This window comes from Leptospira mtsangambouensis (genome assembly GCF_004770475.1).
Lineage (GTDB): Bacteria > Spirochaetota > Leptospiria > Leptospirales > Leptospiraceae > Leptospira_A > Leptospira_A mtsangambouensis.
Genome location: NZ_RQHK01000017.1, coordinates 865073 through 1095758, shown reverse-complemented (window position 1 = coordinate 1095758; position 230686 = coordinate 865073). Strand labels below are relative to the sequence as shown.

General features: G+C 38.0%; 215 protein-coding genes, 4 tRNA genes and 4 pseudogenes (2 of these 223 cut by a window edge). 116 read left to right on the top strand and 107 right to left on the bottom strand.

What is annotated here, in order from left to right; all coding sequences use genetic code 11:
• The 3 genes in view from EHR01_RS17685 to EHR01_RS17675 are tightly spaced (at most 18 nt apart) and all read left to right on the top strand, a layout consistent with a single transcriptional unit that may run on beyond the window.
• Nucleotides 1-1417, top strand: the 3' portion of a protein-coding gene (locus tag EHR01_RS17685) for an FAD-binding dehydrogenase (protein WP_135696814.1). It extends 233 nt beyond the left edge of the window; the window shows 1417 of its 1650 coding nt (coding positions 234-1650); the start codon falls outside the window, past its left edge; its stop codon occupies nt 1415-1417.
• On the top strand, nt 1414-3177 hold the full coding sequence (locus EHR01_RS17680; protein WP_135696812.1) for a thiamine pyrophosphate-binding protein: 1764 nt from the start codon (nt 1414-1416) through the stop codon (nt 3175-3177). The genes EHR01_RS17685 and EHR01_RS17680 overlap by 4 nt, the downstream gene beginning before the upstream one ends.
• A gap of 18 nt (nt 3178-3195) precedes the next feature.
• A complete protein-coding gene (locus tag EHR01_RS17675) occupies nt 3196-4140 on the top strand; it encodes a tRNA dihydrouridine synthase (protein ID WP_135696810.1) in 945 nt (314 codons plus the stop codon).
• A 626-nt stretch (nt 4141-4766) separates the two neighbouring features.
• Here the strand turns inward: EHR01_RS17675 and EHR01_RS17665 are convergent.
• The 3 genes from EHR01_RS17665 to EHR01_RS17645 all read right to left on the bottom strand — a co-directional run bounded on the left by EHR01_RS17665 (nt 4767) and on the right by EHR01_RS17645 (nt 7788).
• Nucleotides 4767-5276, bottom strand: coding sequence for a hypothetical protein (locus EHR01_RS17665; protein ID WP_135696805.1), 510 nt, complete (start codon nt 5274-5276; stop codon nt 4767-4769).
• Between the two features lie 653 nt (nt 5277-5929).
• Nucleotides 5930-7276, bottom strand: coding sequence for an LIC10707 family hydrolase (locus EHR01_RS19270; protein ID WP_208721805.1), 1347 nt, complete (start codon nt 7274-7276; stop codon nt 5930-5932).
• On the bottom strand, nt 7273-7788 hold the full coding sequence (locus EHR01_RS17645; protein ID WP_135696801.1) for a hypothetical protein: 516 nt from the start codon (nt 7786-7788) through the stop codon (nt 7273-7275). Before EHR01_RS17645 ends, EHR01_RS19270 begins: the two co-directional genes overlap by 4 nt.
• A gap of 417 nt (nt 7789-8205) precedes the next feature.
• Here EHR01_RS17645 and EHR01_RS17640 point away from each other — a divergent pair, with 417 nt between their 5' ends.
• The 4 genes from EHR01_RS17640 to EHR01_RS17625 all read left to right on the top strand — a co-directional run bounded on the left by EHR01_RS17640 (nt 8206) and on the right by EHR01_RS17625 (nt 12318).
• On the top strand, nt 8206-8694 hold the full coding sequence (locus EHR01_RS17640) for a DUF2721 domain-containing protein (RefSeq protein ID WP_135697441.1): 489 nt from the start codon (nt 8206-8208) through the stop codon (nt 8692-8694).
• A gap of 593 nt (nt 8695-9287) precedes the next feature.
• Nucleotides 9288-10598 (top strand): 3-hydroxyacyl-CoA dehydrogenase family protein, encoded by a 1311-nt coding sequence (locus tag EHR01_RS17635; RefSeq protein ID WP_135696799.1) that lies wholly within the window; start codon nt 9288-9290, stop codon nt 10596-10598.
• Nucleotides 10599-10611: 13 nt separating this feature from the next.
• A complete protein-coding gene (locus EHR01_RS17630; protein WP_135696797.1) occupies nt 10612-11877 on the top strand; it encodes an acetyl-CoA acetyltransferase in 1266 nt (421 codons plus the stop codon).
• A gap of 3 nt (nt 11878-11880) precedes the next feature.
• On the top strand, nt 11881-12318 hold the full coding sequence (locus tag EHR01_RS17625) for a hypothetical protein (RefSeq protein WP_135696795.1): 438 nt from the start codon (nt 11881-11883) through the stop codon (nt 12316-12318).
• A 101-nt stretch (nt 12319-12419) separates the two neighbouring features.
• Here EHR01_RS17625 and EHR01_RS17620 read toward each other — a convergent pair.
• Both EHR01_RS17620 and EHR01_RS17615 read right to left on the bottom strand, forming a co-directional pair.
• Nucleotides 12420-12852, bottom strand: a pseudogene (locus EHR01_RS17620) (OsmC family protein).
• A 10-nt stretch (nt 12853-12862) separates the two neighbouring features.
• A complete protein-coding gene (locus EHR01_RS17615) occupies nt 12863-14554 on the bottom strand; it encodes a methyl-accepting chemotaxis protein (protein WP_135696793.1) in 1692 nt (563 codons plus the stop codon).
• Between the two features lie 294 nt (nt 14555-14848).
• Here EHR01_RS17615 and EHR01_RS17610 point away from each other — a divergent pair, with 294 nt between their 5' ends.
• The 4 genes from EHR01_RS17610 (at nt 14849) to EHR01_RS17595 (ending at nt 20019) form a co-directional block, all read left to right on the top strand.
• Nucleotides 14849-16651, top strand: a complete 1803-nt coding sequence (locus tag EHR01_RS17610) for a SpoIIE family protein phosphatase (RefSeq protein WP_135696791.1) — start codon at nt 14849-14851, stop codon at nt 16649-16651.
• A gap of 80 nt (nt 16652-16731) precedes the next feature.
• Entirely contained in the window at nt 16732-18132 is a 1401-nt protein-coding gene (locus EHR01_RS17605) for an MFS transporter (RefSeq protein WP_135696789.1), read from the top strand.
• Nucleotides 18132-19700: an adenylate/guanylate cyclase domain-containing protein gene (locus tag EHR01_RS17600; RefSeq protein WP_208721819.1), complete on the top strand. Its 1569-nt coding sequence runs from the start codon at nt 18132-18134 to the stop codon at nt 19698-19700. The genes EHR01_RS17605 and EHR01_RS17600 overlap by 1 nt, the downstream gene beginning before the upstream one ends.
• A 43-nt stretch (nt 19701-19743) precedes the next feature.
• Entirely contained in the window at nt 19744-20019 is a 276-nt protein-coding gene (locus EHR01_RS17595; protein ID WP_244310176.1) for a hypothetical protein, read from the top strand.
• Nucleotides 20020-20028: 9 nt separating this feature from the next.
• On the opposite strand, the gene EHR01_RS17590 is transcribed toward EHR01_RS17595, so the two are convergent.
• A complete protein-coding gene (locus EHR01_RS17590) occupies nt 20029-20514 on the bottom strand; it encodes a DUF4468 domain-containing protein (protein WP_135696783.1) in 486 nt (161 codons plus the stop codon).
• A gap of 261 nt (nt 20515-20775) precedes the next feature.
• On the opposite strand from EHR01_RS17590, the gene EHR01_RS17585 reads away from it, so the two are divergent.
• The 4 genes and pseudogenes from EHR01_RS17585 to EHR01_RS19465 form a co-directional block, all read left to right on the top strand.
• Nucleotides 20776-21066 (top strand): hypothetical protein, encoded by a 291-nt coding sequence (locus EHR01_RS17585; protein ID WP_135697439.1) that lies wholly within the window; start codon nt 20776-20778, stop codon nt 21064-21066.
• A gap of 1 nt (nt 21067) precedes the next feature.
• Nucleotides 21068-21790 carry a lysophospholipid acyltransferase family protein gene (locus tag EHR01_RS17580; RefSeq protein ID WP_135696781.1) on the top strand — a complete coding sequence of 241 codons (723 nt, stop codon included), beginning with the start codon at nt 21068-21070 and terminating at the stop codon, nt 21788-21790.
• 177 nt (nt 21791-21967) lie between these two features.
• The gene (locus tag EHR01_RS17575; RefSeq protein ID WP_135696779.1) at nt 21968-22282 is read left to right on the top strand and encodes a nucleotidyltransferase family protein; all 315 of its coding nucleotides are present in this window, start codon (nt 21968-21970) and stop codon (nt 22280-22282) included.
• A gap of 33 nt (nt 22283-22315) precedes the next feature.
• A pseudogene (locus EHR01_RS19465) lies at nt 22316-22423 on the top strand (DUF86 domain-containing protein); the annotation flags it as partial.
• Between the two features lie 58 nt (nt 22424-22481).
• Here EHR01_RS19465 and dapF read toward each other — a convergent pair.
• Nucleotides 22482-23324, bottom strand: coding sequence for a diaminopimelate epimerase (gene dapF, locus EHR01_RS17570; RefSeq protein ID WP_135696777.1), 843 nt, complete (start codon nt 23322-23324; stop codon nt 22482-22484).
• A 111-nt stretch (nt 23325-23435) separates the two neighbouring features.
• On the opposite strand from dapF, the gene EHR01_RS17565 reads away from it, so the two are divergent.
• The gene (locus tag EHR01_RS17565) at nt 23436-24287 is read left to right on the top strand and encodes a methyltransferase domain-containing protein (protein WP_135696775.1); all 852 of its coding nucleotides are present in this window, start codon (nt 23436-23438) and stop codon (nt 24285-24287) included.
• On the opposite strand, the gene EHR01_RS17560 is transcribed toward EHR01_RS17565, so the two are convergent.
• Nucleotides 24261-25061, bottom strand: coding sequence for an HAD family hydrolase (locus tag EHR01_RS17560; RefSeq protein ID WP_135697437.1), 801 nt, complete (start codon nt 25059-25061; stop codon nt 24261-24263). The two genes, EHR01_RS17565 and EHR01_RS17560, sit on opposite strands and share 27 nt — an antisense overlap.
• Nucleotides 25062-25154: 93 nt before the next feature.
• Between EHR01_RS17560 and EHR01_RS17555 the strand changes: the two genes are divergently transcribed.
• On the top strand, nt 25155-25370 hold the full coding sequence (locus EHR01_RS17555) for a hypothetical protein (protein ID WP_135696773.1): 216 nt from the start codon (nt 25155-25157) through the stop codon (nt 25368-25370).
• Here EHR01_RS17555 and EHR01_RS17550 read toward each other — a convergent pair.
• On the bottom strand, nt 25367-26329 hold the full coding sequence (locus tag EHR01_RS17550; RefSeq protein ID WP_135696771.1) for a hypothetical protein: 963 nt from the start codon (nt 26327-26329) through the stop codon (nt 25367-25369). The two genes, EHR01_RS17555 and EHR01_RS17550, sit on opposite strands and share 4 nt — an antisense overlap.
• Nucleotides 26326-28248, bottom strand: coding sequence for a flagellar filament capping protein FliD (gene fliD / locus EHR01_RS17545; RefSeq protein ID WP_135696769.1), 1923 nt, complete (start codon nt 28246-28248; stop codon nt 26326-26328). The genes EHR01_RS17550 and fliD overlap by 4 nt, the downstream gene beginning before the upstream one ends.
• Before the next feature lie 25 nt (nt 28249-28273).
• On the opposite strand from fliD, the gene ppk1 reads away from it, so the two are divergent.
• The 8 genes from ppk1 to EHR01_RS17505 all read left to right on the top strand — a co-directional run bounded on the left by ppk1 (nt 28274) and on the right by EHR01_RS17505 (nt 39514).
• Nucleotides 28274-30418, top strand: a complete 2145-nt coding sequence (gene ppk1 / locus EHR01_RS17540) for a polyphosphate kinase 1 (RefSeq protein WP_135696767.1) — start codon at nt 28274-28276, stop codon at nt 30416-30418.
• Nucleotides 30419-30428: 10 nt separating this feature from the next.
• Nucleotides 30429-31841: an FAD-binding oxidoreductase gene (locus tag EHR01_RS17535; RefSeq protein WP_135696765.1), complete on the top strand. Its 1413-nt coding sequence runs from the start codon at nt 30429-30431 to the stop codon at nt 31839-31841.
• A 120-nt stretch (nt 31842-31961) separates the two neighbouring features.
• Nucleotides 31962-32291, top strand: coding sequence for a hypothetical protein (locus tag EHR01_RS17530; protein WP_135696763.1), 330 nt, complete (start codon nt 31962-31964; stop codon nt 32289-32291).
• Between the two features lie 264 nt (nt 32292-32555).
• A complete protein-coding gene (locus tag EHR01_RS17525; RefSeq protein WP_135696761.1) occupies nt 32556-32927 on the top strand; it encodes a hypothetical protein in 372 nt (123 codons plus the stop codon).
• 104 nt (nt 32928-33031) lie between these two features.
• Nucleotides 33032-34450 carry a TolC family protein gene (locus EHR01_RS17520; protein ID WP_004785778.1) on the top strand — a complete coding sequence of 473 codons (1419 nt, stop codon included), beginning with the start codon at nt 33032-33034 and terminating at the stop codon, nt 34448-34450.
• 1 nt (nt 34451) lies between these two features.
• The gene (locus EHR01_RS17515; RefSeq protein WP_135696759.1) at nt 34452-35459 is read left to right on the top strand and encodes an efflux RND transporter periplasmic adaptor subunit; all 1008 of its coding nucleotides are present in this window, start codon (nt 34452-34454) and stop codon (nt 35457-35459) included.
• A gap of 1 nt (nt 35460) precedes the next feature.
• Nucleotides 35461-36213, top strand: coding sequence for a hypothetical protein (locus EHR01_RS17510; protein WP_135696757.1), 753 nt, complete (start codon nt 35461-35463; stop codon nt 36211-36213).
• Nucleotides 36206-39514: an efflux RND transporter permease subunit gene (locus EHR01_RS17505; protein ID WP_135696755.1), complete on the top strand. Its 3309-nt coding sequence runs from the start codon at nt 36206-36208 to the stop codon at nt 39512-39514. Before EHR01_RS17510 ends, EHR01_RS17505 begins: the two co-directional genes overlap by 8 nt.
• A gap of 87 nt (nt 39515-39601) precedes the next feature.
• Here EHR01_RS17505 and EHR01_RS17500 read toward each other — a convergent pair whose 3' ends face one another.
• The 3 genes from EHR01_RS17500 to EHR01_RS17490 are packed head-to-tail and all read right to left on the bottom strand — an operon-like array spanning nt 39602 to nt 42150.
• Nucleotides 39602-40813 carry a porin gene (locus tag EHR01_RS17500; protein ID WP_135696753.1) on the bottom strand — a complete coding sequence of 404 codons (1212 nt, stop codon included), beginning with the start codon at nt 40811-40813 and terminating at the stop codon, nt 39602-39604.
• Nucleotides 40814-40848: 35 nt separating this feature from the next.
• On the bottom strand, nt 40849-41250 hold the full coding sequence (locus tag EHR01_RS17495; RefSeq protein ID WP_135696751.1) for a hypothetical protein: 402 nt from the start codon (nt 41248-41250) through the stop codon (nt 40849-40851).
• Between the two features lie 21 nt (nt 41251-41271).
• Entirely contained in the window at nt 41272-42150 is an 879-nt protein-coding gene (locus EHR01_RS17490; protein ID WP_135696749.1) for a DUF455 family protein, read from the bottom strand.
• Between the two features lie 76 nt (nt 42151-42226).
• On the opposite strand from EHR01_RS17490, the gene EHR01_RS17485 reads away from it, so the two are divergent.
• Nucleotides 42227-42565: an MGMT family protein gene (locus tag EHR01_RS17485; protein ID WP_135696747.1), complete on the top strand. Its 339-nt coding sequence runs from the start codon at nt 42227-42229 to the stop codon at nt 42563-42565.
• A 1-nt stretch (nt 42566) separates the two neighbouring features.
• Complete coding sequence (thiD, locus tag EHR01_RS17480; protein ID WP_135696745.1) at nt 42567-43367, top strand: bifunctional hydroxymethylpyrimidine kinase/phosphomethylpyrimidine kinase; 801 nt, start codon at nt 42567-42569, stop codon at nt 43365-43367.
• 6 nt (nt 43368-43373) lie between these two features.
• On the opposite strand, the gene EHR01_RS17475 is transcribed toward thiD, so the two are convergent.
• Nucleotides 43374-45491, bottom strand: a complete 2118-nt coding sequence (locus EHR01_RS17475) for a sigma-54-dependent Fis family transcriptional regulator (protein ID WP_425269994.1) — start codon at nt 45489-45491, stop codon at nt 43374-43376.
• Between the two features lie 247 nt (nt 45492-45738).
• Here EHR01_RS17475 and EHR01_RS17470 point away from each other — a divergent pair, with 247 nt between their 5' ends.
• The 4 genes from EHR01_RS17470 to yihA are packed head-to-tail and all read left to right on the top strand — an operon-like array spanning nt 45739 to nt 49602.
• Nucleotides 45739-47667 (top strand): GAF domain-containing SpoIIE family protein phosphatase, encoded by a 1929-nt coding sequence (locus EHR01_RS17470; RefSeq protein ID WP_135696743.1) that lies wholly within the window; start codon nt 45739-45741, stop codon nt 47665-47667.
• The gene (locus EHR01_RS19405) at nt 47664-47987 is read left to right on the top strand and encodes a tRNA lysidine(34) synthetase (RefSeq protein WP_135696741.1); all 324 of its coding nucleotides are present in this window, start codon (nt 47664-47666) and stop codon (nt 47985-47987) included. The genes EHR01_RS17470 and EHR01_RS19405 overlap by 4 nt, the downstream gene beginning before the upstream one ends.
• 26 nt (nt 47988-48013) lie before the next feature.
• Complete coding sequence (locus EHR01_RS17460) at nt 48014-48964, top strand: tRNA lysidine(34) synthetase (RefSeq protein ID WP_279638595.1); 951 nt, start codon at nt 48014-48016, stop codon at nt 48962-48964.
• 5 nt (nt 48965-48969) lie between these two features.
• On the top strand, nt 48970-49602 hold the full coding sequence (yihA, locus tag EHR01_RS17455) for a ribosome biogenesis GTP-binding protein YihA/YsxC (RefSeq protein WP_135696737.1): 633 nt from the start codon (nt 48970-48972) through the stop codon (nt 49600-49602).
• Here yihA and EHR01_RS17450 read toward each other — a convergent pair.
• From EHR01_RS17450 to EHR01_RS17430, 5 genes are all read right to left on the bottom strand, one after another.
• Nucleotides 49581-50291, bottom strand: a complete 711-nt coding sequence (locus tag EHR01_RS17450; RefSeq protein ID WP_135696735.1) for a hypothetical protein — start codon at nt 50289-50291, stop codon at nt 49581-49583. The two genes, yihA and EHR01_RS17450, sit on opposite strands and share 22 nt — an antisense overlap.
• 135 nt (nt 50292-50426) lie before the next feature.
• Nucleotides 50427-51110 (bottom strand): surface adhesin Lsa25, encoded by a 684-nt coding sequence (gene lsa25 / locus EHR01_RS17445; RefSeq protein WP_135696734.1) that lies wholly within the window; start codon nt 51108-51110, stop codon nt 50427-50429.
• 13 nt (nt 51111-51123) lie between these two features.
• Nucleotides 51124-52611, bottom strand: coding sequence for an Omp85 family outer membrane protein (gene omp85 / locus EHR01_RS17440; protein WP_135696732.1), 1488 nt, complete (start codon nt 52609-52611; stop codon nt 51124-51126).
• Nucleotides 52612-52683: 72 nt separating this feature from the next.
• Entirely contained in the window at nt 52684-53199 is a 516-nt protein-coding gene (locus tag EHR01_RS17435) for an acyl-CoA carboxylase biotin carboxyl carrier protein subunit (protein ID WP_135696730.1), read from the bottom strand.
• Nucleotide 53200: 1 nt separating this feature from the next.
• Complete coding sequence (locus EHR01_RS17430) at nt 53201-54646, bottom strand: acetyl-CoA carboxylase biotin carboxylase subunit (RefSeq protein WP_135696728.1); 1446 nt, start codon at nt 54644-54646, stop codon at nt 53201-53203.
• A 94-nt stretch (nt 54647-54740) separates the two neighbouring features.
• Between EHR01_RS17430 and EHR01_RS17425 the strand changes: the two genes are divergently transcribed.
• Entirely contained in the window at nt 54741-56741 is a 2001-nt protein-coding gene (locus tag EHR01_RS17425) for an LTA synthase family protein (protein WP_135697433.1), read from the top strand.
• Here EHR01_RS17425 and EHR01_RS17420 read toward each other — a convergent pair.
• The 3 genes from EHR01_RS17420 to EHR01_RS17410 form a co-directional block, all read right to left on the bottom strand.
• Nucleotides 56721-57035, bottom strand: a complete 315-nt coding sequence (locus tag EHR01_RS17420) for a 7(1) septoil knot domain-containing protein (protein ID WP_135696726.1) — start codon at nt 57033-57035, stop codon at nt 56721-56723. The genes EHR01_RS17425 and EHR01_RS17420 overlap by 21 nt on opposite strands.
• Before the next feature lie 114 nt (nt 57036-57149).
• Complete coding sequence (locus EHR01_RS17415; protein WP_244310203.1) at nt 57150-57869, bottom strand: lysophospholipid acyltransferase family protein; 720 nt, start codon at nt 57867-57869, stop codon at nt 57150-57152.
• A gap of 175 nt (nt 57870-58044) precedes the next feature.
• Nucleotides 58045-59163, bottom strand: coding sequence for an LIC11274 family protein (locus EHR01_RS17410; RefSeq protein WP_135696722.1), 1119 nt, complete (start codon nt 59161-59163; stop codon nt 58045-58047).
• Nucleotides 59164-59299: 136 nt separating this feature from the next.
• Here EHR01_RS17410 and EHR01_RS17405 point away from each other — a divergent pair, with 136 nt between their 5' ends.
• From EHR01_RS17405 to EHR01_RS17370, 8 genes are all read left to right on the top strand, one after another.
• A complete protein-coding gene (locus tag EHR01_RS17405) occupies nt 59300-60178 on the top strand; it encodes a DUF2225 domain-containing protein (RefSeq protein ID WP_135629609.1) in 879 nt (292 codons plus the stop codon).
• A gap of 4 nt (nt 60179-60182) precedes the next feature.
• Entirely contained in the window at nt 60183-60977 is a 795-nt protein-coding gene (gene truA / locus EHR01_RS17400; protein WP_135696720.1) for a tRNA pseudouridine(38-40) synthase TruA, read from the top strand.
• Nucleotides 60949-61587, top strand: a complete 639-nt coding sequence (locus EHR01_RS17395; protein WP_135696718.1) for a hypothetical protein — start codon at nt 60949-60951, stop codon at nt 61585-61587. The genes truA and EHR01_RS17395 overlap by 29 nt, the downstream gene beginning before the upstream one ends.
• The gene (locus EHR01_RS17390; RefSeq protein WP_135696716.1) at nt 61587-62885 is read left to right on the top strand and encodes an LIC11270 family surface protein; all 1299 of its coding nucleotides are present in this window, start codon (nt 61587-61589) and stop codon (nt 62883-62885) included. The genes EHR01_RS17395 and EHR01_RS17390 overlap by 1 nt, the downstream gene beginning before the upstream one ends.
• Before the next feature lie 78 nt (nt 62886-62963).
• Nucleotides 62964-64814, top strand: coding sequence for an adenylate/guanylate cyclase domain-containing protein (locus EHR01_RS17385; protein ID WP_135696715.1), 1851 nt, complete (start codon nt 62964-62966; stop codon nt 64812-64814).
• Nucleotides 64811-66715, top strand: a complete 1905-nt coding sequence (locus tag EHR01_RS17380) for a FecR domain-containing protein (RefSeq protein ID WP_135696713.1) — start codon at nt 64811-64813, stop codon at nt 66713-66715. Before EHR01_RS17385 ends, EHR01_RS17380 begins: the two co-directional genes overlap by 4 nt.
• A complete protein-coding gene (locus tag EHR01_RS17375; RefSeq protein ID WP_135696710.1) occupies nt 66712-67776 on the top strand; it encodes a hypothetical protein in 1065 nt (354 codons plus the stop codon). Before EHR01_RS17380 ends, EHR01_RS17375 begins: the two co-directional genes overlap by 4 nt.
• Nucleotides 67777-67828: 52 nt before the next feature.
• The gene (locus EHR01_RS17370; RefSeq protein ID WP_244310173.1) at nt 67829-68425 is read left to right on the top strand and encodes a hypothetical protein; all 597 of its coding nucleotides are present in this window, start codon (nt 67829-67831) and stop codon (nt 68423-68425) included.
• Here the strand turns inward: EHR01_RS17370 and EHR01_RS17365 are convergent.
• The 3 genes from EHR01_RS17365 to EHR01_RS17355 are packed head-to-tail and all read right to left on the bottom strand — an operon-like array spanning nt 68398 to nt 71484.
• A complete protein-coding gene (locus tag EHR01_RS17365) occupies nt 68398-69495 on the bottom strand; it encodes a DUF1574 domain-containing protein (protein WP_135696708.1) in 1098 nt (365 codons plus the stop codon). The two genes, EHR01_RS17370 and EHR01_RS17365, sit on opposite strands and share 28 nt — an antisense overlap.
• 8 nt (nt 69496-69503) lie before the next feature.
• Nucleotides 69504-70982 (bottom strand): MBOAT family O-acyltransferase, encoded by a 1479-nt coding sequence (locus tag EHR01_RS17360; protein WP_135696705.1) that lies wholly within the window; start codon nt 70980-70982, stop codon nt 69504-69506.
• 1 nt (nt 70983) lies between these two features.
• Nucleotides 70984-71484: an NYN domain-containing protein gene (locus EHR01_RS17355; RefSeq protein ID WP_277355107.1), complete on the bottom strand. Its 501-nt coding sequence runs from the start codon at nt 71482-71484 to the stop codon at nt 70984-70986.
• Nucleotides 71485-71535: 51 nt separating this feature from the next.
• On the opposite strand from EHR01_RS17355, the gene EHR01_RS17350 reads away from it, so the two are divergent.
• Together EHR01_RS17350 and EHR01_RS17345 are read left to right on the top strand one after the other, a co-directional pair.
• Nucleotides 71536-72288 (top strand): SDR family NAD(P)-dependent oxidoreductase, encoded by a 753-nt coding sequence (locus EHR01_RS17350; protein WP_135696703.1) that lies wholly within the window; start codon nt 71536-71538, stop codon nt 72286-72288.
• A gap of 1 nt (nt 72289) precedes the next feature.
• Nucleotides 72290-73735: an FAD-binding oxidoreductase gene (locus tag EHR01_RS17345; protein WP_135629620.1), complete on the top strand. Its 1446-nt coding sequence runs from the start codon at nt 72290-72292 to the stop codon at nt 73733-73735.
• Nucleotides 73736-73851: 116 nt separating this feature from the next.
• Here EHR01_RS17345 and EHR01_RS17340 read toward each other — a convergent pair whose 3' ends face one another.
• Genes EHR01_RS17340 through EHR01_RS17310 form a run of 7 tightly spaced genes read right to left on the bottom strand, consistent with a single transcriptional unit; the run spans nt 73852 to nt 80139 of the window.
• Nucleotides 73852-74988: an LptF/LptG family permease gene (locus EHR01_RS17340; protein WP_135629621.1), complete on the bottom strand. Its 1137-nt coding sequence runs from the start codon at nt 74986-74988 to the stop codon at nt 73852-73854.
• A complete protein-coding gene (locus tag EHR01_RS17335; protein WP_135696700.1) occupies nt 74985-76268 on the bottom strand; it encodes a PP2C family protein-serine/threonine phosphatase in 1284 nt (427 codons plus the stop codon). The genes EHR01_RS17340 and EHR01_RS17335 overlap by 4 nt, the downstream gene beginning before the upstream one ends.
• Nucleotides 76265-76690: an acyl-CoA thioesterase gene (locus EHR01_RS17330; protein WP_004787258.1), complete on the bottom strand. Its 426-nt coding sequence runs from the start codon at nt 76688-76690 to the stop codon at nt 76265-76267. Before EHR01_RS17330 ends, EHR01_RS17335 begins: the two co-directional genes overlap by 4 nt.
• Before the next feature lie 6 nt (nt 76691-76696).
• The gene (gene pbpC / locus EHR01_RS17325) at nt 76697-78838 is read right to left on the bottom strand and encodes a penicillin-binding protein 1C (RefSeq protein WP_135697431.1); all 2142 of its coding nucleotides are present in this window, start codon (nt 78836-78838) and stop codon (nt 76697-76699) included.
• Complete coding sequence (locus tag EHR01_RS17320; RefSeq protein ID WP_135696698.1) at nt 78816-79430, bottom strand: RsmD family RNA methyltransferase; 615 nt, start codon at nt 79428-79430, stop codon at nt 78816-78818. The genes pbpC and EHR01_RS17320 overlap by 23 nt, the downstream gene beginning before the upstream one ends.
• The gene (locus tag EHR01_RS17315; RefSeq protein WP_135696696.1) at nt 79431-79958 is read right to left on the bottom strand and encodes a hypothetical protein; all 528 of its coding nucleotides are present in this window, start codon (nt 79956-79958) and stop codon (nt 79431-79433) included.
• 1 nt (nt 79959) lies between these two features.
• A complete protein-coding gene (locus tag EHR01_RS17310; RefSeq protein ID WP_004787310.1) occupies nt 79960-80139 on the bottom strand; it encodes a hypothetical protein in 180 nt (59 codons plus the stop codon).
• Nucleotides 80140-80296: 157 nt separating this feature from the next.
• Here EHR01_RS17310 and EHR01_RS17305 point away from each other — a divergent pair, with 157 nt between their 5' ends.
• The 5 genes from EHR01_RS17305 (at nt 80297) to EHR01_RS17285 (ending at nt 83617) form a co-directional block, all read left to right on the top strand.
• On the top strand, nt 80297-81226 hold the full coding sequence (locus EHR01_RS17305) for a hypothetical protein (protein WP_135696694.1): 930 nt from the start codon (nt 80297-80299) through the stop codon (nt 81224-81226).
• Nucleotides 81223-81639: a hypothetical protein gene (locus tag EHR01_RS17300; RefSeq protein WP_135696692.1), complete on the top strand. Its 417-nt coding sequence runs from the start codon at nt 81223-81225 to the stop codon at nt 81637-81639. Before EHR01_RS17305 ends, EHR01_RS17300 begins: the two co-directional genes overlap by 4 nt.
• Nucleotides 81632-82045: a SufE family protein gene (locus tag EHR01_RS17295; RefSeq protein WP_100741872.1), complete on the top strand. Its 414-nt coding sequence runs from the start codon at nt 81632-81634 to the stop codon at nt 82043-82045. The genes EHR01_RS17300 and EHR01_RS17295 overlap by 8 nt, the downstream gene beginning before the upstream one ends.
• A gap of 74 nt (nt 82046-82119) precedes the next feature.
• Nucleotides 82120-83301, top strand: coding sequence for a serine hydrolase domain-containing protein (locus tag EHR01_RS17290; protein ID WP_135696690.1), 1182 nt, complete (start codon nt 82120-82122; stop codon nt 83299-83301).
• 4 nt (nt 83302-83305) lie between these two features.
• On the top strand, nt 83306-83617 hold the full coding sequence (locus tag EHR01_RS17285) for a hypothetical protein (protein WP_135696688.1): 312 nt from the start codon (nt 83306-83308) through the stop codon (nt 83615-83617).
• An 8-nt stretch (nt 83618-83625) separates the two neighbouring features.
• On the opposite strand, the gene EHR01_RS17280 is transcribed toward EHR01_RS17285, so the two are convergent.
• From EHR01_RS17280 to EHR01_RS17270, 3 genes are read right to left on the bottom strand one after another with little or no spacing between them, the layout of a single operon-like run.
• Nucleotides 83626-84543 carry an energy transducer TonB gene (locus EHR01_RS17280; protein ID WP_135696686.1) on the bottom strand — a complete coding sequence of 306 codons (918 nt, stop codon included), beginning with the start codon at nt 84541-84543 and terminating at the stop codon, nt 83626-83628.
• A complete protein-coding gene (gene ruvB / locus EHR01_RS17275; protein ID WP_135696684.1) occupies nt 84524-85549 on the bottom strand; it encodes a Holliday junction branch migration DNA helicase RuvB in 1026 nt (341 codons plus the stop codon). The genes EHR01_RS17280 and ruvB overlap by 20 nt, the downstream gene beginning before the upstream one ends.
• 1 nt (nt 85550) lies before the next feature.
• A complete protein-coding gene (locus EHR01_RS17270; protein WP_135696682.1) occupies nt 85551-86714 on the bottom strand; it encodes a trypsin-like peptidase domain-containing protein in 1164 nt (387 codons plus the stop codon).
• 123 nt (nt 86715-86837) lie between these two features.
• Between EHR01_RS17270 and EHR01_RS17265 the strand changes: the two genes are divergently transcribed.
• Nucleotides 86838-87407, top strand: coding sequence for a DJ-1 family glyoxalase III (locus EHR01_RS17265; protein WP_135696680.1), 570 nt, complete (start codon nt 86838-86840; stop codon nt 87405-87407).
• A 34-nt stretch (nt 87408-87441) separates the two neighbouring features.
• Here the strand turns inward: EHR01_RS17265 and EHR01_RS17260 are convergent, their stop codons facing one another.
• From EHR01_RS17260 to rpsT, 8 genes are all read right to left on the bottom strand, one after another.
• On the bottom strand, nt 87442-87798 hold the full coding sequence (locus EHR01_RS17260; protein WP_135696678.1) for an STAS domain-containing protein: 357 nt from the start codon (nt 87796-87798) through the stop codon (nt 87442-87444).
• Nucleotides 87799-87841: 43 nt separating this feature from the next.
• Nucleotides 87842-89443: a carboxyl transferase domain-containing protein gene (locus EHR01_RS17255; protein WP_135696676.1), complete on the bottom strand. Its 1602-nt coding sequence runs from the start codon at nt 89441-89443 to the stop codon at nt 87842-87844.
• Nucleotide 89444: 1 nt separating this feature from the next.
• Nucleotides 89445-90350: an alpha/beta fold hydrolase gene (locus EHR01_RS17250; protein WP_135696674.1), complete on the bottom strand. Its 906-nt coding sequence runs from the start codon at nt 90348-90350 to the stop codon at nt 89445-89447.
• 2 nt (nt 90351-90352) lie between these two features.
• A complete protein-coding gene (locus EHR01_RS17245) occupies nt 90353-91384 on the bottom strand; it encodes a GlmU family protein (RefSeq protein WP_135696672.1) in 1032 nt (343 codons plus the stop codon).
• A 3-nt stretch (nt 91385-91387) separates the two neighbouring features.
• Entirely contained in the window at nt 91388-93223 is a 1836-nt protein-coding gene (gene glmS / locus EHR01_RS17240; RefSeq protein WP_135696670.1) for a glutamine--fructose-6-phosphate transaminase (isomerizing), read from the bottom strand.
• Nucleotides 93208-94584 carry a phosphoglucosamine mutase gene (gene glmM, locus EHR01_RS17235; RefSeq protein ID WP_167482958.1) on the bottom strand — a complete coding sequence of 459 codons (1377 nt, stop codon included), beginning with the start codon at nt 94582-94584 and terminating at the stop codon, nt 93208-93210. The genes glmS and glmM overlap by 16 nt, the downstream gene beginning before the upstream one ends.
• Nucleotides 94585-94689: 105 nt before the next feature.
• Nucleotides 94690-94762 (bottom strand) — tRNA-Val (locus tag EHR01_RS17230).
• Between the two features lie 103 nt (nt 94763-94865).
• Nucleotides 94866-95141, bottom strand: a complete 276-nt coding sequence (gene rpsT, locus EHR01_RS17225; RefSeq protein ID WP_100741859.1) for a 30S ribosomal protein S20 — start codon at nt 95139-95141, stop codon at nt 94866-94868.
• Nucleotides 95142-95261: 120 nt separating this feature from the next.
• Between rpsT and EHR01_RS17220 the strand changes: the two genes are divergently transcribed.
• From EHR01_RS17220 to EHR01_RS17205, 4 genes are read left to right on the top strand one after another with little or no spacing between them, the layout of a single operon-like run.
• Nucleotides 95262-95546 carry a hypothetical protein gene (locus EHR01_RS17220; protein ID WP_004787190.1) on the top strand — a complete coding sequence of 95 codons (285 nt, stop codon included), beginning with the start codon at nt 95262-95264 and terminating at the stop codon, nt 95544-95546.
• Nucleotides 95543-96670 (top strand): LIC_10450 family protein, encoded by a 1128-nt coding sequence (locus EHR01_RS17215; protein WP_135696668.1) that lies wholly within the window; start codon nt 95543-95545, stop codon nt 96668-96670. Before EHR01_RS17220 ends, EHR01_RS17215 begins: the two co-directional genes overlap by 4 nt.
• Nucleotides 96667-97461, top strand: a complete 795-nt coding sequence (locus tag EHR01_RS17210) for a hypothetical protein (RefSeq protein WP_135696666.1) — start codon at nt 96667-96669, stop codon at nt 97459-97461. Before EHR01_RS17215 ends, EHR01_RS17210 begins: the two co-directional genes overlap by 4 nt.
• Before the next feature lie 15 nt (nt 97462-97476).
• Nucleotides 97477-99003, top strand: a complete 1527-nt coding sequence (locus EHR01_RS17205) for a thiolase C-terminal domain-containing protein (protein ID WP_135696664.1) — start codon at nt 97477-97479, stop codon at nt 99001-99003.
• Between the two features lie 60 nt (nt 99004-99063).
• On the opposite strand, the gene pheS is transcribed toward EHR01_RS17205, so the two are convergent.
• The 7 genes from pheS to EHR01_RS17170 are packed head-to-tail and all read right to left on the bottom strand — an operon-like array spanning nt 99064 to nt 106695.
• Nucleotides 99064-100089, bottom strand: coding sequence for a phenylalanine--tRNA ligase subunit alpha (gene pheS / locus EHR01_RS17200; protein ID WP_135696662.1), 1026 nt, complete (start codon nt 100087-100089; stop codon nt 99064-99066).
• Entirely contained in the window at nt 100086-101480 is a 1395-nt protein-coding gene (locus EHR01_RS17195; protein WP_135696660.1) for a UDP-N-acetylmuramate--L-alanine ligase, read from the bottom strand. Before EHR01_RS17195 ends, pheS begins: the two co-directional genes overlap by 4 nt.
• A complete protein-coding gene (locus tag EHR01_RS17190; RefSeq protein WP_135696659.1) occupies nt 101477-102091 on the bottom strand; it encodes a hypothetical protein in 615 nt (204 codons plus the stop codon). Before EHR01_RS17190 ends, EHR01_RS17195 begins: the two co-directional genes overlap by 4 nt.
• Nucleotide 102092: 1 nt before the next feature.
• Complete coding sequence (locus EHR01_RS17185) at nt 102093-103166, bottom strand: hypothetical protein (RefSeq protein ID WP_135696657.1); 1074 nt, start codon at nt 103164-103166, stop codon at nt 102093-102095.
• The gene (locus EHR01_RS17180; RefSeq protein ID WP_135696655.1) at nt 103163-105034 is read right to left on the bottom strand and encodes a motility-associated ABC transporter substrate-binding family protein; all 1872 of its coding nucleotides are present in this window, start codon (nt 105032-105034) and stop codon (nt 103163-103165) included. The genes EHR01_RS17185 and EHR01_RS17180 overlap by 4 nt, the downstream gene beginning before the upstream one ends.
• A gap of 3 nt (nt 105035-105037) precedes the next feature.
• Nucleotides 105038-105769: an ABC transporter permease gene (locus EHR01_RS17175; protein ID WP_004786382.1), complete on the bottom strand. Its 732-nt coding sequence runs from the start codon at nt 105767-105769 to the stop codon at nt 105038-105040.
• Nucleotides 105766-106695, bottom strand: a complete 930-nt coding sequence (locus tag EHR01_RS17170; RefSeq protein WP_135696653.1) for an ABC transporter ATP-binding protein — start codon at nt 106693-106695, stop codon at nt 105766-105768. The genes EHR01_RS17175 and EHR01_RS17170 overlap by 4 nt, the downstream gene beginning before the upstream one ends.
• A gap of 32 nt (nt 106696-106727) precedes the next feature.
• Between EHR01_RS17170 and EHR01_RS17165 the strand changes: the two genes are divergently transcribed.
• Nucleotides 106728-108239, top strand: coding sequence for a sensor histidine kinase (locus tag EHR01_RS17165; protein ID WP_135696651.1), 1512 nt, complete (start codon nt 106728-106730; stop codon nt 108237-108239).
• Complete coding sequence (locus EHR01_RS17160; protein ID WP_135696649.1) at nt 108236-108634, top strand: response regulator; 399 nt, start codon at nt 108236-108238, stop codon at nt 108632-108634. Before EHR01_RS17165 ends, EHR01_RS17160 begins: the two co-directional genes overlap by 4 nt.
• 2 nt (nt 108635-108636) lie before the next feature.
• Here the strand turns inward: EHR01_RS17160 and EHR01_RS17155 are convergent, their stop codons facing one another.
• Complete coding sequence (locus tag EHR01_RS17155) at nt 108637-109638, bottom strand: adenosine kinase (protein ID WP_167482957.1); 1002 nt, start codon at nt 109636-109638, stop codon at nt 108637-108639.
• 82 nt (nt 109639-109720) lie between these two features.
• Here EHR01_RS17155 and EHR01_RS17150 point away from each other — a divergent pair, with 82 nt between their 5' ends.
• From EHR01_RS17150 to EHR01_RS17130, 5 genes are all read left to right on the top strand, one after another.
• A complete protein-coding gene (locus EHR01_RS17150) occupies nt 109721-111790 on the top strand; it encodes a TonB-dependent receptor (protein ID WP_135696646.1) in 2070 nt (689 codons plus the stop codon).
• Between the two features lie 173 nt (nt 111791-111963).
• On the top strand, nt 111964-113079 hold the full coding sequence (locus EHR01_RS17145) for a hypothetical protein (protein ID WP_244310169.1): 1116 nt from the start codon (nt 111964-111966) through the stop codon (nt 113077-113079).
• A 35-nt stretch (nt 113080-113114) separates the two neighbouring features.
• A complete protein-coding gene (gene gpmI, locus EHR01_RS17140; protein WP_135696642.1) occupies nt 113115-114767 on the top strand; it encodes a 2,3-bisphosphoglycerate-independent phosphoglycerate mutase in 1653 nt (550 codons plus the stop codon).
• A gap of 15 nt (nt 114768-114782) precedes the next feature.
• Entirely contained in the window at nt 114783-116831 is a 2049-nt protein-coding gene (locus tag EHR01_RS17135; protein ID WP_135696639.1) for a serine hydrolase domain-containing protein, read from the top strand.
• Between the two features lie 44 nt (nt 116832-116875).
• Nucleotides 116876-117211, top strand: a complete 336-nt coding sequence (locus tag EHR01_RS17130) for an STAS domain-containing protein (protein WP_135696637.1) — start codon at nt 116876-116878, stop codon at nt 117209-117211.
• A 1-nt stretch (nt 117212) separates the two neighbouring features.
• Here the strand turns inward: EHR01_RS17130 and EHR01_RS17125 are convergent, their stop codons facing one another.
• On the bottom strand, nt 117213-119609 hold the full coding sequence (locus EHR01_RS17125; protein ID WP_135696634.1) for a SpoIIE family protein phosphatase: 2397 nt from the start codon (nt 119607-119609) through the stop codon (nt 117213-117215).
• A gap of 84 nt (nt 119610-119693) precedes the next feature.
• Here EHR01_RS17125 and pgsB point away from each other — a divergent pair, with 84 nt between their 5' ends.
• From pgsB to EHR01_RS17100, 5 genes are read left to right on the top strand one after another with little or no spacing between them, the layout of a single operon-like run.
• Entirely contained in the window at nt 119694-120890 is a 1197-nt protein-coding gene (gene pgsB / locus EHR01_RS17120; RefSeq protein ID WP_135696632.1) for a poly-gamma-glutamate synthase PgsB, read from the top strand.
• The gene (gene pgsC, locus EHR01_RS17115) at nt 120883-121347 is read left to right on the top strand and encodes a poly-gamma-glutamate biosynthesis protein PgsC (protein WP_135696626.1); all 465 of its coding nucleotides are present in this window, start codon (nt 120883-120885) and stop codon (nt 121345-121347) included. The genes pgsB and pgsC overlap by 8 nt, the downstream gene beginning before the upstream one ends.
• Nucleotides 121347-122477: a poly-gamma-glutamate system protein gene (pgsW, locus tag EHR01_RS17110; protein WP_135697423.1), complete on the top strand. Its 1131-nt coding sequence runs from the start codon at nt 121347-121349 to the stop codon at nt 122475-122477. The genes pgsC and pgsW overlap by 1 nt, the downstream gene beginning before the upstream one ends.
• A 7-nt stretch (nt 122478-122484) precedes the next feature.
• Entirely contained in the window at nt 122485-122682 is a 198-nt protein-coding gene (locus EHR01_RS17105) for a hypothetical protein (protein ID WP_135696623.1), read from the top strand.
• A gap of 52 nt (nt 122683-122734) precedes the next feature.
• Nucleotides 122735-123277: an LIC_12238 family plasminogen-binding lipoprotein gene (locus EHR01_RS17100; protein WP_135696620.1), complete on the top strand. Its 543-nt coding sequence runs from the start codon at nt 122735-122737 to the stop codon at nt 123275-123277.
• On the opposite strand, the gene EHR01_RS17095 is transcribed toward EHR01_RS17100, so the two are convergent.
• Nucleotides 123261-125411, bottom strand: coding sequence for a tetratricopeptide repeat protein (locus tag EHR01_RS17095; RefSeq protein ID WP_135696617.1), 2151 nt, complete (start codon nt 125409-125411; stop codon nt 123261-123263). The genes EHR01_RS17100 and EHR01_RS17095 overlap by 17 nt on opposite strands.
• A gap of 125 nt (nt 125412-125536) precedes the next feature.
• Between EHR01_RS17095 and EHR01_RS17090 the strand changes: the two genes are divergently transcribed.
• Both EHR01_RS17090 and EHR01_RS17085 read left to right on the top strand, forming a co-directional pair.
• Nucleotides 125537-126205 (top strand): hypothetical protein, encoded by a 669-nt coding sequence (locus EHR01_RS17090; RefSeq protein ID WP_004785030.1) that lies wholly within the window; start codon nt 125537-125539, stop codon nt 126203-126205.
• Nucleotides 126206-126285: 80 nt separating this feature from the next.
• Nucleotides 126286-128751 carry a hybrid sensor histidine kinase/response regulator gene (locus tag EHR01_RS17085; protein ID WP_135696614.1) on the top strand — a complete coding sequence of 822 codons (2466 nt, stop codon included), beginning with the start codon at nt 126286-126288 and terminating at the stop codon, nt 128749-128751.
• A gap of 27 nt (nt 128752-128778) precedes the next feature.
• Here EHR01_RS17085 and EHR01_RS17080 read toward each other — a convergent pair whose 3' ends face one another.
• The 9 genes from EHR01_RS17080 to EHR01_RS17040 all read right to left on the bottom strand — a co-directional run bounded on the left by EHR01_RS17080 (nt 128779) and on the right by EHR01_RS17040 (nt 134354).
• On the bottom strand, nt 128779-129099 hold the full coding sequence (locus tag EHR01_RS17080) for a hypothetical protein (protein WP_135696611.1): 321 nt from the start codon (nt 129097-129099) through the stop codon (nt 128779-128781).
• The gene (locus tag EHR01_RS17075; protein ID WP_135696608.1) at nt 129092-129337 is read right to left on the bottom strand and encodes a hypothetical protein; all 246 of its coding nucleotides are present in this window, start codon (nt 129335-129337) and stop codon (nt 129092-129094) included. Before EHR01_RS17075 ends, EHR01_RS17080 begins: the two co-directional genes overlap by 8 nt.
• 44 nt (nt 129338-129381) lie before the next feature.
• On the bottom strand, nt 129382-130098 hold the full coding sequence (locus tag EHR01_RS17070) for a phosphate signaling complex PhoU family protein (protein ID WP_208721804.1): 717 nt from the start codon (nt 130096-130098) through the stop codon (nt 129382-129384).
• Nucleotides 130099-130149: 51 nt separating this feature from the next.
• Complete coding sequence (locus EHR01_RS17065) at nt 130150-130629, bottom strand: chemotaxis protein CheW (RefSeq protein WP_135696602.1); 480 nt, start codon at nt 130627-130629, stop codon at nt 130150-130152.
• A 29-nt stretch (nt 130630-130658) separates the two neighbouring features.
• Nucleotides 130659-131336, bottom strand: coding sequence for a hypothetical protein (locus EHR01_RS17060; protein WP_244310166.1), 678 nt, complete (start codon nt 131334-131336; stop codon nt 130659-130661).
• Nucleotides 131337-131567: 231 nt separating this feature from the next.
• Nucleotides 131568-132638: a mannose-1-phosphate guanylyltransferase gene (locus tag EHR01_RS17055; RefSeq protein WP_135696596.1), complete on the bottom strand. Its 1071-nt coding sequence runs from the start codon at nt 132636-132638 to the stop codon at nt 131568-131570.
• Between the two features lie 52 nt (nt 132639-132690).
• Nucleotides 132691-132942 (bottom strand): RNA chaperone Hfq, encoded by a 252-nt coding sequence (hfq, locus tag EHR01_RS17050; RefSeq protein WP_004784721.1) that lies wholly within the window; start codon nt 132940-132942, stop codon nt 132691-132693.
• 21 nt (nt 132943-132963) lie between these two features.
• On the bottom strand, nt 132964-133854 hold the full coding sequence (gene miaA, locus EHR01_RS17045) for a tRNA (adenosine(37)-N6)-dimethylallyltransferase MiaA (RefSeq protein WP_135696593.1): 891 nt from the start codon (nt 133852-133854) through the stop codon (nt 132964-132966).
• Entirely contained in the window at nt 133851-134354 is a 504-nt protein-coding gene (locus tag EHR01_RS17040; protein ID WP_135696590.1) for an FYDLN acid domain-containing protein, read from the bottom strand. Before EHR01_RS17040 ends, miaA begins: the two co-directional genes overlap by 4 nt.
• A 104-nt stretch (nt 134355-134458) precedes the next feature.
• Here EHR01_RS17040 and EHR01_RS17035 point away from each other — a divergent pair, with 104 nt between their 5' ends.
• Entirely contained in the window at nt 134459-135238 is a 780-nt protein-coding gene (locus EHR01_RS17035) for a pyridoxine 5'-phosphate synthase (RefSeq protein WP_208721803.1), read from the top strand.
• On the opposite strand, the gene EHR01_RS17030 is transcribed toward EHR01_RS17035, so the two are convergent.
• Nucleotides 135207-136214, bottom strand: coding sequence for a tetratricopeptide repeat protein (locus tag EHR01_RS17030; protein WP_135696584.1), 1008 nt, complete (start codon nt 136212-136214; stop codon nt 135207-135209). The genes EHR01_RS17035 and EHR01_RS17030 overlap by 32 nt on opposite strands.
• A gap of 112 nt (nt 136215-136326) precedes the next feature.
• On the opposite strand from EHR01_RS17030, the gene EHR01_RS17025 reads away from it, so the two are divergent.
• Together EHR01_RS17025 and nadB are read left to right on the top strand one after the other, a co-directional pair.
• A complete protein-coding gene (locus tag EHR01_RS17025) occupies nt 136327-138168 on the top strand; it encodes a S41 family peptidase (RefSeq protein WP_135696582.1) in 1842 nt (613 codons plus the stop codon).
• A gap of 51 nt (nt 138169-138219) precedes the next feature.
• Nucleotides 138220-139821: an L-aspartate oxidase gene (nadB, locus tag EHR01_RS17020; RefSeq protein WP_135696579.1), complete on the top strand. Its 1602-nt coding sequence runs from the start codon at nt 138220-138222 to the stop codon at nt 139819-139821.
• Between the two features lie 189 nt (nt 139822-140010).
• On the opposite strand, the gene EHR01_RS17015 is transcribed toward nadB, so the two are convergent.
• Nucleotides 140011-140226, bottom strand: coding sequence for a hypothetical protein (locus tag EHR01_RS17015; RefSeq protein WP_135696576.1), 216 nt, complete (start codon nt 140224-140226; stop codon nt 140011-140013).
• Between the two features lie 288 nt (nt 140227-140514).
• Between EHR01_RS17015 and EHR01_RS17010 the strand changes: the two genes are divergently transcribed.
• Both EHR01_RS17010 and EHR01_RS17005 read left to right on the top strand, forming a co-directional pair.
• On the top strand, nt 140515-141645 hold the full coding sequence (locus EHR01_RS17010) for a tyrosine-type recombinase/integrase (RefSeq protein ID WP_135696574.1): 1131 nt from the start codon (nt 140515-140517) through the stop codon (nt 141643-141645).
• A 135-nt stretch (nt 141646-141780) separates the two neighbouring features.
• Nucleotides 141781-142674 carry a hypothetical protein gene (locus EHR01_RS17005; RefSeq protein WP_135696571.1) on the top strand — a complete coding sequence of 298 codons (894 nt, stop codon included), beginning with the start codon at nt 141781-141783 and terminating at the stop codon, nt 142672-142674.
• 162 nt (nt 142675-142836) lie between these two features.
• Here the strand turns inward: EHR01_RS17005 and EHR01_RS17000 are convergent, their stop codons facing one another.
• Complete coding sequence (locus EHR01_RS17000; RefSeq protein WP_004785899.1) at nt 142837-143136, bottom strand: DUF805 domain-containing protein; 300 nt, start codon at nt 143134-143136, stop codon at nt 142837-142839.
• 242 nt (nt 143137-143378) lie between these two features.
• On the opposite strand from EHR01_RS17000, the gene EHR01_RS16995 reads away from it, so the two are divergent.
• The gene (locus EHR01_RS16995) at nt 143379-144563 is read left to right on the top strand and encodes an acyltransferase family protein (RefSeq protein WP_135696568.1); all 1185 of its coding nucleotides are present in this window, start codon (nt 143379-143381) and stop codon (nt 144561-144563) included.
• A gap of 117 nt (nt 144564-144680) precedes the next feature.
• On the opposite strand, the gene EHR01_RS16990 is transcribed toward EHR01_RS16995, so the two are convergent.
• The 9 genes and pseudogenes from EHR01_RS16990 to sppA form a co-directional block, all read right to left on the bottom strand.
• Nucleotides 144681-145259: a hypothetical protein gene (locus EHR01_RS16990; RefSeq protein ID WP_135696564.1), complete on the bottom strand. Its 579-nt coding sequence runs from the start codon at nt 145257-145259 to the stop codon at nt 144681-144683.
• Nucleotides 145259-145870, bottom strand: coding sequence for a transposase (locus EHR01_RS16985; RefSeq protein ID WP_135696561.1), 612 nt, complete (start codon nt 145868-145870; stop codon nt 145259-145261). Before EHR01_RS16985 ends, EHR01_RS16990 begins: the two co-directional genes overlap by 1 nt.
• Before the next feature lie 385 nt (nt 145871-146255).
• Nucleotides 146256-146327 (bottom strand) — tRNA-His (locus EHR01_RS16980).
• Nucleotides 146328-146345: 18 nt separating this feature from the next.
• A tRNA-Arg gene (locus tag EHR01_RS16975) sits at nt 146346-146419 on the bottom strand.
• Nucleotides 146420-146436: 17 nt separating this feature from the next.
• Nucleotides 146437-146508, bottom strand: a tRNA-Pro gene (locus tag EHR01_RS16970).
• 59 nt (nt 146509-146567) lie between these two features.
• A complete protein-coding gene (locus EHR01_RS16965; protein ID WP_135696558.1) occupies nt 146568-147239 on the bottom strand; it encodes a tetratricopeptide repeat protein in 672 nt (223 codons plus the stop codon).
• A 4-nt stretch (nt 147240-147243) separates the two neighbouring features.
• The gene (gene surE, locus EHR01_RS16960) at nt 147244-147984 is read right to left on the bottom strand and encodes a 5'/3'-nucleotidase SurE (protein ID WP_135696555.1); all 741 of its coding nucleotides are present in this window, start codon (nt 147982-147984) and stop codon (nt 147244-147246) included.
• A 1-nt stretch (nt 147985) separates the two neighbouring features.
• Entirely contained in the window at nt 147986-148594 is a 609-nt protein-coding gene (locus EHR01_RS16955; RefSeq protein ID WP_135696552.1) for a hypothetical protein, read from the bottom strand.
• Nucleotides 148595-148709: 115 nt separating this feature from the next.
• Nucleotides 148710-149508 (bottom strand): annotated as a pseudogene (gene sppA, locus EHR01_RS16950) (signal peptide peptidase SppA); the annotation flags it as partial.
• Between the two features lie 222 nt (nt 149509-149730).
• Between sppA and EHR01_RS16945 the strand changes: the two are divergent.
• Both EHR01_RS16945 and EHR01_RS16940 read left to right on the top strand, forming a co-directional pair.
• Complete coding sequence (locus tag EHR01_RS16945) at nt 149731-150246, top strand: LIC10415 family protein (protein ID WP_135635419.1); 516 nt, start codon at nt 149731-149733, stop codon at nt 150244-150246.
• Nucleotides 150247-151629 carry an APC family permease gene (locus tag EHR01_RS16940; protein WP_135696547.1) on the top strand — a complete coding sequence of 461 codons (1383 nt, stop codon included), beginning with the start codon at nt 150247-150249 and terminating at the stop codon, nt 151627-151629. It begins immediately after the preceding gene.
• A gap of 12 nt (nt 151630-151641) precedes the next feature.
• Here the strand turns inward: EHR01_RS16940 and EHR01_RS16935 are convergent, their stop codons facing one another.
• Complete coding sequence (locus EHR01_RS16935) at nt 151642-153114, bottom strand: potassium/proton antiporter (RefSeq protein ID WP_135696544.1); 1473 nt, start codon at nt 153112-153114, stop codon at nt 151642-151644.
• A gap of 27 nt (nt 153115-153141) precedes the next feature.
• Complete coding sequence (locus EHR01_RS16930; RefSeq protein ID WP_135696541.1) at nt 153142-153537, bottom strand: hypothetical protein; 396 nt, start codon at nt 153535-153537, stop codon at nt 153142-153144.
• Between the two features lie 78 nt (nt 153538-153615).
• On the opposite strand from EHR01_RS16930, the gene bcp reads away from it, so the two are divergent.
• Together bcp and EHR01_RS16920 are read left to right on the top strand one after the other, a co-directional pair.
• Nucleotides 153616-154089: a thioredoxin-dependent thiol peroxidase gene (gene bcp / locus EHR01_RS16925; protein WP_020776520.1), complete on the top strand. Its 474-nt coding sequence runs from the start codon at nt 153616-153618 to the stop codon at nt 154087-154089.
• Complete coding sequence (locus tag EHR01_RS16920; protein WP_135696538.1) at nt 154086-155564, top strand: leucyl aminopeptidase; 1479 nt, start codon at nt 154086-154088, stop codon at nt 155562-155564. The genes bcp and EHR01_RS16920 overlap by 4 nt, the downstream gene beginning before the upstream one ends.
• A 97-nt stretch (nt 155565-155661) precedes the next feature.
• Here the strand turns inward: EHR01_RS16920 and EHR01_RS16915 are convergent, their stop codons facing one another.
• The 3 genes from EHR01_RS16915 to EHR01_RS16905 form a co-directional block, all read right to left on the bottom strand.
• Complete coding sequence (locus tag EHR01_RS16915; protein ID WP_135696535.1) at nt 155662-156879, bottom strand: MFS transporter; 1218 nt, start codon at nt 156877-156879, stop codon at nt 155662-155664.
• A 130-nt stretch (nt 156880-157009) separates the two neighbouring features.
• Nucleotides 157010-159571: a SpoIIE family protein phosphatase gene (locus EHR01_RS16910; protein WP_135696532.1), complete on the bottom strand. Its 2562-nt coding sequence runs from the start codon at nt 159569-159571 to the stop codon at nt 157010-157012.
• Complete coding sequence (locus EHR01_RS16905; RefSeq protein WP_135696530.1) at nt 159568-161169, bottom strand: Ppx/GppA phosphatase family protein; 1602 nt, start codon at nt 161167-161169, stop codon at nt 159568-159570. Before EHR01_RS16905 ends, EHR01_RS16910 begins: the two co-directional genes overlap by 4 nt.
• A gap of 144 nt (nt 161170-161313) precedes the next feature.
• Here EHR01_RS16905 and EHR01_RS16900 point away from each other — a divergent pair, with 144 nt between their 5' ends.
• Nucleotides 161314-162336, top strand: a complete 1023-nt coding sequence (locus EHR01_RS16900; RefSeq protein ID WP_002972591.1) for a rod shape-determining protein — start codon at nt 161314-161316, stop codon at nt 162334-162336.
• Nucleotides 162337-162448: 112 nt separating this feature from the next.
• On the opposite strand, the gene EHR01_RS16895 is transcribed toward EHR01_RS16900, so the two are convergent.
• The 4 genes from EHR01_RS16895 to EHR01_RS16880 form a co-directional block, all read right to left on the bottom strand.
• Nucleotides 162449-163027 (bottom strand): SCO family protein, encoded by a 579-nt coding sequence (locus tag EHR01_RS16895; protein WP_135696527.1) that lies wholly within the window; start codon nt 163025-163027, stop codon nt 162449-162451.
• Nucleotides 163028-163109: 82 nt separating this feature from the next.
• Nucleotides 163110-164456 carry a c-type cytochrome gene (locus tag EHR01_RS16890; protein ID WP_135696524.1) on the bottom strand — a complete coding sequence of 449 codons (1347 nt, stop codon included), beginning with the start codon at nt 164454-164456 and terminating at the stop codon, nt 163110-163112.
• Nucleotides 164453-165850: a c-type cytochrome gene (locus tag EHR01_RS16885; protein ID WP_135696521.1), complete on the bottom strand. Its 1398-nt coding sequence runs from the start codon at nt 165848-165850 to the stop codon at nt 164453-164455. Before EHR01_RS16885 ends, EHR01_RS16890 begins: the two co-directional genes overlap by 4 nt.
• A 77-nt stretch (nt 165851-165927) precedes the next feature.
• Nucleotides 165928-166308 carry a hypothetical protein gene (locus EHR01_RS16880; RefSeq protein ID WP_135696518.1) on the bottom strand — a complete coding sequence of 127 codons (381 nt, stop codon included), beginning with the start codon at nt 166306-166308 and terminating at the stop codon, nt 165928-165930.
• 537 nt (nt 166309-166845) lie between these two features.
• On the opposite strand from EHR01_RS16880, the pseudogene EHR01_RS16875 reads away from it, so the two are divergent.
• From EHR01_RS16875 to EHR01_RS16865, 3 genes and pseudogenes are all read left to right on the top strand, one after another.
• Nucleotides 166846-167220 (top strand): annotated as a pseudogene (locus EHR01_RS16875) (rod shape-determining protein); the annotation flags it as partial.
• 388 nt (nt 167221-167608) lie between these two features.
• Nucleotides 167609-168262, top strand: a complete 654-nt coding sequence (locus tag EHR01_RS16870; RefSeq protein WP_135696515.1) for a lysoplasmalogenase — start codon at nt 167609-167611, stop codon at nt 168260-168262.
• Between the two features lie 386 nt (nt 168263-168648).
• Complete coding sequence (locus EHR01_RS16865; protein WP_244310164.1) at nt 168649-169149, top strand: group II truncated hemoglobin; 501 nt, start codon at nt 168649-168651, stop codon at nt 169147-169149.
• A gap of 76 nt (nt 169150-169225) precedes the next feature.
• Here EHR01_RS16865 and EHR01_RS16860 read toward each other — a convergent pair whose 3' ends face one another.
• From EHR01_RS16860 to EHR01_RS16840, 5 genes are all read right to left on the bottom strand, one after another.
• On the bottom strand, nt 169226-170257 hold the full coding sequence (locus EHR01_RS16860) for a hypothetical protein (RefSeq protein WP_135696510.1): 1032 nt from the start codon (nt 170255-170257) through the stop codon (nt 169226-169228).
• 30 nt (nt 170258-170287) lie between these two features.
• The gene (locus tag EHR01_RS16855; protein ID WP_135696506.1) at nt 170288-170539 is read right to left on the bottom strand and encodes a hypothetical protein; all 252 of its coding nucleotides are present in this window, start codon (nt 170537-170539) and stop codon (nt 170288-170290) included.
• Nucleotides 170540-170702: 163 nt separating this feature from the next.
• The gene (locus tag EHR01_RS16850) at nt 170703-171404 is read right to left on the bottom strand and encodes a hypothetical protein (RefSeq protein ID WP_135696503.1); all 702 of its coding nucleotides are present in this window, start codon (nt 171402-171404) and stop codon (nt 170703-170705) included.
• 214 nt (nt 171405-171618) lie between these two features.
• Nucleotides 171619-173184: a methyl-accepting chemotaxis protein gene (locus EHR01_RS16845; RefSeq protein ID WP_135696500.1), complete on the bottom strand. Its 1566-nt coding sequence runs from the start codon at nt 173182-173184 to the stop codon at nt 171619-171621.
• A gap of 163 nt (nt 173185-173347) precedes the next feature.
• On the bottom strand, nt 173348-174028 hold the full coding sequence (locus EHR01_RS16840) for a DUF1554 domain-containing protein (RefSeq protein ID WP_135696498.1): 681 nt from the start codon (nt 174026-174028) through the stop codon (nt 173348-173350).
• Between the two features lie 261 nt (nt 174029-174289).
• On the opposite strand from EHR01_RS16840, the gene EHR01_RS16835 reads away from it, so the two are divergent.
• The 6 genes from EHR01_RS16835 (at nt 174290) to EHR01_RS16810 (ending at nt 178743) form a co-directional block, all read left to right on the top strand.
• Nucleotides 174290-174760, top strand: a complete 471-nt coding sequence (locus EHR01_RS16835; RefSeq protein WP_135696495.1) for a PaaI family thioesterase — start codon at nt 174290-174292, stop codon at nt 174758-174760.
• 73 nt (nt 174761-174833) lie between these two features.
• Complete coding sequence (locus EHR01_RS16830) at nt 174834-175625, top strand: helix-turn-helix domain-containing protein (RefSeq protein WP_244310163.1); 792 nt, start codon at nt 174834-174836, stop codon at nt 175623-175625.
• Between the two features lie 472 nt (nt 175626-176097).
• On the top strand, nt 176098-176523 hold the full coding sequence (locus tag EHR01_RS16825) for a DUF3995 domain-containing protein (protein ID WP_135696492.1): 426 nt from the start codon (nt 176098-176100) through the stop codon (nt 176521-176523).
• Nucleotides 176524-176686: 163 nt separating this feature from the next.
• Nucleotides 176687-177244 (top strand): dihydrofolate reductase family protein, encoded by a 558-nt coding sequence (locus tag EHR01_RS16820; protein ID WP_135696490.1) that lies wholly within the window; start codon nt 176687-176689, stop codon nt 177242-177244.
• A 5-nt stretch (nt 177245-177249) separates the two neighbouring features.
• Nucleotides 177250-177615, top strand: a complete 366-nt coding sequence (locus EHR01_RS16815; protein ID WP_135696488.1) for a DUF2200 domain-containing protein — start codon at nt 177250-177252, stop codon at nt 177613-177615.
• A gap of 153 nt (nt 177616-177768) precedes the next feature.
• A complete protein-coding gene (locus EHR01_RS16810) occupies nt 177769-178743 on the top strand; it encodes a hypothetical protein (RefSeq protein WP_135696485.1) in 975 nt (324 codons plus the stop codon).
• Nucleotides 178744-178792: 49 nt separating this feature from the next.
• Here EHR01_RS16810 and EHR01_RS16805 read toward each other — a convergent pair whose 3' ends face one another.
• Nucleotides 178793-180355, bottom strand: coding sequence for an aldehyde dehydrogenase family protein (locus EHR01_RS16805; RefSeq protein ID WP_135696482.1), 1563 nt, complete (start codon nt 180353-180355; stop codon nt 178793-178795).
• Nucleotides 180345-181664: a proline dehydrogenase family protein gene (locus EHR01_RS16800; protein WP_135696479.1), complete on the bottom strand. Its 1320-nt coding sequence runs from the start codon at nt 181662-181664 to the stop codon at nt 180345-180347. The genes EHR01_RS16805 and EHR01_RS16800 overlap by 11 nt, the downstream gene beginning before the upstream one ends.
• A 106-nt stretch (nt 181665-181770) precedes the next feature.
• Between EHR01_RS16800 and rocD the strand changes: the two genes are divergently transcribed.
• The gene (gene rocD / locus EHR01_RS16795) at nt 181771-182985 is read left to right on the top strand and encodes an ornithine--oxo-acid transaminase (RefSeq protein ID WP_135696477.1); all 1215 of its coding nucleotides are present in this window, start codon (nt 181771-181773) and stop codon (nt 182983-182985) included.
• Nucleotides 182986-183023: 38 nt separating this feature from the next.
• Here rocD and EHR01_RS16790 read toward each other — a convergent pair whose 3' ends face one another.
• Nucleotides 183024-184070, bottom strand: a complete 1047-nt coding sequence (locus EHR01_RS16790; protein WP_135696474.1) for an alpha/beta hydrolase family protein — start codon at nt 184068-184070, stop codon at nt 183024-183026.
• A 362-nt stretch (nt 184071-184432) separates the two neighbouring features.
• Between EHR01_RS16790 and EHR01_RS16785 the strand changes: the two genes are divergently transcribed.
• From EHR01_RS16785 to EHR01_RS16775, 3 genes are all read left to right on the top strand, one after another.
• Nucleotides 184433-185038: a hypothetical protein gene (locus tag EHR01_RS16785; RefSeq protein WP_135696471.1), complete on the top strand. Its 606-nt coding sequence runs from the start codon at nt 184433-184435 to the stop codon at nt 185036-185038.
• A 3-nt stretch (nt 185039-185041) separates the two neighbouring features.
• Nucleotides 185042-185797: an oxygen-binding di-iron domain-containing protein gene (locus EHR01_RS16780; RefSeq protein WP_135696468.1), complete on the top strand. Its 756-nt coding sequence runs from the start codon at nt 185042-185044 to the stop codon at nt 185795-185797.
• Between the two features lie 186 nt (nt 185798-185983).
• Nucleotides 185984-186724: a type 1 glutamine amidotransferase domain-containing protein gene (locus tag EHR01_RS16775; RefSeq protein WP_135696466.1), complete on the top strand. Its 741-nt coding sequence runs from the start codon at nt 185984-185986 to the stop codon at nt 186722-186724.
• A 46-nt stretch (nt 186725-186770) separates the two neighbouring features.
• Here the strand turns inward: EHR01_RS16775 and EHR01_RS16770 are convergent, their stop codons facing one another.
• Nucleotides 186771-188105 carry a beta-propeller fold lactonase family protein gene (locus tag EHR01_RS16770; RefSeq protein ID WP_244310162.1) on the bottom strand — a complete coding sequence of 445 codons (1335 nt, stop codon included), beginning with the start codon at nt 188103-188105 and terminating at the stop codon, nt 186771-186773.
• A 367-nt stretch (nt 188106-188472) separates the two neighbouring features.
• On the opposite strand from EHR01_RS16770, the gene EHR01_RS16765 reads away from it, so the two are divergent.
• Nucleotides 188473-189561 (top strand): calcium:cation antiporter, encoded by a 1089-nt coding sequence (locus EHR01_RS16765; protein ID WP_135696460.1) that lies wholly within the window; start codon nt 188473-188475, stop codon nt 189559-189561.
• A 71-nt stretch (nt 189562-189632) separates the two neighbouring features.
• Here EHR01_RS16765 and EHR01_RS16760 read toward each other — a convergent pair whose 3' ends face one another.
• From EHR01_RS16760 to EHR01_RS16740, 5 genes are all read right to left on the bottom strand, one after another.
• A complete protein-coding gene (locus EHR01_RS16760) occupies nt 189633-192014 on the bottom strand; it encodes a ribonucleoside-diphosphate reductase subunit alpha (RefSeq protein ID WP_135696456.1) in 2382 nt (793 codons plus the stop codon).
• A gap of 20 nt (nt 192015-192034) precedes the next feature.
• Entirely contained in the window at nt 192035-193006 is a 972-nt protein-coding gene (locus EHR01_RS16755) for a ribonucleotide-diphosphate reductase subunit beta (protein ID WP_135696453.1), read from the bottom strand.
• 437 nt (nt 193007-193443) lie between these two features.
• Nucleotides 193444-196182 carry an ATP-binding protein gene (locus EHR01_RS16750; RefSeq protein ID WP_135696450.1) on the bottom strand — a complete coding sequence of 913 codons (2739 nt, stop codon included), beginning with the start codon at nt 196180-196182 and terminating at the stop codon, nt 193444-193446.
• 48 nt (nt 196183-196230) lie between these two features.
• Nucleotides 196231-196647, bottom strand: a complete 417-nt coding sequence (locus tag EHR01_RS16745) for an SRPBCC family protein (RefSeq protein ID WP_135696447.1) — start codon at nt 196645-196647, stop codon at nt 196231-196233.
• A gap of 45 nt (nt 196648-196692) precedes the next feature.
• Entirely contained in the window at nt 196693-197142 is a 450-nt protein-coding gene (locus tag EHR01_RS16740) for an SRPBCC family protein (protein ID WP_135696445.1), read from the bottom strand.
• Between the two features lie 78 nt (nt 197143-197220).
• Here EHR01_RS16740 and EHR01_RS16735 point away from each other — a divergent pair, with 78 nt between their 5' ends.
• Nucleotides 197221-198024 (top strand): helix-turn-helix domain-containing protein, encoded by an 804-nt coding sequence (locus tag EHR01_RS16735; protein ID WP_135696442.1) that lies wholly within the window; start codon nt 197221-197223, stop codon nt 198022-198024.
• 79 nt (nt 198025-198103) lie between these two features.
• Entirely contained in the window at nt 198104-198940 is an 837-nt protein-coding gene (locus EHR01_RS16730) for a HEAT repeat domain-containing protein (protein WP_135696439.1), read from the top strand.
• Between the two features lie 150 nt (nt 198941-199090).
• On the opposite strand, the gene omp85 (EHR01_RS16725) is transcribed toward EHR01_RS16730, so the two are convergent.
• Both omp85 (EHR01_RS16725) and EHR01_RS16720 read right to left on the bottom strand, forming a co-directional pair.
• Nucleotides 199091-200614 (bottom strand): Omp85 family outer membrane protein, encoded by a 1524-nt coding sequence (gene omp85 / locus EHR01_RS16725; protein WP_135696436.1) that lies wholly within the window; start codon nt 200612-200614, stop codon nt 199091-199093.
• A gap of 143 nt (nt 200615-200757) precedes the next feature.
• Nucleotides 200758-202311 (bottom strand): methyl-accepting chemotaxis protein, encoded by a 1554-nt coding sequence (locus tag EHR01_RS16720; RefSeq protein WP_135696433.1) that lies wholly within the window; start codon nt 202309-202311, stop codon nt 200758-200760.
• Between the two features lie 636 nt (nt 202312-202947).
• Here EHR01_RS16720 and lsa14 point away from each other — a divergent pair.
• Genes lsa14 through EHR01_RS16700 form a run of 4 tightly spaced genes read left to right on the top strand, consistent with a single transcriptional unit; the run spans nt 202948 to nt 205005 of the window.
• Complete coding sequence (lsa14, locus tag EHR01_RS16715; RefSeq protein ID WP_135696430.1) at nt 202948-203334, top strand: adhesin Lsa14; 387 nt, start codon at nt 202948-202950, stop codon at nt 203332-203334.
• 13 nt (nt 203335-203347) lie between these two features.
• Nucleotides 203348-203665 (top strand): TRL-like family protein, encoded by a 318-nt coding sequence (locus tag EHR01_RS16710; protein WP_135696428.1) that lies wholly within the window; start codon nt 203348-203350, stop codon nt 203663-203665.
• A gap of 2 nt (nt 203666-203667) precedes the next feature.
• A complete protein-coding gene (locus tag EHR01_RS16705; protein WP_135696425.1) occupies nt 203668-204003 on the top strand; it encodes a TRL domain-containing protein in 336 nt (111 codons plus the stop codon).
• Between the two features lie 3 nt (nt 204004-204006).
• On the top strand, nt 204007-205005 hold the full coding sequence (locus EHR01_RS16700; RefSeq protein ID WP_135696421.1) for a hypothetical protein: 999 nt from the start codon (nt 204007-204009) through the stop codon (nt 205003-205005).
• 109 nt (nt 205006-205114) lie between these two features.
• On the opposite strand, the gene creD is transcribed toward EHR01_RS16700, so the two are convergent.
• The 5 genes from creD to EHR01_RS16675 form a co-directional block, all read right to left on the bottom strand.
• Nucleotides 205115-206443 (bottom strand): cell envelope integrity protein CreD, encoded by a 1329-nt coding sequence (creD, locus tag EHR01_RS16695; RefSeq protein ID WP_135696417.1) that lies wholly within the window; start codon nt 206441-206443, stop codon nt 205115-205117.
• A gap of 73 nt (nt 206444-206516) precedes the next feature.
• Nucleotides 206517-207926 (bottom strand): two-component system sensor histidine kinase CreC, encoded by a 1410-nt coding sequence (creC, locus tag EHR01_RS16690; RefSeq protein WP_279638604.1) that lies wholly within the window; start codon nt 207924-207926, stop codon nt 206517-206519.
• Nucleotides 207927-207960: 34 nt separating this feature from the next.
• The gene (locus EHR01_RS16685) at nt 207961-208629 is read right to left on the bottom strand and encodes a response regulator (RefSeq protein WP_135696411.1); all 669 of its coding nucleotides are present in this window, start codon (nt 208627-208629) and stop codon (nt 207961-207963) included.
• 10 nt (nt 208630-208639) lie between these two features.
• On the bottom strand, nt 208640-210502 hold the full coding sequence (locus tag EHR01_RS16680) for a gamma-glutamyltransferase family protein (protein ID WP_135696408.1): 1863 nt from the start codon (nt 210500-210502) through the stop codon (nt 208640-208642).
• A gap of 66 nt (nt 210503-210568) precedes the next feature.
• Nucleotides 210569-212563 carry a methyl-accepting chemotaxis protein gene (locus EHR01_RS16675; RefSeq protein WP_135696404.1) on the bottom strand — a complete coding sequence of 665 codons (1995 nt, stop codon included), beginning with the start codon at nt 212561-212563 and terminating at the stop codon, nt 210569-210571.
• A gap of 180 nt (nt 212564-212743) precedes the next feature.
• Between EHR01_RS16675 and EHR01_RS16670 the strand changes: the two genes are divergently transcribed.
• A complete protein-coding gene (locus EHR01_RS16670; protein WP_135696402.1) occupies nt 212744-213202 on the top strand; it encodes a hypothetical protein in 459 nt (152 codons plus the stop codon).
• 122 nt (nt 213203-213324) lie between these two features.
• Here the strand turns inward: EHR01_RS16670 and EHR01_RS16665 are convergent, their stop codons facing one another.
• Both EHR01_RS16665 and EHR01_RS16660 read right to left on the bottom strand, forming a co-directional pair.
• Nucleotides 213325-214176 carry a DUF4349 domain-containing protein gene (locus tag EHR01_RS16665; RefSeq protein WP_135697419.1) on the bottom strand — a complete coding sequence of 284 codons (852 nt, stop codon included), beginning with the start codon at nt 214174-214176 and terminating at the stop codon, nt 213325-213327.
• 132 nt (nt 214177-214308) lie between these two features.
• The gene (locus EHR01_RS16660; protein WP_208721802.1) at nt 214309-215553 is read right to left on the bottom strand and encodes a U32 family peptidase C-terminal domain-containing protein; all 1245 of its coding nucleotides are present in this window, start codon (nt 215551-215553) and stop codon (nt 214309-214311) included.
• Between the two features lie 135 nt (nt 215554-215688).
• On the opposite strand from EHR01_RS16660, the gene EHR01_RS16655 reads away from it, so the two are divergent.
• The 6 genes from EHR01_RS16655 to EHR01_RS16630 all read left to right on the top strand — a co-directional run bounded on the left by EHR01_RS16655 (nt 215689) and on the right by EHR01_RS16630 (nt 219479).
• Nucleotides 215689-216189: a hypothetical protein gene (locus EHR01_RS16655; protein ID WP_135696398.1), complete on the top strand. Its 501-nt coding sequence runs from the start codon at nt 215689-215691 to the stop codon at nt 216187-216189.
• A gap of 48 nt (nt 216190-216237) precedes the next feature.
• A complete protein-coding gene (locus tag EHR01_RS16650) occupies nt 216238-217635 on the top strand; it encodes an OmpP1/FadL family transporter (RefSeq protein ID WP_135696394.1) in 1398 nt (465 codons plus the stop codon).
• An 11-nt stretch (nt 217636-217646) separates the two neighbouring features.
• Nucleotides 217647-218129: a hypothetical protein gene (locus EHR01_RS16645; RefSeq protein WP_135696391.1), complete on the top strand. Its 483-nt coding sequence runs from the start codon at nt 217647-217649 to the stop codon at nt 218127-218129.
• 21 nt (nt 218130-218150) lie between these two features.
• Entirely contained in the window at nt 218151-218564 is a 414-nt protein-coding gene (locus EHR01_RS16640) for a hypothetical protein (RefSeq protein WP_135696388.1), read from the top strand.
• A gap of 3 nt (nt 218565-218567) precedes the next feature.
• Nucleotides 218568-218978, top strand: coding sequence for a hypothetical protein (locus EHR01_RS16635; RefSeq protein WP_135696386.1), 411 nt, complete (start codon nt 218568-218570; stop codon nt 218976-218978).
• An 87-nt stretch (nt 218979-219065) separates the two neighbouring features.
• Nucleotides 219066-219479: a hypothetical protein gene (locus EHR01_RS16630; protein WP_135696383.1), complete on the top strand. Its 414-nt coding sequence runs from the start codon at nt 219066-219068 to the stop codon at nt 219477-219479.
• 20 nt (nt 219480-219499) lie between these two features.
• Here EHR01_RS16630 and EHR01_RS16625 read toward each other — a convergent pair whose 3' ends face one another.
• Nucleotides 219500-219937, bottom strand: coding sequence for a bacteriohemerythrin (locus EHR01_RS16625; protein ID WP_135696381.1), 438 nt, complete (start codon nt 219935-219937; stop codon nt 219500-219502).
• A 289-nt stretch (nt 219938-220226) separates the two neighbouring features.
• On the opposite strand from EHR01_RS16625, the gene EHR01_RS16620 reads away from it, so the two are divergent.
• The 12 genes from EHR01_RS16620 to EHR01_RS16565 form a co-directional block, all read left to right on the top strand.
• Nucleotides 220227-220823 (top strand): fasciclin domain-containing protein, encoded by a 597-nt coding sequence (locus EHR01_RS16620; RefSeq protein WP_135696378.1) that lies wholly within the window; start codon nt 220227-220229, stop codon nt 220821-220823.
• 29 nt (nt 220824-220852) lie between these two features.
• Nucleotides 220853-221314: a c-type cytochrome gene (locus EHR01_RS16615; RefSeq protein WP_135696375.1), complete on the top strand. Its 462-nt coding sequence runs from the start codon at nt 220853-220855 to the stop codon at nt 221312-221314.
• An 8-nt stretch (nt 221315-221322) separates the two neighbouring features.
• Nucleotides 221323-223242: a Sec-dependent nitrous-oxide reductase gene (gene nosZ / locus EHR01_RS16610; RefSeq protein ID WP_135696372.1), complete on the top strand. Its 1920-nt coding sequence runs from the start codon at nt 221323-221325 to the stop codon at nt 223240-223242.
• A 5-nt stretch (nt 223243-223247) separates the two neighbouring features.
• Entirely contained in the window at nt 223248-223859 is a 612-nt protein-coding gene (locus tag EHR01_RS16605) for a hypothetical protein (protein ID WP_135696369.1), read from the top strand.
• Nucleotides 223849-224235 (top strand): nitrous oxide reductase accessory protein NosL, encoded by a 387-nt coding sequence (locus EHR01_RS16600; protein WP_135696366.1) that lies wholly within the window; start codon nt 223849-223851, stop codon nt 224233-224235. The genes EHR01_RS16605 and EHR01_RS16600 overlap by 11 nt, the downstream gene beginning before the upstream one ends.
• Nucleotides 224189-225547, top strand: coding sequence for a nitrous oxide reductase family maturation protein NosD (locus EHR01_RS16595; RefSeq protein WP_135696363.1), 1359 nt, complete (start codon nt 224189-224191; stop codon nt 225545-225547). Before EHR01_RS16600 ends, EHR01_RS16595 begins: the two co-directional genes overlap by 47 nt.
• The gene (locus tag EHR01_RS16590) at nt 225544-226251 is read left to right on the top strand and encodes an ABC transporter ATP-binding protein (protein WP_135696360.1); all 708 of its coding nucleotides are present in this window, start codon (nt 225544-225546) and stop codon (nt 226249-226251) included. The genes EHR01_RS16595 and EHR01_RS16590 overlap by 4 nt, the downstream gene beginning before the upstream one ends.
• Nucleotides 226248-227033 (top strand): ABC transporter permease, encoded by a 786-nt coding sequence (locus tag EHR01_RS16585; RefSeq protein WP_135696358.1) that lies wholly within the window; start codon nt 226248-226250, stop codon nt 227031-227033. Before EHR01_RS16590 ends, EHR01_RS16585 begins: the two co-directional genes overlap by 4 nt.
• Nucleotides 227034-227124: 91 nt before the next feature.
• Nucleotides 227125-227538 carry an LIC_11090 family protein gene (locus tag EHR01_RS16580; RefSeq protein ID WP_135696355.1) on the top strand — a complete coding sequence of 138 codons (414 nt, stop codon included), beginning with the start codon at nt 227125-227127 and terminating at the stop codon, nt 227536-227538.
• A gap of 103 nt (nt 227539-227641) precedes the next feature.
• Nucleotides 227642-228427 carry a hypothetical protein gene (locus EHR01_RS16575; RefSeq protein ID WP_135696352.1) on the top strand — a complete coding sequence of 262 codons (786 nt, stop codon included), beginning with the start codon at nt 227642-227644 and terminating at the stop codon, nt 228425-228427.
• Nucleotides 228428-228504: 77 nt separating this feature from the next.
• Complete coding sequence (locus tag EHR01_RS16570; RefSeq protein WP_135696349.1) at nt 228505-230115, top strand: copper chaperone PCu(A)C domain-containing protein; 1611 nt, start codon at nt 228505-228507, stop codon at nt 230113-230115.
• Nucleotides 230116-230301: 186 nt separating this feature from the next.
• Nucleotides 230302-230686, top strand: partial view of a GNAT family N-acetyltransferase gene (locus EHR01_RS16565; RefSeq protein WP_135696346.1) — the 5' portion only. Its footprint extends 227 nt past the window's final position; only the first 385 of its 612 coding nucleotides appear in the window; it begins with the start codon at nt 230302-230304; its stop codon lies beyond the right edge, outside the window.

The window sequence follows — 230686 nt, the reverse complement described above, 5'->3', positions numbered from 1 at the left end:
TTTTGCTAATTTTGGCCCAAATGATATTTTTCCTAAACAATGGGCTGAACAATATGTGAACGAAAGTCTTGGGCAGGTCTATCATTGGCTTGGAAGTCTTGGTTTACATTTTTTTCCTGTGGTCAATTGGGTAGAAAGAGGATTATACAAAAGAGGGAATTCTGTTCCACGTTATCATGTTCTTTGGGGAACCGGTTACCGTTTGGTGGAACGTTTCGTAGAACTATTAAAAAAACATAAAAACAATAGAAAATTAAATTATCTATTTGAACACAAGGTTACTGATTTAATCAAAGAAAACGGTAGAATTGTAGGTTGTGTCGCAGAACAAGAAAAAACGGGAAAGAAGGATTTAAGATTTTATGCAGACCACGTGATGGTAGCAACAGGTGGCATCACCGGATGTTTAGATAAGGTTCGTGAACATTGGTACAAACCTTGGGGAGAGGCACCAAAGGAAATGTTGAATGGTTCCCATCCTTTTGCTGATGGATTGGTTCATGATGCCGTGAAGAATCATGGCGGAAACCTCACTCATTTGGATAAAATGTGGAATTATGCTGCAGGGATTCCCAATCCAAAACCAGAATTTGAGGGTCATGGACTGAGCCTCATCCCTTGTAAGTCAGCCTTGTGGCTCGACCATTCGGGGCGTCGGATTGGGCCAGAACCGATGATGACTGGATTTGATACCAACGAACTTTGTCGTAGGATCTCTGGGTTAGAAAAACCATATACTTGGCAACTCTTAAATTGGCGGATTGCCGCCAAAGAACTTGCCGTTTCAGGATCAGAACACAATCCCATGATCCGAGATCGAAAATTAGTTTCTTTCTTAAGAGAAGTGTTACTGGGAAACCACCGTCTCGTGAAGCAGTTACAAAAAGAAAGTGATCATTTCATTGTTGCAGACAACTTACGAGAATTAGTTGATCAAATGAATCGTTTAAATGGTGATCAAACAATTGAATACGAAGTATTAAAAAAAGAAATCACACAGTATGATGATGTGATTCGGAGAGGGAAAGGTCTTTGGAACGATGACCAATTGAGACGGATCCAACATGCCAGGTCATGGCGTTCTGACCGAGTGAGAACTTGTGCGCCCAAACCCATTCTTCATCCAAGTTCCGGACCCCTCATCGCCATCAAACTTAGACTGATCACAAGAAAAAGTCTAGGAGGGATTCAAACTGATTTGGAAAGTCGCGTATTAGATCCGTTAGGTTCTCCTATCCCGGGTTTGTATGCCATCGGTGAAGCGGCAGGATTTGGTGGTGGTGGTGCCAGCGGATTTAAATCTTTAGAAGGAACTTTTTTATCTGGCTGTATTTTGACCGCAAGAGCAGCTGCAAAGTCAGTTAACAACGGTGTTTCAGTTAGTGAGCATGGAAAACAAAGGAGTTTAGTCACATGAAAAAAACAGGTGCTTGGTTAGTCAGATATGCATTAGAACAAATTGGAGTTCGTTATACCTTTGGAATTCCTGGAGTCCATAATACAGAAATTTATGATGAATTAAATAACTCTGATTTGATCCATCCGATGCTCGTAACTCATGAAGGTTGTGGTGCGTTTATGGCCGATGCCATCAGTCGGACCAGTGATTCAATTGGAACCGTTGTCATTGTACCGGCGGCCGGTGTGACTCATGCTGCTAGTGGGATTGGAGAAGCATTTTTGGATGGGATTCCTATGTTGGTGATTGCAGGTGGAGTGCGTAGCGATTCCAAATTCAAATACCAATTACACGATATGGACCAACATACATTAGTGAAACCGATCACTAAAAAAACTTTTAAAGTAAATTCTCAAGAGGAAGTGGTAGAAACGATTTACGAAGCATACCAAATTGCTGTGAGTGGAGAACCCGGGCCCGTGTTTATCGAAATTCCTGTGAACATCCAACTTTATACTGGTCCCGTAGAAAATCTTCCCAGTTACCAAGAATACTGCCAAACGAAAACAACTACTAGTTTGGCATTTTCAGATTCCAAACTTGAAGAAGCGGTTGAATTACTTCTTCAGGCAAAGTCACCAGGTTTATTTTTAGGATGGGGAGCAGTCGATGCAGCGGAGTCGAGTGTTGCCATTGCAGAACTACTCGGAGCTCCCGTATCTACAACCTTACAAGGTTTAAGTGCATTTCCTGGAAATCATCCCTTACATTGTGGAATGAGTTTTGGTCCAGCAGCGGTTCCTGCAGCCACCCAGGCTTTTTCTGATTGTGATTGTTTATTGGCAGTTGGGACTCGTTTTGCCGAAATTGCCACTGGTAGTTTTGGAGTGACCGTTCCCAAAAATCTGATTCATATCGATATCAATCCCGATGTCTTTCACGCAAATTACCCAGCCAAAGTCAACATTCAAGGCGACGCAAAAATCGTTTTGCCTGAACTGGTAAAAAGACTGCAGAACAAACTACAACTAACAAAAGAGAGTCGGGAAAATCGAACCAAAGTGCTCACGGCAGAGATAAAGAAAAATAAACAAAACTATTTGGAAGAATGGTTCCAACATGATAGTAAGGATAGGGTGAACCCTGCTCGATTCTTTAACGCCTTACGTACATCTCTTCCTGATGATGGTTATGTGGTGGTGGATGACGGAAACCATACATTTCTCACTGCAGAACTAATGCCAATCCACAAACCAAGGCATATGATTTCTCCCACAGATTTTAATTGTATGGGTTATGCAGTGCCTGCAACCATTGCAACCAAACTTGCAAATCCTGAGAAAGCAGTTGTTGGGATCATTGGTGATGGAGCTTTTTTAATGACTTGTATGGAATTAATCACTGCGAGTCGTAACAAAATTGGAGCTGTGTTTGCCGTTTTTAACGATGGAGAACTTTCCCAAATTTCACAAGCCCAACAGGTTCCTTACAATCGGAAAACCTGCACTGTTCTTGGAACCACAAGGTTTGAAGGCATCGCTTTGGCCACGGGTGCCGAATATCTTTCCATCCAAACCAATGATGAAATCAAACAAAAGTTAGATGAAGCATGGATTCTTGCAAATGAAGGGCGTCCTGTCATTTTGGATGTCCATATTGATTACAGTAAAAAAACTCGTTTTACCCAAGGGATTGTTGGTACCAATTTGAAACGTTTGCCATTTGCTGCCAAAGTCAGAATGATTGGTCGGGCCTTATTACGAAGGGTCACTGGATAGGATTGGTCTAAGTTTCTTTTGCGTATCTTACTTGCACCTATGGAAGGACTTCTTGACTACCGACTTCGTGACACTCTCACGCAAGTGGGTGGTTTTGATGAATGTGTTAGTGAATTCATTCGAGTGAACGATACACTCCTCCCATCACATAGGTTTTATAGATATGTTCCCGAATTGTATGAAGGTTGTCGCACAAAAGCTGGAGTTCCTGTCAAAGTACAATTATTAGGTTCTGATATCAACTGCATGGCGGAGAACGCAAGTAAGGTGGCATCTCTTGGTGCTTACGGGATCGATATTAATTTTGGATGTCCAGCTCCCACAGTCAACCGAAACCGGGGAGGAGCAGCTCTTCTCAAAGAACCAGACCAGATGTTTGCCATTGTAAAGGCCATTAGAAAAGCGGTTCCTTCGGTCATTCCAGTCACTGCAAAAATGAGGTTAGGTTACGATTCCACTGAACAGGCGCTTGTTTGTGCAAAAGCCTTGGAAGAAGGAGGAGCCGAAGAAATCGTAGTCCATGCAAGAACCAAAACAGACGGTTACAAACCTCCTGCGTATTGGGATTGGATTTATAAAATTGGAGCAACTGTCAAAATTCCAGTCGTTGCCAATGGCGAAATTTGGACTGAAGAAGATGCAGTCCGGTGTAAAGAAATCTCTGGTTGCCAAGACATTATGATTGGTCGCGGTGCTGTTGCTAACCCAGCTCTTGCTTTGATGATTCGAGGAGAAAGAAAAGAAAATCTTTCTTGGGATGAGGTCAAAAAAATTTTATTTCGATATTGGCAAAGTTTAGAAGCAGATATGGAAGTTAAAAGCCGGGCAGGAAGAATCAAACAATGGTTACACTATTTATCCCGCCAGTATCCAGAAGCGGAAAAAGACTTTGAAATTGTAAAACGACTGACAAAGATAGAAGATTTTACAAAGTATTTGGAATCGCCAGTGACTGCTGAATAGAACGATCTAATCATTTTTTCTCACAATATCTAACGTTTTGACTTGGAAGCCAGAACTCCTCCATTAAACTTTTTCAAGGAATCACCTCAAATTGTACCGTTGTACAAGGCGTAGTTGGATAAGATGAAGTGGCAGATCTCAAATACACTAAAATAACTTGGTTCGAAAAATTAGGAATTTGACATGTCTGTGTTCCGCCAGATAGGTAATTTCGATAGCTTCCTGAATTACAAGATATTACGTCGCCAGCAAAAGTGTAAGGAGTGCGACAACTTCTGATATCTACGATTGCACCGCAGGCCGGATAATCGGAAGATACATAAAAATTGTATTTCAATCCTGACGGCCTAGTCGTAAATCGATACGTTTTTCGAACGGAAGTGGAAAGCACTGGAGAACTTAGAGTCAAGGGAGTTGAAAGACTTTCGTTATCACAAGCAGGATCATAGTCCGAACTTCTAAACAATGTCTCAAACCAAATGACAAAAAAACCTTCGGCAATGCTCCGGCTTTCTTTCTCTAGGTCTTCACACGATACAAAACTTAAAACAATTAGACATAAAAGTATAAATCGTTTCATACAATTTCAGATGGAACATTCAATAATTTGCTCAAAGTAGACATTTTCACGGTAATGCCTCAAAGGTGATCGTGGAACATTTAGTAGTTGGGTATGATGTTGAATTCGGCTGAATCAAAATCATAACCTTCTGGTTTGCAAAAGAGGGAATGACACATGTTTGAGTAGCGCCAGAAACATGGTTTGAAAATGTCCCCGAATCACAATTTACTTCAGAGATTGTGGCGTAAAAATTCGGTTTTGCGCAGTTATAAACCAAAAGAGTCACTCCACAATTCGGATAGTCTCCTGAAAGTGAAAACGCATATTTTAAGCCGCTGGCACCTGTTATGATGCGATACCTCTGACTGAAGGAGCCTAGAGTCACAAGGCTGTTCAAAGAAAGAGGAATCGATTGATTAGGATTATCACAAGCGGAATCATAACCTGAACTTCTAAACAATGTCTCAAACCAAATCACAAAAAACCCTTCGGCATTGCTCCTGCTTTCTTTCTTTGAATCTTCGCAGGAGAGAATAGTAAATACAAATAGGAATAATATGACAACTAGTTTCATATAATTACTACCACAGCATTCAATGAGATTGTATAACGTATCAGAACTAGATGTTGTTTCAAGGAATCACCTCAAATTGTACCGTAGTACAAGGCGTAGTTGGATAAGATGAAGTGGCAGAAACCAAATACACCAAAATAACCTGGTTTGAAAAATTAGGGATTTGACATGTTTGTGTTCCTCCAGATAGGTAATTTCTATAATTACCAGAATTACACGATACGACCACACCGCTGTCGCTAGCAAAAGAGTAAGGGGGTCGGCAACTTCTGATATCTACGATTACTCCGCAGGCCGGATAATCGGAAGATACAGAAAAATTGTATTTCAATCCTGACGGCCCAGTCGTAAATCGATACGTTTTCTCAACGGAAGTGGAAAGCACTGGAGAACTTAGAGTCAAGGGAGTTGAAAGACTTTCGTTATCACAAGCAGGATCATAGTCCGAACTTCTAAACAATGTCTCAAACCAAATGACAAAAAGCCCTTCGGCATCGCTCCGACTTTCTTTCTTTAGGTCTTCACACGATACAAAACTTAAAACAAGCAGCAGTAAAATAATAACTCTTATCATATCGAATGTTTTTTCTACAAAGTTATCTCAAAAATTATTAGGACTCATTTAACAAGGAGTAACTTCCCTAATCGAAATTCTATAAATGACAAAATCCAAACCAAAAACATAAAATCAGTAACTCTAAATCGGAAATTGGATTTGGTTCTGGTCTATTTATGATTTCGCCACCTGGGTCTGTTGGCGGAGGTGGTGGTGGCGTTGCGGGAGCAATGCCAGGAAGATGCCAACCCATACTTTTGATTTTTGTTGCAACCTGTTTACCCCAAACAGAAAGCCCAATGGCATTTGGGTGTACGATATCTCCCATCAACACATCATTCACAACCCAAGGTTCTTTTGTGAGTGGATTGATAAATGCCTCCCAGATTTGCAGGTATTCGAGAGTTAATCCTTGCGCTTGAAAGTATGGTTGTCTCCTAGATTGTATTTCAGGATACTTCAACTCTTGGCGAAGCATCAGATGGGAGGGTATTGTACCGAACGCATGAAGGTTGGCAGCTAACCAACAAAAGTAAGGAGCAAATACATTTTGTGGTATTTGTGTGCCAAAACAACTTCTATCTTCACTCGATAAGTTAACAGGGATTCCAGTCACCGCATCACTTAATAACTCTATCATCGATAAACCATTATATTCGATTAAAACTTCGTTTAAAATTTCCTGAATGGAAGCTTGCGCATTTGCAAAAGTAATTTGATCCGAAATGGAACGCATTTGAAGACTATTCTGGTATTTGAAATTAAAAGTCCGAAAGGCAAATCCCTTTCGTTCATCAGGTAACCCCAATAAAGCGGACCATCCCACTGCGGGATAATTCCCGACGATTAAAACATTTTTTCTTTTTTGGTATAAGAGAGTAATGGATCTTTCAATATTATTTAAAGCACGATTGATATACGCCTCTCCATTCCAAGGCATAAGCATGATCATTAACATATTCTGCAAATAATCATTTCCTCCAATTTCAAAAGCTACGTTAGGTGCGATTAAATAATTGGGCCGACCCAAGCATTTTGTCAATTGGTCTAACATTTCCAGGGAACTATCTCCTCCATGGCCGAAGTTTTGGATATTCCAACTAGGATCTGTGCCTAAATAGAAGTCCAAACTAGAGAGCCCATAAAAAAGCCCAAGGGAAAAAGAAGTTCCAGGAAAGTCTGCCGATTGAATCAAGGGCGCATAATACAGTGCGGGATTAGCTCCTGATGGTAAAGCGTTGGCAAAGTCAATGCGACTGTCACCATAAAAAGTGACCCTAGTTTTAGAGTAGTAAAGTGGATTTGCAGGATCAGGTGATGACTGTGTAGGTATTGAATACTTCGAAATCGTATTACAAGTTTGAGTTTCTGGTATATTAGCAAATGGTTGGGAAAATAATGCCGAATTTACCGAGAGTATTATTAAAATAATTAACTTATTCAAGGTAATGCCTCAAAGGTGATCGTGGAACATTTAGTTGTTGGGTATGATGTTGAATTCGGCTCAATCAAAATCATAACCTTCTGGTTTGCAAAAGAAGATATAACACAAGTTTGCGTAGCGCCAGAAACATGGTTTGAAAATGTTCCAGAGTCACAACTAACTTCGGAATTTGATGCAAAAAAGTTCGGATTCGCACAATTGTATATATAAAGAGTCACTCCACAATTTGGATAGTCTCCTGAAAGTGAAAATGCATATTTTAAGCCACTGGCACCTGTTGTGATACGATACTTTTGGCTAAATGAACTTAAAGTCACAAGACTGTTCAAAGAAAGCGGAATCGATTCATTAGGATAATCGCAAGCAGAATCATACCGCCCAGATTGACTGCCCATAAAATTAATAAACTCTATGAGCAAAAAACCCTCTTTATTAATTCCGCCTTCTTCCTGTGGGTCTTCACACGATACAAAACTTAAAACAAGCAGCAGTAATATTATCAATTGCTTCATATTACTTACCTCCTTCTCCTAATTGCTTCATCAATGGCGGCTTTGCGAAGTGTAACCAACCACTGTAAGTTTGTCTCGATGATTTGTTTTTCTGGTTCCGGTAGATTCACAAAATAGTCCATTAGATACGAATGAGCAACAACCCCAAGGAAAGAATTCTTATTTTCATATCAGTATGACATCGGTTAATCTATAGATTTAAAATCCGAAGGTCAATATTATTTTCGTATATCAGGCGCTAAATGTATTTTTTACAAAAGGGGAATGGAATTTATTATTTCCGGACCCCTTTTAAACCATATCATCTATCTTTTCAGACATTCTAGAAACTTTCAAATTTTTCCCTTCGAGCGAGTTCCACAAAAAACCAAACGTTTTTTCCTTTCAAAACAAACAAAGTCCGCTAAGTTATTCCTTATGTTCGATTCGTTTTCCAACTCCGAAATCCTTTCCGGTATGATCACGCCAGCAGTCCTTGTTTCTGCTTGTGCTAGTTTGATATTTTCCACAGCCAATCGGCTTGGGCGTATTTTTGATCGAGTGAATCTTCTAAAATCGGAAGTGGAACTTCTATTAGACGGGAAAAGAAGTTTTCACACAGAACGAATGGTTTATATGCGCCACCAACTTTCTGTTCAAAAAAAACGCGCCGTCCTCATCCAACGTTCCATGGCCTTTTTGTATTTGGCAACTTCCCTATTTGTGATTTCGAGTTTGACACTGGCCATCACTCTTGCCTTTGCCAAAGAATTGTCCTGGATCCCCACAGTTGTTGCTTTATCTGGTGGGATTTGTTTGTTCCTTGCCAGTGCCCTTCTTTTTTACGAAAGCAGATACAATCTAACATTCATTAACCGACAAATTGAATTTACGGAATTTTTAGAAAGAGAAGTGCAAAAAAAATAAAAAGTAAAAACCATTTTCAGAAAAACATTGCCCCAAAAGGAATTGTCGATTTTCCTTTGGGGCGCCTCGAATCCGTTAGTTGAAAAACATAGATTCTAAAACCGACCGCGTCATCCGCTCCAATCTTTCGCTTTGCGAAAGGATTTCCGCTGCTACCGCTGGCGCTAGGGTTTTATTTTGAATTTCGATCAATGGCAACAAATCAAGTTGATGAGTGAATTTTGGTTCACTCGTGGTCTAGCGCCAGGGACCAGAAGGGCTTGGTCCGAGGAGGCTGTAAGCCTTCGAGGACGGGAGCGGAACGCGGACCCCGCATGAGGCCCGCCCGGGCGCCCAAAATACCAACTATGAACTTTTCAGAATTAAAAATTAGGATTTTGGGAAAGGAAGTGCGGGAAACGGCGGGTTGTGATAGAGGAGAACCATTGGGTGGCGGGTCTAGTTCCCCACCCTCAGATCGGGCGGGGAAATTGTACCCACGCGCCCCACCCCTACCGCCCCCATTTTGTAACAAATCTGACAAAAAAAAACGATTTTCCTGTCACCTTGGCTTTCTAGAACGGTAAGTAAAAATTAGATTCGGAAATTCCTTCATGAGAGAAATCAAAACTGTCACGATTTTAGGTGCCAACGGAGCCATGGGTTCTGGAAGTGCGGGCGTCATTGCTGCCTTCGGTGGTGCTAAAGTCCATATGCTCGCTAGAGATGTTGAAAAAGCAAAACAGGGTATCGAAGCCGCTGTCGCATCCGTCAAAACGGATACAATCCGCGCAAGAATGATCCCCGGTTCCTACGATGCGGATCTGGAAAAAGCTGTCGCAGAGTCAGATTGGGTATTCGAACTCGTGGCGGAAAGTTACGAAGTCAAAGAACCGATCAATACTCGTATTGCAAAGGCTCGTCGTCCCGGAACCATCGTTTCCACTGTGTCCTCTGGACTTTCCATCGGTCGTTTGGCAAAAGCTTACGATGAAGATGGTCAAAAACACTACTACGGAACACATTTTTTTAACCCTCCTTATAAAATGATCCTTTGTGAACTCGTCACTCACTCTGGTAACGACAAAAAAGTCACACAAGCGTTAGGTGAATATCTAGACAAAGTTCTAGGTCGTGCCGTTGTTTATACAAATGACACTCCTGCATTCGCTGGAAACCGCATCGGATTTCAGTTGATGAACGAAGTGGCACACTTTGCAGAAAAGTATGCTGACAAAGGTGGAATTGCTCTCCTAGACGAAATCATGTCTGGTTATACTGGTCGTGCGATGGGCCCACTTGCCACTGCTGACTTCGTAGGACTTGATGTTCACAAAGCCATTGTAGACAATATCTACGACAATACAAAAGACGAAGCACACGAAACTTTCAAACTTCCTGGTTACTTCCAAAAGTTAATCGATGCTGGTAAACTCGGTATGAAATCTGGTGGTGGACTCACTAAAGTTGTGAAACACGCTGACGGAAAACGTGAGAAGTTTGTTTACAATATCAAAACTGGTGAGTACGATCCGTATCCAAAATTTGATATTCCTTTTATCAAAGAAGCTCGCCAAAAAATCAAAGAATCTGACTACAAAGGTGCAATGGAAGTTGTTAAAAAAGCAAGTGGTCTCGAAGCAGACATTGCTCGTTACTTCATTTCACGTTACATCAGTTATTCGCTCTCTCTCGTGGGAGAAGTGGTTGATACAAAAGAAAACACTGACGGCGCTATGGGTTTCGGTTTTAACTGGGTTCCTGCTTCTGCTTTCGTTGATTTCCTTGGTGGACCAAAAGAAACAATCAAACTTATGGAAGCGTCTAAAATACCAGTTCCAAAACTTTTAAAAGATGCAAAAGAAGGCAAAAAGTTCTACGAACTTGGCGACAAACTGGATGCAAGATCCCTATTCAAAGGTTAATTAGGAGTATCATATGAGTGAAAAAGTATTCGTATTAGGCGGAGAACAAACCGACTTCCAAAGAAACTGGACAAAAGAAGGAAAAACCTTCATGTCCATGATGCGTGAAGTATTAGATGATGCTCTTGAAAAAGTGGGCATCAGTTATGATGAAATCAAACGATTGAACAAAGAAAACCGTGTGGCTGTGTTTGTTGGTAACTTCGATGCAGAACAGTATGCCAACCAAGGCCACTTAGGTGCTTTTTTAACAGAAGTAAACCCTGCTCTTTTTGGAGTTCCTGGTGCTCGTTACGAAGCAGCTTGTGCTTCTGGATCAGTTGCTCTTGATGCAGCGATCACACACATCCGTGCAGAAGATTACGATCTAGCGATTGTTCTTGGTGTGGAAGTGATGAAAACTGTATCTTCTTCTGTGGGTGGTGACTTTCTTGGAACAGCTGCTTACTACGATAAAGAAGCGAAGGGAGTTCAATTTCCATTTCCTAAACTTTTCGGAAAACTAGCAGACGTCATCCTCGAACGTTACGAACTAAAAGAAGAACGTTTTATGGATGCTCTTGCTGAGATTTCTCGTATCAACTATGCAAACGCAAAACGTAACCCGAAAGCACAAACTCGTACATGGTTCATGAACAAAGAACATGCGATGGCTCGCGGTGGAGACAATAACATGGCTGTGGGTGGAAGACTTTGTATCACTGACTGTTCACAAGTAACAGATGGTGCTGCTGTCACTCTCCTTGCTTCCAAAGGTTATGCAAAAGAATACGCTAAAAAAACTGGTCGTAAATTTGATGATATCCCTCGCATCAAAGGTTGGGGTCACCGAGTGGCACCAATTACGTTTGAAGCAAAAAAACTAGAATCCGTTGGAGACAAATACATCCTTCCATGGACTCGCCAAACAGTAAAAGATGCTTACAAACGTGCTGACTTAGATGTAAAAAACATTGATGTGTTTGAAACACATGACTGTTTCACTTCTTCTGAGTATGCTGCGATTTCTGCATTTGGAATTTCAGAACCAGGAAAAGAACATATCGCAATCGAAGAAGGAACCATTGACTTTGGTGGTAAAAAACCAATCAATCCATCTGGTGGACTCATTGGTGTGGGTCACCCGGTAGGTGCATCCGGCGTTCGTATGATGCTCGACCTCTACAAACAAGTCACAAACACAGCAGGTGATTACCAAGTAAAAGGTGCTAAAAATGGCCTTATGCTCAACATCGGTGGATCTGCGACTACGAACTTTGTGTTCATCTTAGGTAAGTAGATTTTGAGTTCGCTGAATACAGAAAAATGGAATCGGATACTCGTCCGGTTCCTCCTTGCCTTTTCGTTTTGGGAAGCAGTATCCATTCCCGTTCGGATGGTGTTTTTTTCAAAGTTTTACTTTGATCCAACACTGAAATCGATCTTTGTTCCCATAACAGATGTTTTTTGGCTTGGACCTGTGTTCAGCGATTTATCGTTTACGCTTGCTTTTGGATTTCTTTATGCACTAATGAAAGAATCTTTACCCCAAGGACTTGTAGGTGGGTTTTTAGTGGGAATCTTGGTTTCCATCATTGGATTTGTATCACCAATGCTTTGGACCTTGTCCTTAACTAACTTTGTGCCGTCTGCACTAGTTTGGGTTTGGGTCGCTTACTATTCAATATTTACTATTTCCACTGCTGTCATTTATTCAGTGGGTTGGAACATAGAAGACTAAACATTTCAGAAGATCAGAAAGGGAAGGTTTGGACTAATCCTATTCTGATTTGATTCAAACAGTCATTTGAATCGGCAAACCCAAAGGAAACTTTGGGTTTTTTATTTTCTTCGAATTTCACCAGCCAAATCGGTTCCCGGTGCAACAGTATTAAAGACGGTTCCGTACTTTTTGATATTCTCATGTAACAAACGCAGACGGTCGTCAGATTCTTCCGTGTCGACAATGATTTGATAACGAATGGATTCCATTTTGGGTGGGACATCTTGTCGAATTCCATCCACGATGACCTGAATCCCTTTGAGTTGAAAATGAAGGATGGGAGCCACTCTTTCCACTCCTTTGATGATACAGGCTGAAAGAGCTGAAAGTAACAACTTAAGCAGGATTGAAGGCATTTGGATTCCCAGCCATATCCGTATCTAATACGATTTCTGCCGATTTACACCGCGACAAACTCGAGTGGGAATCCACTCTTGAAGTTTCTACATGGAAATTCATTTTCGATTTTGCATTTGGGTCGGGGTTTGTCATCACTTTATCCTTAAAAATGAAATCGGAAGGCAACTGAGTCCAATCGATCTGCAACCAAACCTAAGTTTGTGATCGACTCTTCGATCGCTCCTATGGTTTGTTTCTGTTCGTTCGCAGCAGCCGATAACTCTTCCACAATGGCCGAAGTATTGATGAGTTGCGTTTGAATTTTTTCCATATTTCCTAAAACATTTCCTGACATGGATTCTGTTCCTTCGGTGGATCCGTTGATCTTTTCTGCACTGGACTTAGTATCTTCTGCATTTTTTAAAATTTTGTCCATCTCCATTTGTACGGTTTCAAACTCCAAAGATCCTACCTCAACCTCAGTAAGTCCTTCCTTGATATCAGTGACCGTTTGTAAAATTTTTGATGTTAATTCATTGATGAAGGCAGATATTTCTTTGGCTGATTGATTGGATTGTACTGCCAACTTTCCCACTTCTCCTGCGACCACTGCAAATCCTTTTCCAGCCTCCCCAGCACGAGCCGATTCAATGGAAGCATTTAACGATAGTAAGTTTGTTTTTTCGGAAATAGAAGTGATAGTCTCTGTGATCTTTCGAATGGCTTTTGTTTTTTCACCTAACTCTTTAATCACCTCAGAAGTTTTTAAAATTTGTTTCTTTGCTTTCTGAAATTGAGCCATTGCCTTATCGGAACAATTTTTTCCCACTAGGGAAAATTGATATGACTCTGTGGATTCCAATTGGACAATATTCGACTCATTTCGTATATTTCCAATTAGGTGATTTAGTGCATCCATTTCCTGGAAAATACTATCAGAACTTTCGCGAGTCACAATACTAGAATCTGCCAAGGAAAATATAGCCTTCGATAATTCCTGAAATGCAATATGAATATGTTCTACGGCGTAAGTGAGTGCTCCAATTTGGGTTTTTACAATTTCTGCGTTCCCTATCAATTGAGAAATCATTCCTCGAAATTCAAATTGTGTTTTTTTGATCAATGGGAAAATTTCTGAATAATCACCACGAGTCTCAAATGCCACATCAAATTTCAACTTACCATTGTATAAATTCTCCAGATATTCCTTCACCTTTAGAAAGGAATTTTTATTTTTGCGAATCGTTAGATACCCAAACGTTGATGTCATCACAAACAAAACAAATCCAAAAATTGAAATGAGAGGGCTTGAAAGAAAAACCAAACTAGTATTTGTTTTAAGATAAAACAATACCAATAACAAACCACTAACAATCGTTTGCATTAAAAATACAGAAGGACAAGAAAATCCAAAAAACGATGTGGAATTCACCTCGAGTTTGCCTTGTCCGGAATTCATTTTTGCATATAGGATTTCTGCATTCTGAATTTGTTTTGTGGATGCTTTGGTGCGAACCGACATATAACCTACATGTTTTCCATCTTCGTAGATTGGTGACACGTTTGCATCCACCCAGTAAAAATCTCCGTTTTTACAGCGGTTCTTCACGATACCCACCCAAGAGTGTTGCCCTTTGATTGTATCCCAGAGATCTTGGAATGCTCCTTTAGGCATATCAGGATGACGGATCAGGTTGTGCGGCTGCCCAATCAGCTCCTTTTCTGTATATCCACTAATGCGTAAAAAATCCTCATTCACATAAGTGATGATTCCTTTTAAATCTGTTTTGGAAGTGATCTTGGTTCCTTCATGGAATTCCACTTCCTTGTTTGTGACGGGAAAATTCTGACGCATGAATTCTTTGTATTTTGGTGCCGGAGATCGACCAAGTACAATTTACAAATGCAAAGAGAACGAAATCCTCTCCAAGGTTCTAAAAAAATATTTAAAAAACACAAGACCGAAACATTGTTCTTTTTTCGAAATCTTAAATAATTTTAGAATCTGTCTTACTCTGGCAACATAACAACCGGTAGGTGGATGATTCAAAAATGGAAAGTTTAGCTGAAAATATAACCCTTCGACTTGACTTTTACAGATTGATCGCTCACTATATGCAGAAACTGGAAGGTAAGATCAGGTGATAACGTGAAACGAGAAACACTTTTCTGGGATCTTACTCTAAAACTAGAAGCATTCACACACACCGTCCCTGTTCCCTTTGCCGTATACTATGCGATCATTACACAAAAAATGGAGCCAGAACATTGGAGAATTTTCATTGCCCTTTGTGTGGTGTTTGCGACCGGAATTGGCCTACTTGGAACTTTTGTTCGCCACCTCCTTCTCAAATATCTATACGCAAAAATTGAAAGAGTTTCTATTCCAACTTCGGGGATTTCATCTCTTTCAAAAGAAGAAATGGAATATGCAAGATCCGTAAAAGTACTTCTCTTCCGTTATCCATTACTCGAAGCCATAATCATCGTAATACGTTGGTTATCTGGTGTAATCCCTATTAGTTTTTTATTTTTTTATTTAGTGGCCTACATGCCATCTGTCCTTCGTTCAGCCATTTTTACTTTTGTAATGATTGCTCCCATTTCTTTTGTTACTTATTATTTCATCTCAGAAAGTTGTATTCGCCCTCTCTTCGACCTTCCTCAGATCAAAAACATAGAACTTCAAGAAAAAGATATTCCAAAGTTTAATTATTTCACAAGAATCCTTGTTGCATTTTTTAGTTTGGCAGCTCTCCCCTTTGTTATATTTTCTTATATCCTATATTCACTTGCAATGGGAGAGATTGCTGTTCAAGATCCCATGATCCCGATTGTAACTGTTTCTTTTATTTTTATTATCCCTCTTATTGTTTGTTCTTATGTGGTTGCTAAATCTGTAAACGAAGGCCTAAATGAAACTAGCAGATCTTTAGGAGAACTGTCGAAAGGGAATTTTGATGTTGTTGTGACTCCAAAATCCAGTGATGATTTCGCCAAACAAGCATTCTATCTAAACTCCGTGATTACCAAACTCAAAGGTATGTATGAGGAAATTAGAAACTTAAATGAAGGTTTGGAAGAAAAGGTCACACAGAGAACCAACGAACTCAACCAAACACTAAAAGACATTAGCAATTTAAAAATCCAACAAGATGGTGATTATTTTCTCACCTATCAACTATTAAACCCTCTTGCCATAAAAGATGTAGATAGTTCACAACTAGAAGTGGATCATCTGGTCCGACAGAAAAAAGTTTTCGAATACAAAAACCAAAGATACGATATTGGAGGAGATATCAATATTTCCCATTCTATCGTTTTGCAAAATAGAAGATTCTTATTATTTGCAAATGCAGATGCTATGGGAAAATCGATGCAAGGTGCCGGAGGGGCTTTGGTATTTGGTGCGGTCTTTCAATCCATTGTCCAAAGGACAAAAACAGATCCCGGATACCAAGCATTAGGCCCGGAGGATTGGTTGAAATACAACCTCCAAGAAATGCATATGATCTTTGAAGCCTTTGATGGTACCATGCTCGTTTCCCTCACCATGGGACTTCTAGAAGAAGATACAGGAAGATTATTTTTTTTAAATGCGGAACATCCTTCCCTTGTTTTATACCGAAAAGGAAAAGCAGAGTATATTTCTGCGGATGTTTCTTATCGAAAATTGGGGACCTTAGGTGCGATGCCCATCCAACATATCAAAGAATTCCAACTCCAAGCAGAAGATATTCTAATCATTGGATCCGATGGAAAAGATGATCTTTTACGTTTAGATGAAGATGGAAAATGGGAAGTGAATTCTGACGAACAGACTTTTTTAAAACTAGTTGAATCAACAGAAGCCAATCTACTTGCCATCACAAAACAAATTGAATCCATAGGCCAAGTCATCGATGATATTTCTTTGATAAGAATCTGTTATTTGCCTAAAAAACTTTCCTAGATAAAAACTGAATTCATCTAAAGTTTAGAATTTTCTTCCCCAGATTTACAGTTCCTACCGTCAAATACTTGAGTCCAGGAATGAACCAAACAAAACTAAAACTCCCCATAAAAATGGGATATGGATTGGCAGAAACTGGCATAACAGCCGTTCAACTATTCACACAAATCTATCTACTTAAATTTTACACTGAAATTGTAGGCCTAAATTCTAGTTTGGCCGGGATTGCTCTTTCCATTTCTGTGATCTGGGATGCTGTCAGTGACCCTCTGATGGGCAGAATTTCGGATCATACGCATTCCAAATGGGGACGCCGAAGACCTTATATCCTTTTTGGTGGAGTTTTACTATCGCTTGCAGTCCTACTGCTCTTTTCTCCTCCTCACCTAACAACACAAATAGGAAAATTTTCTTACCTTTTGTCAGTTTATCTATTTGTAAACACAGCCATGACCATAATCTCCGTTCCTCATATTGCCTTAGGAGGAGAATTGAGTTTCGAAAGAAATGAAAGGACTTCTGTTTTTGGATGGAGATTGTTCTTTAGTAACATAGGTATGCTCGTTGGAATGATTGTTCCTGCTGCCATTTTACAATCTTTAGGTGATGAATCTTCCAAAGAAAATATCATTCTCTCTCGCACTACGGCAGGAGAAATTGTTTCTATAGTTATTTTGATTTCTTCCATCATTACATTTCTTGTGACGAAAGGAAAAGACAGAACTAAAGAAAAACAGGAAAATAAAACCCCATTCTTTAAAGCATTTATATCCGTTTTAAAAAACAAAATGTTTCTCATTTTGCTTTTTGCCTTTATCATCGCAACCATCGGAAGAACCTTTAATTCCGCCATTGCACTTTACTACTATGAATTTCGTTTGGGGCTCAAAGAATCTTTGGTTGTCATCAATATCCTACTTCCATTTTTTTTAGTTCTTCTCCTTTCGATTGGATTTTGGGTTTGGATCGCTAAAAAAATTGGGAAAAAAATCCCTGCATTTCTCGGAGTTTTTTGTCTAGGAGTTCTAACTGTCATCGCCTATCCCCTGTTTCCTTATGGAGAATTAAGACCTCCACTCATAGTAGCTTTTATCGGAGGAATCTGTGCCGGATCCATCCTCATCATGGATTCCATCTTAACTGATGTAGTCGATTACGATGAATTCAAAACAGGAGAAAAACGAGAAGGATTGTATTTTGGAATTTGGAAGATGGGTGTTAAATTTTCACAAGCCTTTGGAATTGCCATCACTGGATTTTTGCTGGATATGATTGGATTTCAAAATGGAGCACCTACGCAATCACAAGAAGTAGGATTTCGTCTTGCGATGATTTTTGGACCTGGAGTTGGATTCTTTTTTATTTTTGGTTCCATTCTCTTTTTGTTTTTCCCACTCACTGACAAAAAACACATCCAGGTTCAAAGAATCTTATTGAAACGAAAACAAAAAGGCACTCTCCTTAAGGAAGAATTATCATGATGAAACCAGGTCGCACTCTACAATTCATTGCCTTTTTACTAATCTATTTTATTGTTCCTTTTTGTGCCTGTTTGTTTACACTTTTATTTGCCAACTATACTGCCTCTGCTTTTTTGCCTGACCAGTTCTTAGCGTTATTCGAAGCCACTCAAATCAAAAATGATCTAACACTCGCTATATTCACTTGGGCACCTTTCCCCATCATTACCCTCATTTTATTCTTTTATAGTTTACCAATTGCAAAATTTCTTTTTTCTACCAAAGGTTGTAACTTTATCTCAGAAGAAAGGGCTCGCCACCGAATTGTTCACTCACCATTAACAATTAGTATCTTAGGATTTATCGGTTGGGAGATTTCCAATTTTTTAAGTGTATGTCGTATCGACGCACTTTTTCCAGAAGCCCCTCACCAAAGTATCGTTACAGTTTCTATTTTATTCGGATTTTGGGGTTTATTTGCCTTTGCCTTCTCTTACGCCACAACCACTTACTTAAATAAACTCCTGATCATACCTTGTGTATTTCCGGAGGGTGGACTTGGAAAATATGCACACGGTAAACAATTCTCAATTGTCACAAAACAATTTATTTTTTGGGCCGCCTCAACTCTTTTTCCCATCGTACTTCTGATCTTTGGGATTTTACTCAGGACAGGCCAAAACATTTTTAATTTACATGAACTTGTTCACAACGATGTTCTATTTGAAGTCATCGCCATTATGCTTGTTTTTTCCTTTGCTTTTGCAATGTCATTTGCATCCAGTCTGCAACATCCACTCAATCAAATTGAAAAAGCAACAGAACTCATCAAAGAACAAAAGTTTGATACCAGGGTAAAAATTTTTAGCTCCGATGAACTCGGACTACTGGGTGATGCGGTAAACGAAATGGCGGAAGGACTTGCGGAAAGAGAAAGGATCAAAGATACATTTGGTCGAATTGTAGATCCTAGAGTCAGAGATTATTTACTTTCCAATGAACATAGTTTAGGTGGAAAAGTGGTAGAAGCTTCAATATTGTTTTCAGACCTCAGAGATTTTACTACACTTTCGGAAAAAAGAAAACCGGAAGAAGTTTTGTACATCCTCAACCGTTATTTTCAAGAAATGAGTAATGCCATTGAAATCCATGGTGGTTTTATCAATAAATTCATTGGGGATGCCATCCTTGCCGTATTTGGGACACCTATGCCAATGGCAGACCACGCCGAACGTGCGTTTGCAACGGCTCTGCAAATGCAGAAAAATTTAGATTCACTCAATGCTCAATTTTTAAAGGAAGGACTTACCGAACTCAAGATGGGAATTGGAATCCATACAGGGAGCCTTCTTGTCGGAAATATCGGATCTGCCAATCGAATGGAATTTACAGTGATTGGAGATACAGTCAATACCGCTTCTCGAGTGGAAGGACTTTGTAAAGGTTTAAAGAAAAATCTTCTTCTCACTGAAAACACATCTATCCTTCTACCAGAAAACATTAGATCCAAATTACAGTCCGAGGGTGAATATGAATTGAAAGGGAGAGAGACCAAAGAAAGGATTTATTCTTATTCAGAGGCCGAATAAAATGGTTGAACCAAATTTGAAAACTTTGCAAAATGGGGTTGGAATGAAGTTTGCATTTGGAATATTTTTGTTTTGCCTTTCTTTGGTTTCGTGTAACGAAATCAAGTTGGTAAATACCCAAGACATCTTAGACCTTTTAGAGGGAGATGGAACGCAAGGCGGGTATTCTTCATCGAATTCTTCTGGTTCTTCCTCCAGTTCATCCACTAACAATGGAAATTCGAATAATCTAAACCACTATGGGCTGACTGATTCTGCAACGGGAACCAATACTTACGGATCTACGGGCACCACTGTGGGAAACCCGCTCGGATATTAATCTTTTCCGTTATTTAATAAATTCAAAAAAATCATCCATCAAGGGCCTAAAACAAGACCTAATGGTAATTTTAGCAACCTTCTCATTTTTTGGTCCATAATTTAGGACAATATCATTCGGATCACGAATGAAAGAAAAGATTTTGTTGATCTGCATCTCTGCATGCCCATCTCGAATTTTAACTACGTATTCAAATTCATGTTCATTGGCATCCACTTCCCCAATTCCATAGGGAACGTAACATTTAATCAGACCAATGCCTTTGAGTTCGCCCGTATCCTGGTTTTCCAATTCGATTTTGGAAAGTTCAGGATCTAATTTGTATTCCAACCATTGTTTTGCTTTTAGAAAACTTCGAGTTTTTTGGTAGGTTTTGTGGTCTCTTGCGTCTTCCGTGGTGCGGTATTTGGAAGAAACAATCCAAAGTTTCAAACACATTGAGTTTTGAAAGAACAGGAAAAATACAGATAAAAGGATGAGTCGTTTTGCCATCATTTCTATGCTTCCCTTTCGTCACCCGGCTCGCAAAACAAATCTTCGCAAAGATGGAAAATTTTCTCTTTATTCGGAAGTAGAGGGAAGGGCACTACATTCGGTGGCAATAAGGATGTGTTCTGGTTTGTTTTTTTGATCTTATGTCTCTTGGACTCGATTCTATCTCTCACCTTTATATTTTCGGAACTGCCCTCCCCCATTCTAGAGTGCCCAAATAAAAATTGGATTGAATTTGTCAGGGCATCACTTTCAATCTTGAACATGCCCGATTTTGATCGTATTGATCTTATGAATTATGCCATGTACGGAAATGATTTTGATCCCCAATGGGATGAGATCCGTGCATTTTTAAAAACGAATGTATCTGCTCAAAAAGAGCTAGAAGAGATTAAAAGAACCGTTCCGAGCCCTCATCTAGGAAAAAAACGGAGAGAGCCTCTCGCCACTGATCCGAGAGAGTCCAATACTGGTAGCGGAATGAACCAGGAAACAAGAACTCCCACCGGAGACCCTTCTACCAAATCTTGGTGGCAAAAAATCTTAGGAGAATGAAATGGAAAACACCGTAGACCAAGTCAAAAAGAATGTTGAGAACATCAAAAAGTTTGTCACTCCGTTCTTCAATTTGGCGGTAAACACAACAGTCTACGGTTACCATAACATTGTACCCAATGGCAAACTCATCCTCACTTGCAATCATAGAAGTGATATGGATCCCTTTGTGATTGGTTCGGTATTCCCTCGGTTCATTTCTTGGATCGCTGCTGAGTATACCACTCGCATTCCTCTCTTCAAAGATCTGGTGGAAAAAACAGGAACCATTCCTATGGCCATCGATGGCAATATCTCTATGGCCAGTATCAAAAAGGTACAACAGGTCTTTAAAAATGGAGACGTGTTAGGAATTTTTCCTGAAGGCCATGACTATATGGTGCAAAATGATTTTTCTGCCCCACTCGCCAATTTCCATTCGGGATTTGCTGCCTTTAGCCTTCGGAACAAAGTGGACATCCTTCCCACAGTCATCATTCCCGATGAAGAAACAGTCACAGACTATCCCATCCCACCATTGGTACGTGCCTTTATGGGGATGCCAAAAGAAGTTTGTGATATCAAACGCCGTGTGGTTTATAAAAAAATCAATGTTGTGTTTGGGGAAGTGATCAAATACGAAAACTATGCTCACCTACCGCTTGACAAGGGTATGGTGGAAGTTTCGAACGAAACCAAACGCAGAATGGGTGAATTACAAAAAGTAGATTATTTAAAAAAGTAATCGAATCCCGATTGGTTTCGCATACAGTTTTGTTACGCTTAATCCCTTAAATGATTATCTCAGGGCATCGGTTCATTTGTTACACTTTATTTAATTTTGAGAAAAATACCAAAGAAAGAGCGAAACCACCCACATTCAATGGCTTGACTTTTAGAAAAAATCGATAGATTTTGAGATATGGCGACGGTTGAATTTTTAGATTCAGACTCTATTCAAAATTCCTTAAAAAATTACAAAAAGGAGCTGGATTCATTAGGAGTGGAGACGATTCATCTTTTTGGATCGGTCGCAAGAAATGAAGCAAATCAAAATAGCGATATTGATTTCCTAGTTAAATTCAAACCTGGAATGAAAAGTTTTGATAATTACATTGATCTAACTTTTTTATTGGAAGACCTCTTTAACGTAAAAGTTGATCTATTGACTACTGATTCTATCTCGGGTTCTCTTAAAACTTCTCTAGAAAGTGAGTCAGTTCTAATTGAAGTCTGACATAGATTACATTAAACATATTTATAACGAAATTTTATCGTAGATTACGATATTGTTTGGGATCTTGTTAAAAACAAAATTCCAGTTCTTGAAATTCAAATTAAAGAAATTTTACAAAAAGAAAAAACACTTTTTGACTGATACGCGATTACGCAAAACAAAGACTACCCAAATATCGAGTAGCCTAATTTTGATTTATTTAAACTTCTACTTCTCCAGAAAACACTTCCTTCGCAGGCCCAGTCATCATCACCGATCCGTTTTCTTTCCATTCGATATTGAGAGTTCCACCACGAAGATCAATTTTTACGGATCGTCCAGTTTTACCATTTAAGATGGAAGCAACTGTCACAGCACAGGCTCCTGTCCCACAAGCCAAGGTTTCCCCTGCTCCTCTTTCCCAAGTCCTTTGGTAAAGATGGTCCTTTCCCCGAACCGATACAAATTCCACGTTCACTCTTCTTGGGAAAAGTGGGTGGTTTTCAATGAGGGGTCCAATCTCCCGCACAGGGAAGGCATCGGCATCGTCCACATAAATCACACAATGTGGGTTCCCCATACTAACAGCTGTAAAATGATAATGTTTTCCTTGGACTTCCAAGACTTGGTTGATGACTGGTTCGTCACCTGTCCATACAATGGGAACAAGGGATGGTTTGAGGATGGGTTCACCCATATCCACAGTTACCATTTCTACTTTGCCATTGTTTCCTGTTTTTAGGTCGAGGGTGAGAACACCTTTACCAGTTTCAATGGTTGGCTTTTGGTTTTTAGTCAGACCATGGTCAAAAACAAATTTTCCGACACAACGGACTCCGTTCCCACACATCTCGGAAGAACTTCCATCCGAGTTGTACATGTCCATTTGGAACTCACCGGTTTTTGAGTTACGAATAAAAATCACCCCGTCTCCACCAATTCCGAAATTGCGGTCGGATAGTTTTTGGATTTGTTCTGGACTCAAACGAATATCGTTTTTCGTGGCATCGATATACACATAGTCATTTCCAATTCCTTCCATTTTGGTGAAGTTGATTTTCATTTTATCCTCTCTTATCTCACCCCATGTTTTTTTCACCATGAATGTTGGCAAGCCGGATCAAGGTTTTTTAGTTTGACCCTTGTTCTCATCATTTAGACTGACTCTCAGACCATGAAATCTTGTATCCTTTGCCAATCTTCCGACTCCAAAACCGTTTTCAATGAAAATGGAACCCCCATTTTAGAATGTAAAAACTGTGGTCATGTCTATTCCTCTTATGAACAAGAAGAACATTACGAAGGTTATTGGGACGGAGCAGAACAAACCTATGATTTAAAATGGTGGGATGATGCACACCGAGCTGTGTATTCCGATTTCATTTCAACTTACTTAAAACAGGAGAAAGGAAACCTTCTCGATGTGGGTTGTGGGCTTGGATTTTTTGTGAAGGCAGTGCTTACCAAAAAACCAGGTTGGTCTGCCGTTGGTTATGAAATTTCCAAACAAGCTGTCAAATTTGCCAACGAACAAAATGGAATGAAAACGGTTTATGCAGGTCTTGTCCAGGATTCCAAACTACCGAATGAAAGTTTTGATATCATCACACTTTGGGACGTGATCGAACACATTCCCAAACCACATTCTTTACTCACTTACCTACACGGACTCCTGAAACCCGGTGGAATTCTATTTTTACAAACTCCGAATTTTCCGATCCAACTAGCAAAAGCAAATCTAAAGGTAAAACTAAAAGGGATGCAGGAAGGAGTTCATTACTTAGAAGCCAAAGACCATGTGAACAATTACAAAATGCACACATTGGCAGAACTAGGAAAACAATGTGGATTTATTGAACCAAAATACAAAGTGCTCATGCCCATCCTTTCTGTATCAGGAAGCAAAAGTAAACTTGCCGTTTATTTAAAGTTAGCTTATTATTATTTTACGAAACTAATTTTTGTTCTGAGTTTTAGAACCATCAACTGGAACAATACTTTATTTTTGACGCTTGTGAAGCCATAATTCAGCAAAATCTAAAGCAAGAACTGTATTCGGTGCTGTCCAAATCGGTGCCGAAGATTCAAAAGGATACTCCGCTACACCCGCACCATCCCCCCACATTGTAGGAATGTGAATGCTTGCAATGCCATGTCGGTTGGCTCCCAGAACATCATCTTCCCAATTATCTCCAAGCAAAATACAATCCGCTGGATTTTCTTTGGTCGCTTCTAATACATAAGAGAAAAATTTTGTGGATGGTTTTTCAAATCCCACTTCTTCAGAAGTGATCAAAGTAAAACGAAAAGAATCCGGTAAAAAAGAAGATACCTTTAATAATTGAGTTCTTAAAGTTTCGTTGGTGGTTAAAAAAATTGGGAACCGTTCGGATAAGGCCACGAGTTTAGGAAATAGTTTGGTTTGATAGATTTCTTTTTTGGCTTCCGTTTTCAAATAAGACAAAAAATGAAAATGGTATCTTTCTTCCATCCACAAAACATCAACTATGTCTTTTGTTTGGAATCCACTTTGGGCCGTTAGATTGGTTACATCTTCTAATTTTAAGTTAGATTGATTTTTAACAACATCCAACATCAACTTAAAACAAAGTAACCGCAAACGGTTGGAACTATGGCCTTCTAGTTGGTTTTTTACTTTTTTTCTAGCCGCTTCATATAAAGAAAGAAAATCACCACCTAACTTTCGTTCGTTCCAATCTTTTACGCATTCTCCAATGGCAAATTCGTATGCCGGTTTCGAAGGAAGAAGTGTATTGTCCAAGTCCAAAAACAAAGCCATATCAGAAAAGAAAACTACAGACAAACATTCTGTCAACGGTTTGGTTTTTAATATTTACTTGTATCTCACTCGTTCTTCCGATAGAATTTCGCCATGATTTCTTTATCTTCCATTCTGGCGGTTCTGTTTCTGATCCTCGGACTCATTTTATCTCTTTATGGAGTTTGGACTTGGTCCGATCCAATGTATGAAAAATCTCTGGGTTGGAATCTAAATTTGATTTGGGGAGGGGTTGTGTTTTCTGTGGGAGTTTTGTTTGGACTTGGGAACCGGATTGCCACCCGATTCCCCAAAGAACCAAATCCTTAAACTGCGACTCTTTCTAAAACAAGAGAAAGGAAAGGAATGAAGTCACTGAGTAATTCAGGAAGTTCATATTCCAAAATATCCCCAGCATAAACAATATCATTTTTTTCCATAGCCGATGCAATGTTTGACAATGTTTCATTCAAACTAACAATCACATCTGAAAGTTTTTTATCTTCAATGGCAAGGGATTGCCAATCTAGTTCCGCATGACGAGTTTGGACTGACACAAGTGCCGACATAAGACCCGTTAAACGGCCAACAGCATCATTCAAAATCTCAGAAGCCAAATGATCTTTCCCTGATTGGAAGTTTTCATTTACCAACATAAAGTCTTTGATGACTTTATCTTTGTCTTCAACAAAACGAGAAATGATTTCAACTAGTTCGCTTTCATCCATACGCATCACTGCAAGACGAGTGCTAAGATCCATAAGGAAAAGTTTTACATCCCGAAGGTCTTCTAAAAAAGTTTCGATGGCTTTTGTAGAATCTAAAACTTCAGATCCGTTTTGCAAAGATTCTAAAATTTCTTCTACGTTTTTGCCTTTCCCCATTGGTTGGATGAGGTTTAAGTTTAAATTCAAAAGTTTCGTAGTGGTGCGAATCATGGAAATGATCCAAGGAATTCCTTCCTTCAAATCCTCTGTTTCTTTTTCCGTCAGAGAATCACGGCCCACAAGGGTACTTCCCACCTTATCAACGTAGTTGTCGACTTCCCAAAGGCTGTCTTCAATCACATCCAACTCTTCACCTACAAATAGATCCAGACGTTCTGTTTCATCCACACCCACAGCATTCAGATCGGAACGATTTAATTCTTTCCCATTCACAGTGAAATGGCGAAGATACTTTCCATTGGATTCAATCCACTTTTGAATTTCATCCAAAACTTGGCCGAGGTTTGTTTCGCCATCTAATTTAGTATCTAATTGTTGTTCGTTGATATAAATATTCATCATTCCCCACCGTTCCCTCTAAACATATTATTCTGTAAATAGTTCCCAACCGATTTGTTTTTCCCCACACCTTGTTCCATGTAGAGAAACCGTTGTTTCAGTTTGGCTTCAAAACTAATGAGATGAGACTCATGTTCTTTGATTTTTTTATTATTTCCTGCGACACTTTCTTCCAGAAGTTTCACTTTGCTTGTGACAATTCCAGAAGCATATTGGTTATAAGGTTTGAGAATTTCGAGTAGGCGAATTCCTACTCCTTCTTCCATCTTTGCATCGTTATTTGGATCGGAGGCAAATAAGTCCCGCACCCCATCTGGATTTTCAGACAGGACAGCAATCAGTCTTTCTTGATCAATTTGCAAAAGTCCGTCTTGGATTTTTTCCCAGTTGGATCCCACTGCTCCTGTGGAAATTCCAATGTCGGTTAGTACTCGAAATCCATTGTCTTTGGTTGCCGGATAATACGAGTTTGCTGTTGTTTTTAAAGAAGCAATCAGTCTTAAGATAGCGTTTTCACCGGCAAGGATCCCAGATTTGGACTTGTTGTCCCAAAAATCACGCGAGATGTCTGCCGATTTGGAATCATCACTTTCTTTTTTATCAGAGATCTTTCCATTTTTTTCAACAGAAGTGACTTCCTTTGAAAACTTCATGAGTTCATTGTAAGCATCCACCCATTCTTTGATGAGGGCAGAACCTTTTGCATGGTCCACATGAATTTTTAATGTAACTGGTTCTTCAGTCACCTTATGAACATTAAACGAAATTCCTTCCAATACATCCGCAATTCCTTCATTGGATTCACGAGTGATTTCCACACCATCAATTTTGATTTTAAGGTCTTTCCCTTCTTGTAATACTTTTAATGGTTCAGCCGTTCCCGGTGCTGGAGGAGTTACAAGAGTTACTGATTTAATCAGAACCGGAGTGGTTGCCGCATTGGAAAGAATGATAGCAGTCAAATTTTTATCACTGGCAAAATCACCAGCTAAAAAAATGTATTTGGATTCTGTTTTGTTGATGGGAAGGAATTTATTACGAACACTTCCTTCTTTTTCAAATCCAATTCCCATCTCCATCACAGCAGGAGCTTCTCCCACGATTTCTACTTCGACAAAAGCTCTCTCTTTGATTTCTGTCACTGCGATAGGAATCGAAAAGGCAGTATCAGGTTTGATTGTAATGCCTTCTTCGGATTGGATTAGTTTTTCGGTTTCGATTTCCGATTTTTTAAACTTGGTTAGGTCCCAAAATTTTGATTTGGAAACATCTAAAGATAACAGTTGTTTTGTGTCTTCTAAACTAACCTTGTTTTCACCAACTAGACCTGCTAGTTTCAAAATTCCATTGGGATCGGAAAATTGGAGTTCATTTTTTTTGCCGGTTTTTACAGAAGTGACAGTGAGGATGGAGGAATCCTTATCAATTTTAATGATGGATGTGTCCGCAAGTCCCCCTGCCATATTTTTAATGGAATTTGTGAGTTCACTCAGTCCCCCACCAGGAAAGGTAACTGTTTCTTTGGATTTTCCGGAGTAGATTGTAAAACTACCTTCTGGCATTCGGATGTCGGTATCCACTGCAACACCAGATAACTGGTGTTTGCTTGCCATTTCAGTAATTTCTAAGGCTCTGTTTCCGGACTTAGCGGCACGAGAAGCCTCACCGGTGATCACACCTTCTTCCGAAGAAGAAACTGATTTGGTTGCAAACGGAGCGGTAAAGGAAACAAGAGCTCGGGTTTTGGTTTGGAGGTTGGTGGAAAGATTTTTCACCTCGCCCCAGATTTGCATCTGTGCTTTGGCGTATTCGTTCTCGGTTTCCCATCGTTTGATGGGCCGGCGTTCGAGTTCGACCAGTTTTTTAACGATATCGTTTGTATTTTGCCCAGTCATTAGACCCGGCATGGTGTATGCTGGCATATCGTCCCAAATCCCTCTGAATCTAGTGTCGTCGATTTCTACAAAAGGATTAGGAATTTACAGAATTTTTTCCTTCCCAAATCCTAGAATTATGACTGCTAGCCCTACAGAAAAAATAGAACTGGGGAACCAAAATATCTTCTTCGACCGCGAACTTTCCTGGGTCGACTTCAACCACCGAGTTCTGGAAGAATCCTTTGATCAGGAAAACCCACTTCTCGAACGCCTTAAATTTCTTTGTATCACTGAATCCAATTTGGACGAGTTTTTTATGGTCCGGGTTGCGGGCCTTCTCAACTTAAAAAATGCAGGCATCGAAGAACGTAGCCTCAACGGAAAACGAACTTCTGAAACCTTGGCCGAACTTTATTCCAAAGTAGGACAATTTGTCAAAAGACAATACGAAGCCTTAGATGAGATCCTTGTCGAACTCAAAACAAACAAAATTGTTGTGGTCCAAGATCCGAGCGAACTTGCAGGTGATGACATCCAATTTGTAAAAAATTATTACAAACGAGAAGTGTCCTCTATCCTCACTCCACTTGCCATCGATCCTTCGCACCCCTTCCCCCATATTCTCAATAGAACTTTGAATTTGGGGATTACTTTGTATTCGGATGATGATAAAAACAAAGCAAAGGAACTTTTTGCCATTGTTCAGGTGCCAAGTGTGTTACCTCGATTTTTACAATTGCCACAAAACAAAGAAACTGATGTGAGAAGGTATTTCCCTCTAGAAGAGATCATTAAACTTCATTTAGGTGACCTTTTCTTTGGAATGAATGTAAAACAAATTCATACATTTAAAATTGTCCGTGATGCTGATATCTCCATCAATGAAGAACAAAACATTGGTGACCTTCTTGCCACAATGAAAAACGAACTAAAGAACCGAATGTGGGGAGATGCCGTTCGTTTGGATGTTCATTCTGGTGCAGGACATATCAAAGAATTGTTACGTGGTCTTTTGGAATTGGAAGAATACCAAGTAATGGAGATCCCCACCTTACTCAGTTTAAACGACCTTATGTTTTTTCATAGTTTAGAAAAAACAAGCCATTTGAAATATTCTTACCCTGTCCCAAAATCTGGATTTGCAGCTAAAAAAAGTGAATCCATCTTTTCTGAGATTCGTAAAAACGATCACCTCCTCCATCATCCTTACGAAAGTTTTAAATCCATCGAAGATATGTTAAAGATCGCAAGCCAAGACCCGAAGGTCCTAGCAATCAAAATGACTTTGTACAGAACTTCTGGAGATTCTCCCATCATTCAGTATTTGGGGGAAGCAGCAGAAAATGGAAAACAAGTCACAGTTCTTGTGGAACTCAAAGCACGTTTTGATGAAGAAAGAAACATTCGTTGGGCCAAAAAACTTGAAGACAGTGGTGTCCATGTTGTCTACGGAGTGGTTGGTCTCAAAATCCACTGCAAAATGTTACTCATCGTACGCAGAGAAGATGACAAACTCAATCGTTATGTGCATTTAGGTACAGGAAACTATAACTCTACCACAGCAAGATTTTATACAGATTTAAGTTTATTCACTGCAAATCCTGAAATTACAGAAGACGTCGCAATTCTTTTTAACACCATCACAAGTTCAGGAAAGATGCCAAGGCTTTCTAAAATTTATGCAGCTCCTACATTTTTAAAAGAAGAGTTTCTCCATCTCATCCAAAGAGAAACAGACAATGCAAAAAACGGAAAACAAGCACGTGTGATTTTCAAAATGAACTCACTTGTGGACCCTGATATCATTTTAAAACTTTATGAAGCCTCACAAGCAGGAGTCAAAATTGACTTAATCATTCGTGGAATTTGTTGTTTAAGGCCCGGAATTCCAGGGGTTTCGGATCGAATCAATGTTCGTTCTATTGTGGGAAGATACCTTGAACACTCTAGGATTTATAGTTTTGAAAACGGTGGGAAACCGGACGTTTATTTAGCTTCTGCTGATTGTATGCCGAGAAACTTTCTTCGCCGAATCGAAGTTATGTTTCCAATCTTACAAGATAAACACAAAAAAAGAATCGCAAAAATTCTCGAACTACTACTTCGAGATAACACACAAGCCAGGGTTCTAGAATCGGATGGCACTTATACAAGATTAACTCCGGGGGATGATGATCCGGCGGTTAACTCTCAAATCGACATGGTTGATATCTAAAGGATAAAGAATGGATTTTACAAAAACAAAAAATGATTTAAGCCAACTCATCGGCGAAAAAAAAGTCATTCAAAAAAATGACGGAACAATGGACGAAGCTTTGTTCAATTCCTATGGAACCGACAGAACAAAAGTATATCCACCAAATTACCAAGTTCTCGTTTTTCCAGAAAGTACAGAAGATGTCGCAGCCATTGTGACTTATGCATACAAAAATGAAATTGCAATAGTTCCTTCTGGGGGAAGAACCGGATACGCGGGTGGAGCTGTTGCCAAAAATGGTGAAATTGTAATCTCATTAGCAAAAATGGACAAAGTGGTTGACTTCGACCCATTCCTTGGCACCTTACATGTGCAAGCTGGTATGATTACCAAAAACCTCCACAAAGAAGCCGAAGAACGTGGATTCTATTTTCCAGTTGATTTTGCTGCTACTGGATCCAGTCATATTGGTGGAAACATTGCGACCAATGCGGGTGGAGTTCGTGTGGTTCACTATGGACTGATTCGGGACTGGATTCTTGGACTAACAGTTGTGAATGGAAAAGGAGAAACCTATAGATTCAATGGTGAAATTTTAAAGAACAATACCGGATACGATCTCAAACATTTGTTTATTGGATCCGAAGGAACACTTGGTATCATTACCGAGGCCGTAGTCAAACTCACGAAACCACCAAAAGACATTCGTGTCATTTTCCTTGCTGTTCCGGAATACAAAAATATTTTAGAAATTTTTCGTGAAACACATAACTTTGATTTACCACTTCTTGCTTTTGAGTTTTTAACTGATTATTGTTTGGACAAAGTCAAAGAACATTTAGGTGTTCCCGATCCATTCCAAGCACCTAGCAAATATTATGTGCTAATGGAATTCGAAGTGGATGGTGAAACGGACGAAGAAAAACTTTATTCCATTTTAGAATCCATTACTGAAAAAGAACTCATCACCGATGGTTCGATTGCGCAAAACTCGCGCCAAAACGAAACCTTCTGGAAATACCGAGAAGGGATTTCTGAATCTCTCTCCCTTGCTTACACTGTTCACAAAAATGATATCTCTCTACCTCTTCGCAATATGGAAGCCTTCTTAGATGAGATGACCTCACTCTTAACGAAAAAATACCAAGGATTTAACATTGCTCTTTTTGGGCATATTGGGGACGGAAACCTTCACCTCAACATTGTGAAACCAAAGGATCTAACGGACGCGGATTTTTTTGCCCAGTGCAAACAAGTGGACCCTGAAATGTTTACCCTCATCCAAAAATTCAAAGGGTCCATTTCAGCTGAACATGGGATTGGTCTTTTGAAAAAAGACTATCTAAACTTTTCTAGATCCGAATCAGAAATCGACACCATGAAAGCGATCAAATTGGCCTTTGACCCCAAAGGGATCCTGAACCCCGGCAAAGTGCTCTAAATCCAGGCAAAGGCAGAGCGAACCAAGAATTTGAGTCGTTCTGCCTGTTTTGTAGGCAAATTCCAAAAAAATGCTAGATTTTAATCAGATCCAGTCTATACTGTAACTATGTTCAGGAACGTGATTAAAATATTTGGGATTTCCCTACTCACACTTTCCCTGGGCAGCGCTTTTCTTTCAGAAGAGAATGTTCTTGTTCGCACTCGCGGAGCCAAATCCAGCCGAGTCAGTGGAAAGAGCCAACTTTCAGGCACTATTTCCATTGCGATCCAAAAATCTTCTTCTGAAGAGACTTCAGGTACTAAAGATCTAGAAGATGTACTCACTGGGAGCGGAAAAGGTCAGACTTCTATCACGACCCTTCTGCTAACACATAACAACAGCCTGCATCCTTCTTTTATCTCTGGGCTCCTTGCATCCCGTTACCTGAGTTTACCTCCACCCGTTTAACTCCTCTCTACCGCTTAAACCTGTGTCCCGTAAGGGACACAGGATGTTTTTATATATTCAACATTTCCTATGTTTTGTTTCTCATTTGCCAAAGACTATTACGACTGTTCCGGGGAATTCCTGACTCTGGGCAGTCTTTTTTTTTGGAAAGTCCTTCGTCTATATCCTATATATTCATCAATCTGAACAATGATTGGTTTATGGTGTGCGCATTAGAAGTTTTTTAGAATTGAATGCCTGCATCAAAATGAATGAGTGGACAATATGAAGGCAAACTGTACTGCCAAACTGATCGCATTCCTCTTAACGGTAACCATTGGTTTCCCGTGGGATGGTACGTCAGATACAGTTTCCCAATATCTGGAAGCAAATCTCCACCAGATCAAAAAATCTTATTCCTCCTCTTTCGAAACTCCAGAAGACACTGCAATCGATGATCCTAGAATTTCAGCCATCGATGATTCTGCTACTTTAAGTCGTTCAAGAGCGGACTTTTTAGATTTTTTTAATGAAAGTCGATCTGATCTTTTGTCAGAATCTCTTTTAATTTCCTTTGTTGATTTGATTTCAGAAGGAACGTTTGTTCCCAGTTTACTTTCCTCACTTCTCTTAAATATTCCACCTCCTATTTCTTAGATTGAATCAACTTCGGCATTCGCTGAATCCAGAAGTATACCTATGTTCGCAGGATCCAGGTGTACCTATGTTTTTTTTCTCAATTTTTTTATGTTTGGTAACTTATGAGTTTTTACAAAAGAATCGGTATCTACCTCTTTCTTGTGTTTTCTACCTCCTATCTTTGGGGAGAAACTAGAATCGCACAAGCAAGTGAAGCCCTGAAAAGACAACTTTCAGATGAAAATCCAAGATCATCTTTAGGATCAAGTTTGTATCCTGATGACCAAAGGTTGAATCGTGAAATTGATTTAGAGTCTGCAGAGACACTTCTATGGAAGAATAACCTTCTACTCATCGCATCCCGCTTCCAAATTGACGTAAAAAAAGCAGGGATCTTACAAGCAGGACTCTATGCGAATCCGAACATCGCAATTGACCAAAGTATTTTTGCAGAACCAACACAAAGGTATTTTGATACAACAAGATCAGGGCAATCGGTAATTCAAATCCAACAAGTATTCTTACTTGGTGGGAAAATTGATAAACGTGTGAAAGTGGCAGAATTGAATGCAAAGATCTCCGAACAAGAGTTTTATGATCTTGCTCGAGCCGTCATTACGAAACTAAGAAGAACGTTTTATACAATTTACTTTTATAAAAAAGCCGTTGTGTTCTATGACCAAAGTATTGCCTCCATTGAAAAAACGGTAGATTCATCTGAACTTGCATATAAAAGGCGAGCCCTTCTCCAAGCAGAACATTTACGGTTAAAAGCGCTTTTATTCTTTCTAAAAAAAGAAAGAGAAGATTTAGCAATCAAAGTCTACGAAAAAGAAGCGGACCTTAAAATTCTTTTGAATGATGATTTGTATCGAGATGCAAGAGTTGAGTTTATTCCAACGGTCAACGAATCAAATTTGGATGCAATTGTTCCTAACCAAGCACGTTTGGAAGATTTAGTGGAAATCGCTCGCGAGAACCGACCAGACCTTAAAAAAGCATTACAAACATTACGTTTTGAAGAAGCAAATTTAGAACTCCAATACGCAAATGCCATCCCAGATTTATCTTTTGGTCCAGTTTATAACCGCGGTGGTACCGCATTCCAAAACTATTGGGGAGTCACTGCACAGCTCAGTGTTCCTCTCTTTGACAGAAACCAAGGAAATATCCAAGCAGCAGAAAAGGCCATTCTTGTCCGCAAACAAGAGTTAAAGAACAATATCCTTGAAGTAGAAAATGAAGTAGCAGTTGCTTACCAATCTGCTCGAATCAAAGACGCTCTTTATAAACGATTTAGTAATGCTTATATCAAAGATTATGGAAGTTTATCTTTGGATATGATTATGAGTTATGAAAAAAAATACATAACCATCTTAGAGTTCGCAGACTTCTTTGAAACTTATCGTTCCAGTATTGTCGAAATGTTAAAACTACAAACAGATCGAATGGAAGCTATCGAAAACGTAAACTATGCTGTGGGTAAAGGTGTCTTTATCCCCAAATCTGAAAATCAAACCAATCCTAAAACTGAGGAATAAAATGTTAATTACCTTAAAATCTTTAAACCAAAAGGCAAAAATCCTCCTAATTTCAGGAGTGGCTCTTGTAGTCATCGCCGTTCTATTTATGATTTTTTCCAAACCGGCAAAACCTGTTCATAAACATCCAGAAAAAGCAGAAGTTTTTGATGGAGGCTTACGAATTGAATTCAAACCGAATAGCCCTGGACTTGAAATTGTCAAATCCACTACGATTGGTGGCGGTGGAGAATTTGTAAGTTTGGAAGCACCTGCAAGGCTCATTGCCTCGACTTCACCTTCAGTCAGTAATGGTGCTCGGATCATACTTTTCGAATCAGCAGAGTTAAACGACCTTTATGTTGGTTATGTTCATGCAAAGAACAAACTCCATAGATCGAATAAAAACTTAAGCCGGATCAAAGATATGTTTGTGCACCGAGTGGCAACGGAAAAAGACTTAGTCGAATCAGAAACGGATTCTGGAAACGATGCGGCGGAACTTGCAGAATTTGAAGGAAAACTCAGAGCTCAAGGTTTAAACCCAAGTGAACTTAGTACTGCGGGAAGTTTGAAAGCTTGGATCATTACAGATGTTCCTGAATCACAAATCTCTACTTTACGCAAGGGTAAAAAAGTAAAAGTAGTTTTTGCCTCTTTTCCTGATGAGGAGTTTATGGGAACTGCGGAAGCAATCGGTGATAACGTAGACCCTCTCACAAGAACAGCAAAGATGAGAATCATCGTTGTGAACGAAAAGTATAGATTGAAACCAGGTATGTTTGGGGTTGTTAAATTTCCAGAACAAACAGGTGGTGATAGTGTAGTTCTACCTTATACTGCAATTGTCACTGTGGAAGGAAAAAACTATGTTTTCGTAGAAGAGAAACCATTAACTTTTAAGAGAAGAGAAGTCGTATTAGGTATCTCTACAAAAGAAAGAGTCAATATCATTCAAGGTTTGTCTCCTGGTGAGAAGGTAGCCATCCAAGGCTCCATTCTTTTAAAAGGTTTGAGTTTTGGTTTTTAATATGAAAAAACTCAGTCTTTTACTTTTTACAATATCATTGTTGGGATCTGCATTGTTTGCAGAACCATCCTCTCCTTATCCGAAAGATAAGGAAGGTAATGAAATCAAACCAGAATGGACACCTACTAAATCAGATCAGTCAGCATTTGGTGAAGATGAAAAATTGAAAGCAGATAGTTTGGATGCCAAAAGACTCCCCAAATCAACCAATTTTTGGGTTTATGGTGCCTCCATAGGTTCTCCAGGTAGTCTCAATTTTAATCTAGGATATTATTTCAAAGATGTCGTTTTACGAGGGTCAGGTGGTGCTTGGGGCCCCCATTGGTATGGCGGACAAGTAGATTTAGGATATACATTCTGGAAAACTCCAGTGATCGCACATAGTATATCTATTGTTGGCGGTTACTTTGAAGTGAATCCTTTTGCGCCAGAAGTCGGTCGAGGTGGCCAATCTTCCTATCCTACTGGACTAAATATTCCTGGTTACAATCGGAGAGACCCTTCACAAGAAGACTTACTCATCAGATCTTATGTAAACTCCATTGATAGCAATGTCGGAGCTTATTTAGAATATGAAAGCAGAGAAAGACAAAGAGTCCATCTTTCGCAAAGATACATAGGTATGACTTACGACTTCCTACTTGGAAACTTCTTTTTACAAGTAGGTGGTGGAGTTGGACAAGGCGATTACAAAAACCCACAATTATTACTCCAAATGGGTTACCTCTTCAATACGAGGGAATATCATGATTAAAGATTTTATAGAACAAGCACTTAAAAACCGTGTTACAACACTTATCGCAGCTGCAGTGGCTGTTCTCTTCGGAACTTGGGCATGGATTGACATTCGAAAAGAAGCCTATTCTGATATTGCCGACACACAAGTACGACTCATTGCTAAATTTCCAGGTAAAGCTGCAGTTGAAGTAGAAGAACGTGTTACCCTTCCCATTGAACGGGTATTAAATGCAATTCCAAAAGTTGCCGTAAGACGATCAAGAACCATCAATGGTTTAGTTGTATTTCAATTTGTATTTGAAGATGGAACTGACGATTATTTTGCTCGTATGCGACTTATGGAAAGAGTTGCAGATGCTGATATCCCAGAAGATGTTCATCCAGCACTTGGACCGATGAGTTCTCCTGTTGGTGAAATCTATCGATATGTTGTAGAATCTTCCGAAAACCATACTCCAATGGAACTTCGAACCATCCAAGATTGGATTGTGATGCCGAAGATGTTACAAATTCCGGGAATCGCCGACGTTGTAACTTTTGGTGGACTTCCAAAACAATACCATGTGGTCACCTCACCCGATAAGTTAATTCGTTATAAATTAACTATTGGTGATGTTATCAGGGCAATTCAAGAAAACAACTTGAACACGGGAGGAAACTTACTCCTTCAAGGGGAACAAGGATTTCCCATTCGTTCACTTGGTGCCATCAGAGATCCAAAACACATTGAAAACATTGTGGTCAAAACCGTTAATGGGGTACCTGTTTTTATCCGAGACTTAGGATCGGTTGAAATCTCTCATCCAATACCCAGCGGGGTTCTTGGTTATACCATTCAAAATGATGATGAAGGACTTATTGACGTAGATTCATCTGTTCAAGGTTTGGTGGCAATGCGTCGTTGGGGTGATCCCAACGAAATGGGCGAAAGAATTCGTGCCAAAGTAAAAGAAATCAATGAAAACTATTTACCTGACGGAGTCCAACTCAGGAACACTTATGATAGGACAGATTTAGTAAACTACACTCTCCGCACAATTGGTAAAACCTTAGTGGAGGGAGTTGTTGTTGTCAGTTTAGTTTTAATATTCTTTATCGGAAGTGTAAGGGCATCTCTCGTAGTGGTAGCAACCATACCGTTTGCCATGTTATTTGCATTTCTCTTAATGAATATGACAGGAATACCTGCAAGCTTACTTTCATTAGGTGCTATTGACTTTGGTATCATTGTGGATGGGGCCGTAATCATGGTAGAAAATATCATGAGACGATATCGAGATGCAACTCCCGAAGAAAAATCTCATGGAATTTTAGCATTCACAAGAGATGCTGCATCAGAAGTTGGAACAGAAATCCTCTTTTCGATTTTAATTATTATCTTAGCTTACCTTCCAATTTTCTCTTTTGAAAGGATTGAAGGTCGTTTGTTCAAACCGATGGCTTTTACAATCTCATTTGCGATTCTTGGTGCATTAATTTTTGCGATGGCCGTGATTCCTGTACTCATGTCCATCATTTACAAAACATATTTTGAATCAAAAAATCCAGGCCCGATTGAATGGCATAATCCAGTTTATGATTGGATTGAAATTCGTTACAAACGAATCATTGAGTTCATCGTAGATAGATCACGCAAAGCAGTTAAGTATACATTTAGTGTTGTGACTGTTTTCCTTGCAATCGGTATGTTTTCATTAGGAACTGAATTCCTTCCAGAAATGGATGAAGGTGGGTTCAATATTCGGATCTTCTTTCCTGTTGGTATTTCCTTACCAGAAGCAAGAAAGTTTATGCCAAAGATTCGACAGACCATTTACAAAAATGAACAAGTTAGCGTTGTAATTTCTCAGTTAGGTCGAAATGATGATGGAACAGATCCACTTCCGCCAAACAGACTCGAGGTGTTAATTGGTCTAAAAGATTATAACCAATGGAAAGAAAAAATCACCAAACAAGAGTTACTCTTTCGAATGAGGAATGATTTGGAAGCTACACTTCCAGGTGCAAGGGTTAGTTTTTCTCAGCCAATTATGGATAACCTTTCCGAAGCCATCATGGGAACCATTGCCGATCTTGCCGTTTTCGTCTCCGGTAACGATTTAAAAATCATGCGCGGAATCGGGAACCAGGTTCTAGAAGAAATCAAAGAAATGAAAGGTGCCAGCGAATTTGGTATTGAACAAGAAGCAGAGAGTCCCCAGCTCACAATTAATATCAACAGAGAAGCCGCGGCACGGTTTGGAATTAATGTCATCGATATCCAACAGATGATCGAAGCAGCCATCGGGATGCAAAGAGTGAGCACCTTATACGAAGGCCCATCAGACATTCCTCCGAAAACACCTGCAAGATTTGGAATTGTTGTACGATTTTCGAAGGACTATCGTGCCTCAAAACAAGCGATTGAAAATATGCCTATCATTTCACCGAAAGGAGAAAGGATTCCATTATCACAATTGGCAGAAATTGAAGTCATCGACGGTCCAACCATGATTTTCCGACAAGAGGGTCGTCGGGTTGTAACTGTTAGAACCAACATTCGTGGCCGTGACCAAGGAGGATTTGTTTCTGAACTCCAAAAACGAGTGAAGAAAAAAATCAAACTTCCTGATGGTTATGAAATTCGATTTGGAGGACAGTACGAAAACTTAGCTCGTGTCGGTAAAAAATTAGCAATTGTTATCCCGATTACAATTCTCATCATTTTTGGCGTTCTCTATTTGTTATATAGAAACCTTAAATATGTATACGTTGCATTAGCTTGTATTCCTCTCTCACTTCTTGGTGGAATTTATGCCCTGTTAATGAGAGGATATTACTTCAACGTTTCTGGCGGTGTCGGATTCATCTCGCTCTTTGGAATTGCTACAATGGCAGGGGTATTGTTTGTTTCTAGAACCAATCACTTGTTAATTGAAGAGCCAGAGATCACAACAAAAGCTGCCGTAAAAAAAGCCGCAGTGATTCAGCTAAGACCAATGCTTATGACAATGTTACTTGCATTGCTCGGTCTTATTCCTGCGACTCTCGGAACAGGAGTTGGATCTGACGTTCAGAGACCACTTGCAACAGTTATTGTTGGGGGATTGTTCTCAGCAATGTGCCTCGTGTTAACCATTCTTCCTTCACTTTATTTAGTTGTAGTGGGCGAAAGAAAACCTAACGCAAAAGAACTCGAAGAGATGAGTCACAAAAAACACATCCATTTCCTCGACTTCGTTAGCGAACTGAATGAAGAGCCATTGGAAGAGGATGAAGAAGACAAAGAATCTCCAAAGAAAAAGAAAAAACCGATTAAGAAAAAGAAAAGGACCTAGTCCTTTTCTTAATCAAAGATATTATTCCCAATTCTCCTATTTTACACTCCAAACCACAGTAAGTAGTGGTTTGGAGTTTTTCTTTAACTAATACCGAACCGAAGCTGCCACAATAAACAATCGTTCGATACGGCTGTGTTTATTTTTATCAGTCTCAAATACGGGATCCATAGATTCTTTTTGAGTCACTTCAAAACGAATAAGACCTGGATTCCAATGCAATAAATCAAAAGTAGCAGTGTAACCATTTGTCATAAAACCATTTCGGGTGTACGTAGTTGCCATCACTTGTTTCGGATCATAAAAACGTTCAATACGAAAACTCAAACGGTAAAGATCCTCATATCGAAAACTGGTCCAAAATGTTCCATGATACCATTGGTTATAAGCATTTGATTCCCTATTTGTATAAATACCAAGGGCTGGATTGATTTCTTTCCACCATGGTTCATACTGAAAAGACTCTTTTGCTTTTTGTGCTCCTATATCACCAGATACTGCAAACGATAACCAATCTAATACCTTCCATTCCAAAATTGTATTATTATACAATCGAGTTTGTTTTCTTTCGAAATCAGGTGCTTCATTCCCAACAAATTGATTTGCTGTAACTGTAAAACTCGGTGTTACAAAAAATTTGAACTGAGTTCCAAGTGACTTATCTTTGTTTTGGTCAGTGATGTTTTGCCAACCGTTCATTACATGAAATTGAAATTGAAACTTATCGGTAAACTTAGTAGTAAGTCGAACTCCCGAAGAATAATAAGGTACGTAATCTAGAGCTAATGCTCTAGTATAATTCCAGTTATCTGAAGAAATCCAAGATTCATGTCCAATATGCCCAAAATAAATACCTGCATCCACCCAAGTATCTTTTGCTAACTTAAAACCTACATAAGCTTCCTGGATATGTTTTACTGAGTTTTGATTGGAACTAATGTCACGATTTGCCTCGGCCGCATAATTCATATTTACTGATGTTCCAAACTGAAAAGCCAAACGACCCCTTACTTTTTCCTCCTGCCATTTGGCATCAACAAATCCTAAGTTGATGTTAAACTCATCATTACGCACCGCTTGGGTCGCATACAATCTTTCTTTTGATAATGGATGATTCGTATTATGTGAATAATATGTATCTACAAAAGCACCAAACTTTAAACTCGCAGGCAGTGGATTCTGTATTGGCGCAGGAGTTTGATTTGTCTGTTCTTTGTTTTCCTCTGCTTGTAACAACGAAAAACAAAAGAAAAACAAAGAAACTAAAACTAGGATTTTTGAACAACTGAGTTGTTTCATAGTGTTCCGCTCACAAAAGAGCGGAAATAAATTAATTATTTTTTTAATAATTCTTTAATTTCTTTTGGAAATCCAAGAAGTTCTTCTGGAATCGGAATCAATTTTTTCCTGTATTTAGCTTTGTATTCTTTTTTGAATTTAGTATGACAGGATTTACAAGTTTCATCTGGTTTTCCAAGAGCCAACTTAGCATCGATCATTTCTTTCCATTCTGCTTTTTGGTCTTCTGGTGCCATATCTGGAACCTTTTCTAAGATCTTATTAAGATAATCTGCATTCTCTTTTTTATCGTACAACTTTGATGCAGGCTTTGTAAAATCTTCCATAAAATCATGAAGATTCATTTCCGTAGTGGATTGGGCATTTTTTTCCGCATTCAGTACAATTCCGAGTGCTGATAAAAACAATAACACACTCAACATTATATTCAATTTCATAATTACCTTCCAAAAGGAATCTTAAGGATTTAGGAAATGAGAATCAAGTCTGTTTTTACGAAGGATTGTCTCCCCCAGTCCAAATTTTTTAACTGATTCCAAATTGACACGACCAGTGTATTCATCTTCGTAGGCACCTAGAGATTCTATGAAGTCGCCATCCATTCCGGCAAGCACTCGAGTATCCGGTAAATATAGATAACCTTTTGCCCTGCGGGGTGTAAATGGAAATTGAATCAAAGACAAATAGTGATCCCAATGGCTCACATTTTTTGGAACAGAATGTTCGAAAGCACGAAGCCCTCTTTTTACATGTTTTACTTCATCTTCAAAAATTGTAATCATTATATCAGATGTTAGTTGGTCTCCAAAAAACGAAAAAACCTGTGCATAAACCTGCGCATAATCTAAATTTGCACCTTCAAAAGAAATAGACATAACGGCAGCAAATGATTCTAAACTTTTAAATTGGCCTTGTTGTTTCCAAAAAATATAATTTAGAGGAATATCACCAAAATCAACGCCGAAGTCTCTCATGCGGTTCAAATACAATTTTAGGTGAGTTTGTTCTTCTTCAATGGTCTTTAAAAATCCATTGCGAACGGACCTAGGTGCATTCGGAAAGGCGAGCAAAGCCCAAGCAAATAACTCAATGGCCATAAGCTCATGATTTGCAAAATGATGAAGGCTGAGTCCCCGATTGGATTCTAAGTTGAGATGTTCCAATCGAGGGATTTTTATTTTTTTGTCGGAAAATTGGAATTTCGCAGAACGACCGGGCGATTCAATCCGGATGGATGAAAATTCAGTCTCTTCCTCCCAATGACGACTAGGAGGTAAAAGTTTATCCTCCAAATTTGGAGCGAGTAACAAATGTTTTGCGTATACAGAGATCTTCATTTTAATGATAACGATTAGAACCTTTAAAAAGGAATTTACAAAAGAATTAAATCATTAGGATATAAATCCAAATTCAATGAGTGCACCTAAAACTAAAAGTACGAATTTTTACGATTCCGTTTATGCAGTGGTCAAAAAAATTCCGAAGGGAAAAGTCACCACCTACGGGCATATTGCCTTACTTCTGGGAAGTCCTAGGGCGGCAAGGGCTGTGGGTTATGCTTTAAACGCTCTAAAAAAAGAAATGGAACAAAAAATCCCTTGGCAACGGGTAATCAATGCACAAGGAAGAATATCCTTTCGTGGTGATACTTTCCGATCTTCTTTGCAGAAAAAAATTCTAGAATCGGAAGGTGTTGTCTTTGATTTAAACAATGATAACATAAATTTTGACAAGTACGGATGGTTTCCATAACATGAAGAAAGATTTTCCCATTACCTTAACAATTGCCGGATCCGATTCAGGTGGTGGTGCTGGAGTCCAAGCAGACCTCAAAACTTTTTCTTCTCTCGCTACCTTTGGAACGACAGTCTTCACTTGTCTCACTGCTCAAAACCCGGACGGAGTCAGCGGTATCTCCGAAATTTCACCAGACTTCGTTTCTGCTCAACTAAAGGCAGTTTCCGAATATTTTCCCATCAAAGCGGCAAAAACAGGAATGTTGTATTCTGCAAATATCATAGAAGCCGTTGCCGAATTTTTTTATAAAAACCCCGACATACAATTGGTAGTAGATCCTGTGATGGTTGCCACTAGCGGTGCCAAACTTTTAAAAGACGATGCAATTCTATCATTAACAAAAGACTTACTGCCACTTGCAAAACTCATCACACCTAACCTAGATGAGGCGTCCCTTTTGCTCGGTGAAAAAATCCACCAATACGATCAATTGGTACCTATGGCGGAGAAATTATTTGAAAAGTATCAGGTCCCCATTCTTCTAAAAGGTGGGCATTTACCAAATGCAACGGAAGCCACGGATGTTTTATTCGACGGCAAATCATCTTATTTATTCTCAAAACCTTTTTTAAAAGGAAAAAACACACATGGAACTGGTTGCACTTATTCTGCAGCCATTACATCCTTTCTCTCCCATGGAAAAAATCTTCCAGAAGCTGTCGGCTCAGCCAAAGAATATCTTCACCTAACTCTTGAAGATGAAATCAAAACTGGCCCGATCCATCACTTAAATCATTTTCCAGAACCAACAAACTAACACCAATTAGTATTCGATGTTCAGTTCTTTGATTTTTTTATCTAAGGTATTTCGATTGATACCCAAAAATTTGGCAACACGGGTTTTAGTATAACGAAACTTCTTCATTGCATATTGAATGAGTCTTGATTCAACTTCACTCACGACAATTTCCATCGCTCGACCATCAAGACCATCCAACTGCCCTGGTGTCAACCTACCTGACCCTAAATCCAATGGCTCAGCTCCAGAAACTGATTCCACATGATTCAGTTGGGCCACTTCCGTTGTATTCTCAGGTAAATCATCAATACTAGACAAAATATCTGAGAAATCGTCCTCATTTAAAATTTCATCTTGAGCAAGAACCACAGCCCTTTCGATTACGTTTTCCAACTCACGAACGTTACCCGGCCATCGATATTTTAATAAAAGTTTTGATGCTTCTCGAGAAATTCCTTTCACCACTTTATTATTGTCTTTTGTGTATTTTTCCAAAAAGTGATTCATAAGAAGTGGGATGTCCTCAACTCGATCACGTAACGGAGGAGTGTTGATCTTTACTACATTCAATCGATAAAAAAGATCTGCTCTAAACTTTTTCTCTGCAACCAGTTGTTCCAATTCGGCATTGGTTGCTGCAATGATTCGAACATCAACTTTTTTTGCCTTAGTAGAACCAATTGCTTCTATTTCCCTTTCTTGTAAAACTCGAAGCAACTTTGATTGTAAGTTTAAATCCATTTCACCGATCTCATCGAGAAAAATGGTTCCCGTATCAGCTAATTCAAACTTTCCTTTTTTATCTGTGACTGCCCCAGTGAAGGAACCTTTTTTATGTCCAAAAAGTTCACTCTCTAATAAATTTTCAGGAATTGCTGCGCAGTTGATTTTGATAAATGGATTCTCCGATCGAGAACTATTATAATGAATTGCATTGGCAATCATCTCCTTTCCTGTTCCCGATTCTCCCGTAATCAATACAGAAGCTCTGGAGTCTGCAACCAGTTGGATTTTTTCAAACATCTTTTCCATACTGGCAGCTTTACCAATCAGTGATCCAAATTTATATTTATTCTTTAATTCACGTTTGAGTTGTATATTTTCGCGAGAGATTTCTTTTTTAGCCTCTTCGACTAAGTTTTGAATTTTAATGGATTGGGAAATAATAGAAGCAACCACTTGAAGAAAATCCAAAAAGGATTTTAAATCTGTATGTTTGTTTTGAACTATAAATGCGTTTACGACACCTAACATTGTCTGTTCACTTAATATAGGAGCACATAACAAACTCACGTTATGTGGATCATGTTTAAAATGAGACAAATACCCTACACGGTTTAAAAAATCAGGATGGCTTGCAACCGATTCAATGATGATGGGTTCTCCCGATTCATAAACCTTTCCAGTGATCCCCTCTCCTGGTTGGTATGTCCCTTTATCAATTTCTTCAGGAGATAATCCTGATGCAGCGACAATACGAAGAAGTCCCTCTTCCTTATTAAATAAAACAATACTTCCTTTTTCCAATCGAAGAGATTTTTCCATCGTCACCATAATGGAATCAAAAACTTCATTTTGATCTAAAGTGGAACTTACCACTTTAGAAATTTCGATGAGTGTTGCTTGGATTTTCGTCCTTTGTTCTAAACTGCGAATGGTTTGTAGGTTTTTAAAAATCTGGCCAGCTTGGTGAGCCAGAACACTTACGATTTCCAACATCTCCGCAGTAAATGCATTCAATCGATTGGAGTCGAGTGAGATGACTCCTATGATATCGTCTTCTACAATCATCGGAGCAACTAACTCTGATTTGATTTCTTCTTTGACTTGAATGTAATCAGGGTCTTTCGAAACATCATTTACGAGTTTTGCTTTCCCGGTGGAGGCAGCCACTCCGGTGATCCCTTGTCCAATTTTGAGTTTGGTTTCTCTTAACAACTGTTGGTTCATTCCACGAGAAGTTACGGCGTCCAAAACCCCGTGTTTTTCGTCGATGAGCATAAGAGACCCCGATTCCACACCGCAAATTTGGATGCAGCGATCCAAAATCAATTCGAGAAGTCCATCCGGGTCTTGGGTGGAATTCATTGCAGTCGCGACTTCATGGATGGATTGGATGGGATTGAATTTTTTCACGCTCATAGTTCTTGCTCTTTAGTATTACGCTCTGCCTCGAAAGAATACAGAAAAACATTGTTGGTGACCAATACAGTATGCTTATTTATTAAACAAATAAACCATTTTTTAATCATATCTACCGACATCCTTTCGATTTCTGCAGAAAAAACAACATTTGCTTATAGATTAAGCATGAATCGTACCAGGTTTCTTCGTTCTTAAGGAAATTCTTGTAGCTTATGAAAAAAGAAATCGAGTTACTTGGTTTAGGATGAACCGAGAGCCCTCTGACGACCGGATCTGTTTGCTCTGCGCGGAATCCCAAGTTCCCAATGGGATCACCAGGAATGGTCGTTTTTTCTGCCAAACTTGTGACCGTGAATGGATTTTAGAAAAACGAAAAATCCCGAGGATTGGAAAAAACATACTTTCTTCTCAAGAGAAAACAGAATTCCTCCTGGACAATCTCTCTCTATTCAACTCCTCCATGGGTTTAGAAGACTTGATGCAAAGGTTTACCGAACTTATCTCTGTCCGGCTAAAACGTGATAAAGTCGCAGTTTTTATCACCAATCTTGAATTAGGTGAAATTAGATTAGTTTATTATTCTAGTCAGAAGCGAACTTTACAAAGGGCAATCAACCGAATAGCCCTTGATTATGATTTAAGTTATGGGGTTCTCATTGAATCCATGGCAAAAGGAGAACCTTGTTTTTATAAGTTTACTGATCAAAAACATCCATTTTACGAATTCTATTCAAAACTCACCGGAACCAAATCTCAGTTGGTGATTCCAATCCTTTATGCTAACACGGCAGTCGGATTATTGACAATTGATTACGAAGAAGAAGATTATTCAGATTTTTTAGAAGACCAAGAAATTTTACAATTGGTGGTGGGCCAATTTGCCGTATCTCTCAGGAATTCTCTATTATTTTCTAAATCAGAAAATCAATCCAAGAACTTTCAAAGTTTACACACTGCGGCACTAACGTTAAGCCAACTGTATTTAAACAATCATGATGAAATGATTCGAATGATTCTTCTTACTTTATCAGGGATAGTTGAGTCTTCATTTACTTATTTGATAGAAAGTCCGAAAGAATCATCCAAAACAAAAATATTCAAACTTTATCGAGATCTAGAAAATTACCAAATCCATACAGAAACACAAATGATGGAAACAAATTCTATTGAGCCTATCTTACAAATGAAAGAGACAACGGTTATGAATCCTTCAGACCAATCTATTTTTCAAAGTATGGGAATCAAAGGAAAAGAATCTATGATATTTCCAATCATATTGGAAAATGGAACTCGTTGCGTTTTTGTTCTTACAAAACAAGATAGTCGATTCCCCAATGATGAGATAGAAGCTTTAAATGCTTTTATTTCATTAGCAAGAATCACAATGGAAAACTCAAACCTATACCAAAACCTTTCTAACAAAGAAAGATTGGAAAAAGAAATTGAGATCGCAAAAGAAATTCAAAGCACTCTTTTACCAAGAAAGGCACCAGAAGCGGAAGGGTTTTCCTTTGGCGGTTTTATGGTTCCTGCTCGTGGGATCGGAGGGGATTATTATGACTTTATTCTTTCACCTAACAGAAATGAATTGTTTATTTGTATTGGAGATGTAAGTGGAAAAGGTGTGGCTGCAGGTCTTGTCATGGCAACTGTTAGAACGATTCTTCATTCTCTGGTTCGGGTGAAAGATTCTCCTTGGGAAATTTTAAACGATATCAATAACTATCTTTATTCCAATTATAAAGAAGCAATCACCCCACGTTTTATGAGTATGATTTTACTTCGTTGGAACCTCATTACGGGAGAAGTCCTATTTTCCGGTGCTGGCCATGGAAACTTTTATCACTACCATGCGGGATCAAACTCACTGTCAGTGATCGAAACAGAAGGTGTCATATTGGGAATCAAACCCGACATTTCTCTTTTCCGCAATGAATCCAAACTAAAATTTGATTCTGGAGACACGATTTTACTATATACTGATGGAGTCACGGAAGCGCTGAATACAAACGAAGTCCAGTTTGGAGAAAAACAACTCCAATCTAGTTTTCTTTCCTGTATCCAATTGGAGCCAAAAAACATCCTGGAGAGGATCTATGCGGAACTAAAAGAATTTGTCAAGGAACAGGAACAACACGATGATATCACTATGGTGGCAGTAAGGAAGATATGATCCCGGAAATTCCTACTTCGATTTCAAATCTTTTTGAGTTAGCCCTCGGCAGAATGGGGAACCAACTTCCGATTCTATGGGCAAAAAACAAAACTCAGTTTCTTATTTCTTATTCCGGAGGGAAGGATTCTTCCATTTTGGTTCTCTTTTGTCAGTATCTCAAAGAAAAATACCAAGTCCCTTCTCCTATATTATTTTATTTGTCTCACGGCATTCGTTCCATTGAAGCAGAAGAAAATGAGTTATTTCATTTTTTAGAAAAAACAAACTTTCCTTTTTCTTTTGTAAAAAAAAAATCCCAAATCTTTCTCTCAAACTAAAAAAAGGATTAGAGGAAACGGGAAGATTGGTTCGTTATCACGAACTAAAAAAAATTACCGATAAAAATCCATCTATCGTCCTCACAGGACATCATTGTAAAGATTACACAGAATCAATTTTTCTACACCTAACAAGAGGAGGTGGGAAAAAAGCCTTTTATACACTTCCTCCTTTTGATGGGGAACGTTTCTTACCATTGGTTTTTTTTGAAGATAAAGAACTGGAACAACTCTATCAATTTGTTTCCGAACATATGCGAATTTTTGAGGATGAATCGAATCAAAATCCAGTTTATAAACGCAATCGCATTCGAATGGACTTACTTCCCATTTTAGAAAAAGAAAATTGGAACTTTCATAAGACCTATTGGAATTTTCATGAAAGGTCTCTGTTGGATCTAAAATTCGATTTAAAACAAAAAACTATCTTTAGACCAGTCCCACATATTTTTCGAATTCCTCATGAAACTTGGATTAGTCTTGGTGTATCTGCAAAAAAAGATCTAATTGATTTTCATTTAAAGCTACTCGGTCACTATCCGCTTTATAAATCAGGATTTGATAATTTCCATCTCCAATCAGAAGGAGAAAGGGCATTTTTAGAAAACAAAAATTGTTTTTTATACAAATCAAAGTTTGGTGATTTGTTTATCATTGATAAAAAATCGCCAGCCTTCAAAAAAGCAGTTTCGTTTCGAGAAGGAGAAAACTTGTGTATTGAGTGGAACCAAAATAGGTTTAAACTATCTGACCCCCAAGAAAAATATAGTCTTGGATCTTGGCACCATGGCCAAAAAATCCAAATTCGCTCAGGAAATAAGGAAATTTCTGAATGTATGCGAGAAAACGGAATTCCCTTCTTTTTGAGAACTTATATTCCCATTCTCTATTTTGACGGAGAACCCATCCAAATTTTGTTTTCTCTGTTTTCCAAAAGCGAAAAGAATTATCCCAAACGAATCTATCTAGAAAGGTGAGCTAGATGCACAAGTATTCTAAAGAAATTCCCTTTCCTGAAACAAAATTTTTCACTTCAATTGCCAATATCAATGAAAAAGAGGAATTGGACTCAGTTCCATCCATTGCCTTTATGGGAAGGTCCAATTCGGGAAAGTCAAGTTTACTGAATGCTTTGTCCAATCATAGAGGACTTGCTAAAGTTTCAAGGACACCAGGGAAAACAAAACTAATCAATATTTTCAAAACCAAAGAAGATTTTAACCTTATCGACTTACCTGGGTTTGGTTATTCAAAAGCATCACACAAAGAACATAAAGAAATGATGAAACTCTTGGAAGGTTTTTTAAATTCCTGGAAACATCTGAAAATTTTATTTATCCTTTGTGATTCACAAAGGGAATTTCCTGAAGAAGAGTTATCAACCATCGAAGTTGCCATGGAGAGAAAAATAAAACCAGTGGTGATCCGTACCAAAATTGACAAACTAAACCAAAGTGAACAACACCGTGTGAGGACAGAAATGGAATCAGCTATGAACGAAATTGGAATTCCATTTCGAGTCTTTTATTTATCAGCAACTACAGGAAGGGGGATTGGTGAACTACGCGAATTTATTTTAGAGAATATGGTTGATCAAACAAAGGTATCTAAATAATTTCCAACATTCGATTCTGTTTGAAGGTTCATCATACCGAATAAATTGGATGTCATCATTTTACGGAAGTCGGTTAACAAAGCAAAGGTTTCCTTCAATTGTTCTTTCACACGAATGAGTCGTATCTCTTCTTCCAATCGTTTTTTTTCAGATTCAATTTCTTTTAAACGTTCTTCGGAATGAACATCTGAGGACTTTTTTGTTTTTTCCGTTTCGAGCCTGGTCTCTAACTCTTTAATTTTCGATTCTAAATCTTTTTCATGAGACTTCCGCATCACTTCTTTTGGATCTGATTTGGTTTTTTCCACCGATTTGGATTTTTTATCTTCATCTTCTTTTAATTGAAAAAGATCTTTGATGGACTTTCCATCCGAATAGGGAACTAGAGCTGGATCCTCTTCTGGTTGCGAATGCGGGCGTGTCACGGCATGAGTTTCACCACTCACTGCCACCATTCTTCCATCTCTCAATTCATAATTAATTTTTACTTGGACGGATTGAACCTCTCGTCCTTCTCGGAAGGCTTGGTTTTTAAATTCAGCTGCATGACCCAATTCATGAGAAATAACATGCAAAGCAGAGAGAGATTCAGGAGCACTTTCTAGTTGTCCATGCCCGACATAGTTCACCCTACGATCTTTCAGAAGATCGACATTCGTGCGACTGAATGGGGACTCATCGATTCTCATGGAAACCTCACCACCTAATGGGTACTTCGGTTTGTCTTAAGAAAATATTAGTAAGAAATTAGATTTTTGGAAAGCGAAAACTCTCCTGTGGGGAACAGGAGAGTGATGAAAAACCGGGAATTAGATCTATTTGTGTTAAGGACCAGTCCGAATACAACGGACATAATTCCTTTGTGTTTTGACTACATTCTTTTGGACTCCATAAGACTGTCTGTCAAAGGAGATCGCATATGCTGTTTCGCCAGGAAGGTCTTCATGGTTAGACCAAGCAGTCCAATAGTCATCTTCTTGTGTAGAAGGAAAAAATTGGAGGGTTGCTGCACGACCAGGAATTACCAATCGTTGGTATTCAATGGCTGTCGGTACTCGCCATGTTGCACCTAAATAATTGCTGTTTTGGCAAGCTGCATACAACTCACTGACCCCTGCAATTCCAATAGAAGAAAATCCTTGGATCACTTGTGGGAATGCCACTGAGTTACAAGCATGCGTTGAGGAGTCACAAAATGCAACAGGTGCGGCACCAGCCCTTGCTGTATCATACGGATTGAATATGGAACCTTGTGGAGCCCCCAAACAATCATTAAAGCCAGCTCGATAAACCTGACCATGCGTACATTTTTGCCAAACTAAATTGGCGACAGTATCGGTGATGGTTCCGTTTCCATTGTCACGAAGACTTTGGTTTGCGATGAGACCTGCAAAAAGTTGGTTGGTTTCTTCCGGGCTTAAACCGTAGACATCTTCTACTGGTTTCATTTCACAGTTCATGAAAAAAGATAAGACCAAAAGAGCGAAACAATATTGAAGTTTTTTCATAATCTCTGCCCTCCTAAAATATATGGTTAAAGTTAATGAATGCTTGTCTATCTTCATTTGAAATTGCATAATCAACGTAGATAACAGTTGCTTGGTTCCATGGAATTCTTAATCCGAGACCACGAGAGTGTTTATAGTTTTTAAGATTTGCATCTTCTGTACGATCCCAAACTCGTCCCACATCATAGAAAGGAACTAATTGGAAGTCAAAGTGTTGCCCCCCAAATTCCGCCTCAGCAAATTTCCAACGAATTTCAAAGTTGGCAAAAGCCATTGTTTGGCCGACAAAACGATCTTGTTTGTAACCGCGAATGGTTGTCCTACCACCTAAACCAGACTGATTCGTTTCTGTTCCCCACATATTGCGGTATTCATAAAACGGTGCATCCCCATTGGTTTGGATCATGGTTCCACGAGCAGCAATCACAAACTTTTCCAAAATCTCAGGAGGTTTGTTTGTGAACCATTGGACAGGACTTAAAAAGATACGACCAGACACCAAGTTTTTATTAAACTCAGAAGTAGAACCGATGGCCTTTGTGGAACGTTCATGAGTGTATTCTAAAAACAATCCGCGGTTTGGATCTGGTTCAAAATCACGTGTGTCATATACAATACCAGCACGAATTGTATTCGTATAACCGCCATTCATACCTCGGATCTTTCCATCTTTGTCATCCCGAGTGACTTTGGTTTCCCCTTGTGGAGTTCCAACAGTACGATCGATATCGAGAAGACCTAAAATTCCATCCGCAGGGCCTAATTGAGCATCGTTATATTTTCCGTCATAAGTTCGGATGATTTGTTTGGAAAGACGTACGCCAGTTACCGTACGAAGTGTTCCACCAAAGAAGGAATATTCACCAGATGTACTAAAGTTTGGATTTTCAATGTCGTAACGATTGTATCTATGATCACTGACAATTGGAGATTCCCCAACACCTGCATTCCCAGGTCGTCGGTAGTTCAAATTATCTTCATAATCGGAAAATGGAGCATTTCTTCTGATATGACCACTTGGATCGTTTCTTTCTAAATAAGAAAGAGGTTGGAGAGTATTTTCGCCAATCCCAAAGTAAAGAGAGTTCGGGTTTCTGTCATAAACCAAATCCGCACGAAGTCTCCATTTTGTATCAAAGATAAATGGAGCATCCACACTCAACATGTGGTAAGGAGCTTGTTTGGTTGTATTAAAATACTGAGCAAATATTCGGAAACGATAAGGAGTGTATTCAAACAATGGAGAAGACTTTGTTCCATTGTAAAAATAGAGCACCCGTGCTCCATATCCAATCCCCACATTCGGATCAGAGTTAATCAAAGGAAGACCTGTAAAGTATCCCCCTTCTTTTTTAATCTTAAAATCCCGTTCGCTCAACCTCTTCTTTTCAGAGATTTCGAACGGAAGGTCCGTACGAGGTGCCCGTTCCTGAGCGAGAACCCCGTGAAAAAAGGAAAAAAACAAAAGAAGTGTAATACTTCTGACTATATAATTGTACATTCTCTACCTGTTAGCCAAAGAAACTGCCTTATGGTGGGAAGTTTGAAAAATATGTCAAATAGATTCGAAAATTTATGTTTTTTCCGGTTCGATTCTGTGTAATATGATGAGCACCTCGTCTTGTTGGACAAGTTCACCTTGTGATTTACGAATTTCTTCCACTCGGCAAGCGTACGGAGCCTTAACAGCGTTCTCCATTTTCATTGCTTCTAAAATGAGAAGAGTCTCCCCTGCTTTGTGTTCCGTTCCTACACTAGTAGAGATTTGCACTACTTTTCCTGGCATCGGACTTTTGATTTCGGGGGATGTTTGTCCTCCACCTTCATACTGCCGTTCGGTGAGTTTTCCATTCCAAGTTTCACCTTTCCAATGGAGGAAAATTTCATTTCGTACTTTCAGGTATTTTAATATAGATCCATCTAACATGGTTACTGATTGTAACGAATTTGTATTAGTGGATGAATTTTCTTCTTTGATTAAGTTTTCTAATTGGAACAAAAAAGATTTGGTTCCAATACGTACCCGAACAGCGCCACCACTGACAAAAACAGAAGCAGGACCTGATTTTGTTTCAAATAAGTAATCCATGTTAGGTTGTTTCCTTAGACCAAGGGCTGGTTAGTTCTTTAGAAGTAAAAAAGGTTCCACTCAAAGCTAATTTTAATTCTTCTTTGGTATTATCTGACAATAGTTCTACTTCGTTATCTGCAATGAAGTGAGTTGATACCTTTCCTTCCGCAAATTCTTTGGCTGAAACTAGTTTTTGTAAAAATTGAAGATTTGTCTTTGGTCCAAAAACAATCGTCTCTGATAAACATTCAACCAATCGTCTAATGGCCGTAATTCGATCTTCTCCCCAAACAATCATTTTTGCAATCATTGGATCATAAAACATTGTGATCTCTGATCCTGAAACCACACCAGAATCAATTCGTAAGTAATCTCTTGTAGGAAAAGATAAATGATGGATACGACCAATGGATGGCAAAAACCCTTCTTTTGGATCTTCTGCATAAATACGGACTTCCATGGCATGTCCTTTTTGTGAAGGAGTTTGTAATTGTGGCAACGCCTCTCCCTGGCATACTCGAATTTGCCACTCTACCAAATCAAGTCCCGTAGTCATTTCTGTGACTGGATGTTCCACCTGCAAACGAGTGTTCATCTCAAGAAAATAAAACTCTCCCGATTCACCTAATATGAATTCTACGGTTCCTGCCCCTTCGTATTGTACTGATTTTGCTGCCATGACAGCTGCTTCTGACATTTTTGTTTTTAAGTCTGACGGGTATCTTGGAGCAGGAGTTTCTTCTACCACTTTTTGGTGTCGTCTTTGTAAGGAACAATCCCTTTCATGTAGGTGAATGATATTTCCTTTTGTATCTCCAAAAATTTGAAACTCAACATGTCTTGGATTTGTAATGTATTTTTCTAATAAAATGCGATCATCACCAAAAGCAGAAAGAGCTTCCCGTTTTGCCGATAAAATACCCGCTTCCAATTCCTCAGGGGAATTGATCCTACGCATTCCTTTTCCCCCGCCTCCAGCACTAGCCTTTGCCATAATGGGGTATCCAATTTTTTCTGCTTCTTTTTTGAATACAGAGATTTCTTGGGAAGCACCTTCGTATCCTGGAACCACAGGAACTCCACTTTTTGCAACTAACAAACGTGAGCCGATTTTGTCTCCCATCGCCTCAATTGAGTGAGGTTTTGGTCCGATGAATCGAATTCCATGTTTTTCTAATTGAGAAGCAAAGTCAGTATTTTCTGATAAAAATCCGTATCCTGGATGGACAGCATCTGCACCTGTTGTTAGACAAGCTTTCACAACTTTTTCAACATCTAAGTAGGAGGAACGTGCATCTGTTCCCCCTAAAGAGAACGCTTCGTCCGCAGACTGAACAAATAAACTTTGTGCATCTGGATCGGAAAAAACAGCAACTGTCTTGATTCCCATTTTTTTTGCAGTGCGAATGACCCGAACCGCAATTTCACCACGGTTGGCGATGAGTATTTTTTGGATTGGCTTCATGTAAGTAGGATCAAAATTAAAGGGCCGTGAAAATAAATCAACAGAAAGATAGGAAGTCGATTGACCATCTCCTTTGTCGGTTTATTCTTTTTTTATTGTGAAACTCTTCCCTTCTCTCAGATTTTCGGATCGAATTTTCCTGACTTATCTTTCCTTTGCATTTTTAACTCTCTTTCTCCATCGGATTCTATTTTTTGTAGTTTATTCATATCGATTAGATGAGTTTCCCTATTTGGTTTTACTCAAAGCATTTTTGATTGGGTTTCGATTTGATTGGGTTACCATTTCGATTTTGTTAGTTGGATTTTATCTTCTATCTCTTTGGGACAATGCCTCTAGATTCAAACCTTATCGGCAGTTTTGGATCATCACCCCTCTTGTGTTGTATCCATTTTGTTTGGTCCATTTATTTGCCGATTTATTATATTTTGAAAATGCAAACAAACATATTGGATATGAAGCCATTGTATTTTTAGGTGATTTGGATGTTTTAGTCTCTTCTGCCATTGAAGAAGCTCCTATCAAAATCCTTTTGTTTTTGCTTTGTATCGGTTTGTATATTTTTGGAATTCGGTTTTGGTTTTCCAAACTCAAAATCTCTGAAAAACAAAATCAAAAAGAATCTTTTCGATCCAAATCTTTTAAGGCCATTCTCTGGATCCTTTTTTTCTTCATTGGACTTCGTGGCGGCCCTCAAGAATCTCCGTTACGTGCGAGTGAAGCCATTATCTCTGATGATTCGTTCATCAATCAACTTGCGTTAAACGGAATATATACAACCATTAACGATTTCAAAAGCCAATCCATCCCTAAACATCTTAAAATGTCTGATGTAGATATGTTGAAAGTGGTTAAGGAAGAAATTTCTTATGACGGTGCTACTTTTATAAATGATCCCGAATTTCCACTGGTTCGAAAGATCGAAGGAATTCCTGGAAGAAAACCGATCAATGTTGTGTTAGTCATCCAAGAATCTTGGACGGGAAAATATGTTTGGCCAATCTCTGATGGGATTTGGTTAGGAAAAGAAATAACACCATTTTACAACAGTTTGGCGAAAAAAGGACATAGTTTCCGAAAATTTTATGCCAATGGGGGAAGGACTAGTAATGCTTTACTTTCTGTCCTAACTAGTGTTCCCGACAGGCCTGGCCTTACAGCCATCCGCACTCCACAAATCCTTAGCCATTTTTCGGCCATTGGAAATATCTTTTCTGGTTTTGGATATCAAACCAGTTTCATTACTGGTGATGATTTAAAATTCGATAGTTTGGCGACTATTTTACCCCACTTTGGGTTTCAGACTTTGATTGGAAAAGAAGACTTTCGAAAGTCAGGAAAGTATAATATCGGAGCATGGGGTTATGACGATGAACACCTTTATACAAAAGCCATTGAAGAAATGGATCTTTATCAAAAAGATAACAAACATTTTTTAATGACCATTCTCACCATGACGACACATTATCCGTATAAGGTGCCAAATTCAAAATATGAAATTTATGATTCTTCTGTCACAGATTTTGATTATCTGAATACCTATCATTATTCCGATTCTGCATTGGAAACATTTATGAAAGAAGTTCAAAAACGAAAATACTATGAAGACACAGTTTTTGTATTTGTAGGAGATCACACCCATCACAGGTATTTATCTTATTATGAAGATAGAATGGTTCCCTTTCTATTATTTTCTCCAAAATACATCAAACCAAAGTTAGATGAAAGAATATCATCACAATTGGATGTCCTACCTACAGTTTTGGGAGTGGTCGGAAAAGAAACATACTTTGCTGGTTTTGGAAAAGATATGCGTGCATCAAATGTAAAATCAGGTAGCACTTATTTTGCTTACGGTAGTGCCTGTGGTTGGATTGATGAAGAAAAAATACTCTACCAAAGTGTGGATGGGGACACTCAGTTTATTTTTCAAATGATTCCACCTTATGGGGAAGATCCTGCCTGTAACCCTAATCGCAAAAACTGCTTTCGCCAAACGATTAAGGCACGGGCATTCTTTAATTTGTCCTTGGAGCTTATGAACCGTAACTCCGTTTTTCCTTTGGAAGGTTCTTTAAGGTACACCAGGAAATGAATCCACATATTTCACTTTGAAGTCGGGAAAACTTGTGACAATCTGAACTTTAAAATCAGGGAAGCTAGTAACCTCTTGCCACTTACCGCAGTCAGAAGGAAAACTACTCACCTTTTGTACTTTTAAATCAGGGAAACTATCCACGATCTGCACTTTGAAATCGGGGAAGCTAGTCACAAACTGAACCTTACCTGCCAATTTTTTTCCTTTAAAAGTGCAATCGGAACCAACTTCCCCAGCCCAAAGACCTGTGGAAAACAAAATTACGATCATAGAACCAAGAATTTTATTCATACACTCTCCCCATTTTTAAGAAATAAATTTTCGACTTAAAAACTGGTTTGTCAATTCTTTTGTCCGATGATTTGGAATCAAATCACCGGGGGAAATCAGAATTCAAACAGAGATTTAACTGAGTTTGGTTCTTTCTGCCTCTGTCATGGCGTCTAACTCAAGTTTTTTGGTATGCATCAAATTGTATAAATATGTTTGAAATTCTTCCCAAGAAGAAAAATCCGTTGGATCATGGGAACCGAGGCCCAAATAACCAACTACATTTCCCTTTTGATAATTTTGGTAGGTAGTGACTCCTGATTTTAAAGCCACAAAAACAGGAATTTTTTGGTCAAAGGCAATCTTCACCATTCCCTTCTTTAAAGGAAGGATTTCTTCTGAATATGTATTTTTTCCTTCTGGGTAAACGATGTATGAAGTGGTTTTTAAACCTTCGATTAAGTTTTTTACAGAAACGGCAACAGACATTGCCTTTGAATTATCAAACACTTGGGATCCCATCGCCACCATCCACCAATAGGCAAACCATGCTTTTTTGATGACCTGATTTGCTAAAAATGGTTTACGGATCACATAACAGTCGTAAGGGAAATCCATCTCATTGACATGATTTAAAAAAATCATATTTCCTTTTTGTGGAACGTCGATTTGATTAAATACGATGAGTTTGGTTTTTGTAATCTTTAGGACATCCTCTGCCCAAATTTTGGTTCCTTCCAAAAACTCTTTGATTCGTGCTTCTTTATTTCCTGTGACTGAACGATAGATCCCTCTGATCAAATAAGGGCTTGCTTTACCAAAAACAAGAAGGGTGATTCTTAAGTATACCTTCATCACCAAACGCCCGTAGTGGACACTCAGTCCATGTAAATTTTTCTTAATAAGATCGTCAACGACCGGAATTTTCGCCATAGCAACAATTAGACAAAAGAGGTCATTCTATGGAAATAAAAAAGCCCAAGAAAATTCTTGGGCTTTGGTTTCTGGAAACAGTGTTAGATAACGTTTCTTATTGTTGCGGATTGGCAGTGGCTCCAGCAGCAGGTTTTGTTGGGACATTTAATGCTTTTTTACGTTCTTGGTCATACTTCATGAACACCATATTGTTGGAGTCCAAATCGTATACACGACCTCTTACATCAGCATGGTCCACACGGTAATCTTCTGGAACACGAACGTCAAACATTGCTTGGATTCTATGATCAAATTTGACATAAGGGTTTTTTGAAAAATCATATGTCACACCATCAACCTTAACTGGTTGGCCTTCCACTGTTGCACCATTATCATCTTTTGATGGCTCTGATTTAGCTTGGGCATTGTTCAGGTAATAGTTGTCATATGGATATTTCAACTTATAGATGTTAATTGCATTTGCTTTGGAATCACGAGCAAGGTTGATCGCACCAAAGTATAAATCAATACGATACTTTCTGTGAGAAGGTTGGAGTTTTTGGTGTTTCTCCAAATTCTTTTCTACTTTCAGCGCATTCGCTCTTGCTTCTTTGGCAAGACCTAAATGTTTGTAACCTAATTCCAAGTTTTTCTCGATGTCATATTTATTATAACTGTAGTGAGCTTCTTTTGGATCATACATACGGCGTGAATATGGTGCTTCTCTTGGAATGTCCATCACGTCCTGGCGGAAGTAAGAACCTTTTCCGTATTCAATGGAAATATCAAGAAGGGCTTTATCCATTGGATTGTTTGGATTTTTTCTTTCCATGGCAGTTTTCATCATTTCTTCTGCACGTAAGATGTAGAGTTGAGAAAGTTCTTCCGTCATTTTTTCGATACCCAATTGGCATTCGAGAAAACGTTGGTAAGCCGAAGGAAAATTTCCTTCGAAGTGGTATTGTAAACCTTCTTGGTAAATCCGTTTGGCTTCGTTGTATTTTTTCATACGGAAACCTTCTTTCCCTTCCGGAGCGTTGAGTTCCGTCGGTTTTCCTTCTGGATCTTCTCCACGGAAATTTTTTACAATTGGCTCTAACTCACGTAGGTAAGTCAAAAGTTCAATGCGTTTGTGGTATGATTTACTAGAGACTGATTCTGCAAACACAGGTGCCTGCATCAAAAGACTCGTCATGAGAATAAGAAGGGATTGTTTCATTGCGCTGCCGTTCATTCCGTTTCCGTACTTTCCTTCCTTGAAAGAATCTTACAAGTAATTTCGGGGTGGCCCCTGTGAGTATTATCGGAGATTTCTGATATTGGATTGACAGATTGTATTTTAAAATTGAGCCTTTTCCTAGATTTTTCCTATGTCCCTAGCCGCTGCCCAGTCCAAAAAAGTATCTTTTCGCGCCAAAGAGTCCACAGTCTGCCCGATTTGTGATGAAAATCACCAAAAGGAACAAATGTTTCAGGGTGGTGGCCGACTCATCGCCGGGAAGTTGGCTCAAGATTTACGTCGTTTATACGAAAAAAATAAAAAATTTGGTCGTGTGAGTCCTCTGGATTATGTCATGACCGTCTGTCCTCGTTGTCTGTATTCTTCCTTTCCCAAAGATTGGAATGCTCTGAACCCTGCTGACAACGAAGCCATTCGAATGGCTACCGATTCTCGTAGAAGTTATATAGAAAAAATCCTCGGACCACTTGATTTTACTGGGGACCGCCAAATTGTGTTAGGTGCTGCTTCCTATTTACTTGGGATGGACTGTTACCAACTTCGTGGTGCCAGTGTGGCCCCTACTCCCAAAAAAGCAGTTTGTGCCATTCGTGCTGCTTGGTTTTTTTCAGACCTACATGACGAGTTTCCTCATATTGGATATGATAAAATTAGAGACTTACTCTACCAAAAAGCAGCGGTGATCTATGGTTATACTTTAGAACTCATGCAAAATGGAAACGAACCAGTGGACCAAGCTGCAGGAATGCTAGGTCCAGATACAGATAACAACTGGGGATTTGATGGAGTGATCTATCTCAATGCATTCTTAACAAAAAAATTCAAAGACCAAATGGCTCCAAAACCAGAGGACCAAGTTTTGTTATTGTCTCGGGCCAAACGAACACTTGCAAGATTGTATGGTTCAGGAAAGGCTTCCAAAGGAAAACCTGGCCCTATAGTGGAAATGACTCGCGAGTTGTATGATGAATACAATACCATCTTAGAAGCAATGGGAGGCGAGAAGTAAGGGTTTGCCCAACTACGCTCTTCTCGTCGAATTCGACGGCACTCACTTCTACGGTTGGCAGAAACAAAAAAATTTACCGACAGTCCAGGCTGCCATTGAATCAGCCCTTTCCATTATTTTAAATAAAAATCCCGCATCACGATTGTCAGTCGCCGGTAGAACCGATACAGGAGTTCACGGGCTTGGCATGGTGTGTAATTTTAAAACAGAATTTCCTATTCCCAACTTTCATAAACTACTCGTATCCATCAATGCCCTCACCCCCAAAGCAGTTTCAGTCAAAAATGTAATCGAGGTGCCAGCAGAATTTCATTCTCGGTTCAGTTGTACAGGAAGAGAATACATCTACAAAATTTATTATAGTAAATTTGAAAGTAGTTTTGTAGAAGGTAGAGCCTTCTGGGTCAAACACCATGTTGATTGGGATTTGGTAGAAAACCAACTCACAAACCTTGTGGGAGAAAAAGACTTTCGGTCCCTAACCAAAGCGAAGTCGATGGCGGGCAAACGGGCAGTTAGAGAAATCTTTGACATTCGTTTGGAACGATTGACACCGGATTGGATCCAAATCAGAATCCGGGCAAACGGATTTATGCACAATATGGTTCGTATTACTGTAGGAACTTTACTAGACATTGGGAAGGGACGTTGGAAATCTAGATCCATCGGCTCTATTTTGGAAGAGAAGAACCGTTCGACGGCAGGAATGACACTCCCGCCGGATGGACTCTATTTCGTCCGTGCATATTACGAAGATTATCCGGAAATTCATGAATTGTATCAAATCGCTCTTCCTTAGCCTAATTCTCGCTCTTACTCTTTTTTCCGGTCTTCTTTCTGCACAAACCCTAGAAGAATACAACAAACGCCGGTATGAAATCGGTGGATGGGTGGGTGCTGCCAATCCTATGCCAGGAACTCCCACAGTTCGGGTGTTAGAGACTACTCTTGGCGGTGGATTTTATGCCCGGATGCCATGGCCTTGGATTTTTTATACAGAAGTGGGTGGATCTTACGCTGTTTTCCTTTCTCGATCCGAAAGAGCTCTGACTGCCATGCCTCTCTATGCAGCTTTGGCCTATAAAATTCCGATTGAATTGCCCATTCAGTTTTTTATCAAAGGTGGCGGTGGTTCTTCTTATGTTGTCGCAAGGCCTGCTGATACGGCACGTTGGAATCCTTCCGCCTTCGCCGGGTTAGAAGCCAGTTTTATTGCTGGTCGTAGGATCCGAATTGGGGTTCGATTGGATTATCATAAGATTTTTGAAACTCAATTGGATGTGCCAAACCAATACCGATATCCACTTTCTAGTCCTTATGACGACCCTCGTTTGCAAAATCCGGCCAACTACACTTTGCAGAACGTGGACTTTTTCTATTTCGGTCTAACGGTAGGAGTGTTATTTTAGTGAAATTTTCATCCCTAAAACTTTTGGTCCTATTCTTCAATGTTCTTATCTTTATTCATTGTAAAACCAAACTTGATTTAGGTGAGGAATCCAAACTTCCCGTAATCTCCACTCTATTCAATCACAGAATGTTATTGCTCCTCAAAGGAACATATGCTACAGACAATCCTCTTGATTGGGCAGAGCTCAACAATGGAACTGGAAATTTATATGTAGATGCACAAGGGGAGGGACTTGATCCGACTATGACTTTGGTCAACCAACCCAAAGCAGGAAATGTTCCTATCTTTTTGGATATTGGAGAAGTAAGAATTTCAAGTAAATACTTGAAAGGTCTAAACGAACTCACACAAATTCGAGACACTGTTGATTCCAATAAATTCTGGGACTACATTGCACCTAACAGACAAGTATTTTGTACGGTCACCTATTCTTTTGATAATAATACTTGTACAGAAAGTAATGGAATTCTCAAGGCATCTGATTTTTTTAATGGGATTGGTGCACAGTTTCCTTCCAACGATCCGTCCTCGCAAACTGAAAGTTGGGAATCAGCTTTGATAACTGGCCAACCATGGCTTGGACGTCAGTATTATTATGCAGCCATTTATTTCCGATCCCTTGTGACGGGTTATGCCCTGGATGCAGGAATCCCGGTGACGGGCCGTTTCGATAACAGACCAATCGTCAATGGACTGAACATTGTCCCACGAAACAACTATGTGGCGGGAACCACATCAGCTGCCAAAAGTAGCATTGTACCCAAAATGTTTCCTGCTTTGTACACCCAACTCCCCACCCAAGCAGATATGCAAATTCGCGATGGATTTGATCCTTATATCTTAGAAGTAAGAATCAATCTAAAAGAAAATTTGATGTTACATTCTTATCTCACTAGCCGATCTACAGTTGTTACCTATGTAGGTGTGAGTGATATCTTCTTCGACCATAAAGGGGAAGGCGATGCGGGTGGAAATATATTGACAAGAGCTCGAGTCATTTATCCAGAGACCGCATCAAGTCTTACAATTTCCGGTGGCGGGAACTCTCTGTTACATTATTATGGAATCTTTCGCTCACAAGAAACCGAATTCATAAATGTTTTACCTCTAGCGGCAACCCCTGCCAAACAAGGTGCAAAAATAAAATACCTAAATCCAGGTACTTACAAAGCAGTTTGTTTAGGAGATTTAACAAAACAGGACGGTTACCCGGACACTGTAGTACGAGAGACTACATTTAACATTCCCGAGTATCCGTTCAGACAAACATATAACATTGATTTGACATGTCCCTAGTAAAAAAATAGTTTCTATTTTCAATTTTACTTTTTCTCTAACACCGTTTTCGATGAAGTTGGTAAAAGTACCAATGATATGAAAACGATTCTGCTCAAACTACGTTCACTCTTTTCCAAGGATTCCCACCTCCATGGGGAATTGCAGTTTCCAATTCGATACAAACTCCTCCTCATTACCTCGGTAGTTTTGCTTGTCTCAATGTCTGGGATCATCTTTTTAGCATCTTATTTTTTTAGAAAGGACAGTGAGGTCCGGGTTAAAGAAAACAATATCAAAATCAATGAAATCTTATCTCTAAAAGTGAAGTCGGATTTACATTCGATGAAACAAGATGTTCATATCACAGCGTCAGCTATTCTTAGAAGCCCAGGCTCTGTCAATGCGATCGCCAAAGAGTTGTTTGAGGAAGATCAAAATTTTCTATTAATTGGCGCTTATGATGTAAGTTTAAATCCAAAATTCGAAGCACTCAACGATGAGTTTTTACAAAAGTATGATTATCAAAAATCAGAAGTAAAAGCATTACTGAAAAACATCCAACCCAAGTTAAAAAAATCTTTTGGTGGAACAACAGTGATCTGGAATGCAAGTCCACATTTTCGCCATCCCATCCTTTGTTTGAGCTTCCCACTTTCGGAATCCAAAGACACTCATACAATACTTGTTACCTTGGTCAAACTTGATAGTCTACTAGATGCATTCCAAACCTCAGGTCCCGTAGAAACTTTTTTAGTCAGCGAAGATGGAAGTGTACTCGCCCATCCAGATGCCAAAGTTGTATTATCGGGAATTAACCTCAATGACCTTCCCATCGTAGAAAGGATGAAAAAATCGACAGTGGACAATGGCCAATTTCGATATGAAGCCAAAGACGGAGTTTCTTACCTTGGATCTTTCAAAAAACTGGGACTCGGTGGGGTTGGAGTCATATCACAAGTTCGCGAAGCAAAAATTTTCGAAGAAGTCAACAATATCCAAAAACGAAATGTTTATATCTTAATTGTTTCACTCGCACTTTCTTTTATCGTAGTGTATGTTTTTGCGAAATCTTTATCAACGCCCATTTTAAAATTGGTAGATGCTTCTGAAGAAATCAGAAGAGGTAATTATCATATTGAACTTCATGCTACCACTCATGATGAGATTGGAACCTTAACCAAATCATTTGTGAGTATGGGAAGAGGTTTAGAAGAACGAGAAAAACTTAAAGATTCCTTTGGCCGATTTGTGAACCAAGACATTGCTGAATTAGCAGCCAAAGGACGACTCTCAATCGGAGGCCAAAGAAAATATTGTACAATTTTTTTCTCAGACATTCGAAGTTTTACCGCCATTTCAGAAAAACTGCAACCGGAAGAAGTTGTGGAATTTTTAAATCAATACATGACAGAGATGGTGAAATGCGTACAAGAAACAGGCGGGACGGTAGATAAGTTTATAGGTGACGCCATCATGGCAACTTGGGGAGCCCTGCGTGATTCAAAACAACATGCAAAGTCCTCCATTGAAGCAGCTTTAAGAATGCGAGACAAACTCATCGAGTTTAATAAAGGAAGAGGAACAGTCAAAAAACCCATCATTCAAATTGGCTGTGGAATTAATACTGGTTATGTGATTGCAGGACAAATCGGAAGTGCCGATAAAATGGAATACACCGTCATTGGAGACTCAGTAAATCTTGCTTCTCGAGTGGAATCACTCAATAAAGAAACTCATACAGACATTCTAATTACAGAGACTACCTACCAAGAAATTAAATCCGATTACCATGTACTTAGTATGGGCGAAATAGAATTAAAAGGGAAATCCAAAGCCCAAAAAGTATATGCCGTATTAGGAAGAAAATCAGATCCCGATTACCCAAAAAACTTGAGCGAACTACAAAAGTTAGTTGGAATCACTGTTGTGAAAAAGGGGAAAAAATGAATTTAGACAAACGAGACCGTCTCGTCTTATTTACCCTTTTAGGTGTTGCAATCCTTTTCTCTATTTTGTTTTATTTGGATTTGAATCGAAAGATTGGAATTGGAGATCGCGAAGTAGTAGGGACAATATTTTTTAAAAACAATATTGTTCAAAGAAAATTTGAAGATGAAGTGATTTGGGAAAAATTAGAGAACAATAGCCCACTCACAAACAAAGATACAATCCGTTCAGAAGCTTTTTCTGATGCACTCATTCGCTTAAAAGATGGAACTGAGATCAACATTGATGAAAACTCAATGTTTAACTTAGATTTGACGGGAGAAGAACCAAATCTTGAGTTTAGCGAAGGTTCGTTAGAAGTTAAAAAAAATGATTCCAAACCCAACCAAATTAAGATCACAAGCGCTGGTAGCGAAATTAATGTGGATTCGGGAAATGTAAAAATAGAAAAAACAAAAGAAAGAGAACTGAGTTTATTTGTTGAAAAAGGGAAAACGACTGTCAAACACCAAGACGGAAAGTCTGTTTCTATAGAAGAAGGTAAAAAAGCAGAATTTAAAAAAACTGGAATCGAAATTAAAAAAATTCCAGTGGTATTGATTTCTCCAACTTCTCAAAAATTATTTTATGCAGAGCCAGACGAAGTATCTGTTCTTTTCCAATGGAAAACAGAATCCGGATATGGAGATCCTGTTTTGGAAATCTCGAGATCACCTAACTTTCAAATGACGTTTATCAATGAAAAAGTAGAAGGTAATCAAAGTTCGTTTCGATTAAAAGAAGGCACTTTTTATTGGAGATTAAAAGTTAAAAACAAAGTTGATTCGGGAACAGAATTTAGCGAAACAAGTAAATTCTTTGTAACAAAATTGGAGTCCTTCCAGGGAGAATCACCTGAGTCGGGATCCATCATACCTTTTGTGCAAACCTTTCCTCTCGTAACTCTTAGTTGGACAAAACTCACAACCGCCAACTCATACCAACTGATTGTATCCAATTCTCCTAAACTCACAAATCCAATCAAACAACAGGAAACTACAGCCAATCAAATTTCTTATGATGACTTAAAAGAAGGCACCTATTATTGGAAGGTAACTGCCAAGTCATCCTTTTCAGATACAAAAGACAGAAGTAGCCAAGTACAATCTTTTATTATCAGAAAACAAAATACAGTTCCAACACCAAAATGGATGAGGCCTGCGAATGGATCGGAAATTTCATCAGATGAGATCAAACAAAACCAAGCCATTTTGATTTGGGATGGAAATGCAGAATTAAAATCCTATCAGTTAAAAATTGCAAAAGATTCTAAAATGACATCGGTCGTTTTTTCTGAAGAAACAGCTTCCAATTTTCTTGTGCCAAACTGGAACAGTTTAGGAAAAGGTACCTTCTTTGCAACAGTCACAGGAAAATCAAAAGAAGGAAAAGAAACTGAAACTTCATCTCCTCTCAGTTTTACAGTGGTAGACCAAAAGAAAAAAATCGAACCTGTAGAAGAAGTTTCATCAAATAAACCAGATCAAAAATTAGATCCAAAATTGGAAATGATGTCTCCGAATGGAACGATTGTTCAGATGAAGGGGAAATCGAGTTTAGATTTCCAGTGGAAAGTAACAGGTGTTACTGGAGAACGATATGATTTGGTTTTATACCAACATAATGCCGATAAAAAAACTGCAATCTATAAAATAACAACGAAAGATTCCAAACATAGTTTAAAAGATTTAAGCATTCTTGATGAAGGATCTTTTTCCTGGGATTTAAGTGTTTATAAAGATGCGACTTTGTTATTTTCTAAAAAAGGAAGTTTTATCTTAGCTTTGGATCAATTTAAGTCTTTGAAACCTTCTGATATTGAATTTATTTCTCCCAAACGGTTGTATAAAGAAAAAAGATGAAACTAAACATAAAACATTTTATCATTATCTTTTGGTTTGTATCTTTTTCCATTGGAGCACAAGACGGGACTAAACTTATCGCTTGGAAACCAATTCCCGAAGCAAATGGTTACCAAATCCAAATCAAAGAAAAAACCGGAAAAGTTGTGATCGATAAAAAAATCGAAACACCATTCCACTCCATTGAAGAACTTCCATCAGGTGTTTATCTTGTCCGCACTGCTCCTTTAAACCTCTTTAAAAAACCAGCAGTTTGGTCGGCATGGAAAGATTTAGAAGTCATAATTTCTGAACCACCAAAAGTTGTGATTGAAGATGAAAAACCCATCATCCTTCCAAAATCAGAATCTAAAGAAGAAAAAACCATTTCAAACATAACAATTGAAGGGGAACATTTTTTAGATGCGACGAAAGTGGATCTGACAAAAAAAGAAGAGTCTCTTCCTATCCTTAGTAAAGAAGTAAAATCACCTGAAAGAATTGATCTGAAAGTTGATACTACGGATGCAAAAACTGGGCCGTATGATTTGACAGTCACCAACCCTTACCAAAAACCAAAAGTAGTTACTAATTTTGTTAAGGTAGAAGATCCAAAACACAATTCAGGAACCGATTCTAACGATGAATCAAAGTCATCTCTATCTTTAACAACAAAAGACAATTCTGGAATCAAAAAAACAAAAGTATCCGTTCCGAAAGGCAAACCATTTCGAGATTTTACTTATGAAGAGATGTTAGCATTTTTAGAATCTGATGTTGCAATCAATTGTAAAAACACAAAAGTTCCAGCATTGACATTAAGTGAATGCCACAAAACCTATGTTATATTAAATTTTTCTAGCGAAGACAATTTATCTGTATTTGAATTTTATAAATTGATCAGTGAAAATGAATCGGATCGAACAAGCGCATATTTGTACTTTAGCAAAAACTGTTCACCTAAATTCCGACCCGCTTTCGAACGGATGGAACTACAATGGAAAAATCGAATCAATCTAGATCCGGATGAACGCCAATCATTACTCCAAGAATTGACTAAATTTCGAAGTTGTTCTAGGTAATTTCCTATTCTTTTGCTTGTAAGGAATCGCTTTTTTTAGTCCTATTAGGAGAATGAGATATTCTTTGATAACATCGGTTGGAATTACTTTGGTCGCAATGCAGGCCCTACATTCCGAACCATCCGTTCTGAGCCAAAATGTGAAAGAAGTCACAACAAGAATTCAAGATTTGGCCCTTTATCCTACTCTTTCTAAAAAAAGACTTTATGGTGCTGTTTCCAAAGGTGGTGCCATTCGATTTGATCTAAAAGCTGGAGAAACATCTCCTCAATCCATTGGCATTGGTGTGGCCACTGATGGAAAATTAAAAGAATGGGTTCTCACTGTATATTCAGGAAATGGACAAAACGAAAACCCAACTATTTTGAGAAAAGAAAAGATCGAAGGAGAAACCCAATGGGTTTTTGAACTATTGGCTCCACCAGAAGAAATCACGGTAGAAATCCAAAATCTAAACTCTGATACTCATGTCTCAGTAGTAGAAATTGTTCATGGTTATTATTATGGATATTCAGTGGATAAGGAAAATAGTACCAAACCTCAACCACAAAATCCTACAAAACCCAATCCGACAGACCCGGAAAAACTTTCACCCAATGATGTTCAGAATCGAACTGAATTCTATCGAGCACCTTTCACAAAGGACTGAATTAAATTCTTAAAAATAAAATCCGTATACTCATCGTAACAAGTCGGTGACATATGGCCTGCATCACTAAAATTGTTGCAGGTATAATTTGTGTCATCATTCATATTCCAAAACGGAACTCCATTTTGTTTATGGTATTCGATCATTCTTGGATACCAATCATGATACACAGTGTCCTCTTTGCCATTGCCTACAGAAACTTTTAGATTGCGAATGTGGTCCATATAAGGCAACGATAATCGAACCCAAATGACGGCAGAAGGAACTCCTAGTTCTTTTGCTAACTCCAATGATTGGTTTGTAAAATTTAATACCTGATCTGAAAAATGGAACGGTACTAAATAAGAATGAAAATCTCCGATAGCAGATTTTTTTAATAACTCCGGCGGTAACACAGACTGGTGAGTTCCCGGAGTCATCGCCGATCCTTTTCCTTTGTTCAAATTTGCCATTAAACTATTACGCAACTCACGATAGGGATATAAAAATGCTTCTTTGTTTTTGGCCCGAGCTAAGATCACTTCTAATTTAGGCCGGTATTGATATGCACGGAACATTCGCTTGGCGATTAGAGTCGAAATATCATCTGTCGAAAAAAGAGAAAAATGTTTTAATACAAAAGATACATTCAATCCATTTGTCAAAGTTTCATCCACTTTTAATGTGGCAGAAGAATTGTACATTTCAACGGAATGATCGAATAAAAAGAAATCTGGTTTTACATTGTCTTTGTGAAACACTTCCATCCATTGCAATACATAATCAGGTTTTCCGCCAGGGACTGAAAAATTAAACATGACCCAACCTGGATATTTTTTATGAATGTATTCGTTATCAAACAACAAAGCGCGGGAATTTCCAAAGTAAACTAAAACTTTATCTCGGTCTTTGTTTGCTAAATAAACTTTCAAATCCTCATACAACTGATGTTTCTGTATGTAATTTATATCAGAAAGTGACTTTGAAAAATAAGTATGTACGTTTTCGAGAAGTAATAATTTATCTAGACAAAAAGTAAGAAAAACAACTAAAAAAGGGACAAACAAATATCTGTTACGAATTAAATCCACAATGTCTCCTAAAAACGATAATAGATAAATTCTCCGCCATCTTGGGAGAGAGTAGCCAGGAGAAAAATAGTGACAATGCCAAGCACGGGAACAAGCCATACATCATGTTTGCGAATACGATCCCAAAACTCTGGAACATATTGAATGTGATGAAAAAACAATAAGGCAATAGAAGTATAAAAAATTCGTTCTAGGTTTTCAATATGTTGGAACCGAAAAGAAGAACCATTCCCTAAAAGGGAAGTTGCCGAAACCAACCACTGATTCGAATCACCAACAAACATAACTTCTAAACTATGTGAAAAGTGAGTAAAAATTCCATGGAAGTGTTCCACCATATTGGTTGCATTGTTCGAACGAAACATAAGTCCTGAAATTGAAAACAAAACAAAAACTATCAATGCTTTGATCACGATGAGAAGTTTGTTTTTTTGAGGCGTAAGCTTCCAACCAAGATTATCTTCTAAATACCTTTCTCCAGCAAGAATCACCCCCCAATAAAAACCCCAACAAATAAAAGTATAATCCGCACCATGCCAAAAACCACCGAGCGTCATAATGATGATTAAGTTTAAATATGTGCGAAGTTCCCCTTTTCGTGAACCACCCAATGGAAAATAAATATAATCTCTTAACCAAAAAGAAAGAGTAATGTGCCAACGTTTCCAAAGTTCTCTTCCTGATGTGGAGAAAAAAGGTGCTTTGAAGTTTTCTGGTGTTTCAAAGCCCAAATACAAAGCGACAGACCTTGCCATATCGGTGAGTCCAGAAAAATCACTGTATACTTGGATCGCATAACAGACACCGGCGATGAACAAAGAAAAAGAGTCATACTCTGCTGGAGAACCAAACACCGGCGAGATTGTGAGTGACATTGGATCTGCCACGAGAACTTTTTTCACAAGTCCAGACATGAGTAAATAGGAAGCACGGTACATCTTTTCTTTACTAGGAGTCAGTTTGTCCAGGTTTGGAAAAAAATCAGACATCCGCATGATAGGCCCGGCGATGAGTACAGGAAAAAATGCAACAAATAGGAAATAATCTTCTACTCGAACCAATGGTTTTGATGAATCACGGTAAGTGTCTACAGCAGCCGCAATGACTTGAAAGGTATAAAAACTGATCGCTAGTGGTAATGCAATGTGAATGAGGTCAGGAACTTGTTTAAAGAACGGATAGTTTGTTAGATCAGCAAGAACCTTACTGAAAAAATAAATATATTTAAAAAAACCTAAGTTGATAAGATTGATTGTAACTGTAAAACCAATCCAGAACTTTGTTGGGCTTTCCTTGATTTTGCGATACAGAAGATAATTGATACCGATAACGATTAGAAAATGAACTGTTAGAGCTATTGAAAAATAAGCATAAAAGCAGATTCCCGAAAGTAACAGGAAATACTTTCTAACCTCTTTTGGGATGGCCCAATAGAGCAAATAAACAACGGAAAAAAAGATTAAAAATGGGATTGAGTTGAACAACATATCAAGGAAGGAATTGTCTCTCCCAGTAATCGGTTTCTGAACTTGGTGTCAATCCTTCTTTCAGGTGGTTAAATTCCGTTTCGTCCTCTTCGGTTTCCCTTTTCAGCCATTCTGCATAAAATTCTTCCGAAGTCATTCGTTTGGCCCGAAGCCTTCTTGCAAAACTAATGATCTCTTTATCGGAAGATACCACCAAACATTGTGAAGGTACTGGACATAAGTTCAGATATCCGATGATGAGTTCATCAGCTTTTTTTTCATGACTGTAATGAAGGGAAAAATCCCCCATTTCTTCCGAATAACAATCGGATGTAAAATCCTTCTTACCGTCAAAAAAGACGAGAACTTTCGTCTGTTTCTTCTCTGAATAGAATCGTTTTAAATGGGCAAGTAACCCGTCCCGGGCATCTTGTAAGCGGTATTCCCCCAAACAAAAAGCCAAATCAGGAAATTTATACATTAGATTCATCCCGTCGATCAGGATTCTCTCATTTACGGGCACAACCCTATTGAAACCACTTGCCAGATTCGATTAAACCAAAAAAACGTAAACATGGGGAAAAAAATAATCATCGTCGGTGCCTCGAGTGGGATCGGAAAAGCCATTGCTGAAGCAGAATTGAACGCAGGAAATTCCGTGGTCCTTTTGGCTAGAAGGGAAAAACCCTTAGAGTCCATTGCCAAAAAAGCAAATTCATCCAAAGAAAAAAGGGCCTTCCCTTTGCCATTTGATGTGACAAAATTTTCCACAGCGGAAAAAACATTTGGGAAAGCAGTCTCTCTCCTTGGGGGATTGGACGAAGTGTATTTTGCTTCTGGAGTGATGCCCGAAATTTCTCCTAACGAATACAATACAACCAAAGATCTTGAAATGCTAAATGTAAACATCTTAGGTGCTGTTGCATTTTTAAATCCGGCTGCTACTTATTTTACCAAACAAAAGTCAGGGAAAATTATCGGAATCTCTTCCATAGCAGGGGAACGTGGCCGAAAAGGAAATCCTGTTTACAATACATCCAAAGCAGCCCTTAACACGTATTTGGAAGCACTTCGCAATCGTTTGTCTGAATCCAATGTCCAAGTAACAACGATTAAACCAGGCTTCGTCATTACAGAAATGACAAAGGGACTCAAACTCCCAGAAAAAGGATTACTAAAAGCAATCACCGCAGAAGAAGCGGCTGAGAGAATTCGTAACATCGTTGCTCGAGGAAAAGATGAAGCATTTGTCCCAGGGATCTGGGCACTTGTAGGGCTTATCATTCGCAACATTCCCAATTTCATTTTTAAAAAACTGAGTATATAACATGGTCGCAAAAAAAACAAAATCCATTCCTGAGATTAAAGTTCCTAAAAAGGAAAAAGTGGAAGCATGGGGTATGAGTTCTTTTTCTTTATCTCCTGTATTTCGTCCGGAAACGGAAGAAGAAATCAAAGAACTTTTCGTTTGGGCCAACCAAACAGGCACCAAAGTTGCGTTACGCGGCGGTGGTTGTAGTTATGGTGATGCATCAACTAACACGGACGGAGTTGTTTTAGATCTAACTCATTTTAATAAAGTTTTGGATTTTAACCTGAAAACTGGTGTGATGACAGTTCAATCAGGAGCAAGGATCAAAGACCTTTGGGAAACGGGAATTGAAAATGGTTTTTGGCCACCCGTTGTTTCGGGAACTATGATGCCAACACTTGGTGGTGCTCTTTCCATGAACATACATGGAAAAAACAACTTCAAAGTAGGAACGATTGGTGAACATATCAAAGAATTTACCTTTCTTACTGCCAAGGGAGATATTTTAGTTTGTTCTCCTAAAAAAAATACAGATTTGTTTTATTCTGCGATTTCCGGCTTCGGGATGTTAGGTTGTTTTTTGACAGTCCAAATTAAAATGAAACCAATTTATGCCGGAAAAATGAAAATTGATCCAGTGTATGTCAGAAACTTTGATGAATTGTTCGCTTATTTCGAAGAACATTATAAAACTTCTGATTATTTAGTTGGTTGGATTGATGCCTTTGCTTCGGGAAAATCTTTGGGTCGAGGGCAAATTCATAAAGCCACCAACCTAAAAGAAGGTGAAGACCCTGACTTTCCTGGCAACTGTTTACTCGAAAGACAACACCTCCCTTCTCGCCTCTTCTATGTCATCCCGAAAAAGTGGATGTGGATCCTGATGCGTCCTTTTAGTTTTCATTTGGGCATGAGGCTGATCAATTTGGCAAAATGTATTGCGAGCATTCTCGTAAACAATAAAGCCTATTACCAAGGCCATGCAGAATATGCATTCCTTTTGGACTATGTTCCCAATTGGAAGTTTGTTTACAAACCAGGTGCAATGATCCAATACCAAGTGTTCATCCCAAAAGAAAACGCCAAACAAGCGTTTCGTGAAATTTTTACCATTTGCCAAGAACGTGGAATTGTAAACTACCTATCTGTTTTTAAAAAACACAAACCAGATCCGTTTTTACTCACTCACGCTGTGGATGGATTTTCTATGGCCATGGACTTTCCAGTCACGAAAGGTAACAGAGAAAAACTTTGGGCACTTTGTAAAGAGATGGATGAAATTGTTTTAAAACACAAAGGAAGATTTTATTTTGCAAAAGACTCCACCCTTCGCAAACGAGTGATGGAATCCTATTTTCCAAAAGACAATCTCAAAAGATTTTACTCTTTGAAGAAAAAATATGATCCAAAAGGAATTTTACAAACCGATCTTTACAAACGAGTTTTTTTAACAGAAAGCTAAGTTTTTAACCATGACCCAAACAAAAATGTTCCATCATTCTTGTTTGGGTTTTTTATACCCTAAAGTATGAAACATTGCAACCTAGTAGCAAAAACCCACAAGAGTATACAAACGAATTATATATTCATTTTTCTATACAAGTAATATGCTGCAGAAGTAAAAATCACTGGTGTCATCCACATTCCAATCCAAATGGGAAGGGCGCCATTTTCTGCTAAAGTTTTGGCAGTCGAATTCAAAATATAATACAACAAAACAACTGCTATGGTAAGACCAAGACTGGCAACACCTGCAGAACGTTTCGTGATGGCTCCAGCAAGTGCGCCGAGTGTGACAACCACAAAAGACATGAGCGGCATCGCAAATGCCATATGTTGTTGGATGATGACATTTCGAAAAGGAATCCCTTTGGTGATCCTTGATTCAATTTCATCAGCCAATTCAAAAAAATTCATCTCTTCTGGGTTTCGTATGGGTTTGGAAAAATAAGCTAAATCCTCTGGGAAGTCGTAAGTTTTTTCAGCGTATTTTGTTCTAGAAACAAGTTCTAAGTTTTCATTGAAACGAACTTCTTCTGCATCATACAAAACCCAACTATGAGGAGATGGAATGAATTTTGCCTTTTGAGAAGATACTGTGTACGTAGGATGCCCATCGGGAGTGATTTCAATATAATTGAATCCACCTTTGACAGTATTATCTTTTTCATCGATCCAATAGACGTAATAGAATCCTTTTTTGCCTTTGATATGCAATTGGTAGACAAAATCTATCAACCGATTGGAACCCTTTGCCATAATGCTATATTCAATTTGGGCTCTTTTGTTGGCGGGGATCACCACGGTTTGTCCGAACAAAGTCATAATGAGCCACATGGAAATCCCAAAGAATAAAATGGGTGTGATGATACGAATAAATGATACTCCTGCCACCATCATGGCAACAAGCTCTTTGTTTACACTAAACTGACCGATTACAAAACAAACAGAAAACATCAAAGCAGGTGCAACTACTTGATCCACCATGGACGGCAAGGAATACAAAACATGCAAATATACATGCACTTGGTTTACCTTGGAAGAAACTAAATACTTCATCACATCTGTGAATTTATAAATCACAATCATAGATGTTAACATGATGAGAGTACCAATAAAGGTTTTGAAAAAATCTAAAAATAAATAGCGGTCTAATGTTCGAAAAGGGATAAATTCTCTTTTGAACCAGAAAAATGGAGTTAACAACAAATTCATAAAATTTCCAAAAGTAACATACTCATATCGTCGGAAATTCGTTTTGCCGAAAATGACATGGAGTCCTCATATAGAGCATTCAAAAATTCTTCACCTTTTTTGTCAGAATGATTTTTTATGGATGTAAACAAATGTTCGTCTCCGTAAATCTCACCGGCCTCATCAAAAACTTCTAAAATTCCGTCGGAATAGAGTAAAATACGGTCTCCCGAATTTGGTGTGATTGTAAAATCTTTTAAATTAGGCTTTAAAAAGGAAACAATCAAAGTTCCCATTCCTTCCATAAACTTTGGACCTGTTTCCTTTTCGATTCGGATGAGAGGTGGATGGCCAGCAATGGAATACTGAATTTCTTTTGTATTTGTATCAACAAAGAGCACACAAGCGCTGATATGATTATTGGGAACTAACTCTTGCAAGTCGCTATGAATTGACCTCAAACAAACGGATGGTTCATTTTGATTTCCGTGAATTTTAAAAGCAAGGACAGCCATCGCAGAAACCATTGCCGAAGCAATTCCATGCCCAGACACATCTGCAAAAAAAAGTGCTAATTTGCCGTCTTCTCTTTGCAAATAACTAATGGCATCCCCACCGACTTGGCCAAATGACCTAAAAAAAGAATGTAGGCGAATTCCTTTTGTTTTAGGCCACTCGGTAGTGACTAAATTGGATTGAGTTTCGTTTGCCATTTCAAGTTCGTTTAACATACGATCCTGAAATCCTTTGAGTTTGGATTCTGAAATTCTTAGTTTTTCAACAGAGCTAAGGCGAATGTTTAGCGTGAGATAGGATACAAGAGCCGGTGTGATGATAGACGAAAGGTAAAGAGGTAAATCCACTTGTGGTTCTTTTGTATAAATTCCAATGACAATCCCTGCAGAAGTTACTGTCCCCAAATAAGAAACAAGAGACCGGCGATCAACAAAACTCACTCCAATACAAGATAAAACCAAAATCATTCCGACCAGATAACCAATGTAAAGTGAATTCCAATACAAAAGAACGAGAGAATGAGCACTCATCGTATAAAAGAAAAAAAGCATAATGGGTTGGATTTGATTCCGTACCCTATCAGAAAAGTAAGTGGCAATAAAAAAACTTAAAGTAACCGAAGCATGTAAAACACGAATCCATTTAGGATCATACAATCCTAATTCGTCAATGGGTGCAAAAATTCCAAAACCGATAAAAGTAAAAAAAACAACGAGGCAAATTCGTGAAATTTTCATCACCTCATCATCAAGTTTAAATCGATCTTGGAAGGAAGATTTTTTCATACCAAATGATTGGATCCAAATTTTGTTTTAAAATGTTCAGGAAGGGCCGATGGTTTTTGTAATTCGAAATCAAACCAAACAAAGGCAGCATTTCCTGTTAATACACATTCTTCGTTTTCATTCCACATAGAACAAATCACAGTAAAAGCTCTGGAAGAAATGGAATCCACTTCCAAAGTGATTTCTAAGGTAGCAGGAAAAACAACTTGTTTGCGGTAGTCCATGTCAAGATGTGTTAACACAGGCCCGGCTTTTACGGGTTTTAATGGAGAGTCCCACAATCCCTCTTTTGTAAAATAATCCGCCCTTGCAGATTCAAAGTATCTAACGTACGTTACATTGTTTACGTGACCAAAGGCATCCATTTCACCCCAAACAACTTGTTGGGTAAATTTATGTTTATATTTGATTGGTTTAGGCATGTGTTGTTACCGAACTTCAAATAAAGAAAGAGATAAAACTTTACCATCTCTATCTTTTACTTGCAAACGATATTCTCCCTTCTTTGGTTCCCAGAGGTATGGACCTCCTACAGACCCAATCTTTTCATCGTTTAAATAATAAGAATAGGAAACATCGTAAGAACTGAAAGTAAAGAGGATTTTTTGGCGCCCCAAAGGAATGTCTGGATCCAATGCAAAGATACTTCCATTCACAGGTGTCAGGATTCTTGTCGCTTTGGTCCTCTCTATCCTACTTTCTTTAGACAAGGACGAATCGGGAATCAAGTCTGATGAAATTTCCTCTTTCGGTTTTTTTAATTTGGAACCAAGCGACTCATGGAATAAATCCATTGTCTCTCGCCACACGGGAGCTGCACCAGTGATTCCCGAAACATCTAACATAGGACTTCCCGTTGGATTACCTACCCAAACTCCTACGGTATAAACTTCCGAATAACCGATACACCAATTGTCTCTCATATCTTGACTGGTTCCGGTTTTTACAGAAGTATAATAAGCAGTGGATAAAAAATTATCCCAACCGAATCCGAGTGACCTAGCTTCCCTATCCGCAAGGATTTCCGATACCAGATAACTTGTTTTAGGTGAAAAGACTTGTCTAGAATTTGATGGAACATCGGAAAGTTCAAATTTTAAATCAGAATACAGACCATCGTTAGCCAAAGTTCTGTAGGCGTTGGTTAATTCCAAAAGTGTGATATCAGCTGTCCCAAGAGCCAAAGAGGGCCCATAAAATTCAGGATACCGAAGCCCCGTGATTCCCAATCGTTCCAAAACCAAAATGAACTCGTTTATATCGAGAAATGACAATGCACGGATGGCAGGAATATTTAAGGAAGAACCAAGGCTTTCGCGAACAGACACATTGCCCTTATATGATTTATCATAATTTAACGGACGATAGATTCCTTGGTAAACGGGAATACCCACCGGCGAATCAGAAAGGATGGAATCGGGTGTCAGTTTATTTTCTTCAAAGTTCTCTGCATAAACAAAAGGTTTTAAGGTAGATCCCACTTGTCTTTTGCTCCGAATGAGATCCAATTTAGATACAGAACTTTCTTCACCAATATTAGGAACATAAACCAAAACTTGGCCTGTGCGATTCTCGATGACAATCACTGCCCCATCTTTTACATTTTTATCAGCGAGGGTTTTGACATTGCGTTTTAAAATCTCTTCTACTTTTCTTTGAAAGTTTAAAGATAAGGAAGACATAAACTCCGAATTATTTTTTTCCTCAACTTTGTTTTTTTTCGCAAATGAAAAATCCAAAATAGTTTTTGTATAAAGAGGAACAAAGGATGGGTATTGGGGATAATCCAAATTTCGAAACAAACTTTCTCTCACAAGCCGAGAAATTGATTCACAATCATCAATCCCATCTCTTTCTTTTTTTAACAAACAAACCCGTTTGATGACTTTTTCAATTGGACTTTGAGGGGACCGGATGAGTGCAGATAGAACATAGGTTTCGTTAGGTGTTAAAGACTCAGGGGATTTTCGAAATAAACCCTTACTTGCAGAACTGATTCCTTTTAATTCCCCTCTAAAATAAATCAAATTGATATAAGCAGTAAAAATTTCTTCTTTAGACCAGGTTTCCTCTAATTCCACGGCTCTTTGGATTTGTTTTAATTTTTGAAAGATTGTTTTTCTTTTGGATGAAGAAGATTTTAATTCAGGATCTAAAAGAGAAACTAGTTGCATAGTGATTGTGGATCCACCGCGTAACGATGGTCCAGTGAGGTTTCCCCAAAAAGAAGAAATAAGTGCATTGGAATCAATGCCTTTATGTTCAAAGAAACGTTTGTCTTCTGCATGAACTACAGAGTCGATGAGGAACTTGGGAAGTCTATCGTAATCGGTCCATTCTTCCGATCGGAAATCTTTTCGGGTTCGGTATCTTTGGATGAGTTCTCCACTCCTATCAAACACTTGTATATCGGAAGGGATATATTCTGATTTGACTTCTTTGTATGTTGGTAAGGACCAAAGAGTGGAACTAGAAAATAGAAATCCTATGATGAAAAAAAAAGAAACGAATGTATTCCGTGTGAATCCGAAAAAAGAATTCTTTTTTTTACGGATCGGAAGTCTCGGCATTTTCATAACCTGTTTCAATGATCAAATGACTTCCATACTCTCTCACTTTATGTGGGAGATCCGCCCAAATTTTTGTTGTGGGTTGGTGTTCCGGTATTTGGCATAAAATTAAAAAAGGTTTTTTTAAAGCGACACAAAAGGTATATAAACCTTCCAACATCTCTTTCATTCTTGTGGGAGTTTCCGACCAATAGGTGTAAGGTGGATCCAAATAAAAAATATAAGCAGACTCGTCACCCAACTCCCACTTTAATGCATGTTTGGTTGCGTCTTTTCGAAATAATTGCACTTGGGTTAGTCCTCGAAAAAGTGAATGGAGTTGCCTAAACCGAGTTTGGTCTAATTCATAAGTCAGGAGTCTATGAACGGAAAGGCTATAGGCTTCCGCAGAAATTTGTCCACTACCAGCAAAGTAATCACAAAACAAAACTGAATCAAAACCAAGACCCCAGGAAAGTAGGCGAGAGTCCATCAGTGAGAAAATTGCTTTTTTGACGAGGCTATTAGTAAAATTCAAATGACCCGATACATCGGATGGTGCTGGGATTTCTTTTCCCTTCCACTTTCCTTGTGATACACGCAGGCCTTTCATTCATTTACCCGAGGATTTGATTTCTTCTAGTTGCGATAACACCTGTTTGGAGGGTGAATTCGACTCAATTTCAGAGAAAACTTTTTTGGCTTCTGATTCATTTTTTAGATCCATAAGACCAAGTCCGTATAAAAGAAGGGCATCATTGTATTTGGGACTTTGTTTTCCTGACTTTTGGAATTCTTTTCCCCATTCAACGAGTAAATCCGATTCACCAAAAACAAGTGCCCTTTCCATAAACAAATAAATTGCGTTCCAGTAGTGTGTCGACGATCGAAAGTTAGGTGGAGCATCTTTCACCACCTTCGTTTTCAGTTGGGCCCAATTCTCTTCTGTAGAAACATAGAGGAAAAAAATCCGAGGATCCTTCTCTCCCTCAGGTCCATTTAAGTATTGTAAGGACTGTTTGGAGACAGTGGCGTAATTTCCTTTTTTAAATTCTGTATAGAGGGTTGAAAAACCAGAGGCTTCGCCCCAAAGGAGCGAAGGTAGAATCAAAAAACCAAAAATATACTGAAAATAAGACAAATTACAGTTCGGTGATATTCGAAGATCCGCACATAGGGCAGATCAATTCCCAAGAATCGAGGTATTCGTCCTCCCCCTCGGCTTCCCAACGGTGGTCACAATCCTCACAAGCATACGTTACGACGTCTTCGTTGAGGCTATCCGCATCGAATTCGTCATCATCTAAAAAGTCATCTTCCATACCCTTCCCACTAAATCACAAAGAAAAAGCCGTGTCAAGTGGGCAGGGCAAAAAAAAATGGGAACAAACGATGGCGATTTACTCCCGGTACGAACCGCACAGAAAGAAGAAATCAAAGGCACCGCTATTTCTATTGGTTTTAGCGCTTGGTCTATCCGTGTTAGGGTTTACCTATAGAAAAGAAATTTATTTTCTTTTTGCAAAAGACCAAAGTGTCAGAGCGGAAAAAACCAAAGAAAAAACAATCGAACTCTGGAAATCAGGAAATCTGAAAGAAAAAGATATAGAAGATTTCCAATCCATTGCCACAACCTATTCGGAAAAAGATCCAACGGATCCTGTTGCTTTCCATTTGATTGCAAGGAGTTTGTTTTGGAATTTATATCGAATCGGAATTTATTTTGATCATGATAGTTTGATCTTACATTTAGGATCTGAATTCCAAAACTTCATCGGAAGTTCCGTTTTAGCTGATTCCACTTTGGATTCTATATTCTGGAATGCGAGGACTGCAGAATCTTTTTCTTCTTCTCCATTTTCCGATTGGGAAAACAATAAAGTATTATTGTTCCTAGGCGAAACACACCGCCAAGTCAAACGACCACAAGTTTTGGTTAACGAATATGGAAATTTGGATCGTTCTAAACTATCCCCAGAATTCCAAACTGTTTATATTTGGTTACTCACCTTTAATACGATGTTAGCTGGTGATGCACAAGGGCTCGACAAACTCATTACCATTACCAAAGACCCCGCTTACAAAGCCGGAATCCAATTCACACCAAGAGAAGAAAACTTTTTACGTGGGCTTGGGAAATTTTATAAAAAAGATTATGTTGGTGCATTGTCTCTACTCAGGCAAGCCAAGTCCAATAACCCAGACCGAATTACAGAAACTTCCATCATCACAGAAGCCACAATCTTTCACTTACAAAATCTTTCGCAAAAAGGGATTGATCTCTTAGAAGATTTTTACCTTTCTTCTGGCAAAAAAAATCCTGAGATCCCACTTCTTGTCGCAAAAATGGTTTCTGAAAAACCTGGAACCAAAACGAAATTGGATTTAACACCGGAAAAAAAAGAATGAAAGTTTTCCCTATTTCATTTTCTAATTTTTTTTCTAAACCTTTGGAAAAACGCCTAACAGTTGCAATTTTCTTTTCTGTGACTTTTGTCGTTTTTTTTTCACAATGTGGATTGTTTTACAAAGGTGTGCCCAAAGCAGGTGAATTCTGTTATGTGCTGACAAAACCACCTGAATGTTTGTATGTGGACTTCGAATCCAAAAAACTAACTTGGAATGATGTGGAATATACTTTGGAAGAAAAACTTCGTATGGATTATTTTTTTAAATCCAACGGAGAATTGTATGAACTCACAGTTTCCACTGTCAATCGAGTGGAATTAAAAAATTTAACTACAAAAAACTTTAACCAATTCTATATGAGAAAAAAAGATAAGTTTGTAGAAATTCCAACACCGGGCGCCAAACATGAGTAAATCGATTGAAGAAATTCAAAAAGAAATTATAGCTGAGTTTGCTGATCTAACCGACTGGGAAGAAAAGTTCCAATACCTTATTGAGTTAGGTGAAGAACTTCCACCCTATCCCGATGAAAAACGAACAGAAGAATATATAGTCCCTGGTTGCCAGTCTCGAGTTTGGGTCGCACCAAAATTAGAATCAGGAAAATTAGAATTTGATGCTGATAGTGATACTGCTTTGACAAAAGGTCTTATCGCGATTTTGATACGGGTATTTTCGGGACAATCTCCAAAAGATATAGCGGATGCCTCACTAGGTTTTATTGAAGAAGTAGGTCTTGCCAAGTTTCTTTCGATTTCAAGAAGAAACGGATTATTCTCTATGGTACAAAAACTAAAAGGATACGCAGAAAAAGTTTAATCCCTTTCTTTTTTCCTTTGCAATCTGTAACAACCTCGCATAGAATTCTGAAACGAATCTGAACTAGGAATTCTATGAAACGAAGCCTTATCTTTCTACTTTTATTAACCTTTGTACATTGTGGCAAAGACCTTTCTCCTTTTGGTGGTGAACCAGAAGTAACCACTCTCAAATCCCGATTAAAACCAGAATGGCCAAATCCCAACTGGAAAGTTGTTTCTCCTGAGTCCGTTGGCGTTTCCTCCAGCAAACTAGGATTAGTAGAAGAATATGCTTTTACAAGAACTGGTGATGAAGCAGATAGAAAAGGCAGAAGAACTGATGCTCTCGTTATTTTGAGAAATGGAAAACTCATTTATGAAAAATACGCAAGGAACTTTTCCGAAGACAAAGTACATTTAACTTGGTCTGTTTCTAAAAGTATTTTACAAACCATGTATGGAATCGCAGTCAAACAAGGTCTTGTTAAGTTAGACGATCCTGGTTATTATCATTATGAACCACTTAGCCGCGATGAAGCTCACAAAAAAATTACCATCAGGCACCTTCTCAATATGTCCTCAGGACTTGCCGCCGAAGAAGGATACGAAAGTGGCCCACTTAAATCTTCTGTGATCGCTATGTTGTATACCAGAGGCCGCAAAGATATGGGCACATTCTGTAGTGGACTTCCTCTCCGTGCAGAACCAGGAACCCAAGTTTATTATTCCAGTTGTGATACCAATATCCTTTCTGCCATTCTCAAAAAAGTTTACGGGGCAGAAGAATACGACAAACTTCCTTTCGAAAAAATCTTCAAACCTCTCGGAATCACAAATGTAACCTTCGAAAGAGATGGATCAGGGACTTATGTTGGTTCTTCTTATCTTTATATGACAGCCAAGGACTTGGCAAAAATTGGATATTTGTATTTGAATGATGGGATTTGGAACGGCGAACGTTTGTTACCCGAAGGTTGGGTGCAGTTCACAAGAACTCCTGCTCCAGGATATAAAACCACACCATATTCCGAGGACTTAGCAGAAGACAATTACACTGCCCACTGGTATGCCAACACTGGTGTTCCCGAAAGAGGAATCCACGAACCTTGGCCAGATGCCCCAAAAGATACGTTTGCCGGACTTGGCCACTGGGGACAAATGTTGTATGTAATTCCCAGCCTTGATTTAATCATTGTTCGGTTTGGCGATGATCGAGAAAAGGCATTCATCAAAAATGATTTTTTAAAATTAGTGAAAGAGTCTGTAATTCGGTAACCTTATGAAAAGAAAAATTTCTGTGATCCTTTCTTTGTTATTTTTATTTATTTTGTTTTGGGCACAATGGAACTGGAAACATCTCTCTAGTTTTCCATCCATCATCTCAAGTTTTTATTCGAAAGAATATTGTAGTTGTTACTTTGTGATGCAACTTTCCGAAGATCAGTGCCATGACTTTGCTCGCCAGTGGGTTCCTATTAGTGAATTCAAACTGGATAAAGACAATATGTCAGTGACTGTCAAAGGACTCGGGAGAACCAATACAGCCAAATATCTCTCTAAAGAATACGGTTGTACTCTTGTGACAGAATAAAGTAAAAACTAACGATAATAACGAATTCCAGGAAAGATGAAGTTAATTCCAAAGATTAGTCCTTTTGCTTTGACTTCTTCTGGAACAGGGCCAAAATTTTGGCCTCGGATGGAATCCATACAAGCCTGGTCGACTACGACCTGGCCTTGTGATGTCACCAAACGAACATCCAACACTTGACCTTGTTCGCTTAACATAAATAAAACTTTGGTTTCCCCTTCTTTGATTCCCTCTCTTGCTACTATACCTGCCATATCTCGGTACGCATAGTTCCCACCACCTGGTGGTGCAAAAGATTCCTCAATTCGTTTTAACATGTTTTTGAAATAATAATAACCTGCTAATTGTTTGGTGGGAATTGTCAGGGCTTTGGCCCCGTCCCATCGAAATAAAAAGTCTTGTTGGAACCTATAGTTAAAAGGAATTTTTGTCATTTGCCCAGAACTTGCGGACTGGTTCGGACTTTCTTCTGCATTGGAATTGGTTTTTGGATCTGCTTTAAAAATCCCTACTTCAAAAAGTTCTTCTTCTTTGGATTGTTCTGATTTGGGTTGGGCTTTGCTTGGAGTGGAAGCAGAACTTCCCATAATGAATTCACGAAATTGTGTGAGAGTATGAAATCCTTGTTTTTCGGTAAGTCCACCACCTCCCGACGAATCTTTGTTAGAGAGAGCTTTGTACTCATCTTTTTTATCAGGGTTGATGAACTGTTGTTCTACAAGAACTTCGTAAATTTTTTCTTGTTCTTTCGGCCCTAACATTTCTGCGGCTTGTTCTTCCGCCAACATCTTCCAAAGCATATTCCTGGTGATAAGGTGTGCGAGTACAAAGGATACAATGAGGATGACAAAGGTGAAGGCGAAGAAAAGTCTTCGTTCCCCTTCTTCTTTTTCAGGTAACCGGAAATCAAAAGAGAGTTGGGCCATTTTCGCGATTTTCCCCGATATTTCCAGTATACACAATTCCCAAATGTTCGTAAGCTTTTTTCGTAGCCACTCTTCCTTGGGGTGTCCGGTCAATAAGACCCACTCTGACAAGAAATGGTTCGTATGTGTCTTCTAAAGTGCGTTCTTCTTCACCGAGCACCACAGCGATGGGTTTGATTCCCACAGGCCCACCACCATAACGGTGGATGAGGATGTCCAAAATTTGACGGTCCACGGCATCTAGGCCCAAATGGTCGACGCCCATCCTTTCAAAAGCAAACTTACAAGTTTCTAAACTTACGGAACTTTCGTTTCGAACTTCCGCAAAGTCCCGAACTCGTTTCAAAAGATGATTCGCAATCCTTGGGGTTTTGCGGCTTCGTTTTCCAATCTCAAGAGCCACCCCTTCTCCCAGAGAAACACCCAGTAGTTTTGCCGAACGATCCACGATGATTTGCATTTCCCCATCGGTATAAAAATCAAGTTTCAGATGGATTCCAAACCTTGTTTTCAATGGTTCGCTGACAAGACCTGAGCGAGTGGTGGCACCAACGAGTGTAAAGGGTTGGAGTTGGATCTGGAGGGCATTGGCAGTAACACCCTCTCCCACCACAAGGTCCACAAAGAAGTTCTCCATCGCAGGATAGAGTAACTCTTCTTGTTTTTTGATAAAGCCGTGGATTTCGTCGATAAAGAGGACTTCGTTGGTTTTGAGTAAAGTTAAGAACCGAACAAGATCTGCACCTTTTGAGATGGCAGGAGCGGATGTGGGAGTAAAGGCCACTGCCAGTTCATTGGCAATGATATTGGCAAGTGTGGTTTTGCCAAGGCCAGGAGGGCCGGATATGAGAACATGGTCGAGGGGGCTCTTTCGTTTGCGAGCCGCCTCTACGTAAACCGAGAGATTGGCCAGAACCTCTTTCTGGCCGATAAATTCGGACAATTTAGTAGGGCGAAGGCTAGGTTCATCTTCGCCCGGTTGGATCCAATCTTCTCTTAAACTCACCTCAATTGGGTTTCTGCTCTGGAGTGATGGAAGTCAAGATTTCATTTTTATTTCGGATGATTTTTATCTCGATTGGTTTTCCAGTTTTGGAAGATCTCACAAAACTAACGAGTTCTTCTGGTGTTTGGATTTGTTTTCCGCCGATTTCCACAATCACATCAAATAATTTTAAACCCGCTTTGTCTGCAGGAGATCCTTTCATGATTTGGCGGACAACAGCACCTTTATTGTCTTTCAGTTTGAGTTGTTCGATGTATTTTTCATTGACCGGATCAAGTCCGACACCAATCCAAGGGCGGGTGACTTTTCCATTGGTTTTGATTTCCTCAGCCACACGTCTTGCTTCATTGATGGGGATAGCAAATCCAATTCCTTCTGATCCACCGGATTGACTCACAATCAAACGGTTGATTCCAATCACTTCGCCTCGGATGTTGAGAAGAGGACCCCCACTATTTCCTTGGTTGATGGCAGCATCCGTTTGGATATATGATAAACCGGAAGCATCAATTCCCCCACGTTGGATCGCAGAAACCACACCCACAGTAAACGATTGTTCAAATCCAAGAGGAGCACCAATGGCAATCGCCCAGTTCCCGACTCGCACTTTTTGCGAATCACCGATCAAACTAGGAGTCAGTGTTCCTTTTGGTGCATCGATTTTTAATAAAGCAATATCAGCAGTTTCATCTGCCCCAATGAGTTTCGCTTCGAATTCTTTTTTATTTTTCAACTTCACTGTAAACTTATCCATGTTTTGAATCACATGGTGGTTGGTCATAATATAACCGTCTTCGTTCAAAACAATCCCTGAACCAAGACCATATTGTTTTTGTTTCATCACTTGACCCGAACCACCTGAACGTCCAAAAAATTGATCAAAGTATGGATCGGAAAAAGGATGAATTCTTACATTCACTGTCCTTTCGGTTGCAATGGAAACTACACTTGGTGAAACGCGGTCAAAAACTTCTTGGAAAGCATCTTCTAAAGCAACTGCCTGGGTTTGGGCCGGTGATAATTTTTCCCCACCGTCTGCTTTGAGCTGCAAAGGGTTCTCGGAAGAATTTCCGCATGTGAGGATGGGTGACAAAAATGTTCCCAACAGTAAAAAACTAAATGCAATGGCAACGTAACGTAATGGATTCGATTTTTTAAAAGTCATAGATAACAGGCACTCTCTCCTTGTATATAAGACCCCAGAAGATTCAGGAAAGTTCTCATTTCTTGGGATCGTTTTTTTACAAAAAAACTTGAACATTTTGTTCCAAACCAAACTAGTCTTAGTATGGCAAAACGAGTTTTGATTCCCCTCTGTCCTGGCTTTGAAGAAATGGAAGCCATCATCCTCATTGATGTTTTGAGAAGAGGAAATGTAGAAGTTGTCTCAATTGGAAAATCAAAAGATCCCATCCTTGCTTCTAGAAAAACTCTGCACTTAGCAGATAAAATTTTTTCGGAAATCGTTCCCAGTGAATTTGATGCCATCCTACTCCCAGGAGGACTCGAAGGAACCAAACAACTGATGAAGGACCCAGAAATTAGTAAGATTCTAAATTCCTTCCAAACAGAATCTAAAATGATTGGTGCCATTTGTGCGGCTCCAAATGTCCTCCGAAATTTGGACATCATCTCAGGGGAGGATCCTTATACAGCTTTTCCTTCTCCCGAAGATTTGGCAAAAGGAAAAGGCGGAAAGTATACGGGAGAAAGGATTGTTTCACATAACAATATCCATACGAGCATTGGTCCTGGTTCTGCTTTTGAATTTGCTTTGTTTATTTTGGAAAGATTAGAAGGAAAAGAAGTGATGGAAAAAGTGAAGGTTGGTTTGCAACTCCCTAAAAATGAAATTTAGTTTTCCAAACAGTAAGAATGGAATAAAATCTTAGTTAGTCGGTGGGTTCTCGTTCCTCTACCAATGAAAGAACTGCTTTTTCCTCAGAATCAAATACTTCCAAATGGCTCTCCATTCCAGTAAGTTTAAAAACCTTTGCTACCGATCCATGTACACTACATACCTTCAAATTTCCATGGTATTTTTTGAGTTTGTACATAGCAGTGACGAGCGTCCCAATTCCCGAACTATCCATAAAGGGAACCTTTTCTAAGTTCACCACAATTTCATATTGGTGTTTGCGCATCTTATCATCCAGAATGTCTTTCAATTCTTTTGCATTGTACAAATCAACCTCACCCTCAATGGTAATGATAGCGACTTGATGGGATGATTTTTCGTGGATGATCATTTGTAATTAGTTTGCACTTCGAATGAGAATGAAAAGTCAAAAATTACATTCGAAAGACACCAAATGGTTTTCTTTCTTCTTTCCTTCGGCTGAGAATAGACAATGCCCTTCCCAAAACTTTCCTAGTATCGGCAGGATCAATGATTCCATCATCCCAAAGCCGAGCCGAACTATACACTGCCGAAGACTTCTTTTCATAATCTTCTAAAATTGGTTTTTTAAAAGTGGATTCTTCGTCTGCCTGAATGGATTCACCCGCTGCTTCCTTTTGGTCTTTTTTGACTGTCCAAAGAACATTGGCGGCTTGTTCTCCTCCCATGACTGAAATTCGTGCATTGGGCCACATCCATAAAAATTCCGGAGCAAAGGCACGACCGCACATTCCATAGTTTCCTGCACCATAAGATCCACCAGTAACAATCGTTAGCTTGGGGACTGTAGTTGTAGAAACGGCATTGACCATCTTCGCACCATCACGAGCAATTCCATTGTTTTCGTATTTTTTCCCCACCATAAATCCTGTGATGTTTTGTAGGAATAAAAGTGGAATCCGTCTTTGGTCACAAAGTTCAATAAAATGAGAGGCTTTGAGCGCTGACTCAGAAAACAAAACTCCATGGTTGGCAATGATACCTACTGGGTATCCGTATACCTCAGCAAACCCTGTGACGAGGGTTGTGGCATATAGTTTTTTGAATTCATGAAATCTAGAACCATCTACAATCCTTGCAATGATTTCTCTTGGATCGTATGATTTTTTAGAATCCCTTTCGATGATTCCATAAATTTCCTCTGTTGGATACAAAGGTTCTTCTGTTTCTTTAGGAAGAGTCTCTGATTTTATATTTAGGTTTTTTACAATAGAACGAGTGATTTCTAAAGCATGGAAATCATCCTCTGCATAGTGGTCTGTCACTCCTGACACACGGCAATGTACGTCTGCACCACCTAACTCTTCACCAGTGACCACTTCACCAGTTGCAGCTTTGACAAGCGGAGGACCACCAAGAAAGATGGTTCCATTTCCTTTGACAATCACAGATTCATCGGACATCGCAGGAATATAGGCACCCCCTGCCGTGCAAGACCCCATAACGACCGCTATCTGAGAAATTCCTTTGGCACTCATCCTTGCTTGGTTGAAAAAAATACGACCAAAATGGTCTTTGTCCGGAAATACTTCATCTTGCATGGGTAAAAAAGCCCCACCAGAATCCACCAAGTAAATACAAGGAAGAGAATTGTTTTCGGCAATCTCTTGAGCACGAACATGTTTTTTGACTGTAAGAGGATAATAAGTTCCACCTTTGACCGTTGCATCATTGGCAACAATCATACAATCCACACCTTCCACTTTCCCGATCCCTGTGATGATACCTGCGGAAGGAACGGGATCGGGATATACCCCTTCTCCAGCAAGACCACAAACTTCCATAAACTCGGTTCCAACATCAATGAGTTCGGCAATTCTTTCTCTTGCAGTCAGTTTGCCTCTTGATTTGTGTTTTTCTAAAGCCTTACTACCGCCACCTAACTTTACATTTTCGATAACTTTTCGAATGGGGACTAAGGTTTCTAAGTATGCCGTTCGATTGGCCACAAATTCGGATGTGTTCGGGTTCGTCTTAGATATGATTCTTTCCATATTATTCCTTGTTTTGTTTGTTGAAATGGAAGGTTTTGGTTTTTTTATGCGAGAAGGAATCTACAAAGTAGTGAAGTTTTTCAAATATGGCTTCTGGACATTCTTCCATAGGAAGGTGTTTGGCTGGTAAAAAAACTAAGCTACTTGTCCTAAGCGTTTCTTTCATGTATTCGGTTTGGTTGGGAGAAATACGGAAGTCTTCCTCACCAATATAAATTTGGCGAAGACCCACGAAATTTTTAGCACCTTCTTCTATCTCACGCAAAGCATGAGTAGATCGATCTACATTACGAACAAATTCTAAAGTGTTTTTGCGAGCTTTCCCTTCGAATAACAAATGATACATTGTCTTCTCCCATTCAAAGGCAAGTTGGTGTGTTTTTTTCACGAGGAATAGTTTATAAAACAAACGAAGAAAGGGTGGGCGAAATAAAAATGAAAAAACTTCTCCAACTAACGGCAAACGGAGGAAATGAAGAGGAAAATAAAAACGAAATTTAGGTAAGTTCATAAACCCACCTAAAATAGATAAAGATTTATACTGGTTTGCATGTTCCTTAAAAGTAAAACAAAGAATTGGAAGTGCATAATCGAAAGCCACAACATGAACCTTTTTGTCACCAACCACTTTCTCCAAAAAAGGTGCTAAATAATGAGCTTGGAGCCGATGAGAAAGTGGTCCATCCGGTCTTGTGCTAAAGCCAGTTCCCAAAAAATCAAGCGCAATCACTCGATAATGATTCGACAACAAACTCACCAACTTGCGATAGTTATACGATGTTGTCAAAAAACCAGGAAGGAGGAGAATGATTTCCTCACCTTTCCCTTCATCTAAATAGAAAAAACGTAAGTCATCAATTTCTACTGTTTTTCCAGAATTGATATGTTCTAACAAACTGGGTGTCATGTTCACTCCGTAAGACTTCCGTATAATTTTCTCAAATACTCTTCTTCGAATTCAAAAAGATTCATCCCACGTCGTGCCATGATTTTTTTGGTATCAAAAAGATACTCTTCGAGACGGTAACGCCCGCCTGGCCTTATCCAAGTGAATGCAGGCACATACCCTTGGATTCTGGATTCAACGATATTACTAGCAATGTCAAAAACAGTTCCCGTATTTGACATCACACCAATCGCCAATTTCGTAAAGGGACCAATGAGAGAACCAAACTTTATGGTTCCTGTGTTGATTAGCGAATCACCGATTTTTAGTTTCACAATTCCATAATTGTTTTTTAAATCACTGGTTGTAGATAAAGCACCTAGGTTTACCCATGTGGAAACAAAACTATGCCCAAGGAAACCTTCATGGTGTTTGTTGGTATAATCTAAAATGATAGAATTTTCTACTTCCCCACCAATTCGACATTGGTTTCCGATGAGACATCCACCAGTGATCCGAGCGTTATCGATTTGTGAATCTCTTCCAACAAAGAGTGGTCCTTCTAAAAAACTAAAAGAGGAAATTTTGACTCCATCTTCAATGAGGATGGGCCCATCTGTTGTATCAAAAACAACGCCAGGGTAGATGGTAGCCCCAGGATGAATGTAAAGGTGTTTCTCCTTTCCAACAATATGAAAACCTGATTGTTTTGCTTTGTATTTTTGGCGAAACCGTTTCCAATCTTTTTCCAATGTCAATGTATCTTCAATGATAGAAGTAACAGTACCTAAAAGTTCCCAAGGTAAATAGGAATCAGAACTGTAAATTGAATCAAAAGATTCTAGGTTTGCAGGCAAAACATGAGGATACCGATTGAAGATTAGTTTTTCAAATTCCGGACTGGGCCCTTTATAATAAATCTTTGCTCCAGGGTATTTCCGTTCTAATTTTTCAAGTAAGGTGATACCACCCAAATTCCATTCAAAAAATGAATGAAACCTGGACAAAGGTTCAAGAGACGGATTTCTTTTGGAATCGTCAAGTAGAAGGTTCACTGTTTACTCCACAGTTACAGATTTCGCTAAGTTTCTTGGTTGGTCCACATTACATCCCCTAAGGATTGCTATGTGGTAGGATAACAGTTGTAACGGGATGACGGCAAGTAAAGGAACAAGAGCATCCGCAGTTCTCGGAATTTCAAAGGTATAGTCTGCCATAGATTTTATGTCAGTATCCCCTTCCGTTACGATGGCAATCACCTTTCCTTTCCTGGCTTTGACTTCCTGGATATTGGAAATTACCTTTTCATACGATCCATCTTTTGTAGCAATAAACACAACAGGCATGTCTTCATCAATAAGAGCAATTGGTCCGTGTTTCATTTCTGCAGCAGGATATCCTTCTGCATGGATATAAGAAATTTCTTTAAGTTTCAGTGCACCTTCCAATGCTACAGGGAAATTAAACCCACGTCCCAAATAAAGGAAGTTAGACGCACGGTAATAATGTTCTGAAATGTTGCGGATGTCATCATCTTTTGTTAGAATTTTTGCTACCTTATCAGGGATCGAATCCAATTCAAGGAGCAGGGTTTGGTAATCAGATAAAGAGATGGAACCTTTTTTTAACCCTAAATACAAAGCCATCATGGTAAGGATTGATACTTGGGATGTGAATGCTTTAGTGGAAGCCACTCCAATTTCAGGGCCTGCATGTAAATAGGCTCCGGCATGAGAGGCACGAGCAATGGAAGAACCTACCACATTACAAACTCCAAAGATCAATGCTCCTTTGGACTTAGCAAGTTCAATGGCAGCAAGAGTATCAGCAGTTTCTCCCGATTGAGAAACAGCAATGACCACATCTCTTTCTGTCACGATGGGATTACGATAACGAAACTCGGATGCGTATTCTACTTCTGTAGGAATTCGAGCCAGGTCTTCAAATAAATACTCACCGATAAGACCCGCATGCCAGGAAGTACCACAACCAACAAGGATCAAACGATCCGCATTTAAAAATCGATTCAAATACTGGTCAATCCCACTTAGGAACAAGTGGTGTTCCCGAGAGACAAGACGTCCTCGCATGGCATCACGAACAGACTTAGGTTGTTCGAAAATTTCTTTTAACATAAAGTGTGGGTATCCACCCTTCTCTATGTCTTCCAAATCCAATTCTAATTTTTGAATGAATGGAGTTTTGGTTACGTTTTCTAAGTTTTTTACAACTAGACTTCCGTCTTTGATGATGGCCATCTCCTGATCATTGAGATAAGTCACATTGTTCGTATATTCAATGATAGGTGTGGCATCAGAAGCAACAAAGTATTCATCTTCACCAATCCCAATCACAAGGGGAGAACCTTTTCTTGCGGCAATCATCATCCTTTCATTTTCTTTCGACAAAATGACAATGGCATAAGCTCCAACAACTTCATTCAAAGCCAAACGAACAGCCTCTTCAATAGAACAGTTGTTTTGTTTTTTGATTTCCTCGATTAAATGGATGAGAACTTCAGAATCAGTGTCTGACTTAAAAATATGTCCATTCCCTTCTAATTCTTTTTTGATGGATGCGTAGTTTTCAATGATTCCATTGTGAATGATTGCCAATTTTCCATCAGAACTTGTATGTGGATGTGCATTGCGATCATTGGGTTCCCCATGAGTGGCCCAACGAGTGTGTCCAATCCCAAGGGTTGCAACTAACTTACGATTGCCGATTTCATTTTCTAAATCGAGGACTTTTCCTTTCTTTTTAACAATCTCAAGACCACCATTTAACAATGCAACGCCGGCACTATCGTATCCACGATATTCCAAACGTTTTAGACCTTTGATGATGAGAGGAAGTGCCTCTCTTTTTCCTAAATAACCTACGATTCCACACATTGATTTACCCTCTTTAAGGTAGCATCCAAATCGGATTTGGATTTAGTTTCTGTAATGACACGAAAAATTGGTTCTGTATTGGAAGGACGAATGTGGATCCAAGAATCCGAAACATACATCCATAGTCCATCTTTCTCTGAAATAACTTTTGGAGAAAACTCAGACTGGAATTTTTGATAAAGAGTTTCTAGAGACATTCCTTTTGCCAAAGGAAAGGATTGTTTGTCCATATAAAGGGAAGGTAGTTCATCTAAAAGGGCATCCGCGGATTTTCCCGTTTCAGCCATTAGGTTTAAGATATGGGCAATCCCGGACAAAGTGTCCCGACCGAAAGAAGGTATGGTTGGATCAATCACTCCACCATTTCCCTCGCCACCAAACACAGCTTTGGTTTTAATCATTTCTTCTACTACGTTTGCTTCACCGACTTTGCTACGAATGACTTCAGCCCCAAATCTTGATCCCACTTCTTCGTTTAAAAAGGAAGTAGATAAGTTGACAACGACTTTGGCTTTTTTCTTAGCTGTGGATAAAACATTCATAAGTGCCAAAGGCAAAGTGTATTCTTCTGAAACAGCTCCTCGTTTAGGAGAAAACAAAACAAGTCGATCCGCATCAGGATCCAAAGCAAAACCAATGTCGGCTTTGGATTTTTTAAAATATGGTTCTACTGACTTTAATGCGGCGGCCGTAGGTTCAGGTGGTCTTGGAAACGTTCCATCAGGATTACAATTATGAGCCACAACTTTACAACCTAACATTTGTAAAAATTTTGGAACTACATAAGAACCGGCACCACCAACTGCATCCACAAATACTGTGAATTTTTTCTTTTTGATTTTGGCGACATTCACACGTTTCAAAACAGAAGACAAATGAAGATCAATATAATCTTCACCAGAATCAATATAACCTTTTGGGGAAATTTGTTCTTTTGTATAGGATCCATTTTGAATGATAGAAAGAAGTTTCGAGTTTTCCTCTGCCGAAAAGAAAAAACCTTTTTTAGAAATGAATTTAAATGCATTCCAATCCATAGGATTGTGTGAGGCAGAAATCATGATTCCACCATTGGCTTTCGAAAGATTGACAACCGCTTTCGTAGTGGGAGTGGGAACAAGCCCAAGAGTTAAAACAGAATTTCCAGAAGCTAACAATGCAGAGGTGAGAAGTGATTCTAAGTAAGGGCCACTTGGTCTTGAGTCCCGCCCAATCACTGCCGTCCCACCATTCATGAGTGAAGCAAAGGATTTAGAAAATGCCAATGCTTCTTCTAAACCAAATCCTTGTCCAATTTTCCCCCGGACACCGGAGATAGAAATCATTAGGGAGGACAGATCATACTCTTTCGTAAATCGCATACAATACTATCAAAGCTGGGGGATTCCCACTGCAAGTCTATCTTTTTGCTTTTTGGAATGTGTCAGAGGAGTGGAATAAAGGTGAAGATAAAAAGAAAAACGGTTTGGGCGATGACAGGATTGAACTGCCGACCCGCTGCTTGTAAGGCAGCTGCTCTCCCAGCTGAGCTAATCGCCCGTTGTTATGACCAGTGAACCGGAGTGGAGATATTTGTAAATAAGATTTAGAAATAAAAAAGGCCACCATTGGTGGCCTCATTCCTTCTAGCTAAAAGCAAATGTTAGGCGGCTTTTGTTTCGATGGAGTTGATACGAAGAGCCATACGAGATTTTTTACGATCTGCATTTTTCTTATGGATGAGTTTTGTTTTTGCTGCTCTGTCTAACTTGGAAGCAAGTTTAGAGAATACAGTGAGTGCTTCTGTTTTGTCTCCAGCTTTGATTGCTTTGAGAAGGAGGCGAGCATAAGTTCGCAATTCAGTGCGATCTTCACCATTTCGCTCTTTTCTACGAGCGGTTCTACGAATGTCTTTCTTAGATGATTTTAAATTAGCCAAGGAATGTCCCCTACGAGGAATTTTTACTTATCTTTTGAGTACCACCCTGCCGGTCAAGGCGAAAGAGAAAAAAATGGAACCAAAGAGCTAGCTTTCGACCCCCTCTCGTAGGAGAAAACCATGTTCCCAATCCTAATTTGGATCGATTCCGAACTCTATGAGATTTTAAAACAAAGGCATTTGGACCTGGCCCTTGTCATAAAAATGGCTATTTTATCCCTAAAAGTAGAGGGAATGGAACCGGGAATTTTTGAAAAACGAGAAACAGGGCACTATGAACGAATGGAACTCAGCAGATACGATTTTTTTACATTAAGTTTAATTTCTCGGGAGAAGGAAGTTGACCCGAACGTATTACTCTCATATGCTTTCACAGAAGCTTTGTTGGAAATTTTACGACTGTGACTCCTGAAAAATCAAAATACCATTATATAAAAATTGATTCCATTTCAGAAATTGATCCACTTAAATTATCCATTTCTCAAATCCAACAGAGATATATCGACAAAGATAACAATCGTTATGCGCTACGTTTTAACAAAGAAACTCGTAGAATTGAAATTTTAAAACTCATAGGCAATCATTTTGAAGTAGTTCCTAAGTCGCAGGTTCATTCTGCTATGGAAGATCCCAAAACAACACAAAATCCCACAGCTCCACAAATCTCTCAACAGATAACCCAGGTCTCAGAAGATTTAAAATCCAATCCCATATTAGGAAAGTTAGTTGGTGCGCTTGGGCAAAAACCCGCTGACAAACCTGTAGAAATTCCTAAGGAAAAACAAAGTCCTATTGGAGAAGAAAATCTCATGAGTGAGGACGTGGATTTGGATATTTTTGAAGGGGAAGAACCCCCTCCTCTCACCAAAGAACCACTCACCCATGAGGGACTTCTCAATACACCTGAGCCACCAAGTCCTAAGGAACACGAAACTGTCGAAAACGCAGAACCAAACTTACAAGTGGGGGCAGATTCTGAAGAAAAAACTGCCTACCAAAGTATAGAAGACTTTATTAAATTATTATCTACCTACCGAGAAAGAGTTACAGCCATCATTCGTAATTTACAATCCTCTAGGATTTTTGAGTTAACGGGAGACCCTTCCGAAAATAAAAATATAGTTGGAAACTTTGCTCGTGAAATGGAAGCACAAGTTTTTGAAGCCATTGATAAAATGATCGATCTTCACAAAGAAATGACATCATATCCTCGTCCTATTACGTATTATATCTCAAAGGCCCCGGCAGAAAAAAGAGAAGAAATGAAATTTATTGAATCGGATAAGGAAAAATTAAACAGACTTCATCTGTTTGAAATGCAAAGACTTTCCGATATAATAGTAAAAGACTTCAAAAAACTTAGTTTGCAATTATTGAATATTTTAAATCTGAAAAATGAAATTCAGGTAAAACAATTACAATATGCAAACCAGTTGATGTATGTTGATGCCAAAAATGCATCCCTTTATTTTGCGCAAGATTTGGATAAAACCATACTTGATATAGAGCACTGGAAACAATCGAAATGAAAGAACTGTCGGAAGCAGAAACAAAAGCAATATTAGAAAAAATCAGATCAGAATACAAAGAACACGGTAAACTAAATCCCAAAGCCTTCGACCAATCAGGGTTCGAACAAAGATATTTACAAATACTCAAACTCCGTGGTAACATCACAAAATTTTTAACGGAAGAAGTTACTTTTCTAGAGCAACTAAAATCCAAATTCCAAGAGCTTGCTGCCAAAAAAGAAGCAGCCAAAGCCCAAACCTTAAATCGGATTATGGATGAGTCCATAGAGAAGTTAGCCAACTATAAGAAGGTGGACTTCCATCCTCTCGCCAAAGTGGAAACAAGATATTTTTACGGTGCCATGTTGGATTTTACAGAAACAGAACTTCCTGTTCTGATTTATATCTTCAAAGGAACTCCCGAATATTCTTTTTTACAAGATGCAGTTTTGCAAGTGGAACGAATTGGAATGACAAGACGTGGTTTACCTTCCATGAAAATGCAAGAGTTCATTAAAACCTTACTCGATGCCAACGGAAACAATATCGTCATTGAAAAAGCTTCTCAAAATCTTTTGAAAGATGGATGTATTGCCCTTAAAAATATCACAGTGGCAGTGCAAGATTTGGTAAGTAAAAACCGAATCAATCCTGATATGATTGTACAAGTAAATGAAAAGGATTTTCCAAATGCCCATAGTTCTTTTGGTGGCAAAAAATTTGGAGAAAGCCTCACCCGAATTACTGAACGCTGCAAACAAATCATACAAGATTTTCGAATGAATGCGTTGATGAATATGGAAGGATAATTCTAATGTGCCATCATGGACCCAATTCTACTCGGTGTCGCTGACACCATCGAATCTGAATTTGATTCGGAAGTTTATAAAACTCTCTCTCCTTTAGAAAAATACCATTCCTTACTGTTTCGTTCTGTTGATAAACTATTTGGTTTTTTAGGAACAGACCGTTCCAAAATTGCCCCTTATCTAACTGATTTTGTTTCCATCGAAGCCCAGTCCCTTGGCCGCGAAGGATATGGATTTACTGTAAAAGATTCCAATGATATGGGATTTGGTGGGCTTGCTTGTCATACTGTGGATTTGGGTGGAGCCAGTGTCGGTGGAGCCATTGCCGAGGCCCACACAATCGTCAAAGCCAATCCTTATGCTGTTGTCCTTGTCGCTGCTGCCGATGTTCCTAAATCGGTATTCAAACAAGTATCGGATTTAAAACGACTCACAGCGACTGTTTGCCATAAAGATTGGGAAATGCCTTATGGGGCAACTCTCATTGGTCTTTATTCTTTGTTATGTGAACGAATGATGTTTGATACAGGTGTCACCAGTGAAGATTTGGAAGAAATCACTAAACACTTTCGAACTTTGGCGGAAACCAATCCCCGCGCTTTCCAATTCCAAAAACCACTCACGGAAAAACAATTAAAGAAACCACTTTCGGGAGTTTATAGCACACCTATGATTGCCATTGTCACCGATCATGGAGTTGCCACGCTCATCACTTCTGAATTCATGAAACAGAAGTTAATTGAAAATAAAATCATCAAAAAAGATTCCGAACATATTTACTTAGCGGGTTCAGGCCATAGTGCCCATGCAGAATACTTCATCCAAAAAAAGGATTTAAAAAGTCCTGCTGCCCTTGCTTGTGAAAGAGCCGTGGCTTCTTCTGGATTCAATCGATCTGAGATTGAATATGCATGGATTTACGATTGTTTTACTGGAATGATCATCCATGAAGCAGGTTTGTATTTTGGAGTTTCACCAAAAGAAACTGCCACCGCTCTGAGAAGAGGAAAAATTTCCAATGGAACCAAAGAAATCCCGATCAACTTAGGTGGAGGAATTTTAAACTACCAAGCAGCGATGGCACTTTCCGGAGCCACAGGTCTCATTGATATTGCGAGCCAATACGGTCTTGCGGTAGATCCCATCCCAGAAAAGCTGGGAACACCACCTAATGTTAGTTTACTGGGTGGAAATGGTGGGATAGATAGCATCAATTCTGTGGTTTTATTTTCTAAAGAAAAACCGAAACCTTCGAGAGAACCATTCACGTTAAAACCTTTGGAAGTCAATGTCCCAAGTCCCAAACTGGGAGAAAAGGCTACCATCCTCACCGTTAGCACTATCTATTTCAATCCAGGTGGTGAAAAAAAACCACCCTATCTCATTGTCTGTTCTACAAAAGAAAATGGGGAGATGGTCCTCACCAATCTTTATGGAAAGGATGGAACAGAAATTCTATCGAAAGAAGGATTGGAACTGGGAAAATCAAAAGTAGAATTCCAAGAGATTGGAGGAAAAATCCAAGCGGTTTTATTGGGTTGATACAAAAAAGGCCAGAGATGGTAAGTCTTTGGCCTTTGGTTTCTTAATCGCCTAACAATACTAAAACTGTTTAAGAAACCTTAAATTTCCTGATTGGAAATAGCGGATGTCATGGATTCCATAACGCATCATGACAAGTCGGTCAAGGCCTAGGCCAAAGGCAAACCCAGTCCATTTTTTAGAATCAAGTCCTGCTGCTTCCAATACATTCGGATGTACAAGACCACAAGGAAGTAATTCCAACCAACCTGAATGTTTACAAACACTACAACCTTCTCCACCGCAGACCAAACAGTTGATATCAAGTTCAAATCCTGGCTCCACAAATGGAAAGTATCCAGGACGAAGTCTTGTTTTGATTTCTTTTCGGAACACACGAGAAAGAAGTGTTTCCATTGTATAAATCAAATGGGCCACAGAAATGTTTTCACCCACAACCATTCCTTCTACTTGGTAAAAAGTATTTTCGTGAGAGGCATCTACTTCTTCGTATCGAAACACTCGACCAGGGGCAATGATCCGAAAGGGTGGTTTTAGTTTGCGTAGGGCACGCACTTGGATGGCTGAAGTATGAGTTCTGAGTAAGTTACCATCGGCCGTATAAAACGTATCTTGCATATCACGTGCCGGATGGTCTTCGGTAAAATTCAGGGCACCAAAATTGTTTTCATCAGTTTCTACTTCTGGCCCATCCATCACAGAAAAACCCATGGATGTAAAAATATCTTCGATTTCGTATTGGATTTGAGAAATGGGATGGAGACTTCCTCTTTCTTTAGAAGCAAGCGGGCGTAAACTATCAAAGAATTCTTGGCCTAACTTGTTTTCATAAAAACTTTCTTTTAAAGAAGTTCTTTTGGTTTCAACAAAACTTTCGAGTTGGCTTTGCGCTTCGTTTGCTTGTTTCCCAACCGTTTTTTTCTCTTCAACAGATAAAGAAGCAAGACCTTTTAAAACAGAAGTGAGTTTTCCTTTTTTACCAATGAATTGGTTTTTTAAAGAATCCAAATCTTGTTCGGATGTGGCAGAAGATAAAACAGATTCCGCTTCTTTGACTAAGGCTTCGATTTCTTGGGATAGGCTCATACAGATTCTCGTAATTCGATTAATGATTTTAATTCAGGATAAATTCCACCAAAGGCACCGTTCGACATCGCAAGGATAATTACTTTTTCCTTTTGGAACTTTGGAAGAATCTTTTTTAAGAGGGCTGGAATTTCTTTTGGGTCTTTCGCATACAAAGCTTCTTTCTTTGTATTCTTTGAGATGTCTTTTACCAATTTTTTAACATTCAAACGCAAAGGTTTGTTTACCTTATCTACCTGATAAACTTCAGTCACGATGCTGACATCACTACCTTTAAAACATTTAGCAAAATCATCTTGGAAAACATTTCGATGCGAAGTCGCACTTCTTGGTTCGAAAAGAGAAATGATTTTGTATCCTGGATACGCTTCTTTGTGAGCCTTTATGGTTTCTTGGATGGCAACTGGATGATGGGCAAAATCTTCCACAAGGAGGCTTTTGTCAGAAACAAAAAGATTTTCTTGTCTTCGTTTGACACCAGGGAATGATTCCACTGCTTCTAAAATCTCTTTTCTTTTTTGTGGAGCAATTTCTAAACAAATACGAACCGCCACTTCCACATTGCGGTAGTTATGTGAACCAATCAAATTGGGTTTTAATTTATTTTTGGTTCTAATCTCAGACAAAACACCTTTTTCGTATTTAAAAATGGAATTTTTATCACCTAATTCAAATGATTCTACAGGTGCATGTTTGTAATCTTTTGTGATCTCTACTAGATTTTTTGAACCTTTCCAATAGAATACCTTACCGCGTCCAGGGACCAAATTTAACAGGCGTTTGAACATGGTTTTGATTGCATTTAGATCGGCAAAAATATCCGCATGATCAAAGTCGAGGGCATTCATTGCTAAATAGTAAGGTCTGTAATGTAAAAATTTTGAACTTTTATCAAAGAAAGCAGAATCATATTCATCTCCTTCAATAACAAAATAATCCCCTTCTCCCAGTGCAAATCCAGGAAATCCATCCTTACGAATCCCACCCACAAAAAGACCGGGTTTTAGACCTATGGACTCTAAAATCCAATGGGTTAAAAAGGTTGTCGTTGTTTTTCCATGAGTTCCAGAGATCACGATGGGTTTTTTATTTTTGAGAAAAAAAGTCCCGATGGCCTGGGCCATACTCATGTATTCCATTCCTGTATTGAGAACTTCTTCTACTTCTGGATTCCCACGTGAGATAGCGTTCCCAATGATCACTAAATCAGCACCCTTTACATTTTCTTTACGATAACCAGATTTAGGTGACAAACCCCATTCTACCAACTTATCGGACATAGGTGGGTAAAGATTTTGGTCGGAACCGGATACATCATGACCTTGATTTTTTAGCATATAGGCCAAATTACCCATAGCAATTCCACCAATGCCTACCATAAAGATTTTCAAAAGATTACCGTCCTAACCAGGTTATAAATGAATAGAGGAACTGAAATAAGAACCAAAAAAAACAAAACCACTTTCATCAGAAAAAATAGAAAATCAAAAGAAGTCCATTCTCTTCGATGTGATAAATAAAAATACGCTAGATGTAAAGAATACAAAAACCCAACACCTAATGCAAGTAAGGGGATCGGTGCAGGGAAAATCCAAAAGATGGCTGTGGCACTAAAAGGAAGATAGGAGATCATAAACACATGAGGTTCTGGTCCTTCCCAATCTTTGGTTCGATCTCGCATTTGGTGGTACATTCGGAAACTATCAACCAACCGAATCACAATATAGAACCCTAAATAAAAAAAGAATAAGGTCAACATCCCTTGTGTGTAGGTTAACTTTGTTTCTTCATCGACTGTGGATACTTTGAATAAAAGGATTTGGATTAAATTTCCAAAAAACTTTGCAATTGGTGCAAGAAGGATGAGTTGGAGATGGGCCAACCACAAATCACGACCACCCAAATCCGTTTTATGATAATAGGATTCGAAAGCGGACATTGGGGAATAGAATAAATCTCGGATCATTTCCATCCGAGATGCGACTGTAGAAACTTTTTGCACCTTATTGGATTTTCTGGTTGGGACGCTCGTATCGGGAAGCACTTTTCACTTTCATGACGGCATTCACCAAATTTTGGAAGGATTCTTCTTTCATCCAAGTGATGGATTCCGAAAAATAAGGAAGGAGCTCCCGACGCACCGGCCTCCATTTTCCTGATTCAGACTCCCACAAAGGGAAAAAGGAAAGACGATATTTGATTCCTTCTGATTGGGTTACGTCCAAAACCGCTTCTGCCACTTGAGTCGAGGGAAGTTCTGGAAACTCTGGGGCACCCATCTCGTCTCTATAGAATTCTACCTTTAGTCCTTTGACCACCGATTCCCATTGGTTTCCCACATCAGGAGGCAAAACAATTCGTTCCCCTGTCGTTCGGCTCCAATCATTTACATACACATTGTATTGGTTTTTTTTGGCACGGTTTTCCGCTTTTACATTCACAACCTGACCAGAAAAAGAAAGTTCCTTCAGATAACCTTCGTTAAATGTGATATACATTTTTTCACGAAAACTGATAGAAGGTGCACGAAACTTTTCAATCAAATAATTGTAAGGAGCAATGACTTCATCATTCACCAAAACAGAAACACGACCTTCATCGGCTCCAATCTTTTTGCCAAAAAACAATTGTTTGTCTTTTGAAAATTCAATATCCGTTCCGTTTTCTTCTGATAAAGATACGGATGGAGAACTCATCCCTAAACAATATGACTTTTGGATCTCTGGTGTGGCCTTTTCAATCAATTTCGTTTTAAGAACACTTAGTTCCGAAAAACTATTTTTAACATTGTAGTTTGCTTCGTAAGATGATTCTTTTCCATCTTTTGTCAAACTAACAGTGTAAAGAGGTGTTATGTTCCATCCGCGTGGGATTTTGCGAAACACCATACTTTCCTCGGAAAATCTTGGCTCGAGAACTCCACACCAATCTTCTTTGGGTGGGGTGTAACGAATGGATTTCCAATCTTCTTTCCAAAAATTAGTTTCGGAAATATTTTCTGGATGGTCTTCCATCCAGTAGAAAAGTAAAAACAATCCAACAAAAGCAATGACTACTAAACTAATTTTCTGTTTCATACTTCAATCATAGAACTTTTTCGTCTGGAATATACAAAGTAAGATCCCACTGCCAAAATGAATCCTGGAAATAAAAATACTCCAATCACCCAAGCAACTAACTTTTGATTGTCGGAAAGGGAAATGGTATCTAATTCTTCTTTTTTGAGTGGAATTTCTGCAACAGCCGTATCTTGGAACAAACCAGTGATGGACACTGTAGAAAACTGAGAGTTCATTGCATAAGGAATGAACTGATCAGTTATCCAAGAAGTACCTGTGTGCAAAATAATCTTTCCAACTTTGTCATTGGCTAAAGACATAGGAGTTAAAACGATGGAGAGAATTTTACTTTCTTTTTTTTCGTTTGGATCTAATTTTCCATTCTTATTTTCATCAGAAAATGCTTCAAAACCTGATTCCAATAAAGTTTCCGACTTAAACGAATGAGGAGATGGAACGGTTGCATCCGTTTCCAAATAACCACTGTAAGGGAATAAAATTCCCATGTCTTTTTTCTGGAGTAAATCGGTGAGTCTATTGTCCGGAAAACGTTTTGCGACAACAAATCCAGGTTTTTCTTCTCTTTCAATGAGCTCTGATGATTTAAATTTGAGACCAGCGTTTGATAGTAACCAACTGAAGTCTTCATTCCCTTTCGGTTCCATGGTAATGAGAAGTTTTCCATTTTTTTCAAGAACAAACTTAGTAAGTTCTTCTTTGGCTTCTTTGGAAAAAGGAACTGTTGGCCCAAGTACAACCAACATTTCTGCATCTTCTGGTAATTTAGAAGGCCAACCTTGTGCAAATCCAAGTTCTGCCACTTTAAAGTTGAGAAACTGTAAAGAAGAAACAAATCGGTTTACTTGCTCATTCGGTAGGGCTTTAAAAGACATTCCGTATCTTTCCCCATTGGAAACGGTAAAATAAACTTTTTTTTGTTCGGTTGTAACATTGAGAAGTGCACCAACTAACTTACGTTCTAGATCTTCTAAATCTTTTGTTTCTTTGGCGATCACCCTTTCTTCTGCAAATGGAGTTCCAGAAGTGAGTAAAGATTGTTTCTGAGAACGGACAAAAATGGTACCATTCGAAACCTGGCCAAACTCTTTTAGTAAATCCACTTCCACATCTGCATTGATAAATTGGACAGTGATATGTGAGTTTTCTGCTTTGATTTGATCCAAAAGGATTTCGATATCGGGACGAACTCGAGTGAGAGCAAAAGCCGCCAACTTATCTCCATTTGCCGGTCCATCTGCTTCCAAGGGACGAGGATAAAAAGCTGTGATCGTAACATCTTTAGTGATTGGTTTGATTAGATTTCTGGAAATTTGAGAAAGGGAAAATTTTCCCTGGCTACTCAAATCAAAGTTATAGTTTCGTTTGATCGCAAAATAGTTAACAGCAACTACAATGGGAAGAACGAATAAAAAACCTAATACAGCATTTTGTAAAAGTGAACTTTTGGATTTTGCTAAATTACTTTGTGCTTCTAATGATGACTTCCCTATCTCAAGAAGTATGATTTGAAGAAGAAATACAATTGATAATAATACTACGCAAAGTAGGAGAAACTCTCTTACTTTCGGAATGGCACTGACTTCTTCATTAAATCCAGCAACTGGTTTTAAATCCAAAAAATCACGCAAAACTGATAATAAAAAAGCTCCAATACCAAATCCGGCAGCAATATAACGATTTTGGTCTTCTTTTCTTAATCCTTTTGAAAAGGCCCGAACGATGGTATCAGAAGCCAAAAATAAAAAAATCACTCCAAAAAATATGATTCTTCTTTTTGGATCTACAACCATCCCATCAAACAAGAAATAGGCGAAAAGAGAAAGTAAACTTACAAATGGTAAAATTCTATCTGCGGTTAAAAACATGGTCTATCCCCTCCATCTCCTGGATTCCAAGACCTTTACGGTAAGGTATAAGAACAAAAACGTTCCACTTAAGAAAAAAACAATCCCAGTCAAAGGGACAACACCCTTGGCAAAAGCGGCAAAGTGAGAAAAGATATGTAAATGAAAGAGAACCTTTCTCGTTGTTGCCTGGAATAGGTGTGAAAAATATCCCACAACCCATAGTGTCAAAATGATTAACACAGAAATGAGTAAGGAAATCATTTGGTTTTTACCAAGACTTGATCCAAACATTCCAATCGTGAAGGTAAATACACCTAACAAAAACACACCGACACTTCCAGAAGCTACCATGTAAAACGGAGCTTTCCAAAAAGAGTATAACAACAAAGGAAAGAGTCCATTGATAAAAATGGTAATGATCCCACAAACAGTAACACCAAAAAGAAATTTACCAAAAACAATTTCCAAATCTGTGACTGGAGATGTAAATAGTAATTCCAAAGTTCCCTTATTTCTTTCCTCTACAATGGAACCCATCGATATGATGACCATTGCGATAAGAATTGTTGTCATAAAGGAAATGAAAGTGATGTAAGTTGCAATTTCATAATTTGCAGTTCCATTAAAATTTAGAATCATCACGAAGAGTGCATTGAGAAATGCAGTTCCTCCCAGAACCAAAGGCCCCATATACGTTCCAAAAAATAATCGTAATTCTTTTTTATAGATCCAAACAGCAGTTTGCCAGTTCATATCTTCTCCATAAAAATCTGTTCTAAAGACACTTCTTGTTTTTTTAAAGACTCAATTTGAATTCCACTCGAAAGTGCTTTGGAAAACAAAGATTCTTTAAATTGTTTTGGATTTGTGGTTCGAACTAAAAATTGAATTTCTTCTTTGTTGGTTCCAAGTTCAGTCACAGTATCTGATCCACCAATCACTGATTTCACGAACGAATGTAGATCGTTTGACTCTTTTCCAGATAAACCAACTTCCCAACCAGCAAGACGATTCATTTCTTCCTCTAATCTTGATAAAGAAAGTTCCTGTTTCAAACTTCCTTTGTGTAAAAATAAAAACTTATCACAAGTTTTATAAATTTCGGTTAAGATATGACTGGAGATGAGAACGGTATGATCACCGGCCAAACTTCGAATTAAATTTCGAATCTCTACAATTTGTTTTGGATCAAGTCCTGAGATCGGTTCGTCCATAATCACAATTTCAGGATCTCCAAGGATTGCTTGGGCAATTCCCACTCGTTTCCTATATCCTAAAGATAAAGTACCAATCAACTTATCTTTAACAGCCGTAATGTTAGTTTTTAAAAGAACCTTTTCTACTTCTGAGGCGAGTTTGGATTCTTCGATTTTTTTGATTCGACCCACAAATTGAAGATATTCCAAAATCGTCATGTCTTCGTAGAGTGGAGGGGTTTCCGGTAGGTAACCTATTTTCTGTTTTGCCTCCAAAGGAAAGTCAAAGATGGACTTCCCATCAATCGAAGCATCTCCTGCGCTGGGAATCAAATACCCGGTCAAGATTCGAATTGTGGTGGTTTTCCCGGCGCCGTTGAGTCCCAAAAGACCCACAATTTCGCCTTTTTCTAATTTGAAATTAAGCCCTGAGATGGCTCGTTTTTCGCCGTAAAATTTTGATAAATTGCTGACTTGAATCATAACTCTGGTTTAGTTTTCGTATACCTGCACCTATGAATGAATTTCTGGAAAAAATCAAAAGCTTTTTCAAGGATGAAGACAGCTTTTTTGATGCAAAGTTACTTCTGCAACAGAATTGGCACAAATTTGTCCCCCAATACTTCGATAAAATCCTGGAAACACGTGCTAATGCCGTTTTTGTTTTGGACAAGGACCTAAATTATACCTACGTAAACTCTTCTGCAGAAAGTATGGTGGAGAAATCCGCCAGTCAGATGTTAGGGCAAAACATCTGGAATTTGTTTCCGAACCTGGATGAAACAGATTTCGGTAAAAAATTGATGGATGCCATCAAAAATAAGGAAACGTTCCTCTCCGATGAGTTCTTTTTGGAATCCAAAGGATGGTTTGCGACACAGGTTTTTCCTCAAGAAAATTTTACAATCCTCATTGCAACTGAAATCACATCAGAAAAAAACGCCAAAGACAACTATAGCCAAGTTCTAAACAAAAACAAAGCAATCCTAAGTGCCTTACCGGACAAGTTGTACGGAATTAGAAAAGACGGAACAGTCATTGATCACAAAGAATTTCCCGATTTCAAAGGTTGGGATTCCTTTCATGAGGGTAGAGTCAGGTTCACTCGAATTCAAAACCTATTTCCCACAAGAAAACTTTCCGAAATTGAATCCATCCTAGAACAGGTCCTAGAAATTGGTGGAACCAAAACTTATGAATATTCGATCGAAGATTATGACGGAGAAAAATACTTTGAAGCACGATTCACGAAAACTGGTGAAGATGATGTTCTCGCAATCGTTCGAAATATCACAGAAAGAAAAAAAGCAGAAGCCTTAAAAAATGAATTCATTAGCTTAGTAAGTCATGAATTACGCACTCCTCTAACTTCGATTAAAGGATCAATTGATTTATTACTAGCTGGTGTTGCTGGGGAACTCTCCAATCAAACAAAATCACTCCTAAATATTTGTAGGAAAAATACACAAAGACTTGTTCGATTTGTTACTGACCTACTAGACATTGAAGCTTTGGATTCAGGAAATATTAATTTTAAATTTAGAACTTATCGTTTAGAAGAAATCCTACAAATTTCTGTGGATGGGATGAGAACCTTTGCAGAACAATACCATGTTTTACTCAATTATGATCAAAACTTTCCTTCTACTACTGTTTTTGTGGACGAAGACAGATTAAATCACTGTATCACCAATCTAATTTCGAATGCGGTAAAATACACTCCTAAATTTTCTGAAGTTTATATCACCGTTGTTCCTACTGATACAAATGCACAAATATTAATTAAAGACAATGGGCCGGGTATAGATCCCAATTTTGCACCTAGGTTATTTCATAGATTTGCACAAGGAGCACCACCCAAAGATAAATTAGTGGGAGGTTCTGGCCTTGGTTTATCCATCACAAAGGGATTTGTGGAAGCTATGAAAGGAAAAATATTTTTTACTTCTGATGACAATGGAACTGTCTTTACAATTGAATTTCCAATTATCAAACCAGGATCTAATCCAGCCGGATACAACCAATGACAGATACAACTCTAAATCATGTATTAATTGTGGAAGATGAAGAGGATATTGTAGAAATTCTTCGAATTGCCTTAGAGTTTAACTCAAGTTATCAAGTTAGTTTTGCAAAAACTGGTCCAGAGGGATTACAAAAAGCAATCATCTTACAACCCGACTTGATCTTGTTAGATGTTTTAATGCCTGGGATGAATGGAATGGAACTAATAGAAGAATTAAAAATTTTTCCAGAAACCAAAGAGATTCCTGTTGCTTTTATTACTTCGCGAGTGTTAAAAAATGAAATTTTAGAATACCAGCGACGAGGTGGCATCGGTGTGATTGAAAAACCCTTTGCCCCTCTGGAAATCGCTGATAAAATTCAAACCCTTTGGGAAGATTCAAAAAGAAGTCATTAAACTTATTTGTCTTTGAACCCATCCAAAATTTCGTCTTGCCTTCCCATCAATCGGACAGACAAACGAGGTCCAACTTCACAGACAATACGAGACGCAACATAGTTTCCCCAACGAGCAGACTTTTGTGCGGAATACCCTTGTGTTAATCCATACAAAACACCTGCTGCAAAGGCATCCCCTGCTCCAGTTGTATCAATTGGTTTTACAGGAAATCCTGGAACAAGAGTGATCTTTCCATTTTCAGCAACATAGGCTCCATCTTTACCAGCAGTCATAAAAACCAAAGGACAAAGTTTGGAAATAAAGGTTACTGCTTCTTCTGCAGTTTTTGCTCCACTCAATGCCAAACCTTCTTCGGTATTACAAAAAACCACATCTACGTATTCTTTTGTTAGGTGAATGAATTCATCTTTGGAACGATTTACACAAAATGGATCACTATATGTAAAGGATACCTTTACATTGTTTTCCTTGGCGACTTTCATAGTCAGTTCACTTGCTTTTTTTGTGGAATCACCATCCCACAAATAACCTTCCACATAAACAAATTTACTTTTTTTTAGGTTATCTACGTCGATATCATTTGGTCCAAGTGATGTTGAAATCGCAAGATTTGTTAACATAGTTCGTTCTGCATCCGGTGTTGTTAAAACAACACAAGTGCCTGTATGGCTTTGAGAATCTGGTGTCGTTTCAAACAAAACACCAGCATCTTCCATATCTTTTTTATAAAACTCACCATAAGTATCGTGAGTTACTTTTCCCGTATAACAACATGTTCCACCAGAATTTGCAATTGCAATCATTGTGTTGGCTGCACTTCCACCAGAACGAAGTTCCTTCTTTTCATCATGAAGATCAGCAAGAATTTGACCTTGTCTAGTTTCATCTACCAGAGTCATTACACCCTTAGTGATATTCTGTTTTTCTAAAAAATTGGGAGTAATAAAGGCAATGATATCTACCAGGGCGTTCCCTACGCCGAATACGTCGTAATGCTTCATGGGGACAATGCTTTTTTCCTTTAGGGAATTGACACTCAATTTTCATGTTTCAGTTTGGCAGGTACTGAGAAAATACTCTTCAATGGTTTCCAATTTCAGATTATCGATTCTGCTTTGTTTCAGTTTGACCCCTTTTATCCTTCTAGCTCAAAACAAAGATACGAAAGAAGTGGAGATTCGTGCGGGTGTTGACTCTCAGTCAAAAAACTCGAACTTTGCAAAAAACCCAACAGGGTTTCAAAAAGAAATTGATTTAACACAAACAAACACTCGTTATATGAGCCTTCCCGATGTTCTCAACCGAGAAGCGGGAGTTCGGATCAGGCAGTACGGAGGGCTTGGATCTTACTCAACATTATCACTACGAGGGACAAATCCCAACCAATCAAAAATTTATTGGAATGGAGTCCCTATCAATAATTCAATGGGCGGTGAAATCAATTTAGCAGACCTCCCCTTTGATAATTTAGAAAAAATTGAGATCTATAAATCTGGAACCCCCGCTGGATTTTCAGGATCAGCCATTGGAGGATCGATTAACCTTATCTCTAAATCAAAAATAGATAAACCGATCACAAGAATCAACCTGATGGGGGGAAGTTTTAAAACGGCAAAAGCAACTGTCACTCATATGGACCAATTTGCTAGTGGTTCCTATTTTGTGCAGGCCCTCCAAGAAACATCTGACCAGAACTTTAGTTATTTAAACAACAAAGGTACTGTTTTATTTAATACTTATGATGATACGATTGACACACGTAGAAATGCACAATTTCACAAAACTGGATTTACAGGAAACCTCTCCATTGAATTTGGAAAAACAAAAATCAACTTACTAAACGACTATATCCACAGAAAACAAGGGTTACCCGGTCCAGGGAACAGGCAAACTGTTGCGGTAGAACGAGTATTTAGTAAACTTTCTTCTGCGATCACAACAGAAACAAATGAATTCCTTTTACAAAATTTAACATTAGAAACAAAAACTTACGGGAACTTTTCAAAGGATGATTTTTTTGATCCCAAATCAGAGTTCAGTTATGGAACTCCAAATGCATTTACCAAAACAAATCAATACGGCTTTCAACTCTCTCCCACTTTATATTTACTAGAATACAATCAGGTGATTCGAACTTCTTTCCAAACAGAACAAGAGTTTTTTACTCGATATGAAAAACGATACAATCATGAAACTGAAAGAAAAGAGCCAAAGAAACGAAGAGATACATTAAGTGCTACTTTTCAAGATGAGATCAGATTTTTTTCCAACCGACTTTTTTTGGTACCGCAAGTTCGGTTCGAACGTTTTACTGACCGATTCGGAAAAGATGAAACCAGCGTCCGAAACCAACTCCTTGATCCACTATCAGATGTTTTTTATGTCAGACAAGAATTTACCAATCCAAGTTTTGGTATAAAAATTATTTGGATTAAGAAAGATAATTTAGAATTTGGGACATTGGGAAATATTAGTAAAGATTTTAGAATTCCCACCTTCTTAGAGTTATTTGGAGAACGAGGAAGTATTGTCGGTAATACCAAGTTAAGACCTGAACAAAGTAGAAATGGAGACTTTGGATTATATCTTAATGCAAAACCATTTATAAATTGGAAAATCCAATCGGATATATCTATCTTCCAAAAAAGAATTTATGATATGATTTTGTTTTTACCAAATTCACAGTTTACTCTAAGACCAGAAAACGTTGACCAAGCCTTGATCCGAGGCCTAGAAACTAGCCACAATGTAATTTGGAACAAAGGAATCAAATTTAACTTTAATTATACCTATCAAGACGCAAGAAACTATTCCGAATCACCTTCGTTAAACGGCAAATACCTTCCATTACGTTCCAAAAGCCAAGGAAGTGCCTTACTTGCGTTTTTTAAAGATTTTGGCGAAATTGGATTGGAATACCAATACATCGGTGCCAACTTTCGAGATAGAACCAATGAATATTTAGGATATCTTCCAGCACGACAATTTTGGAATCTCTACATTCAATACATACCTTATAAAAATTTAGAAACTGGAAACGAATTGATTTTGGGACTAGAAGTTCGTAATCTATCAGACAAACGGGTAGAGGATTTGGTTGGATATCCGTTACCAGGTCGTAGTTATTATTTTACAGGGAGTTATCGATTCTAATGTTTAATACAATCAATTACTTTCTGAACTACAAATACAATCCCTCGCGGGTGATATACGCATTACGGATACTTCCCGTTGTGAGATATCTGAATTACAAATACAACCCCTCGCGGGTGATATACGCATTACGGATACTTCCCGTTGTTTTTCTTCAGCTTTATTGTTCGCAATTGGAAATTGAAAAACCAAATCTTTTCCAATTTTTATTTTTATCTGCTTCGCCCACTTCCGTTGGCGTTGTGACCTCAGATTTTGCAAGTGGAGGAAGATTTAAAACTTTTGAACCGAACTCATTAACTGCCTTTCCCACTTCGATTCCAATTCACTCGGATGCGGTTGGAAGATTTACTAGTGATAGAGTTTTTATTGTCAATCGTTTGAATCGTGATAGCATCCAAGTATTAAATCCTCAACTTGGATTCTTCACCGAACAAGAGTTTAGTGTCGGACAAGGTAAAAATCCACAAGACATCTCCGTATGGAATGATAAATATTTTGTTAGCCTTTATAATTCTGATGAATTAGTCATATATTCGAGATATAACGGAACTAAAATTGGAGCTATTTCGTTTGCCTCACTTAGGGAAACCTATTCCACTTCTGGAATTCCAGATAGTTCGGTTGAATCATCATATATGATTCAAGACGGAACTAGTTTGTTTGTATTGTTACAACGTTTGGACAGAAATGATGTATCAGGATACCTACCACCTAACTCTGATTCATATATGGTTGAGATTGATATGAATCTGAATCAAATAAGAGCTGTATATACTCTTCCTTACAGAAATCCAAGTTCTAAAATTCAAAAAGTAAATCTATTTGGTGAACCACACTTAGTATTATCTTGCGTAGGTCGCGTCGGATTTATTTCTCAAATAGATGCAGGAATCATCGCTTTTCGTTTAAGCACTCGCCAATTCCTTCCAAATCGTCTTTTTGCCGAAGAGGCAGCAGGCGGAGATATTTTGGCTTTTCAAATTAAAAATGAAGAATTGGGATTTGTCGCTGTCCTCGACGCAGGATTTACGAAAACAATCCAAGCATTCCGCCCAAGAACAGGAGAGCGAATTGGAACTCTTCTGCAAATCCCAGGAAATGTAGGCATAAGTCTTTCAGGCCTTTTACTAACGAATGAAGGAAAACTATTGGTTGGTTCTACTGATTTCAATCGGCCAGGAATCTATGTTTACGATACGAATCTTGGGAATGTACTATTAAACCCCATACCGAGTTCAGTAGAACTAACTCCTTTTGATATCTTCCAGTTGCAAAATCTTCAATAAATCTCAATATGGAAAAAGACAGGGGAATCTAATTTATGTTAACTCTAAAAAAACAAAAAAATGGTCCATTGACCAAACAAGTTTTATTAATCATCCTGGATGGAGTTGGCTTTACAGAGAAAGGATATGAGAATGGTAATGCAGTAGCCAAAGCAAATATGCCAATTTTAAAAGGTCTTTGGAAAACACACCCAACCGTTTTATTAAAAGCACATGGAACCGCTGTCGGAATGCCTAGCGATGAAGACATGGGAAATTCAGAAGTTGGTCATAATGTATTAGGATCTGGTAGAATTTTTGATCAAGGTGCAAAATTAGTCTCTCAATCAATCGAAAACGGAAGTTTGTTTGTTGGTCCTATTTGGAAAAAGTGTATATCCAATTGTAAGTCCAATCAATCTACACTACATTTTCTTGGTTTATTTTCAGATGGAAATGTTCATAGCCATATTGATCACCTTCGAGCTCTTATAAATCATGCAATCAAAGAAAATATCACAAAAATAAGACTTCACATCTTATTAGATGGAAGAGATGTTCCCGAAAAATCTGCGTTAGTTTATCTAAATCCATTTGAAGAATATTTGGATACCCATCGGAAAAATGGAATCGATATTCAAATTGCTTCTGGTGGGGGAAGAATGGAACTCACGATGGATCGTTACGATGCCGATTGGTCGATGGTCGAAAGAGGTTGGAACCATCATGTGGAGGGGGAAGGTCGCCAATTTAAATCGGCAAAGGAAGCCATTGAAACATTCCGTTCGGAAAACCCTTCTGTCATTGACCAATACCTACCAGGCTTCGTGGTAGCAGACGCCAATGGGAAACCACTTGGTAAAGTGGAAGACAATGATTCAGTAATATTCTTTAATTTCCGCGGTGACCGGGCGATCGAAATTTCCAGAGCTTTCACAGAAGAAAAGCTAACAAATTTCAATCGAAAAAGATTTCCCAAAATTGAATTTGCAGGTATGATGCAGTATGATGGAGATCTATTCATCCCCAAACAATACTTAGTTGATCCACCTGCAATTGATCGCACTATGGGTGAATACTTTGCCAACGAAGGAATCGCACAATATGCACTTTCTGAAACACAAAAGTATGGACATGTAACTTTTTTCTGGAATGGAAACAGATCCGGATACTTTAATCAAACCTTAGAAACTTACGAAGAAGTAAAATCAGACATTATTCCCTTTGATCAAAAGCCGGAAATGAAAGCAAAAGAAATCACTGATAATTTAGTGCTTGCTTTGACCTCACACAAGTTTCCATTTTTGAGAGTCAATTATGCTAACGGCGATATGGTGGGGCATACTGGAAATATGGATGCTACCATTAAAGGTCTAGAGTATCTTGATGTATGTTTAGATAGAATCAAAAAAATCTGTGATGAAACAAATACTGTTTTATGTATAACCGCTGATCACGGAAATGCGGACGAAATGTACCAGCTTAACAAAAAAGGAACAGCTGAAACTGCAAAGGATGGGAAACCGGTTCCGAAAACTAGCCATACTCTCAATCCGGTCCAATTTGTTCTTTATGATCCGAAAGGAAAAATTCAACTCAATCAAAACCTAAAGGAAAAAGGACTCGCAAATGTTGCTGCAACGATGATGGATCTATTAGGCTTTGAAGCTCCAGAAGGTTATCATCCAAGTCTAATCGCTAGGGACTAAGTCCCCATTATTTTTATGCATTTTCGAATCATCATCGGGTTTCTATTCAGTTTTGTTGTTTGTAACTGTTCCGAACCCGGAATTGGTTCCTTTTCCGAAGAGACAAAAGAAAAAATTCGAAATAAAATTAAACAAGAAGGTTTTCAGGGAGTTGTTCTAATTTCTCAAGACGACAATATTCTTTTTCGCGAATCAATCTATGCAGGTAAAAAAAGAAAAAGGATACAACTTTATAAAAAACGCAATTTTCCTTTAGGTGAATCTACAAAAACATTTACTTCCTTTGCAATACACAAACTAGAAGAAGAAAAAAAAATCTCTTTATCTGATCCAGTATCCAAACATCTTAAGTGGTTTCCATATTCCAAAGTAACCATTGGACATTTGTTACGGCATACATCTGGCTTACCAAAAATCATAGAGTTTCTACCAAATTTTGATACTGAAAAAAATCACTTAAAATGCGACGACATCAAAAGATCTTTTTTAGAATCAAAACTGAAACCAGCATTTGCACCGGGAGAATACTGGAAGTATAGTCGTCTTGATTATCTTTTTCTGTCATATATTATAGAAAAAGTTTCAGGAGTCACTTATGCTAATTATTTAAAGGAAACAATCTTTGTTCCATTGAAAATGCAAAATACCAATGTGGATTCAAATGAAGTATTAATTGGAAATAGCGGAATATATTCCACACCTGAAGACCTTGTACAATTCAGTGCAGAATTAAAAAAACCAAAACTAATTTCTAAAATCTCAAGAGATACAATCATCAAAAAAACGATTCTTTCTGACTCTATATCGGAAGATCCAATTGCATTCGGCGAAGGAGTTTTTGTAGGAGATTACTTTTATTGGACTTATGGAAAAGAAAAAGGAATTTCAAACTTTGTCTATCATGATTTAAAAAGTAGAATTTTCATTACCATCGTAAGTCCATATGGAAGTAGCAAAGGAGATTTATCATCAGTTAAATCAGCACTTACAGAAATTATTTTTGATGCAAAAAAATTAAACTTAAAAAAAAGAACAAACCTTCCAAATGAAGTTTCCATTGAAGAATTGATGAAAGAAGAAAAAGTCCCATCTCTCGGAATTGCAGTTTTTAGAAACTACTCATTAAGTTGGAAAAAAATGTATGGTACAAAAACACAACATACACTTTTTCGAGCAGGTTCTCTTTCCAAAACAATGACTGCAACCGCCACACTTCGATTAGTTGAAGAAGGTCAATTAGATTTATATTCCAATTGGATAGGAAAATTAAAACAATACAAAGTTTCCGTACCAAAAGGGAAACGAAGGTCTTTAGTAAATCTTGATCTATTACTTTCGCATACAAGCGGTCTTACTGAAAAGGGAAATTGGGATGATCCAATCAACTCAGGTAAAAAACACTTACGCGAGTTAAAGGATACATATACTACAAAAGGAAATGGTTTAAAACTATATTACAAACCTGGATCTAAATCTAGATATTCGGGAGGTGGATATAGCATTGTGCAAGAAATACTTACCGAACGAACTGGAAAATCATTTCAAAACCTTATGTCCGAAGTAGTATTCCAACCGCTACATATGACTCGCAGTACATTTCGTCAAAATCTAAATACACAAGATGATCGATGTGATGGATATGATGAACAAGGAATTATACTTCCACAAAAATCTTTTGTCACACCTGAATTATCATCAGGTGGTCTTTGGACAACTCCGGAAGAAGTCGGAATTTTGTTTTCCGAAGTTGCAAAAGCAAAACAAGGAAAATCAAACTTTCTCACAAAAGAATCTGCAGAATACCTGCTTTCACCCAAAATGAGTGCCGCAAACCTAACAGTCCATGCACTGGTCGCCCACGGATTTTTTTTAAACCGAACGGGTAGAACGGAATATTTTTTCCATGGTGGTCACACAAAGGGACATAAGTCGCTTGCCCTTTTTAATACAGAAAAAGGATATGGAGTGGTCATTATGACCAACTCAGAAAATGGATCCAAACTCATTTGGCGGATTCTTAGGTCCATCTCTGTGGAAGAAAAATGGGACAAGTTCGTTAATTAATCTATTGACCAATTTCTAAAATTGGCTATTCTCAGAGCGGTTCAATGGAATATACAGAATCAAAATTCGACGGTATTGTTGTTCTGAAATTATTCGGCAACTTAGATATGTTAAATGCCGGCATACTAAAAGAACGGATCAAAGAATCTGCTTCACAAGAAGAACACCGATTTATCTTCGATTTGGAAGGCGTTAGCTTTATTGATTCTTCCGGATTTGGTCTCATCATGTCGCTCAACGATAAATTAACCGAGTTAGGTGGTGGCCTAAGAATTGTAAACGTTTCCAAAACGATTAGACAAATTTTCCGAATTTCCAAAATTTCTTCCGTCATTCAAATTTTTGAAAGCACGGAAGATGCAATCAACTCTTTCAAATAACCTAACTGACTGAAGTCGATACCATTCTCTTCCAAAAATTCTTTAATTTCATCAACTTAGGGTTTTCAGGAGCCATTTCCTGCAAAGCCAACAACACTTCTTTGGATCGCTCAATGTCCCTACGATGCATAAGTATCTCTGCAAGTAACAAAAGGTTATTAAAATTTTTCGGATCTCTAAATCGAAGTCTTTCTGCAAAGTCCGTCGCCAAAACAAAATCTCTTCTTTGTTTATGTGCATAAGCAATATAAAACAAAAAGTCGGTATCTCCTGGATTTAATTGCAAATATCGATTCGCTAACTCTATGGCTTTTTCATAATCCTTAGATTTCATATACAATTTAGATAATTCTCTTAAACAATAAAGATCATCCGGCTCTGAATCCAATGCGAGTTCTAAAGCAAAAATTGCATTGTTCCATTCACCATCTCGATACGACTGAATCCCTTCACCTAACATTTGATAATAAATATTTGGTTTTGTTGATTCTTTTGCAGCGTATGCCACCTCTTCCAAAAAGGCAATTCTCATTAAACTCAGATCATCTGTGAGATCTCCGAATTGTAACATGGCCTTACAAATCAGATTTAAATCTCCACCACCTTCAGTAACGTGTCTCAAAAATACAGTTTCATCATCATTGATGAGCCGATTTCCTCCAGATTGGCCAACAAATAAATCATCTCGCCCATCTGAGCCTAATATCAATACGTCACCAGGTCGCAATGGATAAATTTGAATGACAACCTCATCGCCACTCATTTCAGTAAAACCAATCTTTCTCAGAGAGTGTTCATTTTCAAGGAAACTCGCATTTCCATCTCGATACAAAACAATCCAAGGATGTTCCGCATTAATATAATATAACGTACCAGTTTCCTCATCAACTAACCCTAAGATTGCGGAAAGCAACATATGGCCATCGAAACTAATAAATACGTTATGTACTTCCTGAAAACATTCTTTTAACCAACGCTCAGGATGTCGATCCTGCATATACCTTAGTTTTTGTGTTCGTGTGATGATAGATTTGAAAACTGTTCCCATCACAAGTGCGCCACCAGCACCTTGGATCGACTTACCCATTGCATCTGCGTTTAAAAAAACTGTATACTTTTTACCCATTAAGTAAATTGAATCGGAAACAGAAAGATCTCCCCCAATTTCAGATTGTTTGTTTCTGAATTTGAACTGTTTCATTTGTCTTTCAAAAATTTTGATGGAAACTGTTTCAGATTTAGAAAAAGAACCGCGCAGAGGTCTAATCAAAAGAGAAGTTAAAAAATAATCACCGTCTTGTTTATCTTGGAGTTTTTGCATTTCAGACAATGTTTCATTTAACTCTCTTGTTCTTTGATCTACCATTTCTTCTAAATGGTTTTGGTGTTCCGATAACTCTTCTTTCATTTCAACAAAAACTCTTCCCATTTGCCCAATTTCATCACTTCGATGGGTTGGTAGAGTTTCCGGTTTCCATTGGTCCAAATCAACCATGGCGGTTGTAAGTAATTTAATTGCTTCAACCATATCCCGAGAAAACAAAAAGGATATTAGAAAAATAACTCCACATAATATAAGTGAGGCGGCTACGAAAAAAGACCAGATCTTCCAAGTTTTCGATTCAACTTCATTTTCATCAATCATCACGTGAAAGACTAACTTTTTCACTGATTCTGAATTCCCAACATATGGAATTTTTACTAGATAATAAGGTTTACTTTGAAAATGAAATCTTTGTTCCTCCATTAACAAATCTGGTTTTTCATTCATTACCAAACGAATCATATCGGATCCGATGGTTTTAACCTTTCCTGCTTGAAAAATTGCCAAGTGAATGCGATTGTCTTTCGAAATGGTTTTTGTAAAATTATCATCAACAACTTGTCCAATGAGTATTGTACCACGCCCAAACAGAGGTGCAGCCAATCGAAACCCAAGACCACTATGTCCGTCTTCTAATGCCGCTGTTGACTGTCCATTAAGAGCATTACGAATGATTGGTTGATTTTTTTTATCATCCCCAAAATCTTTTGGACGATGAACACGAAACAAAACCTTTCCCTGGTTGTCTCCAATTTCAAAAATGGAAAGGCCATATCTTTTCAAAATTTGTTGTAGGTAAGGTAGCTCTCTGGAAAGAACATTTCGATCCGCAATCCCTCTTTCCAAAATCCCTCTAGTTTGAGAGTTAAATGTAATTTCCTCTAGTAACAACCGCAGTTTTTCTTCTTTGAATTCCAGCTCCCGTTGAAAATTTCGAGATAGGTCCTCCGCTCGCTGCGTTTGTGGTATATTTTTTACCGATTGCAAGAGGTAGGCAAAACTGGTAGTGAGAGCAATTACAAGAAGAATTTGACTCACACTCAATATTAATAAGAATTTGTAACGAATGCTCATAGAAAACTACGTGAATCTTCTCAGTTTTGGGTTACAATCAAATGACATTCCCTTGAAGGAAATGTATCATCCGGAAAAATTCAGATGAAACCAAACGCTTTTCTATTTTTCCTTATTATCCTTGTTTTAATAGTATATTATACTTTTGAATACATCCTACATAAACGAACCCTGAAAAAATTCAAACATCGCATTCATGTCAACGGAACCAGAGGAAAGTCTAGTGTAACAAGGCTCATACGAGCAGGCCTTAGTGCTACAGGAATGTCCGTATTTGCAAAAACAACGGGAACAATGGCTCGTATGATTTTTCCAGACGGATCAGAAGAATCCATATCTCGATTTGGGAAACCATCCATTTTAGAACAAATTAAAATTCTAAAAAAGGCAGTACATAGAGGTGCCGAAATAGTTGTTTTAGAATGTATGGCATTAGAACCGCGTTATCAATGGGCAAGTGAAGGTCAGATTCTAAAATCAGACATTGGAGTGATTACAAATATTCGAGAAGACCATTTAGAAGTGATGGGCCCAGAATTATCTGATGTCGCCAAATCATTGCTATCTGCCTGTCCGATCAACGGAACCCTAGTCACTGGCCCTACAGATTTTGAATCATTTATTTTTGAAGTATGCGAAGATCGAAAATCAAAAGCAATTTTATTAACAGATCAAAACATACAATCAATTACCGACGAAGAGATGACAAAATTTTCATACTGGGAACACAAAGAAAATGTTTCAATCGCACTGAAGGTCTGTGAATTATTAGGAGTAAGTCGACAAAATGCCTTGGAAGCAATGTGGAAAGTGAATCCAGACCCTGGGGCTTTCTCTGTTTCCCCAATTCACTTTTTTGGTAAAGAATTTATCTATGCGAACGCAATGGCAGCCAATGACCCCAATAGCACAAAACTAATTTGGTCATCTGTAATAGAACGATACCCACAATATAACAAACGCTACATTTTATTTCACACAAGAGAAGATCGACCAGAAAGAAGTCGCCAACTCGCAAAAGAATTTTCTCATTGGGATGGGTATGAAGCAGTCATATTAATCGGAACATCCACTTCGCTAGCTTTTAAATATCTAAAAACTTATTCCAAAAAAGATATCCCTATCTTTGTTTGGGAACATTTAAGCTTGGACGGAATATTTGAATCTTTACTTTCTATTCTTCCAAAACAATCATTGGTTTTTGGAATCGGAAATATAGTTGGTCTCGGAATGGACCTATCTTTATATTTAAAAAACAGGTCGGAACATACGAATGAATGAAATTCTTCCTCTTTCCATCGGGCTTAGCCTTGTTGTAAGTTTAGTATTTTCTGAATTGTTTGGGATTCTTGGAACGGGACTTGTTGTGCCCGGTTATTTAGCAATTTCATTAAATCATCCGAAAAACATTGCGCTTACGTTTTTGATTGCACTTCTCTCCTATATTTGTGTTGAAATAATATCTAACTTTTTATTAATTTTTGGAAAAAGAAAAGTCGTCTTCATATTGTTATTTGGTTATTTTTTTGGATACCTTTTGAATTATCAGATCTTACCTGATATAGAAATTGGATATTTATCCGAAGTTAGGGGAATTGGATTTATTATTCCTGGATTGATTGCGGTCTGGTATGAAAGACAAGGTGTATTAGAAACAACTTCTGTTCTGATACTTGCTTCCATTTTCGTAAAAATCCTCCTTATTTTTCTTTTAGGCACAGAGTTAGAAACATTATGATGACTAAAATATATTGGTCTCCATGGAAACATTCCCGCATTGCGCTTTTTTTATTGGCAATACTTGGAATTTTGGGACTTCTTTTAATCGAAACTTGCAAAGTAAAAAAAGAACAATCTTATTTCAAAAAGAAACTCCATGCTGCAAAACTTGCTGAACGTGGATTTCAAATTTTAAAACCAGAACTTCTTAAACATAAAAAACCAGATTATAAAGAATTAGATCCAACCAATTCAGGATTGATTGGAGAATTTCTTACACCAGTTACAAGTAACAGTGGATCATTATCTGCAAAACAAACATCGATCAATCCAAACTTTGCCGCAGTAATGGTTCAATTTCTTAAAAAAGCAAAACTAGAAGAAGGTGATACAGTTGCCGTTGCGGTTTCAGGTTCCTTTCCAGCATTAAATATTTGTTTGTTTGCTGCACTCGATACATTAAAACTCAAACCAATCATTATATCGAGTGCCTCCGCATCTCAATTCGGTGCAAACCATCCACAAATGCTTTGGTTAGATATGGAAAAAGAACTTGTTACATCGGGAATTTTTTCCTTTCGATCCAGCTATTCATCATTAGGTGGCATCCAAGACAAAGCAATGGGAATTTCAAAAGAAGGGAAAGAGTATCTACATCGTGCATTACAAAGAAACCAAGTAAAACTTTTAGATCCTATTCATTTCGATGATTCTATTGAAAAAAGAATGAAATTGTATGATGAATTATCTCAAAACAGGCCAATCAAATTATTCATTAATGTTGGCGGAGGGACAACCATACTCGGAACAAATCTTGGAAAACAAGTTTTCAAAAATGGACTCATTACCAATTTACCGGAAGAAATTCATATCCCCAACTCTGTAATTAAGTCTTTTTTAGAACGGGAAATTCCAGTGATCAATTTTATCCAAATTGAATCACTTGCGCGGAAATTTGGCCTTCCCCAAACCCCCAAAAAAATCCCTAAACCAGGAGAAGGAAGGGTATTTTATTCAGAAGAATACAGTCCCTTACTTTATCTTTCCGTTTTCCTTTTTCTCCTAGTAGGATTGTATGGTGTAACAAGGCTCGGCTGGGGTGAAAATGAAGAAGATCGCCACCTTCCCAAATCCCTACGTGCCCGCTGAGGTTTTTATGGCAAAAATCATTGTCCTTTCGATTCTTCTTTTTTTGGTTCTACGTTGGGTCAGCCGGATTCTCATTTTGCCGGCAAAAATTGCCGAAGAATTTGGAAACAGACAGAAAGAGAGAGAAACACGGGAGTCTTACCAGTCTCCATGGGCCAAACCCAAGGAAAAGGACATCTCGGACCGTGGAAAAATTGTAGACTGAGTTTCGATTTCCTACCACGCGATTTTGAAATTCTGTCGAAAATGAAACTAAGATGAGACAGAATTCGGTTCCCAATACCCTCATTCGGATTTTTTCCAAACGCATTTTCGCGCTTCTACCCATCCTCTTTACAGTCACCCTCATCCAATGCAGTGTCCCCAAAGGTGAGTTTGGGTGGACAACAACGAAAATGGAAGAAATGGATATTTTGGAAAAACACATCCAAACCATTACCGATTACAAAATGATGAGAGATGATCTAATATTCTCTCCGACCGATACAATTCATTATGTTTACCAGTTCTCAAGAAACCCAGGTTTAGAAACCGACTTTTACATCTCACTCAATCGCTATGAGCTGGATTATGTGGAAATTGATATCAAAAAGAAAAGAGTAGAACCGGATTCTTTGGCAATAAGAGATGAATTTTCTCTTTTAAGAACGGGTGAGTATTTAATTAAAATTGTTTATGAAGGTGATACTGTTGATGAAGTAAAATTCCGTGTATTACCAGACGAAGGTTACACCCAAGAAAACCTAGAACAAGAGTTAGCTGGTGACCAAACAGATGAAATTATCAAATACTCTCGCTGATCGGTGGAAGAATATTCCCTGTTTCTAAAATGCGTTTTACACGTTCCAGTTCTTTTAGAGCAACACGAATTTCTGTTTCTCCACCTTCTTTGATAATCAGTTCATAGTGCTCCTTTGCTTTCACAAAGTCTCTTGACTCTTCAGCCAAAACACCTAAACGAAACAATATTTTAATCAAAGGGATCTTTTTTCTTTTTGTTTCCAACACACGTATAACGGCTTCTTGGTCTTCTATTTTTAAATCCATTAAACGATATTGGGATAGAATATCATCCAGAGTTGTAACCATTAAATCTTTTTTAAGATTTTGTTTTTTCTCGATCAAATCTTTTAGTTCTTTTTCAGCTATAATCAATTTTTGATCTAACTTTTTCCATTGAGTAAATGAAATATTAAGTTTGTTTCGTTCCTGTTCATTCCGTTTATGTTTTTTGTCTTTTTTACTAAGATAATAGTAAGCAATTGATTCTAATTCGGTAAGGCCAGTTTCTACATCCAATGCAGGATTCCAATCTTTACTGTTTCGCTCCAACCAATATTCTAAAAATGGTGCTGCACGATCTGGATCTCCAATTTGAGAATTGAAAAAAACTCCAATTTCATAGGAAACTCTGGTTTTATCAGGAGAATCAGGAGATAAATTAAAATATTTATCATAATATAGACCGGCAATGATATTTCGTTTTAAATCAGCATTAATCGTAGCCAAACGCAGATTCGATTTGATAATTCTTTCTTTTTCTTCTTCAGATGGGTTTTGTTTTTTTAAAAGTTCATCCAAACCCTTTTCATAAAAATCTGCTGCTCTTTCCTTTTTACCGTCTTGCCGATATTGTTCAGCAATATCTGTTAATACTAAAGGATTTTCATTCCATAATCGATAAGCTCTTTCTAAAAGTAATTCATATGCAAAAAAATCAGTATTTCTTTTATAATCGAACAAAACATAAATCCCTTTCCCTGCTGTTCCAAGTTTATTTACAATTTTAAGTCTTTCTTTGTTATCATCCTCTAATTTTTTTACTACATTTGCGAATGCATATAAATCATTGGATTCAACTTGTTTCCTTTGGTTCAGATACTTCAAATAACGAAGGTTCACCGATTCATCGTATTTTTGTTTAGTTGATTTTCTATTTTCTTCTGCTAATCTTACATCCTCTTTCCAAACTTTTGACTGCGGAATTAAATCTTCTAATTTTTTTCCTTCTCGTATCCAGTTACTTTCTTTGAGATGAATCTCATCTTTTGTTCTTTTTAATTTTTGTTCTGCCTGTTTCCATTCATTAAATAAACGGTCATGTTCCTTTGCAGAAGAAGCATCATAACCAAGTATATCTTCTTTTTGCCATTCCCCATTTCGAAATCCCTCTTCTGTCATTTCTAAAGGGTGGTATCTGAAAGCAGCGAGATAATGACGTAAGGCAGGAGCAAATTTTTCAGACTCAACATATAACCTAGCAAGTTTTATATGCAAGTTATATAATACAGGTGAGTCGCGAACAATATATGTTTCAGAATTTTTATGGGTACTTTGCCATAACAAAAGACGAATATCATTCATCTCTGTTCGCGAATTATAAACATTACCCTTTTCTCTATCTTCCCAAATCCTCTTTTCTTCAATAAACTGACTATAATAGCGTTTTAGTAAACCTTCCGCCTCACGGATCTTAGTTTCTGAATTCTTAGGTCCAGATTCGACACTAGCTTCCACAGGATTATCGGCACCCGGAACGACGGGAACATCCTGCGCATTTGGGTCTAGAGCTTTTGGCTCTTCCCGAAGGGCAATCCCCGAATCCTCATCGATAGGGATTCGCTTTTCCGAATCTAGGGTTTGGATTTCCTCTGTTGAGATGACTTGCAAAGGGGAAAGATAAAGTCCAGATAAAGGGTTTCTCCTATCCTCTTCTCCGGCAGAAATATCCCTTGGCGCAAAACAAACCAAAAACACGAGAAAGAGAAACCCTGTTACGAAGGAAAATGAAGAGAAAAAGTAACTGAGTGAAAAAAGTAACTGACTTACCTTTTTCATCGAGTGAAAAAATCCCCTCAATTTCCAAAGAAATCCAGTTTCCCTCGTTTTGTTTTCATTCCGACCCAGATCACCTGGGGCCCTGTCCCGTTGCATCAATTGCGTAAATTTCCCTGGTCTTACTATCGGCGAAAAATCAATTTTTAACAACCAAAAGGTGTTGTATAATTGGAATGACTGGCGTTCACTGTAGGCAATCGACCAGCAGAACTGGATCTCCTATGTCAAAAAACATTGTCGAAAGGTACCTCGTCTTAAAAAACAAATACCGAAATTATGATACAAAATATGCCCTAAAACGTATGCAGGCATTTCGACTTGCCACCCAGGAATTGTCCCGCAAAGGTTATGAGGTTGGATTGGAACTTTTAGGGTCAATTAACTTTGGAATTGTCGATCCAACTTCCGATGTTGATTGTATTTTGCTTTTGGAATGTGACTTACACAAGGACCAAAGTTGTTGCCCAAATCATTGCACCAATTTGTCTTTTGTTAAAACAGAAATTTCAAAATTCGTTTTAAAAAGGTTAGCACCAGAAACATTTAACATTGATTATCTGGATACGATCAATCTTAAATATGTGGAAGAAAAAATTCGAACAGAATCGGTTCTTGGCGATGAAACTTTATATTGTCTGTTATTCTATCGAAACATTGGTAGACCAGTCAACCGACCGTTGTTTATACCATTTTGCGATCAGTTAGAAGAAAACCATGATTTTGTGAAAGAGATTATGCCTTGGGCTGCCGTTGCCTTAGAAGGTTACCTCAATACCAACCAACATAGGATGTCTTTTAACAAATACAATGAAAGGATAAGAGCTCGCGGGCTTAGCCTTCCGGAAGGATTACAACAAGAACTACAAGCTTATATGGAAGGAAAAACATAATTTTGTATCCGTTGATCTATATTTAGATCCTTAAGCAATAAAATTCTTTACCATTCTTACTAAATCTTTACTCTTTTGCCATGTTGATGAGAATTTGGACGAACAAAGGTAGGCTGTATCCTTACCTGCTTTTGAACATCCTTCTTTTTATTTTTGTCACCATTTCCTTTCTCTTCTATACAGCAAGCGAACGAAAGATTGATGAAGCAGAGGAAAATCGTTACAGGTCCCTACGGATAGCCAATGAACTTCGCCAATCCTCTGACCAACTCACAAATTTAGTTCGGTTGTATGTCATTCATAGAGATATAAAGTATAAAAAATATTTCCAAATGATTTTGGATATACGTAACGGTGATCGCCCAAGACCAAAAGAATATGGTTATGCATATTGGGATCTTGTAATTGCAAATAAACTCCCCCCTCCTTCCGATGATGGAGAAAAAATCAGCATTTATGAATCTATGAGAAATGAAAACTTTCTTGAATCTGATTTTTTATTATTATCTGAATCAAAAAACAAATCAGACCAATTAACAAAAATTGAATTCGAAGCAATGTCCCTAGTCGAAAAGGACATGAAGGTTGGATCAAATTTCAATCCGAAAGCAATCAATTTATTGTTCGATGACAACTATCTTCGTGCCAAAGCGGAGATCATGAAACCAATCAATGACTTATACTATCAATTAAACGATCGAACGACAAAAGCCATCCTTGATGCAAAAAGAAATGTTTTCATTCTAAAAACGATACTCATTGTTGTTGGTGTCTTTTTTGGTTTAAGTTTATTTCTGACACACCAATCTCTTGTTGATATTATTGGAGGAAGTGTTGACGAAGCCTTTCGTAGAATATCTTTATTAGGTGAAGGAAATTTTTCTGGCGAAATCCAACCAACATTAATTAAAAACTCCATACTAGATAGCCTGAATGTCACACAAAAAAGATTACAAGAATTACACCAAGAAGGTGAATTCACAAAACAACGATTAATTGAAAGTGAATCAAAACTTCGTCATATTTTGGACAACGTATCTGCGTGTATTTATTTAAAGGATACAAACGGAAGGTATTTATTTGCGAACCAACAAGTATGTAAACTTTTTGGATACCCGCTAGAAGAAATTCTCAATCAAACGGATGAAAAATTCTTAGAAGAAGAAACTGCCAAAATCATTCTTAAAAACGATAGATCTGTATTATTGGAAGGAAAAACATTACATGCCGAAGAAGAAATTCATAATCGGGCCGATGGAAAAACATATCCATTTCTCACTGTTAAAATTCCGTTAAGAAACCAAACGGGAGAAATTTATGCACTCTGCGGTATATCCACTGACATTGGTATTACCAAAGAAATTCAAAAAGAGTTAGAACTGGCGAAGGATTCCGCAGAAATAGCAAACAAAGCCAAGTCGGAATTTTTAGCATCAATGAGTCATGAAATCAGAACTCCATTAAATGGAGTGATTGGGCTCACTCAAATTCTTTTCAAAACAAACCTAGATGAAGAACAAAGTTCCCTCGTTAAAACCATAGCATCTGCAGGGCAATCCTTACTTGTCATCCTAAATGATATTCTCGATTTTTCAAAAATAGAAGCCGGAAAAATGAAAATCGAAAAAATCAAATTCGATCTTCGTAATACAGTCACTGAAATTTTTGATTTATTATCAATTGAATCTAAATCAAAATCCATCGAGTTAAAACTTGAGATAGATACAGAAATTCCAGATTTTATTTATTCTGACCCAAGCAGAATTCGACAAATTATTTTTAATTTGCTAGGTAATGCGATCAAATTTACCGAAACCGGGTTTGTTGTATTTCGCCTAAAAAAACAAAACGAGTGGATTCGTATAGAGGTGGAAGATTCAGGGATTGGAATCCCCACAGAAAAACTTAAATTTATATTCAATAAATTTTCACAAGCTGATGCCTCCACCTCACGAAGATATGGCGGAACTGGACTTGGACTTGCCATCTCTGATCGGTTGGTTTCCTTACTCGGTGGAACCATTGGAGTCGAAAGCCAAGTAAACAAAGGAAGTTTGTTTTGGTGCCTTTTGCCTTACGAAAAACCAATTTCCTCCAATAACAATGATTCGGTTAATTCACCACTCAATCCTAACTCTTCTATAGAATCTTTATTCACAAACCAAACGTTTTTAATTGTTGAAGACAATATTTTGAATCAAAAAGTCATTGGTGGACTCTTAAGAAAATACAATATAAACTTTGATGTTGCTGAGAACGGAGAAGTAGCACTCCAACTTTTTCAACAAAACCAGTATGACCTTATCCTAATGGACTGTGAAATGCCTGTGATGGATGGATTTGAAGCAACTTTGCATATTCGAGAGTTAGAAAAAACAAAACAAGAAAAAACTATCATCTTGGCTGTCACTGCACATGTCCTAGACGAACACAAAGAAAGATGTTTTGCAGTAGGAATGGATGGATTTATTGGCAAACCGTTTTATATAGAGAATTTATTAAAAACTTACCAAGAAGTTTCTGAATCCAGAAACAAATCCCATTAATACAGCAAAAACACTTCTCAATTGCTTTCACCTATTATTCGTTAAGTGTAAAATTCCGCCATCACCGTAAGTTTTTGTCACTTCAGCAATGATCACTTGATATCCTTCATACCATTTTGAATATTTAGATTTCGCCAATTGATGATCAGAAAAATTTTTTAGAGAATCTAAACCAAGATTGGTTTTAAAATAATACACTACAGCCATAATTCCTTTTTCTAAATTCACCCAACTATCTTTTCCAAGATACTCTGGATGGCTTTCTACGAAAGATTCAATGGATCGATCTAAAGTTTCAAATTCCGTATCGGATTCTTTTTGTTTGAAAATAAAAGTTGCACTAATCATTTTTATAACTTAAATAATGATAATTCTCGATAGAGATCAATCCAATTTCATTTCTTGTTCGGTTTGATTTGACTGCAGACCTTAAATCTCCATCAGCAAAATCTTTTAAAATAGATGAAATTGCCATCGCAAGAAACATTCCAGTAAAAAAAATAAATGGATCTAAGTTTGAAATAAGAAGATAGGAAACCATAAATTCTGATATTTTCAGATTGGGTGAATGTCCAGCTGAGGTCATAGAGAAGGAAATTAATTCCCTTCTATTTCATTTGTCAGTTTATTTTAAGGAAAATGAGAGGCTTTCGTTTTTACGTTTTCTAAATGGCGAATGTCTTTTCCAGTATTGAGACGCACAAGTTCTTCTGCTACGTTTACCGCATAATCACCTAACCTTTCCAAGGCGAGGATAATTCGATATACATCCGCAAATTCCTGTTTTTCCATATCAGGTACAGACCTATATTTTTGAAAGGCTTGGTCACAAAGGTCATTTAGTTCATCTTCTAAGGTATTGACACTGCCCATAAATCTTTCTTTTTCTTCCACGAGAGATTCGATTGCCATACCTGCAAGAGTTGTCACTCGGGATAAAATCAATGTCATAGGTTCTTCTTTTTTGAATAAACCTTTACGAATGGTTTTATGGCGAAATACATCGGCACAGTTCACCACTTGGTCTCCCATCCGCTCCATATTTCTTGTGATACGAATGGCAGAGAGCGCAAAACGAAGGGGGTCTTTTTTTAAAACAATATCATTGTCCACATCACCCATTCCAAGAATGTTACGGTTACTCACTGCTTCCAAAATCGCATTTTGGGAAAGGTTATCATTTTCCTTTTCTAAATCATCAATGAGATCGTCACGTTCCACGATGCGTTCTGCTTGTACATAATCATCCGCTTCCAAAGCTTCACTTAAAAGAATCACCTGCTCCAAAACAAGTTCTGCCATGGAGTACAAATTCTTTCTTAAATAATAAAACTTCGAGATAATCATATTTGTTTTATTTTATCTTCAGTATAAAAAAAATTTGGTCACTGTGTTCGATCAAACAGTGGCCAACTCGGTAATCTCTTCTACAGTCAGGATTTTTTCGATATCAATCAGGATGATGAACCGGTTATCTTTTTTACCCACACCTGTGATGTATCTTGAAGAAATTCCTTTGACCGAAGGTGGTGGTGGGTCCACTTGGTTTGCAGGAAAATGAACCACGTGTGACACCTTGTCCACAATCACACCAATGGACTTTCCAGAAACATTGATCACGATGGCTCGGTCGGCGGCACTTTCCGTTGTATTTTTAATATTGAGACGTTTGGCAAGGTCAATCATCCGAACCACTTTTCCACGAATGTCCATAATTCCTGCAAAGAAACTTTTGGACTGTGGAACACGGATTAGGTTGGTGATTTTGACAATTTCTTCGACAATGGTGATGGGAATGGCATATTCTTCATCGCCCAAATTGAATATAATGTACTGCTCATGAATGAATTGGTTTGCCGATGATGTTTCTTTTGCCATATCACTTTTCTACAATTTTAGAACTACGTCTAGAAGTAGACGTAGCCGTTATAGAAAAAATATGAACCGAAACTAAGAAATGACAACACTTTTGTCATTAAGACAGAGCGTTTTCTCACAAGAAAATCCAGTAGCCCCGCCGTCATACCAAGAACCCCAAGAGTCAGCCCTAATACGACATAATCATAATACAAATAATAAACCAAACATCCAAATCCGACGCCCATACAGACATCTTGCAAATCTCCCCAGACTCGCCTCTTAAAACGCAACCAGAGCGATCCTCGGGCCTCTCTTGCCTCACGCCTTTCTCTTCTCCAACGTTGGAACCGAGTTTCGCGGACAATCCCAAAAATAGAATCGTAACGTGTGGAAGGGAATAATGCCGATTCCAAAGGATGCCTTTGGGAACGAACTTTCTCTTGGGCATCAGGTACAAAGGGGGGATAAATTTCGTACGCCCCTCCAATGCATGCAAGCATGTCTTTATCAGGGAGGGTACTAAAGTATTCGCGAAAGGGCCAAATCTTTCGAAAGACGGGATACGCACGACCAGAAGTAATGTCCTTCTCAACTTGTACAGTGCCGTTTTTCACAGTGGCACCATACATACGTCCCTTTTCTTCTTTGATTTCTACAGCTAACCGAACGAGTCGTTCGTGAAAGTTGAACTCAGCCTCCAGGACATCCCCGAGAGGTGTTTCCATGGTAAATGCTCGGATGAAACCGGGGGTGCGGGGTTTCTGTTTCCTCCAGACTTGTTTCATAACAAATCTATCGGAGGAAAAAGAAAGTCACTGAAGAAAGATTATTTCTTCTTTTTGTGTCTGTTGGCTCTGCGTTTTTTCTTACGTTTGTGGGTTGCGATTTTTCTACGCTTTCTCTTTTTTCCGGAAGGCATTCCTTCCTCCTTATATCAAGCCTGTTCTGTCAAATTTCTAGTCGAGGTACTTTTGTAAAACTTTATTTTTCCTCATTGTGGATAACATCGCTTTGATATCACCCACTCCCTCACGTGAAGTGACAAGTAGGACATCTGGTTCTTCCACAACAATGAGATCTTTCACACCAAGAAAGGCAATGAGTTCCTTTTGGACCGAAGAAATATTTCCCGAAGCCTTATGGTAGAGCACTTCTTTTCCTTGGTGGTGGTTCTTTTCTTTATCACCAGGTAAAATACGTTCGAGTGACATCCAAGATCCTACATCATCCCAATTGAAGGTTGCTTCCACCATACGAATCCGATTGGATTTTTCCATAATGGCAGTATCAATTGCCTCAGAAGGAAGCATCTGGAAGGCCGTTTTTAAATCCCCGAAACTCTTAAAAGGAAATCCATTTTTTAAAGGATTTAAAATATGAGGAGCATGACGTTCCAACTCAGAAAGGATAGTTTCTGTGCGGAAAAGAAAAATCCCTGGGTTCCAATAAAAATTCTTCTTTTTAATATATTTTAGAGCGGTTTTAAAATCAGGTTTTTCAAAAAAAGCTTTTACCGTATAACCTACATCAGTTGGTTTTCCCGTGCTAATATATCCGTAACCTACTTCTGGACGATTGGGTTTCACACCAAGTAGAACCATTCCATTTTCCGTTTCGTATAAAGCCTGCTCAATGGTTTTTGTAAATTCTTTGATGGGATCGATAAAGGCATCGGCTGATAAAACGATTAAGTTTGGATTGCCAAATTTTTTCTGAAAGTAAAGTGCCGAAAGAGCAATGATAGGTGCCGTATTTTTTCCTTCTGGCTCCAAAATGAAATTAGTAGAAGGAAACTTTGGATCTTTTTTTAGGATCTCCGCTTTTAGGTTGGCATTGGTTCCAATATAAATTCGATCAAGAGAGGTGATGGTGAGAGCGCGGTCAATGGTCTCACGTAAAAGGGTTTTATTGGAATAAACTTTCTGAAGTTGTTTAGGGGAATTGGTGCGGGAGCGAGGCCAAAACCTCTCCCCCTTTCCACCAGCCATAATGAGGACAACCGGGGATTCTTTAGGTAATTTTGCCATAGGGTTTGGAACCAGAATTTAGCAAGCGAAACAGAGGAAAACCAGAAAAGTCTTAGACCCCTCCTGCTTCCTTCGGTGCATCATCGCTGTGGAGTTTGATGGGTTTTGCAGGGATGATGGTAGAAATGGCGTGTTTGTACACCAAATTCTGTTTGTTATCGTTTTCTAAGATGATTGTGAAGTTGTCAAAGCTGACAACCTTTCCTTTCAGCGGAACTCCGTTTAACAAGTAAATGGTGAGATCAATTTTCTCCTTTCTTGCTGTATTTAGAAGTTGGTCTTGGATATTATTTTTTGCCGACATTGGAAATCCCGAGTGTTTTCTCTATATTTTATCTATATTTGTATACAGTTGGACAGCTGCTTCGAAGGAAATGGGCGAAAGTAATGGATCTTTTTTGAACCAAGTAATCTGTCGTTTCGCATAATTCCTGTGGCTTTGGGCCAGCTGCTCAATGAATGTATTACTGTCTATGGTTCCATTTAAGAAAGCAAGCGCAAAATTGTAACCTAAGGTTCGTAGGCCAGGACAGTCAGATCCGTATCTAGAAACCACTTCTTTTGTCTCCGCTAACATACCCGTGGCGATCTCTTCGACTCGCCGATTGATTCTATCATAGAGAATGTCTCGGGGCCAGTCCAACCAATGTCCAATCACTTGGACATCCGGATAATCGTTTAAGTATCCTCCAACGGTTTCTTTAGAAACTTCAGACCACAAAACTCCCGTGAGGACAACTTCCAAGGCCCTTTTGATTCGGTATCCATCCTGCGGTGATAAGGATTCGAGAGCTTTGGGATCTTTGGCAAAAAGTTGTGTCCTGGCTTCTTCTAATGGAAGTTCCAAAACATAATCTTTCGTTTCTTTCGGTACATTTGGTACGGGATACATTCCCAAAAGAAAAGCACGGAGGTAAAAACCTGTGCCACCAATGAGAAAAGGAATTTTACCTCTGGCTCTGATATCGCTTATCGCTTCGCGGGCCCAAATGGAGAACTGACTCGCATTAAGGGATTCGTCTGCGTTTAAATAACCAATCAACCAATGGCGGATATAAGAGGACTCTTGGGGAGTGGGGGCCGTTGTGCCTACCGGTAGATCCCGGTAGACTTGGCGTGAGTCAAAAGAAACAATTTCGAAACGTTTGGGGTCGAGTACTTGGGTGAGAGCGGTTTTTCCAGAACCGGTGGGGCCACCAAGGACGGGGAGGATCACTCCTCTTCCTCGGCTACGACCTCCTCTTCTTCGGTCTCTTCCAATTCTTCCGTTTCTTCCATGAGTTCATCATCTTCTAGAACTGGCTCTTCCTCTTCTTCCACTTCGTATTCTGAACTGCGGATGGCTGCCATTCGTGATTTGATGGCTGGCTTTGCCAATTGGTCTGCCCCACATTTAGGGCATTTTTTTTCCGGTTTGTACAAATCGTAAAACTTCGTTCCACATGAATAACAACTGAACTTTTTGCCGAGAGGGTTGTTGGGATCAATTTTGACAGCTGGGGCCTTCGCCACAGGTGCTGGTTTGTCCTTCACTGCGACAGGGGCGGTTTTGGGGGCAGGTACGGCTTTCGCCTTAGTTGCCGGAGTTTTTGCTCCTGCGACTGCCTTTTTTTTGTCTTCCTTCGGGGAAGCGGACTTTGCGTCCTTGGGTTTCTCTTTGGCTACCGCTTTTTTCTTGGGCGGAGCCTGCTTCTTGACTGCTTTTTTTGCGACCATAAACGTACTTTTGACAGTTTTGGGAATCCCCTCTCGGGGACAACCTTTTTGAAATTGGACGGTTTTCTCCTGGATGAAAATTAATGAAAAGTTTTTTTTTTCCTATGACCCAATTAAGTGTCAATGTCAACAAGATCGCCACTCTCCGCAATTCCCGTGGTGGATCCATTCCTAGTGTCATTCAAATTTCAGAGATTATCTTGGATGCAGGTGCCTACGGTATCACCATCCACCCGAGAGAGGACGAAAGGCATATCACCAAACAAGATGTATTCGAAATTCAGAATTTTCTAAATTCTTACAATGCCAAAATAACCAAAAATGGATTTCCAAAAAAAGAATTCAACATCGAAGGCGAACCAAGTGAACGTTTTTTAAATTTAGTTCTAAAAGCAAAACCCGACCAAGTGACCCTAGTTCCGGTCAAACCTGGGGAAATTACCTCTGACCACGGGTTTGATTTAAAAAACAAAACAGTGTTCCAAACTTTAAAACCAATGGTGCAAAGATTCAAAGAGGAAGGGATCCGGGTTTCTTTGTTTATGGAGACAGAATTTACAGAGTATCCGCTTGTAAAAGAACTCGGAGCCGAACGAATTGAACTCTACACAGGGCCATTCGCCTATGCTTATGACAAATCTCCAGAAGAGGGAGCCAAAAGTTTCCCAATATATGAAAAGGCCGCAATAGAGGCAAACAAACTGGGGTTAGGTGTAAATGCAGGCCACGACCTGGATACAAACAATTTAAAACTTTTTTCCAAACTTCCCTACTTAGCGGAGGTATCCATTGGACATAGACTGGTCAGCCAAAGCCTTGTGGATGGAATGAAAAAAACCATTGGAGACTATCTCAGAGTTCTTTCGCAAGGAAACGAAGTTTAGAATACTGAGGGTCTTGTTCCAAAAGCAACTTAGCGGCTCTTTCCAAAGCAAGAGCCAATTGCCCTTCCATTTTTCCTTTTCGTTTTGCCGATTGGATTTCAGATAAAAAACTACGAAGGCCTTCTCTGGCTTGCGATTCGTTTCCAGAAACTGAGGCAAGTTTTACCTTTTTCCATGCCTCCGTGATCGGAGCACCTGGTCTTACTGTTGTTCCAATTTGAGGAGCACCTGCCTCGGTTCCGAGAGAGGAACTAACAGACACTACCCCCGCACTGGCACCGACTGCCTCTTTTCCCATCTCCCCCCGATGGTAACTGGCGGTGTCCCAAATCCGAGAAAATGGATCGGACTTCATTTGGTCAGCATAAAGACGTTCTTTATATGAGGAAGAGGAATGGAGGATTTCTTTTTGGACTAGGGATTTGTCTGTTGCACTTAGGCTTTGAAAACAATCGGCAAGGACTCCCCGTCGGATACTGTCCTTTGTGAGAACACCTCGTTCGGCAAGAAAGAGAAAAGATTCCGATTTTGGCGGTTTGTTTTCCTGACAAAGTTTTTGGGTTTCTGTAAATACCGCAAAAACTTCCCCATCATAAGAATGTGCCTTTAAATCTGATAAATTCCCTGATTTTTCTGCAGAAATCCTTAACATATTTTTATATAGGCTATCGTTTGGATTTTTTTCTAGAGCCTTTCTAAAAGCAGTATAACTCTCTGCATAATTGCCTCTGTGGTATTCAAGCAATCCCCAAGTGTAACATAAATACCCGTCGTCGGTGTCACGAGTCCGGCAAACGTATCTTAGTCGGGACATTGCTTCTTCTTTCGACTCGGAGGAATCCCAAACATCAAGAAGTACCTCTTCTAAGAAAATCAGAGTTTCCAAACTGTACGGATCCCGGGTTGGGTTCTTCTGAGGATCTGTTGTACAAAACCCAAGGGAAAGAGCAAAAATCAGGACAACGAAAGCACGCATGGCACCGTCTATGATATAGGTGTGTCCTAGATTTGTCCCGATTTTTTTTGAGTTGCATGGACTGGAAAATCGGAAATTCTTAGGATAATCTATCCACTTTACGAGAGATCCCTTGAAACGAATTGTTTACCTACTTTCCTTTTTCGCCCTACTTAGTTTTGCCCTCCCGGTAGGATTTATTTCCTGCGAACCAGAAGCCAAAAAAGCTCCCAACCGAAAGACAGATTTTACTTACGGAGACTTTGAAACTGTGATTCGTTCGGTAGACAAACTGTATATTGATAAACATATCAATGTCAACCGAGCCTTTACTGACGCAGCCAGTTTTTCTGCGCTAAGTTTGCCACACCCACTTTATATTTATCCGGAAAGTTATTTCAAACAACGTGAAAAATATGATGATAAAGAAGATCTTTGGCCAGGAACAACGTTCAAACTTTCTCCTTCAGATGCATTTGTCATTTTTGATCCTGACTATGATCAGGTTGAAAAAATTCAAAAAGAAAAACGGAAAAAAAACGAAAACAGAAAACTTTCTGATGCGGAATTGAAAAAACTCATAGAAAAGGAAAAACTGAAAAAATCTGTTATTTCTGCAAGTTGGGAAGAAATCAATTTTTCTAAGAAAGATTTTGATCGAGTGATCTCTTACATTCAAGATAACCTAGAAAAATACAAAACTCCTGTATTAAAAGGATTAGTGGAATTAGATGGTGAACTTCCAGAAGAAGAGGAAGAAGACAAAAAAGAATTCAGCATGGAACAAGTGTTTGTTGCTGCTGCCAATGGATATTTAAATTCTCTTGATCCCCATTCCAATGTTTTTTTGGAAGAAGTTTGGGAAGAGTCCATGAAAAAAATCAGCGATGGTTCTTTTGAAGGTATTGGAGCCATTCTTTCTGGCGGAGGAAGTAGAGAAGTAATCGTAGAAAATCCATTGGAAGGAAGCCCCGCTTTAAAAGCAGGGATTCGAAGTGGAGATAGCATTGTAGCTGTTGATGGTAAACTAATCAAAAATTTATCTCTTGATAAAGTGGTCAAAAAAATCAAAGGACCAAAGGCAACAAAAGTTGTTCTTACCATTTCCAGAAAAGGAAATACAGGAAAAATTGATATAGAAGTGGTCCGAGATAAAATTACGATTAAAAACGTAACTTACCATTTAGTAAAAGAAAATCCGCAAATCGCATATATCAAACTCACTGGATTTGTAAAACCCGGTCCAGGTGAAGCACCAGTTGATACACAAATTGCCGAAGCTTTAACAGAAATGGAAAAAACGGCAAAAGAAAATGGAAAACCTCTTAAAGCTTTGATTTTGGATCTAAGAGGTAACTCTGGCGGATTTTTAAATTTAGCCATTGATATCGCAGATATGTTCATTGAAAAAGGTTTGATCGTTTCAACAAGAACTCCTTCAGGAAGAGATAAAGAAGAAATGGCAAGAAATAAGGATATCACCAAACTTCCATTAGCAATTCTTATCAATTCAAAGTCTGCATCTGCTTCCGAAATTGTGGCGAGTGCTATCCAACATCATGGAAGAGGAATTTTACTTGGAGAGAGAACATTTGGTAAAGCCACAGTTCAAACACTTGAGCACCTTGATAGTAACCCAGCCTATTTACTAAAAATCACCAATGCCAGATACTATTCCCCTTCTGGTAAAACAATCCAAGTGGTAGGTGTCTCTCCTGATATAGAAGTTTCGGAAGAACAAGATGGAACATTTCCATTCCGATATAGAGAAGAAGATATGTGGAACCACTTGCCTTTAATCCCACACGAAGGTGTTGTTAAATCCAGATTCAATTTAAACAGCATCAAAGATTATGTGAAAAAAAATGGAAAAGCTGATACATATCTAAAAGAACATGCAATTGATGCCATCAAACCAGACTATATGTTGATCAGAAGTTTGGATTACATTGAAGGAATGTTAAATACAAAATAATCCGAATCCCAAAAGGTTAGGATATGAATTTACAATACAATTGGGAACCATGTGACACGAATTAAATCGGATTTTTTGATCATTGGAAGCGGGGTGAGTGGGTTATTTACTGCCCTAAAACTTGCTCCGCTTGGATCTGTAGTGGTTGTTACCAAAAAGGCAGACTACGAATCTAACACCAATTATGCGCAAGGGGGAATTGCCTCCGTTTTTGATGACAAGGATAAGTTTGAAGAACATATCAAAGATACCTTAGAATCGGGTGCTGGCCTTTGTGACCTAGAAGCCGTGCGAGTCCTTGTGGAAGAAGGACCCACGCGGGTTCGAGAACTCCTAGACCTTGGAGTTCCTTTTACCAGAAACCAAACCGGGGAACTCGATCTTGCTCGCGAGGGTGGTCATAGCAAAAACAGAATCATTCACTCTTTGGATAGAACAGGTAGCGCCGTAGAACAGTCGTTACTCGATCATGTTCATGCAAACAAAAACATCCAAATTTTAGAAAACCATGCCTGTGTGGATCTTATCACCAAACACCATTTAAAGGATAAAGACAATCTTCCCTTAAGATGTTATGGTGCTTATATTGTAGATACCGAAACAGGTGAAGTATTTCCAGTCCTTGCTAAAAAAACGATTTTAGCTACGGGTGGTGCGGGTCAGGTATATTTACACACAACCAATCCCAACATTGCGACTGGTGACGGAGTGGCGAGTGCCTACCGAGCAGGGGCCATTGTCAAAAACATGGAATTTTATCAGTTCCATCCTACTTCCCTTTTTCATGAACAAGGAAATAGTTTTTTAATTTCTGAAGCAGTTCGTGGCCATGGTGGCATCTTACGAGAGATAGGTGGTAGACCCTTTATGAAAGACTACCATGATATGGGGGAACTCGCACCAAGAGATATCGTAGCTCGTGCCATCGATGATACGATGAAAAAAAGAGGAGAACCCCATGTTCTTCTCGATATCACTCATAGACCTGCAAACGACATCATCAACCACTTCCCTTCAATTTATGAACGTTGTAAAAAACTAGGGATCGATATCACAACAGATCCAATCCCAGTGGTACCCGCCGCTCATTATATGTGTGGTGGTGTGGCAACCGATCTTCTCGGACGAACCAATATTGCAGACCTATATGCTTGTGGAGAAACCACGTGCACGGGAGTTCATGGAGGAAACCGATTGGCATCAAATAGTTTACTAGAATGCCTTGTTTTCTCTCATAGAATTGCAGGAGATATTAAGTCCCAAGGAAAACTGAGTTATTCCGCCGAAACAGATCTTATCCCTGATTGGAACAAAGAAGGGACAACCAATACAGAAGAATGGGTTCTTATTTCGCATGATTTGATTGAAATCAAAACCATTATGAGTAATTACGTGGGGATTGTGCGTTCAGATATGCGACTCGAAAGAGCACTCCGTCGTTTGAAACTAATTTCCGAAGAAGTAAAGGACTATTACAATAGGACCACTGTCTCTCTTGGGTTACTAGAACTAAGAAACTTAGTGAAAGTTGCTGAACTCATTGTTCGTTCAGCACTATTACGAAAAGAAAGTCGTGGACTTCATTTTAGTACGGACTATCCAGAAGATAGAACTCCTTCGAGACAAGATACCATTCTTTCACACAAACTTTAAACAACAAACAAAGGTTAAGCGCCAGGGACCCTAGCGGAAATCCTTTCTCGTCAGAGAAAGATTGAAGCGGAGGGCCCGGTCCTTTTTTCATTTCGAATTTTTGTTTAAAGAAAAAGTCGGAGGCGCCCACCTAACTTTAATTGGTTGAATTTAAAATTCATTTGTCCGGAAAATCCAATCTAACAAAAATTAACCTCTAAATCCAAGAATGGTATAAACTATACCTAAAATGATGGGTAGGATCGAATAACTAAACACGTGGATGAAATATCCGCGTTTTTCGCCCCATTTTTGTTTCATTGGCTCCAACTTCCAAAAAAAACTCGGTTTGTAAATGCGGAGGATATAAGTGGTGGTTCCGTAGAGGATAAAAAATACGCCGAGTCCTACTGTGATTAGGTTCATAAGTCTCCTTGATAATCTCAAACTTATGTGAGAATGCGAACTTTCCAAGAAAAAAAAGCGGTGAAAGTCGAATTGGCTATCGGAATTGAAAAGTTCGTGATAGAGGGAAGCCATTGGGTGGCGGGTTCAGTTCCCCACCCTAATCAGGGCGGGGATACTAGATTCGCAACTACCCCACCCCGAAAAATATACGAAACTCCAATAAAAACTTCCCAAAACTAGAAATTTCAAGGACCAAAAAGAAAAGAATCCACCTATTCAACTTACCAATACAAGGTTAGGTGCCAAATGATCAAACTTCGTTATTCCTCCCAAGACAATCGTTTTCATTTACGATTTCGATTTTCGGAAATATTTCTTTCGATTGCAAAATCGATTCCAAAAGGTTGTTACCATCCAGCAAATCGAACTTGGTCTTACCCCAATGATCCAATCATCATAAAACAACTATTAAATGCTTTTGAGCAACATGATATCCGAATTTCACCAAGAGAAATTCCGAAACAATGTGGAATCTTAGAAGACTATTTCAAAGCAACGAGGGACAGAAATTTCACCTTCTGCACTACCAAAACATATTACTCTCATCTATTTCGATTGTTAGTTTTTACAGAAAAACTTCCTTCAAATATAAGAATCTTAGACTTGGAAAATTATTTGGATCATCTGGTAACAGAACGCAAAACCAAGGCGGCAAGTATTCGATCATCCAGACAAGCTTTTATCTTTTATTTTCGAGAGGTAAGAAAACAGTTCACTCATTTAAAATTTCCGCGGATGAAAGTGGAATCCAAACTACCAGAAGTTTTGTCGGCAGAAGAAACAAGGGCCATCTTCGAAGCACTTCCCAACATCAAACATAAAATGTTACTACTCATTAGTTATTCCTCTGGATTACGGGTGAGCGAAGTGATTCATTTAAAAATAACGGATATAGATCTAAAAAGAAATATGGTTCGTGTGAACCAAGGCAAAGGCAAAAAAGATAGATATACTGTTCTTGCGACTACACTAATTGAAGAACTAAAAGAATATCTAAAAACAAGAGAATACAATTTGCTCTTAAAACAAAGTTATAACGAAGTCAAAGCAAATCCTTGGTTATTTCCTGGAATGAAAAATAGGCCACTTAACATTCGTACGGCGGAAAGTATTTTCACAAATGCTGCCCAAAAGGCAAAAATCAAAAAGAAAGTCAGTTTCCATAGTCTGCGGCATGCTTTTGCGACTCATCTTTTAGAGTTGGGAACCGATTTACGAATGATCCAAACATTACTCGGACACACAAGTGTCCGAACCACACAAATTTATACCAAAGTCGCAAGAAGCCGGTTAGAAAATATCGCAAGCCCTTTGGACCGAATTCCCGCTATCACTGAAAAAAACAAACACAACTCTGACAAACAGAATGAGTATTAAAGAATCGAACCAAAATTCCAAACAATCAACAACAACACCTTAGACCAACGGCACTCTCTAACAATCGCTTGACGAATTTCAACCTTCACTTAAAATACAACGTTATCTTCCTAAATAGACCAACAGTACACTTCCATGAAACAAAAACTTTATATCACTTTATTTAGTCTCTTTCTATGTTCCTCACAAATATTTGCCCAACTCAAACCCGAACTTGAAAACGAATGGATCCAATCCAAAAGTTTAGGACCACTCATCGATAAGTCTTCCATTCGCTGGCACTTTCTCGCCGAAGTCAAAGTAGAAAATCTAGAAAGTATCCAAGGTTATGAAGTAAAGTGGCCGGAAAAAACTAAATACATCTCCGAATCCGAAAAAATCAATTTAGGCACCATATCTTTGTTCAGCGAACCTCTAACCGAAAAAGAATATCGTTGGATTTACGAATTAGGAAACACAAGCCTCTTTTTTACATTTGAAATCACAAACGCAAAAGGTGAAAAAAAACATCTAAATGTTCCCATCAACTTTTCAGATAAAACCAAAGAATCACTCCGACTATTTATGGAAAAAAATTTAAACGTAAAAAAGGAACCCATCAAAACAGCTTTTTTACGAAACTTAGATGGTAGACGTTGGTATGTTGGAAATTCGGGAGAAAACGAAGAACAGGTGTTAATTGAAATGATTCCGGAAGGAACTCAAATCGAAACATGGACAGAAATTTACCGTTTAAATCTTCTGAAAACCATTGGCAGCTCCAACCGAACTGCTTTTATGAACGCAGTCAAAGAAAGTTTATCAGAAAACTGCCCTAGTTTGGTTTTTAACACAATTTTAGAAACTAACAATGAAATTATCTATGAATGGTCACATAACGGATGTAATGGTTGGCCTGCATCCACAGAAATCACTCGTATGATAACGAGCCCATCAAACTCTACAATGTTTACATTCGCGTATAAAAAAGGAAGTCTTCCAAAAAGTTTACGTGAAATTTATCTCACCATTTTGGAAAAGGAAAAATAAATTTCTGCGTTCCCAATTTGATTTACTTTTCAGATCTTATAAAAACAGGGTCGGGCCACTCCGGGGTCCGCTGACGCTTCCGTCGCCGACCATCTAACGATGGCAGGCGACCAAGCCCTGCGTCTCCCTAACGCGGAGAATTGACAAGACCAAACAAATACTCTAATTTTTTCCTTTTTGGGCCCAAAAGTAAATTAGCACTAAAACTCCAATTCCTGTTAGACCAATCAGTTGCCACCAACCGCTCATTCCCACATCATGAAGGCGGCGTGAACCCACACTCAAACTTGGCAACAACACAGCTAAAGAAAAGATTCCTCCAATGATGGGAAGAATCATGTTGAGTACTGCACTTATGATGATACAGAAAACAACCCACCACCAAAATTCTGGCCTTTTGGCATTGCCGCTAAAATCAGCATATTTTTGAAAACATACCTTAATCGCATCTTGGAATGACATATCGTTTTACCTTCCAGTGAATCACTTATTTTGTTTCGTTACAAACGACGCATATTAGAAATTAATTATTTATAATGTAAAGTAAAAAAAGGGGAATATTTTTCTTTTTGATTCTTTGATTGCCCTTACAATTCAAAGTACAAACAGATTTGGAACAGTTACCAAGCGTTATAGAATGTCAAAAAAATCCACTCGACGAAGAGTTCCTTTGTTTTCAAATAAGCAAAAGGATTAAAAGACAAATGTTTTTATGGAAAGGACTACAATCAACATGGAGACGAAAAGAAGGAGAAAATGAAGCTCTCAACGGTTTGCGAGCCCTTGCAATTCTAAGTGTACTTTTTTTCCATACAGTTCCGAGTATCGGAATGATTGGTTGGGAAAATTCATATTTTATAAAATTCTTACATACTCTGGACTCAGGCGTTGCCTTATTTTTTGTTTTAAGCGGATATCTAATTTCCGATGGATTAAAAAAAGAATGGAATCGAAATCAAAAAATTAGTTACCAACAGTTTTTTATAAAACGAAGTTTAAGAATTTTTCCTGCTTATTATTTTTATCTCATCATCACCTATTTGATAGTCACAGCCATCATCCAAAAAGGTGGGGAAAATTTTTCTTTAAATGCCAACCAACAAGGACCGAACTCATCTTTACTGGCATCCTACCAAAACTTCAAATTTGATCTAATGTACCTATCCGATTATTTTGCAAGTTACAATATTCACACATGGTCACTATCAATTGAAGAAAAGTTTTATTTGTTTTTTCCTTTTATCGCAGGTTTATTTTTATTCTCCTTACAAACAAAAAATAGAACCATCACCCTTCTTTGCCTTTATCTATTACCTTTAGCTTTCCGAGTTTTTTATTATATTTTGTATGGACCAAATTCAGAGGCATTTCATCAATTTCATTTGAGAATTGACGATCTCATCGCAGGAATTCTCGTAATGGAATTAACCAACAACGAAAAAATTCGCAAAAAACTAGATGAATTCAAATACTATCTTTTGGGATTTGCCATACTCATCTATGCGACTAATTTCATTCTTTTAGTCTCAGAAAATTCATTTTATAAAACTGTTTTATCTTATAACTTTTACAACCTATCCTTCGCTCTTTTTTTGTTAGTTGCCATTTTGGGTAAAAATGAATTCCAAAGGTACCTCAGTTTTGCCTTTTTTCGACCAATTGCCAGGCTAAGTTACACCATGTATCTATGGAATTTACTTTTGGCACCATTTGCTTTCCAAACATTGGCAAAACCATTAAAACAAAATGGTTTTGTCACTCCAATTCAATTTGGAATGGCAACACTCCAATTTTTTATTTATACATTTATTTTTAGTATGATCCTTTATGTTTTGATTGAATATCCTTTTTTAAGATGGAAATCAAAACTGGAAACCAAGAATCAATGAACTCAGAAACTATAATAAAGGAACCAATTGTAACAAATGGATTGCCTCAGGTATATTTTTATCTTTAAGAAGGAAACTATCCCAAGGGCTACCGAATCTATAAATCTAAAACAAGTCTTAGTCTATAATTCCATCTGCTTTTGCTTCAACCAAAACAGACCTAGTCACATTACGAATTCCTGAATAAAACGTAGTAAAAGGAAACATAAACGGAGTAAATGGTATCAATGTTATATGAACCCAGGTATCATATGTTACTTGCCGTTGGTATTCTTTTACAATTTTTCCTTTATTTGTTGTAAACTTATACTTGAGAGTCAAATTATCAACCGCATGAGAAGGAAGTAAGAAAAAAGTAAATCCAGTCATAAAAGACAAAAATAAATTTGCCTCTCCTCGATTCACAATATCAACATCCATTTTAATATCAGCTATGTCTAAACCACTTTTAACTTCTTTAAACATCGAAGATTCTTTCAATATTACTTCAATTTCGTTACGCAATTCTTTTTCGATTTGTACATTTGCATCCGCAGGAGTTTCATTTAAAGACATTTTATATCTTAAATTCAAAACAACAGATGAGTTTCTATTTTGTTTTTCTTCAAAAATGACATCTTTATATTCTGGATTATAGTCAGTAAACGTTGCACAACCGATAAATAATAAGAAAAAACAGATATTTATTTTTTTCATTACTTTACTCTTCTTTTTTTATAATGTTCCATTATATCAGAAATTAGTTTTGTTCTGGCTTCTTCGCTTTTTGGGAGCATGTATTCAGAAGAATAGAAGTTGACACTTTTTTCAGATACTTCTTTTTTTTGAACTTCATAAACAACCTGGTTTTTCATATCTCTCACAATTAATCGACAATCATAATCCATGGAATCAATACCGATAGTTCCACCGAACCAGATATAAAGTGTTAGTGTCAAAAATGCAAATGGGAAATATCCCTCGTAAATTCTTCTTTTATGTGAGTAAGAAGTAAATTCAAATTGTAACCTTTCAAACTCAACATTCTTTGGAATTTCTTCATTAAAAAGATAAATATTTTCAAAGTATCTACCTTGTTTTAGATGTGAGTGTAGATTTAATGTTAAACCATCCTCTGTATCTTTTCGATAATTTTCATCAACATTCAATACCTTGACTTTATCCAATACGGCAATGCCTAAGTCTTTTTTTTGAATATTTGGTTCTCCTAACGATACCGAAGGAGGCAATGTCAAACATTGAAAGGTGAGAAGAAACGGTATTAAAATTATTACATTTTTCAAAAGATTACCAAACCAATTAACCATATATACCTAGTTTAACGGTTGTTTGTCAAAAATAATTCAACAATTGTTTTGTATCAGATGCAAAAACCAAATTTTAAACTATCCTTACATGATATGATTGTCAAAATTCTCATATTTTTAAAATGATTTCTGTCTTTCACCTCCATCATTAATTTTATCTAAAACCCATCACCGTAACACTCCCATTACACTTCAGTCTTAAAGTACTTTTTATTTGTTCTCAATTTCCCTAATGAATTCGAATCCTTTCTGAGAAATGGCATGGGCGCCGCACAGCACCCACGGATGGGTGTGAGCGAGAGTTCTGGCCAAGGAGGGCCAGACGAACGCAAGGCGCCCATGCCATTTCTCAGAAAGTCTATTCGTTGAAGGGGAAATTTTAATGGGTGGATGACGGGATTCGAACCCGCGACGACCGGTACCACAAACCGGGGCTCTACCGCTGAACTACATCCACCGTTTCTAGAACAATCATCGACCCGAGAGGGATTCGAACCCCCGACCAACTGCTTAGAAGGCAGTTGCTCTATCCAGCTGAGCTACCGGGTCAGATAGAACCAACTGATTCGGGATGACAGGATTTGAACCTGCGACCCTCTGTACCCAAAACAGATGCGCTACCACTGCGCTACATCCCGAGAAAGTCCTTGAAACACCAGTGTTTTTGGCTTAGGGACTGTGTCAACAAAACGGAGATTTATTTCTTTAGGTTCTTCAATCTTTCTAAGAGGATGGGATGGTTTGGGTTCTTTTGTAGAGCTTTGCGATAGGCTTTCCAAGCTTCCTCTGGTTTTCCAATGGTTTGCAGGAAATAACCAAAGGAATCCAAATAGGCCGGATTGTTGGGATCGAGTTCCAAAGCTTTTTTTAAAGACCGGATGGCTTCCGAACGTTCTTCGGTGTTTATCTTTTTTTTCAAAGCAAGAAGGTATCCAAGAGAGTTCAGACTGTTTTTGTAATCGGGAGTATGCCTTAAAATCCTTCTATGGATATCGATGGCTTCTTCCAACCGGTGTGTGTATTCATAAACATGGGCCAAAAAAGACAAAAGTTTTGCGTCATCCACTGCCACTTGCAATCTTTCTTTGATGATGGATTCGGCTGTCTCCCAATCCTTTAATTCCACAAGGGCAAATACTTTTAGACGGTACACATTATCCAGTTCAATGAACCCAGGATATTCGCTGAGAATCCGATCCAAAACCTGAATCGATTTTTTAAAGTTTTTAGTCTGGAAACAACATAAGGCAAAATTATACAAAAGGACGGGATCTTCTGGATTTTGGAGTAATGCCTGGTCCAAAAGGTTCAGTGCCATGGCATAATTGCCTTTGTTCATATAGCTGAGGTAATCTGTTTCTTCAGGCATTGGTTTACTTAGATTGTAGTTCCTTTAATCGAATCTTTTCCGTTAGATCCAATTGGATGGGTGTGACGGGAAGTTTTCCTTGGTAATAGGCTTCAAAGTCAGTACCTGTTTCTTCATCATGTCCAAGCAAACTTCCGTTTAACTGAAATTCGCTGACACCTTCAATGATTTGTTTTTTTTCATACTTTTCAGAGTAACGACGGCGACCAAGACGAGTAAACACAACTTCGTTTAATGTGCCTGAACCAGAAATTTCGGGAGGGAAATTTAAATTCCATACTTCGCCGGACTGAATCTGCGATTTGTATTTTTCCAAAAACGACAAAACAAGTTCTGCCTCTTTCTCATAACCATCGTCTGGATCAATCCGACCCGAACTCACAGCAAGAGATGGAATCCCATGAAGGGCTCCATGTTTGGCTGCACCAACAGTTCCCGAATAATGGACATCATATCCCATATTCACACCACGGTTGATCCCAGAGATGACAAAGTCAATTTTCGGAAAAATCTCTGCATACAATCCAATGTTTACACAATCAGCAGGAAATCCGTCGGCAATATAATGGTTGTCATTGATTCGTTCCACACGCATCCCCTGGAAGACGGTGAGTGCCATGGATGTCACAGAACGTTCTTTCAAAGGTGCAATCAGATAAGTTTGATAGGATTTTCCAAGAATACGTTCTAAGGCTTTGATTCCGGCGGAAGAAATTCCGTCGTCATTCGTAATGAGTAAATTCAAATTAAAAACCGCCCGAAATCGATTGGAGGATACTCGTTGCCGTATACAAATTCATCAGAAAAGGAAAGATGATGGTAAGTCCAAGTGCATAAAACGAAAACCGAAGGGAATCTCGATTCCTTAGTTCATAGATGGACTTTAAACCACGAGAAACTACAAGGCTATAGAGCAAAATAAAACTGAGGAGTAAAAAAAACCCTGACCCAAGTCCTGAAAGTCCCAATGCATGAAATACAATACAAACCGGAGCAAATAACAGAAACAATACGACGGAGTGTCTTGCAAAGAGGATCAAAAATAAAAGTTTCGGTGTCCTTCCCTTTTTTTGTACATAATAGTCAGCCACTAATGAATAAAAAAAAGGAAAAAATCGAAACAAAAACAAATTGGCAATAAAACCAAAAAACAAAAACGACAAAGTAGAAATGGTGTATGGGGCAGAAAGAATACTCATCCCCACTGACAAAGACAAGGCGGAAAGGATAGAAAACATCCAACTGGACACAGGACTTGCTGCAAATGGGATCTCTTGAACCTCCTCCGAATACCGAAGGGGATCCAAAAATACCAATTCCAATACATCCACTAAATCGAAGAAAAAATCTCTCATAACATTAATTTTCCAAGAGCGGTTGGTAAGATGACCAAAACTTGAGATTGGATGAGAGATCTGATTTTGGATACATGAGAATTGTCTCCCAAAAAGTTTACACCAATGGATTGTAAAAAACGATCAAAAGGAGAGATCTCTTGTTCAAAGAGTGGAATGAGGCCATCATATTGGCAAAGTTCAGAAAGTTTTTTATGTGCTTCTCTTCGGCCACCTATATCATCCACAAGTTTGTTACGGAACGCATCTTCACCGGAATAGATTTTTCCTTCTGCTAACTCTTCAATGGATTTAACAGTTTTGTTTCTTCCTTTGGCAACATCTTCCACAAACTTACGATAGGTGTCTTGTAACTGTTTTCCAATCATATCATCTTCTTCGTTTGTAGAATCACGAAATGGAGAATACATATCTTTGTATTTCCCTGCTTTGTAAGTGCGAACACCTACTCCATAACGATCCAAAAGTCCCTTTACGTTAGGTGCAAAGGAGATGACTCCAATGGAGCCTGTAATGGTTCCGTTCTGAGCAAAAATATAATCGGAGGCTGCGGCGATATAATACCCACCGGAGGCAGCCACATCTTTCATACTCACCACAATCTTTTTGGTTTTACGTAGATGCAGGAGTTCGTTGAAAATTTCTTGGGAAGCAGCAACTGTTCCACCTGGAGAATTGATTTCGACTAGGATTCCTTTGATATTTCCATCTTCTTCCAATTCGCGTAATTGGCGTAAAACGGTATCAGCACCCGTAGAGTCAAAAGTGGATTCCCCTGAGTGAATCTCACCTACGATTGGTATGACGACAGCACCAATTTCACTGGCTTGGAAAAGACCACCACCGGTCCCACTAGAGAAACGGGCAAGGCTTGATCCAGATACCAAGATGGCAATTCCGAGAATTGTGGCAATGGTGGAGAACAAAAAGGAGAGAAAGAGAAGAAATTGGTTTCTTTCCATAAACTCCCACAAGCAAAACCTTGCAAAAACCCGAGTCAACTTTAATAATTCTTTACTTTTTTTTAGAAAAAGTTTATTTTCCTTGTACGGGCTAACCGAAAATTAGACAGGTAGTCATAGGATTTATGTCCAGGCACCGCCGAGACATAAGGCCTTTACCAAGGAAGGTAGGACATGGATGTTCGTCTCAATCGTCTCCTCAATTCAGCCGAAAAACTAATCCAGGACAAAAAGGACAGTAAAGATGTCTCTGGAAAATCAGGAGTTCCTGTACAAAAGTCAGAAGAAAAATCCGACTTTGTTGTCAGCCTTCCTGTTCAGTACCACAATATCCAATCAAGGCTCACGGAATTGCAAAAACAACTTTCCAAAGAACAATCTCGAATTGGTCTTTTGGAAGATAACTCACAAGAAGAAGACAAACTCAAAGAACTTCTTTTTGAAGGAGAACCACTGTTCCCAGAGTTAGGTGAAGGAAAAGTAACCAAACCGGAAATTTTAGAAAACAGCAAAGGTAATATTTCTAGTCTCCTTGCGGAACTAAAGAAAAAGGAAGTAGAGAGCGAAAATATCTTTTCTCTTGGAATGATGTTAAACCCAGAAGAGTTCAAAGGTAAAATTGGAACTTTGTCTGCTTCTTCTATGAAACCAATTTCTGAAACAATGGTGAAACGACTTCTCGGAAATTAATTGGAATTAAAACGTAGCCTCAATACTTTTGATTCCATCTCGGTTCTCTTCTCCTCTATGGTGGGGTCGGGAATTTTTTTCACCTCTGGTTATTTGATCAAAGAAACCGGAAACCTTTGGATAGTCCTATTCTGTTGGATTGTCGGCGGAATTTTAGCACTTTCTGGTTCTATCACCTATGCTTATGCTGCTCGCCTCCTCCCATTTGCTGGAGGAGATTATGTTTATCTAAAAGTTGCTTATTCACCGGCCATTGCTTTTATGAGTGGTTGGTCTTCCCTACTTACTAATTTCTCTGCTTGTGTATCTGTACTTGCTCTCGCCTTCGGTAAGTATGTTCAGATTTTATTTCCAGAACTTCCTGTTTGGGAATCTCCCACATATACTTTGTTAGGTTTGGATTTACAAGTTAGCTCCATCACCTTCATTGGTGTTTTACCAATTTTATTTTTTAGTACGCTCAACTACTTTGGAATTAAGTCGGCAGTGCGTGTACAAAATGTTTTTGCTGTTCTAAAGATTACTGGCCTACTTCTCTTTTTGGCACTTGGGTTTTCGATTGGAAACACCAATTGGTCTTATTTATTCAACTCTCCCTTTCCTAACTTAATGGAACTTTCTTTTTACTCCAAAGTATTGATTGGGATTGTTCCCGTATCTTTCTCTTATCTGGGATGGAATATGATTACCTATATTGCGGAAGAGGTAAAAAACCCAGAAAAAACAATTGTTCGTTCCGCTATCACTGCTTGTTTTCTTGTGGCTGGACTTTATTTTGTTATCAATTTGCTTTTTGTGATTTCAGCTCCCATTGAAGAGTTAGCTGGCCAAGATGGGATTGGGGCAATCGCCTTTCAGAAGTTATTTGGTGCAAACTATTCCATTTTAACAACAAGTTTTATTGCTTGGGTGATTTTGGGTTCCATGTCGGCCATTCTAATCGGGGGAAGTCGAGTGTACTTTGCGATGGCAAGAGACGGAGTGTTTCTTCCCTCTTTTTCCAAAGTCCATCCCAAATGGCATAGCCCTTATGTTTCTATTTTTTTTCAAGGTTTCGTGGCGATTCTCTTTTTGTTTGTAAAAGAAATTGAAGCCTTACTTTACATGATCACTTGTTCGATTTTAATTTTGTCATGTCTTACGGCAGCCACGCCCTTTCGGTTCGAAAAGATGGGAATGAAATCGGATTATAAAATTCCTTTTTATCCTTTGCCCATTTTCCTTTATATTTTTGCCAATATTGCTGTGATGGCCATTCTCTTTATTGAAAAACCAGTTACTGCCGGGTGGGGACTCATGATCACTCTCATTGCCCTTCCCGTTTATTATGGATTTCGATTGGATAAAAAAATGGCCGAAGCTAAAAAGCAATCACTCAAATAATTAAGCTGGCATTTATGCAACAGCCATAAACGTTTTACCGATGATTGGCATCACTTCGTCTTTTGCCAACACCCAAATCACATCCCCACCTCTCACTTGTGTATTTCCCGATGGAATCAAAAATTGTTCTCCCCGGGCAATGAGTAGGATATGCGACTGTTCTGGAAGTTTGATTTCAAACAAAGCTTTGTCCACCACACTAGAGTTATATGGAACAATCAACTCTTGTAATGTCATCCCAGGAAACTCAATGTTATCAAAGTCAGTAGGATGATAAATTTTACGATCAGGATCCTTTTTTAAGATTCCTAACCACTGCGCCACACGAGGGATAAGAGAACCTTGCACGAGAAGGGAAACAAGGACCACAAAAAATACGATATGAAAAAGTAAATCTCCCCATACCAATCCTTGGGCAATCGGAAAGGTTGCCAGGATGATTGGTGAGGCACCGCGTAATCCCACCCAAGAAATAAATAACTTTTCTTTGACAGGCAACTTCACACGGAATAGTGAAATAAACACTGCCACTGGTCTTGCAAAAAGAATGAGGAGTACCCCAATGAGAAGTCCCGGTACCCAAATATTGGCCATCCGTGAAGGATACACTAGAAGTCCAAAACAAAGGAACATACCAATTTGTAAGATCCAAACATATCCGTTTAAAAAACGAAAGATGGATTTTTTATGAATGAATTTGTTTCGGCCAACAATGATCCCAGCAATGTAGACTGCCAAAAATCCATTCCCTTGGAACACGGTGGTGACTGCATAAATAAAAGGAACAGAAGCAGTGATAAAAACTAAATAAAGACCATCATACCCCAGTTTGACGGAGTTCATTAAATACAGAATGAGGATCCCCAAACTGTATCCCATCATTGATCCTACAAGAACCTGCATGACAAAAAACCGAAAGAACTGGAACCCACTAAAACTCGCATCAGCTGTGATGAGGTTCATAAAGATGGTTGTTAAAAGAACACCCACCGCATCGTTAGATCCAGACTCAAATTCTATGATTTTTTTTAAATGAACCGGTAAATCAGAAGATCCCGTTTTGAAGATATTAAATACCGAAGCAGCGTCTGTGGCACTCACAATGGAACCGAGTAAAAACGATTCCATAAAACCAAGAACAGGGAATAAATAGTGGATGAGTACACCTAAAATCAGTGCAGTCAGAATGGTTCCTACAATCGACAACCGAATCCCGACAGATAAGAAGTTTTTTAAACTATCCCATTCACTTTCAAGACCACCCAAAAACAAAATATAGATAAGGGCAAAAATCCCAATCGATTGTGCTAAACCATAATCACTAAAATCAATTCTCCCTGGACCATCAGCACCAGCTAACATACCAAAGGTTAAAAAAATAAGTAAGATGGGAAACCCAAAACGAAAGAATAGTTTACTCGATAAAATAGAGAATAAAATAAGAGTAGAAATAACAAGAGCTTGTAAGGTAAAACTGTCTATCATGTTTATTCCTTAGACGAATCGAAAGGACTATCGATTCGAAGAAAGTATCTCGAGAGCCTTTGCTTTTAGAATGGGATGCACTACAAAATCATCAGGATTTAGCGGACGAGAAGGTTTGTCGCCAGACGGATCCGTTTGGTTTGTTTGCCCAGGAAATTTCCATTTGTCACGACCAAGCCAGACAGAAAGTGCGTAGACCATACGTTGGAAAATTTCGTCCACTTTGTCCTGCCTGCCCGCCTTTTTATAGTATCCAAAGGCCAACATGGGAAGTTTCCGATCGTACATAAAATGATCACCCAAACGGATGAGGCCATCTTTATAATCGGTTTTGAGAAAGAGCTCACGTGCTTTACGGATATCACCTGCATTGAAAGCGGTATTCGCTTCTCGAATCAGTGCTGCTCTTTCCTTGGAGTCCATACAAAGAGTATCGAACTAAATTCCTAAATTGACAACTGAAAATTGTCTAAAAGAATGCATTTACCAGGAGAGAAATTTATGTTGGAAGTAGGGAAAAAAGCCCCCAATTTTACGAGTATCAACCAAAATGGCGAAAAAGTAAAACTCGCAGACCTAACAGGAAAAAATGGAATCGTTGTTTATTTTTATCCTAGAGACATGACACCGGGATGTACAACAGAAGCATGTGACTTCCGAGATAATTTTGCCCGACTTAAAAAATTCGGATTCAATGTAGTGGGAATCTCCAAAGACAATCCCAAATCCCATACCAAATTCATCGAAAAACAAGAACTCAATTTTGATCTGATCTCTGACGAATCAGGAGAAATTTGTGAGGCTTACGGTGTTTGGAGAGAAAAGGTTTTTATGGGAAGAAAAGGGATGGGTATCGTAAGATCCAGCTTCCTACTCGATAGTTCTCTTAAAATCAAAAAAATCTATGACAGCGTGAAGGTAAAAGGACACGTTGAAGAAATCATCAAAGACATTCAGGAAATCCAAGGGAAATGAAAATAGAAACTTCTCCGCTCCAAATCCAAATCGGTTCGCCTAAATCCGGCACATATTATAAACTCATCCCCATCTTCCAAGAGGATGTCAAAGAAGAACTTGGGAAAAAATTTCCGGTCCAAATCGAAACCAAAGTTTTTTCTGGCGAACTTGGAAAAGAATTTCGTGATGAAGCAGAACAAACCATCTATCTTGGATTAGGTGAGAAAGAAAAACTCAACTTTAGAAAGTTTATTTCTCATTTTTTTAAGTATGGAGAAAAAATTCTAAGTTATGATGGAATGGGGCTTGAGGTTATCATCTCGAAATCCCTTTCCAAAAAGTTCTCTGCTGATCGTATTGCTTATCAAATTGCCAATACTCTTTTTATCGGAAGTTATCCTGTTTCTGTTTTACAAACCAAGAAAAAAGAAAAAAAGAAAGTGGGTGCAGTTTACTTAAAGTTCGAAGATAAATCAGTCACTAGCCTTGCAGAATCAGGACTATCTAAAAGCAAAATTGTCGCCAAACACGTGAACGGTGCGCGTCATATCGCTCACTTGCCTGCAAACTATTTCACTCCAGATGATTTTGTTTCTCGTTCCAAAGAAATTGCAAAGGAATACAAACTCTCTGTTAAAGTTTGGGACGAACCACAATTGAAAAAAGAAGGTCTTGGTGGGATTTTGGCAGTGGCTCGTGGATCAGAGCTCAATGGCAAGATGGTGATTTTAGAATACAAACCGACCAAAGCCAAAAAGAAATTCGCGATTGTAGGAAAAGGATTAACCTTTGATACCGGTGGAATTTCACTCAAACCTCCAGGTGAGATGCATGAAATGAAATACGATATGTGTGGGGCCGCTGCCACCATACATGCGATTGGTGCCATTGCCGCTCTCGAACTTCCGATTCATATTGTAGCGGCAATCGGTGTGGCAGAAAATATGCCAGATGGAAAAGCCATCAAACCGGGAGATGTGTATACCGCATACAATGGAACCACTGTGGAAGTGCAAAACACGGATGCAGAAGGAAGACTTGTGCTCGGTGATGTATTGTCCTATGTTTCCAAAAATTACAAACCAGATTATATGGTGGATTTAGCAACACTGACGGGAGCTGTGATCATTGCTCTGGGCCATGAAGCGGCCGCCATCCTTACCAATTCGGATCCACTTCGTGAAGCTCTCTTCACTGCATCGGATGCTTCCGATGACCGCGTATGGGAACTTCCTCTTTGGGAAGAATATGGTGAAGATTTAAAATCAGACATTGCTGATTTAAAAAACATCACTGGTGGAGTGAAAGGGGCAGGAACCATTTCTGCTGGAATTTTTCTTTCTAAGTTCGTGGATGAATCGATCCAATGGGCTCACATCGACATTGCCGGTGCCGCGTGGAGGAAGAAAAAATCAGGAACTCAATTCCATGGACCAACTGGTTACGGAGTGCGTTTGTTAGTGGATTTAGCAAACGAACTATCTAAAGAATAACCAAATTCAATTTGAGTATATAAAAAAGGCGGGAGAATCTTTCCCGCCTTTCAGATCAAACCATACTTTTCACTTTTTACTGAACCATTCTGAATGATTATTTTGTATGTTTTTTCAAAACAATTTGGTTCACATTGTACATGAGTATCACTGTGAGCACAATGGCTGTGGCAACCACATATCCTAGAATATCATATCTTTCCATATAACCGCTAGAAGTTTGGATCACAATCAGGCCCGCAACAGAAGCAGCAATTCCACCAGAAATTTGTTGAATAGAAGAACTGATTGCCATAAAGGCACCACGGTCATGTAACTCGGGAACTGCAGATGTCAATGCATTGGCAGAAATCATGCGTGCCGCTACAAAAACAAAAAGAATGGAATTCACGAAAATCACAATCGGCAACGGAGTGACTTCCATTTTTGTGTAATAGATGATGATACCTGCTGCAAGGATGGACGCAATCACAAACATAATGTATTTTCCAATGGCATCACTCAGTCTACCCATTAATGGTCCACCTAACATTGACACAACTCCAGTTACCATATAAACCAGAGGTAAATCTTCTAACTTAACCCCAAGATTGTGGACAGAAAATGCAGATCCAAAAGGCATTAACATAAAACCACCTGTTGCGAGTAAGGTGGTAGCAAGAAATGCTGGCAAATATTTTGTTTGGGTTAATGTTTTCACTAAGTGATGGAATGCATGTAAATCCGTTTTGTGATCAAGATGAGTCGTGAGTGGCTTCAAAAAGGAGAAAATAACGAATCCAACAATTCCACTAATACCAGCGATCATCAAAAATGGAGATTGCCATCCCCATAAATTGGATATATAAATCCCGATGGGAAGTCCAAACACTTGGCTTGCAGCAAATGCTGTCATAATGAATCCCATCACCCGTCCTCTCACTTGGAGTGGAAATAAGTCGGCAACAATCGCAAAGGAAATAGAGGAAAGAACACCAGCAAAGATTCCCGTCAAAATACGAGCGCTAAATAAAAGTATGTAATTCGTTGCAATTCCGCAAAGAAAGGTGGCGACCACAAATCCAATATAAAAGAATAATAATAATTTTTTGCGGTCAAATCGATCGGCAAAACCAGCTGCAATGATACCGGAAATCCCCGCACTAAATGCATAAGCAGACACTACAAATCCAAACTGTTGGGTTGAAATTTGTAATTTTTCCATGACTAGAACTCCCAGGGGAGATAGAATCATAAAATCAAGGACCACGGTAAATTGCAAAAAAGCAAGTAAACCGACTACAAAGACATGATACGCGCTGAACTTAAAATCCATTCTATTTCCCTTTCCAGACATTTCTAAATATACGAATGATTCTACTACTCAATGCGGACATTTTAAGGCCGCCAAGGAGGAAAATTCTGATTTACGAAAAAAAATTCAGCAAACGACCATCAAACTTTCTTTAGCTGAAAGTTTCTTTTAGTTTCAAATATTGGGGATTCTCTGGCGCAATGGACCCAAGTTTGGAAAGAATCTTTTTTGCCCGATCTTCATTTTTCTGAAGCCTATAACATTCGATCAAATTGATAAGATTTCGGATATGTTTTGGATCTCTTGCCCGAAGTCTTTCCCCAATTTCGACCGCCTTACGGATATTTTTTGACTTACGATATGCATAACTCAATTGTAATAAAATTTCATTATCAGTCACAAAATAGGGAAAAATGGACTCCAAAGATTCCACTGCCGCGTCAAATCTTTTTAACAATAAAGAAATTCTGGATTTTTCCCGTAACAAATTGATGCGCACGTCATCTTCCAAACTTTCACTCACTAACATTCGTTCAATGGTATGATAGGTTTCTTCTGCATTTCCGGATTCTAATACGGATTGGAGTTCGGAATATAAAAAATGGTCTGGGCTTATGGAGGAAAGTGAAGATGCGCCGACTCTTTTGGCAAAACCCCTCCACTCAAGTCTCAGTAAAGTTAAGTCATCAGAAAAACTACCAATGGTTTGGAGGTTTTGGACAATTTGTTCTAACTCACCTTGGGATTCGCCTACCACTTGTAAAAACTTAGTTTCATCCTCGTTCATCACACGTGTCCCATCAGCTCCACTTTCTAAAATCAAATCATCTCGACCATCCGAACCAATAAAAATGACATCCCCTTGTTCTAAAACAAAAACCCTAACCCGAACTTCACCTGCCATCCCTTTGGTTCCAATTTTACGAAGTTCCAACTCGTCTTCGATAAAAGAGGCAACCCCATCTCGATACAAAACAGTCCAAGGATGTTCTGCGTTGAGATAATAAAGTACGCCTGTTTCCTCTTCCACAAGTCCAAGGACAACGGAAACAAGCATAGATCCATCAAAGGATTCAAAAATAGTTTGGAGTTCAAAAAAACATTCTTTGATCCATCGTTCTGGAGATTTGGACTGACTTTCCAAAACCACTTGTGTTCGTCTGATAAACGATAAAAAGACAACACCTAACACAAGTGCGCCGCCGGCACCTTGGATGGATTTACCCATCGCATCTCCGTTGATAAACACAAAGTATTTTTTACCGTTAAGAACTATATCATCACAAATGATGAGGTCTCCACCGATCTCTTTGGTTTTTCCTTTGAACTCAAATTCCTTTTTTTGTTTGGTGTAAGATTGGATTCCAATCATTGCTGAATGGGATTTTTTTGAATCGTTTAGTGGATCAAGAAGAAGCGAGGTTAAAAAATAATCTCCATCTTGTTGGACTTTTAATTCCTGAACTCGAGTGAGAGTTTCTTGTAATTCGTTTGTCCTTTCGACAACCTTTCTTTCCAGGTTAGAGTTTAATTCTTCTACTTGTTTGTGGACTCGCAAAAACCGATTCGCCAAAACAACGACAATCCCTAAAACAAAAAATAAAAAACCAAACCGAGAAAGGTTTAAGTTTTGAATGGGGATCATTCCCGAAGCACCTAAAATATCCCAAATGGCGGTAAACACCAAAAAGAGAATTCCAACTAACAATCTTTTGGCGTCCTTATTATTCTTAAATACCGCACGAATGGTGATGTAAAACAAAACAACACTGAATGCTAAAGCTGATCCTTGCCAAACTCGTAACAGCATCACAGAATTTGCCCGGTTGACAAAGATCTGAACCATTGCAAGGACAAAGCTAAAAACAAAATATCCTTTAGTGATGAGGCTAATTCGTTTTCGAAAAAAAGTATCAACAAATAACAAAAGCCAAGGCGGAGTGAGAAATACCACAAAGTATTCTACTTTTGTGACTGTAAATGGATCTACATCCCAAACATAGATGGCCTGTGATCTGAAATACATATAAACAGATAAAAATATTGCAAATAATGCAAAGTAAAGATTATACTCTTCATTCTTTCGTTTCCAGTAAAACAAAGCATGATAAATCCCTACAAAAAAATATAAAAACAAAAGCATAAATGTAACATATTCATCTTCTACTTTTTCAAGCACCGTGTAACGATCGATAGATGTTATATAATTATTAAATACTTTGTAAAAATTAAGTTCTTCGCCTGGTTCGGATGCAAGAAGGACTCGGATTTCATTTTTACCAACTTTTAACAAATTCCGAGAAAGTTTGATGAGAATATTGCGTTTGTATCCACTTCGTATGATATGTCCGTTTTCGATAATCCCACTCGCTTCCACAATCCTCCCATTTATGTACACTTTGTACACATTATTTAAATAAGGGATGTGTAAGGCAAAAAGGTCAGCATCCGTTTCTTTAAAATCAATTTCGGACAAAAGAAATGGTTTTACCATTGTGATTTGTTGTAACTCACCATCAGGAAATTCCAATTGGGATTTGATGGAAACAAGAGGTAAGGTTTCCAATGGAATCCAAGAGGCGCCAATGGGAGTTTCAGACTCCCACCAACCCTTTTTGACATTCCAATTTTTTGTCAGATCAATGGGCAAAGCAAAGAGGGAAAAAGGAAATAGGAGAAAAAGAAAAGCGTATAATCTTAAATAAAATTTCATACAGTAAAGGTTTGAAACTCTAAAGATACACCATAGGTTTCTTCAAAAAGATCTTTTTTTTCCGTTACGGACCAAATTTCCAAATTAGGATCTGTTCCTTTTTGGTGATATAACCTACAAAGAACCTTTCCTCGTTCTACCACTGCATCAAGCCTTTCTATAATAGATTTTTCAGACCGGTCAAGCCCGTCCCCAATGCGAAGGAAGGCTGCTAATTTTTTCACTAGGAGTTGGTCATCTGGCCTCAGGGTTTTGAACTCTTCATGTTTTCCTTTGGGCCCGCCCTTTCTATGGTAACGAGCAATGAGAGCGATGATTTCAATTTCCGAGTTAGAAAAACCCACCATTGCCTCTGAGTTTCGAATGATATAATAACTATGTTTGTGGTAGTTGTGGTGAGAAATACAAAGTCCCACTTGGTGCAAATAACAAGCCGTCTCTAAATAGTCTCTTTCTAAATTGCCAAGTCCATGTAAATCCTTCAAGTCGTCGAACATTTGCAAGGTGATCTTTACCACAGCTGCAGCATGTTTTTTTCCAGCAGGATAAAGATTCGCAACAGTTTTGATTGCCTTTTCGCGAATATTATCTAAGGGAGGAAGGGAAGAATCTTTATGACGAAACCAGGATTCAATTGTGTCATATACAATCCCTTCCCTGAGGGCAAACTCACTCACTGTAAAAGAAGGAGCTTTGATCCTTTGTAATACTTCATCCAAAACCAAAACACCACCAACGATGATGTCCCCCCTTTTGGCATCAAGGCCTGGAATTTTGAGTCTTTTTTTTAAACTGTCAGCATCTAATACTTGTTTGCGGGCGTCCTTAAAAAGATCAATCGGGATTTCCGTTCCGTTCAATCTGTCCCTTTTTTCCATCTTTTTTTCTAGAACCATAGACGCCACAGAGGAGATAGTTCCCGAACTTCCCACCACCATAAAGGGTTTCCAAGTTTCAATCTGAGGTAAAAAGGCAGATAAAACCGATTCAATATGAATCCGACATTTTTGAATATCGGTGGGGCTTATGGGATCTTTTTTTAAATACTTTTCTGTTAACCGGATGGCCCCTAGTTTCAAACTGGTGGAAAATAGAATCTCTCCTCTTTCCCCTACAAGGAGTTCCGTACTCCCTCCTCCAATGTCAATGAGTAGGATTCGTCTTTCAAAGACAGGAAGGCCCTGTAAAATACCGAGGTAAATCAGCCTTGCTTCTTCATTTCCCGAAACCACTTGGATTTGGATTCCAGTTTCTTTCTCCACTCGGTCGAGAAATACTTGGCGGTTCTCTGCTTCCCTGAGGGCACTAGTGGCTACGGCTCGGATTTCCGCATGGTAAGAATCAGCTAGGCTACGAAATCGTTTGAGGCAAGCAAGTCCCCTCTCCATCGCATCGTCCTGAATGACCGCATAATCACTGCTACCACTCCCAAGTCTTACCGATTCCTTCTCCTTTGTCAGATATTCGAGTGTACCATCCGGTCTTAGTTTTACGACAACGATGTGGAAAGAATTTGTGCCCAAATCAATGGCAGCGAGTATCTTTTCCGTGCGAAATGCGGGATTGGATTTTTTTAAAATTTGTGAGAAAGGAAGCATTTTGTATCTAACTAGCCTAACGAAAATTTTTACGGTTGAAAGCAAAAACCAGCCGAAAATTATGGGGAACGGGTAGAATTCTATTGTTTTGGTGTGAACCCACCGTAAATTCCCCCTTTCGTACTTCTTTCACCAGGATCTGATATGATATTTGATAACCTCTATGGACTTTTCTCGAACGATATGGGAATCGATTTGGGAACCGCGAACACCCTCGTGCATGTGAAAGGGCAAGGAATTGTCTTATCAGAACCGTCGGTCGTGGCAGTCCAAGCCTCTACGGGCCGAGTCCTTGCTGTAGGACAAGAAGCAAAACGAATGCTAGGAAGGACTCCTGGTGATATCGTTGCCATTCGCCCTATGAAAGACGGGGTCATCGCTGACTTCGAAACTGTGGAAAAGATGATTCGTTACTTCATCGCAAAAGTCCACAACCGCACTACATTTGTAAAACCTCGCATCGTCATCGGAGTTCCTTCTGGAATTACCGAGGTGGAAAGACGTGCCGTTCGTGAGTCTGCTGAACAAGCGGGTGCTCGCGAAATCTTCCTCATCGAAGAAGCTCTCGCTGCTGCCATCGGTGCCAACATCCCGATCCATGAACCAGCAGGAAACATGATCGTTGATATCGGCGGGGGAACCACAGAAATCGCTGTGATCTCTCTTGGTGGTATGGTAATCGCCGAATCCATCCGAACTGGTGGTGACGAATTCGATGAAGCCATTGTGAAATACCTTCGTAACCAATACAACCTAGTCGTCGGAGAAAGAACTGCCGAGGACATCAAACTTACGATTGGAAACGCGTTCGCAGACAAACGTGTCGACACGATGGAAGTCAAAGGCCGTGATGCAATCTCTGGTCTCCCACGTACACTCGAACTTGATTCTAACGAAATCCGTAAAGCCCTCAAAGAACCAACAGACGAAATCCTAGACGGGATCAAATCGGTTCTCGAGCGCACTCCTCCAGAGCTTGCGGCCGACATTGTAGAACGAGGAATCGTTCTTACAGGTGGTGGTTGCCTCCTTCGTGGTCTCGAACACTACCTCACAAAAGAAACAGGAGTTCCTGTCTTCCGTGCTGAAAACCCACTGACTTGTGTGGTGCTTGGAACAGGTCGTTACTTGGACGAATTGAAATACATTAAGCCGGGAATCAGATAAACATCGGTTACATGGTTTGGTGAGAGAAAGGGAACGAAAGTTCCCTTTTTTTTTTGCTTGGAGCAAATGGCGTTAAAATAGCTCAAATTTACTCTTGGAAATATTTTATATTTTAATTTACTATCTCCAATATTTCTTCTTTTAATGTTTCTAATCCAATCTGGTGTGGTAAAGTTTTTATAATTTTATGGTTTTTTTGGATCAGGTAAATATTGGTTGAATGTAGAATTTTTCCCTCCCCTTGGACTTTACCAAATTTTGGATTATCTAACAACACTAACTCATAATCATTCGCAATTTTTTTGATTTCCGCTGCATCACCAGTAAGGGCAATAATCTTTTTGGAAAATTCCATCATGTATTTTTTTAATGTTAGCGGGTCATCATTCTTTGGATCAATTGATACATAGACAAATTGAATTTTTTCTAGGATTTCTTCTGGAAGGTTATCGCTCAAACTTGAAAATTTATTGAGAGTTGTAAGGCAAATATCTGGGCAATGAGAGTATCCAAAAAAAAGAACCACCAATGATTTTGATTGCGTATCTTCATAAAATCGAAAGGGATTTTGATTTATATCTATCAGTTCAAAGTTTGTTGCTAATTTTTCATTGTCTTGGTTCTGGAGAAAAGAACTTGGTTTGCAAAGTAATATAACAAAACAGAGAATAAATCCGATCAAAAGTCGCATAGATCAAAATTAGATTGTGATCTATGCGTCTCAAGAAAAAAAATCGGAGGGTGTCTCTACCCTCCGATCCAGTCATTGGCTATTACGGGTTGTCTAAAATGTATTCCGCTAAAGATTCTAATTCTCTTTGGGAAAACGATGGAAATCCAGGCATTTGCGGGTAATCTTTCCTTCTTTTACCGGGTGCTTTAATCCAAGCAATTAGAGCTGTTCTATCTTTTTTGTAAATGGAAACCATCTCCGTCACGGGAGGTCCGACAACTTTCGCTTTCAGCGAATGGCAAGCCGAACAATTTCCACGGAAAATCTTTTCGCCTTCTAGTTTGTCAGGTTTGGCTGATAAAACAGTAGTAACTGTTTCTTTTTGATTTTCTTTGGATTGGAATGCTTCCTGAACTTTTGCTTCATAAGCTGATGTTCTTTCTTTGACTAATTTTTTATGTGGCCCAAGTGCTGTTTCTCGTACAACATGTCTTCCACTCACCATAAGGACAATCACGATTGAAAGTGAGGTGACAACTTTTGAAAAATCCTGACCAATCAATTCTTCTTGCGCATTAATTCCATTCCACATCAAATAGAGTGAATAAATTGCCAAAAGGATCGCAGGCCCTAAAAGATAAAACAGATTCCAACTGATGGCAATACTTGGAAGTGTGAGAAGAATGAGAGGGCCAGCAACAAACTGAAGTAATGTTGCCATAAAAGCGAGAGAATACATTCTCTTTCTTACTTCATATCTTGATAAAGTTAGAAATTTTTTTTCGAATGAGTAAGATTCTCGCCCAAAGTAATAAAAGAGAAAAAGACCCGTTGCTGTTAAAGAAGCAAAAATAAAATGTAAATACCTAGGGAACACATTGGGAAGAAACATGGCGGAGAAAAAACCTGTGATGGTTCCCCATTTATCAGGGTATAACATTAGGTTGATATTGGTTAAAAAAATCAGAGGAATAAAAAGAAATATCCCACTGGCAGCACCAATCATAGAAATATGCAATCCTTTGTTATTTTGTAACTTATCCCAAAGGTATTTGTGCGGATAAGTCAGCAGAAATGCAACGGTAACAAGTGGTACGATGGATATCCAAAATAATCCTGTTAATGCATTTGCAGAATAAAAATAAACTGTATACAAAGTGTTGATGGCAAGAAGTGGAGCTACTCCTAAAACAACAGCCATACTTTTGTTTACTGTGATGGTTTTTGCAATTTCGTGTGCTAAAGTATCATAATCTTTTTCTCTTAATCCTTTTAACTGAGCAAAAAAAGTAAGAAGCGTTCCGCCTACCATTAAATTTACAAAAAGAATATGGCATAAAAAAGAAAAAATAAGCACTCCCACCAGTAGCCATTCAGGTGCGGGTAACGGCAGCGGTAAATCTTTAGGGACAGGAACATTCGCTAAAATTAGAGAGATGATATTCATTGATGACCTCTTTTGATAGAAACAGTTACTCCTGTTTCTTGAGCCCCTTCGGTAGGGATTGGGTAGTCTTTTGTTTTTTGTATGTAAGTTACTAAAGCCTTCATTTCCAATTCTGAACCAGGGAATGGTGGCATAAAGTAACGTGCATTGTGCATTCCCTGAATGTACGCAACCATACCATCTGGGTTTAAGTCTGATGATCCATACATAGTTTGGAATTTCTTAACAACAGAATTAATTCCATGTGAAGTATGACATCTGCTGCAAGTGAGTAAAAAAATATCTTTTCCAGCTTCCACTATGTTTTCATCATTTATGGAATTCTGTTTTACATAGGTTGCGTGTTTTAGAATTCCTTCTTTTTGTAATAGAGGGTATTCTTCAATTCGAAACATATTGGAATACATATAATTTCCAATTACAAATGGTTTACGTATAAACTCTCTCGCTCTTTCAAAGACCGTTAGTAATGAAAAAGAAATTAAAACTGGGATGATAGAAAGTGCGATCGGTAAGTTTTTTCCACTCAAGGAATAGAGAGAAATCCCTATCACGGAAATAATTCCAACTCCCATCACAACGAGGAGACTATCATACCAATTTGAAAATTCCATTGTTCCCACTGCAATGGACAAATTGTTCGCCATCATATCTGGAATCACAGAATAGTAAAAAATTGAGCCAACTACTACCCAAATTGACCAACTTAGAATCCAAATGGAAGTAGTTTTGGTTACGGATTTTCGTAAGGGGCTGCCTTTTTTTGTAAAGAATACAGATAAGAATAATACTACTGTTCCTGCCATAAACATCGCAACAGGTGTTCTAAAAGCCAATTGAGCCATATAAACTGGGTTGATTACTGCATCGACAAAAGATTTGGTTTGGCTCCAACTTCCAGGATCCATCATAAAACTAAGAATTGCTACGATGATCGCCATCGTGATCCAAGAAAAAATAGAAAGGGCAATTCCAAATTTGATGTGTTTCTTTTTTGCATCTTCAGATTGGAGTGACTTTTTCCATGTTAAAAAGTATAGGAGGATTAAAACGACTTCGGTGACAAAAACAATCCATTCCGTAAACCAGGCCCAGAAGAAAACACGAATTAAACTGCCGATAGATGCAGGACTTACAAGACTTGCGGAAAGCCAGATGCCAACACCTGTCATAGCACCGAGAGAAGTTGTAATGACAAACCCAACAAACATAACTTTGTTGGCAAATTGATCCATTTCTTGGGATTTATTTTTCCAACCCAAATATTCAAAATATGTAACTAATGGAGCAAGTCCAACAGCTAAGGAATGATTGATGAGAACATGTAGAATGGCAATGACAGCAATAAGCAATCGATTGCCCATAAAATCTAAGTGAAATATGGGAAAATCCATATAACATAACTCCTTTCTCGAAAGTGATTCGAGAGAATCTTTAAACTATATATTGATGTGTGTTAAAAATTTAGGAGTTAGGCAAGAGGAGGAGCACGAGCGAGAAGGAAAGAAAGTAAAATTTGATTAGTGAAAGGTTCATCTAAAGTATAGATTTCTTTATTGCGCTGAAGTTTCTGATGGCTGGTTTCTATTAATGCAAGAGAATCAAAATCTTCCTTTGGTTTCGAAGATCCAATACAAGTGGAAGAATTTAGAAGAACTCCTTCCGAGTTTTTTGAACTAGCATTTTCATAAGACTTAGCAATATCCAATTCATTGATATGGTCATTTTGGATACAAATCGTTGTGAGATTAATGGTTTTAGATGGGAAAAAGGTAGCAATTGCTAGAGTAAATGCTAAAAAACACAGAGGATAACCAATCCTACTGAATGATCTCTTTCTTAGCCGAACCATACTCCAAATATCACACAGACTTAACTTTTGTAAACTTAATTTAAGTAATCAACCAGGATTTATAAAAAGGGATTAAATTCATAAGTTTAGATCATTTCATTTCTAAAGAAATTTCATAGAGGAAAAATAAAAAGAACTAAACTAGTAAGTATGATGACCAACAACCGTACCAAGAAACTTGTGAGAAAATTTAAAAGATTTTCGTTCCGTTAAAGACGTATATGTAACTCCCACCTAACGTTTTACTACTGTGAAAAATGTTTTGCAAAAATCTGATAACAGCTTCGAATATAAATGCTTGGTCATTTAAAAAAATTCCAAATTCCTTTGAAGTTGTATCTATCCCTTTAGGATATTTTTATTGAACAAGAAACTTAGATATCCTTTTCTACCAATTGCCTTTTCTTGAATGATAAATTTACCCCCGCACCAGGGATTGCAGTGGAAATCCTTTTCACGTTAGTGAAAAGATTGGAACGGAAAGCCCGGTCGCGAACACAAAAAAATCAGACTGTGACTATTGACTGCGAGGTGCCCACGATTGGAAACGCGTTCGCAGACAAACGTGTCGACACGATGGAAGTAAAAGGTCGTGACGCGATCTCTGGTCTTCCACGCACACTCGAACTTGATTCTAACGAAATTCGTAAAGCCCTCAAAGAACCAACAGACGAAATCCTAGACGGAATCAAATCTGTATTGGAAAGAACTCCTCCAGAACTTGCAGCCGACATCGTAGAACGAGGAATCGTTCTCACAGGAGGTGGTTGCCTGCTTCGTGGCCTAGAACACTACCTCACCAAAGAAACAGGAGTTCCGGTATTCCGTGCCGAAAACCCACTGACTTGTGTGGTTCTTGGAACAGGTCGTTACTTGGATGAATTGAAATACATTAAACCAGGGATCCGATAAATATCGGTTAAATGATTTGGTGAGAAAAAGGGGAACGAAAGTTCCCTTTTTTTTTGCTAAAGAACTGATGCATGAAGTTAGTGCATAGAACGATGAAGGCGAATATACGCAATGCAAATAGTCGCACTAATTCACGTGCTAAACGAAATGCGTATATCCGCACAGAGATAGCGAATATACGAATCACGTAGATAATTCTAAGTTCTTTTGGGGCGCACATCTCCGGCTCTCCCTCGACGAGGGCGCTCTGTCGATCCGGGGCGCGGTAGGACTTTGATTGGATACATTAATTCAGAACCAGAATCATTACTTTTTACTTTGTTCTGATGGACAATCTGTCCAAACGATCAATGGTTTGATCTTATCAATTGGCAAAGGAGTATCTTAAATGATCCAATCTACCATTCTATCGGCGGCACTCCCAGTTCTTATAGCCCTTCTCTACTTTGAAAAAAAAGAATCCGTAAAAGGTTTATTAAGTGTAAAACCACTTTTATCATCTCTTTTTGTTTTATTAGCGTTTCTTCAAATACAGGAACAAACAACTTACAATTCTCTCATTTTTGTAGGGTTGGTGTTGAGCCTTGTAGGAGATATCTGCCTAATTTTTTTCTTCCATAAAAAAGTTTTTACAGCTGGCCTTGTCGCCTTTCTTGCCGGTCATGTCATGTATACAATTGCCTTTTCAGGTTTGGGTGAGGTGGGAGTGATGATGATCACTGTGGGAGCCATTTGTATCCTTATCAGCACCATCATTTTTTTACGGCTAAAGTCTTATCTCGGCAATATGATAGGACCAATTTCAGCTTATATTATCATTATTACAGCAATGGTTGTGGGAGCTGGTTCCCTCTGGAATCATTCAACACTCGACATCACAGGCCGTAGTCTGGTGTTAGTTGGTGCAATTTTATTTTACGCGTCTGATATATTTGTAGCGCGACACAGGTTCGTTCAAAAAGAATTTCTGAATCGTGCAATTGGACTTCCTATGTATTACACAGCACAGTTTATGATCGCATTTTCAACCGGGTATATCTGACATCCTATCAGCACTTATCTGAATTTTTTTATTGAAATTGTGTGGAATGAACTTAGGTTAAATCTGTTTCGAATTCCCTTTTTTTTAGAAGTGGATTTTTCCCCCGCACCAGGGATTGCAGTGGAAATCCTTTTCGCGAAAGCGAAAAGATTGGAACGGAAAGCCCGGTCGCTTAAGACAGAAAATTCAAAGATAATCTAACGATTGCGAGGTGCCCACCTTCAAAAACACCTTCGCAGACAATCGAATCAATCAATTACGTATTCGTTTTTGAAGACGTTCGAATTTTAAATTCAGAACCTAAATGATTTAATCGTAGACGGATTGGTGGACAACCAAATATTAAATAGGCGGACAGAATCGCTAATGACCAAAAGGAGCCAACTTTGAGCGAAAACACATCTATTAAGAAAAATATCCCGACACTTTTCGAATGGGTAGGCGATATGGCGACCTTTGAAATGTTATTTGGTAAATTTTATGAAAAGGTTCTCAAAGACGACTTACTAGGTGATGTGTTTAAAAATATGTCGCCGGAGCATGTACAACATGTATCACATTTTGTTGCAGAAGTTTTTGGTGGTGAAAAATTGTATACGGACCTAGACAAGGGCAGCCATTCCAATATGATTGGGCACCACATTGGAAAAATGCTCACAGAAGAGAAAAGACAACGTTGGGTTCATTTATTATTACAAACAGCCGATGAAGTTGGTTTAAAAAACGACCCAGAATTTCGTTCTGCCTTTGTTGGTTATATTGAATGGGGAACACGCCTAGCAGTGATTAACTCTCAACTTACCGAAAATCCAATGGCTACGAGCGAACCTATGCCTAAATGGGGTTGGGGTGAAACAGGTGGACCGTATCTCCCAAATCAAAACTGAAAAGTTTGACTAGGCGAGATAACACAAACAAACAATTGTTCTACGCAAAGTAAATCATTTAAAGCGCTCCCATTTCTCACTGTGCATAGTGAGAAATGGTTTGCAGATGACGACGTTTCCAGATCACACCATCGACAATGTAATGATGAAAGGTAAATGACATGACCAAAACAACGGCCATGGGAACTAGTTGGTTTTGGAAGAATCCATCCAATGTAAACCCAATCTCGGGAAGTAGGTAATACATGGGTAAGGCTAGTGCTATCGTGAAGATAAAATACAGGATGGTATGTCCAAGTCCCCTTTGCGAAAGCCAGGACAAAACTTTTGCATTCGTATCAATTCCAATAACAAATCGTTTCTGGTTATAAATCCAAACATAGGCAATGTATTGAACATTATGCCAAACGTTGACAAGTAACCAACCGGAACACAATTCCTCTATCCAAATATACCCCAGATAAAAAACAATCAAATGGGAAATCATAAACAAAGTATGACCGAGGGCCAATTCATTTCGACGAAACGCAATGAGTCGAGTGTAGGCCCAATACAACCAGAGAGTGATCGTGATTATACCTACCAGATGTACAACAAACCATGGGACAGGGGGAAGCCAAAATTCTTGAAACAAAAATTCATTTGGCCTCTGTGCAGAGCGATGAAGAAATCCCCAGATGGGAATCGACCAAATCGTCCATTCGGACAATCGTTCTGAATCCCAACTCATACCACCCGCCTGACGACGGTAAGCTTGTGTGATTCCCCAACTCTGTCGAACGGTATGAAAAAATTGTCCGATAAAGTAAGTAAGGTAAATTCCTTTGAGTCCCCAAGTTTTACCAATGGTCAACAGTACGAAAAATACAATCGGTGGCACAATCCAAATGAGTGCTTTGTAACGATTGCGATCCTCAGTGTGAAACAAAAGCCTGGTGTAAGTAGACCATAGATGTTCATACCCAAAAAGCCAACTATGAACAGTTAACATGGGTATAAAAAGTAAAGGCCAGACCACGGTGACACTTGCCATCGTACAAGCAAGCATGGTGATCCCGAAGATAAAGCCAATATCAAAGTGGGATACTTTAGGCAAAACTAAATGCATAGATCCGCTAATTCCCACTTTCTCCTAATGTTAAGTCACAGCTCCCGGTGGTAACTTTGGTGGTGGTGGAGCCGTGCAGACATTTTTTTCACCATTATTTGTGCATTCATGGTGCTTTTGGCATTCGTCGGAAGATTTACACTCCTCTCCCACTTTCTTTTTGTTTGGATCAAAAGGAATGTAAACTTCTTTTGCCATATCTGCCGGTACAGCAGTATATACACTAAAAGTAACTAGTGCGAAAGCAGTAGTGAATATTAAAGTCATTAAGATTTTTTTCATGATTGGCTCTCCTTATTGAAAGACATTCGTGTTTTGTGTTCTATACAAAATGAACAATATTGTTTACTTCGGGACAATCATTATTTCTATTTCATAAATAGTTTATGGATCGAAGTATTCTACTTATAAAATTCATCGGTTCCATTTTATGTGATAAATATATTTATGGATTATATAAATATTCAACTACATAAGCACTACCACCGTATAGAGCATAATTCGATTTCCTTGCCAATTCTCTTTCTTGTGGATTGTTCCAACCAAGATTTTGCCCGACTGGTGCGAAAAAAATGTCGGTAACAACGGATCTTCCGTTGGCGAACAATCCGACTCCCCCAGTTCCTGAAACGTAAAATTCGATTTGATCGTTTCCAGTAGCTGTAAAAGGTAAAAAAATGGATGTACCATCGATTTCAGTGTTATTAGCACCATCTATGTAGAAGTCCAGAATGGCTTCGTATTTCTTGCCCGAAATCGCATGAAATTTAGGGATACCATTTTCTATAGAAACAGGTGCCTTAGGGACTTGACCGTTTACCACAAGAGTCTCACCTTCAATCAACCGTTCTCTCACAAAGACCAACAATCCACCTCCTTCTATGGACCCATCTCCAATCAGACGAATAGAATTGTGACCGTCAGATGGAATTGTATCATTGGACAGATTGATCGGAGATAAACCTGTGTTGATTTCTCTGGTTGAAACCAAACCTGTACTATTGAGACTATTTTGTGATTGCATCAAACTAACACTTGTAAGTAAGGAATCAAAAATATTTGAATTATTTGTTTCTTTAGGATTACATTGAAACACACTCGAAAGAAATAAAAAAATTCCGGTATAGCGAAATACTTTTTGAATCATATATCTTAAGCAACCTTTGATTTATTTTAAGTTAAAACAAGTTACTATATTATAATGAATCTTCCAAACCGTCCTCCTGGGACTGGATTTCGGAGTCAATCAATTAGGTTTTTAATGAAGTTTTCCAGTCCTTCACTCAAAAATAACTAAACCCATGTTTCTACAAAATGGTTTTGAGAAATCATGTGCAGAGCTACATTTAAAGAATCTTTTCTTAAATGTGTTTTGCCAATCGTTCTGATTGTTTTGAAAGTCCATCCACATTTTCACGTAAGTGGGAAGTATTGGATGCAAGCGAAGAAGCAGATTGTTCAATGGATACCAGCGCTCTCGACATTTCTTGTGTTCCCATTTTCTGCTCTGATGCCACTACCTCCAATTGTTTGGAAAGTGAGAACAATTCCTGAAATGAATCCAAAAATGATTTATGAATAGTTGTTTGTTTTTCGACTTTGGTTTTTAAATCCGAAAGGTTTGAAACAAGAATTTCAAAACTTTTATCCTGAATTCCCATTTTTTCTTTTGTTTCCGTTGCCGCCGTATTTCCGTTCACAATCAATTTGGCAGCTTGTGTGATGATTTTCGAAATTAAAGACGCGTTTTCTTGTGCACTATCAGCAAGTTTTGCAACTTCCTGCGCAACAACGGCAAACCCTCGGCCATGTTCACCTGCCCTAGCAGCTTCAATAGAAGCATTTAACGCAAGCAAGTTGGTGCGATCAGCAATGTCTCTCAAAATTTGATTCACTTCTTCCACTTTTTGAAAACTTTCTTTGATTTCTTCAAAGTTGGAACTCACTGAATCCATAGCGGTAGTGACTTGCAAGCTATACTGTTTGGATTCATCCGTGGTCTGCGCCAAATTAGTTGTCGCTGAATAGACTTCATGCAAAATTTTATCCATGACCGCACTTTCTTGATTTAAGCCATCTATTCTTGTAAACTGTGATTTTACAAAATCGCTGGCACTGTCCATAGATGCTGCAAGTTCTTCCATCGAAGCGCTGATTTCTTCTACACTCGAAACTTGTGTTTGGATTTCAGAATTTAAAGAATCCATAAATGTTATCATTTCTTGGACACTTTTGTTCAAGGTATCTGCCTCGGACTGTATGTTTTGTTTTGTCAGATTTGCGGCTTCTGATTTTTGTCTCGCCTCTTCAGCAGATTTTGTAGCCTCATTACTAGAATTCGACATAAATTTAACAACAGCACTCATCATATGAACACCGCATATCAAAGCAATTGTGTTGATTCCGATAAAAGGAATTCCAAATTCGCCCGCGGATGTTGCAATGAATTTGATTTCCGCACCTCCTATTACTCCTAAGTAAACGTATAGAAGCAAACTAGAAATTGCAATGTATCCGACCGCCATTGTTAATCGATAAGATAATAAAAAACCCGAATAAATAACGACAAAAAGTAGGACCAACATTACGAATGGAAGTGTTGCAATGGAGACCTTTTCTGCTGGTGTTTTAGACAAAATGACTACGATGGCGAAAACGCTCGAGTAGATGATGATATCGAGTAAAATAGATATGTAAGCAAATTTTAAATAAAATCTTTTCTTTTTGTAGAGCCAGAAAGTATAAACACCATATGATAAAACCACAAATTCTAAAGCAGAAAGTATAAGGCTCATGGTCTTTTCTGTTGTGGGTATCGCCACCATAAAGAAAATATTGATTGATAACATCACAATCGCAAAAGAAATACGAATCGAGTTCGCAATCATACTTCCTTTTTCTAAGTAGTTACCAGTAACAGATGACATAAGTAAAATCTCCAATATAGTCGACGAGATTTTATATTGAATTCAGCCAAGAATTATTCCTTAATTTATAAAATTAGTCAAGAATCGCCAAAGCGAATTCGGTCAATGGAAATAGATTTTTGAATTCAGGGTCATTTCTAAATTCAAAACTAACATTATTTAACTATTGCTCCACACATAATAAATTATTTAAAGTACCTCCACTTGCGTAGGCGGATGTGATTGCTATCGAACGACTATCGGTCCAACTTGTGACTCCATAGGTTCCACAATTTGCTGATATGTTATCCGTCCAAGAGGAGCAAGTATGTGAAGTATCAGTCTGCCAGTCCCAATTTGGATTGTTTTTAATACCCGTCCAAATCCCTGTTGCTGCCGAAAATGGATTCGTTAAGGTATTCGTAAATACTCCATTTGCATCGGATGTAAAAATAAAATTTGATGTATTTATAGATTCATAACTAGTATTAGGTGCCAAAACCCAATCAATTTGCTCCAGGACTCCGCCAGAAGTGCAGTTTGTACTTGTACAGGCTCTGCGATTGACATCATCCACTAGAAGTGCTTTATAAATTCCGGTGGTCGGTTTGTTGGTATCAGAAGAACATTTACTATCAGCACCTGTAATTCCTAACAAATTGGCATTATAAGCAGTTGAGGTAACAAACAATTTACAAGGCGAGCAGTGAGGAATTCGTGGCATACTCGAGGAATTTGGCTTCGGCATTGCCAGTTGCAAAATTCCACATTCACTGGAAGCATCTGCCGCATTGCATAAATCTGCTGGTTTACAGCTAATAAAGTACAATAAACAAAGAAAAGAAAATACTACGTTTATTCTCATAAATGGAACTAGCACCTCCTCATTTTATCATAACAATATTTTTTTGTCCTCCGGGGACGGGAATCAGGAGTCAAAAAAACCTCTCCCTTGGCCAGTTGGAACCAGTTTGTAGGCGCCGTAACAAAATCTACCACAAAAGAAAGTGCTCTAACTATATACTATATCGCATTCCAAAACCGAAAACCTTCAAGCTGCTGATTTTTCCAAGACCAAAATTTAGTAAAATGTTACTCTCCATCTATCAAAATAAACGAGAAGAAAATGACTGTCTTAGAATTGCTATATCAGAATGTACCAATTGATCTTTTTACCCTAAAAGAAAACTGTTCTCTTATCGAACAGGCCCAAAATCTAATCGACCAGTGCCATCCAGGTGCAACGAATATGAAAGTTTTAAATCTCACATCGGAAATTTCGGAAGCCGATATTCCCTACTCTCAAAGCAATAGAGCCCTTCACGGATTTATGCATGGAGGTTGTTTCTTTAGTGTCGGAGATACTCTAACCTCAATCATGGCCTTCTTCCATGTGGAAAACGATAGAGAAAGAACATTTACAATGGATGCTTCGATACGATACCTACGCCCCGTACGAACTGAAACAGTACGTGCAAAAGCAAAACTTGTTCAAAAAAACGGAAAACTTCTGGAATACGTCTGCGACTTTTTTAACGAAGAAAATAAAAGAACAGCACAAGCAAAATACAAATACGCAATCGCAGAACCTCGATAATTTTTTCTATCGATTCACTGAAAGAGTCAAAGTTTTCGATTGTCTTTGTTAATTTTTCGTTTAACATAAGCAGATGCAGAATGTAATCTGTGCACTTCGAGGTGCTGTTTTGTTCATAGGAAGATTGCCTTATCTTTCGTTTCATTCTACCGTTACCTCTGCAACGGTTGTCGGCCTGGATACGGAAATCAAAAAACGTGTCAAAGGGAACAAACAGTGGATGAGTTCTAGATGTTTTGTTTTTGATGGAACATTGAGTCACGAAACCATACTTGATGGATCTGTAGGTATTTTGTTTGCGGATCCAGGAAGTGAAATTGGAGAGATTCTCACAAAAGAGGCTGGCCCCGAAAAACTTTCTGCAAATCCCACTTGGGCTCCAGAATTAATTGCAACTTGTTTCGAAATTCAGACTTCAAACCCGGATTTATATCCTGAAATTCTGAACCGTTCCTTTCCTTTTAACCGATTGACACCAGTCAAAAAAATACAAGACAATGACCGTATAATTAATGTTATACGAAAACTTATAGAAAAACCGGAAGAAACAATCAATGTTGTAGAACTTGCCAATGAAATCGGAATGTCAGAGTCATGGTTACAACACGAATTTAAAAATGTAGTAGGACTGCCCATTCGCGCTTTTCGTAAGTGGTTTCGAATCAAATCCGCAGTGATCGCAATCAAAGATGGGGCCTCACTGGCCGATGCGGCCCTTAGTGCAGGTTTCTACGACCAAGCTCATTTCACCAATGCATTCCGGGAAATCTTCGGAATCTCTCCTTCTTCCGTTTTTCAAAAAGGAAAATCCATTCGTTGGTACATTCAAAACGAACAGATCGAAAAAATACTAAGAACTCCTTAAAATTTAGGGAGTGGCATTTTAATGATTCCATCGATCCAAAACTATTGATGGATATACGCAATACAAATAACTACTTTGATTGAGAGGGTGAAAATAGGAAGGTGGTGGCTATGCGAAAAGCCAATAGCTGCTTGATTATGCGAGCTATGCGAAATACAAATATCAACCGATTGGTGGGTTTTAATCGCAATACGATAACCTACATAAAGACTTACGGGTGCGGATATACGTATTACGACTAACCTTCAATGAGATTTTGAAAAGGGGGGATGGTAAGCGAATTGCGTATATAAGCACCAATATTCTAGAATGCAAAATATCCGGCTCTTTCTAAGATTTGGGCAAATGTTTCGCTAGTCAATTCGAGAAAAAAAGAATTGATTGTTATAAGAAATTCAAGTTCTTCAAGTGAAAACCGCTGGTAATAAAAAAAGACTTTATTTCTACCACTCCCTACTTTCCATTTTCTACAATGATCTTAATCACCATTACGTCATCCCTTCTCCTATTAGCCATCTCTGCCATCCATGTTTACTGGGGATTTGGTGGGCTTTGGCCAGGAAAAACCAAACAAGAATTAATTGATTTAGTTTTTGGAAAAGGGGATCAATTTCCTTCTCGTTTCATGTGTTTGTTTGTTGCTTGTTGTTTAGTTCTGTTTGCAATGTTACCGATCGTTTGGATATGGAGAACTGATCTTAAACTCATCGGCGACGTTGAGAATGGATTGAAACTTTTTATCGCAACGGCCTCTCTAATATTTATCTTAAGAGGGACACTCGCTTATTTCCCACTTATCACCAAACAGTGGAAACCGATATTCGTGTATTATACAAAAAGAATTTACAACCCGCTATGTCTCATCATTGGATTTCTTCTTCTAGTTCAAATCTTATAAGTTTCCACTATTTCGATAGAAGAAGTAAAAACAGTGTTCTCTAAATTTTCCTTTGGGCTTTTGGGGTCAGAAACCCAAAACGAAACTTAAAATTTCGTAAAGTAAACGGATAATCTGTCAAAATATTCTTTCATCTTCAAGCAAACTCATTATAAAAAGGCAAATGAGAAAAGTTGTATTTGCAATCAATGCTTCTGCGGATGGATTTTATGGACATACGGATATGGTGGCCGATAATGATCTACACCAATACTTCACAAACATACTAAAAGGTGCGGATCAAATTCTATACGGAAGGACTACCTACCAACTGATGGTCCCTTTTTGGCCAGAAGTTGCAAAAAATAAGTCCATGTCAAAAATCAGTAATGAATTTGCAGAGATTTTCACATCACTCAATAAAATTCTATTCACAAAAACTTTAAAACAAGTAGAAGATCCTAATACAAGAATCGCAAAAGGACCGTTAGTAGATGAAATCATAGTATTAAAAGAAAAACCAGGAAAGGATATTTGTATTGGTAGTCTGAGCCTTGCTGCTCAACTTTCAGAAGCAAAACTCATTGATGAATATAGGTTTGTGATCCATCCGGTAATTGTAGGAAGTGGACCACGTTTATTCGATACAATCAGTTTACCAAAAGGCATTCAATTGGATTTTTTGGGATCACAGACGTTTCCCTCCGGTGCCACAGCACTCCACTATCAAAAACGAAGGTAAATAAAATGGAACCATCAGACAAACACAATGAAAAAATGGCGCAAATGACCTTTGCATCTGTTTATCCAATGTATCTTACAAAGATAGAAAAAAAAGGAAGAACGAAAAAAGAATTAGATCAGGTCATTGAATGGTTAACTTCTTTTGATACAAAAAAAATCAAAGAACTAACAGATGAGAAGGTAAACTTCCAAACCTTCTTTGAAAAAGCAAAATTAAACAAAAATGTACACCTAATCAAAGGGATGATTTGTGGTTATCGCGTGGAGGAAATTCAAAACCCCTTAACCCAAAAAGTCAGATATTTAGACAAACTGGTCGATGAATTAGCGAAAGGGAAATCAATGGATAAAATTTTAAGAAATCCTTAATTGATAGAGCAAAAACAAAAAGGTTTTTATTGTATGATGAGAAAATCTACCAGAAACCAAAGTTTAACAATATAATGCTTGCCAACTGACAAGTGTTTATCTAATTTCTGTTCAACAACCATCCCACCCATTTTTATGAAAACGGTATACTTCATGAAACGAATTACAATCATTCTCTCTTTATTGGTTTTTCAGTTTTGTGTTTCACAACAAAACAAAACCCAAAAGCCACAAAAACAATATGAATTCATTCTCAGAAGTGCCATTAGTAATTTCGAAATTGTTTTCAAATCTTCTCCCAAAAAAAACGATTTAGTCGAACAAAAAGTAAAATTCATTATGGAACAAGCTATTAAGGGAGAAATTGTATTTACTATAGACATCAATGCAAATAATGATCTTTCGGCGATGGGGTTTAACGATTATTATAATGAAAACCGGAAACCTGCCATCATCATAGGGACTTATTTTTTGGATCAGTATGAAAAGAATCCAAGTGTCTTTTATTCTGCATTGGTACATGAGTTTACCCATGCTTATGATTATTTCAACAGCCAACAATATTTTGTTTTTTATAAAAACAATAGGATAGTAAAAGCATTATTTGAAGCCGATGCCTATGCAATCGAATCTTTATTCATTGAAAACTATTTGTTACCACAACAATTCAAAATTACTAAATTTGAAACATTTTTACTTGAAGATTTCAAAAACACCAATTTATCAAAAATTATTTTAATCAATCAAATTGCGAGTATACATCTACTCCATAATTTTCTACAAATTCGCGATTCCAAAGAAAGTATCGAAAACAAAACAAATGCATTAAATGCCATCGGAGAAAATTTGTTGGAAAAATTTAATTCCATTCCAGAAATAAAGGACAATGAACTCAAAATGGAGGTCCTTTCCTTTTATATCACATATATTTCAATGATGGATCAGTTGGTCTACGATATCGAACAAAAAGAATCAAATACCATTTTGGATACGGAAAAATTTTCCTTACAAAATTACAAAAAACTCTACCAAACAAAACAGTCCATTTCTGAAAAAATAAAAATGTATGAACCCGAATTTCAGGAATATATTATCAAAGAAAATGCTAGGATCCGAATAGAAATCTAAGAGCATTTAAAATTTGTAAATAAGAAAAACGAGAGTGTGGTGGTTATTGTTATTGGATCGTATCTCTTGAGAATCCATGTCGCATCGTATTTTCTGTAAACGTTCTTCCTTCAACAAAAAGAGATAAATAATCGGGTCCTCCTGCTTTTGCACCGGTACCCGATAACTTTCCACCACCAAATGGTTGTCTGTTGACGATTGCTCCTGTGATTCCACGATTGATATACAAATTTCCCACATCGATTTTTAATTTTGCTTCCATCACATTCTTTGGATTTCGAGAGATAACTCCACAAGTAAGAGCATAATCTGAATCGTTTACCAAATGAATTCCTTCCGAAAAACTAGATATCTTCTGCATCGATAACAGAGGACCGAATATTTCCGTTCTCCACATACTAGAATCCTTGGGAAGTTCATATAGACTCGGAGAAATATAAAATCCTTCAGTGGGGATCGATCGTGTTTTTCCAACAATAAAAGATTCGTTTTCTTTTTGGATTCTGGTAAGCCTTAAAAAACTTTCTTCATGGATCACAGGCCCAACTCGATTCCCGAAATCCAAAGGGGAACCTACAAGCAGACCATCCATTGCCTCGATCAAACGTTCTTTTAGTCTCTGATAACAATTTTGGTGCACATACAATCTAGATAAGGCACTACACTTTTGTCCTTGGAACCCAAAAGCAGAAGGTAAAATAGATTGGATGGCAACATCTAAATCTGCATCTGCATCCACAATCATTGCGTTTTTCCCACCTAACTCACAAATGACTTTTTTAATAATAGTTTGTTTTGGGGATACAATCGAAGCAGAGCGAAGAATGGATAAACCAACATCTCTTGAACCAGTGAAGTTTATGACTGAAACTTCTGGGTGATTGACAATGGCGTCCCCAATTTCAGAACCGATACCCGGTAAAAAATGAAACACTTCTTTGGGAATTCCAACTTCCCAAAAACATTTTGCAATCTCATAGGCAGTGGCCGAAGTTTCTTCCGCTGGTTTTGTTATGACAATGTTTCCTACTACCAGTGGACCCGCACACATTCCAGTAAAAATAGCCATTGGAAAATTCCAAGGTGTAATACATCCCACTATTCCTTTTGGTTGGTAATAATAAATATTATCTTCACCTAACAAAATTGTTTTTTGTGGAGATAGTTTATTTAGAGCTAACATTGCATAGTAACGACAAAAATCAATGGCCTCCGCGAATTCAATTTCGGCTTCGGTGATATGTTTGCCTGTTTCCCAAATACAAACAGAAAGAATTAAATCTTTATTGCTGATTAATTTTTCTGCCACTTTCAAAAGTAAACGAGAACGTTCTTCTTGTGGATGTTCTTTCCAAGAATGCCAATGTTTTTTTGAAATTTGGATTGTTTCTTCTAAATCATTGGCCTTGGACAACGATACGTTTGTCACCACAAGTTCTGGTGACCAAGGATTCTTATGAGCCAACATTTTTTCGGAAAACTTTTCTTTTGTCCCTATCGAAATTGGGATTTGAAATGGAAACAATCTATGTATGGAATCCAATGTTTTTCGTATGGAAGATCTTTCTTTTTCTAATGAAAAATCTCTGATTAGTTCATTTTTAAATTCCATATTGTGTTTCCTTATTTGGATTTTTAACCAAAGAATCTAATTTTTTTCCCTGACTCAATTGATACAAAAATCCTTGGTTAGAAGTATTTTCTAAAAGTCTTCGGATTAAATAAGCCATTCCCGGTAACAAAGATCCAATCGGAGAATATTCTCTGATGGGATAACCTAGAGATTCTAAACTAAATTTGTACTTACCAGCCATTCCAAATAACATTTGGATTTCAAAATCAGTAATGGATTTTTGATTCGTATGATACAAAGCAAAAGAAATCGAACGAAGGTTATGTGTGCCAAATGCAGATCTTAGATAGGGAAATGATTCTAAAAGATACAAAACATTTTTTTCAAATTGTATATCTGTTTCTTTTTTTGAATCAAATACAGGCGATTGCCACCCTCGTTCTTCGGATTTGATACGTTCATACTCCAAATAAGCGCCTTTGACAAGCCGAATGGTGATGGGAACTCCTCTGAGTTTCGCATACTTTCTCCATAAAACTAATTCTTCGTTTGATGACTTTAAATAAGATTGAACAACAATTCCAAAATGTGGGTACAATTTGAACTCTTCTTCTAAAAACAACTCTTTCGCTGTACGTGTGATGATTGATTTTAAATCATATTGTTCCATGTCTAAATTGATCCCAATACCTTTTGTCATTGCCAAACGAAGGATGGGGCGAAGGGCTTCTTTCAAAAACTGAATGCTTACCTCTTCTGCTTCAGGGAAAAGTCTGGTTTCAATCCCAGAACATTTGATAGAAATATTGGTTCTCTTTATTGGATCGATGTTATGGATTACTACGGGTAATTCTTCAATCAAATCGATATATTGTTTTTGGTATTCTTTTGCCTCCTGTGGAGATAAGGCAATTTCACCCAAAATATCATAAGTACGAGGTCTAGTTTGATTTGTTTTTCTATTCAATGTTTCTTTTGATTCGCATAGAATGAAAAGTTTTGCAAAGAATTGAATTACTCTTAATAAAACATAGGAAACCAAAGAACTTAAATAAAAATGATGAATTAAAAAATGTATCGAGGATTTTAGAAAACTAGGGATCTCCGTGTCTTCATCAAAAATATAAATTTTGAAATAGGAATAAATATTTTTTGTTTCAAGGGATGGCAAAACATCTATGAATTTAAAAGTTTGTAATTTTAGTTTTGGGTAACGAAATCCAAAGCGAATCAAAAGAGAAGTGATAAAGAATAAAAATCGTTGGGACAAAGATCCGGAAGTTGAATTAATTTTTTTTGCAATTTTTAGAATTTCTTCATCTTCGTCTTGCAATTGTTTTGTAAACATAATGTAACAACCAATCTTTGGATTAAAACTCTAAATTCTTTCAAGAAATTAGATTACTAAATATGAAAGGAGTTGTAAACAATATCTTAGATGTTTTTATTTCCAAATGGGTAAATTAACAGATTTATTTATCGAAAAAGAATCTAAGTTTGGAGCATTCAACTATTCTCCTTTACCAGTTGTATTAACCAAAGGTGAAGGAATTTATCTTTGGGATATAGAAGGAAAAAAATATTTTGATTTCCTCTCTGCTTATAGTGCTGTAAATCAAGGACATTGCCATCCAAAGATTGTGGAAGTTTTTCAAAAACAATCTGCTATTCTAACACTTACTTCTCGTGCTTTTCATAACGACAAACTTCCACTCTTTACTGAATTTATGACCACAACTTTTGGATACGATCGAGTACTGCCAATGAATACCGGAGTCGAAGCAGGAGAAACAGCAATCAAACTTGCCAGGAAATGGGGATACCAAAAGAAAAAAATTCCACAAGACAAAGCCAAAATTATTTTTTGTGAAGGAAACTTTTGGGGAAGAACCATTGCAGCAATCTCTTCCTCCACAGATCCAAAAAGTAAAAATGAATTTGGACCTTTTTTACCTGGATATGAAATTATTCCCTACAATGACTTAGAGGCACTCAAACAAGCCGTTTCCGATGAAAATGTGGCCGCGTTTATGGTGGAAGCCATCCAAGGGGAAGCGGGAGTGATTGTTCCCGACGAACATTATTTAAGTGAAGTGAGTAGGATTTGCAAACTTCATAATGTATTGTTAATCGTTGATGAAATCCAAACTGGTTTGGGTAGAACAGGAGAATTTGTATGTTCTGACTACTCCAATATAAAACCAGATTTATTACTTTTAGGAAAAGCTCTGTCGGGAGGAATGATGCCCATCTCCTGTGTGTTAGGTTCCAATGAAATTCTACTTCTTTTGAAACCGGGAGAACATGGATCTACATTTGGTGGAAATCCACTGGCGTGTGAAGTGGCGATGGCTTCTGTAAAAACAATCCTAGAAGAGAAAATGCCAGAGAATGCTAAAAAGATGGGATCTTTATTTCGGGAAACCATCACATCTTGGAAACATCCAGCCATCCAATCAGTAAGAGGAAAGGGACTATTAAATGCGGTTCAATTCCAAACTGAAGTGGATGCCAAGGAACTTTGTTTGGAATTGATGAAACTTGGAATTTTAGCAAAAGAAACCCATAAAAATACGGTTCGGTTTGCACCACCTCTTGTGATCCAAAAAGAGGAAATGAACGAAGCTTTGGTAACAATCAAAAAGGCAATTGATACAATTCCGATTTAGAGTGAATCATTCCAAAACAAAAAAATTTTAGATAGGTTTTATTGTTTTTGGTCATTTGCTTTTAAGAAAAAGAAAGAGAATGAAGATATCAGTTTTGGTAATTCTAATAAAGTATTGAACCCAAATCCTGTATCTCCATGTGAAATCAATGTTGTAATACAAAGTTTACTTTCAACACCTCTTTGTACTAATTTCTCATGTAACATTGAAGATTCATACGCTGGTACTACATCATCTTTCAAACCATGAATTAATAAAATTGGCAAATTGAGAGAATGGATATGATTGGTTACAGACAAAGCGGTGATTAGGTCTCGGCTTTTGCCTCCATTTTTAACAACGTTTTTCCAGTGTTTGATTCTGAATTCTGTATCGTATTTCAATTGATCAAAAATATTACGATCTGCTTTTTTCATTTTTTGGTAATGTGGTTTCAATCGTAAGTCTTTTGTTTTGTAATAGTTATCCAAAATCGCAAGTTTGATTGCTGTGAACAAACTTTGATTTTTTCCAAGGGAAATGGGAAGAAAATTGAGAAGAAGGATCATTCGACCATATTCATCTAAATTCTGATTTGCAAATAAGTTTTCAATGACATCATCTACTTTTGCAAAAGCTCCAATGGCGCAGATACAATTGATTTTTTCGGCAATCTTTTTGTCACTCGCAGCAACAAGACTCAAGGAACCTGAAAACGAAGGAGCAAAGATAGAAACTTTACCGGAGGGACAGATCTCTTTTTGGTTTGAGATAAATAAAATAGAATCTTTAATATCTTCTATATTGCGAAGAGAAATATTATAATCACAAATTTCGTCATAAAATGGACTGATCACTGTGTATCCAATTTTACTTAGGCTTTTATTGACTATAATGAATCTTGGATCTCGGTTTCCAAGAGGTGCCAATCCATTGATGGTCACAATGGTTCCAAGTGATTTGGATTTTGGTGTATAACAATCTGCTTTTAAAACTCTTTTGCAAACGGGAATTTGAATTTCTGTAACATAAGGAAGAGTTTCGTCATCACTTTGTAATCCAAGTAGAAAGTTGATGGATTGAAACCAAGCTTTGAATTGATTCATTGAGTACAACTACCGAATCCTTTTTATTCTGAGGTATATCATGATCATACAAAACTTTATAAAGGTTTTGATTGATATGATGATGATTCATATCTAAATCTTTCACTAAATTGTCGAACTAAAAATATAAGCGAGTGGCTTAGATAATGATAACCTTTTAGTTTCCTTGCGCCAAGGATTGCAGTGGAAATCGGAGCGGAAGCGGAGATTGAAACGGAAAGCCTGGTCGCGGCCACTCCCCCATCCAAAAATTGAATCCAGTGCGAGGCGCCCCAATCACAATATCTCTTCTTGACAAATGGATGAAAATATGATCTCCTAAGTTTGTTCTCCGTAATTGGAATTCGTGTTAGGTTCTCCTGATGGCAGATGAAGATACAAAAGAGTTTTTCCAGAAAATTATTTTTACTAATGAAGAAATTTTAAAACTTCGGATTTTATTATATAGTTTAAAAATTCGTGCACTCAACGCACAAATTCTTTCGGCAAACTCTGGAGCATTCGCAGCTAGTTATGGTGTTGTGGCAGCAGAGATCATTCATTTTAATAACAAAATTCAAGATGTAAATGAAAAGCTAACCAAAGCAATTACGGTTGTGATTCGAATGGCAAGCGAAATGCAAAAGATTTCTAAGGTGAACCGGCTCCTACATGTTTCTGTTGAAACTTGTAGGTCCAGGGGAGTCAACCTCGATCATTATAAAAATATAGAATATAGTCTAAACAATCGCAACGGGGAAAAGGAAATGTTGGATTTGCAGTTGCGGAAAGAATTTGATGATATTCGTCATATTGTTCGGAGTTCCACTAAACTTTGTTTAGAAGGTCGAACTGTGTCTTTACAAACGCGAATCGAATCTGCTACCATTGTTGAGAACCAAAAATTATTTTTAGCAGTTGCAGAAAGTTTTGATGGAGCTTTAAATATCATCGAAACATCTTATCGATATCTTTCAAAACTATGGTAAACCATGAAAAAGATCCAAACTATATATTCTGATAACGATCACAAATGGTCTGTCATTGCAAGAGACCCGTCCAAACCAAACTGGTTGATTGACACAAATGAATATTTAATTGAGTCAGATGGAATGGGTTTACTCACCGATCCTGGTGGTAGTGAAATTTTTCCTGAAGTATTTTCAGCATTGGTGGATGTGTTTCCTGCATCCCAAATTAAAAATATTTTTGCTTCTCACCAAGATCCAGATATTGTATCTTCGATTTCTCTTTGGCTTGAAGTCAATCCATCAATTCGTTGTTATGTGAGTTGGTTATGGACAGGTTTTTTGCCACATTTTGGCGGGAATGCCGATACTTTCATTCCGATGCCAGACGAAGGAATGGAAATTGTCCACCAGAATATCAAACTGAGATCCATTCCTGCTCATTTTTTGCATAGTGCCGGAAATTTAAATCTTTGGGATCCTGAGGCAAAAATTCTATTCAGTGGTGATGTGGGCGCCGCCTTACTTCCTTTAGATGAAACAGACTTGATTGTAAAAGATTTTGATAAACACATTCGATTTATGGAAAAATTTCACAAACGATGGATGGCTTCTGAACAAGCCAAAGTAGCATGGTGTGAAAGAATTTCCCATCTCAAACCAGATATGCTTTGCCCACAACATGGCTCTGTATTTCAAGGTCCCGATGTGGAACGGTTTATCAATTGGTTTTCGGAATTAAAAATTGGAATGGATGCATTGGAATTGCCAAAACCATAAGATCGGGATTGGTGATTGGCATCGGCAACATAGGCAAAATGCCCCGTTACCATATAACTAGATTGAGCATGAAATCTCAAGTCTTGGTAGACATATTGTGTTAACCAGTGATTAATCGTTCCATTTTTTATAATCGCCAAAATCAAGTTTTGTCTTTAGTTTGGAATTCTCCCTTAAGGAAATGATATGATTCTAATTCCAGTCCCTAGTTCTGATTTTGATCCAAGTGAAGCTTCCCTTCCTTGGAAATTATTATCGGAATCAAATTTCAAATTTCAGTTTGCCACACCCGACGGGAAAAAAGCAAAAGCAGACGAACGGATGTTAACTGGAAAGGGACTGGGAATTTTGAAATCCGGGTTTATGGCACGCAAAGATGCCAGAGACGCTTACTTCAAAATGGAAAATTCAAAAGAGTTTCAGATCCCCATTCCTTATTCTGAAATCAAAGAAAAGGATTTCCAAGCCATTCTTTTGCCAGGGGGACATGCACAAGGTATGAAAGAATACCTAGAATCCAGAATTTTACAAAACGTAGTCGTGGATTTTTTTCAATCCAATAAACCGGCTGCGGCGATCTGTCATGGTGTATTACTTGCGGCAAGAAGTATAAACCCTAAGACAAACAAATCTGTGTTATATGAAAAAAATACCACTGCCCTTTTGCAAAAACAGGAACTCCTCGCTTACTACACAACAAGACTTTGGTTAGGGAATTATTATAAAACCTATCCGTTGACAGTTCAGGAGGAAGTCACTGGTTTTTTAAAATCAAAAGGCCAGTTTAAAACGGGAGGGAGTTTATCAGTCAGAGATAGCCTCGACAATCCAGATGTTGGTTTTACAGTTTTAGATGGGAATTATCTATCTGCGAGATGGCCTGGGGACGCGTATCAATTTGCTAGTGCATTCAAAACATTACTTTAATCATTTGAGTTCTTTGTATCATTGGCTTTACAATGGATCGTAACGTCTATAGAAACGTTAAATTCCATTGAGGAAAACCTGGATTCACTGTCCCCATTAAAGTGAGTTCACCAGTGGTTTGGTTAATCGAGAATAGATTTAAATCTCCACCGTTATATGCCACATAAGCGAAACGTCCGGTTGGATCGATGACCATATAACGCAAGTTTGTAACAAGTCCAGATAGTTTAGAGGAAAGCGAAATTTTCCCCGAATTTCGCTCCACCGTATAACAAGAAATTTCACCTTCATTGATATGGACTAAATAGAAAAAACTTCCACTAGGATGGATTGCTGTCCCATTGATACTCAATCCATGAAAAACGGAATCCACAAAACCCATTTGTCCCGTATTGCCATCAAAACTTAGGACAGTAACAGTGGGACTGGAAGCAACATATAAATATTTGCCGTTTGGATGGGTCGAAATAAAACCTGAACCGCCATTGGGAAAACTTGGGCTAATTCCTACTTGAGTTAAACTTCCATCATTATAGTTGATTCGATAAGAAACAATTTCTGTTAAGTTAGGACTGTTATAAAAGATAAAATTCCCATTGCGTGAAATTTGAATCACGTTATGGGGAACAACAGTTGGGTAGGCAGAAAGAAAACTAAGAGTGCCATCAGCATTGATTGCAAAAACACGAATCTCCCTGTTGCCTTCCGATGCAAGGTATAAAAACCTTCCATCAGGCGTGATTACCAAATTTCTCGGCGCCGTTCCCGCAGGATATGTGGGGATAGAATTTGCAGTGAGAACACCCGTACTCTGGTTGATTAAAAATTGGGAGAAATTCCCACTGTATAAGTTTGCAGCATATAAGTACTTTCCCGTTGGATCAACCCCTATTCCAGTAGGGCCATCACCCGCAGTATAGGTCACTGGGTTTAATAACTGCCCATTGGTATTATCCATCACCAAACGGCCAACAGAATCATTCAAATCAAAACTCATATATACATAACCGGTATACACAGTAATATCGGAGCTAGCACTGGTCCATCCATCGGCAGCAGTGGCAGTGATCCAAACCTTTCCATTGCCAATGCTTTGGACCAAACCATTAGCATCCACTGTGGCAACTGAGTTGTTGCTACTGGACCACTGAAAAGTTGAGTCTGTTTTATTACCGTACGAAAAGTACTGTGCTTCCAGTTGTAAACTGTCCCCTTTGCGAATCCCAGCCCAAGTATGGTTGAGTTCGACTACCTGGTTGGAACTGGCAAGTAAGGCCAAAAGACCAAACAAAGATTTGGAAGAAGGATCTTTTTCTGGAAAAAGAAGGTTATGAACAATTGGATTGAGAAGACAGGCGTTGAACGAAAAAAGACAAACCAAGAGGGAAAACGCTCTCCAAAAGTTTGTGTTCTTTGGAAATTTTTTTCGATTCGAACGATTTGTTTTCATAGAAATCAACAAACATAAGTAAAGCGGATAGTAAAATTGTCATTCCTAAAATTAAGAAGTTGTGGCAAACTGAACAGATTTCTAACAAACTGAGCGCCAGGGATTGCAGTGGAAATCGAAGCGAAGCGGAGATTGGAACGGAAAGCCCGGTCGTTTTTAAATCCGTTGTTTATTTTTTGATCAATTCGAGGCGCACAAAGTGTTTTCATTTATGGCAAATTTGTGGATTTGAATGAACTTTACGGGTCCAATAAGAGTCTGAGAAATAACGAAGTGAAAACTATAGAATAGAACGTATATGGCAAATTCAAAAACGATCACATCCAATGACTGGCTCTCCTATACTTCCTTTTTGGTATTGGTATTTGCTATGGTCGCACCCATTGGCGAAGGACTTCTCATCGCATTCGCTGTTGTTTTTTTAGCAGTTGGTATCTCCAGTGCCGTTCACAGCGCTGAGGTCATAGCGGAACGAGTGGGCCCAGCACTTGGAACTTTGATTTTGGCAATTTCTGTAACAGTGATCGAAGTGGCACTCATTGTCAGCCTTATGAGTAATGACACAGCAGACTCACCACAAATTGCAAGGGATACCGTTTTTGCAGCGCTTATGATTGTCACTAATGGAATCATAGGCATCTGTATTTTGTTAGGTGGACTAAAACATAAGGAACTTGGATTCCAATTGGTGGGCACAACTGCTTTGCTTGGCGTTTTGGCAGTACTTTCCACACTTACATTAATTTTACCTTTATACACAACATCTACTAACAAAGGGACTTATAGTGCAGGACAACTCATCTTTGTATCGTTAGCCTCTCTTGTTTTGTACGGTTCCCTTGTATGGTCACAAACAAAATCACATAAAAATTTTTTTTCTGCCTCTGAAGGAGAGATGGCTCCCGTAGAGGCCTCACATACAAGACCAAGTCAAAAAAGGGCCATCACTAGTTTTATTTCTCTTTTATTTTCTCTTTTCGCAGTCGTTGGTTTATCAAAAATTCTTAGCCCGACAATCGAAAGCACTATTGCTGCGTTAGGCGCTCCCAAAGCAGTGGTAGGGATTGTGATTGCCATTCTTGTTTTGGCTCCAGAAACATTGGCAGCAATGAATGCCGCAAAAATCAATGAACTACAAACTAGTTTGAACTTAGCGTTGGGATCAGGAGCTGCCAGTATTGCCCTAACCATACCGGCGGTTAGCCTTTATTCGTTGTTATTTGATAAACCATTAACCCTTGGATTAGATACCAAAGGAATTGTATTTTTAATGGTAACCTTTCTTGCAGGGAGTTTTACCTTTGGATCGGGAAGGACCACATCTCTTCATGGACTCATTCATTTAGTGATTATGGCATCCTTTTTAGCAATTTCACTTATGCCATAAAATCTGGATATTGTTTAGAAATTAGATTCAAAACCTAACTTCTAAACTCTTAGACTTCTAACTTTGATTTATTAACTTCCGCACACAAGGCAACCTTCTTCCATAGAACAGGCCTCACCCACAAACTCAGATTCCACCTCTTTTTTGTTAGCTTGCGATGAATTAGAGACAAATTCTTTTGTTTTTTGGATTTGTTCTTTTTCAATTGTGAATTGGATGGCCTGCGAAGCCGCTTTGGTTCGTAGATAATACATCCCTGTTTTTAACCCTTGTTTCCAAGCGTAAAAATGCATGGAAGTGAGTTTGGATACAGTTGGATTTTCCACAAACAAATTTAAGGACTGGGACTGGCAGATAAAAGCACCTCTATCTCTTGCCATATCAATGAGAGATCTTTGTTTCATTTCCCAAACAGTTTTGTAAATTTCTTTGATGGAATCGGGAATGGAAGGAATGGATTGGATGCTACCTCCTGCTGCTATGATTTGGTTTTTCATCTCCGAATTCCAAAGTCCTAGTTCGATCAAATCATGTAACAAATGTTTGTTTACAATGATAAATTCGCCACTGAGGACTCGTCTCGAATAAATATTGGAAGTATAAGGTTCAAAACATTCATTGTTTCCTAAAATTTGAGAAGTGGATGCGGTGGGCATCGGAGCGACAAGGAGAGAATTCCGTGTTCCATATTGGAGCACTTCTTTCCGCAATAATTCGAAATCCCATCGACCTGTTGGTTTGACATTCCATAAATCAAATTGAAAAATTCCTTCGGAAAGTGGAGAACCAAGAAAACTTGGATATGCTCCTTCTTCTTTGGCAATGTCTTTACTTGCAGTCATGGCTGCAAAGTATATGGTTTCAAAAATTTCAATATTTAGGTTTTTTGCGACCTCGCTCTCATAAGGCATACGAAGTAGGATAAAAACATCGGCAAGACCTTGGACACCAATCCCAATGGGACGATGTTTCAAATTAGAATTTTTTGCTTCGGGGACTGGGTAATAATTTTCATCAATGATACGATTCAAATTCACCGTCATCTGATAGACAATTTCATATAACTTGTCGAATAAAAACTTACCTTCAGAAACAAACTTTGGCAAGGCGACTGAAGCCAAATTACAAACTGCAACTTCCTCTGGACTAGTGAATTCTAAAATTTCTGTACAAAGATTACTACTTTTGATAGTTCCTAAATTTTTCTGATTACTTTTTGCATTGGCCGCATCTTTGTACAATAAATAAGGTGTTCCTGTTTCAATTTGAGATTCAACGATAGCAAACCAAAGGTCTTGTGCTTTGACTTTGGACCTGGCTCGCCCCTCTCTTTCATACTGTTCATATAAAGAAACAAACTTTTCTCCATAAACTTCCGATAAACCTGGGGCTTCATTGGGACAAAACAAACTCCAGTCGCCACCCTCTTCCACTCGTTTCATAAATAGATCCGAAATCCAAAGGGCAAAAAACAAATCACGAGCCCGCATTTCTTCTTTGCCATGATTTTTCTTTAATTCCAAAAATGGAAAAATATCTGCATGCCAAGGTTCCAAATAAATGGCAAATGCTCCTTTACGTTTCCCACCACCTTGGTCTACATAACGGGCCGTATCATTAAACACCCGTAACATGGGAATGATTCCATTACTAGTTCCATTCGTACCACCAATATAAGAACCAGTAGCTCTGATATTATGGATGGATAATCCAATCCCACCAGCACTTTGGGATATTTTTGCAGTTTGTTTGAGAGTATCATAAATTCCATCGATGCTATCGTCCTTCATGGTCAAAAGAAAACAGCTACTCATTTGTGGTTTCGGAGTTCCTGCATTAAACAGTGTCGGAGTGGCATGAGTGAACCAACGTTCGCTCATTAAATGATATGTTTTAATGACTTCGTCAATTCTATGTTTGTGGATTCCAAGCGCCACTCTCATATACATATGTTGTGGGCGTTCTACGATTTTGCCGTTTAGTTTTAATAAATAGGATTTTTCTAATGTACGGAATCCAAAATAATCAAATCCAAAATCTCTATCATAAATAATGGAACTATCCAAAAGTTCCGAATGTTTTTTGATAATCTCCCAAACATCATCTGCAATGAGAGGCATCTGTTTATTTGTTTTTGGATCGATATAGGAATACAACTGTTCCATCGTTTCCGAAAAGGATTTGGTTGTGTTTTTGTGTAGGTTACTCACAGCAATACGACTCGCAAGAAGTGCGTAGTCTGGATGTTTGGTGGTGAGAGATGCGGCAATTTCCGCGGCCAAATTGTCAAGTTCCGAAGTGCTAACACCATCATAAATTCCTTCGATGACTTTTTTGGCAACATCAATGGGACTGACCAAACGACTGAGACCATAGGATAACTTTTCAATCCTGGCCGTCACTTTATCAAACTTTACCGATTCACTTTTTCCATTTCTTTTGATTACAAACATAATAACACCTTTCTTAAATTTTAAAAATCTTCATTCAAAGAGAATGTAAAACCTTGTTCCGAATTTAAAACACCAGCCTTTTGGTATTCACCCACTCGTTTTTCAAAAAAATTTGTTTTGCCTTCCAAGGAGATCATCTCCATAAAATCGAAAGGATTGGAGGAATAATATAGTTTTTCAAATCCAAGTTCAATGAGCCAACGATCCGCCACAAATTCAATGTATTGTTGCATGAGTTTCGCATTCATCCCAATTAGATCAACTGACAAAGATTCGGTGATAAATTCTTTTTCTATATTGACTGCATCAGTAAAAATTTCATACACTCGTTCAGCACTTGGTTTTTCATTGATCATTTTAAATAGGATACAAGCAAACTCACAATGTAAGGCTTCATCGCGACTGATCAGTTCATTGGAAAAACTAAGGCCTGGGAGAAGTCCCCTTTTTTTCATCCAAAAAATAGCACAAAAACTCCCACTAAAAAAGATTCCTTCCACAGCCGCAAAGGCAAGGAGTCGTTCCGCAAAATTCCCTTCACCAATCCAACGTAAGGCCCATTCTGATTTTTTTTGAACGGCTGGAATAGTTTCTATCGAATGAAATAATCTATTTTTTTCTTTTGGATCTTTGATGTATGTATCAATCAAAAGCGAATAGGTTTCAGAGTGGATATTTTCCATCATAATTTGAAAACCGTAAAAGCACCTAACTTCAGGAAGTTGGACTTCACGCATAAAATTTACGGCTAAGTTTTCGTTTACGATTCCATCACTTGCGGCAAAAAATGCCAAAACATTACTTAAAAAAAATCTTTCGTTGTTTGTTAAGGAATTCCAATCATCCAAATCTCCACTCAAATCGATTTCTTCTGCCGTCCAAAAGGATGCCTGTTGTTTTTTATACATCTCCCAAATTTTAGGAAACTTAATGGGAAGGATCACAAATCGATCCTTATTTTCTTTTAATAAAACTTCTGATTGGTAATCCATTCAACAACTCCAGGTTCGAATTTCTATATTTTATGTGTCTCCTTTGCCAGAAGAGAACCACACGATACCAACAAACATATGTTTATTGGTTGATATTGGAATGGAATGGATTTTTTCCACGGCCAAATCTCGTCGACCCGGAACACAACAACTTGTATGGAAGAAGGTGTGGGTATCCCGGTAGCAATAGTCCGGGGCCCTGAAAAAATTTTCGGTACAGATGATCGTTTACGGGCGATTCATATGTGGGAAGATCCGACTTTTCTTATCTGATTTGGATAAGAATCTACGGTTGCGCCGTCAGTTGAGGAGTTTCACCTCATTCCTCCCGGAATAGAATCTAAAGAAACCGTATGAGACATATTTTGTCAATGGAATAAAACGAGAGAAATTTCAAAAAAAGAACTAGAAAGTTCTGGTACGAAATCGAGTTCTCTTTAATTCAAATTTTTATATATCGTTGTCAAAAGTTCAGAAAGAATGATTGGTTTTTTTACATAACCATTCATTCCATTTTCAAGATATTCATTCAATTGGGAATCCATACTATTTGCAGTAATCGCAATGATAGGGATGTCACGATAAGAATCATCTCGTTTGCGAATGAGTTTAGTGGCCTCCATTCCATCAAGTACCGGCATCTGAATGTCCATGAGAATAATATCATACCGATTTTCCAAGTGACCAAGAGATGCATCTAACAGATGTATTACTTCTTCTCCGTTTGATGCAAGGCTGACTTCAACATTTTCCTTTTGGAATATTTTAAGAATAAATTTTTGGTTTAATAAGTTATCTTCTGCGACCAAAATATGATATTTTTGATCAGGGTTAATTACCTTGGCATTATCATTTTCAGCAGTTGTTTCTCTTTGGTCCGTTTTTTCAAATGGAATTGTAAATTGGAAACTGGAACCTTCATTCAAATGACTATGAACTTTAATTTCTCCGCCCATCAAGTTTACAAGTTGTTTGGAAATGTACAATCCAAGTCCAGAACCTTCAAATTTTTTAGTGCGTGAATCCTCTAATTGGACAAAACGATTAAACAGTTTATGAATGTTTTCATCAGAAATTCCTATTCCAGTGTCTTTCACTATAAATATAAGAAATTTCTGATCGTTGCTCAATGAAACATTTAGACTTACGGAACCTTCCGAAGTAAACTTCAATGCGTTTGCAATTAGGTTAATCAATATTTGGCGAAGTCTATTTTCATCAATCAATATATGTAAATCAGAATCCAATCCAGATAAATTAATATGAAACTCTAAATTCTTTTTGATTGCATCCGCTAAAAATAGCTGAACCACATCTTTACATAATTTGTTTATATCCGTTGGTTTTGGAAGGATCTCTAACTTTTTATTTTCTAACTTAGAAACATCTAAAATATCATTGATGATTGTCAAAAGTGACAAAACAGACTTTTTTGCATTATCTAAATAATCTCGTTGTTCAAAATCTATTTTTGTTTGTTCCAGTAATGTCAACATTCCTAACACTCCATTCATTGGAGTGCGGATTTCATGGCTCATATTTGCTAAAAATTCAGATTTTACACGATTGGCTTTTTCTAATTCAAAAGTTCTTTTTTCAACTATGTCTTGGATACTTTTTTCTTTTCCCATAATGATTAGGATTAAAATTCCAAGTAACCCTGTTAACAATGAAGATACGATCAAAAGAAATCGTGAAGCATTGGTAAGATTCATTTGAAAGTATTTTTTAGTGGCAATGGTTTTGATATTTAATACATGAGAACCGATTGTGATTGGATGTTCATACGAAAACTCTGAAAAAATTTTTTCGTCTGTATTGGAACAATCCTTGGAAAATATTTCAATATGACTTGGTTCACTTGCCTCTTCGATTCTAATACATAAATGGTTTTGGTCATTTCCAATGACGGCATTATTCATAATGGTGGCGATCCGAACCGCTGCCACTGCAAATCCATATTCTCGATTCAACCTTGTCACTGGATAAAAAACCAAAAATCCTAAATTGTTTTCTACGTTTTGGACAAGATTGATTTTTCCTGTAATTTCAATCCCTTGCCTTTCTGTGGCACTAAACAATGCCTTTTCTCTTGTTGGATCAGATAATAAATTAAACCCAATAGCATGTTTATTTTCTGAGAATGGATAAATGTAGCGAATGAAAACATAATCGGATTTTTCTTTTGCGGGAAAGATTCTTTCCTCCTCTTTTTCATAGATTCCTTTGGATTCTGGATAATCTATCTTCAATGTTCTTTCATTCATCAAACGTGAAGAATGATTAATCAAAGGATCCCAGGACAATGCAGCTACACCATTTGCATCTTCTATAATCTCTTTCGAGAATTGGTCAAAATTTTGACGATTTAGATGTTCGGTAAGTGATAAAAAAGCTCCCAATGCTTTTACAACTCTTAATGTTTCTAAAAATTGATTTTCAATTCCTGTTGAAATAATTTGTCCATCAGATTTGATCCTATACTTAATAAATTCTTTTTCCCAATTTTTCGTAACAAAAAAAATAGATAGAGTAAAAACAAATGTACTCATCGTTGCTGAAGCAAAAATAATCAGTCTTAATAATTTTTCTTCACCTCGATACCATTTCCAAATCAATATCATTAGTGGAGTAAAAATAATAATTCCAATCGAGTCACCCATCCACCAAGTAAGCCAAGTTTGAAATAAAAATTCGAAGTAGATGATTTTAAAATATAATAAAGACAAACTTCCGATGATAGATGAAATGAGAGCGTTGACTGGACCTGCAATGATAAAAAAGATTAAAATTTCATGAGCTTGGAAGATATTTAAATTTGGGTTGGAATACTTTTTTAAAAAGTGAGCACCCATTAAAGCAGCAGAGGAATTTCCAAATGAAATCGTTATGTTTTGTGGATTTGAAATTAAAAACTGAACCAAAGTCTCCGTTGTAGGGAGATAGTTCGTGTTGGTAAAGTAAGCCCCCAGAAATAAAGCGAGCCAGACTTTTTTACCAAACAACAACACAAACCCAAGTGCCAAACCTGCCGGTGGCCAAACCGGCGTGCTGTATCCATCAATAGAGGAAAGATTGAGACTTAATTTTCCTGCAAATAAATAGAATCCAAATACCAGAATTTGTACACTGATTTCCCGAATGAAATTTCTGGTGAATGCATTCAAGGGAGGCATATAAGGTTAAAGACGAGAAAAAATGAAAGAAAAAGCAAAAAATAAACGTCAATTGGACTCTACATACTTCTTAAAGTTATCGAGGATTGCCTGCCAACCTCCCCTTTGCATTTCAATGGGATTTTGGTCTTCAGCATCAAATATGATGGTGACTTGTGTTTTGTTTTCCAAAGATTCAAATGTTACACTGGCTTTTCTACCATCTTCCATTGTATAACTGATTAATTTTTGATCGATTACTTTGTCATAAGTGGCTTCGAACTCGAAACCAAAACTTCCATCTTTTGCTTCCATTCTTGCACTGTATTTACCACCAACTCGTAAATCATTTTTGGCCCAAGGGCATTGCCAATCGTCAGAAGCAAAGTTCCAATGGATGATATGTTCCGGTTTGGTGTAATCGTCCCAAACTTTTTTGGAGTTTGCTTGTATTGTTGATTGAATGGTAATTTGCTCGGAGTTCATAACGGGAAATTCTATTTGTATGGATTTTTCTTGAAAAGCATTTTCTTATCTTTTCTCAGCGATTTCTTTTATGATCTCCAAACATTGGTTCCAACTTTCTTCCGAATGTTTCAATTTGTCCTCTGCGGTAAATCCAGTTTGCGTTAAACGAATTGTCACAATTCCGTTTTTCTCTTCCAAATGATTTTCAATGATCGAATAGTTTTCAGGTTGATCCGGTAATCCAAAAAAAGCAGTAAAATAAGAATATTTGAATGTATGAGGGGATTGGAATTTAAGAATGGTTCCTTTTTCTTCATAAGGTGTTCCTTCCCACACTCCTTTGAATATAAGAGAACTTCCTTCTTTCCATTCTGAAATCGCCTCAGTTCCATACAAATATTCTTTGATGTATTTAGGGGATGTAAGTATCTCCCAAACTTTTTCCAAACTAGAATGTATGGTTTTTGTCAGATGCAAATGTAAATTGTGATTCAATTGATTTGTTGTATTCATTGTGTTCCTCGGAAAATACCATACCAAAAAGAAAAAGTTTTGGATTGTAAAAACACGACAAAACGCTAAATAAGTGGTATGGTCAGAGAAAAAGGAAAACCGGCACGAGGAGTTTTACGCCAAACCAAGGCCGATCAGGTCGCAAAACACAACCGGTTTTTTGCCAATGAAAAACTAGATTTTTTTATAGAGCATTATTGGACTGTTAGTTGGGACTTAACCAACCAAAAACCTTATCTTGCAGAAACGCTACCTTACCCAAGCATTCACATTGTATTTGAAAAAGATAATTCAAAAGTTTTTGGAGTCACTAAAGGTAGATTTTCTACCTTATTACAAGGAAAAGGTTCTGTCTTTGGAATCAAATTTCGTCCCGGTGGATTTTATCCTTTTTTTAAAAAATCAGTTTCTATTCTCACTGACAAAAAATTACCTCTATCGATTCTCTCCAATGAAGAAATCTTAAACCTTGAAAACAAAATTTTTAACTTAGAAGAAGAAACAAGTCGAGTCGAATTGGTTGAAACTTGGTTAGAAAAAATTCTAACCAATCCAGATCCAAAAATCCCTTTTCTCAATGGAATCATAGATAAAATCAAAGAAGATCGAGGGATACAATCGGTAGACCAAATTGTAAAATTGACTTCGATGAACCTTCGAAGTTTACAAAGACTATTTCGAGATTATGTGGGAGTTAGTCCAAAATGGGTGATCCAAAGATTCCGCATCCAAGAAGTAGCAGAACGAATTGAAAAAGAAAAATCAATCCATTATGCAGAAATGGCTTTGGATTTAGGATATTACGATCAGGCACATTTTATAAGAGATTTTAAGAAAACGATTGGATTAAGTCCTGAGGAATATTTGAAAACAATTTTATAACGATAAGAATCTATAGAAAAATATAAGAGAATTATTTTTTTTATTTGTTTTGTCCAATATCTGTTTTAAGTTTCTGCAAATGAATCCACGTTTTTTTTTAGCCCTCGCAATTGCCGCTCAATTTTTTACCTCCAAGGTCCATGCTTCGGAACACGAACCAGATCATCTGGAAAGATGTCTTGAGTTAGCAACGCAAGGAAGCGAATATAGTTTCAGAGAACCAAGTAATATTGAAGGAATCACCTGTTTAGGATTATCTAAAAATCCTAAATATATACCAATATTGGGTTCTTTATTAAAAAAAGACAATAGTGATCATGTTCGTTTTACCGTTATACGCGCTTTGAGTTGGATGGAAACAGAGGAAGTAACAGAATATTTATTATACACAATACAAGAAGATAACTACTATCATGCAAGGTATTGTGCAGCACTTTCATTCTCATCCATACGAGACAAAAGAGCCATTCCTGTTTTAGAAAAATATATTCATAATTTGGAACGAAGTGAAAGAAGTGCTATCGTTGAAATTTTAGAAGCACTTTCAGGAAGAGATTATACTCAATTTTTACTCGAAGATGTTTCAGAAGAAAATGACTTAAAAAAATTAAAAACAAAAGCAAACAACGAATTTAAAGCCGGACATTACGGTAGCACACTTCATTATATCAATAGAGCATTAGAGCTTGAACCTGAAAATTTAAATAGTCTCTACCTAAAAGCCAATGCTCTTGTGTTTATAAAAAATTTCTATGATTCTGAAAAAATTTATACATCATTGTTAGAATCAAAATTTCCGGACAAAGCGGGAGTTTATAAACAATTAGGTGATTTGGAAACAACTAGAGGGAATTTGACAGAAGCAAATGAATATTACAGAAAAGGATTAGATCTTAAATCAAAATCTCCCAAGTAGTTAGATCCGTTTTTATCACAAATGTTTGGTCGCAAGACTCAAAGGTGGGTGCGGAGTGGAATGCACACCCTGGTGTAGAGCCAGATCATTTTTCTTTTTTATCTGTAGTGAGATGCCACCTAGACCCCCAATGGCTTAGATCAAATCAGCTTAAAAAACATGGCTAAAGTTGACAAACAACTGCTCATCTTCTCTCGACTTAGCATAATCGATCATAATGATAGTAGCTTGGTTCCAAGCAATCCGTAACCCTAGTCCTCGAGAATAAGCATACCCTTTCCAACCTAACTTATGTTCATCGTCCCATACACGGCCATAGTCAAAAAAGGGAACTAAATTAAAGGCAAAAAATTCATCTCCAAATTTTGCCTCAGCAAATTTCCAACGAACTTCTGTGTTCCCCCAACCCATAGCCCTTCCAACAAATCGATCTTGTTTAAAACCTCGAATGGTCCTGAGCCCTCCAAGACCTCCCACAAGACCTTCCGTTCCCCACATATTTCGATATTCATAAAAAGGAGCTTCCCCATCGGTCACACCCAAACCAAATCGATTGGCAATGACTAACTTATCAAACACCTTTGGAAAAGGACTCCAAAACAATTTTGTTTGTGCAAAGTATTTTTGGTAATCGTAATCAGATCCAATAGACTTGGTATGTTTTTCATACGTTGCTTCGGCAAAAATTCCAGAATTGGGATCTGGTTCAAAGTCTCTTGTATCATAAACGAGTCCAACACGAAGAGCATTCACATAACCACCATTATATCCGATTATTTTTTTACCTTCATAATCTTCTGTAAGTCGAGTTTTTCCGTTTGGAACATCTGCTGTATGCTCACCTCCAAGAAGTGGATCCACACCACGTGCTAATTTTCCATCATATGTTCTAACTATGTTGTTGGAAAATTTTAGACCTGCAACAAGACGTACAGTTCCACCAACAAAAGAACGTTCTGTACTTGTAGTTGCCATCGGAGTTTCAATCGTATAACGGTTGTACATTTTATCTGTTACGACAAATCCAGGTGCCTGCGGAAATCCAGAATAAGTTTTTCCTCCAAGACTTACTGGATCGGAACTTGTCCCTGGGCGGTAATAAGCCAAGTTGTTTTCTTGGTCCATATAACTTGCGTTTATAATATGTCGTCCATCTTGTTGATTTCTATCCAAATAAGATAGGGGTTTCATACTCTCTTCACCAATTCCAAAATAGAGAGTGGTAGGTGTAATGGTTAGAAACAAATCAGCACGCAACCGCCATTGAGTGTCTGCAATGAAAGGCATGTCCAAACTAACCTGATGGTATTGGGCATTTTTATTTGTATTAAAATATTGCCCAAAGACACGCATCCGATACGGCGTATAATAAAAAAGTGGATCTGCTTTTTTTCCATTATCGTAAAGATAAGCACGTACACCATATCCAATCCCCTCGTTTGGATCTGAGTTGATGAGAGGGAGACCTGTTGGATACCAACCTTCTCGTTTGTCCTCTATATCCTTTTTACAAAGTTGTTTTGTAGGATCCATGGGAAAGGGAAGGTTTTTCGGTGGAGGGTCTTTCTCACAACCTGCACTGGGCATATATTCCTGTGCCGAAAGAACACTTGGAATGACAAAGGGTGCCAAAACAAAAAAGGAAAAAAGAACAAGGCTAATGGTTCGGTTCATAGGTCTGTGTTTGTACACAAACCATGGACGCTACCTGCGCAAAAGAATCAGTCAACAAAAAATGAATTTCCACTCACTTTTTGGAGTCGGTTCAGCTCCACCCCCATTCCGACGAAAAGGAGGAGTTCCGGACAAAATGATTGCTAATTCGTCATTTCTTTTGCCATCGCATCCAGCTGAACAATGATCCCTCCGGTAGATTTACTACTTTCTGATATTTGTTTGGATATTTCGACTATGTTGTCCGCATATTCAGAAATACTAGCGGTGATTTTTGTCGATTCTTCGGTCGCAATCTTTTGGAAGTTCGTAGAATTTTCGATGGTTTTGCTTGTTTCGTAAATCCTGGTATTGAGGTTGTCAATGGTTTCAATTGCTTTGTCAATTTCTACAATCTTTGTACCCACTCCCGTGATTTCATTTTTAATGATACCAATGGCTGTATCCAACTTTCCCATCATTTCCGAAGACCTGTTGATCAGTTCACTACTTTCACCAATCAATGAAAGGTTCTCTTGGATGATCTTAGAAATTTCTTTGGAGTTTCTAGTCGTCGCATCAGCTAACTTTGATATTTCTTCGGCAACAACAGCAAAACCTCGGCCATGTTCACCAGCTCTTGCTGCTTCAATAGCAGCATTTAACGATAATAAATTTACTTTGTCGGCGATGTCATTGATCACAGAGACAAAATCAGAAATCTCTGTACTTTTTTCCTGAAGGATATTGAACTTATTGATCGAAAGATGAATGTGTTCCGAAGTATCAGTCGAATAACCTAATACAACATCTAAGTTTTTATAAATCCTACCAGTTCCAGTTTGTACCGTTTCATTTATCGCTTTTAGATCATTCACTGATTGAATGGAAGTTTCTGATTCATGATACAATGATTTTGCGATTTTATTATTGGAATCTGCTTTAGAAGATAATTCTTGCAAAGAAGTTGAAATTTCAGAAAGAGAAGTAGCCTGATGTTCCGAAATTAGTTTTAGCTCTTCTGAAATTGTATCTTGGTTTTTAATTTGTTGTTTCATCATATCAATTGTGTTCAAAATGGTTTTTGCCATATGTAACAAATTGTCTAAAGCTTTTTTGGCTTCTTTTTGTTTCTCAACTGCCAAATTTAGCAGAGTCCTTGTTGCTGTTGCCCCAACAGTAGCACCAATCCCAACCCAAACAAAAATCAAAAACCTTACAATGATATTACTCTTGGGCCCACCAGGAATCAACTCAGGTCGCAAAGCGAACAAAACAACTTCAGATATAATAATCAAAATAAAGTTATATATAGATGCATTACGATTGAAGTACAATACACTTAAAACAAAAGAAATATAAAACGTAGCAGCAAGCTCAGTTGCTCCATAAATTTCATATTGAAATACCAACAAACAAAGTGTAACCCCTGTGATGGATATATAACTAGAAGACCAGTGTGTTTTTAATTTGGAAGAGAGTAAAAAACCAAAAACCAATATAGAAGTAGCAAGAACAAACTCAATGAGGATACTCTGATATGTCAGATAATCGGAACCTTTCCCTGCAAGTTTAATGGAAAGTGTTGCAACATTGGCGAGTGCAAGGATCGACAGAAACGAAAGAAACATCCGTTTGTTGTTTCGTAACATCACTTCCGTGAAGAGGTCATCGGAAATCGTCATGGCTTTCTTTGGGGCAAAAAATTTAGCAAACAAACTGTACCTTCTTTAGAAAGGAAATAGATTTAGTCATACTTTAGAAATGGAATCTATTGGCAAGAAACGTCCTAAAACCCAACAGAGGTCCGCAAGACCTAAGGTTTGTCCAAAAAATCCTAACAGGGGCCAATTCCGAAGGGAGAACAGAACCAACTTTCATTCCATTGCGTGTATATCCTGAACCTAGTTCACCTCATTGGAATGAGACGAACTGAATCTGAAAGTATTTCATTTTTTTCCCAGGGAGACGAAAGAATCGTTTAGAATGCTTCAAAAGAACTTAGAAAATTTTTCCGAGTTTGTTTTTTAAAAAAATATCAGAACCCGGTTTGGATCCGCCAATCTTCCGGCTTGGGTTAATGACCTCATCCTCTCCGTTATAAATTCAGATTTTGCATTTCAGGTTTTTGGATAAATTTTTAGAAAAAAATCATCAAGGTGCAATAAACCTTTCCCCACAAGACACTTATTAGGTTGAAAAGAACACATTCAAATAACATATCATTAAAAGATACTGGTTTTCCGCTACAAGACCACGAATCGCCCGTTAGTATTTCCTCTAAATTTTCCAACTAGATTGACACAAAACAGAAGTCAAACGATAACTGTCAAAAAAATGATCAGGAGAATCATGTGAAAAAGAGCATTTTCTTTGGCATCTCACTCACATTCATATTACTAACACAAAACTGCTCTGGTACATCGTTCCACGCTAGTTATGTGCCAAGTGCTAACACCAACCCAACTAGGGAATACGCAACAGCTTCCACTCTTTCCAAAGGTGGGCTTTTCTTCCACAAAACCTATGTTCCTGGACCACTCGGACTCAACGCAGAAGGAACTTCTGAAGGAAGAGGTTGTAGCCATTCCGTTCTCTACTTGTTTTCATTCGGTGATTCATCTATCGAAACAGCAAAGAAAAATGGAAACATCACAAAAGTTGCCTATTTGGATTATGAACAACTCGGAATCTTAGGTTATGTTTACCATAGAGTTTGTGTAATTGTGAAAGGATCATAAACGGAGTTCAACAATGAAAATGAAATTAGTATTTATCTCTCTATTAAGTGTATTTTTATTCGCAAATTGTGCTATTGGGCCAACACATGGACTACTTTTTAATTCAACTAAATTTGCGGGTACGTTTAACCCAGAAAACAATGTAAAGTCATCAAAAGAAGGAAAAGGATGCCAGTTTACTATCCTTTATCTTTTTAGCGTTGGTGATGCAGGTGCAGGATCTGTCGCAAACAAAAACGGAATCAGCAAAATTGCAACCATCGACCACTCTTCTTTATCTGTCTTTACCGGTTTATTCCGTAACTACTGTACAATTGTATCTGGAGAATAATCATGAAATACCTTTTACTTTCAATTTTTAGTTTGGCCCTTTTTACAAACTGTGTGACCACTCCACTTCCAGCGTATCTTTTTTCCAACACCACCCAACATCTAAACGGGGATGCTGTTGGTAATATGGTAACGTCTGCTAAAGTGGAAAAATCAGGAAAGTCTTGCAGTTTATCAGGTTTATCCGTAAATATTTTCTATTATGGTGCGGGTAACTCCATCGAAGAAGCAGCACAATATGCAGGGATCAAAAAGATAGCTGTCGTTGATAGAGAATCATTAACGATTTTGCCATTCGGACTCTTTTATCGCGAATGTGTAGTTGTTTGGGGGGAATAGACCGTGTCCCATAACAAAATCATTCTAATATTGGGGGTGGTGTTTTTATCTTTTGGAAGTTTACTTGCCAAAGACTATGACTCCACTCACGAATTGCCGGAAGTAAGACAACCAGACAAACACCGAGTGTACTTACGCTCCACTGGAAGTGCAGGTGGTCTTTACATTCCAGAAAAGGATTACTTAAGAAATTCAGACGTTTCATTTATGTTATTCAACGGTGCAACGATGTATGATTTACTTATGTATACCCAACAAATGCCGAAATACGATGGTAGCGCAAATACTCGAGAATTAGAGTATCGTTACCAAGATAAGTTTCGTATTTTTTACGAATCTAGGGTGTTGGTAAATGATAAGAAACAAGATGATCCTTATCTTGCGCAATTCACCGAAAACAAAAAGAGTTTTGGATTGGCCTACTTCCATCCTTTGAATCCACATTTTAGTATTGGAGCCAGCTTAAGGAGAACAAGTATCAATCAAATGACAAATAGTGGAGGTATCTCGTATGAATACATTCCACCTTTCGCTGGATCCATTATGGGTATCTCTTACCTACAATTTCACGATCGCGAGGCAAAACTAAATTTCACTGGTATCGTACCCGGTATCCATTTAGAAATTAAGCCATTGCGATGGTTTGAAATTCACTTGGGCCAACAGTTCTATAACCTAAAAGGTAACGATTCAAAAGTAGGATTTGCTGCAGCAACTGTCGCTGGTCTTGGAGTTGCTACTTTCGGTTATTCTGGTGGGGATGCAACTTACACAGGTACAAGACAATCAATTGACTTTGTCTTTCGATTTTCTTCTTGGTTTGCTGCGAAATGGGGATACTCCAAAGAAAGTATGAGGGTAAAATACCAAAATTACCTGACTTTAGGAAACTCACCGACTGCGACCCTACTGTATTCTGCTTGGGACGGATCTCAAACAACAAAATTTGATTTCACTGCTCTCAACTTCACACTTGAATTTTCCAAAAGTTTTGGAGAATAAAATTTCAAAAAAACCTAACAGGAAATATTTCTCCTGTTAGGTTCCTTTCTTCACTCGTTAAATTTTAAGAACATTTCGATTTTACTTTCTTCTGTAAGTTCGTTTTCAATTAACTTTCCTTTTTAACCCCAAACTGATACCAATCCACCTTGCGAGTGAAATGCATCACGGCGGAAAGAACCAAAAACAGTGCCAATGATCCTAGAAGTAAAGCCTGGTCTTCAGAAGCCAAAATCACATACAGAAAGGAATACAAAACAAAATAATAAGAAGCAGTGATCAGCCCTTTCTTTTTGTTTTTTAAAACACTAATGGCATAGTATCCAATGAGTCCTGTCACAGCCAAACTGGATAAAATATATGCTGGCAAAAATCCAAAGTGCTCTGAAAAAGATAGGTTTAATATATAAAACAATACCATAGCTGATCCAATCAAAATGTATTGGATGGGATGTAACAAAATCCCACCAAACACTTCCATTAGAAAAAATAAGGCAAAACTTGTGACAATAAAAAGTAAACCATACTTAACTGATCTTTCCATTTTTAAATAATGGTCGACTGGGATGACCAAATTCACACCATAAGCAGAATTTAATATTGCATTTAGCACAGATTCATCCATTGAATGGATCACTTGTGGATATGATCTTGCAAAGTAAGATGACTCCCATACCGCAGAAAATCCATCATCTTGGATCGAACGATCTTTTGGTAAAAAATTTCCATTAAAAGAAGGATCTCTCCAATCAGAACTCATTACTAATTTAGATTTTTTTCCAATCGGAACAACTGAAAATGTTTCAGATCCTTTAATTTCTAATTGGATTTCAAAGGGGATAAAATTTCCTGCTTCGGAAATGTTTGCAGATGCATTGAGACCTGAATGTAGATAAGAAGATCTGGTTCCAGGTAGAAACTTTTTTTCTTTTCCTGCCCACAACAATTTCATTTCACCGCCCAGTCCTTTTAAATCAGACACAGATAGAATGATCCGAGCATCCTCCCAATAAATGTATGTTGTATCTAAAGGAAAATCGGAAGAATACATTGGTGAAAATTTGCCAGAAAGTTTCATCTTACTTGTGTACAATGGAATTTCGTAGATACTTCTTTTACGAAGTTCAGTTTTCATCTCTACAACTGAATCTAACTCATCTGGTAAAAAATATGCATAATCTGTAATGTAATCCCATTTATCTTTTTCCTTTGTGGAACCTGATTTTGGAATCCTTACATTATAAGGAACCATAAGAATAGGCCCCACGATGGTTTGACTAGTTCCCCATTTTTCACCAACCTCAACGACGGCTTGGTTTCTAGATGCACTTCTTTCTTCTATCAAAGAACCTATCATCACCAGTGGAATGATAAACAATAAAACCATCCCACCCAGAATGGCCAAACGAAGATTAACAGATGTTTGTAGTTTACTCATAAAAACTCCTATCTTTAAGATAAGGTATTTTCGTGAGTCTTTTATGATCGAAATGTGAGGATTCTGTGAGGATCTATTTTTTTGGAAACTGAATCGAAACTTCCACACCACGAGGACTTCGGTTCTGGACCTTCAATTTTCCACCATGTAAATCTACAATTTGGCTAACAATGCTAAGCCCTAAACCAGAACTCTTTCGATTGTTTGTGGGACGAGGTAAGGAATAAAACTTTTCTGTGATTCGATCCAAAGCAAAATCAGGAATGGAATGTCCTTCATCCATTATAGAAAAATCGACAGAATAGTCCGGATTTTCCTCAATTCGAATGTGAATGGTATCGTTTTTATTGGCAAAGTCGATTGAGTTTCTGATTAAGTTTTCAATGCTTAAAGACAAATAGTTACGATTCCCAAACATTTCCAAAAGTTTATTTTTACATTCGGTAATAATCTGAATGGATTTCCATTCTAGTTCGGATTTGAAATTGGCAATCACTTCCAACACGAGATCATATAACAACACTCTATCGTCCATTGTAATTGTTTTTTTGCCTTCTAAGGAAGAAAGTTCTAACATTTGTTCAATGAGTTTTTGAATTCGTTTTGCTTCTTCGTGGATGTTTTTTGTCAAACGATCTGATTCATTCGGATGAGATTGTAAAAGTTCAACAGATGCCAAAATGGAAGAAAGAGGACTTTTGATCTCATGTGTAAGGGTTTGTACATAAGATTCTATATATTTTTTGCCTTCAATCTCTTCGACCAACAAATCAACTTCTTTGCCCAGTTCATTCAGCTCACGAATTCCTATTTTTGGAAACACAACCTTTTCTTTTTTTCGTAAAGAACTTACATACTGAGACAAACGCAAAATAGGACGAAAACTCAAATAAGCGAGTAAACTAAAGAGAATGGCAATGGCAGAAGCAACCAGTAAAGATATACGCCAAAACTTTTTTTTGGCCTCATCAATGAATGGAATCACACCAGTTTTTGGTTTGATGACAGTAAGAACCCCAATCATTTGATTTTTGAATCGGATCGGGGAAGCCACAAACAAAGCTCCTTCTCCTTCTGTGTCTAGTAACTTACTGGATCTTGCTCCATATTTACCTTGAAGAGTCAAATAAACATCATTGAACTTTGAATAGTCGAGACCTTCCCGATAGGATTCAGAGTCAAAAATCACAATCCCATTTTTATCGGTGATATAAAGTTGGATGTCTGTATTGGTTTTTAATAACGAGTAAATTTTTGCTTCAAACGAACGTTTGTTTGTATTTTCAAATACGGGAGAGAACAGAGTATGAAGGAATATCTTAAAATGATAAACGTCTTTTGGATTTTGTTCCAATCGTTCTTCGACAATGGCGGACAAAATATGTGCTGTATCGTTCAAAGATTCTTCGACCGTCTCCATATATCGAGGCCGAATGGATTCTTCCGTTTTATCGATTAAATAATAAAAACCAATACTTAAGATAAAAAAAAACTAATGATGATGCGAATCCAAAGGTTCATATTTTTTCCTTCAATCCATATCCTTGTCCCCTTCTTGTTTCAATGGGGTCGAAGTCTGGTTCTATTTCTTTGAACCTGGCACGGATGTTTTTAATCACAGTATCAACAGCGCGGTCGAAACTATCTTCTGGTTCTGTCCAAACACTGTCCATAATTTCTTCTCTTGTGAAAATCCTACCTGGCCATTTAAAAAACAGTTCCATCGTTTTGTATTCATAAGGAGATAAATTTAAGTGATAACCGTTGAAATAAACCAACTTTTTATCCAGAGAAATTCTAAGTTTGTGATCTTCTAAACTTTGTGTTGGAGTGGATCGTCTTAAAATCGCACGAATCCTTGCCAGAAGTTCTCTGGGGCTAAATGGTTTGACAATGTAATCATCTGCACCAATCTCAAGCCCCAAAACTTTATCAATTTCTGTATTCCTAGCAGTTAAAAAAATAACGGGAGTTAAATATTTTTTCCGAATTTCTTTTAATACTTCAAATCCATTTTGATCAGGAAGTCCGACATCAAGAATGATCAAAGATACATCCTGTGAAACTTTTTCAATTCCTTGTTTTCCTGTAGAGGCCAAAGAAACGATAAATCCTTCAGACTCTAATGAAATTTGAATGGTTTCCTGAATTCCTGGTTCATCCTCTATTAAAAGTATATTTGTCATCGAAACTAAATTATTTTCCTTCTGCCCAGGACTCTTCTCTTGGATCGGCCACACCAATGAGTTTTCTATTTTTATCATCATTTAACACGGCACATACGGAACCTAAATCATTATCCAAATGTCCTTTTTTATAAACTTTGTATCCTTTTTCTTTTAATGAATCAGAAACTTTTTCATACAAAGATTCTTCTAACTCAATTCCACCTGGACGGTAAACGTGAGGAGAAAAACTATCCGGCCAATTCACCGAACGAAATCTAGGTGCTTCCACTGCTTTTTGCGGATCCATTCCAAAAACAATTACATTCAAAAAGAATTGGATCATCGCTTGGCTTTGGACATCTCCCCCTGGAGTTCCAAAACTCATCCATAACTTACCATTTTTTAAAACCATTCCTGGATTAGGAGTGATCCTTGGTCGTTTGCCAGGTGCTAGCGCAGAAGGATGATTGGGGTCTAAACGAAATTGAGTCATCCGTATACCCAATGTGAGTCCAGTTCCTGGAACCATAGGTGATTGAGGAAAATCACTTGGAGTAAGAGAAACAGCATTTCCAGAAGCATCGATGATACTCAAATAAGTTGTGTCTTTTCCATATTTAATTTCTCCAACTGAGACATCCTTAACTTCGTTAGGTGTCGATTGTAAAGAAACAGGTTTTTTAGAAGAAAACAACCAAGGGTTTCCACTGGGAGGTGTGGCACCAAAGGCATCTTTTTGAATCAGTTTTCGTCGTATCGCTGCATATTTTTTTGAAAGTAATCCATCTAACGGAACATCCACAAATTTGGGATCTCCAAAATACCTTTCCCGATCAGAAACAACAAGTTCAATTGCTTGCGATACTGTATGAATGTATTCAGGTGAATTATGGCCCATCGATTTTAAGTTTATACCATCTAACAGTTGCAAAACCATTGGAACCACGGGTCCTTGGGTCCAAGTTTGGTTGGATATAATTTGATAATCTCCATACTCACCGGAAATTGGTTTTTCCCATCCGCCTGTATAATTTGCCAAATCTTCTTTTGTAAAGAGTCCTCCTTTTTCCGTATGTAATTTGACAATCGCATCGGCAACTGGTCCCTTATAAAAATAATCCCTTACAGATTCTAACGCTTGTTTTCTGGTTTTTCCTTTTTTGAGGATTCTATTTTCTTCGTCTGCCATTGACTTCCAAGTTTTTGCAAGGTCCAAACGTTTTGTTAACTCGCCTTCTCGAATTCCATACCACCATTTTTTTTCAAGATACACTTCGGAATTATAAGGCATAATGATTGTAAAACCTAATCGTTTGTATAATGGTAAATCTAAGTTTTTGACAAGGATTCGGTTGGCAGGAAATCCTTCTTCCGCAACAGCAATTGCCGGTTTTACTAATTCAGAAAAAGATTTTGTTCCATGATCTTGTAACAGTCGTACGATGACATCAGGAGATGCAGGCAACAACTGAGCCAAAATAGAATTTTTTGGCATTACATCATAACCCTTTTCTTTAAACCATTCTATGTTTGCTTTTTTAGGAGCCGTTCCTGCTCCAATATAACTTTTGACTTGTCCTGATTTTTGGTCGTAAACCAAGGTAGGAGCAACGGATGGAAAACTAGCAGCCTCACCATTCGTTACATTTAACACAAGCAATGCGGCAACTGCTGCATCAATCGCATTCCCTCCATCTTCTAAAACTTTGATGGCCGCTTTGGTGGCGAGTGGGTTTCCCGTAGAAACCATATATTTTTTACCAACAGCGACATCCCGCAAACTTCCCTGCGGATCAACATAGGATGGAACAATAGGTCGGCGACTTCCTAAACATTGGAAGAAAAAAAGAAACACAAGGGAAGCGATTAAAATTTTAAGAAAATGTAACATAGACCCTCAAAAACTGCCATTTCTGCAAAATGGTGTCAAAATTTGATTCTATGTCGAACTATTTTTTTATAACTTAAATCGATCGGTAATGCCTTTTAAAATCTCCGCTGTGGAAGCTAAATTTTGCGCAGAAGAAGACATTTCTTCCGACCCAGAGGCAGTACTTAACGTATGTTCGTTGATCTGGATGATTACTTCGGAGATTTCTCTTACTGCTCTTTTCTGTTCGCTAGTGGAGAGTTTAATTGTTTCTGCATCCTGACCCATTTGTTCAGCACCTTCGTCTACTTCTCGTTTGATGGACTCTTGTGCTGCTGTGACTGAATACAGTTTGTTCATTGCTGCACTTACTGTTTCCACATTTTGGATGATATTGTGTAACATGGCTGCAGAGGAACGAATGGCATTGGCACCTGAGTCCAATTCCCGATTGTTTTTTGTAATCATGTTTCCAATGGATTTAATGGATGAAGCTGTTTTTTCGGAAAGTTTTGAAATTTCATCGGCAACCACTGCAAATCCTCTACCTGCCTCACCAGCTCTTGCAGCTTCGATTGCAGCGTTTAATGCCAAAAGTTGTGTTTGGTCTGAAATTTCATTAATGATCTGAATGATGGCCGTCATCTCTCCTGAGGAATGCAGGATGTTTTCAATCATTTGGCTCATCCCTTGGATGGACTCTTCCCCTTTTTTGGCCTGATCCGAAATGGATTCAGCCAATTTTAAAGTGCTTTCAATTTCAGAACCAATTTTTCGGATACTTTCCGATAGTTCGCGAATTTTAGAATGGAAGTTTGCAAAATTTCCAAACTGTCTTTCGGTAGAAGCTGCGATATAATCCATACCAGCAGACATCTCTTCAATCGTTGCTGACATTTCTTCAGAAGAGGCTGCCGTTGATTGCGCCCCTGTTGCAAAATTATTAGAAGAAGAAGTAAGTTGTTCTGATGCTGAAGCCAATTCCATTGTGATTCTTTGGATTTCTTCAAATGATTTTCTCAAACTTGCAATGAAAGTATTAAGACCTTGGCCCATTCTCCCAATCTCATCATCATAGACTACTTTAATGGAGGAAGTTAAATCTCCCTCAGACATTGATTTGAATATATGACTTACATTTTCCAGTGGGTTCAAACGTTTGTTTAGTAAAACATATAATAACCAGATAGAAACAAGAGCAATTAAGATAGAAGAAATAGCAATGATGATTAACAATTCAAAAAGTGCTTCTTTGATTTCTTCTTTTGGTTGGATGGCAAGGATCACCACACCCCAGTCATTTAAATTGTAACTGACGGCAAGATGTTCTTTTTCTAAATAATTAAACTCTAACACCTCTCCCGTTTTAAGGGATAACATACGAGCACCTGATTCATCTTTAGATAAATCATATTTTAAGATTTGTTTTTTCTCTTTTAAAGCAATGAGTAAACCAGCTGTTGTAGAAACGACTACATATCCATCACGACCAATTTTGATTTTGTTGATTACTTTGTCCGTTAAATCCATCAAAGATAGTGCAATTCCAGCATTTCCAATTAACTTATCGCCGTCATACACAGGATAGGTGATAGTCGCTACAGGATTATTTGTAAGAGGATTCATAATTGGTTTACCAACAAAATATCTCTTTTCCTTACCCGCCTTTAGTTCTGCTGGATCCATATCCTCCGGTTTCATTTTCCAACCGATGGCCTTACCTGTAGCGTCAGCAACAACACGAGGATCGTTATCATAAGTATGTGTGTATATATTTTCATACACTCCGTAACGATCGTTCATTTCTTTAAAGTAAGCTTGTGCGATTGGTTTCCCTGTTTTTAGGGAATCAATCGTCCTTCTATCATTGGCTACTGTTTTGATGACATTGACATGGTTTACAAAAAAATCATCGATCTCTTGTCCCACAACACCGACAATTCCATGCATTTGTCCAATGTAAGCTTCTTGAATTTTTTTTTGTCCGAAGTAATATGCAACAGCGCCAACAGAACAACTGATGATAAAAAGAATGGAGGCACCACTTAAGAGTAATATGAATTTAATCGAATTGCGTTGCATAATATTTCCTCGATATTTAATTGAACATGGTTAAGAATATCAAATTATTCTTAATGAACTCAATCCTAGGCTTTTGGTATAGAGTTTGAAACTGTTGTTTTTTGGCAATCTACCTAGAATGATTCTAAGGAAAAAACCTTTTTTTAAGACTTAGGGATTACTCCTCAAAGTCCAAAGAATATGAAAAATGAAATTTATACAAAGTGGGAAGAGGAGTCAGCACTTGTGACCACAAGAATCTCTGGAGCCATCACGGAAGACGAAGTTTCCCAATGGAAACAAAGTTTAGAAACAACTTTCTCCTCAATCCCTAAAGGAACAAAATTTAAAATCTTTGTTAACCTTCATGGACTGAATCCTTCGTCCGTCTCTGCGCACAAAGCCTACCGAGACATCGTTCCCCTTCTCTTAAGCAAATACAATTGGAGAATTGGATATCTGGATTTATTCGACGAAGCAAAGGATTTAAAACTAACATCCGAGAACGGAATCGAATGTCTGGCCGCTGTACATTGCCATCACGATAGTTATAAAATCAATGAATATGAACGTAGGTTCGGGAAAACATCTGAACATTTTTATGATGACCCAGAAAAATCGGAAACCTGGATTCGCAGTTATCCAGTGGCTTCCCATTAAAATCATTTGCTTACAATGAATTCAGTTGTAAGCAGTTCTTTCCTGTACAAAATGAATCCTGTTTCTGAAAGGAAAGGACTTTCCTCTTTAAAAGAATAAGTCCCTTCCTTACGATCCTCTCTCTATTTTATTTTTTTAAAGGAAACATAAACCTTTTTTAAAGGAAGATACAAGATAGCTGCAAGTATCAAAAAAGGAATCATCCAAATCAAATAGTATGTTAATTCCAAAAATACATTCAAAATTCCCACAAAAGCATTTTTATATGTAGGAACTTGAATTTTATCGGAAGGAATGGGGCTTGAAAATTGAATACTCAACGTAGCCCATTTTACCTTATCTTTTATTTTCCAAATTTCGTGTTCGGCATTGTCCAAATTATTTTCACTATCGGTTATGGCTTCTTCAATCGCTTCCCAATTTTTGGAATTGGCCGATGTTTGGTTGTTAGCATTGGATCGTCTTGTTAAACGAATTTTTTCACGGTTTGATTTTACCTTTTGCCAAACCATTCCTTCTGTATGGTCCACAGTCGATATATCTTCGCTGAGTAAAACTCCATATGTATCTAATTCAATCAAAGCTTCGTATAATTTTTCAGATCGAATATGAATTCGTAAACTCATATAAGGTGAGTCCGTATTGACTGCGGAACTACTTTCGATATAACCATACTTTGTAATAAAACCAAGGATATCTTTTCTCGTTTTAATCAAATCTTGGGTTTGATAACTTAATTGGACTTGGTATTCGAGCAATCGCTCTGTACTATTTTGAATTGGTATAAATACTTGCCCGAGCTGATTCTCAACTGACGGTTGTTCTATGCCATCGTCGACGCGAGAGGAACTGGCAGCCAATTTTTTTTCCATAGGCATGTCCATAGAACGTTTTTCCGCTTCGACTGGTGCCGTAGATTCGCTGTTTGATTCTTTGCCACATTGCAGAAGGAAGGCAAAAAGAATGAAGACCATCAATTTAAAAATTTTTTTCACAAAAGATCCCTACTTGTTTCTACTTAGACTTAACATTTCTCATGAAAAAGTTTCTCAAGTTTTTGGGCGAATCCAACACCAAAAAGGTGTTGGAACTCTGGTTACAATAAACTACAATTTTTTGCTTAAAAACGAGCGAGAAGGAATGGCAAAGGGAACTTCTAACTCCACAGTTCCCATCCCACCGCTAATCACTTCTACAGGATTTTGTTTATAAAAAATTTGGTCTACAGTGAATGTTGCAGGATTTGAATCAATGGCTGTGATGACTTCCATCAAATCGCCTTTTTGGATTTTATTTTTAACCTCAATCACAATTCGTTTTGTATCTGGTTTATACTCTTTTACAAAACCTGCATATTTTTGGCTCATTTGTAAACTGGTTCCAAATTCATTATTTTGAAAGTTTCTTTCCTCTTCCGGAATTTTGTCTTCCATCCCACGACTTAAAAAACCAGAAAAATACTTTCTGGAAGAAACTTTATCCAATTCTTCTAACCACTTCCGATCAAACCCTTCTCCTCGTGCAATGTTATCTAATGTATGTCGGTAACTACGAGCCACCATCCCTACATAATAATCATTTTTGGTTCGGCCTTCTACTTTCAAAGAATCAACTCCGGCATCACATAACTCTTGTAAAAATTCGATGGCACGTAAGTCTTTCGAATTCATCAAAAAAGTTCCTTCTTCATCTGTAATGAGTTCCATTGGTTCATCGTTCTGTTTAGGATTTGTGACAAACACTTTATACAAGTCACGACATGCATTGTTACAAGAACCTTGATTGGCATCTCGTTTTTTAAAATAATTACTCATAAAACAACGACCACTATGCGCAATACAAATTGATCCATGAACAAAAACTTCAATTTCCATGTCGGGAACTTCATTTTTAATTTCAGCAATTTCAGAAATAGAAACTTCGCGGGAAAGAATCACACGAGTAGCACCAAATTTTTTCCAAAATTTAACAGCCGCATAATTCATCGTATTTGTTTGGACAGAAATATGAATGTCAATTTCGGGATGAGCTTCCTTTGTCAAAAGGATCAATCCAGGATCTGCCATAATCAAAGCATCTGGTTTTAATGCTGCCATTTGATCCAAATACTTTGGATAAGAAGGAAGTTTTGAATTCCTTGGGATGTTATTGACTGTAAAATAAATTTTTTTGCCAAGTTGCCTTGCAAGGGTTACTCCCTTTTCCAAAGCCTCCATCGTAAAATCATTTTCACGAGCACGTAATGAAAACCGAGGCACTCCACAATAAGCTGCATCCGCACCATAAAGATAAGCGATTTCTAATTTTTCTAAATTTCCTGCAGGAAGTAATAATTCTGGAATTTTTCTCATCTGGGATACACTCTTAATCCATCCCAAAAGAATCCTCATTTCCCAAAAGAAAAAATCTATAGAAAGATTTTAGATCGTTTCTAAAATCAAAAAAGGAAAAGACAAAGAGATCCATATTTTTAATTGTAAGACATCATGTTCCTTTACTTTCTCTTTTTAATCTTTCATATTCTCTCGGCAATGGTATGGGTGGGAGGAATGATTTTTTATGTGATCGTTTTGATTCCTGTCATCCGGAATCCAGAACTAAAAGATCAAAAACTTCGGTTACTACAACTAACAGCAATTCAATTTCGAAATATTTCTTATTATATATTTTCTATATTTATAGTTTCAGGAACAGGAATCTTATATTTAAAAGGTTTTTTTCAAAATGGATTCAATTGGGAACTGTGGGCATCTAACATTGGTTTTATGTTTATGGCAAAAATTGGTTTATTTACCGTCTTATTTTTATCTTCTTTGTACCATGATTTTGTCACAGGTCCTAAAACTTTTACTTACTTGATAACTGATCCCTTACGTTTTGAACGATATAGAAAAACATCTTCATTTTTCGGAAGATTTAACCTACTCGTTTCAGTTACCATTGCGATCTTTGGTATTTTTGTTTCCCGGGGTTTCTCAATTTTCTAATCGTTTATTCCCCTTGACACCCCAGAGTCCCTCTTTTCCCTGAAACAAATGATTCCGAGTCGCATTTTCATATCTACTTTCATTCTAATTCTAATCCTGGAACCGGGCTTTCGCGAGACAGAACTCCAAGCCTTCCACGGGATCATGCAACCCGCCTTTGGAGCAAGACAAGCGGGGATGGGGGGAGCCTTCCAAGCAGTGGGAGGATCTGTGATGGATTTAGAGTCCAATCCCTCTCACCTAGCAAGAGTGAAAAGAACCAAATGGGAGTTAGGTTCTGCGATCCATCTCCCAACCATCGAATACAATGATGAATACATCGATCCAAATCCTAATCGTTCTTACAAAAATTCTACCGTAGAACATCCTAGAGCCGTCCTTCCTTACATTGGCATCATCAAACCAGTAACAGAAAATATCAGTATTGGTTTTGCTCTCTATGCACAAGGTGGTGGTGGTGGACAATTTAAAAATATCAAACGGCATACTCCCGATGGAAGAACGCTAAATGAAACCTTTGGAATCAACATCCCCATCATAGGCGATAGTACAAAGGCAGTTGAAGATTTAAATTTTAGATTTATGACCATGAAATCTACGTTTGGTGCCGGATACAAAAAAGGAAACTTTGCAATCGGTGCTGGAATTGATTTTGTTTATGGGTTTATGGAATTAAAAAGAACCTACCAAGACGAAACAAGAAGTCTTACCATTCCAGGAGGAATTCGTTACCAAAGTGATTCCGCATATACAATGGGAGGAAAAATAGGTGTATCCTATGATCTAACAGAAAATATACGAGTAGCTTATTCCTATACAACCAGAAATCTTTTGCCAATGGATGGAACCATGAAAGTAGATGGTTATGCACCAGAAAGGTCTTTTGGAACAAGAGTTTCTCGTTATATGATTTGGCCCGACAAACATGTAGCGGGAATCTCTTACCGCACAGATAAGTTTATCATCGATTTTGATATCAAATATATCCCTTGGTCACAAAGTTTTAATACAAGTAAGTTTCGATTGGAAGATGTTTGGATGAGAACTCCAATTGGAGTTGAAACCAATGCTTTTCAATTTAATTTGAATTGGAAAAACCAAACCATATTGGCAGTTGGGTTTGAATACAAATGGAATGAACGATTTATGAGCCGAATGGGATATAGTTATGGCAATAATATCATTCCTGCAAGTGGAGTGAGTCCGATGTTAGGAGCCAGTATTGAACACCATCTTGCAATGGGAGGAAGTATTTCTTGGAATGATACTTCGTTTCATATTGCCTGTGAGTATGGATTTCCTAAAAAAACCTATGGAGGTAAAACTTCTGACTGGACTTTATCCCATGCTGTTTTTTCTAATAAAGAAATTCATCCATTCCAATTTTCTTATAATAAACAAATGAGTATTTTTAGTATTTATATCGGAATGGAACAAAACATATAAAAGGATAACCTATGAATTCAAAATTAATTGGAAAATTTGCAATTGGACTGTGGATTGTTACTGTCATTACTTTAGGATATTTTTTCTATTTCGGAAGTACAAGCCGTTCTCTTGACAACCGAACCGCAATCCATTTGACACCAGCAGAACGCCAATTGGTTTTAACAGAAATGAGAGCCTTACTCACAGCTGTTAATGGTATGTTAAGTGGGCTTGCAGACAAAGATTACGAAGGTGCTGCCAAAGCAGCTGATGCCGTCGGTATGGGACTTGTTGCCAGTTTAGAACACCAAGAAAAAACGATTCTATTAAAACTTCCTGTGGAATTTAAAAAATTGGGATTTGGAACTCACGAAAAATTTGATTCCATCGCTGCAAAGATTAGAAACAAACAAGAAATTCATACCCTATTGAAAGAGATGGATGAACTCACTCGTAATTGTGTCGCCTGCCACGCAAGTTACAAAATAGATGTTGATTCTGATCAAAAATAAATTGCCTTAACCAAAATTCCAATGCCAAAAATTTCAAGATACTTTATCAAATCAGGGTTATTGTATTTAGTATTGGGAGTTCTGGTTTATGCCCTTTCCGAATTTCCAAATTCAAATTGGGAAATACATTTAATGCCTGTTTATTGGCATATGATCGCACTTGGATGGATCACTCAAATCATCATTGGGGTATCTCTTTGGATGTATCCAAAAGGGAAAAATCCAAGTCCCAAAAATGGAAGTAAACTTGTTTGGACGGCATATTTTTCTTTGAACTTGGGTTTAATCCTTAGAATTATTTCCGAACCTTGGATTTACCAAAAAAAAGAGTTTTTCATTTTCCCTTTTTTAATTTCAATCGTTTTGCAATTTACGGGAATCCTTTGTTATGTTTTAGAAATTTGGCCTCGCCTGGAACCACAAAGACAAAAATAAAATATGTTTCCGATTCAATCTGTTTGGTTCATTCGTATTGCTCTAATTTATCTTATGTTTGGAACATCCTTAGGTGTCGTTTTGATGTTTAACAAAGCCTTTGCTTTTTCTCCAGAAATTTGGCGGCTTTTACCATTACATTATTCTATTCTAATTTGGGGATTTTTCCTGCAGCTCATTATGGGAACCGCTTATTGGATGTTTCCCAAGTTTCTTTCGGAACATCCAAGAGGATCCATCTGGCAAGTTTGGTTTCAATTTTATAGTTACAACCTAGGATTGGTTTTATATTTAATAACAAAATTCATTTTACCTTTTGAACCTTTGGCTCTACTCGGAAAATTTCTAATTTTTTTAGGTTTGATCACGTTTATGAAGTTAGCTTGGGCACGAGTGATTTCCTACAACAAATAGAAATTTCCTTCTCCACTTTTTATTAAAAAAAATACCAACATTGATTTAGATCAATTTTTTCCTGAAATAAGAATGGTAGTTTGTATCATGAAGTTTTCCCAATTGATACTCTATGGTTTTATTTTATTCTTATTCAGCATGACTTACTCATGCCATGACCATTCGGGCTCAAAACTTCCGGAACTAAACAATGGTAAACCTTGGGTGGCCGATGAATCGACAAGGATGGGGTTTCAGAAGATGAACGAAATATTTCACCATGCAAATTCTGATGAGTCAATTGAAGTCTACCATAAACAAGCAGATCAAATCACATCCATTATCAATGATATTTTATCTTCCTGTACAATGACAGGGCAAGGACATGAAGAACTACATAAATATATTAATTTATTATTAGAAGAAGTGAAAACAATGAAAGGCAATGATATTGATTTAGCCAAAAAAGCAAAATCAAACCTAATCGAAAAAATATCCAAATATCCGTTATACTTTGAATGAACAAAGTATAACGAAAAAATCTAAATATTGAATTTTATATACGGTTTATAATCCATATCCTCTTGTAGGATATGATTCGTAAGCCAAGCCCGTAAAAACTTAAGAAGGTCTCCAAAGAACTGATTGAGTTCTTCGTCATTGGAAAGTAGATTTCCTGAACTCAGACGATTTTTTAGTTCTAAAATTTTATCAGTGAACCGGTCGTGTTGTTTTTTATGAGCTTCTAGTTCTGGGTATTGGTTTAACTCCATCACTCGTTCTTCAATTAAAAAATGACTAAGTGTATAATCCTCTAGTTCAGAAACCGCATCCACAAGGATCTTGGATTTTCCAGAAAGATGCTCTTTGTTTTCATCGTAAACTGTCTCGATATTATTGATCAAACGAAAGAGTTTTTTATGTTGAGAATCAATCTCGGAAATATTCGTTTCGTATTTCGAATCCCACTGTGTTACCATGAGAAAACCTCGTTCTTTCAGGTTTTTTCAGCACCCCAAGAGGACAAGTGAATAATCCAAACCACAACGAAACTATCGATTTCACTAAGCCAAGGATTAGAATAAGAATCGTTCTAATTTAATTTTAGAGATTCGCTAAACTGCCAGAGAACCGGCCAAAGACCTATTTTTTCGATTTTATATACGAAATGTTTTTCTCTTTCTCATTCCCCTAATTGACAATTATCAACACAAATGATTCGAACCATCTTGATCTAGATCAATACACAATCCTTCTTTATGGCATTCAATGGAAGGTGAACCAATAAGTGGGCGGTATCCAATGAACAAAAAAATTTTTCAATTCACAATGATCACGATTGTCACCTGTCTCTCGCTAGTCGGTGCCTCATGTGGCAAAGCAGATGATTCCGATGCAGGCAAAGGGATTTCTGCTGTAGCAGATGACAAATCACAACAGGATGTTCTAAAAATTGCTGTAGGTTCCAAAGACCATACAACTCTTGTTGCGGCTGTCCAAGCTGCGGGCCTCGTGGATTCCCTTGCAAACCAAGGACCGTTCACTGTGTTCGCACCAACAAACGATGCATTTGCGAAGTTACCAGCAGGAACCGTAGATGATCTTTTGAAACCGAGTCAAAAAGATGCATTGAAGAACATATTAGAGTACCATGTGGTAGTAGGTAACTTAACTGAATCCATTTTGAAATCTGAGTTCACCGGCAAAGATGATGAACTTGGTATGGCAAATGGAGGTCACACAAAAGTTTCCGTAAAAAATGGAAAGGTAATGATCAATGGTGCAACCATTGTCGCATCTATTCCAGCTGCAAACGGAATCATTCATGTCGTTGACTCGGTGTTACTTCCACCAGCCAAGAAATGATAAGAAAAAAATACCAAGGAGTATTTAAAATGAACCTTTCAAAAATAAACGGAGTGTCTTTTCGAATGAAGTTCGGACTCTTACTCGGACTCTTCGTGACAATGACAATCATATCCTGTGGAGGAGAGAAAACTGAGGAAACACCAACATCTAATGCTGGTTCTAAGGGAATTGGACCAGTTAAATCTGTTACCATCGGTGCATTAGACCAGGCAATGGCAGACCGTGGTAAAAAACAATTTGAAGCCAAGTGTTCCGCTTGTCACAAATTTGAAGAAAAGGTCGTCGGACCAGCTCTTCAAGATGTAACACTCCGCAGAACTCCAGAATGGATTATGAATATGATTCTAAATCCAATTGAGATGACTCAAAAAGATCCCATTGGACAAGAGTTACTCGGTGAACACTTAACACAAATGACTTTTCAAAACATAAAGGAAGAAGAAGCGAGAGAGATCCTCGAATACTTCCGTAAGATGGATTTAAAATAGGTAACGATATGTTAAAAAAATCAAATTTAATACTAGTTACACTTGGAATCGCTCTTTTTGCATTCGTTCCGAATTGCAAGAAGGGTGCAGCAACGGCAACACTTGCTTCCGATGCTGCTTCTAGAGTGTATGTGGCTCCGGGCGATAAGGACGAAGTGTACGCATTTTTGTCTGGTGGATTTAGTGGTCAGATGTCCGTTTACGGAATCCCATCTGCACGACTATTCAAAATCATTCCAGTATTCTCCGTTTTTCCTGAAAATGGATACGGATTTGACGAAGAAACCAAAGACATGTTGAAAACTACTCATGGTTATGTGCCATGGGATGATAGCCATCACGTAGAAGCATCTATGACAGATGGTAAACAAGATGGTCGTTGGATGTTCCTTAACGCAAACAACACACCAAGGCTTGCAAGGATTGACCTAAAATCTTTTGAAACAAAAGAGATTTTGGAAATCCCAAACACTGCCGGAAACCATGCTTCTCCATTTGCTACTGAAAACACAGAGTATTTGATGGCAGCAACACGTTTCTCGGTTCCTGTTCCACAAGCCAGTGTGGCAATCGACAGTTTTTCCAAAGGTGGGTTCAAAGGAACCGTCACTATGGTAAAAGTTGATAAAAACACAGGAAGACTTTCGATTGAATTACAAGTTCTAGTTCCAGGATTCAACTACGACTTATCACATTGTGGTAAAAAGAAATCCCATGACTGGTGTTTCTTCAGTAGTTATAACTCGGAACAAGCTCATAAAATGTTAGAAGTTGGTGCTTCTAAAAAAGATAAAGATTTTATCTTAGCATTCAACTGGGTTCGTGCGAAAGAATGTAAAGACCAAGGCAAAGCTTACAACTTTGGTGGTGAATACCTAAACAATTTCAAAGACGAAAACAAACCTGCCGTTTCAACAAAGTTAAGCGGTGTGAAGATGTTAAATCCAAAAGATTGTCCAGGTATGATGTATTACATGCCAACACCTAAAAGTCCACACGGAACTGACGTAGACTCCACAGGAGAATACATTGTTGGTGGTGGAAAGTTAGCATCCGTAATTCCAGTTCACTCATTTAGCAAAATGATGGAAGTAAAAGACAAAAAGGAACACCACTCGACTGAAATCGAAGGAATTCCAGTTCTTAAATACGAATCCACACTTGCTGGTGAAGTACAAAAACCATGTCTTGGTCCATTACACACTGAGTTCGACGGTCAAGGGTATGCTTATACTTCTTGTTTCGTAAGTTCAGAGGTTGTAAAATGGAAACTAGGAACTTGGGAAGTGGTGCAACATCTACCTGCTTATTATAGTGTAGGTCACTTATCCATCGTTGGTGGTAGTTCTACTGAACCTTACGGTAAATATCTAATCGCAATGAACAAAATCACTAAAGATAGATATCTACCAGTTGGTATGGAGTTACCTCAAAGTGCGCAGCTCTATGATATCTCATCTGGTAAAGCTGAATTGTTGTCTGACTTCCCTACTGTTGGGGAACCACACTATTCACAAATGATTCCAGCAAAGTTGATTATGGATAAAACTGCGAAACTCTTCCCGTTAGAGGAGAACAAACATCCATACGCGACTAAAAATGAAAACGATGCAAAAATTGTTAGACTTGGAAGTACAATCCATATCTACATGACTGCGATTCGTTCCCATTTCAAACCGGATATTATTGAAGCAAGAACTGGGGAAACTTTATACTTCCATGTAACCAACTTGGAACAAGATTATGACATTCCTCACGGATTTGCAATCGGTGGAGCACCTAACATGACTAACCTACTCATCATGCCAGGTGAAACTAGAACTTTCAAATGGGTAGCACCAAAACCTGGTGTATATCCTTTCTATTGCACTGATTTCTGTTCTGCTCTTCACCAAGAGATGCAACAGTACATCCGAGTGAATCCATAACCTATATGAAAACTTTACTTTTCCAAACGTTAAGTAAAAGAAACCGACTCCTAATCTTAGGGGTCGGTTTGGTTCTCATCGCGGTTTATTTAATTCCTATCTGGTCCATTTCTATTGCGGCTCCTCAGTATCCTGAAGGACTCGGAATGCAAATTTGGATTAACAAAATCACTGGTGCCACACCTTATGATCTCAAAAACATCAATCTTCTGAACCACTACATTGGTATGCAGGAAATTGTTTCGGAATCCATTCCGGAACTACTCTTTATGCCGTATGTTCTTGGTTATTTGATCTTTGGTGCATTTATCACAGAACTCTATCCCAAAGTGGGGATGGCAATTCTTGGGATTATCAATTTGATCATCGTAGGTCTTGTTGGACTCTCTGATTTTTGGAGATGGGAATACAACTACGGACACAACTTGAATCCAGAAGCACCAATCATTGTAGAAGGAATGGCATACCAACCGCCACTTCTTGGCTGTAAGGTAATGTTAAATATTACTGCTTGCAGTTATCCTTCTTACGGTGGTATGATTCTTGGGTTAAGTCTCGTCGTATTAGTGTATATTCTCTGGGATGAAAATCGAAGGAAAAAAACAAATGCGATTTAATAGTTTCAAACTAATTTGCATTTTCCTCACAGTCGCACTCGTAGGCTGTGGGGATGTTCGCCCTGAACCATTGACTGTGGGGGAAACTAAATGTAGTCACTGTTCTATGTCCATTGTAGATATGAGATTCCATACCCAACTCATCACTTACAAAGGAAAAAGATACCACTTCGATGCCATTGAATGTATGGAACAATTTCAGAAACAAAAAGATTTAAAAATTGCAAAAGTTTGGGTTACTAACTATCTAGATACAAAAGAATTTATCCCTAAAGACGAAGCCATTATCATCCATTCAGACAAAATTCGTTCGCCAATGGGAGCGGGACTTGCCGCTTTTAAAACTCATGAAGACTCTTCTCAATTTCAAAATTAAATGGGTTTGCCAAAAAACCAATTTGTATCATAATCAAAACCAAAAAAATCATCAGATCCCTCTTGGTTGGAAAAACACTTTATATTTTTTTTCCTTAATTCTATTTTCCATTTCCCCTCTAAATCCTTTATTTTCTAAAACCATTTCCGTGTGTACAAATTGTACGGTAAAAACTGTAAAGGATGCAATTTCGTTTTCACAAAATGGTGATACAATCAAAATCCAATCAGGAATTTACAAAGAAGGTTTTTTACCCATCACCAAATCGATTTCCATCATTGGGGAAAATGGTGTGGTGATTGATGGACTCAAAGAAAAACATGTATTGGGAGTTTATGCCAATGGAGTCCGCATTCAAAATTTAAAAGTCATTGGAAGTGGGATCTCCGACTTAAGCGAATATGCAGGGGTTCATGCAGAAAAGGTAAAAGATTGTTATTTTGAAAATTTAAGTTTAGAAGACAATGTTTATGGATTTTATTTAGCGGAAACCTCAAACTGCACAATCAAAAACAATACCTCCATTGGGAATGCTGAAAACGAAGTTCTTGGTGGAAATGGGATTCACCTCTGGTCAGCAAGTCATAACAAAATCATTGGAAACAAATTAAAAAAACACCGTGACGGAATTTATTTAGAGTTCTCCGAACATTTAGAAATCGAAGGGAACGAATCAGAAGAAAACATTCGTTACGGAATGCATTTTATGTTTTCAAACCACAACCAATTCAACAAAAACATTTTCAAAAATAATTCAGCTGGTGTCGCCGTCATGTATAGCAAAGACATCATTATGGAAGAAAATGAATTTTTAGACAATTGGGGAGAAAGTTCCAATGGAATTTTACTCAAAGATATTGCAGACAGTACTCTTTCTAAAAATCGTTTTGAAGGGAATACAATTGCTGTTTTTGCCGATGGAATTACCAATATCAATTTTCAAAACAATGATTTTATCAACAATGGATGGGGAATCAAAATTCTTGGAAATACCGATTACAACAAAATCATAGATAACAATTTTATAAAAAATGTTTTTGATATCAGCACCAATACAAAATCAACAACCAATGTTTTTTCTAAAAATTATTGGGATCACTACGAGGGATACGATTTAGACAAAGATCAAATTGGAGATATTCCACATAAAACCATTCATTTTTTTGGATACTGGATTGCCGTGTATCCATTCCTTATGGTACTTTATGAATCTCCAGTGGTTCTCTTTTTGCAAGGAATCGAAAAAGCATTTCCCATAGTGACACCGATTGAATTTGAAGACCAACATCCAAGGATGAAGGAAAGAATATGATAGAAGTTAAAAATCTTACCATCAGTTATGGAGGAAATTCTGTTGCAGTTAAGGATGTAAATTTCCAAACAGAATCAGGCAACATAGTTTCCATCATTGGTCCCAATGGATCAGGTAAAAGTTCACTGATCAAAGGAATTCTTGGACTTGTCCAACCAATCGCTGGAGAAATTTTATTCCAAAGTAAAGACGGACAACCACATACCATCGGTTATATGCCACAAACTCCTCGTTTTCCTACAAACATCAAAGTAGCAGAACTAATTTCTTTTTTTAAAAAACTAGAACCAGTAGAAGAAGAAAGATTTCATAACCTTTTGTCAATTTTAGAGTTAAATAACCATATGGATAAAAAAATTGGATCTTTATCCGGGGGAACCAAACAAAAAATCAGCATCCTTCAGTGTTTTTCTTCCAAAAAAGATCTATATGTGATCGATGAACCCACCGCAAGTTTAGATCCATATATCTCGCATTTACTAAAAACACTTTTGGTCGAAAAGAAAAAAGAAGGTTCTCTTGTTATATTTTCAACCCATATATTAAAAGAATTGCAGGAGTTAGCTGACAGATTTCTTCTTTTATCAGAAGGTTCCATTCTGATCGACGATTCTCCGGAAAATTTCCTTAGAAAAAACAACAAAACTGATTTAGATCAGGCATTGATGAATTTCTGGAATGAGGAATACAAAACAAAACCATGAAAGAAATTTTATTTTTCGAAATCAAAGAAAATATACGAAGTCGTTGGGTATTTATCTATTCTGGACTACTTGTCCTTGTGATGATGATTTTAAGTTTTTTTGGGGATCAAAATGGAATCCGTTTGCTCGTAAGCACAATGAACTTAACTCTCATTGTGATTCCCCTATTTTCCATTACATTCTCTGGAATGTCTTTTTTAGAATCAATGCCATTTGCCGAAGTATTACTTTCAAAATCTGTTAGTAGAAGTTCCCTTTTTTTGGGAAAGTATTTAGGAATTACAATATCTCTCTCCTTAGGTCTGTTATTCGGGCTTGGGATACCCGGTATGTTTCTTTTCTCTAATGACCCAAAATTTCTATTTTTATTTTTCGAATTAATATTGTTTGGAATCTTCTTAACCTGTATCTTTGTTGCCATTGCATTTTTAATTTCTTCTTTTATCAGAAGGGGTGAAATCGTACTAACGGTTTCTCTTCTGGTTTGGTTGTACTTTTTTATTTTCTTTGATGCATTGGTATTTATCTTTAGTTTGTATTTAGGTGATTATCCAATTGAAATTCCGTCTCTCATTGTCATCTTACTCAATCCAATTGACTTAATTAGAATTCTTCTAATCCTACAAACTAGCTCCTCAGCTCTTCTTGGTTTTTCAGGTGCGTTATTATTAAAACAACTAGGTTTGTTCGGAGTTTTAGGAATTACGGTTTTGTTTTTATCTTTGTGGATTAGTATTCCACTTCTTGTTTCGTTTAAACGATTCCAAAAACGAAATTTTTAAAATATGATTTTTATCAATAGAGTTATTTGACTGCACTTGATTTAGATCATTGAATTACAGTGAAGGACCAGTAAAATGATACCTATTCACTATGAAACGTTGGTTACAAATTGCCTCGGTTTTGATCTTACTCCCTTTTATAGGTAAAGTCCTATTTTTGGAAACTGGATTACTTGCCCAGTCAATGTATCAACTTTCCATGATTTGCCATTGTAACCACGGCTCCAAAAACGAAATCCACAAAGAAGAGGATTCACCTCATTCCAAACGAATCGTTTGCCATCTAACAAAAAATTCTGGCCCTCATGTATGTTCCTGTGCGAAAAAAAAATCAGCCACAAAGGTTCTCCAATCACAGTCCATGAACCCAAGTTTCGCAGCGGAAACAAAATTTAATCCACTCATCACTTATGATATTGTCATCCTTGCATTCCAACCAGGCGCCCACCTACGGAACGGATTCGCACACTTACCTTACAAACCACCAAGACAACTCCATTCCTGAAGATTACAGAAAGAGTCAGTTCCTTTTAAAGGAACAATTTAAAATCAATTAGGCAAACGAATCTGAAAAGTTTAGTCCTTGGAATGTATCAAAAGGTAATTTTATGTTTAAGAATTTATTATCCATCTCTCTCGTATGTTTGGTTCTATCACAATGTAGTTTAGCAAAAAATACTGAAGCAAACAACACTTCCAATTTACTTTCTCTCCTTGTTGCGGCAAATAGCAACCCAGGTTGTTCTATTTCTACTACAGCAGCGATACCAAGTAATCTCACTCAAGTGGACAGTAAACCACGAACCAAATATTCAATCTCTGCTTGTGATGAAGCAGGTTTTACCAATTTGAGCTTAGGTCAAACTGAAGTTTCAAAAGGTGCCATTGGAACAAGCGGAACATCTGTATTGTTTACAACTAATGATGTAATGCTTTCTACAAACAAAGGAGGAACTGCAATCGAAGTTTCTTTTATTATGAACTCCGCATCAAGTACCCTTGATGTCATTGGTTATGGTACAGGAAGTCCGTTAATTGGTCCTACTTATCGTTTGATTGCGGGAGCACAAACTCAATATAAAAATGCATCCGGTGTGTTTGGGAACACAGGCAAAGGTGGATCAGTATCTGCCCCCATCCCTACTGTTGGAACAACTCATACTTTTTGTTTAGACTTTCAATACACAATGGGAGGTTCAAGATTCTTAAACGGTTTCAATAAACCTTGTTCGGAAGTCACAGATACAGAAAGAGGATCTATGTCTTACTATCCGATCATGCAAATGATGAATGTTCCTGTGTATACAGGTGGAAATCGATTGGGTTTTGTATTGAATGGAGTTACCATTACTTCTTTCACAGTTGGTTCCATAGTATCAAACACAGAAATGTAATTTCTCTCTCCAAACACTTGTCATACTGGTGAATTTAGTAGCCAGTATGATTTTTTGGAAAAGGATCAATCAAACAAATGAAACTCAAACACATACTCATTTTATTTCTGATAACCACTCCTCTCATTTCGAAAGAGGTTAAAATTGAGAATGCTTATATCAAATATACATCCTCGACAACTTCTGTTGTTTACCTCACCTTAAACAATGGAACAAACATAGAAAAAAAACTAGTCCAGGCCAAATCAAATATAGCCGACCGAGTCGAGTTATACACAATGTTACCATCCGATGCGGGAATGAAAATGGTTCCCGTATCCGAAATTTCAATTCCCAAAAATGGTATGACCTCTCTCACTCCAAGAGGGTATCATATCATGCTTTTTGGAATCAAATCTCCATTAAAACTAAAGGATTCCATTCCCTTTCGCTTTGTTTTTTCTGATGGCTCAGAACTTCAATCCAATATCTCTGTAGAAACTTCATCACCAAACAAAGATATAAACAACAAACCTACTTCATTCAAAAAGGAAGAAACAGGACATAACAATAACGTTTCTCAAACCACTGATGAAGTTGATATGTCAAATTTTGATCCCAATACACAACCGAACGAAGACCATGCGGAACATGATCATTCAGGCCATGAAGGACACGAACACCACAACCGTGCCGATATGTTGGCACCAGCTGGAATCATGAACCCACATATCCACGAAAAAGGAAAGTGGATGATTGATTATCGTTATATGGGAATGAAAATGTGGGGACTACAATCTGGCACTTCTGGAATGAGTGACCTTGGAACATTGTATTTTCCATTTACCGATCCTACTGTTGCAATGCCTACAGGAAGTTTAATTACAGGTTCGCCAATTGGAACTACTCTTCCGACATTATCACCTAACAAATATAACTACATGTCTGTACCGACAGATATGGTTATGGAAATGAATATGGTGAGTGCCATGACTTCCATTTCCGACAAATGGATGATTATGTTTATGGTTCCTGCAGTGAAAAACAAAATGACGATGTTATCCAGTAATTTTGACAGAGCTCCCATGAGTTCTGCTGGAATTGGTGATGTTAGTTTCAGCACGGCCTATCGATTGATCAAAACAGAACATCAGAATTTTTTTACAGGTATGGGAATTTCTCTTCCTACAGGTTCCATAGATGAAAGAGACAATATGCCTATGATGGGAAAACAAAAAGTTCCTTATAATATGCAACCTGGTGTTGGAACATATAGTTTACTTCCACAATTATCGTATAACGGAAATTATAAGAGATTCTCTTGGGGTGCACAATCACAAGCCAGTTTACGGATTGGAAAAAATGATAATAACTACAGATTCGGAAATCGATACGAAATTTCTGGATGGTTATCCTTTCTTGTTCACGAAAGTACATCAATTTCCGTTCGTGTAGCAAAACAAAGGTGGTTGAACCTCCAAGGAATGGATGCAACTCTTGACCCAAAGATGGATCCACAAAATGATCCTTATCGTCAAGGTGGAATGCGAAGTGACCTACTCATTGGTATTAACTTTCTTGTCACAAGTGGAATTTTCCAAGGAGCCCGATTTGGTTTTGAGTATGGAAAACCTTTCCATCAAAATTTAAACGGGCCACAACTTGCCACAAGAGAGCTTATCAACGTATTTGCTTCCTTTACGTTTTAAAAATTGTTTCTGTTTTTTTGGGGCGCACATCTCCGGCTCGTCGCTGCAATCTTTCCTTTCAGGAAAGGATTTCCGCTTTGATCCGGGGCGCAAGGTTACCAAAAATTCTCTATTGACGAACTAAGTGGATCTTTAAAAAAATTAGATAGATTTCTATTTTAATCTAAGGATTCACTTTTTTATCTTATGGAAAATCCAAACCTAACCATTCGTATTGCAAAACCAACCGATGTAGAAACAATCGTACCTCTCATTTATTCTTCAGGACCCAAGGCATGGACTTATGTATTTGGGGAAGGAAAACAAACTCCCTTTGATTTTTTAAACTCATCTTACATAAAACGAGGAAATACTGTTTCGTATACCAATCATTATGTGGCAGAACTAAATGGTAAGGTAGTGGGCTCTATTCTTTCTTATACACAACCTAGTTTTTTGGCACTAACGGCAGGGACAGCCCTTCGAATTCTTTCCTTATACAAATGGAATGCACCGAAAGTCATGGCAAGAGGACTCAAAACAGAAACCATCATCCAACCACCAAAATCTGGATGTCTGTATTTGGGTCATA

What these genes read in the sequence shown, in the direction of transcription:
- EHR01_RS16575 (WP_135696352.1), top strand. Translation starts at nt 227,642, where the DNA reads ATGTTTAAGAATTTATTATCCATCTCTCTCGTATGTTTGGTTCTATCA.
- EHR01_RS16680 (WP_135696408.1), bottom strand. Translation starts at nt 210,502, where the DNA reads ATGTTACATTTTCTTAAAATTTTAATCGCTTCCCTTGTGTTTCTTTTT.
- EHR01_RS17015 (WP_135696576.1), bottom strand. Translation starts at nt 140,226, where the DNA reads ATGAACCTAATCACAGTAGGACTCGGCGTATTTTTTATCCTCTACGGA.
- EHR01_RS17055 (WP_135696596.1), bottom strand. Translation starts at nt 132,638, where the DNA reads ATGGCAAAATTACCTAAAGAATCCCCGGTTGTCCTCATTATGGCTGGT.
- EHR01_RS17525 (WP_135696761.1), top strand. Translation starts at nt 32,556, where the DNA reads ATGAAGGCAAACTGTACTGCCAAACTGATCGCATTCCTCTTAACGGTA.
- EHR01_RS17100 (WP_135696620.1), top strand. Translation starts at nt 122,735, where the DNA reads ATGAGACAGAATTCGGTTCCCAATACCCTCATTCGGATTTTTTCCAAA.
- EHR01_RS17185 (WP_135696657.1), bottom strand. Translation starts at nt 103,166, where the DNA reads ATGAAACAGAAAATTAGTTTAGTAGTCATTGCTTTTGTTGGATTGTTT.
- EHR01_RS16650 (WP_135696394.1), top strand. Translation starts at nt 216,238, where the DNA reads ATGATTCCGAGTCGCATTTTCATATCTACTTTCATTCTAATTCTAATC.
- EHR01_RS16605 (WP_135696369.1), top strand. Translation starts at nt 223,248, where the DNA reads ATGAAAACTTTACTTTTCCAAACGTTAAGTAAAAGAAACCGACTCCTA.
- EHR01_RS16640 (WP_135696388.1), top strand. Translation starts at nt 218,151, where the DNA reads ATGCCAAAAATTTCAAGATACTTTATCAAATCAGGGTTATTGTATTTA.
- EHR01_RS17060 (WP_244310166.1), bottom strand. Translation starts at nt 131,336, where the DNA reads ATGGAAACACCTCTCGGGGATGTCCTGGAGGCTGAGTTCAACTTTCAC.
- EHR01_RS16755 (WP_135696453.1), bottom strand. Translation starts at nt 193,006, where the DNA reads ATGGATTACCAATCAGAAGTTTTATTAAAAGAAAATAAGGATCGATTT.
- EHR01_RS17340 (WP_135629621.1), bottom strand. Translation starts at nt 74,988, where the DNA reads ATGAATTTGTTGTTAACTCCATTTTTCTGGTTCAAAAGAGAATTTATC.
- EHR01_RS17320 (WP_135696698.1), bottom strand. Translation starts at nt 79,430, where the DNA reads ATGAAAGGCCTGCGTGTATCACAAGGAAAGTGGAAGGGAAAAGAAATC.
- EHR01_RS16910 (WP_135696532.1), bottom strand. Translation starts at nt 159,571, where the DNA reads ATGAAATTTTATTTAAGATTATACGCTTTTCTTTTTCTCCTATTTCCT.
- EHR01_RS17260 (WP_135696678.1), bottom strand. Translation starts at nt 87,798, where the DNA reads ATGATCATCCACGAAAAATCATCCCATCAAGTCGCTATCATTACCATT.
- EHR01_RS16615 (WP_135696375.1), top strand. Translation starts at nt 220,853, where the DNA reads ATGAACCTTTCAAAAATAAACGGAGTGTCTTTTCGAATGAAGTTCGGA.
- EHR01_RS17090 (WP_004785030.1), top strand. Translation starts at nt 125,537, where the DNA reads ATGTCAAAAAACATTGTCGAAAGGTACCTCGTCTTAAAAAACAAATAC.
- yihA (WP_135696737.1), top strand. Translation starts at nt 48,970, where the DNA reads ATGCACAAGTATTCTAAAGAAATTCCCTTTCCTGAAACAAAATTTTTC.
- EHR01_RS17080 (WP_135696611.1), bottom strand. Translation starts at nt 129,099, where the DNA reads ATGATTAGTGCAACTTTTATTTTCAAACAAAAAGAATCCGATACGGAA.
- EHR01_RS17580 (WP_135696781.1), top strand. Translation starts at nt 21,068, where the DNA reads ATGGAAAACACCGTAGACCAAGTCAAAAAGAATGTTGAGAACATCAAA.
- EHR01_RS17160 (WP_135696649.1), top strand. Translation starts at nt 108,236, where the DNA reads ATGACAGATACAACTCTAAATCATGTATTAATTGTGGAAGATGAAGAG.
- EHR01_RS16850 (WP_135696503.1), bottom strand. Translation starts at nt 171,404, where the DNA reads ATGATTCAAAAAGTATTTCGCTATACCGGAATTTTTTTATTTCTTTCG.
- EHR01_RS16645 (WP_135696391.1), top strand. Translation starts at nt 217,647, where the DNA reads ATGAATTCAAAATTAATTGGAAAATTTGCAATTGGACTGTGGATTGTT.
- EHR01_RS16895 (WP_135696527.1), bottom strand. Translation starts at nt 163,027, where the DNA reads ATGCGACTTTTGATCGGATTTATTCTCTGTTTTGTTATATTACTTTGC.
- EHR01_RS16800 (WP_135696479.1), bottom strand. Translation starts at nt 181,664, where the DNA reads ATGTTTACAAAACAATTGCAAGACGAAGATGAAGAAATTCTAAAAATT.
- EHR01_RS17285 (WP_135696688.1), top strand. Translation starts at nt 83,306, where the DNA reads ATGAAAAGAAAAATTTCTGTGATCCTTTCTTTGTTATTTTTATTTATT.
- EHR01_RS16685 (WP_135696411.1), bottom strand. Translation starts at nt 208,629, where the DNA reads ATGACAAATATACTTTTAATAGAGGATGAACCAGGAATTCAGGAAACC.
- omp85 (WP_135696436.1), bottom strand. Translation starts at nt 200,614, where the DNA reads ATGAACCGAACCATTAGCCTTGTTCTTTTTTCCTTTTTTGTTTTGGCA.
- EHR01_RS17435 (WP_135696730.1), bottom strand. Translation starts at nt 53,199, where the DNA reads ATGGATTACTTATTTGAAACAAAATCAGGTCCTGCTTCTGTTTTTGTC.
- EHR01_RS16745 (WP_135696447.1), bottom strand. Translation starts at nt 196,647, where the DNA reads ATGAACTCCGAGCAAATTACCATTCAATCAACAATACAAGCAAACTCC.
- EHR01_RS16775 (WP_135696466.1), top strand. Translation starts at nt 185,984, where the DNA reads ATGATTCTAATTCCAGTCCCTAGTTCTGATTTTGATCCAAGTGAAGCT.
- EHR01_RS17130 (WP_135696637.1), top strand. Translation starts at nt 116,876, where the DNA reads ATGGAATATACAGAATCAAAATTCGACGGTATTGTTGTTCTGAAATTA.
- EHR01_RS16825 (WP_135696492.1), top strand. Translation starts at nt 176,098, where the DNA reads ATGATCTTAATCACCATTACGTCATCCCTTCTCCTATTAGCCATCTCT.
- EHR01_RS17380 (WP_135696713.1), top strand. Translation starts at nt 64,811, where the DNA reads ATGAATTTAGACAAACGAGACCGTCTCGTCTTATTTACCCTTTTAGGT.
- EHR01_RS16830 (WP_244310163.1), top strand. Translation starts at nt 174,834, where the DNA reads ATGCAGAATGTAATCTGTGCACTTCGAGGTGCTGTTTTGTTCATAGGA.
- EHR01_RS16705 (WP_135696425.1), top strand. Translation starts at nt 203,668, where the DNA reads ATGAAATACCTTTTACTTTCAATTTTTAGTTTGGCCCTTTTTACAAAC.
- EHR01_RS16815 (WP_135696488.1), top strand. Translation starts at nt 177,250, where the DNA reads ATGGAACCATCAGACAAACACAATGAAAAAATGGCGCAAATGACCTTT.
- EHR01_RS16710 (WP_135696428.1), top strand. Translation starts at nt 203,348, where the DNA reads ATGAAAATGAAATTAGTATTTATCTCTCTATTAAGTGTATTTTTATTC.
- EHR01_RS17470 (WP_135696743.1), top strand. Translation starts at nt 45,739, where the DNA reads ATGAACCGAGAGCCCTCTGACGACCGGATCTGTTTGCTCTGCGCGGAA.
- EHR01_RS17485 (WP_135696747.1), top strand. Translation starts at nt 42,227, where the DNA reads ATGAGTGCACCTAAAACTAAAAGTACGAATTTTTACGATTCCGTTTAT.
- dapF (WP_135696777.1), bottom strand. Translation starts at nt 23,324, where the DNA reads ATGAAAATCAACTTCACCAAAATGGAAGGAATTGGAAATGACTATGTG.
- pgsC (WP_135696626.1), top strand. Translation starts at nt 120,883, where the DNA reads ATGAATGAAATTCTTCCTCTTTCCATCGGGCTTAGCCTTGTTGTAAGT.
- EHR01_RS17590 (WP_135696783.1), bottom strand. Translation starts at nt 20,514, where the DNA reads ATGATGGCAAAACGACTCATCCTTTTATCTGTATTTTTCCTGTTCTTT.
- EHR01_RS17370 (WP_244310173.1), top strand. Translation starts at nt 67,829, where the DNA reads ATGAGATATTCTTTGATAACATCGGTTGGAATTACTTTGGTCGCAATG.
- EHR01_RS16920 (WP_135696538.1), top strand. Translation starts at nt 154,086, where the DNA reads ATGAAAATAGAAACTTCTCCGCTCCAAATCCAAATCGGTTCGCCTAAA.
- EHR01_RS17640 (WP_135697441.1), top strand. Translation starts at nt 8,206, where the DNA reads ATGTTCGATTCGTTTTCCAACTCCGAAATCCTTTCCGGTATGATCACG.
- creD (WP_135696417.1), bottom strand. Translation starts at nt 206,443, where the DNA reads ATGAGTAAACTACAAACATCTGTTAATCTTCGTTTGGCCATTCTGGGT.
- EHR01_RS16900 (WP_002972591.1), top strand. Translation starts at nt 161,314, where the DNA reads ATGATATTTGATAACCTCTATGGACTTTTCTCGAACGATATGGGAATC.
- EHR01_RS17265 (WP_135696680.1), top strand. Translation starts at nt 86,838, where the DNA reads ATGGCAAAACGAGTTTTGATTCCCCTCTGTCCTGGCTTTGAAGAAATG.
- EHR01_RS17070 (WP_208721804.1), bottom strand. Translation starts at nt 130,098, where the DNA reads ATGATTATCTCGAAGTTTTATTATTTAAGAAAGAATTTGTACTCCATG.
- EHR01_RS16990 (WP_135696564.1), bottom strand. Translation starts at nt 145,259, where the DNA reads ATGAAAAAAATAAATATCTGTTTTTTCTTATTATTTATCGGTTGTGCA.
- EHR01_RS16585 (WP_135696358.1), top strand. Translation starts at nt 226,248, where the DNA reads ATGAAAGAAATTTTATTTTTCGAAATCAAAGAAAATATACGAAGTCGT.
- EHR01_RS16760 (WP_135696456.1), bottom strand. Translation starts at nt 192,014, where the DNA reads ATGTTTGTAATCAAAAGAAATGGAAAAAGTGAATCGGTAAAGTTTGAT.
- EHR01_RS17255 (WP_135696676.1), bottom strand. Translation starts at nt 89,443, where the DNA reads ATGGAAAGAATCATATCTAAGACGAACCCGAACACATCCGAATTTGTG.
- EHR01_RS17205 (WP_135696664.1), top strand. Translation starts at nt 97,477, where the DNA reads ATGGACCCAATTCTACTCGGTGTCGCTGACACCATCGAATCTGAATTT.
- EHR01_RS16915 (WP_135696535.1), bottom strand. Translation starts at nt 156,879, where the DNA reads ATGGATTTTAAGTTCAGCGCGTATCATGTCTTTGTAGTCGGTTTACTT.
- EHR01_RS16660 (WP_208721802.1), bottom strand. Translation starts at nt 215,553, where the DNA reads ATGAGAAAAATTCCAGAATTATTACTTCCTGCAGGAAATTTAGAAAAA.
- EHR01_RS17665 (WP_135696805.1), bottom strand. Translation starts at nt 5,276, where the DNA reads ATGAAACTAGTTGTCATATTATTCCTATTTGTATTTACTATTCTCTCC.
- EHR01_RS17350 (WP_135696703.1), top strand. Translation starts at nt 71,536, where the DNA reads ATGGGGAAAAAAATAATCATCGTCGGTGCCTCGAGTGGGATCGGAAAA.
- nosZ (WP_135696372.1), top strand. Translation starts at nt 221,323, where the DNA reads ATGTTAAAAAAATCAAATTTAATACTAGTTACACTTGGAATCGCTCTT.
- EHR01_RS17030 (WP_135696584.1), bottom strand. Translation starts at nt 136,214, where the DNA reads ATGCGTGCTTTCGTTGTCCTGATTTTTGCTCTTTCCCTTGGGTTTTGT.
- EHR01_RS16820 (WP_135696490.1), top strand. Translation starts at nt 176,687, where the DNA reads ATGAGAAAAGTTGTATTTGCAATCAATGCTTCTGCGGATGGATTTTAT.
- EHR01_RS16765 (WP_135696460.1), top strand. Translation starts at nt 188,473, where the DNA reads ATGGCAAATTCAAAAACGATCACATCCAATGACTGGCTCTCCTATACT.
- EHR01_RS16945 (WP_135635419.1), top strand. Translation starts at nt 149,731, where the DNA reads ATGGATGTTCGTCTCAATCGTCTCCTCAATTCAGCCGAAAAACTAATC.
- EHR01_RS17500 (WP_135696753.1), bottom strand. Translation starts at nt 40,813, where the DNA reads ATGAAACAACTCAGTTGTTCAAAAATCCTAGTTTTAGTTTCTTTGTTT.
- EHR01_RS16735 (WP_135696442.1), top strand. Translation starts at nt 197,221, where the DNA reads ATGGTCAGAGAAAAAGGAAAACCGGCACGAGGAGTTTTACGCCAAACC.
- EHR01_RS16835 (WP_135696495.1), top strand. Translation starts at nt 174,290, where the DNA reads ATGACTGTCTTAGAATTGCTATATCAGAATGTACCAATTGATCTTTTT.
- EHR01_RS17150 (WP_135696646.1), top strand. Translation starts at nt 109,721, where the DNA reads ATGGTTTCCAATTTCAGATTATCGATTCTGCTTTGTTTCAGTTTGACC.
- EHR01_RS16885 (WP_135696521.1), bottom strand. Translation starts at nt 165,850, where the DNA reads ATGGATTTTCCCATATTTCACTTAGATTTTATGGGCAATCGATTGCTT.
- glmM (WP_167482958.1), bottom strand. Translation starts at nt 94,584, where the DNA reads ATGCGATTTACGAAAGAGTATGATCTGTCCTCCCTAATGATTTCTATC.
- pheS (WP_135696662.1), bottom strand. Translation starts at nt 100,089, where the DNA reads ATGAGCCTATCCCAAGAAATCGAAGCCTTAGTCAAAGAAGCGGAATCT.
- EHR01_RS17170 (WP_135696653.1), bottom strand. Translation starts at nt 106,695, where the DNA reads ATGATTCAAGTCAGCAATTTATCAAAATTTTACGGCGAAAAACGAGCC.
- EHR01_RS17035 (WP_208721803.1), top strand. Translation starts at nt 134,459, where the DNA reads ATGACCCAATTAAGTGTCAATGTCAACAAGATCGCCACTCTCCGCAAT.
- pgsW (WP_135697423.1), top strand. Translation starts at nt 121,347, where the DNA reads ATGACTAAAATATATTGGTCTCCATGGAAACATTCCCGCATTGCGCTT.
- EHR01_RS17630 (WP_135696797.1), top strand. Translation starts at nt 10,612, where the DNA reads ATGAGTGAAAAAGTATTCGTATTAGGCGGAGAACAAACCGACTTCCAA.
- EHR01_RS17010 (WP_135696574.1), top strand. Translation starts at nt 140,515, where the DNA reads ATGATCAAACTTCGTTATTCCTCCCAAGACAATCGTTTTCATTTACGA.
- omp85 (WP_135696732.1), bottom strand. Translation starts at nt 52,611, where the DNA reads ATGTACAATTATATAGTCAGAAGTATTACACTTCTTTTGTTTTTTTCC.
- EHR01_RS16790 (WP_135696474.1), bottom strand. Translation starts at nt 184,070, where the DNA reads ATGAATCAATTCAAAGCTTGGTTTCAATCCATCAACTTTCTACTTGGA.
- EHR01_RS17405 (WP_135629609.1), top strand. Translation starts at nt 59,300, where the DNA reads ATGTCCCTAGCCGCTGCCCAGTCCAAAAAAGTATCTTTTCGCGCCAAA.
- EHR01_RS16995 (WP_135696568.1), top strand. Translation starts at nt 143,379, where the DNA reads ATGTTTTTATGGAAAGGACTACAATCAACATGGAGACGAAAAGAAGGA.
- glmS (WP_135696670.1), bottom strand. Translation starts at nt 93,223, where the DNA reads ATGTGTGGAATCGTAGGTTATTTAGGAAAAAGAGAGGCACTTCCTCTC.
- EHR01_RS17420 (WP_135696726.1), bottom strand. Translation starts at nt 57,035, where the DNA reads ATGAATAAAATTCTTGGTTCTATGATCGTAATTTTGTTTTCCACAGGT.
- EHR01_RS16810 (WP_135696485.1), top strand. Translation starts at nt 177,769, where the DNA reads ATGAAACGAATTACAATCATTCTCTCTTTATTGGTTTTTCAGTTTTGT.
- EHR01_RS17410 (WP_135696722.1), bottom strand. Translation starts at nt 59,163, where the DNA reads ATGAACGGCAGCGCAATGAAACAATCCCTTCTTATTCTCATGACGAGT.
- EHR01_RS17135 (WP_135696639.1), top strand. Translation starts at nt 114,783, where the DNA reads ATGCATTTTCGAATCATCATCGGGTTTCTATTCAGTTTTGTTGTTTGT.
- EHR01_RS16860 (WP_135696510.1), bottom strand. Translation starts at nt 170,257, where the DNA reads ATGCATTTAGTTTTGCCTAAAGTATCCCACTTTGATATTGGCTTTATC.
- EHR01_RS17250 (WP_135696674.1), bottom strand. Translation starts at nt 90,350, where the DNA reads ATGACACCCAGTTTGTTAGAACATATCAATTCTGGAAAAACAGTAGAA.
- EHR01_RS17535 (WP_135696765.1), top strand. Translation starts at nt 30,429, where the DNA reads ATGGATTTTACAAAAACAAAAAATGATTTAAGCCAACTCATCGGCGAA.
- EHR01_RS17505 (WP_135696755.1), top strand. Translation starts at nt 36,206, where the DNA reads ATGATTAAAGATTTTATAGAACAAGCACTTAAAAACCGTGTTACAACA.
- EHR01_RS16880 (WP_135696518.1), bottom strand. Translation starts at nt 166,308, where the DNA reads ATGGTTCGGCTAAGAAAGAGATCATTCAGTAGGATTGGTTATCCTCTG.
- EHR01_RS17385 (WP_135696715.1), top strand. Translation starts at nt 62,964, where the DNA reads ATGAAAACGATTCTGCTCAAACTACGTTCACTCTTTTCCAAGGATTCC.
- EHR01_RS16570 (WP_135696349.1), top strand. Translation starts at nt 228,505, where the DNA reads ATGAAACTCAAACACATACTCATTTTATTTCTGATAACCACTCCTCTC.
- EHR01_RS19405 (WP_135696741.1), top strand. Translation starts at nt 47,664, where the DNA reads ATGATCCCGGAAATTCCTACTTCGATTTCAAATCTTTTTGAGTTAGCC.
- EHR01_RS17450 (WP_135696735.1), bottom strand. Translation starts at nt 50,291, where the DNA reads ATGAGAATCGATGAGTCCCCATTCAGTCGCACGAATGTCGATCTTCTG.
- EHR01_RS17415 (WP_244310203.1), bottom strand. Translation starts at nt 57,869, where the DNA reads ATGAAGGTATACTTAAGAATCACCCTTCTTGTTTTTGGTAAAGCAAGC.
- EHR01_RS17220 (WP_004787190.1), top strand. Translation starts at nt 95,262, where the DNA reads ATGTTCCCAATCCTAATTTGGATCGATTCCGAACTCTATGAGATTTTA.
- hfq (WP_004784721.1), bottom strand. Translation starts at nt 132,942, where the DNA reads ATGTCGGCAAAAAATAATATCCAAGACCAACTTCTAAATACAGCAAGA.
- EHR01_RS17290 (WP_135696690.1), top strand. Translation starts at nt 82,120, where the DNA reads ATGAAACGAAGCCTTATCTTTCTACTTTTATTAACCTTTGTACATTGT.
- EHR01_RS17595 (WP_244310176.1), top strand. Translation starts at nt 19,744, where the DNA reads ATGAAGTTTGCATTTGGAATATTTTTGTTTTGCCTTTCTTTGGTTTCG.
- EHR01_RS17395 (WP_135696718.1), top strand. Translation starts at nt 60,949, where the DNA reads ATGAATTGTATCAAATCGCTCTTCCTTAGCCTAATTCTCGCTCTTACT.
- EHR01_RS17105 (WP_135696623.1), top strand. Translation starts at nt 122,485, where the DNA reads ATGGCAAAAATCATTGTCCTTTCGATTCTTCTTTTTTTGGTTCTACGT.
- EHR01_RS16625 (WP_135696381.1), bottom strand. Translation starts at nt 219,937, where the DNA reads ATGGTAACACAGTGGGATTCGAAATACGAAACGAATATTTCCGAGATT.
- EHR01_RS16670 (WP_135696402.1), top strand. Translation starts at nt 212,744, where the DNA reads ATGAAAAATGAAATTTATACAAAGTGGGAAGAGGAGTCAGCACTTGTG.
- EHR01_RS17605 (WP_135696789.1), top strand. Translation starts at nt 16,732, where the DNA reads ATGAACCAAACAAAACTAAAACTCCCCATAAAAATGGGATATGGATTG.
- EHR01_RS16730 (WP_135696439.1), top strand. Translation starts at nt 198,104, where the DNA reads ATGAATCCACGTTTTTTTTTAGCCCTCGCAATTGCCGCTCAATTTTTT.
- EHR01_RS17310 (WP_004787310.1), bottom strand. Translation starts at nt 80,139, where the DNA reads ATGGAAGATGACTTTTTAGATGATGACGAATTCGATGCGGATAGCCTC.
- EHR01_RS16590 (WP_135696360.1), top strand. Translation starts at nt 225,544, where the DNA reads ATGATAGAAGTTAAAAATCTTACCATCAGTTATGGAGGAAATTCTGTT.
- EHR01_RS17065 (WP_135696602.1), bottom strand. Translation starts at nt 130,629, where the DNA reads ATGGCAAAAGAAACATCATCGGCAAACCAATTCATTCATGAGCAGTAC.
- pbpC (WP_135697431.1), bottom strand. Translation starts at nt 78,838, where the DNA reads ATGCCGAGACTTCCGATCCGTAAAAAAAAGAATTCTTTTTTCGGATTC.
- thiD (WP_135696745.1), top strand. Translation starts at nt 42,567, where the DNA reads ATGAAGAAAGATTTTCCCATTACCTTAACAATTGCCGGATCCGATTCA.
- rocD (WP_135696477.1), top strand. Translation starts at nt 181,771, where the DNA reads ATGGGTAAATTAACAGATTTATTTATCGAAAAAGAATCTAAGTTTGGA.
- EHR01_RS17490 (WP_135696749.1), bottom strand. Translation starts at nt 42,150, where the DNA reads ATGAAGATCTCTGTATACGCAAAACATTTGTTACTCGCTCCAAATTTG.
- EHR01_RS17360 (WP_135696705.1), bottom strand. Translation starts at nt 70,982, where the DNA reads ATGTTGTTCAACTCAATCCCATTTTTAATCTTTTTTTCCGTTGTTTAT.
- EHR01_RS16985 (WP_135696561.1), bottom strand. Translation starts at nt 145,870, where the DNA reads ATGGTTAATTGGTTTGGTAATCTTTTGAAAAATGTAATAATTTTAATA.
- EHR01_RS17295 (WP_100741872.1), top strand. Translation starts at nt 81,632, where the DNA reads ATGAGTAAATCGATTGAAGAAATTCAAAAAGAAATTATAGCTGAGTTT.
- EHR01_RS17430 (WP_135696728.1), bottom strand. Translation starts at nt 54,646, where the DNA reads ATGAAGCCAATCCAAAAAATACTCATCGCCAACCGTGGTGAAATTGCG.
- EHR01_RS17165 (WP_135696651.1), top strand. Translation starts at nt 106,728, where the DNA reads ATGAATGAATTTCTGGAAAAAATCAAAAGCTTTTTCAAGGATGAAGAC.
- EHR01_RS17180 (WP_135696655.1), bottom strand. Translation starts at nt 105,034, where the DNA reads ATGTTTTTAACCGCAGATAGAATTTTACCATTTGTAAGTTTACTTTCT.
- EHR01_RS16750 (WP_135696450.1), bottom strand. Translation starts at nt 196,182, where the DNA reads ATGCCTCCCTTGAATGCATTCACCAGAAATTTCATTCGGGAAATCAGT.
- EHR01_RS16675 (WP_135696404.1), bottom strand. Translation starts at nt 212,563, where the DNA reads ATGCAACGCAATTCGATTAAATTCATATTACTCTTAAGTGGTGCCTCC.
- EHR01_RS17300 (WP_135696692.1), top strand. Translation starts at nt 81,223, where the DNA reads ATGAAAGTTTTCCCTATTTCATTTTCTAATTTTTTTTCTAAACCTTTG.
- EHR01_RS16600 (WP_135696366.1), top strand. Translation starts at nt 223,849, where the DNA reads ATGCGATTTAATAGTTTCAAACTAATTTGCATTTTCCTCACAGTCGCA.
- EHR01_RS17085 (WP_135696614.1), top strand. Translation starts at nt 126,286, where the DNA reads ATGTTGATGAGAATTTGGACGAACAAAGGTAGGCTGTATCCTTACCTG.
- EHR01_RS16630 (WP_135696383.1), top strand. Translation starts at nt 219,066, where the DNA reads ATGAAGTTTTCCCAATTGATACTCTATGGTTTTATTTTATTCTTATTC.
- EHR01_RS17600 (WP_208721819.1), top strand. Translation starts at nt 18,132, where the DNA reads ATGAAACCAGGTCGCACTCTACAATTCATTGCCTTTTTACTAATCTAT.
- EHR01_RS17565 (WP_135696775.1), top strand. Translation starts at nt 23,436, where the DNA reads ATGAAATCTTGTATCCTTTGCCAATCTTCCGACTCCAAAACCGTTTTC.
- lsa25 (WP_135696734.1), bottom strand. Translation starts at nt 51,110, where the DNA reads ATGAAAAAACTTCAATATTGTTTCGCTCTTTTGGTCTTATCTTTTTTC.
- EHR01_RS16930 (WP_135696541.1), bottom strand. Translation starts at nt 153,537, where the DNA reads ATGGACTCCAAGGAAAGAGCAGCACTGATTCGAGAAGCGAATACCGCT.
- EHR01_RS17125 (WP_135696634.1), bottom strand. Translation starts at nt 119,609, where the DNA reads ATGAGCATTCGTTACAAATTCTTATTAATATTGAGTGTGAGTCAAATT.
- EHR01_RS17155 (WP_167482957.1), bottom strand. Translation starts at nt 109,638, where the DNA reads ATGAAGCATTACGACGTATTCGGCGTAGGGAACGCCCTGGTAGATATC.
- EHR01_RS17345 (WP_135629620.1), top strand. Translation starts at nt 72,290, where the DNA reads ATGGTCGCAAAAAAAACAAAATCCATTCCTGAGATTAAAGTTCCTAAA.
- EHR01_RS17575 (WP_135696779.1), top strand. Translation starts at nt 21,968, where the DNA reads ATGGCGACGGTTGAATTTTTAGATTCAGACTCTATTCAAAATTCCTTA.
- EHR01_RS16845 (WP_135696500.1), bottom strand. Translation starts at nt 173,184, where the DNA reads ATGTCATCTGTTACTGGTAACTACTTAGAAAAAGGAAGTATGATTGCG.
- EHR01_RS16620 (WP_135696378.1), top strand. Translation starts at nt 220,227, where the DNA reads ATGGAAGGTGAACCAATAAGTGGGCGGTATCCAATGAACAAAAAAATT.
- EHR01_RS17175 (WP_004786382.1), bottom strand. Translation starts at nt 105,769, where the DNA reads ATGAACTGGCAAACTGCTGTTTGGATCTATAAAAAAGAATTACGATTA.
- EHR01_RS16780 (WP_135696468.1), top strand. Translation starts at nt 185,042, where the DNA reads ATGAAAAAGATCCAAACTATATATTCTGATAACGATCACAAATGGTCT.
- EHR01_RS17330 (WP_004787258.1), bottom strand. Translation starts at nt 76,690, where the DNA reads ATGCCTAAACCAATCAAATATAAACATAAATTTACCCAACAAGTTGTT.
- pgsB (WP_135696632.1), top strand. Translation starts at nt 119,694, where the DNA reads ATGAAACCAAACGCTTTTCTATTTTTCCTTATTATCCTTGTTTTAATA.
- EHR01_RS17270 (WP_135696682.1), bottom strand. Translation starts at nt 86,714, where the DNA reads ATGACTTTTAAAAAATCGAATCCATTACGTTACGTTGCCATTGCATTT.
- EHR01_RS16805 (WP_135696482.1), bottom strand. Translation starts at nt 180,355, where the DNA reads ATGGAATTTAAAAATGAACTAATCAGAGATTTTTCATTAGAAAAAGAA.
- EHR01_RS17510 (WP_135696757.1), top strand. Translation starts at nt 35,461, where the DNA reads ATGAAAAAACTCAGTCTTTTACTTTTTACAATATCATTGTTGGGATCT.
- EHR01_RS17585 (WP_135697439.1), top strand. Translation starts at nt 20,776, where the DNA reads ATGCCCGATTTTGATCGTATTGATCTTATGAATTATGCCATGTACGGA.
- EHR01_RS16905 (WP_135696530.1), bottom strand. Translation starts at nt 161,169, where the DNA reads ATGCTTCCTTTCTCACAAATTTTAAAAAAATCCAATCCCGCATTTCGC.
- EHR01_RS16855 (WP_135696506.1), bottom strand. Translation starts at nt 170,539, where the DNA reads ATGAAAAAAATCTTAATGACTTTAATATTCACTACTGCTTTCGCACTA.
- EHR01_RS17210 (WP_135696666.1), top strand. Translation starts at nt 96,667, where the DNA reads ATGAAAGAACTGTCGGAAGCAGAAACAAAAGCAATATTAGAAAAAATC.
- EHR01_RS17615 (WP_135696793.1), bottom strand. Translation starts at nt 14,554, where the DNA reads ATGCGTCAGAATTTTCCCGTCACAAACAAGGAAGTGGAATTCCATGAA.
- EHR01_RS17550 (WP_135696771.1), bottom strand. Translation starts at nt 26,329, where the DNA reads ATGATGAATATTTATATCAACGAACAACAATTAGATACTAAATTAGAT.
- EHR01_RS17000 (WP_004785899.1), bottom strand. Translation starts at nt 143,136, where the DNA reads ATGTCATTCCAAGATGCGATTAAGGTATGTTTTCAAAAATATGCTGAT.
- EHR01_RS17475 (WP_425269994.1), bottom strand. Translation starts at nt 45,491, where the DNA reads ATGAGCGTGAAAAAATTCAATCCCATCCAATCCATCCATGAAGTCGCG.
- EHR01_RS17555 (WP_135696773.1), top strand. Translation starts at nt 25,155, where the DNA reads ATGATTTCTTTATCTTCCATTCTGGCGGTTCTGTTTCTGATCCTCGGA.
- EHR01_RS17520 (WP_004785778.1), top strand. Translation starts at nt 33,032, where the DNA reads ATGAGTTTTTACAAAAGAATCGGTATCTACCTCTTTCTTGTGTTTTCT.
- EHR01_RS17515 (WP_135696759.1), top strand. Translation starts at nt 34,452, where the DNA reads ATGTTAATTACCTTAAAATCTTTAAACCAAAAGGCAAAAATCCTCCTA.
- EHR01_RS17495 (WP_135696751.1), bottom strand. Translation starts at nt 41,250, where the DNA reads ATGAAATTGAATATAATGTTGAGTGTGTTATTGTTTTTATCAGCACTC.
- EHR01_RS16965 (WP_135696558.1), bottom strand. Translation starts at nt 147,239, where the DNA reads ATGCCTGAAGAAACAGATTACCTCAGCTATATGAACAAAGGCAATTAT.
- gpmI (WP_135696642.1), top strand. Translation starts at nt 113,115, where the DNA reads ATGTTAACTCTAAAAAAACAAAAAAATGGTCCATTGACCAAACAAGTT.
- EHR01_RS16785 (WP_135696471.1), top strand. Translation starts at nt 184,433, where the DNA reads ATGGCAGATGAAGATACAAAAGAGTTTTTCCAGAAAATTATTTTTACT.
- EHR01_RS17645 (WP_135696801.1), bottom strand. Translation starts at nt 7,788, where the DNA reads ATGAAGCAATTGATAATATTACTGCTGCTTGTTTTAAGTTTTGTATCG.
- EHR01_RS16740 (WP_135696445.1), bottom strand. Translation starts at nt 197,142, where the DNA reads ATGAATACAACAAATCAATTGAATCACAATTTACATTTGCATCTGACA.
- EHR01_RS17040 (WP_135696590.1), bottom strand. Translation starts at nt 134,354, where the DNA reads ATGGTCGCAAAAAAAGCAGTCAAGAAGCAGGCTCCGCCCAAGAAAAAA.
- EHR01_RS16935 (WP_135696544.1), bottom strand. Translation starts at nt 153,114, where the DNA reads ATGATAGACAGTTTTACCTTACAAGCTCTTGTTATTTCTACTCTTATT.
- EHR01_RS16580 (WP_135696355.1), top strand. Translation starts at nt 227,125, where the DNA reads ATGAAACGTTGGTTACAAATTGCCTCGGTTTTGATCTTACTCCCTTTT.
- fliD (WP_135696769.1), bottom strand. Translation starts at nt 28,248, where the DNA reads ATGCCAGCATACACCATGCCGGGTCTAATGACTGGGCAAAATACAAAC.
- EHR01_RS17280 (WP_135696686.1), bottom strand. Translation starts at nt 84,543, where the DNA reads ATGGCCCAACTCTCTTTTGATTTCCGGTTACCTGAAAAAGAAGAAGGG.
- EHR01_RS17335 (WP_135696700.1), bottom strand. Translation starts at nt 76,268, where the DNA reads ATGAAAAAATCTTCCTTCCAAGATCGATTTAAACTTGATGATGAGGTG.
- EHR01_RS16840 (WP_135696498.1), bottom strand. Translation starts at nt 174,028, where the DNA reads ATGAGAATAAACGTAGTATTTTCTTTTCTTTGTTTATTGTACTTTATT.
- EHR01_RS16890 (WP_135696524.1), bottom strand. Translation starts at nt 164,456, where the DNA reads ATGAATATCATCTCTCTAATTTTAGCGAATGTTCCTGTCCCTAAAGAT.
- bcp (WP_020776520.1), top strand. Translation starts at nt 153,616, where the DNA reads ATGTTGGAAGTAGGGAAAAAAGCCCCCAATTTTACGAGTATCAACCAA.
- EHR01_RS16870 (WP_135696515.1), top strand. Translation starts at nt 167,609, where the DNA reads ATGATCCAATCTACCATTCTATCGGCGGCACTCCCAGTTCTTATAGCC.
- EHR01_RS17005 (WP_135696571.1), top strand. Translation starts at nt 141,781, where the DNA reads ATGAAACAAAAACTTTATATCACTTTATTTAGTCTCTTTCTATGTTCC.
- EHR01_RS17635 (WP_135696799.1), top strand. Translation starts at nt 9,288, where the DNA reads ATGAGAGAAATCAAAACTGTCACGATTTTAGGTGCCAACGGAGCCATG.
- EHR01_RS17680 (WP_135696812.1), top strand. Translation starts at nt 1,414, where the DNA reads ATGAAAAAAACAGGTGCTTGGTTAGTCAGATATGCATTAGAACAAATT.
- EHR01_RS16955 (WP_135696552.1), bottom strand. Translation starts at nt 148,594, where the DNA reads ATGAGAGATTTTTTCTTCGATTTAGTGGATGTATTGGAATTGGTATTT.
- EHR01_RS17560 (WP_135697437.1), bottom strand. Translation starts at nt 25,061, where the DNA reads ATGGCTTTGTTTTTGGACTTGGACAATACACTTCTTCCTTCGAAACCG.
- EHR01_RS17075 (WP_135696608.1), bottom strand. Translation starts at nt 129,337, where the DNA reads ATGACCTCAGCTGGACATTCACCCAATCTGAAAATATCAGAATTTATG.
- EHR01_RS16635 (WP_135696386.1), top strand. Translation starts at nt 218,568, where the DNA reads ATGTTTCCGATTCAATCTGTTTGGTTCATTCGTATTGCTCTAATTTAT.
- EHR01_RS17095 (WP_135696617.1), bottom strand. Translation starts at nt 125,411, where the DNA reads ATGCAACGGGACAGGGCCCCAGGTGATCTGGGTCGGAATGAAAACAAA.
- EHR01_RS17375 (WP_135696710.1), top strand. Translation starts at nt 66,712, where the DNA reads ATGAAACTAAACATAAAACATTTTATCATTATCTTTTGGTTTGTATCT.
- EHR01_RS16665 (WP_135697419.1), bottom strand. Translation starts at nt 214,176, where the DNA reads ATGGTCTTCATTCTTTTTGCCTTCCTTCTGCAATGTGGCAAAGAATCA.
- EHR01_RS16655 (WP_135696398.1), top strand. Translation starts at nt 215,689, where the DNA reads ATGTTCCTTTACTTTCTCTTTTTAATCTTTCATATTCTCTCGGCAATG.